The sequence below is a fragment of the Lactobacillus sp. ESL0703 genome (genome assembly GCF_029433435.1).
GTDB lineage: Bacteria > Bacillota > Bacilli > Lactobacillales > Lactobacillaceae > Lactobacillus.
In genome coordinates this window covers 1-222418 of sequence record NZ_JAQTIB010000003.1, presented here as the reverse complement: position 1 = coordinate 222418, position 222418 = coordinate 1, and the positions used below count along the sequence as shown (strand labels likewise).

At 39.2% G+C, this 222418-nt stretch carries 209 protein-coding genes, 3 tRNA genes, 3 pseudogenes, 4 riboswitches and 1 other annotated feature; of the genes and pseudogenes, 153 read left to right on the top strand and 62 right to left on the bottom strand.

Going from position 1 to position 222418, the window contains the following annotated elements; all coding sequences use genetic code 11:
• The first annotated feature begins 86 nt into the window (after window positions 1–86).
• Window positions 87–159 (top strand) — tRNA-Asn (locus PT278_RS06105).
• A gap of 48 nt (window positions 160–207) precedes the next feature.
• Here the strand turns inward: PT278_RS06105 and PT278_RS06100 are convergent.
• On the bottom strand, window positions 208–1134 hold the full coding sequence (locus tag PT278_RS06100; protein WP_277131012.1) for a LysR family transcriptional regulator: 927 nt from the start codon (window positions 1132–1134) through the stop codon (window positions 208–210).
• Between the two features lie 115 nt (window positions 1135–1249).
• Between PT278_RS06100 and PT278_RS06095 the strand changes: the two genes are divergently transcribed.
• A complete protein-coding gene (locus PT278_RS06095) occupies window positions 1250–3130 on the top strand; it encodes a flavocytochrome c (protein ID WP_277131011.1) in 1881 nt (626 codons plus the stop codon).
• A 54-nt stretch (window positions 3131–3184) separates the two neighbouring features.
• Here the strand turns inward: PT278_RS06095 and citG are convergent, their stop codons facing one another.
• On the bottom strand, window positions 3185–4006 hold the full coding sequence (citG, locus tag PT278_RS06090; RefSeq protein ID WP_277131010.1) for a triphosphoribosyl-dephospho-CoA synthase CitG: 822 nt from the start codon (window positions 4004–4006) through the stop codon (window positions 3185–3187).
• A gap of 221 nt (window positions 4007–4227) precedes the next feature.
• On the opposite strand from citG, the gene PT278_RS06085 reads away from it, so the two are divergent.
• Complete coding sequence (locus PT278_RS06085) at window positions 4228–5526, top strand: SLC13 family permease (protein WP_277131009.1); 1299 nt, start codon at window positions 4228–4230, stop codon at window positions 5524–5526.
• A 21-nt stretch (window positions 5527–5547) separates the two neighbouring features.
• Entirely contained in the window at window positions 5548–6693 is a 1146-nt protein-coding gene (locus tag PT278_RS06080; RefSeq protein ID WP_277131008.1) for a glycerate kinase, read from the top strand.
• A gap of 66 nt (window positions 6694–6759) precedes the next feature.
• Here the strand turns inward: PT278_RS06080 and PT278_RS06075 are convergent, their stop codons facing one another.
• The 6 genes from PT278_RS06075 to PT278_RS06050 all read right to left on the bottom strand — a co-directional run bounded on the left by PT278_RS06075 (window position 6760) and on the right by PT278_RS06050 (window position 11773).
• Entirely contained in the window at window positions 6760–6990 is a 231-nt protein-coding gene (locus PT278_RS06075) for a cytochrome b5 domain-containing protein (RefSeq protein ID WP_277131007.1), read from the bottom strand.
• Window positions 6991–7095: 105 nt separating this feature from the next.
• The gene (locus PT278_RS06070) at window positions 7096–7959 is read right to left on the bottom strand and encodes a lysophospholipid acyltransferase family protein (RefSeq protein ID WP_277131005.1); all 864 of its coding nucleotides are present in this window, start codon (window positions 7957–7959) and stop codon (window positions 7096–7098) included.
• Complete coding sequence (locus PT278_RS06065) at window positions 7956–8903, bottom strand: glycosyltransferase family 8 protein (RefSeq protein ID WP_277131003.1); 948 nt, start codon at window positions 8901–8903, stop codon at window positions 7956–7958. Before PT278_RS06065 ends, PT278_RS06070 begins: the two co-directional genes overlap by 4 nt.
• Window positions 8904–8923: 20 nt before the next feature.
• Window positions 8924–9763 (bottom strand): glycosyltransferase, encoded by an 840-nt coding sequence (locus PT278_RS06060; protein ID WP_277131002.1) that lies wholly within the window; start codon window positions 9761–9763, stop codon window positions 8924–8926.
• Window positions 9764–9775: 12 nt separating this feature from the next.
• Window positions 9776–10408, bottom strand: a complete 633-nt coding sequence (locus PT278_RS06055; protein WP_277131000.1) for a 1-acyl-sn-glycerol-3-phosphate acyltransferase — start codon at window positions 10406–10408, stop codon at window positions 9776–9778.
• Window positions 10409–10693: 285 nt separating this feature from the next.
• On the bottom strand, window positions 10694–11773 hold the full coding sequence (locus PT278_RS06050; protein ID WP_277130998.1) for a DUF4097 family beta strand repeat-containing protein: 1080 nt from the start codon (window positions 11771–11773) through the stop codon (window positions 10694–10696).
• A gap of 191 nt (window positions 11774–11964) precedes the next feature.
• On the opposite strand from PT278_RS06050, the gene PT278_RS06045 reads away from it, so the two are divergent.
• Window positions 11965–12627, top strand: a complete 663-nt coding sequence (locus PT278_RS06045) for a BspA family leucine-rich repeat surface protein (protein ID WP_277130997.1) — start codon at window positions 11965–11967, stop codon at window positions 12625–12627.
• Window positions 12628–12744: 117 nt separating this feature from the next.
• Here PT278_RS06045 and PT278_RS06040 read toward each other — a convergent pair whose 3' ends face one another.
• Both PT278_RS06040 and PT278_RS06035 read right to left on the bottom strand, forming a co-directional pair.
• Complete coding sequence (locus PT278_RS06040; protein ID WP_277130995.1) at window positions 12745–13887, bottom strand: matrixin family metalloprotease; 1143 nt, start codon at window positions 13885–13887, stop codon at window positions 12745–12747.
• Between the two features lie 214 nt (window positions 13888–14101).
• On the bottom strand, window positions 14102–14533 hold the full coding sequence (locus PT278_RS06035; RefSeq protein ID WP_277130993.1) for a hypothetical protein: 432 nt from the start codon (window positions 14531–14533) through the stop codon (window positions 14102–14104).
• A 306-nt stretch (window positions 14534–14839) separates the two neighbouring features.
• On the opposite strand from PT278_RS06035, the gene PT278_RS06030 reads away from it, so the two are divergent.
• On the top strand, window positions 14840–15238 hold the full coding sequence (locus PT278_RS06030) for a hypothetical protein (protein ID WP_277130991.1): 399 nt from the start codon (window positions 14840–14842) through the stop codon (window positions 15236–15238).
• A gap of 102 nt (window positions 15239–15340) precedes the next feature.
• Here the strand turns inward: PT278_RS06030 and PT278_RS06025 are convergent, their stop codons facing one another.
• From PT278_RS06025 to PT278_RS06010, 4 genes are all read right to left on the bottom strand, one after another.
• Window positions 15341–15913 carry a hypothetical protein gene (locus PT278_RS06025; RefSeq protein WP_277130989.1) on the bottom strand — a complete coding sequence of 191 codons (573 nt, stop codon included), beginning with the start codon at window positions 15911–15913 and terminating at the stop codon, window positions 15341–15343.
• A gap of 58 nt (window positions 15914–15971) precedes the next feature.
• The gene (locus PT278_RS06020) at window positions 15972–17411 is read right to left on the bottom strand and encodes an SLAP domain-containing protein (protein WP_277130987.1); all 1440 of its coding nucleotides are present in this window, start codon (window positions 17409–17411) and stop codon (window positions 15972–15974) included.
• 3 nt (window positions 17412–17414) lie between these two features.
• Window positions 17415–18386: an SLAP domain-containing protein gene (locus tag PT278_RS06015; RefSeq protein ID WP_277130986.1), complete on the bottom strand. Its 972-nt coding sequence runs from the start codon at window positions 18384–18386 to the stop codon at window positions 17415–17417.
• A 555-nt stretch (window positions 18387–18941) separates the two neighbouring features.
• Window positions 18942–19014, bottom strand: a tRNA-Lys gene (locus PT278_RS06010).
• A 304-nt stretch (window positions 19015–19318) separates the two neighbouring features.
• On the opposite strand from PT278_RS06010, the gene PT278_RS06005 reads away from it, so the two are divergent.
• A complete protein-coding gene (locus PT278_RS06005; RefSeq protein WP_277130984.1) occupies window positions 19319–20191 on the top strand; it encodes a hypothetical protein in 873 nt (290 codons plus the stop codon).
• Window positions 20192–20320: 129 nt separating this feature from the next.
• Complete coding sequence (locus PT278_RS06000) at window positions 20321–21109, top strand: DUF4097 family beta strand repeat-containing protein (RefSeq protein ID WP_277130982.1); 789 nt, start codon at window positions 20321–20323, stop codon at window positions 21107–21109.
• A gap of 50 nt (window positions 21110–21159) precedes the next feature.
• Here the strand turns inward: PT278_RS06000 and PT278_RS05995 are convergent.
• A tRNA-Lys gene (locus tag PT278_RS05995) sits at window positions 21160–21232 on the bottom strand.
• Window positions 21233–21370: 138 nt separating this feature from the next.
• Between PT278_RS05995 and yycF the strand changes: the two genes are divergently transcribed.
• The 8 genes from yycF (at window position 21371) to PT278_RS05955 (ending at window position 30074) form a co-directional block, all read left to right on the top strand.
• Window positions 21371–22087 carry a response regulator YycF gene (gene yycF, locus PT278_RS05990; protein WP_277130980.1) on the top strand — a complete coding sequence of 239 codons (717 nt, stop codon included), beginning with the start codon at window positions 21371–21373 and terminating at the stop codon, window positions 22085–22087.
• 66 nt (window positions 22088–22153) lie between these two features.
• Window positions 22154–24010 carry a cell wall metabolism sensor histidine kinase WalK gene (gene walK / locus PT278_RS05985; protein ID WP_277130979.1) on the top strand — a complete coding sequence of 619 codons (1857 nt, stop codon included), beginning with the start codon at window positions 22154–22156 and terminating at the stop codon, window positions 24008–24010.
• Entirely contained in the window at window positions 24000–25325 is a 1326-nt protein-coding gene (locus tag PT278_RS05980; RefSeq protein ID WP_277130977.1) for a hypothetical protein, read from the top strand. Before walK ends, PT278_RS05980 begins: the two co-directional genes overlap by 11 nt.
• A 1-nt stretch (window position 25326) precedes the next feature.
• A complete protein-coding gene (locus tag PT278_RS05975) occupies window positions 25327–26151 on the top strand; it encodes a two-component system regulatory protein YycI (protein WP_277130976.1) in 825 nt (274 codons plus the stop codon).
• 14 nt (window positions 26152–26165) lie between these two features.
• Window positions 26166–26963, top strand: a complete 798-nt coding sequence (locus PT278_RS05970; RefSeq protein ID WP_277130974.1) for an MBL fold metallo-hydrolase — start codon at window positions 26166–26168, stop codon at window positions 26961–26963.
• 67 nt (window positions 26964–27030) lie between these two features.
• A complete protein-coding gene (locus tag PT278_RS05965) occupies window positions 27031–28245 on the top strand; it encodes a trypsin-like peptidase domain-containing protein (RefSeq protein WP_277130972.1) in 1215 nt (404 codons plus the stop codon).
• 482 nt (window positions 28246–28727) lie between these two features.
• A complete protein-coding gene (gene rlmH / locus PT278_RS05960) occupies window positions 28728–29207 on the top strand; it encodes a 23S rRNA (pseudouridine(1915)-N(3))-methyltransferase RlmH (RefSeq protein ID WP_277130970.1) in 480 nt (159 codons plus the stop codon).
• A 15-nt stretch (window positions 29208–29222) separates the two neighbouring features.
• Complete coding sequence (locus PT278_RS05955; RefSeq protein ID WP_277130968.1) at window positions 29223–30074, top strand: ROK family protein; 852 nt, start codon at window positions 29223–29225, stop codon at window positions 30072–30074.
• A 37-nt stretch (window positions 30075–30111) separates the two neighbouring features.
• Here PT278_RS05955 and PT278_RS05950 read toward each other — a convergent pair whose 3' ends face one another.
• Window positions 30112–30765, bottom strand: coding sequence for an energy-coupling factor transporter transmembrane component T (locus tag PT278_RS05950; protein ID WP_277130966.1), 654 nt, complete (start codon window positions 30763–30765; stop codon window positions 30112–30114).
• A gap of 9 nt (window positions 30766–30774) precedes the next feature.
• Complete coding sequence (locus PT278_RS05945; protein ID WP_277131026.1) at window positions 30775–32133, bottom strand: ABC transporter ATP-binding protein; 1359 nt, start codon at window positions 32131–32133, stop codon at window positions 30775–30777.
• Window positions 32134–32174: 41 nt separating this feature from the next.
• Window positions 32175–32264: riboswitch (TPP riboswitch) on the bottom strand.
• 123 nt (window positions 32265–32387) lie between these two features.
• Here PT278_RS05945 and PT278_RS05940 point away from each other — a divergent pair.
• Entirely contained in the window at window positions 32388–33323 is a 936-nt protein-coding gene (locus PT278_RS05940) for a helix-turn-helix transcriptional regulator (protein WP_277130964.1), read from the top strand.
• A 45-nt stretch (window positions 33324–33368) separates the two neighbouring features.
• On the opposite strand, the gene htpX is transcribed toward PT278_RS05940, so the two are convergent.
• From htpX to PT278_RS05925, 3 genes are all read right to left on the bottom strand, one after another.
• Entirely contained in the window at window positions 33369–34265 is an 897-nt protein-coding gene (gene htpX, locus PT278_RS05935) for a zinc metalloprotease HtpX (protein ID WP_277130962.1), read from the bottom strand.
• Between the two features lie 18 nt (window positions 34266–34283).
• Window positions 34284–34844 carry a LemA family protein gene (locus PT278_RS05930; protein WP_277130959.1) on the bottom strand — a complete coding sequence of 187 codons (561 nt, stop codon included), beginning with the start codon at window positions 34842–34844 and terminating at the stop codon, window positions 34284–34286.
• Window positions 34845–34950: 106 nt separating this feature from the next.
• A complete protein-coding gene (locus PT278_RS05925) occupies window positions 34951–36051 on the bottom strand; it encodes an SLC13 family permease (RefSeq protein WP_277130957.1) in 1101 nt (366 codons plus the stop codon).
• Window positions 36052–36235: 184 nt separating this feature from the next.
• Between PT278_RS05925 and PT278_RS05920 the strand changes: the two genes are divergently transcribed.
• The 5 genes from PT278_RS05920 to PT278_RS05900 all read left to right on the top strand — a co-directional run bounded on the left by PT278_RS05920 (window position 36236) and on the right by PT278_RS05900 (window position 39634).
• The gene (locus PT278_RS05920) at window positions 36236–36640 is read left to right on the top strand and encodes an iron-sulfur cluster biosynthesis family protein (RefSeq protein WP_277130956.1); all 405 of its coding nucleotides are present in this window, start codon (window positions 36236–36238) and stop codon (window positions 36638–36640) included.
• 82 nt (window positions 36641–36722) lie between these two features.
• Window positions 36723–36863: a hypothetical protein gene (locus PT278_RS05915; protein WP_277130954.1), complete on the top strand. Its 141-nt coding sequence runs from the start codon at window positions 36723–36725 to the stop codon at window positions 36861–36863.
• Window positions 36864–36979: 116 nt separating this feature from the next.
• A complete protein-coding gene (locus PT278_RS05910; RefSeq protein ID WP_277130951.1) occupies window positions 36980–37897 on the top strand; it encodes an HNH endonuclease signature motif containing protein in 918 nt (305 codons plus the stop codon).
• A gap of 141 nt (window positions 37898–38038) precedes the next feature.
• Complete coding sequence (locus PT278_RS05905) at window positions 38039–38737, top strand: TIGR00266 family protein (protein ID WP_277130949.1); 699 nt, start codon at window positions 38039–38041, stop codon at window positions 38735–38737.
• A gap of 162 nt (window positions 38738–38899) precedes the next feature.
• Entirely contained in the window at window positions 38900–39634 is a 735-nt protein-coding gene (locus PT278_RS05900) for a helix-turn-helix domain-containing protein (protein WP_277130947.1), read from the top strand.
• Window positions 39635–39686: 52 nt separating this feature from the next.
• On the opposite strand, the gene PT278_RS05895 is transcribed toward PT278_RS05900, so the two are convergent.
• The 7 genes from PT278_RS05895 to PT278_RS05865 form a co-directional block, all read right to left on the bottom strand.
• Window positions 39687–40436 carry an amino acid ABC transporter ATP-binding protein gene (locus PT278_RS05895; RefSeq protein ID WP_277130946.1) on the bottom strand — a complete coding sequence of 250 codons (750 nt, stop codon included), beginning with the start codon at window positions 40434–40436 and terminating at the stop codon, window positions 39687–39689.
• Entirely contained in the window at window positions 40433–42052 is a 1620-nt protein-coding gene (locus PT278_RS05890; RefSeq protein WP_277130944.1) for an ABC transporter substrate-binding protein/permease, read from the bottom strand. Before PT278_RS05890 ends, PT278_RS05895 begins: the two co-directional genes overlap by 4 nt.
• Before the next feature lie 102 nt (window positions 42053–42154).
• A riboswitch (Lysine riboswitch) is annotated at window positions 42155–42331 on the bottom strand.
• A 154-nt stretch (window positions 42332–42485) separates the two neighbouring features.
• Window positions 42486–43643: an ArgE/DapE family deacylase gene (locus tag PT278_RS05885; RefSeq protein WP_277130943.1), complete on the bottom strand. Its 1158-nt coding sequence runs from the start codon at window positions 43641–43643 to the stop codon at window positions 42486–42488.
• 25 nt (window positions 43644–43668) lie between these two features.
• On the bottom strand, window positions 43669–45279 hold the full coding sequence (locus PT278_RS05880; RefSeq protein WP_277130941.1) for an ABC transporter substrate-binding protein/permease: 1611 nt from the start codon (window positions 45277–45279) through the stop codon (window positions 43669–43671).
• 360 nt (window positions 45280–45639) lie between these two features.
• Window positions 45640–46860, bottom strand: coding sequence for a hypothetical protein (locus PT278_RS05875; RefSeq protein ID WP_277130939.1), 1221 nt, complete (start codon window positions 46858–46860; stop codon window positions 45640–45642).
• Window positions 46861–46953: 93 nt separating this feature from the next.
• Window positions 46954–48477 (bottom strand): RNA-binding domain-containing protein, encoded by a 1524-nt coding sequence (locus tag PT278_RS05870; protein ID WP_277130937.1) that lies wholly within the window; start codon window positions 48475–48477, stop codon window positions 46954–46956.
• Window positions 48478–48648: 171 nt separating this feature from the next.
• Entirely contained in the window at window positions 48649–49281 is a 633-nt protein-coding gene (locus PT278_RS05865) for a DNA-3-methyladenine glycosylase (RefSeq protein WP_277130935.1), read from the bottom strand.
• A gap of 46 nt (window positions 49282–49327) precedes the next feature.
• Here PT278_RS05865 and PT278_RS05860 point away from each other — a divergent pair, with 46 nt between their 5' ends.
• Entirely contained in the window at window positions 49328–49687 is a 360-nt protein-coding gene (locus PT278_RS05860; RefSeq protein WP_277130934.1) for a DUF488 family protein, read from the top strand.
• Here the strand turns inward: PT278_RS05860 and PT278_RS05855 are convergent.
• The 6 genes and pseudogenes from PT278_RS05855 to asnA all read right to left on the bottom strand — a co-directional run bounded on the left by PT278_RS05855 (window position 49682) and on the right by asnA (window position 54755).
• Window positions 49682–50476: a TerC family protein gene (locus tag PT278_RS05855; protein WP_277130932.1), complete on the bottom strand. Its 795-nt coding sequence runs from the start codon at window positions 50474–50476 to the stop codon at window positions 49682–49684. The genes PT278_RS05860 and PT278_RS05855 overlap by 6 nt on opposite strands.
• The gene (locus PT278_RS05850) at window positions 50477–50920 is read right to left on the bottom strand and encodes a methylated-DNA--[protein]-cysteine S-methyltransferase (protein ID WP_277130930.1); all 444 of its coding nucleotides are present in this window, start codon (window positions 50918–50920) and stop codon (window positions 50477–50479) included. It abuts the gene before it with no gap.
• Window positions 50921–50967: 47 nt separating this feature from the next.
• A complete protein-coding gene (locus tag PT278_RS05845) occupies window positions 50968–51672 on the bottom strand; it encodes an NAD-dependent protein deacylase (protein ID WP_277130928.1) in 705 nt (234 codons plus the stop codon).
• A gap of 116 nt (window positions 51673–51788) precedes the next feature.
• A complete protein-coding gene (locus tag PT278_RS05840) occupies window positions 51789–52079 on the bottom strand; it encodes a hypothetical protein (protein WP_277130926.1) in 291 nt (96 codons plus the stop codon).
• A gap of 193 nt (window positions 52080–52272) precedes the next feature.
• Window positions 52273–53667 (bottom strand): annotated as a pseudogene (locus PT278_RS05835) (IS3 family transposase).
• A gap of 74 nt (window positions 53668–53741) precedes the next feature.
• Window positions 53742–54755, bottom strand: coding sequence for an aspartate--ammonia ligase (asnA, locus tag PT278_RS05830; protein WP_277130924.1), 1014 nt, complete (start codon window positions 54753–54755; stop codon window positions 53742–53744).
• A gap of 57 nt (window positions 54756–54812) precedes the next feature.
• Window positions 54813–55054: a binding site (T-box leader), on the bottom strand.
• A 122-nt stretch (window positions 55055–55176) separates the two neighbouring features.
• Between asnA and PT278_RS05825 the strand changes: the two genes are divergently transcribed.
• Entirely contained in the window at window positions 55177–55662 is a 486-nt protein-coding gene (locus tag PT278_RS05825) for a hypothetical protein (RefSeq protein WP_277130922.1), read from the top strand.
• A gap of 46 nt (window positions 55663–55708) precedes the next feature.
• On the opposite strand, the gene cls is transcribed toward PT278_RS05825, so the two are convergent.
• Complete coding sequence (cls, locus tag PT278_RS05820) at window positions 55709–57166, bottom strand: cardiolipin synthase (RefSeq protein WP_277130921.1); 1458 nt, start codon at window positions 57164–57166, stop codon at window positions 55709–55711.
• Between the two features lie 26 nt (window positions 57167–57192).
• Window positions 57193–58125, bottom strand: coding sequence for an alpha/beta hydrolase (locus PT278_RS05815; RefSeq protein WP_277130920.1), 933 nt, complete (start codon window positions 58123–58125; stop codon window positions 57193–57195).
• A 72-nt stretch (window positions 58126–58197) separates the two neighbouring features.
• Between PT278_RS05815 and PT278_RS05810 the strand changes: the two genes are divergently transcribed.
• Window positions 58198–59049, top strand: a complete 852-nt coding sequence (locus PT278_RS05810; protein WP_277130919.1) for a viroplasmin family protein — start codon at window positions 58198–58200, stop codon at window positions 59047–59049.
• Here the strand turns inward: PT278_RS05810 and PT278_RS05805 are convergent, their stop codons facing one another.
• A complete protein-coding gene (locus PT278_RS05805) occupies window positions 59050–60015 on the bottom strand; it encodes a DUF1002 domain-containing protein (RefSeq protein WP_277130918.1) in 966 nt (321 codons plus the stop codon).
• Window positions 60016–60152: 137 nt separating this feature from the next.
• Here PT278_RS05805 and PT278_RS05800 point away from each other — a divergent pair, with 137 nt between their 5' ends.
• The 6 genes from PT278_RS05800 (at window position 60153) to PT278_RS05775 (ending at window position 65050) form a co-directional block, all read left to right on the top strand.
• On the top strand, window positions 60153–60995 hold the full coding sequence (locus PT278_RS05800) for a glycosyltransferase family A protein (protein ID WP_277130917.1): 843 nt from the start codon (window positions 60153–60155) through the stop codon (window positions 60993–60995).
• A complete protein-coding gene (locus tag PT278_RS05795; protein WP_277130916.1) occupies window positions 60992–61648 on the top strand; it encodes an alpha/beta hydrolase in 657 nt (218 codons plus the stop codon). The genes PT278_RS05800 and PT278_RS05795 overlap by 4 nt, the downstream gene beginning before the upstream one ends.
• A gap of 113 nt (window positions 61649–61761) precedes the next feature.
• On the top strand, window positions 61762–62742 hold the full coding sequence (locus PT278_RS05790) for a ribose-phosphate pyrophosphokinase (protein WP_277130915.1): 981 nt from the start codon (window positions 61762–61764) through the stop codon (window positions 62740–62742).
• A gap of 171 nt (window positions 62743–62913) precedes the next feature.
• Entirely contained in the window at window positions 62914–63597 is a 684-nt protein-coding gene (locus tag PT278_RS05785) for a TetR/AcrR family transcriptional regulator (RefSeq protein ID WP_277130914.1), read from the top strand.
• Between the two features lie 11 nt (window positions 63598–63608).
• The gene (locus tag PT278_RS05780) at window positions 63609–64439 is read left to right on the top strand and encodes a hypothetical protein (protein WP_277130913.1); all 831 of its coding nucleotides are present in this window, start codon (window positions 63609–63611) and stop codon (window positions 64437–64439) included.
• A gap of 116 nt (window positions 64440–64555) precedes the next feature.
• Window positions 64556–65050: a GNAT family N-acetyltransferase gene (locus PT278_RS05775; protein ID WP_277130912.1), complete on the top strand. Its 495-nt coding sequence runs from the start codon at window positions 64556–64558 to the stop codon at window positions 65048–65050.
• 632 nt (window positions 65051–65682) lie between these two features.
• On the opposite strand, the gene PT278_RS05770 is transcribed toward PT278_RS05775, so the two are convergent.
• Window positions 65683–66666, bottom strand: coding sequence for a CAP domain-containing protein (locus tag PT278_RS05770; RefSeq protein ID WP_277130911.1), 984 nt, complete (start codon window positions 66664–66666; stop codon window positions 65683–65685).
• Between the two features lie 551 nt (window positions 66667–67217).
• Window positions 67218–67268 carry a hypothetical protein gene (locus PT278_RS07950; protein WP_348636162.1) on the bottom strand — a complete coding sequence of 17 codons (51 nt, stop codon included), beginning with the start codon at window positions 67266–67268 and terminating at the stop codon, window positions 67218–67220.
• 375 nt (window positions 67269–67643) lie between these two features.
• On the opposite strand from PT278_RS07950, the gene PT278_RS05760 reads away from it, so the two are divergent.
• The 6 genes from PT278_RS05760 to PT278_RS05735 all read left to right on the top strand — a co-directional run bounded on the left by PT278_RS05760 (window position 67644) and on the right by PT278_RS05735 (window position 72734).
• Entirely contained in the window at window positions 67644–68729 is a 1086-nt protein-coding gene (locus PT278_RS05760; protein WP_277130909.1) for a D-alanine--D-alanine ligase family protein, read from the top strand.
• Between the two features lie 26 nt (window positions 68730–68755).
• A complete protein-coding gene (locus tag PT278_RS05755; RefSeq protein ID WP_277131025.1) occupies window positions 68756–69517 on the top strand; it encodes a transcriptional regulator in 762 nt (253 codons plus the stop codon).
• A gap of 109 nt (window positions 69518–69626) precedes the next feature.
• Window positions 69627–70745 carry a YibE/F family protein gene (locus PT278_RS05750; RefSeq protein WP_277130908.1) on the top strand — a complete coding sequence of 373 codons (1119 nt, stop codon included), beginning with the start codon at window positions 69627–69629 and terminating at the stop codon, window positions 70743–70745.
• A complete protein-coding gene (locus tag PT278_RS05745; RefSeq protein WP_277131023.1) occupies window positions 70742–71515 on the top strand; it encodes a YibE/F family protein in 774 nt (257 codons plus the stop codon). The genes PT278_RS05750 and PT278_RS05745 overlap by 4 nt, the downstream gene beginning before the upstream one ends.
• On the top strand, window positions 71499–72314 hold the full coding sequence (locus tag PT278_RS05740) for an alpha/beta hydrolase (RefSeq protein ID WP_277130907.1): 816 nt from the start codon (window positions 71499–71501) through the stop codon (window positions 72312–72314). Before PT278_RS05745 ends, PT278_RS05740 begins: the two co-directional genes overlap by 17 nt.
• A 156-nt stretch (window positions 72315–72470) precedes the next feature.
• Entirely contained in the window at window positions 72471–72734 is a 264-nt protein-coding gene (locus PT278_RS05735) for a hypothetical protein (protein ID WP_277130906.1), read from the top strand.
• Window positions 72735–72897: 163 nt separating this feature from the next.
• Here the strand turns inward: PT278_RS05735 and PT278_RS05730 are convergent, their stop codons facing one another.
• Window positions 72898–73251 carry an aggregation promoting factor surface protein gene (locus PT278_RS05730; protein ID WP_277130905.1) on the bottom strand — a complete coding sequence of 118 codons (354 nt, stop codon included), beginning with the start codon at window positions 73249–73251 and terminating at the stop codon, window positions 72898–72900.
• A gap of 169 nt (window positions 73252–73420) precedes the next feature.
• Here PT278_RS05730 and PT278_RS05725 point away from each other — a divergent pair, with 169 nt between their 5' ends.
• Both PT278_RS05725 and PT278_RS05720 read left to right on the top strand, forming a co-directional pair.
• Window positions 73421–75943, top strand: coding sequence for a M1 family metallopeptidase (locus PT278_RS05725; protein ID WP_277130904.1), 2523 nt, complete (start codon window positions 73421–73423; stop codon window positions 75941–75943).
• A 143-nt stretch (window positions 75944–76086) separates the two neighbouring features.
• A complete protein-coding gene (locus PT278_RS05720) occupies window positions 76087–77580 on the top strand; it encodes a peptide MFS transporter (protein WP_277130903.1) in 1494 nt (497 codons plus the stop codon).
• 56 nt (window positions 77581–77636) lie between these two features.
• Here PT278_RS05720 and PT278_RS05715 read toward each other — a convergent pair whose 3' ends face one another.
• Entirely contained in the window at window positions 77637–78848 is a 1212-nt protein-coding gene (locus PT278_RS05715) for a L,D-transpeptidase family protein (protein ID WP_277130902.1), read from the bottom strand.
• A gap of 228 nt (window positions 78849–79076) precedes the next feature.
• Between PT278_RS05715 and PT278_RS05710 the strand changes: the two genes are divergently transcribed.
• The 7 genes from PT278_RS05710 (at window position 79077) to PT278_RS05680 (ending at window position 87507) form a co-directional block, all read left to right on the top strand.
• Window positions 79077–79871, top strand: coding sequence for a DUF4931 domain-containing protein (locus PT278_RS05710; protein WP_277130901.1), 795 nt, complete (start codon window positions 79077–79079; stop codon window positions 79869–79871).
• 108 nt (window positions 79872–79979) lie between these two features.
• Entirely contained in the window at window positions 79980–80591 is a 612-nt protein-coding gene (locus tag PT278_RS05705; RefSeq protein ID WP_277130900.1) for an ECF transporter S component, read from the top strand.
• A 113-nt stretch (window positions 80592–80704) separates the two neighbouring features.
• Window positions 80705–81493, top strand: a complete 789-nt coding sequence (locus tag PT278_RS05700) for a zinc ribbon domain-containing protein (RefSeq protein WP_277130899.1) — start codon at window positions 80705–80707, stop codon at window positions 81491–81493.
• 17 nt (window positions 81494–81510) lie between these two features.
• A complete protein-coding gene (locus PT278_RS05695; protein ID WP_277130898.1) occupies window positions 81511–82971 on the top strand; it encodes a zinc-ribbon domain-containing protein in 1461 nt (486 codons plus the stop codon).
• 140 nt (window positions 82972–83111) lie between these two features.
• Window positions 83112–83861, top strand: a complete 750-nt coding sequence (locus PT278_RS05690) for an ABC transporter ATP-binding protein (protein WP_277130897.1) — start codon at window positions 83112–83114, stop codon at window positions 83859–83861.
• A 10-nt stretch (window positions 83862–83871) separates the two neighbouring features.
• Entirely contained in the window at window positions 83872–85680 is a 1809-nt protein-coding gene (locus tag PT278_RS05685; protein ID WP_277130896.1) for an ABC transporter permease, read from the top strand.
• An 18-nt stretch (window positions 85681–85698) separates the two neighbouring features.
• On the top strand, window positions 85699–87507 hold the full coding sequence (locus PT278_RS05680; RefSeq protein WP_277130895.1) for an FtsX-like permease family protein: 1809 nt from the start codon (window positions 85699–85701) through the stop codon (window positions 87505–87507).
• Window positions 87508–87569: 62 nt separating this feature from the next.
• On the opposite strand, the gene PT278_RS05675 is transcribed toward PT278_RS05680, so the two are convergent.
• The gene (locus PT278_RS05675) at window positions 87570–88037 is read right to left on the bottom strand and encodes a winged helix DNA-binding protein (protein ID WP_277130894.1); all 468 of its coding nucleotides are present in this window, start codon (window positions 88035–88037) and stop codon (window positions 87570–87572) included.
• A 170-nt stretch (window positions 88038–88207) separates the two neighbouring features.
• Between PT278_RS05675 and PT278_RS05670 the strand changes: the two genes are divergently transcribed.
• Complete coding sequence (locus tag PT278_RS05670; protein ID WP_277130893.1) at window positions 88208–88897, top strand: ABC transporter ATP-binding protein; 690 nt, start codon at window positions 88208–88210, stop codon at window positions 88895–88897.
• Entirely contained in the window at window positions 88894–91146 is a 2253-nt protein-coding gene (locus tag PT278_RS05665) for an ABC transporter permease (RefSeq protein ID WP_277130891.1), read from the top strand. The genes PT278_RS05670 and PT278_RS05665 overlap by 4 nt, the downstream gene beginning before the upstream one ends.
• A gap of 24 nt (window positions 91147–91170) precedes the next feature.
• Here the strand turns inward: PT278_RS05665 and PT278_RS05660 are convergent, their stop codons facing one another.
• Window positions 91171–91947, bottom strand: a complete 777-nt coding sequence (locus tag PT278_RS05660; protein WP_277130889.1) for a biotin--[acetyl-CoA-carboxylase] ligase — start codon at window positions 91945–91947, stop codon at window positions 91171–91173.
• 254 nt (window positions 91948–92201) lie between these two features.
• Between PT278_RS05660 and PT278_RS05655 the strand changes: the two genes are divergently transcribed.
• The 15 genes and pseudogenes from PT278_RS05655 to PT278_RS05590 all read left to right on the top strand — a co-directional run bounded on the left by PT278_RS05655 (window position 92202) and on the right by PT278_RS05590 (window position 104695).
• Complete coding sequence (locus PT278_RS05655) at window positions 92202–92666, top strand: MarR family transcriptional regulator (RefSeq protein ID WP_277130887.1); 465 nt, start codon at window positions 92202–92204, stop codon at window positions 92664–92666.
• A 3-nt stretch (window positions 92667–92669) separates the two neighbouring features.
• Window positions 92670–93635: a beta-ketoacyl-ACP synthase III gene (locus tag PT278_RS05650; protein ID WP_277130885.1), complete on the top strand. Its 966-nt coding sequence runs from the start codon at window positions 92670–92672 to the stop codon at window positions 93633–93635.
• A gap of 23 nt (window positions 93636–93658) precedes the next feature.
• A complete protein-coding gene (locus PT278_RS05645) occupies window positions 93659–93907 on the top strand; it encodes an acyl carrier protein (RefSeq protein ID WP_277130883.1) in 249 nt (82 codons plus the stop codon).
• Window positions 93908–93910: 3 nt separating this feature from the next.
• Entirely contained in the window at window positions 93911–94864 is a 954-nt protein-coding gene (gene fabK / locus PT278_RS05640; RefSeq protein ID WP_277130882.1) for an enoyl-[acyl-carrier-protein] reductase FabK, read from the top strand.
• A gap of 2 nt (window positions 94865–94866) precedes the next feature.
• A complete protein-coding gene (locus PT278_RS05635) occupies window positions 94867–95793 on the top strand; it encodes an ACP S-malonyltransferase (protein ID WP_277130881.1) in 927 nt (308 codons plus the stop codon).
• On the top strand, window positions 95793–96527 hold the full coding sequence (gene fabG, locus PT278_RS05630; RefSeq protein ID WP_277130879.1) for a 3-oxoacyl-[acyl-carrier-protein] reductase: 735 nt from the start codon (window positions 95793–95795) through the stop codon (window positions 96525–96527). Before PT278_RS05635 ends, fabG begins: the two co-directional genes overlap by 1 nt.
• A gap of 12 nt (window positions 96528–96539) precedes the next feature.
• Window positions 96540–97772, top strand: a complete 1233-nt coding sequence (fabF, locus tag PT278_RS05625; protein ID WP_277130877.1) for a beta-ketoacyl-ACP synthase II — start codon at window positions 96540–96542, stop codon at window positions 97770–97772.
• A complete protein-coding gene (locus PT278_RS05620; protein ID WP_277130875.1) occupies window positions 97773–98195 on the top strand; it encodes a biotin/lipoyl-containing protein in 423 nt (140 codons plus the stop codon).
• A 12-nt stretch (window positions 98196–98207) separates the two neighbouring features.
• Window positions 98208–98654 (top strand): 3-hydroxyacyl-ACP dehydratase FabZ, encoded by a 447-nt coding sequence (gene fabZ / locus PT278_RS05615; RefSeq protein WP_277130873.1) that lies wholly within the window; start codon window positions 98208–98210, stop codon window positions 98652–98654.
• A gap of 10 nt (window positions 98655–98664) precedes the next feature.
• Window positions 98665–100041, top strand: coding sequence for an acetyl-CoA carboxylase biotin carboxylase subunit (locus PT278_RS05610; RefSeq protein ID WP_277130872.1), 1377 nt, complete (start codon window positions 98665–98667; stop codon window positions 100039–100041).
• On the top strand, window positions 100041–100892 hold the full coding sequence (locus tag PT278_RS05605; protein WP_277130870.1) for an acetyl-CoA carboxylase carboxyltransferase subunit beta: 852 nt from the start codon (window positions 100041–100043) through the stop codon (window positions 100890–100892). The genes PT278_RS05610 and PT278_RS05605 overlap by 1 nt, the downstream gene beginning before the upstream one ends.
• Window positions 100882–101652, top strand: a complete 771-nt coding sequence (accA, locus tag PT278_RS05600) for a carboxyltransferase subunit alpha (RefSeq protein WP_277130869.1) — start codon at window positions 100882–100884, stop codon at window positions 101650–101652. The genes PT278_RS05605 and accA overlap by 11 nt, the downstream gene beginning before the upstream one ends.
• 167 nt (window positions 101653–101819) lie before the next feature.
• Window positions 101820–102563 (top strand): annotated as a pseudogene (locus PT278_RS07945) (transporter substrate-binding domain-containing protein); the annotation flags it as partial.
• Between the two features lie 39 nt (window positions 102564–102602).
• Window positions 102603–103961, top strand: a pseudogene (locus PT278_RS07940) (amino acid ABC transporter substrate-binding protein/permease); the annotation flags it as partial.
• Window positions 103958–104695 (top strand): amino acid ABC transporter ATP-binding protein, encoded by a 738-nt coding sequence (locus PT278_RS05590; protein WP_277130867.1) that lies wholly within the window; start codon window positions 103958–103960, stop codon window positions 104693–104695. The pseudogene PT278_RS07940 and the gene PT278_RS05590, both read left to right, overlap by 4 nt.
• A 262-nt stretch (window positions 104696–104957) precedes the next feature.
• Here PT278_RS05590 and PT278_RS05585 read toward each other — a convergent pair whose 3' ends face one another.
• Window positions 104958–106151, bottom strand: coding sequence for a nucleoside transporter C-terminal domain-containing protein (locus tag PT278_RS05585; protein WP_277130865.1), 1194 nt, complete (start codon window positions 106149–106151; stop codon window positions 104958–104960).
• Window positions 106152–106410: 259 nt separating this feature from the next.
• Here PT278_RS05585 and deoC point away from each other — a divergent pair, with 259 nt between their 5' ends.
• The 5 genes from deoC to PT278_RS05560 all read left to right on the top strand — a co-directional run bounded on the left by deoC (window position 106411) and on the right by PT278_RS05560 (window position 111898).
• Window positions 106411–107064 carry a deoxyribose-phosphate aldolase gene (gene deoC, locus PT278_RS05580; RefSeq protein WP_277130863.1) on the top strand — a complete coding sequence of 218 codons (654 nt, stop codon included), beginning with the start codon at window positions 106411–106413 and terminating at the stop codon, window positions 107062–107064.
• Between the two features lie 18 nt (window positions 107065–107082).
• Window positions 107083–108270 (top strand): phosphopentomutase, encoded by a 1188-nt coding sequence (locus PT278_RS05575; protein WP_277130862.1) that lies wholly within the window; start codon window positions 107083–107085, stop codon window positions 108268–108270.
• Between the two features lie 176 nt (window positions 108271–108446).
• Window positions 108447–109394 carry a sugar-binding transcriptional regulator gene (locus tag PT278_RS05570; protein ID WP_277130861.1) on the top strand — a complete coding sequence of 316 codons (948 nt, stop codon included), beginning with the start codon at window positions 108447–108449 and terminating at the stop codon, window positions 109392–109394.
• 17 nt (window positions 109395–109411) lie between these two features.
• Entirely contained in the window at window positions 109412–110710 is a 1299-nt protein-coding gene (locus PT278_RS05565) for a pyrimidine-nucleoside phosphorylase (protein WP_277130860.1), read from the top strand.
• Between the two features lie 117 nt (window positions 110711–110827).
• Window positions 110828–111898, top strand: a complete 1071-nt coding sequence (locus tag PT278_RS05560) for an ATP-binding protein (protein ID WP_277130859.1) — start codon at window positions 110828–110830, stop codon at window positions 111896–111898.
• A gap of 54 nt (window positions 111899–111952) precedes the next feature.
• Here PT278_RS05560 and thiW read toward each other — a convergent pair whose 3' ends face one another.
• The 3 genes from thiW to PT278_RS05545 all read right to left on the bottom strand — a co-directional run bounded on the left by thiW (window position 111953) and on the right by PT278_RS05545 (window position 113959).
• Window positions 111953–112462, bottom strand: a complete 510-nt coding sequence (gene thiW, locus PT278_RS05555) for an energy coupling factor transporter S component ThiW (RefSeq protein WP_277130857.1) — start codon at window positions 112460–112462, stop codon at window positions 111953–111955.
• Window positions 112463–112526: 64 nt separating this feature from the next.
• Window positions 112527–112618: riboswitch (TPP riboswitch) on the bottom strand.
• 64 nt (window positions 112619–112682) lie between these two features.
• The gene (locus PT278_RS05550) at window positions 112683–113327 is read right to left on the bottom strand and encodes a histidine phosphatase family protein (protein ID WP_277130855.1); all 645 of its coding nucleotides are present in this window, start codon (window positions 113325–113327) and stop codon (window positions 112683–112685) included.
• 20 nt (window positions 113328–113347) lie between these two features.
• Window positions 113348–113959, bottom strand: a complete 612-nt coding sequence (locus tag PT278_RS05545; RefSeq protein WP_277130853.1) for a matrixin family metalloprotease — start codon at window positions 113957–113959, stop codon at window positions 113348–113350.
• A 152-nt stretch (window positions 113960–114111) separates the two neighbouring features.
• On the opposite strand from PT278_RS05545, the gene helD reads away from it, so the two are divergent.
• Together helD and PT278_RS05535 are read left to right on the top strand one after the other, a co-directional pair.
• On the top strand, window positions 114112–116406 hold the full coding sequence (gene helD / locus PT278_RS05540) for an RNA polymerase recycling motor HelD (RefSeq protein WP_277130851.1): 2295 nt from the start codon (window positions 114112–114114) through the stop codon (window positions 116404–116406).
• Between the two features lie 12 nt (window positions 116407–116418).
• On the top strand, window positions 116419–116865 hold the full coding sequence (locus PT278_RS05535) for a GNAT family N-acetyltransferase (protein WP_277130849.1): 447 nt from the start codon (window positions 116419–116421) through the stop codon (window positions 116863–116865).
• A gap of 41 nt (window positions 116866–116906) precedes the next feature.
• Here the strand turns inward: PT278_RS05535 and PT278_RS05530 are convergent, their stop codons facing one another.
• Window positions 116907–117467: a GDSL-type esterase/lipase family protein gene (locus PT278_RS05530; RefSeq protein WP_277130847.1), complete on the bottom strand. Its 561-nt coding sequence runs from the start codon at window positions 117465–117467 to the stop codon at window positions 116907–116909.
• A 95-nt stretch (window positions 117468–117562) separates the two neighbouring features.
• Here PT278_RS05530 and coaA point away from each other — a divergent pair, with 95 nt between their 5' ends.
• The 5 genes from coaA (at window position 117563) to PT278_RS05505 (ending at window position 122141) form a co-directional block, all read left to right on the top strand.
• Window positions 117563–118477 (top strand): type I pantothenate kinase, encoded by a 915-nt coding sequence (coaA, locus tag PT278_RS05525; RefSeq protein ID WP_277130845.1) that lies wholly within the window; start codon window positions 117563–117565, stop codon window positions 118475–118477.
• Window positions 118478–118597: 120 nt separating this feature from the next.
• Window positions 118598–119170, top strand: coding sequence for an elongation factor P (gene efp / locus PT278_RS05520; protein ID WP_277130843.1), 573 nt, complete (start codon window positions 118598–118600; stop codon window positions 119168–119170).
• A 240-nt stretch (window positions 119171–119410) separates the two neighbouring features.
• Entirely contained in the window at window positions 119411–119908 is a 498-nt protein-coding gene (locus tag PT278_RS05515) for a PTS glucose transporter subunit IIA (protein ID WP_277130842.1), read from the top strand.
• 34 nt (window positions 119909–119942) lie between these two features.
• Window positions 119943–121361 (top strand): PTS transporter subunit EIIC, encoded by a 1419-nt coding sequence (locus PT278_RS05510; RefSeq protein ID WP_277130841.1) that lies wholly within the window; start codon window positions 119943–119945, stop codon window positions 121359–121361.
• A gap of 15 nt (window positions 121362–121376) precedes the next feature.
• Entirely contained in the window at window positions 121377–122141 is a 765-nt protein-coding gene (locus PT278_RS05505; protein WP_277130839.1) for a ChbG/HpnK family deacetylase, read from the top strand.
• 49 nt (window positions 122142–122190) lie between these two features.
• Here PT278_RS05505 and PT278_RS05500 read toward each other — a convergent pair whose 3' ends face one another.
• The 4 genes from PT278_RS05500 to PT278_RS05485 all read right to left on the bottom strand — a co-directional run bounded on the left by PT278_RS05500 (window position 122191) and on the right by PT278_RS05485 (window position 124679).
• A complete protein-coding gene (locus tag PT278_RS05500; protein ID WP_277130837.1) occupies window positions 122191–122514 on the bottom strand; it encodes a hypothetical protein in 324 nt (107 codons plus the stop codon).
• Between the two features lie 152 nt (window positions 122515–122666).
• A complete protein-coding gene (locus PT278_RS05495) occupies window positions 122667–123674 on the bottom strand; it encodes a choloylglycine hydrolase family protein (protein WP_277130835.1) in 1008 nt (335 codons plus the stop codon).
• A gap of 103 nt (window positions 123675–123777) precedes the next feature.
• Window positions 123778–124239, bottom strand: a complete 462-nt coding sequence (locus PT278_RS05490) for a DUF3021 domain-containing protein (protein ID WP_277130833.1) — start codon at window positions 124237–124239, stop codon at window positions 123778–123780.
• Window positions 124236–124679 (bottom strand): LytTR family DNA-binding domain-containing protein, encoded by a 444-nt coding sequence (locus PT278_RS05485; protein WP_277130831.1) that lies wholly within the window; start codon window positions 124677–124679, stop codon window positions 124236–124238. The genes PT278_RS05490 and PT278_RS05485 overlap by 4 nt, the downstream gene beginning before the upstream one ends.
• 427 nt (window positions 124680–125106) lie before the next feature.
• Here PT278_RS05485 and trpX point away from each other — a divergent pair, with 427 nt between their 5' ends.
• The 6 genes from trpX (at window position 125107) to PT278_RS05455 (ending at window position 130289) form a co-directional block, all read left to right on the top strand.
• Window positions 125107–126108, top strand: a complete 1002-nt coding sequence (trpX, locus tag PT278_RS05480; RefSeq protein WP_277130829.1) for a tryptophan ABC transporter substrate-binding protein — start codon at window positions 125107–125109, stop codon at window positions 126106–126108.
• Window positions 126105–127007 carry an ABC transporter permease gene (locus tag PT278_RS05475; RefSeq protein WP_277130827.1) on the top strand — a complete coding sequence of 301 codons (903 nt, stop codon included), beginning with the start codon at window positions 126105–126107 and terminating at the stop codon, window positions 127005–127007. The genes trpX and PT278_RS05475 overlap by 4 nt, the downstream gene beginning before the upstream one ends.
• Entirely contained in the window at window positions 126997–127776 is a 780-nt protein-coding gene (locus PT278_RS05470; RefSeq protein ID WP_277130826.1) for an ATP-binding cassette domain-containing protein, read from the top strand. Before PT278_RS05475 ends, PT278_RS05470 begins: the two co-directional genes overlap by 11 nt.
• 59 nt (window positions 127777–127835) lie before the next feature.
• Window positions 127836–128177, top strand: coding sequence for a hypothetical protein (locus tag PT278_RS05465; protein WP_277130824.1), 342 nt, complete (start codon window positions 127836–127838; stop codon window positions 128175–128177).
• 139 nt (window positions 128178–128316) lie between these two features.
• Window positions 128317–129294: an amidohydrolase family protein gene (locus tag PT278_RS05460; RefSeq protein ID WP_277130822.1), complete on the top strand. Its 978-nt coding sequence runs from the start codon at window positions 128317–128319 to the stop codon at window positions 129292–129294.
• 20 nt (window positions 129295–129314) lie between these two features.
• Complete coding sequence (locus PT278_RS05455) at window positions 129315–130289, top strand: NAD(P)-dependent oxidoreductase (RefSeq protein ID WP_277130820.1); 975 nt, start codon at window positions 129315–129317, stop codon at window positions 130287–130289.
• A gap of 80 nt (window positions 130290–130369) precedes the next feature.
• Here the strand turns inward: PT278_RS05455 and PT278_RS05450 are convergent, their stop codons facing one another.
• Complete coding sequence (locus tag PT278_RS05450; protein WP_277130819.1) at window positions 130370–130810, bottom strand: MerR family transcriptional regulator; 441 nt, start codon at window positions 130808–130810, stop codon at window positions 130370–130372.
• Between the two features lie 236 nt (window positions 130811–131046).
• Here PT278_RS05450 and PT278_RS05445 point away from each other — a divergent pair, with 236 nt between their 5' ends.
• Together PT278_RS05445 and PT278_RS05440 are read left to right on the top strand one after the other, a co-directional pair.
• Window positions 131047–132480 carry an MDR family MFS transporter gene (locus PT278_RS05445; protein ID WP_277131021.1) on the top strand — a complete coding sequence of 478 codons (1434 nt, stop codon included), beginning with the start codon at window positions 131047–131049 and terminating at the stop codon, window positions 132478–132480.
• On the top strand, window positions 132477–133220 hold the full coding sequence (locus tag PT278_RS05440; RefSeq protein WP_277130817.1) for a DUF4811 domain-containing protein: 744 nt from the start codon (window positions 132477–132479) through the stop codon (window positions 133218–133220). The genes PT278_RS05445 and PT278_RS05440 overlap by 4 nt, the downstream gene beginning before the upstream one ends.
• Before the next feature lie 65 nt (window positions 133221–133285).
• Here the strand turns inward: PT278_RS05440 and PT278_RS05435 are convergent, their stop codons facing one another.
• Window positions 133286–134047, bottom strand: a complete 762-nt coding sequence (locus tag PT278_RS05435; RefSeq protein ID WP_277130815.1) for a DeoR/GlpR family DNA-binding transcription regulator — start codon at window positions 134045–134047, stop codon at window positions 133286–133288.
• Window positions 134048–134251: 204 nt separating this feature from the next.
• On the opposite strand from PT278_RS05435, the gene ulaG reads away from it, so the two are divergent.
• The 9 genes from ulaG to PT278_RS05390 all read left to right on the top strand — a co-directional run bounded on the left by ulaG (window position 134252) and on the right by PT278_RS05390 (window position 143370).
• A complete protein-coding gene (gene ulaG, locus PT278_RS05430; RefSeq protein ID WP_277130813.1) occupies window positions 134252–135325 on the top strand; it encodes an L-ascorbate 6-phosphate lactonase in 1074 nt (357 codons plus the stop codon).
• Between the two features lie 37 nt (window positions 135326–135362).
• Window positions 135363–135839: a PTS sugar transporter subunit IIA gene (locus PT278_RS05425; protein ID WP_277130811.1), complete on the top strand. Its 477-nt coding sequence runs from the start codon at window positions 135363–135365 to the stop codon at window positions 135837–135839.
• A gap of 4 nt (window positions 135840–135843) precedes the next feature.
• A complete protein-coding gene (locus PT278_RS05420) occupies window positions 135844–137340 on the top strand; it encodes a PTS ascorbate transporter subunit IIC (protein ID WP_277130810.1) in 1497 nt (498 codons plus the stop codon).
• A gap of 30 nt (window positions 137341–137370) precedes the next feature.
• On the top strand, window positions 137371–137676 hold the full coding sequence (locus PT278_RS05415; protein WP_277130808.1) for a PTS sugar transporter subunit IIB: 306 nt from the start codon (window positions 137371–137373) through the stop codon (window positions 137674–137676).
• An 11-nt stretch (window positions 137677–137687) separates the two neighbouring features.
• Entirely contained in the window at window positions 137688–138326 is a 639-nt protein-coding gene (locus PT278_RS05410) for a 3-dehydro-L-gulonate-6-phosphate decarboxylase (RefSeq protein WP_277130807.1), read from the top strand.
• A 75-nt stretch (window positions 138327–138401) separates the two neighbouring features.
• Entirely contained in the window at window positions 138402–139283 is an 882-nt protein-coding gene (locus PT278_RS05405; protein ID WP_277130805.1) for an L-ribulose-5-phosphate 3-epimerase, read from the top strand.
• 12 nt (window positions 139284–139295) lie between these two features.
• Entirely contained in the window at window positions 139296–139991 is a 696-nt protein-coding gene (locus PT278_RS05400) for an L-ribulose-5-phosphate 4-epimerase (protein WP_277130804.1), read from the top strand.
• Between the two features lie 81 nt (window positions 139992–140072).
• Entirely contained in the window at window positions 140073–141983 is a 1911-nt protein-coding gene (locus PT278_RS05395; RefSeq protein ID WP_277130802.1) for a beta-glucoside-specific PTS transporter subunit IIABC, read from the top strand.
• Window positions 141970–143370 (top strand): glycoside hydrolase family 1 protein, encoded by a 1401-nt coding sequence (locus PT278_RS05390; RefSeq protein WP_277130800.1) that lies wholly within the window; start codon window positions 141970–141972, stop codon window positions 143368–143370. The genes PT278_RS05395 and PT278_RS05390 overlap by 14 nt, the downstream gene beginning before the upstream one ends.
• A gap of 48 nt (window positions 143371–143418) precedes the next feature.
• Here PT278_RS05390 and PT278_RS05385 read toward each other — a convergent pair whose 3' ends face one another.
• Complete coding sequence (locus tag PT278_RS05385; protein WP_277130799.1) at window positions 143419–144075, bottom strand: hypothetical protein; 657 nt, start codon at window positions 144073–144075, stop codon at window positions 143419–143421.
• 61 nt (window positions 144076–144136) lie between these two features.
• On the opposite strand from PT278_RS05385, the gene yaaA reads away from it, so the two are divergent.
• The 11 genes from yaaA to PT278_RS05330 all read left to right on the top strand — a co-directional run bounded on the left by yaaA (window position 144137) and on the right by PT278_RS05330 (window position 152403).
• On the top strand, window positions 144137–144904 hold the full coding sequence (yaaA, locus tag PT278_RS05380) for a peroxide stress protein YaaA (protein WP_277130797.1): 768 nt from the start codon (window positions 144137–144139) through the stop codon (window positions 144902–144904).
• Window positions 144905–144966: 62 nt separating this feature from the next.
• Window positions 144967–145569, top strand: a complete 603-nt coding sequence (locus tag PT278_RS05375; RefSeq protein WP_277130795.1) for a histidine phosphatase family protein — start codon at window positions 144967–144969, stop codon at window positions 145567–145569.
• A 124-nt stretch (window positions 145570–145693) separates the two neighbouring features.
• Window positions 145694–146215 (top strand): TetR/AcrR family transcriptional regulator, encoded by a 522-nt coding sequence (locus tag PT278_RS05370; RefSeq protein WP_277130793.1) that lies wholly within the window; start codon window positions 145694–145696, stop codon window positions 146213–146215.
• On the top strand, window positions 146215–147276 hold the full coding sequence (locus PT278_RS05365) for an ABC transporter permease (RefSeq protein WP_277130791.1): 1062 nt from the start codon (window positions 146215–146217) through the stop codon (window positions 147274–147276). Before PT278_RS05370 ends, PT278_RS05365 begins: the two co-directional genes overlap by 1 nt.
• A 1-nt stretch (window position 147277) precedes the next feature.
• Window positions 147278–147952: an ABC transporter ATP-binding protein gene (locus PT278_RS05360; RefSeq protein WP_277130789.1), complete on the top strand. Its 675-nt coding sequence runs from the start codon at window positions 147278–147280 to the stop codon at window positions 147950–147952.
• A gap of 456 nt (window positions 147953–148408) precedes the next feature.
• Window positions 148409–148630 carry a hypothetical protein gene (locus PT278_RS05355; protein WP_277130787.1) on the top strand — a complete coding sequence of 74 codons (222 nt, stop codon included), beginning with the start codon at window positions 148409–148411 and terminating at the stop codon, window positions 148628–148630.
• Window positions 148631–148721: 91 nt separating this feature from the next.
• On the top strand, window positions 148722–149348 hold the full coding sequence (locus PT278_RS05350) for a TetR/AcrR family transcriptional regulator (RefSeq protein ID WP_277130784.1): 627 nt from the start codon (window positions 148722–148724) through the stop codon (window positions 149346–149348).
• Window positions 149349–149483: 135 nt separating this feature from the next.
• On the top strand, window positions 149484–150023 hold the full coding sequence (locus tag PT278_RS05345; RefSeq protein ID WP_277130781.1) for an NAD(P)H-dependent oxidoreductase: 540 nt from the start codon (window positions 149484–149486) through the stop codon (window positions 150021–150023).
• An 11-nt stretch (window positions 150024–150034) separates the two neighbouring features.
• Window positions 150035–150583, top strand: a complete 549-nt coding sequence (locus PT278_RS05340) for an NADPH-dependent FMN reductase (protein ID WP_277130779.1) — start codon at window positions 150035–150037, stop codon at window positions 150581–150583.
• A gap of 84 nt (window positions 150584–150667) precedes the next feature.
• A complete protein-coding gene (locus PT278_RS05335) occupies window positions 150668–151459 on the top strand; it encodes a tyrosine-protein phosphatase (protein WP_277130777.1) in 792 nt (263 codons plus the stop codon).
• A gap of 8 nt (window positions 151460–151467) precedes the next feature.
• Entirely contained in the window at window positions 151468–152403 is a 936-nt protein-coding gene (locus tag PT278_RS05330; protein WP_277130775.1) for an FAD:protein FMN transferase, read from the top strand.
• Window positions 152404–152508: 105 nt separating this feature from the next.
• Here the strand turns inward: PT278_RS05330 and PT278_RS05325 are convergent, their stop codons facing one another.
• Window positions 152509–153045, bottom strand: a complete 537-nt coding sequence (locus PT278_RS05325; RefSeq protein WP_277130773.1) for a CvpA family protein — start codon at window positions 153043–153045, stop codon at window positions 152509–152511.
• A gap of 158 nt (window positions 153046–153203) precedes the next feature.
• On the opposite strand from PT278_RS05325, the gene rsmG reads away from it, so the two are divergent.
• The 18 genes from rsmG (at window position 153204) to ribH (ending at window position 170844) form a co-directional block, all read left to right on the top strand.
• The gene (gene rsmG, locus PT278_RS05320) at window positions 153204–153926 is read left to right on the top strand and encodes a 16S rRNA (guanine(527)-N(7))-methyltransferase RsmG (protein ID WP_277130771.1); all 723 of its coding nucleotides are present in this window, start codon (window positions 153204–153206) and stop codon (window positions 153924–153926) included.
• 16 nt (window positions 153927–153942) lie between these two features.
• The gene (gene noc, locus PT278_RS05315) at window positions 153943–154791 is read left to right on the top strand and encodes a nucleoid occlusion protein (RefSeq protein WP_277130770.1); all 849 of its coding nucleotides are present in this window, start codon (window positions 153943–153945) and stop codon (window positions 154789–154791) included.
• Between the two features lie 14 nt (window positions 154792–154805).
• Complete coding sequence (locus PT278_RS05310; protein ID WP_277130769.1) at window positions 154806–155585, top strand: AAA family ATPase; 780 nt, start codon at window positions 154806–154808, stop codon at window positions 155583–155585.
• Window positions 155563–156450 carry a ParB/RepB/Spo0J family partition protein gene (locus PT278_RS05305; protein WP_277130768.1) on the top strand — a complete coding sequence of 296 codons (888 nt, stop codon included), beginning with the start codon at window positions 155563–155565 and terminating at the stop codon, window positions 156448–156450. Before PT278_RS05310 ends, PT278_RS05305 begins: the two co-directional genes overlap by 23 nt.
• Window positions 156443–156712: a DUF951 domain-containing protein gene (locus PT278_RS05300; RefSeq protein WP_277130767.1), complete on the top strand. Its 270-nt coding sequence runs from the start codon at window positions 156443–156445 to the stop codon at window positions 156710–156712. Before PT278_RS05305 ends, PT278_RS05300 begins: the two co-directional genes overlap by 8 nt.
• 32 nt (window positions 156713–156744) lie before the next feature.
• Window positions 156745–157845, top strand: a complete 1101-nt coding sequence (gene ychF / locus PT278_RS05295; protein ID WP_277130766.1) for a redox-regulated ATPase YchF — start codon at window positions 156745–156747, stop codon at window positions 157843–157845.
• Between the two features lie 9 nt (window positions 157846–157854).
• Window positions 157855–158646 (top strand): DUF1129 family protein, encoded by a 792-nt coding sequence (locus PT278_RS05290; RefSeq protein WP_277130765.1) that lies wholly within the window; start codon window positions 157855–157857, stop codon window positions 158644–158646.
• 144 nt (window positions 158647–158790) lie between these two features.
• On the top strand, window positions 158791–160515 hold the full coding sequence (locus PT278_RS05285; RefSeq protein WP_277130764.1) for an ABC transporter ATP-binding protein: 1725 nt from the start codon (window positions 158791–158793) through the stop codon (window positions 160513–160515).
• Window positions 160516–160524: 9 nt separating this feature from the next.
• Window positions 160525–162387, top strand: coding sequence for an ABC transporter ATP-binding protein (locus tag PT278_RS05280; protein WP_277130763.1), 1863 nt, complete (start codon window positions 160525–160527; stop codon window positions 162385–162387).
• A gap of 159 nt (window positions 162388–162546) precedes the next feature.
• Window positions 162547–163233: a response regulator transcription factor gene (locus PT278_RS05275; protein WP_277130762.1), complete on the top strand. Its 687-nt coding sequence runs from the start codon at window positions 162547–162549 to the stop codon at window positions 163231–163233.
• 4 nt (window positions 163234–163237) lie between these two features.
• Window positions 163238–164392 carry a HAMP domain-containing sensor histidine kinase gene (locus PT278_RS05270; protein WP_277130761.1) on the top strand — a complete coding sequence of 385 codons (1155 nt, stop codon included), beginning with the start codon at window positions 163238–163240 and terminating at the stop codon, window positions 164390–164392.
• 45 nt (window positions 164393–164437) lie between these two features.
• Window positions 164438–166009, top strand: a complete 1572-nt coding sequence (locus PT278_RS05265; RefSeq protein ID WP_277130760.1) for a UDP-N-acetylmuramoyl-L-alanyl-D-glutamate--2,6-diaminopimelate ligase — start codon at window positions 164438–164440, stop codon at window positions 166007–166009.
• 12 nt (window positions 166010–166021) lie between these two features.
• Window positions 166022–166768 carry an amino acid racemase gene (locus tag PT278_RS05260; protein WP_277130759.1) on the top strand — a complete coding sequence of 249 codons (747 nt, stop codon included), beginning with the start codon at window positions 166022–166024 and terminating at the stop codon, window positions 166766–166768.
• Between the two features lie 143 nt (window positions 166769–166911).
• Window positions 166912–167112, top strand: coding sequence for a hypothetical protein (locus PT278_RS05255; protein ID WP_277131019.1), 201 nt, complete (start codon window positions 166912–166914; stop codon window positions 167110–167112).
• 111 nt (window positions 167113–167223) lie between these two features.
• Window positions 167224–167360, top strand: a riboswitch (FMN riboswitch).
• 119 nt (window positions 167361–167479) lie between these two features.
• Entirely contained in the window at window positions 167480–168526 is a 1047-nt protein-coding gene (ribD, locus tag PT278_RS05250) for a bifunctional diaminohydroxyphosphoribosylaminopyrimidine deaminase/5-amino-6-(5-phosphoribosylamino)uracil reductase RibD (RefSeq protein ID WP_277130758.1), read from the top strand.
• Window positions 168527–169132, top strand: a complete 606-nt coding sequence (gene ribE, locus PT278_RS05245) for a riboflavin synthase (RefSeq protein ID WP_277130757.1) — start codon at window positions 168527–168529, stop codon at window positions 169130–169132. It abuts the gene before it with no gap.
• Window positions 169133–169142: 10 nt separating this feature from the next.
• Window positions 169143–170369, top strand: a complete 1227-nt coding sequence (gene ribA, locus PT278_RS05240) for a GTP cyclohydrolase II (protein ID WP_277130756.1) — start codon at window positions 169143–169145, stop codon at window positions 170367–170369.
• Window position 170370: 1 nt separating this feature from the next.
• Entirely contained in the window at window positions 170371–170844 is a 474-nt protein-coding gene (gene ribH / locus PT278_RS05235; RefSeq protein WP_277130755.1) for a 6,7-dimethyl-8-ribityllumazine synthase, read from the top strand.
• 183 nt (window positions 170845–171027) lie between these two features.
• On the opposite strand, the gene PT278_RS05230 is transcribed toward ribH, so the two are convergent.
• Window positions 171028–174066, bottom strand: coding sequence for a glycoside hydrolase family 2 TIM barrel-domain containing protein (locus tag PT278_RS05230; protein ID WP_277130754.1), 3039 nt, complete (start codon window positions 174064–174066; stop codon window positions 171028–171030).
• A gap of 61 nt (window positions 174067–174127) precedes the next feature.
• Entirely contained in the window at window positions 174128–175672 is a 1545-nt protein-coding gene (locus PT278_RS05225; protein WP_277130753.1) for an MFS transporter, read from the bottom strand.
• A gap of 342 nt (window positions 175673–176014) precedes the next feature.
• Here PT278_RS05225 and PT278_RS05220 point away from each other — a divergent pair, with 342 nt between their 5' ends.
• From PT278_RS05220 to PT278_RS05200, 5 genes are all read left to right on the top strand, one after another.
• Window positions 176015–178504, top strand: a complete 2490-nt coding sequence (locus PT278_RS05220; RefSeq protein WP_277130752.1) for a hypothetical protein — start codon at window positions 176015–176017, stop codon at window positions 178502–178504.
• Between the two features lie 12 nt (window positions 178505–178516).
• Entirely contained in the window at window positions 178517–179419 is a 903-nt protein-coding gene (locus PT278_RS05215; protein WP_277130751.1) for an ROK family protein, read from the top strand.
• Window positions 179420–179503: 84 nt separating this feature from the next.
• A complete protein-coding gene (locus tag PT278_RS05210; RefSeq protein WP_277130750.1) occupies window positions 179504–181177 on the top strand; it encodes a polysaccharide lyase family protein in 1674 nt (557 codons plus the stop codon).
• Between the two features lie 5 nt (window positions 181178–181182).
• The gene (locus PT278_RS05205) at window positions 181183–182715 is read left to right on the top strand and encodes an MFS transporter (RefSeq protein ID WP_277130749.1); all 1533 of its coding nucleotides are present in this window, start codon (window positions 181183–181185) and stop codon (window positions 182713–182715) included.
• Window positions 182716–182724: 9 nt separating this feature from the next.
• On the top strand, window positions 182725–184224 hold the full coding sequence (locus PT278_RS05200; RefSeq protein WP_277130748.1) for an alpha-N-arabinofuranosidase: 1500 nt from the start codon (window positions 182725–182727) through the stop codon (window positions 184222–184224).
• A gap of 75 nt (window positions 184225–184299) precedes the next feature.
• Here the strand turns inward: PT278_RS05200 and PT278_RS05195 are convergent, their stop codons facing one another.
• Window positions 184300–185382 carry a GntR family transcriptional regulator gene (locus PT278_RS05195; protein WP_277130747.1) on the bottom strand — a complete coding sequence of 361 codons (1083 nt, stop codon included), beginning with the start codon at window positions 185380–185382 and terminating at the stop codon, window positions 184300–184302.
• Window positions 185383–185697: 315 nt separating this feature from the next.
• On the opposite strand from PT278_RS05195, the gene PT278_RS05190 reads away from it, so the two are divergent.
• From PT278_RS05190 to araA, 7 genes are read left to right on the top strand one after another with little or no spacing between them, the layout of a single operon-like run.
• Entirely contained in the window at window positions 185698–187302 is a 1605-nt protein-coding gene (locus PT278_RS05190; RefSeq protein ID WP_277130746.1) for an FGGY-family carbohydrate kinase, read from the top strand.
• Between the two features lies 1 nt (window position 187303).
• Window positions 187304–188032, top strand: a complete 729-nt coding sequence (locus PT278_RS05185; protein WP_277130745.1) for an L-ribulose-5-phosphate 4-epimerase — start codon at window positions 187304–187306, stop codon at window positions 188030–188032.
• 30 nt (window positions 188033–188062) lie between these two features.
• Window positions 188063–189031: a family 43 glycosylhydrolase gene (locus PT278_RS05180; RefSeq protein ID WP_277130744.1), complete on the top strand. Its 969-nt coding sequence runs from the start codon at window positions 188063–188065 to the stop codon at window positions 189029–189031.
• A gap of 14 nt (window positions 189032–189045) precedes the next feature.
• On the top strand, window positions 189046–190305 hold the full coding sequence (locus PT278_RS05175; protein WP_277130743.1) for an oligosaccharide MFS transporter: 1260 nt from the start codon (window positions 189046–189048) through the stop codon (window positions 190303–190305).
• 18 nt (window positions 190306–190323) lie between these two features.
• Window positions 190324–191829 carry an alpha-N-arabinofuranosidase gene (locus tag PT278_RS05170; protein WP_277130742.1) on the top strand — a complete coding sequence of 502 codons (1506 nt, stop codon included), beginning with the start codon at window positions 190324–190326 and terminating at the stop codon, window positions 191827–191829.
• Window positions 191826–192980, top strand: coding sequence for a sialidase family protein (locus tag PT278_RS05165; protein WP_277130741.1), 1155 nt, complete (start codon window positions 191826–191828; stop codon window positions 192978–192980). The genes PT278_RS05170 and PT278_RS05165 overlap by 4 nt, the downstream gene beginning before the upstream one ends.
• An 11-nt stretch (window positions 192981–192991) precedes the next feature.
• A complete protein-coding gene (araA, locus tag PT278_RS05160) occupies window positions 192992–194413 on the top strand; it encodes an L-arabinose isomerase (RefSeq protein ID WP_277130740.1) in 1422 nt (473 codons plus the stop codon).
• 76 nt (window positions 194414–194489) lie between these two features.
• On the opposite strand, the gene PT278_RS05155 is transcribed toward araA, so the two are convergent.
• Window positions 194490–195431 (bottom strand): aldo/keto reductase, encoded by a 942-nt coding sequence (locus tag PT278_RS05155; protein ID WP_277130739.1) that lies wholly within the window; start codon window positions 195429–195431, stop codon window positions 194490–194492.
• A 396-nt stretch (window positions 195432–195827) separates the two neighbouring features.
• Here PT278_RS05155 and PT278_RS05150 point away from each other — a divergent pair, with 396 nt between their 5' ends.
• The 17 genes from PT278_RS05150 to PT278_RS05070 all read left to right on the top strand — a co-directional run bounded on the left by PT278_RS05150 (window position 195828) and on the right by PT278_RS05070 (window position 216342).
• Window positions 195828–196937 carry an MFS transporter gene (locus PT278_RS05150; protein WP_277131017.1) on the top strand — a complete coding sequence of 370 codons (1110 nt, stop codon included), beginning with the start codon at window positions 195828–195830 and terminating at the stop codon, window positions 196935–196937.
• Window positions 196937–197785: a carboxylating nicotinate-nucleotide diphosphorylase gene (gene nadC, locus PT278_RS05145; RefSeq protein ID WP_277131015.1), complete on the top strand. Its 849-nt coding sequence runs from the start codon at window positions 196937–196939 to the stop codon at window positions 197783–197785. Before PT278_RS05150 ends, nadC begins: the two co-directional genes overlap by 1 nt.
• 76 nt (window positions 197786–197861) lie before the next feature.
• A complete protein-coding gene (locus tag PT278_RS05140; RefSeq protein ID WP_277130738.1) occupies window positions 197862–198359 on the top strand; it encodes a cupin domain-containing protein in 498 nt (165 codons plus the stop codon).
• Between the two features lie 339 nt (window positions 198360–198698).
• The gene (locus PT278_RS05135) at window positions 198699–199610 is read left to right on the top strand and encodes an L-lactate dehydrogenase (protein WP_277131014.1); all 912 of its coding nucleotides are present in this window, start codon (window positions 198699–198701) and stop codon (window positions 199608–199610) included.
• 223 nt (window positions 199611–199833) lie between these two features.
• A complete protein-coding gene (locus tag PT278_RS05130) occupies window positions 199834–200667 on the top strand; it encodes a CPBP family intramembrane glutamic endopeptidase (RefSeq protein WP_277130737.1) in 834 nt (277 codons plus the stop codon).
• 340 nt (window positions 200668–201007) lie between these two features.
• A complete protein-coding gene (locus PT278_RS05125) occupies window positions 201008–202093 on the top strand; it encodes an ABC transporter ATP-binding protein (RefSeq protein ID WP_277130736.1) in 1086 nt (361 codons plus the stop codon).
• Window positions 202093–202959 carry a sugar ABC transporter permease gene (locus PT278_RS05120; RefSeq protein ID WP_277130735.1) on the top strand — a complete coding sequence of 289 codons (867 nt, stop codon included), beginning with the start codon at window positions 202093–202095 and terminating at the stop codon, window positions 202957–202959. The genes PT278_RS05125 and PT278_RS05120 overlap by 1 nt, the downstream gene beginning before the upstream one ends.
• Window positions 202960–203784, top strand: a complete 825-nt coding sequence (locus PT278_RS05115; RefSeq protein ID WP_277130734.1) for a carbohydrate ABC transporter permease — start codon at window positions 202960–202962, stop codon at window positions 203782–203784.
• A complete protein-coding gene (locus PT278_RS05110) occupies window positions 203768–205063 on the top strand; it encodes an MBL fold metallo-hydrolase (protein ID WP_277130733.1) in 1296 nt (431 codons plus the stop codon). The genes PT278_RS05115 and PT278_RS05110 overlap by 17 nt, the downstream gene beginning before the upstream one ends.
• Before the next feature lie 47 nt (window positions 205064–205110).
• A complete protein-coding gene (locus tag PT278_RS05105) occupies window positions 205111–206415 on the top strand; it encodes an extracellular solute-binding protein (protein ID WP_277130732.1) in 1305 nt (434 codons plus the stop codon).
• Between the two features lie 144 nt (window positions 206416–206559).
• The gene (locus PT278_RS05100) at window positions 206560–208056 is read left to right on the top strand and encodes a hypothetical protein (protein ID WP_277130731.1); all 1497 of its coding nucleotides are present in this window, start codon (window positions 206560–206562) and stop codon (window positions 208054–208056) included.
• Between the two features lie 256 nt (window positions 208057–208312).
• Complete coding sequence (locus PT278_RS05095; protein WP_277130729.1) at window positions 208313–209614, top strand: extracellular solute-binding protein; 1302 nt, start codon at window positions 208313–208315, stop codon at window positions 209612–209614.
• 140 nt (window positions 209615–209754) lie between these two features.
• Window positions 209755–210672: a magnesium transporter CorA family protein gene (locus tag PT278_RS05090; RefSeq protein ID WP_277130727.1), complete on the top strand. Its 918-nt coding sequence runs from the start codon at window positions 209755–209757 to the stop codon at window positions 210670–210672.
• A 14-nt stretch (window positions 210673–210686) separates the two neighbouring features.
• The gene (locus PT278_RS05085) at window positions 210687–211607 is read left to right on the top strand and encodes a serine hydrolase (protein WP_277130725.1); all 921 of its coding nucleotides are present in this window, start codon (window positions 210687–210689) and stop codon (window positions 211605–211607) included.
• 125 nt (window positions 211608–211732) lie between these two features.
• Window positions 211733–212296, top strand: a complete 564-nt coding sequence (locus PT278_RS05080; protein ID WP_277130723.1) for a TetR/AcrR family transcriptional regulator — start codon at window positions 211733–211735, stop codon at window positions 212294–212296.
• 15 nt (window positions 212297–212311) lie between these two features.
• Window positions 212312–215179: an MMPL family transporter gene (locus PT278_RS05075; RefSeq protein ID WP_277130721.1), complete on the top strand. Its 2868-nt coding sequence runs from the start codon at window positions 212312–212314 to the stop codon at window positions 215177–215179.
• Between the two features lie 143 nt (window positions 215180–215322).
• Window positions 215323–216342: a zinc ribbon domain-containing protein gene (locus PT278_RS05070; protein WP_277130720.1), complete on the top strand. Its 1020-nt coding sequence runs from the start codon at window positions 215323–215325 to the stop codon at window positions 216340–216342.
• A gap of 58 nt (window positions 216343–216400) precedes the next feature.
• Here the strand turns inward: PT278_RS05070 and PT278_RS05065 are convergent, their stop codons facing one another.
• The 3 genes from PT278_RS05065 to PT278_RS05055 form a co-directional block, all read right to left on the bottom strand.
• Window positions 216401–217777 carry an NAD-dependent succinate-semialdehyde dehydrogenase gene (locus PT278_RS05065; protein WP_277130718.1) on the bottom strand — a complete coding sequence of 459 codons (1377 nt, stop codon included), beginning with the start codon at window positions 217775–217777 and terminating at the stop codon, window positions 216401–216403.
• A 173-nt stretch (window positions 217778–217950) separates the two neighbouring features.
• On the bottom strand, window positions 217951–218730 hold the full coding sequence (locus PT278_RS05060; RefSeq protein ID WP_277130716.1) for an alpha/beta hydrolase: 780 nt from the start codon (window positions 218728–218730) through the stop codon (window positions 217951–217953).
• Between the two features lie 83 nt (window positions 218731–218813).
• Window positions 218814–219242, bottom strand: a complete 429-nt coding sequence (locus tag PT278_RS05055) for a cytidine deaminase (protein WP_277130715.1) — start codon at window positions 219240–219242, stop codon at window positions 218814–218816.
• Between the two features lie 120 nt (window positions 219243–219362).
• Here PT278_RS05055 and PT278_RS05050 point away from each other — a divergent pair, with 120 nt between their 5' ends.
• From PT278_RS05050 to serS, 3 genes are all read left to right on the top strand, one after another.
• On the top strand, window positions 219363–219971 hold the full coding sequence (locus PT278_RS05050; RefSeq protein ID WP_277130714.1) for a TVP38/TMEM64 family protein: 609 nt from the start codon (window positions 219363–219365) through the stop codon (window positions 219969–219971).
• A complete protein-coding gene (locus PT278_RS05045) occupies window positions 219971–220513 on the top strand; it encodes a GNAT family N-acetyltransferase (RefSeq protein ID WP_277130713.1) in 543 nt (180 codons plus the stop codon). The genes PT278_RS05050 and PT278_RS05045 overlap by 1 nt, the downstream gene beginning before the upstream one ends.
• Before the next feature lie 226 nt (window positions 220514–220739).
• Window positions 220740–222047, top strand: coding sequence for a serine--tRNA ligase (serS, locus tag PT278_RS05040; protein ID WP_277130712.1), 1308 nt, complete (start codon window positions 220740–220742; stop codon window positions 222045–222047).
• The last annotated feature ends 371 nt before the right edge of the window (window positions 222048–222418 follow it).

Below are 222418 nucleotides of genomic sequence, written 5' to 3'. Positions count from 1 at the left end.
ACACAGTAGTTAAGCTTCTTCACGCCGAGAGTAGTTGGTGGGAGACTGCCTGCGAGGGTAGGACGCTGCCGTGCTTTTTTTAATATTCCGGCTTAGCTCAGTTGGTAGAGCGCTTGACTGTTAATCAAGATGTCGTCAGTTCGAGTCTGACAGCCGGAGCAAGGTAAAAGGAAGAGGACCTCTGGTCCTCTTTTTTGTGTATTCTCTTTATCTAATAATTGGTTGAATCTGTAATTCTTGAAACTTGGTAATTAAGTTACTTAAACTGTGACTTAGTTTTTTTCCATGTTTGACTGCGATGAAATATTTTATTTCAATCAATTGTGGATCTAACGGCAAAAGGTTGATAGGTGTCTGTGCCATTCTTTTAATGATGCTGGCAGCAGAAATTGTTAGACCTACGCCCTTAATAGCTAAATTAGTAGCCGTAATGATACTGTTACTCTCTAAAATAATGTTGGGCTTAATATGGAACTTTTGGAAAGCACCATCTACTTGGTGTCTGATTGCTGAATTAGCAGAGCTGACGACAAAGGGTTCTTTCAATAGCTCTTTAATGTCATATTCTTCTGGGTCCAAAATGAATTTACCCTTTTTAAAGTAAGGTGAAGCAGGGGGAATAATCACAAAGTATTTTTCACTGCCGTTAACATAGAAATCCAGCCCATGATTGAGTGATTCAGGTGTTTGGCCGATGTAGCAGTCAATCTGTTCGTGTAATAATTGAGCCTCGTTTTTTCGCGGGAATGATTCAAATAATTGAACCTTAATATTAGTATTATCAGTTAAGAAATTGGGCAACAACTCTGGCAGTAAAAAGGTTCCGAGACTTTCTAAAATACCAATTCGAATAATTTCTTTATCCGGGTGGACATAGGGCGTTAACTTTTGAGTTAAGTTTTGCTTGTTACTGATGGCTGTTTCTAAGTATTTGTAATAAATTAGGCCAGCTTCAGTTAAGGTAAAGGGAAGATTATTGCGATTGATGATTGTGGCGCCCAATTGTTTCTCAATTCGCTTAATTAGTTGGGTTAAATAGGGCTGGGAAATATACAATTCATGTGCAGCCCGGGTAAAATTACTTTCCTTGAGTAAAGCGTCAAGATAGTGTAATAAAATTTCTGGATTCTTCATAAATTTTCTCCAATAACAAAATTGTTATGACTTACTTGTCATAAAAGTATTTTACGATTTAACTGAAGATTAGTAAACTTTAGTTATTGAATGTTGCAGAAAGGAAGTACAAATAATGAAACCAGGTACATATAATGTAAAAGCAAAGGGTCACGGCGCTAGCTTTATGCCAATGAAGGTGACACTTTCTGAAGATAAAATAACTGATATTACAATTGATTCCAGTGGTGAAACTAAGGGAGTTGCCGATAAAGTTTTTGAGCGGCTACCAAAGCAAATCATTGCCAACCAAACTTTAAATGTTGATGCTGTAAGTGGTGCAACGATCTCAAGTAACGGTGTGGTTACGGGAGTTGCTGAAGCGATAACTCAAGCCGGCGGTGATGCTCAAGAATGGGAGAACCGTGCTAAGCCAAGCGTTAATGATGGTGAAGACAAAGAATACACAACTGATGTTGTCGTAATTGGTGCTGGTGGTGCCGGCCTTGCTGCAGCTGCAAGAACAATTCAAAATGGCAAAAAAGTTATCGTTTTGGAAAAATATCCACAAATCGGCGGTAACACAACTCGTGCCGGTGGTCCATTAAACGCGGCAGAACCTGACTGGCAAAAGCAATTTAAGGCACTTCCAGGTGAAAAAGAAAGCTTGATTAAGTTAGCAGAAACACCAATTGACGAGATTGATCCCGAATATCAGGAAGACTTTAAGAAATTACAAAAGCAGATTAATGCTTATGTTGAATCTGATGGCGATTACTTGTTTGATTCAGTGTTATTACATGAAATTCAAACTTATTTAGGTGGTAAGCGGAAAGATTTAAATGGTAATGAAATCCACGGTAACTATGCCTTAGTAACTGAATTAGTTAACAATGTTTTGGATTCCGTTAAGTGGCTGACAGATTTAGGGGTCAAATTTGATCGCAGCGACGTTACTATGCCAGTTGGTGCTTTATGGCGCAGAGGTCATAAGCCAGTTGAGCCAATGGGCTACGCCTTTATCCACGTTCTAGGTGATTGGGCTAAGGAACATGGAGCAACGATTTTAACTGAGACCAGAGCCAAGCATTTAATTATTAATGATGGCCAAATTACGGGTGTAGTTGCGGAAGCTGGCAATGGCAGTAAAGTAACCATTCACGCGCAAAAAGTAATTTTAACTTCCGGTGGTTTTGGTGCGAATACGCCAATGGTTCAAAAGTACAACACTTATTGGAAGCATATTGATGACGATATTGCCACAACCAATTCGCCAGCAATTACTGGTGACGGGATTGCACTTGGTCAAGAAGCTGGTGCTAAGTTGGTCGGTATGGGCTTTATTCAATTAATGCCTGTTTCTGATCCAAAAACTGGTGAATTGTTTACTGGTTTGCAGACACCGCCAGAGAACTTTATTATGGTTAATCAAAAGGGTGAACGTTTTGTTAATGAATTCGCTGAACGTGACACCTTGGCTCAAGCAGCCATTGCCAATGGCGGTCTGTTCTACCTGATTGCTGATGACAAGATTAAGGCTACAGCCTATAACACAACGCAAGAATCAATTGATGCGCAGGTTGAAGCCGGTACTTTGCTCAAGGCTGATACACTTGAAGAATTAGCCGAAAAAGCGGGAATGGATCCAGATGTTTTAGTTGCAACAATTAAGAAATATAATTCTTACGTTGAAGCAGGTAAAGATCCTGAATTTGGTAAGAGCGCATTCCACTTGAAGTGTGAAGTTGCACCGTTTTATGCAACACCACGTAAACCAGCCATTCACCATACAATGGGTGGCGTTAAGATTAATCCTAAGGCACAAGTGCTTAATGAACAGGATCAAGTAATTGATGGCTTGTACGCTGCTGGTGAAGTAGCCGGCGGCTTGCATGCTGGTAACCGTTTAGGTGGTAACTCTTTGGCTGATATCTTTACTTTCGGTCGGATTGCTGCCGATACTGCTTGCAGTGAATTAAAAGACACCGATACTTCAACCGGTGCATCTGCACATTAATTAATAAATAAAAAAATAATAGCTAACCTTGATGGTTGGCTATTATTTTTTTGCTTATAAATAGTTGCGTTCTAACCCAACAAAAATAGTAACAATTAGTAAATCCGCACAACCGCCTAAGCTGTAGTTATGTTCTAGACAGTCTTGTGCTAGCTCAGTTAACTTTTGCTGGCCAGCTGGTGTAGCGTAGCCGCCCAAGGCTAAATACTCAGCAGCTTCTTGGTGCAGCCAATCAATTACCTGGGCTTTGCCAGCGCGTTTAATTAGGTTGCTGTCAACAGTGACAGTTGCAATTTTCATTAACGTATCCAATAAGCGAGTTTGGACGGTTCCTGTACTATTTTTTAGAAAAGGAAGTGCAATCTTCTCGACAATTGGATAACCCTGTTCTGCTTCGGCGCGAGCGCCGCCGTAGCCGTATTTGGCGTACTCTTTTTCGCCGGCAGTTTGCGGCAAGGAGTTGCGTACTAAATCGTGTTTGATTAAGCCGCGACACATTTTTTGAATAGTGGTAAACAGTTCTGTCTGTCTAGTTTGGCAGTAACTTTCGGCGCAAGTAAAAATCCCTAAAGCAAAGATTGCCCCCTTATGAGTGTTAACACCTTGAGTTGCCGTAAACATTGCTTTCTCAGCGGCCAGTCCTTTTTGCCGAAGCATGTAAAACATTTGCGTTAAGTCTGTTTCCTTAAAATTTCTACCAAGTTCGACCGCGTCAGTTAAGTATCGTGTCAGACTCAGACTGCTGTCAATGAAAGTATAGATGTTCATGTCAGGGTGGGGGCCGGGACTAGCGGGATCAACTAATCCAGGTTTGGGTTCTGTTGTAACTTCATATAAAAGCGCGCGCAGTGCGTTTTGTGTAATTGAATTTATCATAGATTAATATCTTGCTTATTAAATTGTGTTCTAAAATTCGTACATCTGTAGTAACATAGGCTGTTACGGTAATTATAATTTTTTATCAATTATCCGGTAATTTGAGAATAACATAATTTAAAAAGTGGCTCAAGTTGCCAAAAATTATTAAAAACATCAAAAACTTAACAAAATAAAGTTATTTGTTAAGAAATATTCGTGTCGTTTTAAAGGAGAAAGAAATGGTTTTAACATGGTGGTCGGCGCTGCTGGGATTGATCTTAGCGATTATTTTAATACTAAAAAAATTAAATCCCGTTTATTCGCTGATTTTGGGAGCAATCTTTGCTTGTCTGATAGGCGGGGCCAACTTAACACAAACGATTAATATTCTAGTTGCTGGTGGTCAAAGTGTGATCGGAACAATCCTGCGGGTTTTGGCTGCGGGGATGTTAGCTGGTGTAATGATGGAATCTGGCGCAGCCAATATAATTGCTAAGACAATTGTGAATAAGCTTGGTGATAAGTTGGCGATTTTTGCATTAGCACTTGCAACAATGGTTATTACGGCTGTCGGGGTTTTTATTCCGGTGGCTGTTTTAATAGTTGCGCCAATTGCTTTGGAAGTAGGCAAGAGGATGCATATCTCTAAATTGGCGCTGCTAGTTGCATTATCTGGCGGTGGTAAGGCCGGAAACATTATTTCGCCCAATCCTAATACGATTGCGGCCGCAAAGGGCTTTAAAGTTGAGTTAAGTCAATTAATGATTGCTGACTTTATTCCGGCAGTTGTTGCCCTCTTAGTTACGGTAATTGTTGCTAGTTTAATTAAAGGCAAGGGTGAATCCGTTAGTGATAAAGATTTAGAAGGTTTGGCTGCTGATAGTAATAATGCAGTTCTGCCTTCTTTAGCTTCAGCGTTAGTTACCCCAATCTTGGCTATTTTGTTATTATTAATTAACCCAATAGGTTCAATCTGTAAGTTAACCTTTTTGACCAAAATAAACTTGGATGCAATGTATGTGCTGCCAATTGCCAGTATTATTGGTGCGCTTGCGATGAAGAAGGGCAAGAAGTTACGTGCTTATGCGCAAGCTGGAATTGGCCGAATGACCGATGTTGTGTTAATTTTAATTGGCGCAGGGGCAATTGGGGCCACGATAACTAATTCAACCTTACCGCAATTAATTATTACGTTAATTAAGTCTTCAGGTATTTCAGGCGTCTTTTTAGCTCCAATTTCGGGTATCTTAATGGCAGCTGCGTCTGCATCGACGTCTACTGGGGTTATTTTGGCAACCGGATCATTTACCAAGGCGATTTTGGGCTTTGGGATTTCACCACTAGCTGGTGCCGCAATGGTTCATACAGGTGCGATTGTGATCGATCACTTGCCACAGGGTAATTATTTCCACGTCACCGCTAATGCAATGAACATGAATATTAAGGAACGTTCTAAGGCAATTGGCTATGAAACAATTGTGGGGTTAAGTGCGACAATTGTTGCGACGATGATGTACGGCTTTATGCATTTAATGTAGTATTCAGAAAGGAATCTGATTGTGAAAATTGTAATTGCACCAGACTCATTTAAAGGGAGCTTAACGGCTAAGGAAGCTGCTCATGCAATTAAGCGGGGGATGCAGCCGATTTTGCCGGAAGCTGAATATACACTAGTACCGATGGCTGACGGCGGCGAGGGGACAGTAAGTGCCCTGACAGCAGCAACTTACGGTAAGTTCATTCAAGAACAAGTGACGGGGCCACTAGGACAAGAAGTCACAGCGACTTACGGCATTCTAGGAACTTCCAATACTGCTGTAATTGAAATGGCAGCTGCTAGTGGATTGCAGTACGTGACAGAAGAGACCCATAATCCCACGCTTGCCACGACTTTTGGTACAGGACAGCTGATTATTAGTGCCCTTAATCAAGGTGTCAGCCAAATTATTTTGGGCATTGGCGGTTCGGCAACTAATGATGGCGGTGCCGGAATGGCCCAAGCACTTGGTTACCAACTGCTTGACAGTCAAGGTTGTGAGCTTGATTTTGGTGGTGGTCAGCTTGATAAGCTGGTTAAAATTGATACCAGTAAGGTTGATTCACGGCTCAAGCAGGTAAAAATTTTAATTGCTTCGGATGTGACTAACCCATTAGTAGGACCAAATGGTGCCAGCCATATTTTTGGCCCGCAAAAAGGAGCAACTCCGGAAATGGTGTTGGAGTTAGATCGTAACCTTGCCCACTATGCGGATGTAATTCAGCAAGACCTAGGTGTAGCAGTTAAGGATCTAGCCGGTGCTGGTGCTGCGGGCGGCTTAGGTGCCGGGCTAATTGCCTTTACCAATTCGACAATGGCTAAGGGGAGTGACATTGTGATTCGCTTTAGCGGTTTGAAAGAAAAGCTCCAGCAAGCCGATATCGTAATTACCGGTGAAGGTGGGATTGACTATCAGACACAGTTTGGTAAGACCCCCTATGGTGTTGCCCTTGCTGCTAAAGAAGTTGTACCTGATGCCTTGGTGTTAGCGCTTGCCGGTAATATTGGCGAGGATGTTAGTGCCTTGTACAAAAATGGCATAATTGACGCGATTTTCGCAACACCGATTGGTGCTGAGGCGTTACCACAGGCGATTGCCAATGCCGAACATGATGTGGCGATTACCGCTGAAAACATTGCACGTTTAATTAAGGTCTTGCGTAAATAAAAGAATAAACAAAAAAAGCAGGTGTCTTTTTAGAGACATCTGCTTTTTTATTGGGGTGGTAATTGATTAGTCTTCGTATGTACCAACTTGGTTCAACTTAGCCAAAACGCTCTTACCATGAGGTGATTGTGCAATCCCTTCGTCTAAAGCTTGACCAGCCGAAAAGCCGTGGTGTTCACCGTTAGTCCAGTGTGAATTGCCGGTTACATCGTAAACCTTACCGTCAATAGCAACGTAAGCTGGGTTGCCGTTTTTACCATCGTATTTTGCTAAAGTATCTTTTGTGAACTTCTCCATTGAAGAACACTCCTTCCATATCAATAATTATACCTTACTTTTAGTAACTACTGTTATAATAATCCACCAAAATAAATAAGTCTATTTATATGCTTGCATATTCTTTCACTTGTTGCGCCAACCAGCAATATCCCACGGGGTAAAAGTGTAATCCAACTTGCGCTGATAAGCGTTTTCGTAAGCGGCAACTTTTTGTTGATAATCCTGTTTTAGCATGCGTTTGGAGTCAATGTTGGCACTAACGCTGGTATCAGGATAAATTGGGGGCAGCACGTGGACAATGTACTTAGTTTGCTCAAAATGAGGGTGGTCTTTTTCCAACTTTGGGAGAGTTTGAATCTCAATAAAGGTTGAAATAATCGGCACATTTTGTTTGGCAGCGAAGTAGTAGGCACCACGCTGCAAAGTCCGCGGTTTGCGGTAATTCCACCACATTTCCTGTTCAGGATAAATTAACACCCAATCATCTTGGGCCAATGCATGATGTAAATGCTTGGGGAAGTCATCGCTGATATAGCTGGTACTTTGAACCAGCGGAATAGTCCCGACATAATTCATCAAGTAGCTTAGAATGCCCGGCAGCTTTAAGTTGGTATCCTCAATTGCAATCGTTAAGTGGTGGTGGGTTTTATTCGCCAGACGCTTAATTGGCAGTGAGTCAATTTGGTTGAAGTGGTTGGTCGTAATAATCGCTCCGCCGCGTGGTAAGTCACTTAAGTTATCAAGTCCCGTAAATGTGGTTGAAGCTGTTAAAACGCGTGCCAAGGTATTGAAAAAGGTGTGACCAACCTTATTATTCAGTTTGCCCTTTAAACTTTGTTGTTCCTGCCAAAATGCATTAACCAAATCTTTTCGTTCTTGCAATGACAGAACGGGGTCGCCAACCTCAACTTTAGCATTTAAATCACCAGTTTCAGTTGCCCGCTTGATATTTGCAATTACACGTTCGCGATCGTCTCCGATAATCATAAAGTAACCGGTCCTTGTTTCTTAACTTGTGCCCAATTTAGTGGGTCCTTGATGGTTTTATCTTCCTTAGAGAGCATAAAGTTCAGTTTATTGCGGTCTTGTTCACGCTGCTCATCAGTGTAATTATCAAGGCCCGCTTTAAGTTCATCATAGAACTTAGTCTCTTTGGCATTATCCCAGAAATATTGCGCATATTGAACATCAGCGAAATGCCACGGCTTAAAGAATAAGTTGTAGTGAATAAGTCCTGGCTGAGCTAGTGGCTCGGTGTTTTCATTAGGCATTGCGTCCCACTTAGGATCAAGGTAAAATATCCGACCGTCGCAAATCTCATTAAGATAATCCTGATCGGTAGCAATACAGTCAAAATGATACTTGGTTAACAGGTCAGTAAAGTGCGCCACAAAGTGTTCGTCGCGAAATGCTTGGCAGTTAAGGACTAACACGCCTGAATTGATGTACTTCTTCGGGTCGAGCGCCAAGACTTCTTTGATGTAGGTAATCATTTTAGGAACATATTGGATTGATGAATCCATGCAGGCGCCGAATAAGTTATTACCCAGCTCAGTTGCGTATAAGTTGGCAATATCTTCATTGATAATTGTGTCTGCATCAATATAGATTGCTTTGTCATATTCTGGGAATAAATCCGGGATGTACAAGCGATAAAAGATTGACATGGTGAAGAAGTCGGCCTTGAGGTAATTTTCAGGGCGATTTTCAATTGCTTCAACAACTTGTTCATCAATTGTATAAAACTTAATGTGAACGTTGTCGCTGCCAAAGGCTGCTAGGTCCTTTTTGTGTTCCTCAGTTAAATCTTGATTTAAAAAATAAACGGTGTAATCGTTAGCTGGATTAGCATGTTTAACTAAAGAGTTAAGCGATACAGCTACGTATTTTGTATAATCATCGCTGATTGAATAAAAAACTGGAATTGTCATAAATTTCTCTCCAATAAAAATTAATTTTGATCTAGATTACCCTTTAATTCTAGGTAACGGTTCAAAATGTCATCGTATTCATGCAGTTTCAGTACCTGATGGACCCGCTCAACATCCCAAGGCTTAACTGTTTGCGTATGAAACAGTGGGAAAAAGCGAAAACTGGTGGTGAAATGCTGGATGACTGTGTCAGATTTTAATTTGTACTGCTCATTATAACGCCGCGGCGCAATTTTTTTGTGTTGGGCGAAATGATTAAGGGCAGATTGGTCAGGCATAAAAACATTTTTCGTTTGTAATAAGTGACGTACACGGGCAAAGAGCCGGGTTTGCTTAATTTTGGTCATGTTTAGCAGTAAGACACCGGAATTAACATAGTCAAATACCGTGTGTTCGTGCAAATTATGGAAGAAAAACCGCCCCCAATAATCTAACACCCCAATAAATTCAGTATCGGTCAGGTCTTGGTCATAAAAGTGCTCTAAACTGCGTCGCACAATGACGTCAGCGTCGAGGTATAAAATCTTATCCGGCAATTGCGGAATTTCATCGGCAAATAGCCGCAGCATTGCGTAGGGCGTGAAATGCGTACCCATATTAGCCAGTGGCGGCTCTTTAGCGAATAATCCCGTACAGTCAATTAATTTTAGGGTGTTCTGGGGATTTTGCTGAAGCAAGAGTGAGCTGAGATAATCTGCGGCATGCTTGGAAAAGGGCTGAAACTTCTTTTTATAATTTTGCGTGTACATAGTTAAAATATAAATATGTAACTCTTTAGCGCCAGCATTTTTTAATAATGATAATGTGGCAATTAAAATTCCATCTTCGGCATGATGGTCACCGCAAAAAAGTATATTCATTGAGGCAACTCCTTAATTTGTTTTTTGATAGGTACAATAGTCATAATTACTCAATTTTGCCCGCTCTTGCATTGCCGCCACAATTTGGTCGTGCAATTTTTGCTGGGCGTGCTTGTTATCTAGATTGGGGTCTGGATAAAAGGGTCCGTCAAGATAAACGATAATTTGCGGGCGCTTGCCTTGTTTGCCTGATTTTGGCTGCTGGTAAGTCGTCGTCATCGCGTAGCTAGCAGTATTGAGCTTGATGGGAAAATGCATGCTGGTCGCTGAAAAGGGCCGAATTTGTGTGTAGTAGGGCCAAACATGCGCTTCCGGATAAATAACGATTGTTTTTTGCTTAGCAATTAGTGTAGTAATTGCACTAATTAATTTACTTGCCTCTTTGAGGTTATGCCCAACAGGCAAGCCGAAATAGGGCAAGACAAGTTTACCCAAGATGGGGATGCCCCAGTTGGCCTGAGAAGCAATTGCATAGTAGTTGCTTGCTGGGATAACTGCTAACGGCATAACGACATCGCCGAAAGCTTGGGTATGATTAGCGTAAATAAATTGTCCCTGATTTTGGCTGGCAGTCAGTTTTTCTTTGCCAACTAGCTGAACCTTAAGTATTAATTTTAAGTAAATAAAACTAATAAGATTTGCCAAGGGGCGGATAGCTCGTGACCATAATTTGCCGCTGGTTGTTGTTGGTAAGATATCATAGTCATCAGGCAGCTGATAATCTTGTCCGCTGCTGGCAACAACGTCATCGGTTAAATTATGATAATAATATTTGCGTTTAACAGTAAAACCCTTCTTTCAAGAATGTTATTATGTAATTTTATCATGAATTTTATAATATGAAAAAGATTGTAAGGAAGTTGGCATAAGGTTATTAATTATTTTAAGCAAACAAAAGACAGTATCTGCACTAGGTACTGTCTTTTGTTTTTAGTAAATAATAATATCTCCGTCGGTTGATGCCATTCGTAAAGTATCATTTGAGCCAATCGTATTTGACAGTTTGTTGCCGACGCTGGATTTATGGTACATAATCGTGCCGTGTTTTGACGATAGATGATAATTCATGTCGTGTGCCAATTGCTTTAAGAACAGGTCGCCAGCAGTTGAACTAACGATATTGTTGTTCGTTAATTGACTGCGTTCAATTTTAACGTCGCCATTTTTGGAATTAAGCTTTAGGGTTAAGTTGCACTGGGTAAAGTTGGCATTGCCGTTTAAGGTTTGCATGATAAATTGCTTGCAGGCACTACGCTTGCAGGTAATATCGCCGTTACATGACCGCAAGGACGTGGTCGCGATGTTAACCTGGATCATCTGGACGTTGCCGTTTTGGGAATTGAGGGTTAAATCCTGAGTAAGGATGACATCATTGAATAAAGTATTGCCGTTGTCCTGCTGCAGGGTGATTGACTGCAGCTTGATATTTTGCAAGATAATGTTGCCATTGGTGCTATGACCGCTAATAGTCGTAAGCGGGCAGTTGCTTGGAACAATAATTTCAATGTGACTAGTTGCCGTACGCCAATTAATCACAATTAAGCCTTTGCCTTTTTGCGGAGGCTGCTCGCTGATGAGTAGCGTTTGCTCGTCAGTTTTAACTTCAATCGGTCTGCTGGTATAATCCGTGATAAAAACTTTAAATTCCTTACCGGAATGAATATACACATCTGCATTGCGTAAGGTGAGCTTGATCTTGGTGAATTTATCAGGAATAATTGTTCGTTTACGTGAAGGATTTTTTTCTACATGAAATCCGCGCACGTAATTGTCACTGGCAGATTTTGAGAGTGTCGAATGAGCAACTGTGATTTTTTGGTAGTCAGTGCAGACGTCGCGGGCTAATTCTGCGGGGGTACCAAGCTCTTTTTCGATTTCTTCTTTTGCTTGAAAATCGCCGCTGATTAAAAAGTCACGGTAAAAAGCCAGGGTAGCTTGTTGCTGCTCAGGGGATAAATCTGCTAATTCACGTGTTAAATTTTTAATATAATCATCAATTATTTGCGTCATGACTATTCTTCCACATATCAAATCAATATTAAATTAAAATTATTTCTGCATCTATTATAGCCTTTTAGTTTATTAAATGATGATTTAAACAGCTATAAATTTTATGATATTTTTATTTAAATATTGTGATGTTGGTGCTTTTTAAGCTTATAATTAAATTCATCAGGTTAAATAACATTGAGGTACGAAAAATGAAAGTAACAACTTTTAAGAAAAATAGGTTAATCTTACTAATTACGGCAATAACCTTGTTTGGCTTTGGCAGTATGGCTGTAAATACTACCAGTGTTAATGCTGACAGTGCGAATTCTAATACCACTGACTTTTCTGGCTTGTGGAGCGGACAAGATGGGCAATGTGATTGGTCTTACGATATTGTAACTAGGACTTTAACAATTAGTTCAAGCAGTCGCGGGTCACAGTTAAGTACTAAAGTTTTGAGTGGGCAGATAAGTGGTCTTATTCCTTGGAGCGGTTGGATTGAACACATAAATTTTGCTACACCAGTTAGCTTGGCAATTAATTCTGGGGGTAAATTTAGTTATCTATATAATTTAAAAACCATTGATAATTTTAACCTTGTTGATACTAGTAGAGTTGTCAATATGGCCGAACTGTTCAGTGATGATGAAAACCTGTATAAGTTGGATTTAAGTAACCTTAATACCAGCAAGGCAGCCAACATGACTAATATGTTTAATAGTGATAAAAAGCTAACGCAAGTTGATCTGAGTAAGCTTGATACTAGTCACGTGCCAGCTGCCAAGAAAAAGGGTATGTTTGATAATTCGGGCTTAGTTCCGAATACAGATAGTGTCCAGCACAGTAAAAGTGCTCATGCCGGTAAAAAATAAAAAGGAAAATAATAAGCTGCCCTCATAACTAGGACAGCTTATTAAATTTCAACTTAGGACTAGCTTTTGATATTTTATCGGGGCCAGTCTTTTTATTTTGCTTATTTCGTAATTGTTTTAACCGATACTTTGATATTTATTGCCAACATCTAATTTTGGTAGTTTTATCATTTTACTAGTTTTTTTACCACGTTCGTGTTGAGTTAATCTCAAATCGTCATAATTATTGTTTTCATTAGTATCTAAAGTGATATTATCTTCAGGAATATCACTTATTGTCGAGAATATGGGCTTATTGTGTTCCCAAATTTTAATGATATTTCCAGGTTTGGTTAGAATATTTAATTCAACAGAATTTTTATTTCTTTTAGTATTGAGTATGGTTGGTTTATTAGTAGCATATTTTGATGCTGAGATTGTTTTAATTAAATGCTTACCACTGTAAATTGTAAAGTCTTTATATCCTTTGAATGGTAAAATTATTTTGAATTTAGCACCATTTTTCTTCACTTTATAATTTTTAACAGTCTGCTTATTGTATTTGATATTTAAATTGGAAATATCATAAGTATGCCCACTAATAGCTAATTTATGAGTTTTTCCAGAATAATTCATATGAAAATGAGTGATTCTTGGATTTAATTTAATAGGTAAATCAATAGATACAATATTATTATTACTAATTGAATCTCCTAGATTTGCTATAGATTTAGAATATGCTTTTTTCATTCCTCGGATATCAGGCTTTTCAATAGAATAAATCCTATTAGCTGGATTCATTACAGATTTACTATTTTTTAAATTATGTTTTAAACCTAATGCATGACCTAATTCATGTTCGGCCACATTAATTTTTTGTTGAGTTGTGTAGTTATATTTTTTTAGTGAAGTTTTGTTGAGTTCGACTTTGTTGCTGACAATTAAGTGATTACTTGTATTATATTGCATATGGTCTACACCAGCCAGACCTATTAAGGTTTTATCTTGTTTTTGAGTGAGTGCCAATAAGTGTGTTTTTGATGAGCTAGCTTTTGTCCATTTAAAACCAGCTTTTGTCCAAGCGTTTGTTGCTTTTTTCCATATAGACTTGTAGTACTTAGATTGCTTGTTTATTACATAGGTTGAATGTTGTTCGGGAAATCTCCAACCATAAGGTGTTATTGCTTTCGTTTTAGCTGATACATTACTTGGGACAGCGCCTAAAAATACAAGTAAAGTTAATGATAAAATAGTGTAAAATTTCATTCTTTTGTTTTTCATGTTAACCTCCTAATATAAAACAATATATTATTATACGTTTATTTAAATATATTGCAAATTAATTATTTTATTTTTGATAAAAAATATGTATTATGTTAATGACTTAATAAAAGAGTTTAGATTATTCAGTAATAAGAACAAAGAAAAAAGTCCACTAATGTAGGACTTTAAAATTATTATTTATATACAAATAAATATTATAAGGAAATATTTATTATTTTTTTGCATAATGTATTAGTAACAAAATAACTGGTAGAATTTGGCAGATAGACCAATATGCTAAATTGACATAAGCAATAATTATAATTGTAGGATACTTTAATACTGTATAGTACAAAATTACCAGACCTATACCAACTACAAGAGATAATATTTCTATAAATTTTAAAGTCTTTTGTTTTGCTATGGCTATGCTTTCATTGCCTTCAATATCTTCGTTAGTTTCTTTTTTTACCTGTCTTGTAGACGGTGCATGATTATGAGTATTGTTTAAAGATGATGCCATAAAAAAGAAAATAATTGCTATAATTATATCTACTATTGAACTAAAAGTATTTGTTTTCCATTGATATATAGCAAGAAATAATAAAGCAATAGTTATTATTAAATCTAATAAGTTTATGGCATGTTTTCTTGTTTTTTTCATAGATTCTCCTCTTTATGAAATATAATTTTACATCAAGGCTAAAAAATAGGAAATCCATTCCACATATTTAGTGACAAGCGCTTGTAGCAAGGGACTGGAAGATTAGTTACTATGCTTACTAAATTATGTCTATAGGGATGTGCTTTTATTGAAAAATAAAAAAGCAGTTAGTTGAGCAACTCCAACTTGCTGACATAATTTACTTTAAAGTTATAGTTTGTATTTAATACTGCATTAAATTGGTATTGAGTTGAGAATGGTCTTGAATATATAATATAATACATGTTATATAAAAAGGAATAGTAAATGGAAAAGAAAAGTAAGTATAGGTTAAAAATGTTTTGTCTTTTGTTTATCGCAATAGCGTTGGTTGTTGCAATACTATTAGTGGAAAGACACGATATCTGGGCAATGATTAGAGATTTAATATCTCTTGCTGTAATAGTATTTATTTTTTATGTCTCATTTTCAGTAGAAAAAGATTCGGATGATAGTATGAAAAATAAACGTAATTATAGTGCTGTTATACTTATAGCACTGTTTGCTGTAGCTTTAATTTCTATAGCATTATATTCGTTTTATAAAAAGTCAATTATATTTCTGGGTATATTTACAATATCAGGCATCCTTATTGGTTTGTCAGTTTTTGTGGATTTTGTAGATATCCTAGTTAGTCTCTTCAAGTTTTTTAAAAAGCGAAAGTAAACTTTGGCAACGTTACGAAATTAGTATCAATTTTTGAAGATATTTATTAAGAGGAGTAAAAAAGCGATCCATTAGGAATCGCTTTTTTCTTTTGACGTATTTCTATTTTTGCTTTAAATATTGTTCATACAAAAAATTTTCTTTGTTTAAAATGTCTAATGTTAAAATATCATCTATTAATATGGGTGATTTGTCTAGCTCATCGGTTATTCCAAAATCTTTATAATATTCTTGCTCAGTTAATAGTAATTCTTTTTTGTTGATATTGATAAGCTTCCCAGTATGAACATAATCGTCAGTAGTAGTGGTAAGTGTAATAATCGATTTTTGTTCACAACAATAATTTAATATGCTATTTATATTACTTTTGGGAATATTTTTATAAATTTTTTCAAGATGTAAGTAATCAAAATTATTCTGACTATTCTGATAGTTAATAAAAAAATCAAAAGTTGACGTATAGTTATTATCCTGTATGATTTTTGCAATATTATCTTTTTTGTATAAAACATAGCTATCTAAACAGCCATATTCATCGATTGATTTGAAAATATAGTATTGGTTTAAATTATCAATTAAATATCCTAATAAAAAGTCATTGTCTTCTATATTTTGGTAGACCCTTACTAAATTATTTTTATTAAGATATTTATTACAAATTTCATTATCGTTCATAGTTTATAAAAATTCCTTGTTATTTACGGTGCTTCTTACCATATTTACTTAGTAATCTTTAACTCCAATCTTCGAAGTAAAGTGAATTAAGTTGTTCTTTTGTTGTTTTAACAAGCCAAGTAACCTCTTTAACTTCACTTCGGCTAACAGAAGATGATCTTAGAGTAACTGCGGCAATCGCTAAAGCATTTTCGTAATTATTTTTAAGTCCTGCATCAATTGCTATGGCGCTCAAAGTATTTTGACCATCTATAAATACCTGCTCTAATTCCTTTTTGTCGCTGGAACTTGCTTCTACTTGATCGGATTTGGCACTTTCCGGTGTGTTTAACGGCTGAAGAGTAATGTAGTTGTTATCAAATTTGATTGCATCGGCTTTAACAAAACTGTTGTTAAAAGTTAGACGGTCAGGATCAGACGCGGAAATTATGTCATGATTTTTTCGGAATAAGTGATAGTACAACTCAGCTTTTTGGGTTTTATTATCCCAAATATAAAATAAGCCATCGGCACTGATTGTTTCATCTTTTAGCGGGGTTAATGTAGATAATTCCTTACCCGTAGATGAATAAAGCTGGATTGGCTTATCAGAAATAGAAGTAAAAGTGCGATAGGCCATGTCGTCATAATCAGCAATTGGCAAATCATTCCTAATCTTGAGCAAGCTTTCATCAAGATATTCATTAGGATAATCATGTAAATGGTAGATGTAACCGTCAAAGTCTTCTGACCAAGGGTTAACGCACCGATCGATTGTTACTTTTTGACCCTTTTTAAGCTTACGACTAGCGTTGCGATTAGAGATGTATTGCGTATGGGTATTCTTAGTAACTATTGCGGTTGTAATGCCGTTATAACGAGCAATTTGACCATTGATTTTACCAACATTCTTAGCATTTAGATAGCGGTTGTTTCCCAGTGCATAATAATCTTGGCCCTTAATTTTATGAGTTGGCAGGTAACTTTGTTTTTTAGAATTTTGATAGTAAAAGTACTTGGGAATTGTAGTAGTGGTTTTTATTTTACCGGTGTACTTAACCAATGTATTTTTAGCTAAAGTTTTTCCTACCTTTTTCCCGTTTTTGTTGTAAATATTAGAGGCGTGGTTGAGCAGCAACTTGCCTTTTTGCAGCTGCTTACCATTAACTGCCATAACATACTTTGCCTTAATGTAAGCATTGTGGGCAATTTGGTAGTATTTTGTTCCGTGAATAAAAGCGGTTTGCCCCGTGTATGCAATATCAGTAGTGTCATAGTCACAATCTAAGTAAGCGTAGCCCTGATTGTCAGTATTAATAATACGTATTCCTGGTATATTGTTATAGTAACGATAACGCTTGCCGTTTGCCTTGTAAATAAACGGATCATCGATAACTGTAATGGTATTTTTCTTGGTTTTGCTAACGGCCTGTACCATTTGTGGTTCAAGCAGCGATGAGATAGGGCTGCTGAGTAGTACAGCGGCTAGAATAATAGTTATTTTTTTACTTAGTTTCATTTTTTACCACTTTACTTTAATTAATTTGCCCTTACCAACAATGTAGTAAGATGTATTCTTGACTTTAATTGGATCGCCATAGATATTGTATGGTGTATGTGCTGGAATTTTGCCGCGCGGGGTACCCTTAGAGTTATAAAGAGTTATTGCTTTATCATTCCAAGTAATTCCGCGGCCGCTAACATTACTTGCTGGTATATAGTATCCGTCATCAATTAAGTAAAAGGACCGTCCGCTAGCGTAATGTGCGTTTTTATTTTCGATAGTATCTTCGTTAATTTTATGAACTTTAACTCGTGAACCAGCTTTTAAAATTATCCCGTTTGCGCGGTGACCTTTGTCGTTATATAAGTAAGTACTGTGCATGACACGCTTAGTATTCTTAGGGGATGTAATTTGGCTTTTCTTGCTAACTTTGAAATTTTTAACGGGCAAGTAATGTTGCTCATCTAAAAGATAAAAATTATGTCCGTTAACTTTTTTGGTGCCATTGATGTTAACAGTTGAATTTGCCTTTAAAATTAAGCTGTTAAGACGTTGACCATTAGCGTTAAATACGTACGTATCGTGCTTGAGTTTAATCTGCTTTTGTCCGGCGATTAACACTTTGACGCTAACGGCTTTAGTCGTGCCGTCGGGCAGGATAACGTTGACAGTACCGTTCACAAGGCCATTAATAATAGTGGTAGGTTTACTATGCCAAACAAAGCTTGTACCATCGGGCATGTCTTGCCAATTAGCTAGGCTTAACTTAGCAGTTTCGGAATCTTGGGTGATAACAGTACCTGTAGGAATGGTTTCTTCTTGTCCTTTAGGCAAGGCCTCAGGATTAAATGCACTATAATCAATTATTGGCGAGTCTTGACTTACTTGGCTGTCGGCGTGAACAACTTGCTGAGGATAGCTTAAACCGCAAATCATCAGGCTTACACCAAAGACAAGTTTGAGGATCTGGTTGACCTTTTTTTCTTTCATGTTTTTTCCTTATACAAAATTACTAATAATAAATTCATTTTCATCATAATTCTTTAGCAGGGCAGTGTAAAGCTCTTTAAGTAATGTGTGATTTTTAATATGTACAATAAAAAGAAGTCCATCTAGGTTTCATGACTTCTTTTACATGAATTTTTGGTATTAAGTGGTAATTTGATGATTATTTGTAGATGCACAAAAATAAAGGGGTGTCATTATGATAGAAAAAATTTAGATAATGATATATTGATTTATAAAGCTGTTAACTCTAATTCGTGGTTTAATGGTGATTATGATGATGCTGATTTTTAAGAAGAAATGAAAAAAGTAGGTAATCCTGATACTATGCAGGTTGGTAAGGAGAATATTCCGAGGTAGTTCCAAAACAAGGCAATATTGATAGTGGCATATCTGGCAGTGTGATTACATTTCAGATGCTTACTAATGGTAAATTGGAATTGCTATTAAACACAAAACAAGTTCCTCAAATTAGTATCTGAGGAACTTGTTTTTGGTATAAAAAAAGCACCGCCTACTTGCAGTGCCATTTCTATCAGATGGGTGGCCAGGGGTTCGAACCCTGGACCCACGGATTAAGAGTCCGTTGCTCTGCCAGCTGAGCTAGCCACCCAAATATATTTCTGTTGACAATTAAATATATTAGCAATTATTTTTGATTTTGACAAGAGTTTTAACTAAAAAAATTTAAAAAATGCAAAAAACAGTGGTTATTAATTTGACCACTGTTTTTTTGTTTAAATCCAACTGACAGATTAGAAGCTTATTACTAGTTATTAATATGACTATTTAATTGGAAGATGATAAAACTTTTTAAAAAACTTGTTTAGGCAAAGAATTATATCATCTAACATAGAATATAATAATTCGATATGAATGTTTGTCAGGTTAATATCCAACATGAGAAAGGTATAGAAATGAATATTGGTACACTACTTAAAAAATATCGTATTCGTCAAAATAAAAGTATGAAAGAATGGGTTGGCAATGTAATGACACCATCACAATATAGTAAGGTTGAAAGGGGGATGTCACAAATTACTACTGAACGTTTACTTGAACTTCTAGATCGAAATGGAATTGTAGCAAGTGAATTTTTTAGTAATAATGAAACTGGCGAAAATAATTATAGTTTGGAGCAGCAACTACGTTATCGTTTAGTTAACGCATACTATCATAATTCAGAAGCAGAAATAAATCAGGTCAAATATATGATCGAAAAATCCAAATTACCGGATGATACTAAGCAAAACTTATCTATGGTAGTAAAAGTATACCTAGCAGCAGTTAATAATGACTTTGATAGTTTGAATAGCACAGAAAAAGCTCAGATTAAGAAGGAGATATTTGAAGTTGAGAATTTAGATAAACATAATATTAGGCTGTATTGTAATACTATGGGGTTTTATGATTTGGACGATAATATTTTTATGGTAAATCGAATATTTGATAAATTTGGAACTAATACAGATGTTGAAATTCAAGGAATTATATTAAGTATATTTTTTAATTTGTTGACTATTTGTATTGAAGAAAATAAATATGATGATGCGCTTCCGTTTGTCCGCATGGCTGAAAAATTACCGATACATTATCAAAACTTGTGTCAACACCTAATACTTGATTTTGACATTTGTATAATTAAGTACCGTTATGACTCAAAATCTGAATATTTAGATGAGTGTGAATGTCTAATAAAGGCAATTGCTTATTCTGGATTAGTCGAGTATAGTGATGAACTTGAAAAATTTTATTTGAAGTATGTTAGAAAGTCTAATACAAATAATTAATTATGGGGACAATTAAAAATTTATGTCATGTAATGACATAAATTTGAATTATATAACTATTTTGTTTTTATAAGTTGGTAATAAATTACAATAAAAAGATGATTTAAAAACGGGAGGGCTGTTCAAAATATGAAACTAGGTAAGTCGAAGAAATACATCATTGTACTTATTATACTGGCTGTAATTGTTATTGCTGGTGTTAGCATTCATAATTCGAGTGCGCATGGACACACTAGAACGACTAATACAGAGCAAGTAAGCACAAAGCATATCAAGCATAAGCAGCGTACGCGCGTTATTTCGCCAGCTGAATTTAATAAAATAAGTATCAAAGTTTCGGCAACAGATATTGCTGTTCGTAGCGGCAATAAGTATCAAGTTAAAATAATGGATACTAAAGGTGCCAATGTATCGTCACAAGTTAAGCAAGGTACATTAATAATACGTGACCACGGTCCCGGACGTCCTTTTGGTGATGCTGGCTGGGCTAATCAAGGATTGAAATTAAAAGTTTTAATTACTATTCCAACTAATCAGGTGCTATCAGCAGTTATCGCTAATTGTTTAGATGGAGATTTCAGCTTGAAGGATGTCCAGTTACAGACGTTAAAGTTCAAATCTGATTCTGGTGATTTCAAATTAGCGGATACGCAACTAGAAAAATTAAATATTAAAACCGATTCTGGCGATAGTAAATTATCAAATGTTGTAATTAAGCAAGATTGCAAGTTTAAAACTGATGATGGTGATTTCAACTTACATCATGCTTCTAAAAAAGATAATTATCAATTGATAACAGATGAAGGTGAAGTTAAATTTTTTGGGAATAATTGTGGCAGTAAATTTAGTAAGAAGAATTCGAGTAATAATGTCCTAATCAAGGTTGAAACTGATGACGGTGATATTCTGATTAATTAAAGGTAATAAAAAACAGCGGTCAAATTAATGATCGCTGTTTCTACATTTAATGGGTGGCCAGGGGTTCGAACCCTGGACCCACGGATTAAGAGTCCGTTGCTCTGCCAGCTGAGCTAGCCACCCAAGTTGTGATTACACATAACCAACAGAAACTATTATGCTATTATTTTTTGTGAATTGCAAGTTTTTTTATTAAATTTCGGTGACTTTTTTGGCTAATAGGGTAAAAACCAGTATAATAAAAGCAAAGGAGGACTTTCGATGCCAAAGAAGATTCTGGTTGTCGATGACGAAAAACCGATTTCCGATATAATTAAGTTTAACTTAACTAAGGAAGGATTCGATGTCGACACTGCTTATGATGGCGAAGAAGCCGTCAAGAAAGTTGATGAATACAATCCAGATTTAATGATTTTGGATCTGATGCTGCCGAAGAAGGATGGCTTGGAAGTTGCGCGTGAGGTTAGACAGACGCACGACATGCCAATTATCATGGTTACAGCCAAGGATACCGAAATTGACAAGGTTTTGGGCCTGGAAATGGGTGCCGATGATTACGTCACTAAGCCTTTTTCTAATCGGGAGCTGGTCGCTCGGGTTAAGGCTAATTTGCGGCGCCGTGATATTGTTAAAAAGGTTGAGAGTGCTAATCAAGACACGGCAACTAAAAATATCACGATTGGCAACTTAGTAATTATGCCAGATGCTTACATTGTTGAAAAAGATGGTAAAAAAATCGAATTAACCCACCGTGAATTTGAGCTGCTTTATTATTTAGCTCAACACATGGGTCAAGTAATGACAAGAGAGCATCTATTACAGACCGTCTGGGGTTATGATTATTTCGGCGACGTCCGGACCGTTGACGTAACGGTTCACCGGTTGCGCGAGAAGATCGAGGATAACCCAGTACAAGCGCAAATCCTATTGACGCGCCGCGGTGTCGGCTATTACGTCAAACAACAAAATGAAGAATAAACCAAAACAAGCCTGTCGGACTATTTTTTAGTGCGCGGCTTTTTTACTATCTAATTAATAAAAATAATGAAGAAACTCAAAAGCAAATTTAAACATCTATTTATTTCGATTAATACCACGCTCGCAATTGTCTTTATGGCGATGATTATTGCTATGATTGAAGTGATTGGGGCGTACTTTACCAGACAATTGGAACAAAGCAGCATTGAAAGTTTCCAGTCGTCAATTCAAGTCCCACCGATTGTCACCAACCAATTGTCGCTGCAATTGTTGCGCGATAATAAGCGCTCAAGTACCAGTTTGAACCGGATTGTTAATGATTATAGCAACGGTACTAACACGATTAGTGAGATTATCGTGGTTGATAATAAGGATATTATTCGCGCAGTATCGAATTTGAACGATAAAAGTCGAATTGGTCAGCGGGTTAATAACCTGTTGGTTAAGCAGGTCACGTCAACGGGCCGCCAGGAAACCAAAGTAATTAATGATAATGACAATTATATGGTGCAGGTTACGCCGCTGAATGCGGGTAATGGGTCGGCCAATACTGTCGGCGCCATTTATGTGCGGGCCTCAATGCAGGGTGTCTTTAACAATTTGCGTAATATTTCCTTTATGTTTTTGGTAACGTCATTAATCGCGGCCTTAATGGGGGCAGTACTATCCTTAGTCGTGTCACACGCGATTACCAAGCCGATTGAAGAAATGCAGGGGCAGGCCTTAAATATTGCCGATGGCGATTATTCCAGTCAGGTAAAAATATATTCTAATGATGAATTAGGACAATTAGGTCAAGCCTTTAATACCTTGTCGGTGCGCATTGAGCGTTCTCAGGAGGAGTCCGAGAGTGAGCAGCGGCGGCTGGACAGTGTCTTGTCGCACATGAGTGATGGGGTTCTGGCGACTGATCGTCACGGCAACGTCAGCGTTGTTAACCAGATGGCGCTCAACTTTTTGAATACAACCAAAGAAGCAATTATTAACAAGCCAATCGCGACAGTGTTAGGTCTAGAAGAGACCTCGCAGGATTTGATTTCTAATCAAAAGGGAATTGTCATCACGCTTAATCAGGGAACACGTGATGAAGTAATTTTACATGCTAGCTTCTCTTTGATTAAGCGGGTAACGGGCTTTGTGTCCGGTAGTGTTTGTGTTTTACATGATATTACCGAGCAGCAGAAGAATGAAAACTCACAAAAGCAGTTCGTATCTAACGTATCGCATGAATTGCGCACGCCATTGACGAGTCTGCATGCTTATATTGAAACTTTAAATGAGGGTGCCTGGAAGGATCCCGACGTAGCACCGCAATTTTTGCAGGTAACACAGGAAGAAACGGAACGTATGATCCGCATGATTAATGAGCTGCTTAGCTTGTCGCGGATGGATCGCGGCGTGTCGAAGGTTGACTTTGAGTGGGTTAACTTTAATGATTTTGTGGCCCATATTTTGGACAGGTTTGACATGATTGTTAAAACTGATACCAAAGAAGGCAAGAAGAAGTACACGATTAAGCGTGAACTGGGCACCCAAGCATTGTGGGTCGAGATTGATACCGATAAGATGGCGCAGGTAATCGACAATATTATGAATAATGCGATTAAATATTCGCCAGATGGTGGTACAATCACGGTTAAGTTGAAGCGGGAACAGAACCGCTTGCTCTTGAGTATTACTGACCAAGGACTGGGGATTCCGCGCGAGGACCTCAATAAAATCTTCGACCGCTTTTATCGAGTTGACAAGGCACGCTCGCGTGCTCAAGGCGGCACCGGTCTGGGCTTAGCAATTGCCAAAGAAATTGTGGTGGCCCATCATGGTCAAATTTGGGCCAGCAGCAGCGAAGGTAAGGGTTCTACCTTCCACATTGCCTTACCGTACGAGCCGATGAGTGAGGAGGATGATTGGGATGAAATTTAAGTTTAAGTTTGGCGATTTCTTCTTAATGTTGGGCACATTGCTCGTTTTTGGCTTGTCGATTGTATTGTGGATTTTTGTTATGACAAACGATCAATATTTTAGCCATATTAATCAGACCAGCAGCGTAACCCAGCAGGCGCGCAACCGGCTCAATAATTCGGTATATGATCTGTATATTCCGACTAGCTCTTACGGCTTTAAAAACGGGCAGTTGTACCGGCTTTATGATGCGAAGAAGAACTTGCCGCTTGAGTTCACTAAGGAATTGAAGGGGATCAAGTTTAAAAATCTCAGTATTGCGAGCACTAGCCGTTCGGAATATGAACACCTGCTTAACAATCCTGATTATATCCAACTGACTTTTCCTGATGAGGTTAGTATTAAGCTGTTTACTAAGCAGGGCTCATCTGCAAGTGGGCAAAAGTTTCGGCGTGTGTTTATTTCTGCTAATAATGATCGCCTCTATCTAGGCAATGACCAGACAATGACCGTCTATCAGATTGATCTGGCACGGGCTAATTTTGCCAAGCTGCGTAATTATGCCAGTCACGCGCGCAGTAAGACACCGGTTAAGTTTGTGCGGCTGAAGAACAATTATGAGGTCTTTTATACGAAGGCTGAGAGTTGGCGGGTATACAGTTATTTGACTAACAGCCAGACAGATTCGTACTTTGTTTCGCGCCTGCTCGGGACAACTAACGTGACGGCTCGTTCAAGTAAAAAGGGCTGGGTGACTTATTCACTTAATTATTACACCAAACTGCGCATTCCCAAGAGCGGCACTAAGAAGCATGACTTTTTGTACACCAAATATGAGAAAAGTAAAAATCTAGCGATGCATGAGCAGCTGCTAGATAGTGTCGACTATGTCCATAAGGTGGGGTTAAGTGAGCAGGATTTGCGCTTCTTTGATACGAATGGCATGGCAATTAGTTATACCAATTATATTGAAGGCCTGCCCGTCTTTACTGCACAGCATACGCCGCAGATTAAGACGACTTTTACTCCAGAATCAATGCAGGTAGCCTTTAATAATATTGATTTGCAAATTCCAATCCCATTTGACGGACAGACGCGCAATTTGCCCGCGACTGATACGGTGTTGCAGGAATTAGTCAACAAGGGTCTAAAAAAAGACCAAATTCAACGGATAATCGTTGGCTTTAGGATGGTTAAGGATAACAGCCACGACCATCTAGCTAACTTAATTCCAACTTATTATGTTAAGGCTTATAATCGCTGGCAGAGTTTGGATGAATGGCAAAAGCAAGACCTATCAGTTTTAAATAAGACCAATAAGGAAGGAGCGCAATAAGATGGACCGCAAACGAATTGAATGGTTATTTTTTATTGTTTTCCTATTAATTGACCTTTATTTAGGGATTGAAATCTGGCGCTCACCTGTTAATCTAAGCAATACCGACAATACCCAGTCGACCAGTATTCGTTCTGAGATGCGGGCAGATGGCATTGATTTACCGGCGCATATTTCACATAAGCAGCAGTCAGGTTACTACCTTGCTGCCAAGAAGCGCAATTATCTATCTGGCAAACTTGCTGGCTTGACTGCAGTTAACACCCATTTTTCTAAAAGTGACAATGTTTTAACTGGAACGCCCAAGGTATTAGTTTCTCTAAGCGGCAGTCATAATCAGATTTTAAAGCAGCTTGATAGTTTTAAGAATGATTCGGAAAATGTTCCTTATGGGGCTCAGTTTAAGTATGAGCCCCGCATGTCTGGTTCTAATACCTACTGCTATGTTCAAAATACGGATTATGGGCAAGTTTATGACAATGATGCGCAGTTAACAATTAACGTTCGAAATAATACCATCGTTAATTACACGATTTCTTATATGGGACCGATTAACGCGGTCCGTGAACCACAGCTGATTATCAGCGCGTGGCACGCAATTAAGGCGATGTATACCGACCGTGAGATTGTTAATAATTCGCGCGTTATTCAGATTAAGCTGGGTTATTCCAAGTTGACGGAAGTTCGCGGCAGCACAATTTTATTACCGACATGGCTGATTTGGGTTGAGAATAAGACAACCAAAAACATCACGGTTAAGCGAGTTAACGCTTTTACCGCCCAAATTTTGCAGGCGGGTAATTCTTATAGTGTACAAAAGAATTAGAAAGGAACAGTTAGGTGCGGGTTTCGATTTTAGCTAGTGGTTCAACGGGCAATACCAGTCTGATTGAAACAGGACAACATAAAATTTTGATGGATGCTGGCTTGTCAGGTGTCAAAATTAAAGGACTGCTTAGTCAAGTTGGTGTTGATATTGCGGACATTGACATGGCCTTTTTAAGTCATGACCACTCAGACCATAGTAAAGGCTTGGGCGTATTGATGCGGCGCTATCCCCAGATTGCCGCCTTTAGTAATAGCGGCACGTGGCAATATTTATGCGAAACAAATAAAATCGGTAAGCTGCCGGTTGAGCAGATGAATACGATTGAGCCAGGGCAAACGCGAACGTTTGGTGACTTAGACGTTACCGCGTTTGCGACCAGTCATGATGCGGCTGAACCGCAGTATTATGTCTTTACCAGTGGGGGCAAACGGATGGCCTTTTTGACAGATACTGGGTATGTGTCACAGAAAGTTGAAAGCGTGATTGCTGATGCGGATGCTTACCTAATGGAATTTAACTACGATAATATGATGTTGCGTAATGGCCCGTATTCTTGGGGATTAAAGCAGCGGATATTGTCAGATGAGGGTCACCTGTCTAATGAGGAAGCTGGGCAAGCGCTGCTAGATGTGGTAACCCCGCGAACGAAGCATATTTTTTTAGCTCACCGCAGTCAGCATAATAATACGGCGAAGCTGGCATATGACACAGCCAAGCAAATTTTGGTTGCTGGGGATGCTAATCTACCTAGTGATGTCCAAATTCAGTTGACTGATCCGACGCAGCCGACGAACTTAGTACAAATTTAATATTTTTGCCGATAATTTTTCAAAAATTATTAGTATATTAGGCGATATATGTAAAGGAGATAATGATATGGATAATCAAAATTCTAATCATGGTAAGAATAAGTTTCTTGTTAAGACCGCTGTTGTTGGTGTCGTAGCGGGACTTATTGGGGGCGGGGCTTCCTATTTTGCTATTGACCAGATTAATAATGCTAATTTGAACAATAATCAAGCGCAAACAACAATTAGTTCTAATAGTGCCAAAACTTCTAAAAACAGTGCCAAAAATAGTGGTGCAATGACCCCAGCATATAACGATGTCAAGGGTGCTGTTGTGTCCGTAATTAATATGAAGCGGCAGACAAATAATAGTAGTAATTCGTTGTTTGATATTTTTGGCGATGATGATGACAGTGGCAGTAAGAAGGGCAAATTGCAGACTTATAGTGAAGGCTCTGGTGTCATCTACATGAAGTCCGGCAACAAGGGCTATATTGTAACTAATAACCACGTAGTTTCCGGCAGCGACAAGGTACAAGTTATGTTGTCAAATGGTAAGACAGTTAATGCACGGATTGTGGGAACGGATGCGACGACCGACCTGGCCGTGTTAGCAATTGACTCTGGTTATGTTACGCAAACGGCCGAATTTGGCGATTCTAAGACTTTACAGCCCGGACAGTCAGTAATTGCCGTTGGTTCCCCACTTGGCAGTGAATACGCGTCAACCGTCACTCAGGGGATTATCTCGGCTCCTGCTAGAAGCATTACAACTTCATCGGCTAACCAGCAAACGGTTATTCAGACAGACGCAGCGATTAATCCGGGTAACTCAGGTGGTGCCTTGGTTAACTCCGCTGGTCAAGTTATCGGGATTAACTCAATGAAGCTGGCGCAATCAAGCGATGGGACTTCAGTTGAGGGCATGGGTTTTGCCATTCCGTCGAATGAAGTTGTGACAATTGTTAACCAACTGGTGAAGAAGGGTAAGATTACCAGACCGCAGCTTGGGGTTAAGGTTATTGCCTTGCAAGGTATTCCAGCCAGCTATAAGAAGCATTTGAATATTAAATCTAACTTGAACAGTGGTATTTACATTGCTTCAGTAACTAAGAATGGTTCAGCTGCCATTGCTGGTATCAAGACTGGGGACGTTATCGTGAAAGTTGACGGCAAAAAAGTAACAGATGTTGCTTCGTTACACAGTATTTTGTACGATCATAAAGTCGGAGATACCGTCAGTTTGACCGTTGATCGCAACGGCAAAACACTCGATTTGCGGGCTAAGTTACAAGCTGATTAAGAAAAATAAGTTAAACAGGAAAAAGGCTATACTAAGCGGTTTAAGTCGTCAATATAGCTTTTTTGTTAATATTAATTATGGGAAACATTTTTTTATTCGGTAATGAGGACTGTCAAGTAAAATTTTAGACGGTAATTCTTGTTGATAACTGTGGAAAACTTTGTGGATTGTGCATAAAATATGTGAGAATGCTTTTAAATGGCTGTGGATAATCTGTTAATTGTGTTTAAATATTAGTGAAAATATATTTGCACAAACAATTGTTCAAGTTGATATAACAGTGTTTTAGCGCGATAAGTTTGTGAACTTGGGCTGTTAAAAGTATGTGTGTGGGTAAAATTCATTAAAAGACAGAAAAAAATTTGGTGACCACAATTTAGCCGAAAATAAAAGAATCAGACCACAAAATGTAGATTTCGCTTTTACACAGATGTGGAAAAACTGAGTGGAAAGATTGGGAGTTAGGGGATAAACTAGTAATTATGAATATTAAAATTATTTGTGTGGGAAAACTAAAAGAAAAATATTTTAAGGATGCAATTGCTGAATACCAAAAGCGGTTAAGTCGCTTTGCCAAGGTTCAGCTAGTTCAGGTGGCTGATGAAAAGGCACCTGAAAAGTTCAGCCAAGCTGAACAAGAACAAGTTAAGGAAATTGAGGGGCAACGGATTTTAAGTAAAATCAAGGATAAGGAATATGTCTATGTGACGGCAATTAAGGGCAAGGAGCGAACCAGTGAAGAATTTGCCGGTGAATTAGCGAATCTTGCAACCTATGGGCATTCCGATATTACCTTTGTAATTGGCGGCAGCTTGGGAACTAGTCCAGCCGTTAATCGCCGGGCGGATGACCTGCTTAGCTTTGGTAAGTTGACTATGCCGCATCAATTAATGCGGGTCGTTCTAATTGAGCAAATTTATCGTGGTTTTATGATTAATAGCGGTAGTCCGTATCACAAGTAGATTGGAGATTTGAAAATGAAGTTAGCGGTTTTTGATATTGGCGGGACCACCGTTAAGACAGGAATTTATGAAGATGAGCATATTATTGAGCAGGAGAGTTTTAAAACGCCTAAAACTTTCACAGCTTTGAAAGAAAAAATGCATGAACTAATTGATGATCGGCATTTTACAGGACTGGCAATTAGTGCGCCAGGTGATGTCAATATTAAGACTGGCGTAATTGAGGGCAGAAGTATGGTGCCGTATTTGCACCAGCGGCCAATTTTTGCGGAATTGCAAGAAGAATTTGGCTTGCCCGTGGCAATTGAAAATGATGCTAATTGTGCGGGAATTTGCGAAACTAAGATGGGTAATGGCCGTAAGTTCAATAATGTTGGGTTCATCGTTATCGGAACTGGAATTGGCGGCGCGATTTTTATTAATCATGAATTGTACCGAGGTGCGCACTTAGTCGGCGGTGAATTTGGCTTTATGAGAGGTGGCACTAACCGGATATTAAGTATGGATGCGACCGTAGTCAAGGCTGCCCGTGATTACTCTGAACAGACCAAAACAGAGGTTGAGGGGAAAGAATTATTTACTTTAGCCGAGCAGGGCGATAAATTAGCTCAAAATTTGCTTAATCGTTTTTATGATCTTTTGGCAAGCAGCATGTATGATTTGCAAGTATCTTTTGATTTTGATGCCTTTATTTTGGGCGGTGGTGTATCTGCACGCGCAGAAATCAGCAGTGAAGTTGCCAAGAGGCTCAAGCAGAAGCTGGCAGATTTTGGGCTGCCCCGAATTATGCCGGAAGTAATGACTTGCCAGTATCATAATTCGGCTAACCTTTACGGTGCAGCTCTGAATTTCTTAGCTCAAAATTAAGTTAATAAAAAATGCAGTCGTGATTCGGCTGCATTTTTTATTTTAATGTGAATAAGGCTAGATTAAGTAGAACAAGAATAATGGCGCTCCAGAGCCAGTCTGATGCCTTAATCGGGACGGCAACAATTGTCGACCGCTGTTTGTCTTCTTGGTAACCGTGAGATTCCATACCTTGTGCCAGATTTTCGGCAGAATTAAGTGCTACTAAAATTGCTTTGAAATATAATACCGGCGACCAAAAGCTGAGATAAACTCCCCGCATCATGCCAGCTGTCCGAATTTGCTTAACAGCTTGCTTCATGCGGGGAACAATATTGAGCGCAGCTAAAACACCGTAAGCGAATTTGCTTGGTAAGTGGAAATTCTGCTCAAAAGATCGTGCTAATTCTTCCGCGCTGGTGTCGATCGTGACGCAGCTAATGGTTAAGATATAAACATAGATCCGGCTGGACAAGCCAAGGGCGTTAAATAAGTCGGGTGTTGGCGTAAACCATTCAAGTGTCGCAAAAATCGTAAATGCGGCAATAAACGGCACTATTAGCAGGAGCAGTAAACTTTTTAACTTAATTTTTTTAACTGATAAATAAATAATTGCCAAGATAATAATCGCAAAATTGGTTGTTAGGCTAATTTTTAGCGATATTTCAAGCGAAATAATTAAGGCCAAAATAAATTTAAAACTAGGATTCATAAAGTTACCTCACTTAGTCACGTAATGCAGCTGCTTGTCGGCAAAGACCAGATGGTAGTCACACCAATCGGCTAACTCATCAAGTTCATGGCTGATAATTAGTAAAGTCTGACCGCGTTCTTTTTGGCTTTGTCTGAGCAAATGCATGACTTTTTGACTGGATAGGTGGTCTAAGCCGCTTAATGGCTCATCAATGAGTAATACGTCTTGATCCGCAATCAGCATCAGCAGAATTTGGAGCTTTTTTTGTTGGCCGCCAGAAAGAGAATACACTACTTGGTCCAGGTGCTGGTCGAGGTCAAGGTCAGTTAAAACTTCCTTGATTTTTTGGTCAGTAAAAAAGTCATTGGTTCGCTGTTTTTTGCTCAAGTTAATTTCGTCTTGAACGGTAATACTCAAGAATTGGTCGGTCGCATTCTGAAAAATCTGGGCAACATGCAGTAAGTATTTGCGTGTCTTCTGTTGGCGGATTTCACGGTTGCGATAGGTCAAACTGCCGCTATAGGATAGCATCTTAGTCAGAGCGTTAAATAGTGAAGTTTTGCCGACACCGTTAGCACCGGTAATCAGTGTGGTTTTGCCTGCAATAATATTGAGCTGATTTTGGTCTAACAAAAGGCGATTTTGCGTTAGCTGTGTCTTAGTTAGGGTAAAACAAGCGGCCTCATTTTGCGGCAGAGCAAATGAATAATCATTTTTTTGTACGCTTGTTTGGAGCAGCTGCTTTTTAGCTGCGGGATTTAGCTGCTTGACGTTGTGGTCTTTAAACTCAAAAAGACAATCGCAGACGGTTTGATAGCCGTCTAAAACGTGGTCACTTAAGATAATGGTCTTACCCTGATCGCGCAAGTGCGCCAATTTGGTAATCAAAAATTTCCGCGCTTGTGGATCACAGCTGGCAAAGGGTTCGTCTAGCAAGAATAAGTCGATATCCATTGCTATGAGAACGGCAAGTGCTACTCGTTGCTGTTCGCCGCCAGACATTGTATTGATTTTTTGATCCAATAGATTTTCAATTTGGGCAAATTCGACGCCGGCGGTTAAGTACTTTTGGTAATCTTCACGTTTAACTTGTAAGTTTTCAAGGGCAAAAATAATTTCTTCACGTGGTGTTGCCATGGTGAACTGTTCGCCAGCATTTTGAAACATGATGGCTGCTTTTAACCCAGCAAGGTTAAGTTTACCGCTGAGTTTACCCGCGTATTTAGGATAGAGTCCGGCAAGTATTTTAAGTAAAGTCGACTTGCCGCAACCAGTAGGCCCAATTAAGAGTGAAAATTTTCCCGTGGGAATTTCAAGATTAAGATTGTCAATAATTTTAATATTTTGTTCGTATGAAAAAGTTAAATTTTTGCTTGTAATCATTATTTTTACCAATTAAAAAAATCGCTAGGGCAGGCTGCACTAACGACGTAAAAATTCATTTTCCCTTCGCTGGCATTGTCCATAGCAGGTTCAACGGGTATTCTCTCAGCCTTGCGGCACCCCAAAGTTATCAAACTGATTGTACACGAAAGAGTTTTCTCTGTCTAGTCCTTGTAACTTTATGAAAATAAAATGGTAGTGGATATGATTTTTGCTATATAATAAAAGTATTAAAATAACAATAAGAAGGTGAAGCTATGGCAGCAGTTAAATTAGCGCAGTATTTGGCTAGTATTTTAAATTCAACCAATAGCGATACAAACGAATTGCGGTTGAAAGCAGAAGGCAATTTTGACTTGTTTAGGGTCTATCTTGAAAATCATAATACCGGTGTTCATCGCTATCAAACAACAAATGCAATGATTTTTTATGAAGCTGGCGGCAAGTCAAACATTAAAATTCATGGTCAGGACTTTACACTAAAGGTAGGTAATATCGTCTTTTTGCCGGCCAAGAGTGACTATGAAGTGCAAAAGCAAACTAAGACTGACGTGTTGGTAAAGCTAGATTTAAATTCTAAGTATGATTTACAATATTTCCTGGGAAATATTGTTCATGATGAGCCTCGTGAAGAACGGGCAGTTAAGCAAATCATTAGCAGCTTACATACCAATCGGCTGTTATATTTAAAGTCAACGCCAATTTCTAAGTCGGCCCAATTAATGAATAAGATAATTGATGAGTATTTAAATCAAAACCTGTTTGCCCAAAGTGTAGCTGCAGCAGAATTGAACTTGTTGTTGGTTACAGCTGTCCGTAATCAAAGCTTTGAATCAACCGCGGCAGAGAAGCAAGGCTTTGCAAATGTAACACTTGAGAGCTATATTGATGCCAATTTTGCCGATATTACTTTGGATTCGGCTGCCAAACATTTTGGCTTTAACCCAAATTATTTTTCTAGCTTAGTTAAACAAAAAACGGGAAAAAGCTTTGTGGAGCATGTTGATGAACGGCGAATGCAGGAAGCACGTAATTTGCTTGCTCGCCCCGACATTTCGGTTAAGGAAATTATTGCCAGGGTAGGTTACAATGGTAAGTCCTTTTTCTATAAAAAGTTTAATGAATATTATCATCAAACGCCGGTCCAAATGCGTGCAGAGCTGTTTCGTCAAGCTAATATTAATTTGAAATAAAATGAAAAAGACATCTGTTTAATTAACAGATGTCTTTTTTGGATATTACATTTTTTCTAACCGTTTGATCCGGTCTTCTGTCGGCGGATGGCTATCGAATAGATGAGTAAAACCGTGCTTTTTACGCAATGGATCTTCAATATACATGCCAGCACTACTCGTATCAGCCTTTTTCATTGGCTTACTGCCGTCGATTTTCTCTAAAGCAGAAATCAGACCTTGTGGGTTGCGAGTAAGATCAACTGATGAAGCATCAGCTAAGTACTCACGATTACGCGACAAGGCCATCTGGGCAAGGCTGGCACATAATGGTCCAAGAATAAGCACAAAGACAATTGCAACAATTTTAAAAATAATGACAATATTGTTATCGTCGTCTTTGTCGCTGCCACGGTCATCGTCAAACCACCAAATATAGCGGCTGGCAATTCCGGATAAATATGAAATCACTCCAACCAGAACCGCGGCAACCGTTGATAAGCGAATATCATAGTTGCGAATATGCGAAATTTCGTGTCCTAAGACGCCTTCTAGTTCCTCACGGTTCATCATGTCAAGTAGGCCTTGAGTTACAGCAACAGCACTATGGTCAGGATCACGACCGGTCGCAAAAGCATTAGGACTGGAATCATCAATGATGAATACGCGTGGCATGGGTACCCGGCCAACCATGGCCATATCTTGGACAATGTGCCATAATTCAGGGTTATCCTGTTCGTTAACTTCTTGGGCATGATTTAAGTTCATGACTAGATTTGCGGGATCACGCATGACAAAAAATAGGTAAAGAATGCTGATGATAAGTGCAATAATTACACCGCTCCATGGACTGTCACTAAAAATGTAACCTAATCCAGCACCAACAAGGGCTAAAATCACGGCAAACAGAACCATGATGATGCCAGTTTTGCGCTTATTACGAGCAATTTGTTGAAATAACATAGTAGAGAGACCTAATATTTAAAATTTAACCTTAGGTGCTTCTTTTTCGGCTTCACTGGCTTGTAAGTAGTCAACCTTCTTAAAGCCGTGGATCCGTGCAATCATATTTGATGGGAAAGTAAGCAGCTTTTGGTCGTAAAGGGCTGCTGATGAATTGTAGAGCTGACGTGAGTAAGCAATCTTATTCTCAGTATTGGTCAATTCTTCTTGTAATTTCAAGAAATTTTGGTTGGCCTTCAGGTCAGGATAGTTTTCTTGCAAAGCAAAAATTGACTTTAAAGCATCAGATATTTGGTTAGAAACCTTTAAAGTTTGGGCGCGGTCATCTTTAGGAACGTTAGTTAATTGATTGCGCAGCTGCACAACATTTTCTAAAGTTTCTTGTTCATGCTTAGCGTAACCCTTAGTGGTTTCAACTAAGTTAGGAATTAGGTCGTTGCGCCGCTTTAATTGGACGTCGATTTGGCTCCATGATTCATCTGTATAAACTTTGGCTTTTTGAAGACCATTGTAGATAGCAATATAGATAGCGATTAATAAGACAATGATAATTAGAATTATCCAAGTTAATGATGGCATAGGTTAAACCTCCTTATATATACTGCTTCATTATAACTGATTATATATTTTTTGGACAGAAAAAAAGGATATGGCATTACGCCATGATTCAGATAAGTCAAGCATACTAAATAAGCAATAGTAGCCAACCAATAATCATCAGGATGAATAAGCCAATAAACTGCATAACGCTCCATTTTTTGAAGAATTCGTTCCTAGGGACAGTTCCGTTTTGCATGAAGGTTTTAAGAACCAGCATATTGGCCATTGAGCCGATAGGTGAGCCGAAACCACCGATATTCGTTCCTAAGAAGAGTGCTTTGGCATATGGCGTGAACTTACCAACAAGGATTGTGGCCGGCACGTTACTGATAATTTGGCTGGATAAGATTGACGTAAAGTAAGTTGAGCTTTCTGAATTAATCATTGTATGAATAATCGTGACAATGATTGGAATCTGCTGAATATCGCTAATAAAGATAAAGAAGCAGGTAAATGTAAGCAGCAAGGCAAAATCGACTTTAAGCAGAATGCGCGGATTAATCAAAAGCGCAAGAACAATCGCCGCCAGCATCGGCCAAGCAACATTGACAACTTTGAAGACACCCAAAAAGAAGAAGGCGAATACAACGGTCGTTATTATGGTTGGTCGAATACTAATATTAATTTGCTTTGTCTCTTGAACAGGAATTTGCTTACGTGGGATAAAGTGAAAAATAATGAATGTAATCACCAATGCACTAAGCAAATATGGCAGTGACCATGAGAAGAAGGTCAGAGCATTGACTGAATATTTGCTAACCAGAAAAATATTGTGTGGATTACCCCAAGGTGTGAATGCCGCACCGATATTTGCCCCCATTCCGATTAAAGTAACGGGCAAAATTTGCGGTAAGTCATATCTTTTAGCAATGTTAAGATAAAGCGGAATTAATGTAAGCGCTGTTATATCATTACCCAGAAACATCCCAGCGATAATTGCCAAAAGTGTGAACAGAATATTCAGTTTACGTGTATTGTCAGCGATACTAGTTAATTTGTATGCAAGCACATCAAGTACGTGCAGGTACGCGTAGATTTGAATGATAATTAGCATCGCAGCGACTGAAAATATAGTATGTAAGTTGATATCTCCAAGTCGCGGTCTAGCAAAAAAAAGACTTATAATTGTGACTATAGCAGTAATCTGCAAGATTCTATCACTAAAAATTTTCTTTAAGACGGTCATAAAATGTCCCCTTTCGCAAGTTACAATCATCTATAATCATTACTTCTATTTTGAGCTTTTTTTCCGCTGTGTGCAACGATAAATTTTTGACTATGAAAATGTAAATTTACTAAGCAGGAATTTTGCTTTCTTTTATGCACACAAGCTATACTTTAGTAAGTAGAAGAAATAAGGGGGATTTATGATGAGTAATTCTGAAACAATTGAAATGAATATAAAGCCTGAAGCTGCAGCCAGAATTAAGAGCCACGTTAAGCAAGGCCAAGTTGTACTGTTGGCGCTAAATGACGGTTCTAACCAATATTCTAAGATTGGTGGTACTTGTACCATTGGGGCTAACTTTCAATTTGTGATTTTGGATCAAAAAGACCCCGAATTTTCAATTACAATTAATAATAATGCCGGATTGAGTTTATTTACTAGTCCTGCAGAAATGCAGTATTTAGATAATAACTTAGTTATCTCTGAAAAAAATGCCACAATGAGTTTGGCAGATGACAGCGGTGTGATTGATGGCGCGGTTTCAATTAACGAATATCAGCCGTCAGCAGTAACTAAAAAGGACCTAGAGGAAGGTAAAACCTGTTAAATTAGTGTCATACCTTGATTCATGAGCCTTAACGTGGTAAACTAAGTAAGATTTTCGAAAATCTGAAAGGAAGTATAGTACTATGCGTAAAGGTGAAAATTACAACACTGGTTGTGAACCAAACCAAAGACCTAAGAACAAGAGAAACGGTAAGAAGCGTGTTGCTCACGTTGCTGCTGTTGTTGCTTTCTTGAACAAGGCCAAAGAAGACGAAAACAAGTAGTCTGATAATAATAAAATAAAAAGGTAGATTGCAGTTTGCAATCTACCTTTTTTTCTTACGATAAATTGAGTAAAATTGAGATAATGATAACTTTTAACCTAAAGGAGAAGGGCAACGTGAAATTTCAATGCAGCAGCTGCGGCTTACGGATGAACTCCGTGCATTTTAAGCAGCAGGGGTTGATGAACCCTAAATTAACGAGTATCTGTGATATTTGCTTGCAAAGAGGACAAGACGCTAAAGATTTTGCTAATTCAGCGGTGCAGATTTTTGCGCAAGGGCTGCTCTATACCTTTGTGGGTCAATCAGCAGCTGCTTGTGAACATGACTTTCTGGTAAGCAAAAAGGAATACCGCAAGCGTTATGAAGCCTTTATTCAGGATTATGACGGCAATAGTTTAGCCCAGCAGCAATTATCCCGCAATGATTTTAACGCGGCAGTTATCGCCAGTGAAACTGGTGAAAATAACTTTGTGCCTCAGCTTGATTTAACTTTTGCAGATAATTTGACGCAATTGGGGTTAAAAGTTGATTTTCAATTAAATGAAGTTGATTACATTGACCGTGAACGTATTCGAGCCAAGTACCATTATCGCTGCCAGTATTGCGGTCGGCGCGGCCGCAGCGTTGACCATAAGGATCCAGTGTCACTCTCGCATAATAATGACTTGGATAATTTGATCTTGTCGTGTCAGGAATGTAATCGAATCAAGTCTAATATGCCGTTTAACTTGTTTACCCAGCTAAACGACCAGATTTCCCAGATTAATCAGAAGTTGGTTAAGTATGAGAATGCATTAGCAACTTTGAAGGGTGAATTTGAAGAGCGGAGACGTAAATTGGCGGCAACCATGCATCTTAAGGGTGTTGTTAATGATCCGGAGCTGAATGAGATGCGCAAGCAAAATAAAAAGCTGCAGGATGCCATTGATAGTTTGGAGAGCGATTATCGTGACTTGTGTAATTTACGTGAGCAGCACTTTATTACTGGCTGGAAATTAGTTGAGGAACAGAAAAAAACTGATATTATTTAGTAAATTTATGCTGATTAGCTGGCGTAATTCTTTAGCTAATCAATTTGCCTAATTTTTATTCTATCAATTTTGTTATAATTAATGATGAATATTTTTATATAAATTAATGCAAAAAATATTGGCTGAAGGAGTAAAAATAATATGGAAATCAAAATTTTTAATAAGGGGCTTTCGCCACTGGTTGAATTGTCCTTAGCTAATGGTGAAACTGCTAAAATTCAACGTGGCAGTATGGCTTATATGCAAAATGTAAAATTACACGCAAAAATGAATTCTAACGATCACAAAGGCTTAGGTGGTTTAGTGCGCTCGGTTGCTCGCAGCAAGGTCACAGGTGAAAGCATGATTATTAATGAAGTTAAAGCAACTGGCGATAACGCATTAGTAGGAATAGCTCCTAACACGATCGGGGCAATAGAAGAATTGACTTTGGCTGAAGGGCACCAATATCGACTAAACACGGGCGCTTTTTTGGCAGCGGATGAAAATACAGGCTATGAAGCTATCAGACAAAAGGGCCTATCGAAAGCTGTGTTTGGCAAAACCGGTGGCTTTTTCATTTTACATACCAAGGGAACGGGCAAATTATTGATTAATGGTACCGGTAATATCGTCAAAATGGAACTTACGGACGAAAATAACTTCCAAATTGATAATGACAATGTCTTGGCGTGGGAAGATTCGCTCGATTATAAAATTGAATCAGCTAGTGGGTCATTTGGTTTTATGTCTGGAGAAGGCTTAGTTGATAGCTTTTATGGTCATGGCGTTGTTTATTTACAAACTAGCAATCTTAAAGAATTGGCTCGTTCGGTAAGACAATTTTTGCCAGCCGAATAAATTATTGTGGTCAAAAAGAACCAACTTGTCGTAAGCTGGTTCTTTTTGATTAAAAAACATTTATCTATTAAGCCGCTTCTGGCGCGGATGTAACATGATAATTGCGTTACTTTTGCGGCATATATTGTTAAGTTATTGTTTAGAAAGGAAGGTAAAGTGCAAATGGAATTAGCTCGAGTTTTACGTGAAAGAAGGCAAGAATTGAATTTGACCCAGCAGCAGTTGGCAGATAAGTTGCATGTCACAAGGCAAACACTATCGCGCTGGGAAAATTCATTGAGCTATCCTAATTTGGACACTTTGGTAGAACTGAGTGACCTGTTGGCAGTTCCGCTTGACACTTTATTGAAAGGAGACAATAACGCAATGGTTAAGAAAATTAGTTCAGATGTAAATGATAAGCGGAGATACCGCCGCTATTTAATAATCATTGGCAGTATTTTTGCCGTGATTTTAATATGGCTCTGTGTTTTAGGCTATGGTCGAGCAAATCAAGTGGAATGGATTGATCGCTTTAATCCATTTTTGGAGACTAAGTATGGTTATGCTGTTTTGCCGGATAAGGTTGAATTGAAAAAAGAACGCGGAATTGAGCAGTATGGTAAAACTAAGAAAAAAGTTTGGCTCAAGATTCCACAAAAAGTGGATGCATATGTTACTGACGATCCTTTCGATCATGGTTCGTGGCTAAAATTCTCTACTGGCGAATACGACTTAAAGCACCGTTGGGCGTATGTGATGCATAAGGGCTCTTATGTGTATGCAATTCGCTTAGTTAAGAAGAGTGAAATACCCATGCAAATGCGTGGAACGATGCTAGATTATTATATGCCGTTTAAAGACGGAGCACCTGCATCTAGATTGAATAAAAATTTCCCGTGGTGGCCATTTAATTAATGAAAAAGAAAGATCAAAAAAAGCCTGTCTATTAATAGACAGGCTTTTTAAATTAACTGTTTTGGAAGTTACGTAAGAACTTCGCTGTTTTTTCGTTTTGTGGGTGGTTAAGCAATTGGTCGGGACTTCCTTGCTCGGCAATGACGCCGTCGCTGATAAAGAAAACTTGATCGGAAACGTCACGGGCAAAGGCCATTTCGTGCGTAACAATAATCATTGTTAAACCGGTAGTAGCTAGGTCCTTCATAACGCTGAGAACTTCGCCGACCATTTCTGGATCAAGGGCACTAGTTGGCTCATCGAATAATAAAATTTCTGGATCCATTGAAATTGCACGGGCAATTGCGACCCGTTGTTGTTGCCCACCGGACAATTGCTTGGGGCGTGCATTAATGTATTCTGCCATGCCGACCTTTTTCAAGTTGTCGACGGCGACTTTGCGCGCTTCTTCTTTAGAACGCTTCAGGACCAGTTCTTGACCAACCATGCAGTTGGCTAAGACGTCTTTATTCTCAAACAAGTCGAATTGTTGGAAGACCATGCCGACCTTGGCGCGGTAGATATTGCGGTTATAGCCCGGAGCTAAGACGTTCTCACCATGAAAGTCGATTTCCCCAGCTGTTGGTTCCTCCAGCATGTTGATGCAGCGCAAGGTGGTTGACTTACCACCACCAGAGGGACCAATAATTGTAGCAATTTCGCCTTTTTTAATATCAAAGGAAATATCTTTCAATACTTGGTGAGTGCCAAAAGATTTTTGAATATGCTTTAAACTTAAAATCGTATCGTTTGCTTGCGTCATGATTTGTTAACCTCCGTCTTTTCGGTTGAGCCGACCTGAACTTGGTTGGCCATTAAATTATAGTTTTTATTACCTTCAAGGTGCTTTTCAATTAAATTAAAAATTCTGGTAATCGTGAAGGTCAGAATTAGGTAGATTACAGAAATTGTTAGGTAAGTTGGGAAGAACTTGAACGTTTGACTGGCAATCGTAGTCCCAACAAAGAACAGTTCGGAAACAGAAATAATACTTAAAACTGATGTGTCCTTGATGTTAACGATAAATTCGTTGGTAATGGACGGCAGACAGTTTCTAATAGCTTGCGGCAGAATAATGTGCCACATTCTTTGGTTATGGCTCATTCCTAGAGCACTAGAAGCTTCAAATTGACCTTTTGGCGTTGACATAATCCCGCCGCGGATAATTTCGGCTAAGTAAGCACCAGTATTAATCGAAACAATTACCAATGCGGCGATTGTCCGGTCAATGTTTAAGTGCCATAACTGGGCGATACCATAATAGATAACGGCAGCCTGAACCATCATTGGCGTGCCCCGGAAAATTTCAATATAAACTGATAGTAACCAATCAATAAACTTCAATGTCCATCTCTTGCCGCGGGTTGTTGGTGTTGGAATGGTCCGGATGACGCCAACGAATAGTCCAATGAAGAACCCGGCAATAGTACCAACTGAGGCAAGCAGTAAGGTCATGCCAATCCCGCTCATAATCATGCCGCCATATTGTTGCCAGATGGAGACAAACCAGTTTTGTTGTTTGCCCTTTTTACCCTTAGAATTATCGGTCTTTGGTTGCTGCTTAATAGCTGCGGTCATTAACTTTGTTCTTTTGGAATTAGGAATTGTGGCGAGAATTTGGTTAACTTGCTTGAGCAGCTGTTTGTTAGGCTTGGCAATTCCGATAGAAGTTACTGATTCTTCCTTGGTTGCGTGGAAGCCCGCCATTTTGTTGACAGGAATTGCCTTGATGTCGGGGTCAACCATTTTGAATGATGTGGCTTCGGTATCTTCGGCAACGTAACCATCAATCGTGCCTGAAATTAGGCTTTGGCGCATGGCAGCGAAGTCACGCATTGCCGGTTGCTTCTTGGCACCCTTTAATTGGCTGATTAATTGGTAGTGGAACGTTCCTTGTTGCCCTGTTAATTTGGCACCCTTAAAGTCACTTAGACTTTTGGCATTGGCGTATTTACTATTAGCTTTAGTAATAACGACAAAGGTGCTGCGTCTATAAGGCTGTGAAAAGTTAATGGCCTTTTCACGTTCGGCAGTAGGGCTCATACCAGCGATAATCAAATCGGCTTTGCCACTGGTTAAGGCTGGCAGTAATCCGTCCCATTCGGTCTTAAAGACGACTACTTTGCGGTGCAATTTTTGACCAATGATTTTGGCGATTTTGACATCGTAACCATTGGCAAAAGTGTGAGAACCATCAATTGGAACGGCACCGTTAGCATTATTAGTTTGGGTCCAGTTGTATGGCTGGTAGTTAGCCTCCATTGCGACTTTGAGGACACCGGTATCTTTAGCATAAGCTCGCGGAGACAATCCTAACGTGATTGCTAGCCCGAGCAAGATTGCAATGAAAGTAGATAACCATTTACTTTTTGACTTCATTTTAAAACCTCCAAATTGTTTTAAATAAAGCCAACACAATAAAAGCGTAAACCAAAAACCTCGCTGCGTTCGCAACGAGGTTACAATTAATCATATTTAGACAAATCATATAGCGCTCCCCGGGGACGAACCGGGACAGTCTGCAAGATATGCTCCTGCAGCCCAACAAAAAAGTGACGCAAATCAATTTTTTGTTTCGGCGGCAATTCTTCCGAGTAGTCATCATTGCGTTTGCGCGCTAGGACTAGGTTCGTAATTGTCGCGACCTCTATTGCATTGGAAATTATTTAACTTAGAGAGAATGATAGGCTAAAAATTACATCTTGTCAACTCAAGGCCTGATGATGATTAATAATGAAATATAAGATGAAGCGAGATAGTAGTTAATTTAAACTGCTGCTTGATGTGAAAAATGAATGATAGGCTCGTGGGCTTATTTGGTTAAGTATTTTTTGGCAAATTGTTCATAAAATTCAGTTGCTGCGAGGTAATCGGGAATATCAACGTATTCGTCGACTTGGTGGCAGCTGTCATTTCCGGGTCCAATGCTAAACATGGTTGGTGCCGACGGACTATTGACGAATTTAGATGCATCAGTGGTTCCTGACTCGGTGAATAAATTAACTGGGCGTTTTAGAATATTTTCAAGTAACTTTTGGGCTGCTTGGACGTATTCATCGTTTTCGTCACCAGAGACAGCTTCGCCCAAATAATCGTACTGCAATTCAAAATGATGCTGCGGCATTTGGTTGACTTCATTAATTACATCAGTCAATATCGCCTGAATATCTTTGACTGTATAAAATGGATTAATCCGAATATTGCCGCGGGCAACAACCTTGTCGGGCATACTGTTGACCTGATCGCCACCAGAAATCATCGTAATGTTGTGCAGCACAGGGCCTAATTTTTCATGAACTTTTGGTAAATGACGCAACTTTTGATTGGCTAATTGAATGAAGTCGGTCATATTGTCAATGGCATTGAGAACATTCAATTGGGCAGAGTGAGCGACCTTGCCGTAAGAGGTAACGGTGTAGTCAATGTCGCCGTTATTGGAATAAGAAATATCGAGGTTGGAGTCTTCGCCAATGACGATAACGTCCAAATCATCGATAAAACCTTCCTTAGTCAGTTCTTCAGCGCCCCATTGCCCAGTTTCTTCACCAACTGACATTAACAACCGCAATTCACCTGTTAACGGCACATTATCTTCAAGTAAAGACAGCAAGGTCCCAATCATTCCGGCTAATCCGCTCTTCATATCTGTCGTACCGCGGCCGTACATTTTGGTGTCATTATCGTATAATTTGCCGGAAAATGGATCGTCGCGCCAAGCTTCGCGGTTCCCTAGATTAACGACATCCATGTGTCCGGAAAAGCCGAGCTTGAAATTACCGTTGGTAGGTCCAATTGAAATGACACAACTTTCGCGGTCGCCTTGGTAGGGTACACGAGTGATGCGGACGCGATCGCCAAACGGGGCAAACAGCTTAACGACATAATCAACAACCTTTTTTTCGTGGTCGTCAATGGTTTCAATTTGGATTAAATCCTGCAATAACTTAATTTGTCTTTGTTTATCTAACATATTTTTCCCTTACTTTTACAGATAATTATTTGTCTCTAGTAGCAACCTGAACTTGGTTAGCCATTAAGTTGTAGTCTTTACTACCGTCAAGATGTTTTTCAATTAAATTGAAGATTCTGGTAATTGTGAACGTCAAAATCAGGTAAATTGCGGAAATTGTCAGGTAGGTTGGAAAGAACTTGAAAGTTTGACTGGCAATAGTTGAACCAACGAAGAACAGTTCGGAAACAGAAATGATACTCAATACTGACGTATCCTTGATGTTAACGATGAATTCGTTAGTGATTGACGGCAGACAGTTTCTGATAGCTTGCGGCAGAATAATGTGCCACATTCTCTGATTGTGGGTCATTCCCAAGGCACTGGCGGCTTCGAATTGGCCTTGTGGTGTGGAGATAATCCCGCCGCGGATAATTTCGGCTAAGTAAGCACCAGTATTAATGGAAACAATGATTAGAGCGGCCGCGGTACGGTCAATATTAATGTGCCAGAACTGAGCAATACCATAGTAGATAACGGCAGCCTGAACCATCATTGGCGTGCCCCGGAAAATTTCAATATAAACGGATAACAGCCAGTCGACAAACTTTAATGCCCATTTCTTGCCGCTAGTTGTTGGCGTTGGAATGGTGCGAATGATGCCGACAAACAGACCAATGAAGAACCCAGCAATAGTACCGACAGCTGCAAGCAGCAAAGTCATGCCAATCCCGCTCATAATCATGCCGCCATATTGCTTGAGCATGGAAATGAGCCAGCTTTGCTTTTTTCCGTTTTTGCCTTTCTTGGAATCAGTTTTTGGCTGCTCCTTGATGGCTTCGGTCATTAGCTTAGTTCTCTTGGATTTCGAAATTGTAGCTAGGACTTTATTAACTTGCTTGAGCAATTTCGGGTTAGTCTTGGCAACACCAATTGAGGAAACCATCTGTGCCTTAGTGACGTGGAAACCTTTCATCGGATTCAGCGGTACGGCTCTAATGTCGGGGTCAACCATCTTGAAGGAAATCGCTTCGGTTGAATCGGCAATATAACCATCAATGGTACCGGAAATTAAACTTTGCCGCATCGCTGAGAAGTCCTTCATATTAGGCTCTTTTTTAGCGCCAGGCAACTGGTTGATTAACTGATAGTGGAACGTTCCTTGTTGAGCAGTAAGGCGCGCACCCTTAAAGTCAGTTAGCTTTTTAGCATTAAGATACTTGCTGCCAGCCTTAGTGACAACGACAAAAACACCGCTCCAATAAGGATTAGTAAAGTTAATGGCCTTTTCCCGTTCTGGTGTAGGACTCATGCCGGCAATGATTAAGTCGGCCTTGCCGCTGGTTAAAGCAGGCAATAGCCCGTCCCATTCGGTTTTCATGACAACAATTTTTTTGTGCAGCTTTTTACCAATAATTTTGGCTATTTTGACATCATAGCCATTGGCATAGGTGTGAGAACCATCAATGGGTACAGCACCATTGGACTTATCGGTCTGAGTCCAGTTGTTAGGCGAATAATTGGCTTCCATTGCGACTTTGAGGACGCCATCATCTTTTTTGGCAGCACTAGCTTGATTATTATTCAAGCTAAGGCCACTAATTAAAGTGAAAACGACTGCGAATAACGCAACTAGCCATCTGGTTTTTGACTTCATTTTAAAACCTCCAAATTGTTTTAAATAAAGCCAATACAATAAAAGCGTAAATAAAAACCTCACTGCTAAATAGCAATGAGGTTACAAGTGATCATATTTAAACAAATCATATAGCGCTCCCCGGGGACGAACCGGGACAGTCTGCAAGATATGTTCTTGCAGCCCAACCGTGAATTTGCGCTGGACAAATTCACAGTTTCGGCGGTAATTCTTGAGCTAATCGTCATCGCATCAAGCGTGCTCGGATTAGGTTTGTAATTATCGCGACCTCTATTGCATTGGAAATTATTAACTTGGTGAAAATATTAAATTAAATTTTACTGATTGTCAACTATATTATTAAAAATAATTTATTAATATTTAATTTTTAACGACGGGCGTTTTTTCGTATTCCGTCATGTCTTTACCCAAAATTATAAAGACAATCACGGTAATAATCGCAATAAAAGCCGGCAGTAAAAGTGGCTTTTTAAGTAAATCAAAGATGCCGGCAACAATGGTTCCAAAGAAGACATCAAGAAGGGACGTACCAAAAGTAATGAAGCTTGCTTGACCAGACTGAATTGTAACTGCAGTTCGTCTGATGCGCAGCCGCGAAATCCACGTGCTGACGGGGATGCAGGAAAGCATGACGGCGATAATGCAAATGCTCAAACTGTAAACGCTGGGTCTGACGGCAAAGATGATTAGGCATAGAGCAGGTAAGGTGATTAGCATCATACTTTTCTTAAAATTCAAGTTGGTACGTAACACCAGATTGCCCAAGATAGTCCCAACTGCATAATCGACAACCAAATAGACGATCTTGGTATATTCGGGATCAACGCTGCTCCAGAGATAAACCATTAGACTATTAAAGTAGCCCATCAAAAGACTAACAAAGATTGCCAGAATGATTGAGCTGCGCAAACCAGTATTAGCCTTAATCAGCCGGTAAATCTTTTTGATTTGGGCTAAAGTTGAATTGGTTGCTAGGTCATGACCAACAAGGTTTGGGTCATAGTTTTCATCTAATAAACTAGTGGGGATAAAGAACAGCAGGTAGGAAATGCTGCCAACTAGCAATAAAAATTTGTAGATAATTGAACCATCATTAAATTCACTAGCTAGAACATAAGCACAGCCAATTGCCAGATAACTTAAAATTAAGCCAATATTGCCAAAAGTGGTATTCTTACCGATTACCATGTCAACTTGCTCGTCAGGAATGAATCGCTTGGTGGCCCCGTTATATGCGGATTGAGCAAAGAGAGAAATAAAAGTCATAATAACATCGCAGCCAATATAGGCATAAATAAAGTATCTTCCTTTAAATAGGAATGGGATTAGTAGGATTAAGCCAAGTAGGGGATAAGTAACTTGTAAGGCTTTCTTCTTACTGATGTGATCCATAGTAGAACCGACAAAAAGCGTCAAGATGATAACGCCAAAGGATTCTAAGCTGGAAAAGATACTATTGACGGTAACTGACCGTGAAAAAGACGCGATTAAAATTGAGCCGCCGATGCCGACAGCTAGGTCACCAAGATTAGAAATCAATGCCATAATTGGTAAGAGAGAAGAATTACGTACTTTTTTCATATTTAGCTCCTGTAAAAATATTATTCAATAATTATGAACTTAATATGAATAATTTTCAATAACGCTAAATATTTTTTAATATAATTTACTGAATCAATTTGAAATATTTGAATTTCTAATTAGTTGTCTAAAAATACCTGGTAAGGATTGCATTTGAGCTACCAATTGTTCTGCGGTTGATGGTAACGTGTATTTAGTAGATCGTGACTTTCCGTGTACTTCAATTATTTTTTTGCTTAAAAGTGAAGAAAGTGTACTATCAGTAATGTATCTAGAGAAGCCTGTTTGACGTTCTATTTCTTTATGTGAAAGTGAATTAGAGGGACTACTAACAATTGCTTTTAAAACTTTTTGTTCACGATTAGAGATTTCTTTTCCAGAAAAAGAACTTGCATAATCTACTTTCCAGATTTTTAGTTGAGTACCTTTTTCAATACTTGTTTCTATTTCGGGGTGTCTAAAATTATTTTCTACAGAGGAATTAAAAATTTTTTCGCCGCCAACTCCTTCGCGTTCACCGTAATGTGCTTGTGTAAATAGCTTTGAAATAATAGCATTTCTACTTTTGGAATTATGAGTAGTGAAAAAGTCTTCCTTAGGAATTTTCATTTTTCCAGGATTTTCGAATTTATAAAATTTTGGATATTCAGTCAAAATAATGCGACTACCTTCAAAATAATCTGCATGCATCAACATGTTTACAGTTGCTTCACGTAAAGCTGTAAACATGGAACCAAATGTGTCCTTTCTTTGACCGTTTTTGTCTAAACCAAATGGGTTAGGAATGGTTGCTTTAAAATGCTCAATTACTTTAATAAAGAATGTAAATATGTTTAAGTCAGATTCTACAGAAGATATTCTAGACGTCCATCTTTCTTGTTCAGGATGACTTTTATCGTAATATTCCAAAGAAAAGTAAGGGAACTTCTGAATAATTGCATTATTTTTACCAAAAAATAACAAACCTGCATAGGATATACCTTCTTTACCGTCATTATCGCGATCTTTAATTAAAACGCCTATCCTGCGTAAAAAATCTTCTAATTTGTAATTGTTATACTTTTTATATGTCTCTATTCTGGTAAGAACTTTTTTATATAGTTCAATAGAATCAAGATCTAAATCATCAATGCTATAATTTTTAACAACTTTGGTATCTAAACTACTTTCAGATAATCTTGATAAACGTTTGAGATAATCCTCAGTACATTTACGATCGGTACTACCTTGTCTTATGAAAGCTTGAGCAAAATTATCATTTAGATATATTGGTTTATATGTATCGTCAGCTTGCTTGATAGTTATTTCTATAATTTTTTGATTTGCTATCGGAATAATCTTAATATCACTATTTTCAATAGTAGAGTGATTTATTTTATTTTTGTTAGTGTTGCTTGACCAAAAATCATCCAGAACTTTTTGTGTATCTTTGACACCAGTTATTTTAAATTTATGATCTGATAGTTCTTCAACACCTAGGACTAAGATTCCACCGTCAGTATTTTCAAAAGCTGAGATGGTCTCCCAAGCATCTTTGGGAAATGCATTCTTGCTTTTTTTATATTCTAAATGTTCATCTTCTTGAGGTAGCGAATTATTATAGTCTATTATTTTCATAAACAAAATCCTTTTTTTAAAAACCAGCAGAAAACCAGCAGAAAATTAATTACGTAAAACGCTGGATTATAGGGATTCTGCCACAACTTTATAAATTATGGCAGTTTAAACCAGCAGAAAACCAGCAGAAAATTAATTACTTTGTTATACATAATAATTTTATCATTAAACCTAGCCCCAACCATGATTTTTATCATAATCGCGCTTTTTCATTCGCGAGACATAAGGATTGCCACTGACGTAATAACGCAAAGGCTTCTGTGCCCATTCTTGGTTGGATTGATTAATCCCAATTCGCGGACCAGCAATAATTTTAACTGCATGCCTTTTATGAGCATTATCAAGGTCAATGCTAAACGGCGAATCAGTCAAAAAGTGCAGGTTCCAATGTTTATCATGGATGCCAAAGGCCTGCATCATTTTGGCAGGGCCATTGGTTAATAAAACGCCGTCTTTGCCATTGCGATTGATAATCATCTGGTCAATGCCCCATGCGGGTTCAATTGCCCTAATTAAAATTCCTTGTGGCTCGTCCAATTCTTGAGTGGCAACGTCAAAGAAAAAATATTGCCTTTGGCTATAAATATAAATGGTGCCGCCAGCGCGATACAGCCCTTCATTAGCTGGACTGCGGCGGTTATTATAGGAATGAGCAGCGCGGTCGTGAATACCTAAATAGGCCTCGGCTTCAACGATATAGCCGCCCATTAAGTGGTTGCCGTCATTGTAAGTTAACGGGCGGCCGATTAGGTCAGCCGTGATTTTGGCGGTAGAATTGTTAGTAAAATAAGTTGAATAATCCATGTTTCTTTCCTAGTAGTACACGATAAAAATTAAAGAGGTAATTACGATGACAGAAATTAAGTTGGTCCGGATTTATGACCACCAGCAACCTAAAGGCTACCGGATTTTAGTTGATCGACTGTGGCCGCGCGGAATGAGTAAAGTTAAGGCTGATTTAGATGAATGGGCCAAGGAAGTGGGCCCGAGTACTGATTTGCGCAAATGGTTTAATCATGATGATGCGAAGTTTGTGTCTTTTAAAGAGCAATATCTTACTGAATTAGGGGCAAATCCTGCAGTGCCGCAATTTTTAGCATTAGTGAAGACGCAATTGTCTAAAACAGACGTCTTGTTTTTATACGGTGCTAAAAATAAAGAGCACAACCAAACGGTTGTACTCAAAGAATATGTATTGCAATCCCTATAGCTTTTTGTGGCCGTGGCGTTTAACCCGCCAGAAGTGAAAGGCAATTGTCAGTAGGAGAATGCCAAAGACAATCATTGCAAACACCGTGTTAGGCAGTTCGTAATTAAATGGCGGCAGCGACAGCAACAATTTAAGTGCGATAATCCCAATTAAAATGTAGGCCATTGGCTGCAGCTCAGGGATAATGTCCATTAGTTTGATAATGACTTCGGCTACGCCCCGCATGCACAAGATACCGATCATACCGCCGATTAAGACAATTACCGGATTGCTGGACACTGCCAAGGCAGCTAGAACGGAGTCAATTGAAAAGACGATGTCCATGGCTTCAATTGAAATAACTGTGCGCCAGAAAAGGGATAAAACGTGCTTGCCTTTTTTTGTCTGGTGCTTACTAAGCTTAGCTTCCTCCGCCTTTTCTTTTGCGGCTGCCTTTTGCGGGTGACGTTGATCGTAGAAAAACTTAACTGCCAAATAGAAGAGGTAGAAACTGCCGGCTAACTTAATCTCCCAAAAATTAATCAGGTAAGTTCCGATACCGATAACAATAAAGCGAAAAATATATGCGCCCCAAAGACCGTAGAATAATGACTTTTCCTGTTGCTTTTTGTCAGGTAAGGCCTTAGTCTGCGCAGCTAAGACCACGGCGTTGTCAACGGACAACAGACATTCCATTAAAATTAGGGTAAGGATAATCATCCAATCCTTACCGCTAGTTAAGACGTGCAGCCAGTTGCTGGCACTGAAAAACGGCGCGTACATTTTAATAATTGAATTGATAATCGACATCTAAAAACTCTTTTCTAAATTAATCAGGTGCTTTTTATAGTTTTTGCCTAAACGATATTGCCCATAAGTACCATCAGCGTAAATTACCCGATGACAGGGAATAAAAAATAATACTGGATTAAGAGCTACGGCATGAGCAACGGCCCGGACAGCACTAGGCTGGTTAATTGCCTGAGCCAAGTCCTGATAACTAACGGTTTGGCCATAAGGAATTTGCCTTACTTGATTAAGCACTTTTTGCTGCCAAGGGGTGACTATTTGGCTGATACTTAACGGTAAATCAAATTCCTTTCGACTTCCAGTTAAAAACTCGGCTAATTCGCAAAGGTAGGGAGCTAGTTTTGCTGGGTCAGAGAGTAACTTTTCCGGTGGATAAAAATGACTGATTGATAAGGTTGGCAAGTCTTTTTGCCCAACATAGGTTAGACCGTTTTTGTTTGCCATTAGCTCAAACGTCACATGGTCAACGGTCAAATCGGCGTAGTAAAGCATTAGAGTTGTTCAAAAACGTCCAGCGCGTCCGCGATAATTGAAGAAATGCCGGCTGCTGGAATTTCGGTTTTATTAATTGCCCAAACTTTGGCGTTATTTTGCCGGTAAGACAATAATTGGGCGAACGGATAAACGACAAAGCTAGTTCCAGAAATAATTACTAGGTCAGAATTTTGCATGGCGTTAACGGACTTGGATAAATTATCGCCGTTGATGGCTTCACCATAGAGCACGATGCCGGGACGAATGATGCCGCCGCAGTTTTCGTGGCGGAAGCTTTTGGCATATTCTGCGTAAGCAACAGGTTGGTGGCACTTGGTGCAGTAGATATCGTAAAGGCTGCCGTGAAATTCGGTCACGTGCTGGTTGCCGGCTTTTGTATCAAGATGGTCAACGTTTTGGGTAATCAAATCGCCTTTTTCATTGCAAAGCTCAGCGATTTTTTGGTGGATGGCATTAGGTTTGGCATCAGGGAAGTACATGTTATCCATGACAAACTTGTAGAAAAAGTCAGGCCGGCTGTTGAGCGTTTCTGCACTTAAAATAGTCTCGGGACTTTCAGAGACACCGTCGTAAATACCGTTTTTGGAGCGATAGTCGGGGATGCCAGAATGAGTAGAAACGCCAGCACCAGTTAGAAACGTGATGTGCTGGGCTTGGTCAATATCGTGCTTTAATTCAGTTATTTGTTTTGGGTCAATCATTAGTTTTGCACCTTTCTTAAAATCAATTCACTATCTGTAGTTTACTACAATGTGGTTCCAATGAACGAGTTTAGTAAGGTAGACTAGAGGTTTTGAGTTTTTAAACCAGACAAATATTATTTGACAAACTGTACTCTACCTGAGGCCCACATGGCATAGAAAAATAGGATAGCTGAAGTTATCATTCCCAAAGCGAATGCAAGCAAAATAGCAATAGGACCAATAATTCGATGCTTTTGAAAGAAAGTAGCCAGCGGGTCTACTAAAAGCATCAAATAAGTTCCAATCAAAGATACGCTAAAATCAAATAATTTGAACCATGGAATAATTAAAATCCCAATTAATACAATTATCGTGATTAACCACGCGAATTTATATCCTCGAGGATTTAAAATTGCTTCCCGCATAGTGCCTTTATATTTATCTTTTATAATTGACAACTCCAGTCATGTATATACTGCATACATTTTTATATTCTAATAGTATATAAAAGAGGCGATATATATTCAAGTTTGTTTTCATTAGTAGAATTAAGCAAATAAAAATACACGACCCCGATAAAATGATCTGAACCCTAAAATTAGGACAGATTATTAAACTTTAACTTAGGACTAGCTTCCGATATTCTTTCGGAGCTAGTCCTTTTAATTTTATTTTGATTCTTTCGTTATTGTAGTAGTCGATATATTCTCTGATTGCCTGTTCTAATGCAGTTAGATTCTTAAAGTTCTTCTCAAAACCATAAAACATTTCCCGTTTTAAGATACCAAAGAAGCCTTCCATTAACCCATCATCTAGTGAATTACCTTTGCGTGACATTGACTGTTCAATGCCATGATTCTTAAGCCATGCCTGAAAGCTAGCGTGCTGATACTGTCAACCCTGATCGGTATGAAAGACTAAGCCGTTTAATGCTGGATGTTTTTGCCAAGCTAACTTTAACATGTCCATTGTCTGCTTTAAATTAGGACGACGAGAAATAGTATAAGAGATTACTTCTTGAGTACAACCATCAATAATTGGTGACAAATAAGTCTTTTGGCCATTAAGTTTGAATTCAGTCACATCAGAATACCATTTACGATCAGGCAAAACAGAAAAGAAATTACGCCGGATCAAATCAGGCTTAATTGGTCCCTGAGTGCCACGATAACTATTGTATTTCCGCCAGCCTTTGATTCTAATACCATATAATTTCATTTTAGTCATTAATCTTTGGATCTTTTTATGATTAACCTTAATACCTAAATTTTGAATTGTTTGAGCAACACGGCGGTAGCCATAACGCTGATGATTGCTTTCATAGATTTTACGAATTAAGGTCATTAACGGCTGATTTTTGGCATCTTTATCTTTCTTATTAATGGTGTAGTAATAATTACTGCGCGACATATGCGGCAGATCAGGATTAGCGTTAATGGTTTCAAGAATAAAAGTTACACTAACTTTAAGTTCACGTCTTAGGTGGGTAACTGCCAAGGCTATTTCTGCGGCTTTTGGTTCTTGTTCCTTTGGTTGACTAAGACGTGCAATTTTTTTACAAATTCGTTCTCGATAGTAAGTTTTAAGTTCTGTTCCTGTAAGTCTTTGACCTGCTGTTTTAGACGCTGATTTTCCTGCTTGATTAGCTTGTCTTTGGCGTTCATGTTTAGGGCGTCCTTTCGCTTTAATAACGACATTATACCCGTTTTCTTTATAAGAACGCACCCAATTAAGCAGTATTCCTGGGCTCTTAAGTTCTAAATCTAGCGCAACAGTCCTAAAAGATTCGTGACCAATCAGAATGCGTTTAATTGCCTGTTCTTTAAATTCAATTGAATAAGTAGTATAAGACTTATTAAGAATACTAAAACCGTAACGGTCAATTAAAGTAACAAGGTATTTAATGTTTTCAACTCTAATGTTATATCTCAGACTTAATTCTTTAGGACGGATGCCATAGTTCTTCCATAAATTATAAATATCAATTTTGTCTTGTTTAGATAATTTAACCATAATAAAACTCCGAAATTAGATTGTTCTAATTTCGGGGTTCATATCAAAATATCAGAATCGTGTATTAGCAGTTTTTATAATAAAGGAATATCATGCTCGGCACATGTAGTAACCATTTCTTTAGGCCAGATACTTGCTTGGACTTCGCCAATGTGTGCCTTACCCAGCAGCAACATGCATAGTCGTGATTGACCAATGCCGCCGCCGATTGAGTAAGGAAGCTCACCCTTTAGCAGCATTTGGTGGAATGGCAACTTTTCACGGTCAAGGCAGTCAGCTTTTGTTAGTTGTTCGTGCAGACTTTCGGGACTAACGCGAATGCCCATTGAAGAAACTTCCAGCTTTTGTTTGAGAGGTTCATACCAGAAGATTAAGTCGCCGTTTAGTTGCCAGTCATCGTAATCTGGTGCGCGACCATCGTGAGGTTTGCCGCTGCGGTTTAACTTGTCGCCAATCTTCATTAAGAATACGGCTTTTTCTTCCTTGGCAATCTTGTTTTCACGTTCTTCTGGGCTGATGTCTGGCCAGCGGTCTTCCAATTCTTGCGTTGTTACGAAGTGGACTTCGTCAGGCAAGTGATAAGTAGAAGCGGGATAACGTTCAGCACATTCAGCTTCGATTTGCTTAATTGCGGCGTAAATCTTTTGCACGGTTTGCTTCAAGGTTTCAATCGTTCGATCTTCCTTGCTGATGACCTTTTCCCAATCCCATTGGTCAACATAGATGGAGTGGAAGTTATCCATTTCTTCATCGCGGCGAATTGCGTTCATGTTGGTGTAAAGTCCTTCATGCATGCCGAAGTCATACTTCTTCAGCGCCATCCGCTTCCACTTGGCAAGTGAGTGGACAATTTCAATTGTATCGTCCTTAGGCATGTCTTTGGCATCAAAGGCAACGGGTCGTTCAACACCGTTTAAGTTATCGTTTAAACCCGTATCTTTTTCGACAAACATTGGCGCAGACATCCGCTGCAGGTTAAGCTTTTGCGCTAGAATGGTTTGGAATCGTTCCCGAATGAAGACAATAGCTGCTTCAGTGTCGCGAATTGTTAAAGTTGGCTGATATTTTTCTGGCAAAATTAAAGTCATGGTTGTTTACCTCCAAAATTAGGTCAAAGAAAAAAGCCCTTTGTCCAATTGTCAATTCAATAGGACGAAAGGCTTTTTCCGCGGTACCACCTAAATTGCTCAAACTATGAGCCAACTCATGAAGCACTAACATGCTTCACCAGCGTGGTAACGTACTGGGGACGACGCAACCTACTCTAGTAAAATTTCAGTGCGTTGCTAAAAGGGTTTTTCGATAATTCAGGGTCTAGTGCATTCTCACTAACTGCACCTCACTGAATAGAGATAAATTATTTACTCGTCTTTATCATTGCATTTATTTTAATGATATTTAACACTAGTTTTAATAAAATTGCAAGGAAAAATTAATTATATTCGATATGACTATCGAAATTGGGTCACTCTGTTATAATAATAAAGAATAATAGCGAGGAGAATTTTTATGGGAAATTCGACATTTTTATATTTTCTTTTTGATGCTGTAGTGCTTGCCTACACTTGTTACAGCTGGTTCTGGCAAGCAAGTATTGACTTAAAGGGGCGTTATCGAACTTCATCAATTGTCTGGACAGTAATAATCATTTGGGCCGGCTTTGCGTGGGAACTTTTAGAAAAAGGTGATCCGGGCCTGAGTATGTTCCTAGCTATCTTCTTGTTAATGGGAATTATTGATGGCTTTTCCGGTTTAACACCCAAAAGGGCAGTGGTTTCAGGATACATTAGGCGGACAGTTGCTTATCAAGATATTGCTCTAGTAACTTTAATTAAGGTACCCAACCCTAAGAAAAAAATGGTGATTTGCATTCTGACTACTAACAAGCACCAGCAATATTATCTGCGATTTTCTGAAGGGGTTGCGCAAATTATTGCCGTCTTGAAAAATCGCATTGGTCATAATGTTCGAATTGAAGTGCAAGATATTTTATAAATAAAAAAAGCTTTTACAGATAAGTGTAAAAGCTTTTTTCATTCAATTATAAAATCGGTGATAACATTCTGGAAAAACTCTGCAAAGTGCGCAGCCAGCGGCCTTGTTTGGCAATCATGTCTGGTGTAAGCAAAGTTGACTGCTTCATATCTTCTTCAAAGGCATGGGCGACTTCACTGGTGAAGTTCTTGTCATAAAAAATCGCAATATCTTCAAAATTAAGGTCATAAGAACGATAATCTTGGTTCATGGAACCGACAGTTGCAAAGTCGTCATCAACGACAATTGTTTTGGCATGGATAAAGCCATTATTGTAAATATAAATCTTGACGCCATAACGTGACAATTCATTGGCGTACCACTGTGTTGCCCGGTAAATGAATGGATGGTCCGGCTTGCAAGGAATCATAATGCGCAGGTCCACTCCCGACATAGCAATTGTCTGTAGGGTCGCAAACATCGCATCATCAGGAATGAGGTAAGGTGTTTGCAGCCAAAGTCGCGTTTTGGCCTGGGACATTAACTTCATAATTCCGTTGCGCATGTTGGCGTTGTAATGGTCGGGACCATCGGAAATGATTTGCGTTGCGACATCGCCGGGGTGGATTTCATTTTCATCTAAATCAGGGAAAAGCAGGTGGTTAAAGGTAATCAGCTGACTGTCCTTTTGAATTGAAGCATTCCAATCCATGACGAACCGTTCTTGAAGCAGCAGTGAAGCTGAACCAACGATGCGTACCTGACTGTCGCGCCAGTAGCCGAATTTCTTTTTGCGGCTTAAATACTGGTCGCCAATATTGAAACCACCAGTCCATGAAATCCTACCATCGACAACCACAATCTTGCGGTGCAGGTGGTAATTAATCCGGTACCGGGTAATCATGTTGCGTGATGTAACAAAGGGTAGAACCTGTCCGCCGACTTGGCATAATTGGTTAAACCATGACTTGGTTGCCCCCATTGACCCCCAAGCATCGTAAAGGACACGGACAGTCACGCCCTCGCAGGCCTTTCTAATCAATAAATTAAGGATTTCGTTGCCAATATCATCATTATAAAAAGTATAAAATTCCACATTGATGGTTTCACGGGCATTTTTAATATCCCGAATCATATCAGCAAACATTGGCTGCCCGTCAGTATAGAGCTTGACCTGATTGTTCTTGCTTAATGGCGATTCACCTTGGCGATCAAAGAAGTGAACGACCATCTTGGCCTTGTTAGAAGTATCTGATGAGCTAATCTTCTTGGGTGCCTTAGTGATTGACTTTTGGACGTTGCGCAGGCCGATGTGGTGCTGCTTATTAATGGCAAAGATGTTTTCTTGTGAAATTCCACGACCAAAAAAGCCGTACATAATCATTCCGATTACTGGAAAGACAAGTAGGATAATTAGCCAGGCCCACGTTGTTGAAACAGACCGGCGTCTATGAAAGACAATATAAAAGGCGAGAATAGTGTTGGTAATAACGATGATACGCGCAATGTCGCGAAGCAGACTCACGGAAATCCTCCAGAATAATAAAAAAGTTACTGTGTCAGGCCGATAAATTTATCGACAATCTTGATAACGAACGGATTATCATGCATCCAGCTGTGCTCGGCGTATTTTTGCCCACGAATTTCAACTTCGTGGTATGAATGAGCGCCAGGTGCCAGAATGTAGCGAATACTTTTGGCAGAAATAACGGAAATGAACTTGTCGCTGTTGGTGTTGTCTAGGACGTTACCATAGATGTTCAAGACCGAAATGTCGGGATTGAACCGTTTGCGCCTAAGTAAAAGGTAAATGTAATGCGGATTAATTACCTTGGGGCGGCCATTGGCGTTAAGTCCGTTAACGTTAGGAATATCCCCCATGTAGGTAACACCGTCAAATGGTCCGGCAATCAGGGCACACTTAGTTAACCGCGGAAAATTCTTCTTGCGGGAAGTACGCATTTCGGTACGGACAACGCAAGGACAGGCCAATGAATGAGCGACAGCCATGTAATTTTTAAAGTGAAATTTTTGTGCCAGAAAGGGCAGCAGCATGCGCAGATAATAATCAATCGCGTAGATGCCGATTAATCGTTGGCGGAAGACGACTTGAACGATTGGATGTAAGTCATTAGTCCAAGTGCCTTCGAGTTTAAAATTACCTAGTAAATCAATGGTTACTTTAAGATATTTAGGATTATCCTTATCTTTTAAAGCCTGCTTAACCATTACGTTGGTTGTGTAATCGCCGCCGCGAAAGCCGTGAAAGTAGAGCACTGGTATTTGTTCAAAATCGTCAGTTTTTTCTTCAATTACAGCCTTGTTGTCAATGTGCTTTTTGTGCAAGTGCAAGAGCGGCCTAGTGGGAGCAATGCTGGCCAAAATTGCCAAAAGGAGCATATTAAACCGACTGGGTTCTTCAGATAGATTATGTTTGCGATTTTTTTCTGCTTCTTCCTTATATTTTTTGGTATTGAAGAACATTGCGCCCACCTTTAAAATAATAATTAATTACATTCTAACATTGCTAACAACTTTTTAGTAAATGAGGTACATATGAAATTTTACGCCGTAAAAAAAGGCCGTGTTCCTGGGATTTATCGTACGTGGGATGCAGCCAAAAAGCAAGTCGATGGGTTTTCTAATGCAGTTTATAAATCCTTTAAGGAAGAGGCTGATGCAATAGAATACATGGACTGGCCGCAAAATAAATCATCACAGCAAATTGGAAAAGTTGCAGGACCTAAGCCAGCCCACAAAAATATTGCTTCAAGTAAGCCACTTCCTGAGAGCGAAGATACATTAGAAAATGCGCTTGCTAAAATTCAAGATTTTAATAAGCAGGTTAAGTCCCAGCCGTCAACTAAGCCGGCAATTAAAAAAGCACCCAAGAAAACTCGGGTGCAAGATACGCGGACTTATTTTGCGACAACTTATACAGATGGCGGGACACGTAATACCGGCAATTATAAGGGTGGCCACGTTAAGTCGACGGACAAGGCAGCGTGGGCTTACCTAATCGAATGGCAGGAAAAAGACCAGTCCAAGTCAACTTATGGCACAAACGGTGAATTTGGCGCCACTAACAATAAGATGGAATTGACCGCCTTAATTGAAGCTCTCAAAAAGTTGCTTGAACTAAAGTTTAATACCAAACCGCTTTTGTTTGTGCTAGATTCACAATATGTCTTAAATCCAATTACCAAGGGCTGGCTTAAAAATTGGAAAAGGCAGGGCTGGCACAAGAGTTCTAAGGGCGAAATTGCCAACTTAGCTGGTTGGCAGGAATTAGATGGCTTGCTTAACCAGTTCACCGATACCCATTTTGAATGGACTAAGGGTCATGCCAATAATCGCGGTAATGAGTTTGTCGACCATACTTTGAATAAGTTTATGGATCAGATGTAGTTACTTGATAGTGACAATCGTACCGCCAAACAAATGACCAAAGAAGCTGGTAATATTATCCCAGAGCTGCTGGAACCAATTGCGGTTTTCTTGAGTATTGAGCTTATTGAAAATATCCTTGGCATTCTTTTCAATCCCTTTAGAAAGGGTGGCAGCCTGTTCTTTGAAGTTGTGGTTCTTTAAAGCTCCAGAATCACGGACCTCAATCAGCACATTAATGATTTGTTGCTTTTGATTGTTATTAATAGTGTTGCCAAGGTGGTTGATGTTGATTTGATTATTAACAATATCGTGAATTTGACTGTCGGAAATGTTGTTGCCGATCTTGCCCATTTCTTGCTTGGCACCAGCAATGGCGTTGTTTAATTGGGCATCGGTGTAACCATCTTTACCCTTATTTTCCTTAGTGATTTTGCTTAAAGTGCCCATCTCATCTTGGGCCGCATTCACTTGGCTTTGGTTTAAATGGTTGCCGGTCTTGGCATAAGCGGCATAGACTCCAGCTAAAGCTCCAGAGCCATCAATCGGCACGGCACTGGTGACATAAATGTTGGCGTCGGCAATTCCGGCAGTTAAGGCGGCGTTCTTGTATTGGTTAGCGGTAATTGTTGTAATGTTGTTATTACCCTTGTAATCTAAGATTTGCACATTGATGCCGCTGCCGCTCGCTGTCTTTTGGATCATTGCACTTGACCAAACTCCTGAACTGGTAGTGAAATTATCGCCTGAAGGATTAAGGTACTTGACAAGGTCGGAGCCATCAATTGTGATTGTTTGGTAGCTGGCCCCGTTAAGTGGCTCGGTCAAGGTCTTCAGGGTACCGTCACGCTGAGTATCAGTTAATGACGTACCTAAGCAGACAATTGGCAAGTCATCAGCCTTGACCGTTTGTCTGGGCACAAAAACTGCACAAATTGCAGCTAGAGAAACGATTAATGTTGTTATTATCGAAATTGTTTTTTTCATAAGAATCTTAACTCCTTTTGATGTCTTAATTATAATAGGTACTCATAGTAAAAGGTCAAGTTACGATTTCGTGTCGTTTATTTTACGTTTTTTTAATATCTTAGATGGTATAATAAACATAATATTGAGGAGGACATATGCTCGAGCAACCTGAATTAACTATCATTATGCCAGTGTACAATGTTGCTAAGTATCTAGCGCGGGCGCTAGATCACTTGGCGGTGCAAAATGACATGAACTTTAAGCTGCTGGTTGTCAATGATGGCTCAACAGATAATACACGTGAAATAGCTGAGAGCTATCAAGATCGCTTTCGCTATTTTAAAATTATTAATAAACCAAACGGCGGTTTGTCCGATGCCCGTAATGTCGGCCTAGCAAACGTTGATACCCCGTATGTGACTTTTCATGATGGTGATGATTGGGTTGATCCCGATTATACGGCGTTTTTTGTGCGAGCTTTTCATGCTCATCCGGATGCGGCCATGGTTTCGTGCGGCTTTTGGCTGGATTATGAAAATAAATCGGGTTCAATTCCAGCAACGAAAAAGGTCGTTCACGGGATGAAGCCGAAGTTTAGGACGTATCAATTGGTCAGCAATCCCTTAGGTTCATTATTCAACAACCGGATTTTGGCAACGTCAGTTAAGGGCTACACATGGAATAAGGGTTATAAAATCGCGGTCATTCGCCAGCATCATTTGCAGTTTGTGGAAGATCTCGCCTTTATGGAGGACCAGATATTCAATGTCCAATATTTGTCACTGACTGAGGGGTTCTATTGCGATAGTCGACCGCTGTATCATTATTGGCAGCGTAAGGACAGTATGGTGCACAATTTTAACCTAAAAATGATCCCGGATGACTTCAAGGCTAATTATTTTGTAGCTAAAATTGTGGCAAACAGTTTGTGGCATGAGCATCATCACAAGCAGCAAAAGCAGCACTTAGTTGAGGCAAGTGAGAGGGATAGGCAATGAGAGAAAAGGTTAACGGCAACGAACTCTACTATAATAAATTAGGTCAGGGTGCGCCGCTTTTATTATTGCATGGTCACCACTTAGATGGCGGGATGTTCGACCAAGTGGTAGCACCACTATCGCTTTATTACACGGTTTATGTGCTGGATATGCGTGGTCATGGCCTAAGTCAAGGCGAGGTTGCCGAGCATTACCAAACAGAAGTTGAGGATTTGGCGGCTTTTATTAAGCAGGTCGATATTCGTGGCTGCTATTGCTTTGGCTTTGATGCCGGTGGACTTGTTGCCATGATGCTTGCCAGTCAAGACCAGCAGATTTTTAAAAAGTTAATGGTTGCCGGCGTCTTCGTTAATGGTAACGGCATTCGGTCTTACCATTACTTAACTGAGGGCGTCTTGCGCTACTTGCATTTTGACCGTGACAGTCAGGTGGAATTAACCGAGAGCTTTATGTCCGTTGACAGCTTAAAGGCAATAACAATTCCAACTTATTGCGTTGTCGGCGAGAAGGATTGGGTCAAGGTTGACCATGTCCGCTGGTATAGCCAGATAATTCCGCAAGGGCAGCTATTAGTCATGCCGCGGCAGAAGCATGACGGCTATGCGGTAAATAGTTTTAAATTATTGAATTTGATGGAAGACTTTTTCAAATAAAGCTGGGTGTAATACTCAGCTTTTTTGTTAGAATTTATCCCTTTCCTAGTCAGGAAGAGTGTTTTTTGGTTATAATAGACGAAAAGATAGTATTTTTTGATAAAGAGGTAGCTATGAACAAGGAAGAAATCTTGGAATTAATGCATCCAATGAAGTTGATTGGCTTGGGCGGAAATCCGGCTTTAAATGAGAAAATCGCGACAATTTTGAAAAAGCCGTTGATTGAGACTGCGGTTCAACATTTTAGCGATGGAGAAATTCAAGTAAATATCGGCGAAAGTGTTAGAGGCTGTGACGTTTTTGTTATCCAATCAATTCAAGATCCAGTTAACGAAAACTTTATGGAATTGGAAATCACATTAGATGCTTTACATCGCGCATCAGCTCACCAGGTTAACGTAGTAGTGCCATACTTGGCATACTCACGTTCTGATACCAAGACGCGTTCGCGTGAACCAATTACTGCTAAATTAGTTGCTAACTTGTTGCAGTTGACAGGCATGGATCACTTAATTGCACTTGATTTGCATGCTTCACAAATTCAAGGTTTTTATAATGTACCAGTTGACCACTTGCACGCACTGCCGCTTTTGGGTCAATACTTTTTGGATAATGGGATTGCTTCTAAAGATGATGACGATTTGGTAATTGTTTCACCTGACCATTCTGGTGCTAAATTGGCCCGGAACTTTGGCCAAATTTTTAATGCCCCAATTGCAATTGTTGACCAGCGTCATGCTCGCTATGATGAAGATGTGCATGACATGATTGGTGATGTTAAGGATAAAAAGTGTATTGTTGTTGATGACTTAATCGATACCGGTTCACGGATTGCTTCTTCAACTAAGTCAGTCATGGCTGCAGGTGCTAAGAAGGTTTACGTTGCTGCAACTCATGCATTATTGTCACAAGATGCGACAGAAGTTTTGAATGAGCTGCCAATTGAGCAGATTGTTGTCACTGATACAATCAAGCATAAGCGCTATCCAGACAGAATGGTTCGGATTTCAGTTGATTTGCTTTTAGCACGAGGAATTAACTGTGTTTATAATGACCGCTCAATGCACTCAATTAATGAAAGCGATTTTAAATAAAAAGCAACTAATAATGTAAATTATTTTCTATACTGTAATACTTCTCTGACAAAGAACAAATATAAATCTAATTATGAGACTTTTAATTAATATTAGTACATATTTGTTTATTTATTCCACATCATTGTTATAATAAAACAAGATGTATAGGAAAACGGAGAGAGAAAAATTATGGCAAGAAGAAAAAATTTAGAGAGACGAAGAATAATACTAAGTAATACATTTCATTTAATTAGAGAAAATGGAATGGATAATGTTTCTTTTCAAATGATTGCAGAGAAGTCGGGGATTTCCAAGTCCTTGCTGCAGTCGTATTATTCACATAAGTCTAAATTGATTGATGACGTTGTTCGCAATCTGCTCAACACCTTGGATCAACAAGTTGAGAAGTTTAACCAAACTGATGATAGTGATATTTGTGCTAGAACAAAGGCATTTATCTACACGATTGCGAAATTAGGAGTTTATGATCGCGGGCTAGATCGCATCATTTCCGAAGTCTTCATGAGTAATGAAACGCTTGATAACTGGAGTCGAATGTTAAACGGCTGGATTGAAAACAACCGCTTGTTTGCTGAGGATAATTATGATCTTGATGATGTGCAGACAGGTATTGCTTTTGTAGTTACCGGTGTTGGCCGACTTTATCATGATCGTGATTTACGCGGTTTATCAGCAGAACAAATGGCAGACTATGCGACTAGCTCATTAATGTTTAGCTTTTTGCATTGTTCACCTAAGCAAATCGAAACTGCACTTGATGATGGGCATAGAATTATCGCTTCAATCGATATTAAAAAGATCCATCACGCAATTGATACCATGTTTGCTGAAGGTAAAGAAATTGTGTGTTAGAAGGGAATAATATGGTAAATGGCGCGCGAACTGGTTTGCGCAGAGTAAATCAAGAGCAGAACACCCAATATAAAAAGGTGCTGTCCTTTATGATTTTCCTAATTGTGACGCTGATTATGATTACTGGGACTTTTTTAAATCCTTTGTTTATGAAAGGGCAAATTAGAACCAGCAACAATGAAGCAGTTGTGGTTAGGCAAGTTAATCGTCATTTTGACACGTTGGCGGAAGCAATTGGCGCTAATCAGAGTGGCAACTCGAATTTATTAACCAGCAAGCAAACCCAGCCAATTGCAGATCACATTATTGATTACACATTTGGCCTTCATTGGTTCAAGTTTGATAATCTGAGGCTAGCCAAGCAGATTTTGCATGATATTGATTTAAATATCGATCAAGGCTCGTCTAGTAATGCGCAATTGGTCCAGGAAAAATTAAAAAAGCAAAAAGATAATGCACCGCATGAAGTGGTTGCAGCCTTTAGTCTGAATACGATTAGAGTTGGTGCTAATATTGCACTGATCTTGCTCATTATGAATATTGTAATTATCGTAGTGACGATTATTAGTCTGAAGTCATTAATTGAAGAAATGATGACAATGATGACTACTAAGATGCTCATTCATGATGTTACTGCTGCAGGAATGTGGGCTGGTTTCTGGCTGATTTTGATTGCTGGCTTGCTGGCCTTAATTCCAGTTGTATTCAATGTTAGTGGCTTAGCCGTTTTGGGTTATGTACTTGAGATTGGCAGCAGTATCTTTTTGGATTTTGTAATTGCTGGCGTCATTGTCTATATTCTGAGTACTATTCCGTGGGAAATTACCTCACCGAATAATTAATAAGAAGGTCCTGTTTTTAAGTAAACAGGATCTTTTTTGGTAAGGAAAAACTTAGTTTAAAAGTATAAAATAAAAATTTGAATAGTTAGTTAGCATGGAATTAATTAGGAGGGATTATGGCAGTTGAGTTTATTCCGGCAAAGCAGGAGGATTTACCAGCAATAGTTGCAATTTATAATCAAAATATCACTAGTAAAAGTGTGACCGCGGATTTGCAGCCAGTTAGTGTCGATCAGCGTCAAGAATGGTTCAATGACCATAATAAGAAGCGACCATTATGGATAATTGAGGTTAATAACCAACTTGCTGGGTGGCTGAGTTTAGAGTCCTTTTATGGAAGAGCAGCTTATCACGCAACGGTTGAAATTAGTATCTATCTTGACCGCAAATTTCAACACCAAGGCTTGGGCACTAAGGCGCTAGCATATGCGGCGGCGCAGACTAAGCAGCTAGAGATTAACACTATTCTGGCTTATATTTTTGGCACTAACAAGGCAAGTCAGGCCTTATTTAAGGCAGCTGGTTATCAAGTTTACGGTCACTTGCCTAAGGTTGCCGATATGGATGGTCGACTGATTGACCTAGACATTTTAGGTAAAAAATTTGGGTAATATTTCAGTGACTTAATAAAAATAATTTAACGATAACAAGCAGCTATTATTTTTGCTATAATCATTGTTGAACAATGTAATAAAAGTTTTAAAGGGCGGTGGCTGTTTAATTCCGAGGAGATGGTTGTCTATGGAAACATGGAACAAATTATTGAAAGGGTTAGCAGTTAATGAGCACGTTCGATGCAATTTCTTTGATGTTGCAATTAAGTTTAGTTTTGCTGGCGCTATTGATGTATATCAACAGCAACCATCACGACAAATGATTGTAACAAAAAAGACCGTCCCAATCATAACTTTGGCGAGTTATGGGATAGTCTTCTGACAAACTTATAATTTTAGCCACCGCTCTTAAAGGCGGAGTTGCTTGTTCAAAGAAGTTCTATTAGCGTAGAACTTCTTTTTAATTACAGCCATATTGTAACAGCTGCAATAACAATATGCAATTATCACGACAAATGATTGCAACAAAAAAGACTGTCCCAATCATAACTTTGGCCAGTTATGGGATAGTCTTCTGACAAACCTATAATTAAGCCACCGCTCTTAAAGGCAGAGCTGCTTATTTAAAGAAGTTCTATTAGCGTAGGACTTCTTTTTTAATTATAGCAATATTTAACAGTTTGGGCGAATTATTCCTGCTTAAATAATTTGAATTTATACTGGCAAATACCGTCAACTTTAACCTCGTATTCGTGACCTGCAATTAGAGGTGTTGTACCTGGCAGATAAGTAATAATTGTTTCAAAATTGCCATAGCCAATATTCTGATAGTTAGTTACGTTGGTTGCCGGATAAGTTTGTGCAGTATCGTCATCCGTGATTGTAATTTGCGGCGTAGTTGTGATTGTTTGATTGGAAAAGTAGAGTGACCAGGCAATTTGCCGATCACTGACTAATTCTATTGGGAAGAGCCCACTGCTAGGATAAGTTACCGATTCTTGACTAGCTGGCCGAAAAGCATCGCAGGCGTTGAGCACTTTTTGAACAGAATAACGATAGCCATTACTGCCATAAGCTGCTCCGGTACCGACGCAAGATAAGCGGGTTGATAATAGCCATGCCCGGTGGCCAGTATCAAGCCCCGATAAGTTGTAGCGGTCGGTCAATAGGTCAGTTATGACATCACCGGCTGACTGATTACCTGTATTAAAGTTTAGATTGGCTGTTTTAGAAGTGGCTTGTGCAATTTTCCAAGTAGCCCGTGTAATCTCTTTTGGACGTTTTTCGTAAGGCAAACCGTGTTGGTTAATCAGCGGGTTAGCATTTAATGCTGCGAGGACTGCCGCGGTCTTTTGTGATTTTAAATCAGCGGTTGAATTTACAATTACTGGACTTAGGTCAAAAAGACTACGGTAATAATTAATGTAGTCCAGCTGGGTATTCGAATAGCTGGGTGCAAGTATGCCTTCCTTGAAGTGCCGGCTTAATTTTGGCTTAGCTTCATAAAGATTGTTGAGATTGAATGGTGTTTTGTTTAGCGCGGCATATTGTTCCTGGAATTGCTCGACTTTATTGGCTTCAGCTGGTGTAAACTCAGCAGCCATAACAGTCGTGTTGCCGATCGCAAATACCAGCAATAGACTAGCAAGCGTAATTAGCAATTTGCGTGACATTCTAAGCCCCCTTCTTGTAAGTATGAAATTATTATAGTCGATATTTCGTAATTTTTGATTAATTAGGATTAAAAATATAATAAAAGATGTAACAGTAAAAATGTTGGATATTTTTGATTACTGTTATTGCATATGTGTATAAATTATTGCATAATAATAATTAAAAAATATGTTAAATTATAATCCTGGTAAAGTCCATGAACTTAAAAACAATCAATATTTTAATCTCTATCATTTATGTTGTGCTGTCTATTTTGGTAATAATCTGTAAACCAATTAATGATAATTACACTCCTGTTTTTCTTGCAGTTTTTTCTATGATACTTTATTTTGCAAGGAAGATAAGTAAAAAGTATTTTGGTTAGTCCAAAGTTCATTAATATTTTAATTTCAATTATTAATATGCTACAATAGCCGTATAAAGAAAAAGAACCAAGTTCCAGCTTGGTTCTTAAAAGATGTTCCCGCTTAAAAGGCGGTGGCCAAATTACGTTAAACTAAGAAAGTCGTCGCGTAACCTGCTAAAGTATTGGACGGCTTTTTTAGTACAATTATTTTTGGTTGTGCTTGTCGATATAATCGAGCAACGCAAGAATAAACATACCGAACGTAAACATCAGCGTTAATGCATCGTAAACACTCACTAGCTGCTAGTCCTTTCAATAATTTATTCCATGTTTCCATAGACAATCATCTCCTTGGGATTAAACAGCCACCGCCCTTTAGCTTTATTCATCTTTTGCAGTAATTATACAAAGATAATTGTTTGTTAGCAATCTGGGATTTAAAAAATTCTTGGGTTGTGTTTGTCCTGAATAAGTTAATTCTAAATAGAAAAATCAAAAGCAAATTAGGAAAAAACTAGTTTGCTTTTTTAATCCTTAAAAATATTTCTAAAATTACTCTAATTTAAGTTTTTTCTATTAGCTAATGCCGTATAATTAACAAGTGATAACGATAATTAAGAGGTAAAAATAATGACTAAGAAAACACAAGTTGGGTTAATTTTTGGCGGTAATTCATCGGAGTATGAAGTTTCAATCATGTCAGGCCATAACATTTACAAGGCGATTGATAAGGAAAGATTTGAAGTGCATCCAATTTGGATTACCAATGATGGCTATATTGCTAGTGAGGAAGACTCGTTTAAGGTTCTTGATGATCCTAAATATACGGTAGCTAATCCGCACAAGGTAGCCAATCTGTCTAACTTAAGTGAGTTAGCTAATTTACCGGAAATTGATGTTTTCTTCCCAATTGTCCACGGTAATTTAGGTGAAGACGGTAGTTTACAAGGCTTGTTCCGGATTTTGGATAAGCCATTTGTCGGCGATGATGTGCTAGCTGCTGCAGTTACAATGGATAAGGAATTTACCAAGATTTTGGCTCAACGTGCTGGCGTGCCAGTAGCTGATTGGATTGCCATTAAGCGCTTTGAGTATGATGATGAGACTAACCCGAAGCGTGATTATGCCAAGGTTAGTGCTAAACTTGGCGGCGACTTATTCGTTAAGCCATCTAATCAAGGTTCATCTGTTGGGGTGCACCATGTTACTAATGAGGCTGAGTTTAAGGATGCCTTAGCTGATGCCTTCAAGTATGACGACAAGGTGTTAATTGAAGAAACAATTCATGGTACTGAAGTTGAAACTGCCGTTTTGGGTAATGATCACCCAATCGTGTCAGGTGTTGGTCAAATTATCAATGCCGCTGGTACTTTTTACAGTTATGACAACAAGTACGATGATGATTCCACTTCAAAATTACAAATTCCGGCTGACTTGCCTGAAGATATCGTTGCCAAAGTACGCGACAATGCTATCAAGGTTTATGAGGCAACTGAATGCAGCGGGATGGCTCGGGTTGACTCGACTTTGCGTGCTAGCGACAACAAGATAATTTTAACTGAAATCAATGCCTTGCCTGGCTTTACCAATATTAGTATGTATCCTAAGTTGTTTGAAGAAGCTGGTATTCCTTACACTGAATTGATTACACGTTTGATTGATAAGGGGATTGAACGTTACAACCATAAGAAGACTTTACTTCACAAAATTGGTTAATCACTTAGTGCTAGGGAGAACACATGATGACAAGTGATAAGCATAATTTTGAAGAATTACTGGCGCCAGGTGCTACGGCGCGCCAGTTGCATATTAGTGTGGCAACTTTGCGCAAGTATTCGCTGATTGTTGAGCGGATTACGGGCAAGTCCGATTATTATGCCAGAAATAAGCAGCGAGCTCGGCTTTACAGCAAGCAGGACGTGCAGGACCTGGATGATTTTCATAAATTAGCGCAAAATAACGGTCTGACTTTGCAGGAAGCAGCCAGACAAATCTATGCCGTTAGTGATAAGGATGATGAAGCAGGCACTGCATCTGCCAAGAATCAGGAAGTAATGACCACGCCGCAGGCGGTTAAACTGCTAAATGCCCTGCAACAGACAATTAGTCAGCAGAACACGGCGATTAAGGATTTACAGGCGCAACTTAGCCGGATTGAAGAGCAGAATAAAGAGCTGCTAGCTAAGCAAGACCAATTACAACAGCCTAAAGGCGAGCAGGATTTTAGTGCTTTGCCAGATATTTCTGGAATTGTGTCAGATGATGAGGAAGAATCAGCACCGCTTCAAGCAATGCAGGAAGAAAAGCCCCTAACTAAAGAAGAGAAACGGGCACAAGTTGAACTTGATGAAGCAAAATCAAGTCAGCAGCTTCATGATGAGATTCTGTCTAAGGCAAAAGAAAACGCGCAAAAGCGTGCCGAAAGCAACGCCCATCGGACATTGCAGGATATGCAGCTGGAACCAGAAAAGAAGCACTGGTGGCAACGATTTATTAATTTATAAATAGAAAAACGACTTTTAGTTAAAAGTCGTTTTTTCATGTTAAAATTAGCTAAAATCTGCGCCGTAAGGGTTAGTTTTGCGTTACAGTAGACGAATAGATGGGATGATTATGTTGAAAAAAGTTAAGCGGCGCTACTGGGTGGCGTTAATTATAGCAATTATCGGGCTAATATTGACGGTCTGCACTTATTTTGCAACTACAATTTATAGTAAAGATGATGTGGCAGTTATCACGGACCATACGATTAAGGACACCTTAGTGCAGAAAAATCGTGATGTCTACAATAATCATGATGAAACCAGAAAGCAGATTTTGCACCTCAAGATTTTGTCAGGAAAATATCGCGGCCGTACCTTTACAGCTCCGAATATCTATTATCCCTCGCAAATGGTCACGCAAAAATACCGCGCGGGGCAGCGTGTTTTTGTAAGTATCAGGAGCGGCGATCCGGCAATCAAGAACCCTAAGCGTGATTGGGTCTTGGTCTTGGCGTTAACCGTGACAATTGTCTTAATGGTCTTGGTTGCAGGCAAAGAGTCATTGGGCTTAGTTGTTTCAATGGCGCTAAGCTGGCTGTTGTTTTATCTTGTAATTATCTGCGACGTGAAGTTGAATGGTTCCTACATTATTCTGTTATTTGGTTTAGCAGATGTTGTGTTCTCGTTCTTCAGCTTGTTAATTGTCCAGGGACTTAACCGCAAAATGCTGGCAACTTGGCTGGCAACCTTACTTGGAGTATTCGTTTCCTTTGCGCTCTGTTATTTGATTATGCACGTTACGGGTGAGTCCGAAATCAAGTATGAAACTGGTGACTATGCCACCCAAGACCCGCGCGGGCTCTTTTTAGCCCAAACTCTACTCGGAATTTTGGGTGCAGTTATGGATGAAGCCACGGATATTATTTCTAGTTTATATGAATTGGTTCAAACCAAGAAGGACCTGACCGCTAAACAAATGATAGCAAGCGGGCGCACGATGGGTCAGGAAATCATGGGGCCGCTGATTAATGTGTTGGTCTTGATTTTTATGTCCGAGGCACTGCCCATGACAATTATCTATTTGCGTGATAATAATAGTTTAAGTTCGGCTTTTGGCTTTACTTTGTCGCTGGGAGTGACGCAAAGTGTCATTTCGGCAATCGGAATTGTCTTAACGGTAGTGTTTGCGACCGGCTGCAGTCTGTTGTTTTTAGAAGATAAAAAATGGAAGGCGAGGGCGGACAAATGAGTACCTTAATGGCGTTAATTATTGTTTTGGCGGTTTTGATGACGCTAATTGGCGGTGAAACTGGCATTCGCAGCTTCTTTAGTGTGTTAATCAACACGCTGCTTTTGATTTTGGTGGCAGTTTTTATTTCGTGGGGAATCAGTATTCCAGTCTTGATTTTGTTATTTATTCCGTTAAAATTAGTAACAATTATCTTTTTAGGAACTCATGATTATCAAGTTGCTAAAAACTCATTTTATTCAGCGCTGATTGTTTGTTTAATTGATAGCTGCCTGATTTTGGGTTTTCAATGGCTGGCGCAAGCTGCAGGTCTAGGGCCAGAAGCGGGAGAAGTCTTAGTTGGTCTGTCACAAATGCCGGGTTTGAGTTACCCACTGATTGCCGTGGCCGTGGCAATCTTTTCAACATTAGGTGCAGTGGCGGAAGCCGCGGTGGCAATGAGTTCCGGTCTATTAGAAATTAAAAAGCACAACCCTGACATTAGTCAGCATGAGCTGCTTGTTAGCGGCGGCAAAATTGGCAAGGATGTGTTAGGAACCGCGATGAACACAATTTTGTTTGGGATGTTCGGTAGTTTTCTCTCATTATTCTTGTGGTATTTCCGCTTGCATTACACGCTGGGTGAAGTTTTAAATGAAAAGTTATTTGTCAATGAAGCGTTAATCATTATGTATTCGCTCATTGGTGTGTTATTAACTGTTCCGCTGTCGACGGCTTTTTTGGCAAGAGGAATGGCAAAACGTGAGGTGAAAAATGAAGATAGAAGATAAGACGTTAACTAATTTTAATGGTCGTGAATTTAAAATTCATACTTATACTTTGGGCGATATTGGCGATTTAGTGATAGCCAAGAGGCCGCTGGCCGTAGTAATTCCCGGCGGCAGTTTTGACCATTTGTCTAAACGTGAGGGCGAGCCAGTTGCCTTGGCATTTAATAATCGCGGCTTTAACAGTGTTGTAATGGATTATAACTTGATCCAAGATGAAGGGGACATCTATCCTGATGCAGGGCTCGATGTTTTGACTACGATTAAGTATTATCGTGACCATGCCGCTGAATACCAGATTGATCCAGAAAGAATTGTCACAATTGGCTTTTCTGCTGGTGGTCATGTTGCCAGCATTGCCAATGATTTTGCGACGTCAAGTAAGTACCAAGCACAGTACAATTTTGCTTGTCAGGATGTTATCCCGAACAAGACAATCTTGGGTTATCCATTAATTGATGTTAATAAGATTGGCTTTGATGTGCCGGATGGTGAAGAAGGCATGATCCCAGAAGATAGGTATTTGCAGGACAGTGCATTAAGTGTTACACGTGAAACGCCAGCAACCTTTATTTTTCATGCGTGGGATGACCAGGTTGTATTAGTTGAGAACACTTTGGAATATGTGGCAGCATTGCGGGCAAAAGATGTACCGTGTGAAGTTCATATCTTCAATAAAGGTGGTCACGGCTTTTCACTGGCACGCGCGGATATGGTAACTAAGGGCCGCGAATGGCAAGAAAATCCGCACGCGGGACATTGGTTCGACCTTGCTCAAGAATGGCTGACAAGTGAATGGTAATTAAAATTAGGCAATCTGCTAAATAGCAGGTTGCCTTTTTATTTAACTAATATTTTCTAGAATTATTAAGCAAAGGACTTGCAATTTTTGCTAGAGGGTATATAATGCAAATATTTATATCGAAAGAAAGGACATGATTTTTTGAAGTTATTAAAGATGAAACTATTGACAGCAATTAATGGCTTACTGACAGTGAGCAGTTTAATCATGTTGTTCTTTGGGTTATGCAATCAAATTAATGAGTCAGGCAGCTTTTTAGCAGGTGAGCAGACAATCGCAAATAATGCTAATTTGATCATCTTTATGGCGGTAATTGCCATGATGATTTTCGGATTTGCGTTTTTTGCCAGCTGGATCAAGAAGAGAAAAGTTGAGGCACATTTATTACGACACGCGAGACACAGCGCGCACAGAGCGTAAACTGATTAATTAAAAAAGCTGCATTTTGCAAGTTGCGAAGTGCGGCTTTTTGCTTGTTAAAAGTAGTTAAATATCAATATCTGATGATAAAAAACAGGTATTAAAAAAGCAGCCTAATAATTATTAGACTGCTTTTTATTGAGGGAATTAATAAAAATTAAATTTAATACCAGTTGTGAGCTAGCCAAAATCTTTTGGCGTTAACCCATGAACCATAGCGACCGTAAACATAATTATCAGCGGTTCTATCTTGGTTCTTCTTCGAATAATCACCGTGCAGGTAGCCGATATTTAATTGGTATTTACCGTAACAAGAACCATTTCTTGCGGAGTAGTTGCCGCCGGACTCTTGCATGGCAATCCAATTTTTAGCTGCTTTTTCAGTTTTGGATAACTTGCGTGCAGCTTGAACAGTTTGAGTATTATTGTTAGTGGTTGTCTGCATCACTGCGGTAACACCTATGGCAAGCGAGAGTGCCGCGATTAATTTAAGGATAAAAGGTTTAATTTGTTTCATTTATTTATTCATTCCCTGTAATTCGTTAATTTTTACTATTGATTATAGTACACTAGCAATATTTCATTGTTGTTACAGAAATAACACATGGACCTTACAATCAAGTTTTAATGTTATTTCTGTACATTTTTGGTAGAATTTATAATAATGACTAATTCAGGAGGCAATTATGGCAGTAAAACATTTTTACGAAACTTTTCACCCAGAACATTATGATTTGTTCATAGATGTTAACCGTGAAAAAAAGACGATTACTGGTACCTCAACCATCACTGGTGAGGCACTTGAAGACACAATTTTAGTCAACCAAAAGTACATGAAAATTGCGGCAGTTAAAGAAGATGGCAGGGACGTGCCGTTTACTGTTGATGATGATAGAGAAGCAATTAAGATTGACTTGTGCAAGACTGGAACAGTTACCGTTGCGATTACTTATAGTGCACCGTTAACTGATACTATGATGGGGATTTATCCGTCATATTACATGCTTGATGGTGTCAAAAAGCAGATTATTGGTACCCAGTTTGAAACGACTTCCGCAAGACAAGCTTTTCCGTGTGTTGATGAACCGGAAGCTAAAGCAACGTTCAGCTTAGCAATTAAGTATGATGAGCATGAAGGCGAGACAACGATTGCCAATATGCCAGAAGTCAAAGTTGAAAATGGCGTGCACTACTTTGAAAAGTCAGTTAGAATGTCCAGCTACTTGGTTGCCTTTGCCTTTGGTGAATTGCAGTCCAAATTAACGGAAACTAAAGATGGCGTTAAGGTCGGCGTTTTCGCAACCAAGGCGCACAAGGCTAAGGAATTAGACTTTGCCTTGGATATTGCTAAACGAGCAATTGAATTTTATGAAGAATTTTACCAGACTAAGTACCCATTGCCGCACTCATGGCAATTGGCATTGCCAGACTTCTCTGCTGGTGCAATGGAAAACTGGGGCTTAGTTACTTACCGTGAAGCCGCAATTTTACTTGATCCTGACAACGCGACAGTTGAACAAAAGGGTTACGTTGCTAGTGTCATTACGCACGAGTTAGCTCACCAATGGTTCGGTGACCTTGTAACCATGAAGTGGTGGGATGACTTATGGTTGAACGAAAGTTTTGCCAACATGATGATGTATCTGTCAGTTGATGCAATGGAGCCTAGCTGGGATGTTTGGAATAATATGTACCAAACTGGTGAAGTTCCGTCAGCTTTAAACCGTGATGCAACCGATGGTGTGCAGTCAGTTCACGTTGAGGTAGAACATCCAGCAGATATTGATTCACTCTTTGATAGTGCAATTGTCTATGCCAAGGGTTCAAGAATGCTGGTAATGGTGCGTCAATTGTTAGGTGATGATGCTTTACGTAAGGGACTTAAATATTACTTTGACCATCATCAATTTGGCAATGCCACAGGGGACGACTTGTGGAACGCCTTATCAACGGTAACTGATTTAGATATCGGTAAGATTATGCACACTTGGCTCGACCAACCTGGCTATCCGGTTGTCAGTGCGCGGGTTGAGAACGGTCATTTATTATTAAGTCAAAAGCAATTCTTTGTTGGTGAAGGTAAGGACGCTGGCCGCACTTGGGCAATTCCGTTGAATGCTAACTTTGCGGCACCACAAATTATGACAGAGCAAGAATTAGACTTAGGTGACTACCAGACTTTGCGCGCTGAAGCTGGTCATGCTTTGCGCATCAATGTTGGTAATAATTCTCACTTTATCGTTAATTATGATGAAACCTTAATGGCTGACATTATGAATGAATTGGATACCCTCAAGCCAGTTGATGAATTGCAATTATTGCAGGACTTAGGGTTATTAGCAGAAGGCAACCAAATTTCTTACGCTGAAATTGTGCCATTATTGCCAAAATTTGCGGCTTCAAGATCAAATATTGTGATTAATTCCTTATTTAGTTCTGCTCGGCAATTACGTAAGTTTGTTAAGCCAAATTCAGTTGAAGAAAAGAACTTGAAGGCCTTCTTTAACCAATTGTCAGCTAAGCAAGTTGAACGTTTGGGCTGGGAAGTTAAGGCAGATGATAATAGTGCTGATTTGCAAATGCGGCCAATTGAATTATCTGCTGCCTTGTACGCTGATAATCAAGCTGTAATTGACGAAGGACACAAGATTTTCGCTGCGCATCAAGATGATTTGGCCGCAATCGAAGCATCTGTAAGACCTTACGTTTTAATTAACGAGGTTAAGAACTACAATGAGGCTGGCTTGGTTGACCGTTTGATTAAGGAATACCAAACAGCAGTTGATCCTTATTACAAGGAAGACTTGCTTGCCGCAATTACCAGTACCAAGAACGATGCTGAGATCAAGCAAATTGTAGCTGACTTTGAAGATGCCGATGTTATCAAGCCGCAGGATTTGCGGACCTGGTACTACAATATCTTGGCTAATCCTCAAGGTGAACAAGCTGCTTGGGACTGGCTGCGTGATGAGTGGTCATGGCTGGAGAAGACGGTCGGTGGTGACATGGCATTTACCAGCTACATCACTGTTACTTCCAGAGTGTTCCACACACCAGAACGGTTAGCTGAATTTAAGGCTTTCTTTGAGCCTAAGGTTGACCAACCTGGCTTGGGTCGTGAAATTATCATGGACACCAAGGCAATTGCAACCAAGGCAGAGTTAGTTGAGAAAGAACAAGCTGCTGTTAATCAAGCAATTAAAGATTAAATTCAATTAAAGTTAAAAGAGCATTACTGTTCTCTAGGTAATGCTCTTTTATTTTTTTAATTGTGAGTATAAGATTTAATTTTTATTAACATTAGCTGTATAATTGTAAGGTACTGTCTAATTAAAGGAGCTTAATTTTAATAATGAAGGAAAAAAATAACGATACGGCGTTCTTTGGCCAACCTAAAGGGTTATCAACGCTTTTTTTCACTGAAATGTGGGAAAGATTTAGTTATTATGGGATGCGAGCAATTTTATTGTTCTACATGTATTACGCGGTAAGCAAGGGCGGTTTGGGCATGAACCAAACTACGGCTGCCTCGGTAATGTCAATTTATGGCTCGCTGGTCTATCTATCAAATATTGTCGGTGGCTGGTTGTCCGACCGGGTCTGGGGCCCGCGCAAAACCGTCTTTATCGGTGGCGTTTTAATTATGTTCGGTCACATTGTCTTATCTTTGCCGATGGGACTAGTTGCACTTTATGCTTCGATTGCCTTGATTGTTGCAGGTACGGGATTGTTGAAGCCTAATGTCTCTGACATGGTTGGTGGTCTTTATTCCGAAACTGACCGGCGTCGTGATGCTGGCTTTAGCATGTTTGTCTTTGGAATTAACCTAGGTTCTGCAATTTCACCAATTTTAGTACCTTGGGCTGCTAACGGCTTTGGCATTCACATGTTTGGCAATGAAATGAACTTCCATGCTGGCTTTTCACTAGCTGCAATTGGAATGTTCTTTGGCTTAATGCAATATTATTTTGGCGGGAAAAAATATCTCTCAAATGAGAGCTTGCTGCCAACTGATCCAATCGATCACGATAGCTTAATTAAGATTTTGAAAAAATCGGTAGTTGCCGTGATTGCCGTTATCGTATTGTTAGCCATTATGGCAGCTTGCGGTCAATTAAATATTGCCAATGTCATCTTATTGATTACAATTGTCGCAATTTTACTGCCGATTTACTTATTTGTCGTTATGCTGCGGAGTAAAAAGGTAACCAAGATTGAACATTCACGTGTTCTCGCATATATTCCACTCTTTATCGCTGCCGCCGTATTCTGGGGAATTGAAGAATCTGGTTCAGTTGTCCTAGCTCTATTTGCGCAAGAACGAACGGTTCTTCATATTGGTAGTTGGCATTTTGCGGCTGCTAACTTCCAGACGCTTAATCCGTTATTTATCATGATTTTGACGCCATTCTTTGTTTGGCTGTGGAGTAAGTGGAAGAAGCAGCCAAGTGCTGCCGGTAAGTTCTCATGGGGCTTAATTTTCGCCGGCTTATCCTATGTAGTGATGGCAGTTCCAGGTCTACTTTACGGTACTGCTGGCCGCGTTAGTCCATTTTGGCTTGTCGGTTCATGGTTTATTGTTGAAATTGGGGAAATGCTGATTTCACCAATTGGCTTATCAGTTACAACCAAATTGGCACCAGCTGCTTATAGCTCACAGATGATGAGTATGTGGTTCTTAGCAGATGCAGCAGGACAAGCAGTTAACTCACAAATTGTTAAATACTTCTCTACTGGTACTGAAATTCAATATTTCTTGATTATTGGTGGCGTAAGTATTCTTTTGGGCTTGTTGATGTTCTTCTTAGTTAAGAAAATTGATAGCTTAATGGCTGGAGTTCACTAATTAATAACAAAAAATATCCGTTAGTCCTAATAACTAACGGATATTTTTTTGCTTATTTAATTATAAACGATGACGGCTTCGTGCTTAACAATATTGTGCCAAACCTGTTTGATTTCACTTGGCTTAATATTAACGCAGCCGTGTGAACCACCACGTAAGTATGCCTTCTTGCTCCAATCGGTGCGCCAGCTGGCATCGTGCAGGCCGCAGCCGCTCAATGTGAATGGCATCCAATATTGAACTTTAGAAGCATATTTAGAACCATCGTCATTGCGGCCGCGCAGTGTTGCCGGTGACTGTTTGTCTTGGATATACCAGACGCCTTGCGGTGTTCGGTTGCCCTTGCCGCCGTCCTTAGTTCCTGTAACAACGTCAGTCAGGTGAACTGCCAGCTTACCTTTTCGAACAATCCAGACCTCCTGCTTTTTAAGAGAAACGACAACGTAATTATCGCCAATACCGTGGTTGTTCTTGCCATAGCCTAGGCCATAAGTGCTGTAACCAAGTCCATAAATATAATCTTGACCGTCAATTGTCTTGGTCTGGTTCAGATAGGCTTGTTCAACCGCTGTTTGGGCCTTTTTGACATAAACGCCCCAGCCGTAACTTTGGTTTTTGACCGTGATTTTGTTGCTGTTTAGTTTAGTGTTACTTGGTACGACAAAGGTGTAGCTCTTATGCAGAGTTGAGACATCCTTATCAATTTGGTTGAGCTTAGCGGTTAAGTTCTCAACATTATTGAAGGAATATTTGCCATTTTTAAAAGTCAGCTGGTTAATCATTTTCTTTGCGGGCAAGTTATAATTTTTGCCGGCGACTTGATAATTAATCTTTGCTTTACTAATAGTTTTGAGCTTTTTGGCGGCCGCCTTTAACTGCTTAAAGTCATAAGTATGACTTTGCTTGTCTGGCATTCTTGTATGCTGCTCTTTGAAGTAAGTCGCTACTGTGTCCGCGTCAATTGTACTGGTGTTAGGGTCGCGCTCAATGGTGACTTTGCCGTTTTCAAGTAAAGCCATATTATTGGCGCGAGCATTAATCTTACTAGTTGCCTTATTGACCGTTAGATTGCCAACTTTTACACCATAAATGGTGACGTTGGGATTGAAGTGGTCAACGGCAAACTCGCGTGCCCGTTTTTCGGAGGCAACATGGTTATTGTATAAGACCACACCAAAAATAACGGCCAAAATCAAAATAACGCCAGCAATAACTAAGTAGAGGTTATTGCGGTGATTGTACCTTTTTAAGTCTTTTCGTGATTGCATAAATTTACCTACTAAAAATCAAACAAAATAAAACACCTGTAAGATGATCGCTGCTACAGTTTATCATCTATTACAAGCATAGTAAAACTTATCAACAAAGCGGGTTATCTGTGATAATAACTGGATATGTATTTAATTAATTATAGAATATTTTTTGTTACTTGGGAAAGATTAACTTATAATACGTAACATTAAGGTGGCAAAATTATTGTTAGGGGGAGTAAGAAAATGGAAAATGAACCGTTAGTTTTTGAGTTAGGAATTGCCAAGGGTAAGCCGCACTCATACCGTAAGACACCGCGTAAGCCGGTCTGTCCCTTTTGTGAAGTTGACCAATTAACCGATATTTATGAAAAACGCGGTGAGATGATCTGGCTGCATAACAAATTCCCGACTTTACGCGATACTGTCCAGACAGTGTTGATTGAATCTAACAATCATGCTGGTGATATTGCTAATTACACTCCCATTTATAATCGGAAACTCATGCGTTTTGCTCTGGCATGTTTTAAAAAGATGAATGATAGCGGCAAGTACAGGTCTGTTCTGTGGTACAAAAATTATGGGCCGTATTCTGGTGGCTCGCTTGAACATCCGCACATGCAGCTGGTTGGTTTGAAGCAGCTTGATGGCTATAAGTATCTTCAGAAAAATAATTTTGCCGGGATTTCCGTGTTTGATAATCAGGACGTTGAGGTCAATATTGCCACACATCCAGTTCAAGGCTATGATGAGCTAAACATTAATTTGCTAAAGGAGTCGGGGTTAGACTTATGGTCTGACTGGATTCAGAGCGGCGTTAAATACATGCTCAATATCATGTTTAACGGTCGCTGCACATCGTATAATCTATTCTTTTATCCGCGTGAAGATGGCGGTATTTGTGCTAAATTGATTGCTCGTTTTGAGGCGCCGGCATATTTTGTTGGTTATAAATTATCGCAGGTTGATGATGAAACGACCTTGCAAGCTGAGGCAAAGCAATTTCGCCATTTTTTTGATAATGGTTCACAGCTTGAATAAGGTCGTTGCCAGACACGATTTAGCAAATTTTTGGTAAGATTAATGGTTAAGACAGCCAGCACAAATTTTATCAGCAATATATTGTAAGTATTTATCAAGGAGAAACACATGCACAGAAAAGAAACGCGTAACTTAGCAATTACCGCAGTATTTGTTGCAATTTTTTTATTACAGACTTTCGTTCCTAATATTGGCTACATTCGGATATTGCCAACATTGCCGGCAATTACGACTGTACCGCTGACAGTAGCCGTTTATTCCTTATTAATGGGACCTAAGGCAGGAACACTTTTTGGCCTTTTCTGGGGCTTATTGCGGCTCTTTCAGGCGTACACACAGCCGGGCGATATTGTCAGTTTAATGCTGTTTCAAAATGTCTTTATTTCTCTTGTGCCCAGCATTTTGGCAGGGCTATTCCCAGGGCTAATTGGCCGCATGTTTGAACATAAGTCGGGTAAGATGAAGGAATTGGGCTACATCTTGGCTGGGGCAGTCACATCCTTGACCAACACCGCGATGGTAATCTTACTGACAAGTGTTATCTTTATGGGAAATGGCAAATTGGCAGCAAGCATGGGGCATTTTGCGCCGGGAACGCCGCTAATTGTGATTTTGATTTTGGCATTAGGGATGAACGGCTTAATTGAAGCAATCTTCACGGCTGTTATCACGCCAATTATTGTTACACCAATGAAAACAGTAATGAAAAAATTACGGTAGAGTAAACGGCCGTTAATAAACTCAAGAGCAGGTTACCTGCTCTTTTTTTATGGCTGAAATTATATTAAAATAAATATGTTCGAAAATTCAATTAATTAGTGGGAGAAAATTAAATGAAAAAGTGTCAAAGTTGTGGTGCATTAATGAACGTTGACGTAAATTTTTGCACTAATTGTGGTGCGGATATTCGACAAGTTGCGCAACAGCAGGTTAACCGTGCGGATATTCAAGCAGAAATTAATCGTGGTCAGGGTACAGCTGATGAAACATCACGGCAAAATTCCGACGACCAATTACAAAAATACTGGCATTGGCTCGTTAAGTCGTGGCGGCATCCGTTTAGTGAGCAGGAAAGTGTTAACTGGTATGGCGCAATTACGTTACTGATTGAGGATGTAATCTTTGCCTTAGGGCTATATATTGGCATGAGCGGGATTTCCAGTCAGTATATCAATGGTCAACAATTGCCTGTCTTTACCGGGATTTCTTTTGGTACGGCACTTGAAGTCCTGTTTTTTGTCATGCTCTTAGAAGCAGCGATTGCTGGGGCCAATTATCTGGCATACCTGTTTATTTATGGTCAAAGACGCAGTTTTATTTCGTTTTTTAATTATGCCATTCAGGCATCTAACCTCAATGTCATCTTAATCGTAGCTGCCTTTATCTTTATGATGCTGGGCATCGGTGGCAAGATTTTTGCTGTATTGTTGTGCCTGATTTGCTTTGGCATTTTTGGCGATGCCTTCCAAGTAGTCCTATTGGGCGACACCAACCCAGTGCGTGACAAAATGTATGGCTTCCTAATTTCCTTATTTGCCAATTTTATTGTCGGATTAATTTGGCTGGCGGTTGTTTATAATACCGTTATTTTGCAGTTTATTTCGTACTTTACCAGGCTATAAGTTAAGGGAGGTTAATTATGGGAGAGAAAAAATTTTGTCCGCAATGCGGTAATAAAGTGGAGGCAAGCGTTAAATTTTGTCCACATTGTGGTGCTGATCTGACAGACGTGGCGACTGCTCAGCCGCAAACAAAAGCAAATTCGGCTAAAATGACTGGTCAGCACACGCCGCCTAAGTCGCGCCAGCAGGTTAATCAAGTTGCGGCACCGAAAAAGCAGCCGCTTAAGAAGAAAACCAAGGTTACTTTGTGGCTAGTGGCAATTATCGTGGTTCTATTTGGCGGTTTTTATGCTTGGGGTAGTAATCATTACAGCCGCAACAACCAGATTGACCAGATTATTGTTAGTTTGAAGAATCCGCAAATGGGTTTGGCACAATATGTGACAACTGATGACCATACTATCAAGGTAACTAACAATGCTTTGAAGCCGCTGCAGAAGTATTATCAGTCCCACCAAACAACGGCTAATAATTTGAGTATGAATTTAAAAGCCGGCGGCAGTACCAGTCAGATCAGCCTAGTACAGTCGGGCCGCTATCTGCTGCTTTTCCCGAAATATACGCTGCACATCAATACGTATACCCCGCAAGTGGAAACCAATCATCGTGACACCCGCGTGTTAGTCAACGGCAAGTCAGGTGGTCAAGTTAAGGGCAGTGCGGATAGCTATTACAAGAAATTATCGCCGCTTTTTCCTGGTAAGTATCATCTTGAAGTTGACTCTGTGGTGTCAGGGCGTGAGCTCAAGGCTGACTCAACGGTCAATGTTTGGTCGAACAAAACGATTAACATGAATATTAAGACGGCGACATTTTCAATTGCTAGTGTTCCCGGCGGGACGATTTATATCAATGACAAAAAAGTTGGTGTCCTAAGCGGCAATGGCAGTAAGGTTTTCAAAAATTATCCGATTACCGATAATATGGAAGTCTATGTCACGACGACTTTTGGCAGTCAAACGATTAAGTCGCAGTTGATTACTGACTTGCCAGAGGCAATTGATAACGGCGATAGCGATAGCAATACCAGTGATGATGTTGATTTTGATGATGACGATCATGTGGTCTTGAAGCCGCAATGGAAGGGACTAATTGATAAGAGTGACGCGGAAGATCTGTTAAAGAGTGACTTTAATGATCCCGAAAGTGAAGATTTTATTGGCGGCAGTGACAACAGCAGCTATCAAGAATTACGCAAGATGCTCAAGGGCTTTGACCGCAATGATTCCACGATTTCCTATGATATGGATTGTGACATCGTTTCGATTAATCCGGCTCCGAATGATTCCAGCAGCGTTATTTACAAAATCACCTATACCTTTGAAAAGGATAACGGCGACGAGCATACCCAAGTGATGCTCTATAAGGGTGCGATTTTGCAAGAAGACAGTGATAAGCAAAAGATTAAGTCAATCGGCAGCGGGGCAGTTATCAGTGATAAAACTGATAAGTCCGGCGAAGATGACGATGATGATTAACTAAATAATGACTAAAAGATAAATCTTTCTAAAGAAATTGAAGGATTTGTCTTTTTTTATGATTTTGTTTGACAATTTACCAGCTTACATATTATTGTATTAGTTAGATAGTACAGATAAGTTTTTGAAGAGGATAAATTATGACTGAAATTTTACGGGTAGATCAAGCTACTAAAACTTACGGTAAACGTGGTGAAAAGCAATACCAAGCACTAAAAGGGGTCAACTTTGGTGTTGATGCTGGTGAATTTGTGGCCATCATGGGTGCGTCTGGTTCCGGTAAGACAACGCTGCTTAATATTTTGTCAACTTTGGACAAGCCGACAACCGGCCATGTGTTTATCAATCATGAAGATATCAGCACCTTAAATGCTAATCAGATGGCGGACTTTCGAAGCAAGCAGATTGGTTTTATTTTTCAAGATTTTAACTTATTAGAGAATCTGACTAATCGGGAGAATATCGCGCTGCCATTAACCCTTCAAGGTGTGCCGGCACGTAAGATTGATCCGCTGGTTGACAGGATTACTGAGAGACTAGGTATTAAAGAGATTTTGGCTAAATATCCGGCAGAATTATCTGGTGGTCAAAAGCAGCGGGTTGCTTCAGCACGGGCTCTAGTTCATGAACCAGCAATTTTACTCGCTGATGAACCTACGGGTGCATTAGATTCAACCAGTGCGCGCGAATTGCTTGATACGATGGCAGACTTGAACCAAAAAGATGGAGTAACCACGTTGATGGTAACCCACGATCCATTTTCTGCTAGTTTTGCTAATCGGATTTTATTTATTAAAGATGGTAAGATCGGCGAGCAACTCTTAAAGAAAGATCAATCAAGACAAGACTTTTATCACCTGTTAATCGAGCATTTGGGCACCGAAGAATAGGAAGTAAGTTATGATTTGGAAATTATCGCTTACGGGAATTAAAAGCCGGCTGAAAGATTATCTTGTCCTGTTTTCAGGATTAGTTGTTGCCAGCATGATCTTTTATATGTTTCTAACTTTGGCAATTAATCCGGCCTTTTTAAAAAGTAATAGCGGGATATTGCAAGATAATTTGATTACTTTTATTTTTGGCTTCGGCATTGCCTTGTTAATGATTATTACCGTGGTGTATCTGGTCTATGCCAACTCGTTTTTACTTAGTATGCGTAAGCACGACTATGGTATGTTTTTAACTTTAGGAGCTAAAAGTTCACGTATCGGGTTGTTAATTTTTTGTGAAACACTCATCACGGGTTTGCTTGCGGCTGCGTTAGGGATAATCCTTGGTTTTGGCTTAACAGCGTTAGTTGGTCACCTGTTAATTAGCAGGTTAGGCTTGGTAATTGCTCATTTTCAAGTAATTTTGCCCAGTGCGATTTTGGGGACACTTGCCTTCATTATTGTCGTTTTCTTTTTGGGTGCATTACGTAATGTTTATAAGTTAACCCGTACTAAAGTAATTGATTTATTGCATGAAGATCAGGAACCGGCAAAGTTTAAGCGGCGGCCAGTTTTACATTCGATTGAGGCAGTCTTGGGCCTAGTCTTATTAGCTGCTGGGTACTGGATTATGCAACAGCACGGGCTGGATCCGTTTAATGTCATTCCAATTGCCTTAGTAACGATTGTTGCTGGATCATATTTTGTTTTTAATTCTTTATTTACGGCAATTATTGGCTACTTGATTAAGCAGCGCAAGTTTTCTTATCGCGGCATTCGCATGTTTACTTTGGGCCAGTTAAAGTTTCGCTTGCATGATTACACTAAAATTTTAACAGTGATTTCGTTATTGTTTGCTTTAGCTCTAGGCGCAATTACTGTCGGACTTAACTTTAATTCTGAAAAGGAAATGACGAAGTCGAGCATCTATTATGATGCAACAGTAATTAGCAAGTCTCCGGCCGTCCAAAAAGAATTGGCAAAGGTATCAATCAAGTCTAAGCAAACTTACCATTATAAAGAAACTAAGCATGGTCTGTATTTTAACCAAGCAGAATTTAAGAACCAGCCAATAAAAACCGTTGAGACTAAAGGGCAAGGGGACAGTCTCACTTGGTCTGAAAAGACACTGCCCACAAGTCAGCTTGATCGTGCAAGGACTGAAGCCAACAATGAATTTGGCAATCTGCTTCCTAATGGTATAGCGAAAAAGATTCGCTTGGTTTCTGCCGCTAGATTAGCCAAAGTTAAGGGTCAACAAAAGTTCATCTCGTTAATTAGGGTTAATAACTTTGACAAAGACTACTTAGCACTGCTTAAGATTGAGCAGCTGCAGAATAAAGAAACACCAGCATTTCACACTGTCTACACTGGCAGTAAGCCATATTCCTATCAGGGAATATTGGGAATAGTTAGCGGGTTTGAATTCATGGGCTTCTTCTTAGGACTGGCATTCTTAACGATGCTGGCATCAACCTTGATGTTTAAGGTTTTGAGTAGTGCAGCCAGTGATAAATTGCGGTACCAAATGCTGTTTAAGATTGGTACTAGGCGGCAAATTTTGAAGCGGTCGATTGTTGAAGAAATCGGCATGCTGTTTTTAATGCCTGGCATTCTAGGAATTATCGACGTCTTGTTTGGCTTGCAGTTATTTAGAACAATTTTGTTACGGCCGTACGCTGGAATTTGGCTGCCGTTTACTATTTTTATCGTTTTGTATTTCTTCTATTATGTTTTGACAGTACATCTTTACGAAAAAATCGTTCTGGCAAAAAATTAGGGAGAGGATAAAGAAATTATGATTTGGAAGTTATCTCTTACAGGGATTAAGAGCAGGCTAAAGGACTATCTGGTGCTGTTTTCTGGGTTAGTTGTTGCCAGCATGATCTTTTACATGTTCTTGACGATTGCAATTAATCCGTCTTTTATGACTCATGATGTAAATGCCCCAGCTAATTATCTCAGCTTTATTTTTGGCGTTGGGATTGTCTTACTTGTGATTATTACGCTGGTCTACTTGATGTATGCCAATTCCTTCTTGCTAAATATGCGCCAGCATGATTACGGGATGTTTATGATGCTGGGGGCAAGAAGTTCACGGATTGGGATGCTGATTTTTTGTGAAACCCTAATTACTGGGATCATAGCGGCAATTGTTGGGATCATTATTGGCTTCGGTTTAACCGGACTAGTTGCCAACCTCATTATTGGCAACTTGGGCCTGCACATTACCCATTTTCAAGTAATTCTACCGAGTGCAATTTTATGGACGTTAGTCTTTTTTGTAATAATTTTCATCATTGGGGCAATTCATAATGCCCGAAAGCTCATGCGCAGTAAGGTAATTGACCTACTTCACGAAGATCAAAAGCCGGTAAAATTGGGTCAACATCCTACTTGGACTGCAATTCAGGCTATTCTAGGTGTTGTGCTGCTGGCAATTGGCTACTATGTACTCAATCTGTCGTCAGCAATGATCTTTGTAATTGTTCCGGTTGCTTTGGTAACAATTGTTCTCGGGTCATACTTGGTTTTTAACGCATTATTAATAGCAGTTATCAATTTCTTGCTAAAGAAAAAGAGCTTTTCCTACCGCGGCATCCGGCTATTTACGTTGGGGCAATTGAAGTTTCGCTTGCATGATTACACCAAGATTTTAACGGTGATTTCATTGTTATTTGCCTTGGCATTAGGGGCAATCACGGTCGGCTTGAATTTTAACACGATCAAGGATCAGGCCAAGACTAGTAGTTATTACGACAGTACGATTGTCAGCGATTCACCGCAAGTTAACCAGCTGAAGGCTAAGTTGACGATCAAGGATGAGCAGACATTTTACTATAAAGAAACGGCTAAGTATTTATACTTTAATCAAGCAGAATTTGTTCATCATTCGGTTAAGACCATGCGCTTTGAACAGCAGAATGGTCAGGCAACTTATCACTTAGAAACATTGCCGACTAGTAAGCTCGACAAGCCAGGAACAAATGCTAATGAAGTTTTTGGCAGTATGGTTCCGAATGGAACGCCGAAGGTGATTCAATTAGTTAATTCGCAGGAATGGCAAAAAATCGCTGGTAAAAAAGAGTTCGTGCAATTTATTAGGGTAAAGGATTTTGATAAAGATTACCCGACACTTTTGAAATTGGGTCAGCTGCAAGCTAAAGAAAAGTCCAGTTATGGCGATATCTTCCAGACCAGCAAGGCATATAGTTACCAACTGATGCTGGGCATGGCGAGCGGTTTTGAATTTATGGGCTTTTTCTTAGGGATTGCCTTCTTAACAATGCTTGCGTCAACGTTGATGTTTAAAGTATTGAGTGGGGCAGCAAGCGACAAGATTCGTTATAAGATGCTCTTTAAGATTGGTGTTCGCAAACGCATTTTGCGCCGCTCAATCAGCCGCGAGATCGGAACTTTATTTTTAGTGCCAGGAGTTTTGGGTGTGATTGATGTTTTGTTTGGCTTGAAGCTGTTTAAAGCACTATTGCCTAATCCGTACGCTAATATCTGGGTGCCATTTTTAATTTTTATTGTTTTGTACTTCTTGTATTACGGCTTAACCGTTAAGCTTTACGAACGGATTGTATTGACAAAGGAATTATAAATAAAAGGCTGCAAATAATTGCAGCCTTTTTAATTTGGTCTAATTTTTGATTACTAAGATTGCTATTCATTGGGATAGCGAAGCTTTATTTTCTTTCCTGTTTCAGTTCCAGATAAATAATTCTTGAAAACGGTAATGAGTTGATCGATTGTGTCTTCATTATTGATTCGATTTGAAATTAGCGTATTTAGTTGATGATTGACTTCATTAATTTTAGGAATCAATTCTTCGCCTTTTTTGGTTAGTGTTAAAACATTTTTACGTTGGTCAATCTTGTTGGTGGTTTTGCTGACAAGATTTTTATTAACCAAGGATTGAATCAATCTACTGGGAGAGCCTTTTTCACAGATTAATAATTGACCGATTTCTTTTAGTGATAATGGGCCAACTTGGCTAAGTATCATTAGTACTTCTGCTTGATTAGCGGTGATACTGTAATCTGCCAACATATTGTTGAATATCCTCATTGATTCGCGTTCGCTTCCTTTAATTAAGAAGCGTAAAAGCTCGCTCTTTTTTTCTGATAACATTGCAATCACTATCCTCATAATACTTGGTATTACTTATTTTAACGTATCCTCTTAGGAAAATCACTAAATTTAATTGACATGTCATCTATATAAAATTATACTAAGCACATTATATATAATACATGACATGTCATTTAAAATAGAATTTTTTAAAAAAGGAAAGATTGATTATGCTTGAATTTAACAATGTTAGCAAAGAATACCATGTTGGTGATCGGGTTATAAAGGCACTTGACGACGTTAGTTTTAAAATTAACGAGCACCAATTTACAGTTGTGCTGGGACCATCAGGATCAGGTAAAAGTACACTATTAAATATTTTAGGCGGCATGGATCGACCAACCAAAGGAAAGATTAAATTTAAAGATCAATTTGTAAATGAATTAAATGATCGTGACTTAACTATTTATAGGCGTAAAGTTATTGGCTTTGTTTTTCAATTTTATAATTTGATTCCTAGTTTGACAGCTTTAGAAAATGTTGCGATTGCTGCACAGCTTACTGATAATGATGATGCAGCTGTTAGCTATTTACAGGATGTGGGGCTTAAAGAAAGAATTAATAATTTCCCTAATCAAATGTCAGGTGGTGAAATGCAACGAGTTTCAATTGCTCGTGCTTTAGCTAAAAAACCGCAACTTTTGTTGTGTGATGAACCTACTGGAGCTCTTGATTCTGTAACTAGTATGAAAATAGTTAAAATTTTACAAGACATAGCTAATAATACTGATACAGCTGTAGTGATGGTTACACATAATCCTCAATTTGAGCAATATGGCAACCAAATTATCAAACTCAAAGACGGTAAAGTTGAGCTAATGACACATAAAGATGCTGTATTGGTAGGTGAAGCGGAATGAAATATCTAAATAGAAAATTATTCCGTGATATTAAAGAAAATTGGACACAATTTTTTTCGGTATTTTTAATGGCTATGTTATCAATTGTGGTGTTTATTGGCCTTCAAGGTGCTTGGCATGGTCTGCAAAATAGTTTAGATGGATTTATTAAGCAATCTTCGTTACCGAATTATTGGATTCAAAGCAGTATAGTTACTGATTTAGATTTGCAAAAAGTAAAGTCCCTTACGAAAGTATCACGTGTAGAACGCGGTACTAGATTACAGGTAAAGCAGGCAGGTCACCAATTAATTGTTGATGTGTATCAGCATCCAATGTCTCATTCATATGTCGTCAAGGGAAGCAAATACAATAATTTAAGTAAAAAAGGAATATGGCTAAATAAAGAATATGCACAAAGTCATCATCTTTCAGTAAATGATAACTTAAAATTAACAATAGGTAATCAAAGCAAAATTTTCAAAATTAAAGGAATAGTTCAAAATCCTAGTCATATTTATTTTACGGGAACACAAGAATTTATTGCACCTAACTATTCTAATTATGGTTACGCATATATCTCTCCTGCAGCTTTAACCAATTATTTAAACTACCGTGGTCCATATAACGTTATGGAAATTAAGGGTAATCAAAATAAAATGCGCCGAGACATTGAAAGGATTTTTTCTGATCGGCTAATCGGCTTTTATTCACGAGCAACGTTACCTGACGTTTCTAATGCTTTAGATCGGGTAGGGCAGATACGTAACCTATCTTATTTATTTTCATTTATCTTTATTCTGTTAGCAATATTGGCAATGTATACTACCATTCAAAGATTAATCAAAAATCAATCGGATATAATAGCGACTTTTAAAGCTCTAGGATTATCTAATTTTAAAGTGCGATTACATTATGCTGGTTTTGGTTTATTGGTTGGTGGACTAGGAACAATAGCGGGTCTTCTGTTAGCACCTGCAATTTCATGGTTTGTGTTGGCGACGCAACAACAGATGTTTTCAATTCCGCATTGGCAAATTTCATTTACGGCTAGTTCAATTTTGGTAGTCGCAAGTGTCATTGTGGTTTGTGTTTTGGCAGCTTTTGAGGCAGCAAGAAATGCTACTAGCGGATTACCAGCTTTGTTTTTACGTGGCAAAGAAGAAAGTTCTGCTCATAAAATTTGGCTTGAACACTGGCATTTATTATGGTCGCATCTATCTTATGCAAGCAAATGGGCATTAAGAGATATTTTTATTAATCGCACGCGTACTTTAATGGGAATTATTGGTGTAGCAGGTGGGATGATGTTAATGATTGCTGGAATAGGAATGCCACAATCAATGAATCATCTAGTAGATAAGGCCTATACTCATGATTTTACATATAACAAACGCTTAGTAGTTAATAATTATGAACAATATGAAAAAGCTAATCCGCAAGCCAAACAATGGGTTCAATTAAGTCAGGCTCATTTTACTCCTGATGATGGCTATAATCGTCTTTTAGTGGTTGTAGGACAAGGTGATAATGTTAATACAACTACTACAACTGGAAAGACAATTAAAGATGGCGGAATTTATGTAACAAATGGTTTTGCCAAAAAAGCCAATCTTAAGGTTGGCGATAAATTAAAAGTAAAAACATTTGCTTATCATGGACTGCATAAATTTAAGATTAAAGGAATTATCACAAGTGAAACCAATCAGGGAGCGTATATTACGAAAAACACTTGGGTAAAAGCTGGTGGCATTTTTAATCCTTCAACTTTATTGATTAAAAAGCACGCTCGATATAATCGCTCCGATATTAATACCATTATTCCAATTAAAGATCAGCAGAAGAATGCGACAGATTTTGTTAATAATTTAAATAGTATTTTTATCCTAATTATTGCTTTCGGGATTTTACTAATAATAATTGTGTTATACAATTTGGGCTCGCTTAGTTTTGTTGAACGTACGCGTGATTATGCAACATTGCGTGTTTTAGGAACGACGCAAAAAGAAATTCGCAAATTAACTATTTTTGAGAATGTGATTACTACTTTTGTTGGTTGGATTATTGGTATACCAGCAGGAATTTGGTTTTTAGGTAAATATGTTGATACTTTTTCAACAATCACTTTGGAATATGTACGTTACTTTGATTGGAAAACAATTGTCATTTCTACAGCTGTTGTGTGGCTTGCATCTTTGTCAACGACTTTATTTATTAGTCATCGAATTAAGAAAATTGACATGGTAAGTGCACTGAAGAGCGTTGAGTAATAAGTAGATATAAAATGTAGCATTTTAAAATTTAGGTCTAATTTTGGTGACTTCACCACTAGTAATTGTGCGTAATTGACCGCGGCAGTCAAGAAGCAGGTTTGCCTTTCGGTCAAGTCTGACGGCAGTCCCTGTAATTGTCTTTTGTCCCAATTTAACAGTGACCTTTTGCCCAAGCATTGGCAGATGCTTTTGGTAATCCGCTAAGAATTCTCCTTGGGCAAAATTTGGCAGAAAAGACAAGATATTTTTAATTAGTTCTGCTACAAAAATGCAAAATTGTTCGGTACTTGGTGGCTCAGCCAGCAAATTAGTGCTGGATGCCAGTTCTTGTTCTAAGTTAGGCTGATACAAGTTGCAGCCAATGCCGATGACGACTATTTGGGGAGCAATCTGTTCGGTTAAAATCCCAGCGATTTTTTTCTCATGCAAAAGCAAATCATTAACCCACTTAATGTCGGGAGTGATCTTAAATTGCTGGCGAATTGTTTGGTGCAGGCACCATGCGATTCCAGTAGTTAACAAGCCTTGGTTATTTGCCGTTAATTGCGGCACCTTGGTAATAAGTGACAAATAAACGCCGCCGGTATTAGAAATAAAGTGGCGTTTTTGTTTGCCGTAACCAGCTGTCTGTTTGTCGCTGCCAATCAAAATGGGGTTAACAAGAGGCTTGTCTTGGTAGACTTTTTTTGCAATGGTGCTGGTGGAACCAACTTGCTTGTACCAATTAATTGTTACTGATAAGTCTGCTAATAAATGTTTGATTTTTGATTCTTTTGTTAAGTTAATTTGCTCGTTCATAGTATAGCCATACATATTTTTAATTTTAAAAAAGCTTTGATAATCAAAATAAGTTGTTAATTACTAAGGATAATTTTACCAAAGCTATGTTATTTTGGGATATAATTTGACAAATTTGTTAGTTTGCAATATCATACTGCCATAAAATACTTTGATGTTTAAAGTAATTTGGAGGGGATGTTAATTAGCTCAAACAAGCAAAATTAAGCTAACAAAACATGTAATTTATTATTTGAATAAAAGGGGCAGTGGAAGTGGAAGCTAATTTAAAAGAAATAAATAATTTACTGACGACAGTTTATACCGACATCATGCAGGTGGAGGAACGAGAACTGCATAAAAGTGAATTTAAGGATATTTCGATTAAAGAGGTTCACGCAATTGACGCGATGACGATGTATGACCACAAGACGAGCTCGCAGCTGGCAAAAGAGCTGATGATTACTGCGGGATCGGTTACCACGATGGTCAACAACTTAGTGCGTAAGGGCTACGTTGTCAGAATTCACGGCAATGATGACCGCCGCGTTGTACGGCTCGGGTTAACCCACCGCGGGCGGCTGGTTTATCGGGCACATGATTCATTTCATCGCTACATGGTGAAGAAGTTTCTCCATGGTTTTGATGACAGTCAGATTGCGATTATTGAACGCGCGCTGTTGAACTTGCGCGCCTTCCTCGAATTTCCACCCCAAATAGACGGCAAAAAGGAGAAGTAATAAATGGGTCTAAAAATAACACAGACCGCGCATTATGTTCCTCCTAAAGTGGTAACTAATGATGATCTTACGGCCATGATGGACACTTCGGATGAATGGATTTCCTCAAGAACGGGAATTAAGCAGCGTCATCTTGCAAGACAAGAACAGACATCAGATTTAGCTATTAACGTAGCTAAACAATTGCTCAAACAAGCTGATTGTCCAGCTGACCAAGTAGATTTTATTATTGTGGCGACAATGTCGCCGGATTATCTGACACCGTCGACGGCCGCAATTGTTCAGGGTGCCATTGGTGCCAGCCATGCTTTGGCATTTGACTTAAACGCTGCTTGTTCAGGCTTTGTTTATGCCTTAGCCGTGGCTGATAAATTGCTAGCAACTTATCGACGCGGGATTGTCATTGGTGCCGAGGTCTTATCCAAATTAGTTGATTGGCAGGAGCGGTCAACCGCTGTCCTGTTTGGCGATGGTGCCGGCGGGGTCTTAGTTGAACAAAGTCCGGAGCAGTTATTGATTGCCGAAGACCTTACCACTTATGGCCAAGACGGCAATACCTTAACTGCTGGTTATCAGCCGGTTAATTCTGCTTTTAGCAAGGATGAAGCTGCCTCTCACAAACATTATTTTGAGATGGATGGGCGAGCTGTTTACCGGTTTGCGACCCATGAGGTGCCTAATTCAATTGAACGTGCCTTGGCTAAGACCGACTGGCAGCTGACTGATGTTGACTGGTTTGTTTTACACCAAGCCAACGGTCGCATCTTGACCTCGATTGCACATCATTTAGGTGTAAGTGAGCAGAAGTTTTTGAGTAATGTTGCCAAGTATGGCAACACCTCAGCTGCCAGCATTCCGTTATTGCTTGATGAAGCAGTTACGGCTGGCAAGATTCAGCCGGGACAGAAATTAATCTTAAGCGGCTTTGGCGGCGGTCTAACTGCAGGTACCATTGCAATTATTTTTTAACGAATTAAAAGGAGTTTATTAACATGACAGATGAAGAAATTTTTAACAAAGTAAAAGAAATTATCGTTGACGAAACTGGTGAAGATGAAGAAGCTGTTACCTTAGAGGCTAATATCAAGGATGATTTAGATGCCGACAGTTTGGACATTTTTGAAGTAATCAATGAACTTGAAGATGAATTCGACATCAAGATTGAGAGCGAAGAAGGTATCGAGACCGTCCAAGACCTAGTTGACTTTGTTAAAAAGCAATTAGCTGCGAAAGAAGGTTAATTCATGGAATTGACGCCATTTATGAAAAGCCTGGGCCTCAAATATCCGATCTTTCAGGGTGGAATGGCTTGGGTTGCCGATGGAAAATTAGCTGCTGCTGTTTCTAATGCCGGCGGCTTAGGAATTATTGGTGCTGGTAATGCCCCAGGCAGCGTAGTTGAAGAAGAAATTAAAGTCGCTAAAAGCCTGACTGATCGGCCGTTTGGTGTCAATGTGATGTTACTATCACCTTACGCCGAAGACGTAGTGAAAGTGATTTTGGCTCATCAAGATAGCATTGCCGTAGTTACAACTGGTGCTGGTAATCCTGGTAAGTATGTTGCCGACTTTAAGAAGGCTGGAATTAAAGTGATTCCAGTTGTTGGTTCTGTTGCCTTAGCACGCATGATGGAACGTGTTGGTGCTGATGCCGTCGTTGCCGAAGGAATGGAATCCGGCGGTCATATTGGTAAGTTAACTACCATGGCCTTAGTACCGCAGGTTGTCGATGCCGTGAACATTCCAGTCATTGCAGCCGGTGGGATTGGTGATGGCCGCGGTATGGCTGCTGCCTTCATGCTTGGTGCTCAAGGTGTGCAGATGGGTACGCGGTTCTTAGTCGCTACTGAATCCAAAGTTCACCCTAATTACAAGAAGGCCGTTTTAAAGGCAAAAGATGCCAGCACGATGGTCACCGGCGATTTTGCAGGTCACCCGTCACGTGTCTTAAAGAACAAGATGTCTAAGAAGTACATTAAGCTCGAAAAAGCTGAGGCACTCAAAGATAATCCGGACTTTGCGCAATTAGAAGAATTGGGCAGCGGTAGTTTACGCCGAGCTGTAATTGATGGCGATACTGATACAGGTTCATTTATGGCCGGTGAAATCGCTGGAATGGTTGAAAAAGAAGAATCAGCAGCCGACATCCTGAATGATGTTTACACGCAAGCTGATAAGTTATTGAGTGGCAAGAACTAACAATGATTGGCTTATTATTTAGCGGTCAAGGTGCCCAAAAAACGGGCTTGACACAGGACCTTTACGAAACAGTTCCAACATATCGCAAGGTCATTGACCAAGCTGCGACGATTTTGGACTTTGACTTACCGAGTTTATTGTTTGATGAAAGCCAAGCTTCTAAACTTGCATCAACGCGTTATTGTCAGCCGGCAATTTTAGCCATCAGTTATGGACTATACCAACTGATTGAAGCTAATTTGCCGGAAGCAAAATTCGGTATTGGTTTAAGTTTAGGTGAATACAGTGCTTTAGCAGCCAGTGGCCATGTCGATTTTGCGACTGCTCTGCGGCTGATTAAACGTCGCGGCGAATTAATGCAGCAGGCTAGTGATAATGCACCAAGCAAGATGGCAGCTGTGATGAAGGCTGATCTGGCTGATGTTCAAGCTGCCTGCAAAGAGGCAACGAGTTTGGGAGCTGTTGGTGTTGCCAACGTTAATACTCCCCAGCAGATCGTTATTGGTGGTGCAACTGCCGCTGTTGACCAAGTTACTAGTGAACTAACAGCTGCTGGCAAACGGGTTGTTCCGTTAAAGGTTAGCGGTGCTTTTCATACGCCGGTAATGGCACCAATTCAAGCTGATTTAAACGCTGAATTGCGCGCGGTAGACTGGCAAGCAGGAACTTTTCCTGTTTACAGCACCACCACGCAGAAAGAATTTTCACCAGAAAATCTGACTGCTAATTTAACCCAGCAGCTCGTCTCAACTACTTACTTTGCTAAGACATTGTCTGAACACAAAGATGATCTAACTGCGGTTATTGAAGTTGGTCCGGGTAGAACTTTGATTTCGTTTGCGCGCAAACTTGACCGCAAATTGCCAACTTATCGCTTGGACAGCAGTATAGAACTGCAAAAGACCATTGCGGCATTGGAGGCACATTAATGGATTTAAAAGATAAAGTAGTCCTAGTTACTGGTAGTTCACGTGGCATTGGCTTAGCGATTGCTAAGGCTTTTGCTCAACGTGGTGCCAAAATTGTTTTAAACGCCCGTAAGCCAATTGCACCAGAGGTACTAGCTGAATTTGAGCAGTTTGCGACACCCGTAATTGATATTAGCGCGGATGTTACAAATCCCGAGTCAGTTAAGGACATGATTGCGCAGATTATTGCGCAATTTGGCCAACTGGATGTTGTGGTTAATAATGCCGGCATTAACAAAGATGGCCTGCTTAACCGCATGTCTGAAGATGATTTTAATGCGGTTTTGCAGACTAACTTAGTAGGGACATTCAATGTAATTAGGCAGGCCTTGCGGCCAATGTATAAGCGGCGTTCGGGCTGCTTTATTAATTTGGCTAGTGTTGTTGGCTTAACCGGTAATATTGGTCAGGCTAACTACGCTGCCAGCAAGGCCGGCATAATTGGCTTGACCAAGTCTGTTGCTAAAGAAGCTGCTCTGCGCAATTTGCGCTGCAATGCGATTGCGCCGGGGATGATTGATACGCAAATGACGGAAGCTTTAAGTGAAAAGCGGCAGGAGGAGATTGCCCAGCAAATTCCACTCAAGCGGTTTGGTCAAATTGAAGAAGTTGCCGAGACAGCAGTCTTTTTAGCACAAAATGATTACATTACGGGTCAAGTTATCACCGTTGATGGCGGCCTGACAATGCAGTAAGGAGAAGGGTTAATGACAAGAGTTGTAATTACGGGGATGGGCGCATTGACGCCCATTGGTAATGATGTAGCCAGCTTTGAGGCCAGCATTAAAGCGCAAAAAGTCGGCTTTAGACCAATTACATATTTTGATGCTTCTGAAACTGGTGTTACGTTGGCTGGTCAACTGGATAACTTTGATCCGCTGGTCCATTTGAAGAAAAAAGACACCAAAAGGATGGATCTTTTTACCCAATATGCGGTTTATGCGACCGACGAAGCAATGGAGCAGTCTGGTATTAATGCCGAAAATACGGACAGCAACCGCTTTGGTGTTATTTGGGGGTCTGGCATTGGCGGCTTGACCACAATTGAGCAGCAGACCATCAAGATGCATGACAAAGGAATTGACCGCTTATCACCAATGTTTATTCCGGTTTCGATTGCTAATATGGCTGCCGGCAACTTGTCAATTCGCTATGGTGCTCAAGCAATTAGTACCACGATTGTAACGGCCTGTGCTTCCGGAACTAACGCAATTGGCGAGGCTTACCGGCAGATTAAGGAAGGCCGCTGCGACGCGATGATTACCGGTGGTTCAGAAGCCGCAATCAACGCTGATGGTATTGGCGGTTTTGCAGCTCTGTCAACCTTGTCCAAAGAAACAGATCCAGCCAAGGCAAGTTTACCGTTTGATGCAAACCGTTCTGGCTTTGTCATGGGTGAAGGTGCTGGCTCGCTGGTTCTTGAGTCCCTTGAACATGCACAAGAACGTGGTGCAACTATTTTGGGCGAAATTGTTGGTTATGGTACATCTTCTGATGCTTACCACATTACCTCGCCGGACCCAGCGGGAACGCAAGCAGCACGGGCAATGCAATTGGCAATTGCGGAAGCTGGCATTACGCCTGATGAAGTTGGTTATGTTAATGCTCACGGTACAGCTACTCAAGGTAATGATTCGGCTGAGTCCAAGGCAATTAATCAAGTCTTTGGTTCCGCTAGCTCGGTGTTAGTTTCAAGTACCAAGAGTATGACTGGGCACCTTTTGGGGGCTGCCGGTGCAATTGAAGCAATTGCTAGTGTAGAGGCAATGAATTCGGGTCAGTTGCCAGTTAACGTTGGGCTGACTGAACAAGCACCGGAATGTCCAGTGAATTTGGTTACAACAGAGAATCGCAACTGCCAGGTTGATTACACAATCAGTAATTCGTTTGGCTTTGGCGGCCACAATGCGGTTTTAGCATTAAAAAGGTGGGCTAATTAGATGACTTTTGAGGAAATTCAAAAATTAATAAAACAGGTTAATCAAAGTAACATCACCAAGTTAAACTTGGACTTTGACGGTGGGCACATTGATATTGATAAAAAGCAGGAAGTAGTTGCTTCGGCTCCTAGTGCTAGTCTAGCGCCAGTTGAAAAACAAGCAGCTCCCGCTGCCCCCGCAAATCTGCCCCAAGTCAAATCGCCGCTTGTTGGAATTGTTTATTTGCAAGCTAATCCAGATGAGGCACCATATAAACAGGTGGGTGATCATGTGGAAAAGGGCGATGTAGTCTGCGTGATCGAAGCAATGAAGATGATGACTGAAGTCAAGAGTGACGTTAGCGGCACAATTAGTGAAATTTTGGTTGATAACGAAGACGTTGTTGAATACGATCAACCGTTATTTACGGTAATGCCAGAATAGAGAGTGATGAACATGGCAGAACAGGTAACCCCGCAAACACTTGATATTACACAAATTGAAGAGATTATTCCGCACCGCTATCCGATGCTTTTAGTTGATCGGGTACTGGATTATCAAGCTGGCAAGTATGCAATTGCACGCAAGAACTTAACAATGAATGAAGCCTTTTTCCAAGGACATTTTCCAGGTAATCCGGTAATGCCAGGGGTTTTAATTATTGAAGCACTGGCACAGACTGGTGCGATTGCCTTATTGACCCTTCCAGAATTTAAGGGCAAAACCGCTTATTTTGGCGGGATTAAGAAGGCCCGTTTTCGCAAGATGGTTACTCCCGGTGATAGTTTGCGCTTGGAAGTACAATTGGATAAATTGCGCGGCAATGCTGGGATTGGCAAGGCCAAGGCGACAGTTGACGGTGAAGTTGCCTGCACGTGTGAATTAACGTTTGCGATTCAGTAGGGTGTGAAAAATGTTTGAAAAAGTATTAATTGCTAATCGTGGTGAGATTGCAATTCGGGTTATTCGCGCTTTGCGGGAGATGGGAATTAAGTCAGTGGCCGTTTATTCGACAGCAGATAAGGATGCCCAGCACGTTAAAGAAGCAGATGAGGCTGTTTGTATCGGTGCCCCGCAACCCGCTGATTCATATTTGAAGATGGAGAACATTGTCAGTGCTGCAATTTTAACTGGAGCGACTGCCATTCATCCGGGTTATGGCTTTTTGTCAGAAAGTCCTGAATTTGCCCAATTATGCGAAAAATGCCATTTGACTTTTATTGGTCCGAAATCGGAAACGATTGCGTTAATGGGCAATAAGGCCAACGCTCGTGAAGCGATGCGCCAGCACCAAGTGCCCGTTATTCCCGGCAGTCAGGGCTTTGTTAAGGATAGTGATGCGGCTTTGGCAGTTGCCAAAGAAGTTGGCTTTCCGGTAATGCTCAAGGCAGTAGCTGGGGGTGGCGGTAAAGGAATTAGGCAAGTGAATAAACCTGAGGATTTGCCTAATGCTTTTGCTCAAGCCCAAGAGGAAGCGCGTCTATCCTTTGGCGACGGCAGAATGTATGTTGAAAAGATTATTTCGCCAGCTAAGCACATTGAAGTCCAAATTATTGGCGATCAAAATGGTCATGTCGTAGCACTGCCTGAACGTGACTGTTCAATGCAGCGTAATCACCAAAAAGTGATTGAAGAAACGCCATGTTCACAGATTAATGACAATGAACGTGCTTATTTGCAGGAAATTGCGATCAAGGCTGTTAAGGCAATCAAATATGAGAATGTTGGGACAATCGAATTCTTAATGGATCCAGACCACCATTTTTATTTTATGGAAATGAACACCCGGATTCAGGTTGAACACTCAATTACTGAGGAAGTAGCCCACGTTGATCTAGTCAAAGAGCAGATTAAAATTGCGGCGGGCATGGATCTAATAATAACGCAAGATCAGGTTAAGGTTCATGGTGCTGCCATTGAAGCACGGATTAATGCGGAAAATCCAGCAAAGAACTTTCAACCACAAGCCGGCACGATTAAGCAGATGTCTTTGCCGGGTGGTTTAGGTATTCGGATTGAAAGTGGCGTTAACAGCGGCGATACTGTATCACCATTTTATGATTCAATGATTATTAAAATCATTGCTCATGCCACGGACCGCCCATTAGCAATTCGCCGGTTAATTGATGCCCTAAATGAATTTCAGGTTACTGGTTTGACAACTAACCGGTCGTTTTTAGTTAAGTTGCTTCAAGATAAGGTCTTTAATGATGGCAATTATTTGATTACCTATTTAGACCAAACTTTTTTGTCGCAATACATTGAAGAAGCGCAAAAGGAGGACAAATAATGGCTGCTAAGTTTGCCCGTCACCCTAAGCAAGCGTTGAAGGATTACGAGGAAAAAGTCCCGAAGGGTATTTTTCGTTATTGTCAAAAATGTGGTGCTAAATTTTACTTCGCGCGTGCAGGTAAATATCATGTTTGTCCTAATTGTGGCTACGGCTTTCGTGTGACCGCGCGCCAGCGCTTAAAGATGCTGACGAAGCAGTTTACGGAATGGGATGCGGACTTAACAACGACGGATCCCTTAAAGTTTCCTGGTTATCAAGAAAAACTGACCAAGGCGCGTGAACAGACCAAATTGCAGGATGCCGTGCTAACTGGTCAAGCCGAAATTAAGGGGCAGCAAGCTGCCTTAGGGATTATGGATCCGGCCTTTATTATGGGCAGTCTTGGCACGGCTAACGGTGAGCGGATAACGCGTTTGTTTGAAAAGGCAACGGAATTGAGTTTACCTGTAATTATGTTTACCGCTTCTGGTGGTGCCCGAATGCAGGAAGGTATTCAATCGCTAATGCAAATGGCCAAAATTTCGCAGGCGGTTAATGACCATCACGCAGCTGGTCTTCCTTATATTGTTGTAATTATGGATCCGACAACTGGCGGGGTAACAGCCAGCTTTGCTTCGCAAGCTGATATTATTTTGGCTGAACCCAAGGCGATGGTGGCCTTTGCTGGCCGCCGCGTCATTGAGCAGACAATTCATAAGAAATTGCCAAAAGGGTTTCAAAGTGCTGAAAATGCTTATCAAAATGGCTTTGTTGACGCGATTGTGCCAAGATCGCAGCAGGTAGATAAGTTGGGGCAGTTATTGACGATTTTTGCTGGACAAAAGTGGAGAGGCGCTAATGGAGAGTAAAAAAATAGCAGCCATTATGGCTGGTGCGCGTGAAGACAGCAAGACTGATATGCGAGCACTAATTAATCAATTGTTCCCTGACTTTTTTGAAATGCATGGTGACCGTGCTGCCGGCGATGATGCGGCAATTGTTGGTGGTTTTGCCAGTTGCGGCGGACGCAGCGTCTGTGTGATTGCGACCAATAAGGGTAAGGACATGACGGAGCGTCTGGCGACTAACTTCGGTAGTCCTGAACCGCAAGGTTATCGCAAGGCATTGCGGATTATGAAGACGGCTGAAAGTCTCAACTGTCCGATTATTACGCTGATTAATACGCCGGGAGCCTATCCCGGTGCTGATGCCGAGGCTAGTGGTCAAGGGCAGATTTTGGCCGAAAATATTAGTGCAATGTTACAATTAAAGGTGCCGTTATTAGCAATTATCATTGGTGAAGCTGGTTCTGGTGGTGCCCTGGCTCTAGCATGCAGCGATCAAGTTTGGATGCTGGAACATAGTATGTATACCGTGGTTTCGCCAGAAGGCTTTGCCTCGATTATGTGGAAGGATGGCCAACGTGCACAAGATGCCGCGCAATTAATGCATATTGAACCGGAATGGCTCAAGAAGCAGGGCGTAGTTGAACGTGTTTTGCCGGAAAATATTCTGGCTGACAATGCTTCTGCCTTGAAGCAACTGATTAATGAGCAGTTAATTGACTTTGACCAAGTTGAGTTAGAGCAATTATTAGCCCAGCGTCATGCACGTTTTCGCAAATTTTAAGAGAATTAACGAACTTCGCTTAGTAGTTGAAGCTCGTTTTTTAATTTTATTATTAGATTGGCTGTTGATTACCATTCAAGCTAATAAGTATGGTAAGATGAATAGCAAGTTATACATTTGTTTTTGATTAAATATATAATTTAGTTTTAATTTTAGGAGCGAAGTTTATGCACAAAAAATTGCAGAAAAGCTTTTTTGGGATGATAATCCTGGGAATGATGTTGATGTGCTTTAGCATTTTTGCGACAAAAGCAGATGCTAAAACCTATGAAATTGGGACGGATGTGACCTATCCGCCATTCGAATTTGCCAATGATAACAATAAATATGTTGGTATTGATATTGACATTATTAATGCTGTGGCCAAAGAAGAGGGCTTCAAAGTTGAAACTAAGCAAGTTGGTTTCAATGGGGCAGTACAATCCGTGCAGTCTGGTCAACTGGATGGGATTATTGCTGGAATGACGATTACCAAGGAGCGGCAAGCCAAGTTTGACTTTGGTACGCCGTACTTTAAGACTGGGATTGTCATGGCCGTTGGTAAGAATAGTAATATCAAGAGTTTTGCTGATTTGAAGGGCAAGCGGGTTGCCATTAAGACTGGTACCGCAGCTGCACAATATGCAACCAGCTTGAAGAAAAAGTATGGCTTTAAGACGGCTACCTTTGATGATTCCGACAATATGTATCAGGATGTTTTAACTGGTAATTCAGTTGCATGTTTTGAAGACCAACCAGTCATGCAATATGCCATTAATCAAGGTATGAAGCTGAAGATTGTTACTAAGGCAGCTAATACTGGCTGGTATGGCTTTGCGGTTAAAAAGGGTACCCATCAAGAATTAATCAAGAAGTTTAATGCTGGTTTTGCCAAAATTAAGGCTAATGGTACTTATAACAAGATTGTAGGTAAGTATCTTGGCAGTAAATTAAACCCAGACTTGAAGGGCAAGACTTTCACAATTGGTACTGATGTAACTTTCCCACCATTTGAATTTGCTAACGCCAATAATCAGTACATCGGCATTGATATTGACATTTTGAAGAATATTGCTCAAGAGCAGGGCTTCAAGGTTAATATCAAGCCGATGGGCTTTAATGGTTCATTGCAAGCTCTGGAATCCGGTCAGATCGACGGGATGATTGCGGGAATGTCAATTACACCAGAACGTGAGAAGAAGATTGACTTCTCTGATCCGTACTTTATGTCAGGGGTTATTATGGCCACCTCGACTAAGGGCAAGATTACCAAGCTGTCGCAATTGCGCGGTAAGAAGGTTGCGATTAAGACGGGGACAGCTGGTGCCCAATATGCTAATAGCATTAAGAAGAAGTATGGCTTTAAGACAACAACATTTGATGATTCCAACAACATGTATCAAGATGTGTTGACGGGTAACTCAGCTGCTTGTTTTGAAGACCAACCAGTTATGCAATACGCTATTAAAAAGGGTACAAAATTACGCATTGTGACTAAGCCTGCACTTAAGGCACCATATGCCTTTGCGGTTAAGAAGGGGCAAAATAAGGCATTGCTGGCCGCATTTAATGCTGGCTTGAAGGACTTGAAGGCAAGTGGTACTTACGATGATATTACTGCTAAGTATTTAGGCACCGCTGACAAGAAGGTTGCTAATAATGGTCAAGGTAGTGAAGACCGCAGCTTTGTTGGCTTACTGAAGCAGAACAAGGATGCATTGTTGTCCGGATTTGCGGAGACAATGTGGCTAACGGTTGTTGCCATTATCTTCGCAACGATTTTTGGTGTTTTGGTTGGTCTATTGGGTGTATTGCCGAATAAGTTCTGCAATGGGCTTTCCAGCACCTTGATTTACATCTTCCGGGGAATGCCGCTCTTAGTTTTGGCATTGTTCATTTACACGGGAATTCCAAGTTTAACCGGACAAAAGATTCCAGCCTTTGTTGCCGGGGTCTTAACGTTAACCTTAAACGAAGGAGCCTATATTGCCGCCTTTGTTAAAGGGGGAATTAATGCCGTTGATTCCGGTCAGATGGAAGCAGCGCGCTCATTAGGATTACCGTTTGGTAAGGCGATGCGCAAAGTTATCTTGCCGCAAGGAATCAAGATCATGGTACCGTCATTTATCAACCAATTTATTATTACCTTGAAGGATACCTCAATCTTGTCAATTATCGGTATCCTAGAATTGACGCAAACAGGTAAAATTATTATCGCGCGGAACCTTGAAGGCTTTAAGGTTTGGACAATTATTGCGGTAATTTACTTAATTGTTATTACATTGCTGACTTGGTTATCAAATTGGGTACAAAAGAGGACAAATGTATGAGTGCGAAAATAGAAGTAAAGAATTTAGTTAAAAATTATGGCAGTAACCAAGTTTTAAAGAATATTGACTTAACTGTTGGTGATAACGAAGTTGTTGTTATTATCGGGCCGTCTGGTTCTGGTAAAAGTACCTTATTAAGAACACTTAATAAGCTTGAAGAGCCAACTTCAGGAACCGTTGTTGTTGATGGCATTAATATTGCCGATCCTAAGACTGACATGAACAAAGTGCGCGAAAATATTGGCATGGTGTTCCAGCACTTTAACTTGTTCAATAACCTGTCAGTTGGTGACAATATTATGCTGGCTCCTGTGGAGTTAAAGAAATTGGACAAGGCTGCTGCCGATAAGCAAGCGAAGAAATTGCTTGAGACAGTTGGTCTAGCTGATAAATTTGACGCAACCGTTCAGTCATTGTCCGGTGGTCAGCAGCAGCGGGTAGCGATTGCGCGAGCACTAGCAATGAACCCTGACGTGATGCTTTTTGACGAACCGACCTCGGCACTTGATCCAGAAATGGTCGGTGATGTTTTGGCTGTTATGAAGAAGCTAGCTAAAGAAGGAATGACAATGGTTGTTGTCACTCACGAAATGGGCTTTGCCAAGGAAGTTGCCGATCGTGTGGTCTTTGTCGCTGATGGTAAGATCTTGGAGCAGGGGACACCTGAAGATATGTTTGACCATCCACAAAATCCGCGTCTGCAGGACTTCTTGGATAAGGTCTTGAATGTCTAATAATTGAATAAACTAAAAAGCGAACCTTAAACGAGGTTCGCTTTTTTAGTTTGTCGGTTGCGATAATAACAAAAAAGCAGTCAATTACGACTGCTCCAGGTACCTTGCGATTGATTAAGTCGCTTGTACACTTACATGGATGATTAGCCATGTACTACTATTCTTAAAGTCATTATAGCATGTTTTCTAAGATCTGATAGACTACTTGAGTATTAATCAAAAGGAATTCACCTTTAAGGATGAATTCCTTTTTGTATCTAAGTTAGAAGTAAAGTCCAACAATCGTACCAGTTAGGATTGAAGCCAAAGTCGCACCTAAGAGTAGTTTCATTGAGAATTTAGAAACTAAGGTCCCGGATTTTTGGCTGATAGATCTGATTGAACCGGTAATAATCCCAATAACACTAAAGTTGGCAAATGATACTAGATAAGAAGAAATGATTGCATTTGCCTTTGGTGACAGAGTAGCTGCAATTTTATTTAATTCACCTAATGCCACAAATTCGTTAGTTAAAATCTTGGTTGCCATCAATCCGCCGACTTTGGTAATGTCTGCTGCAGGTACACCCATCAGGTAGGCAATCGGGGCAAAGATATAACCCAAGAAGTTGGTAAAACTAATATGGAAAATCAGGGCAAAAGTATTATTTAAAAAGGTAATTAGGGCAACAAAGCCGATTAACATAGCAGCAACGGTAACAGCTAGTTTGAAGCCGTCTTGAATGTAATTGCCGACAACTTGGAAAAATGGTTCTTTTTCAACACCAGTTTCAATGTTGTTAACTGAAATGGTTTCTTCAGCTGAGACATCATATGGATTAACGATACAAGAAACAATTAAGGCAGATAAGATATTGAGAAAGACGGCAGTTACTACGAACTTGCCGGGTACAAGCTGCATGTATGAAGCGAGCACAGCCGCGGAAACGGCACTCATGGCTGAGGCACAAATAGTGTAGAGCCGTTTTTCATCAAGCTTAGGAATAATATCTTTAATCGTTAAGAAAACTTCGGGTTGACCTAAGATTGCAGTTGATACGGCAAAGTAACTTTCAAGTTCGCCCATACCAGCTAATTTGTTAAGAATAAATCCGGTCCACTTAATAATGAACGGTAAAATCTTGAGGTAGTTAAGAATACCAACTAGTGCAGAAATGAACACGATTGGCATCAAAACGTTAAGAAAGAAAACCGAAGCGCCTTTTTGAATAACCAGACCGCCGAAGACAAAGTTGACCCCACCAGCAGCTTGAACCATTAACCAACTGAAGAAATTGGAAATGGCTGCCATCGTGCTGACTCCGCCGGAAGTTTTGAGACATAAAAATGAAATTATTAATTGCAAGATGAACATTACAGCCATTTTGCGGTATTTAATGTGCTTACGATCATTGCTGACAAGCCAACCGATAACGAATACGAAGGCTAGACCAGTTAGTAAAAATAAAAATTGCATATTTTAACCTACTCTTACTTGTAACTATAAATATCTATTCAAAATTAATTATTGTATTAACGTATTGCTTTACTAATAAGCGCTTACATTAATTGCTATTAAGTGTACCATTATTTTTATCAATTGTAAATATTTTTATTGAAATTATGTTCAAAAAGTAAACATTTTCATTAGCAGAGCCTATTATACAAATGTTCAGGTAAAAGCATTTACATTTGTAAAAAATGAGTTATACTTTAGGCGAAAGGAGTTGTTAAATATGGATAAAACAACATTAGCAAAATATTTAGATCATACACTTTTGAAACCAAATGCAACTAAGGAGGATATCATCCAAATTTGTAACGAGGCAAAGCAATACAATACAGCTTCTGTCTGTGTTAATTCTTACTGGGCAAAGCTTGTCACTGAAGAATTAGCAGGTTCAGATGTTAATACCTGTTGCGTTGTTGGCTTTCCTTTGGGAGCAATGAGCAGCGAGGCAAAGGCATTTGAAGCTACAAAAGCAATTGCAGACGGTGCTGAAGAAATTGATATGGTAATTAACATTGGCGAATTGATTGCTGGTAATGATGAAGCCGTACTTGCTGATATTAAGGCAGTAGTTGCAGCTGTTCACCAAGAGAACAAGTTACTCAAGGTCATCATTGAAACTTCATTTCTTAACCACGATCAAAAAGTACGCGCTTGTGAACTTAGTGAAGAAGCAGGTGCTGACTTTGTTAAGACTTCAACTGGTTTCAGTTCTGCAGGTGCAAAGGTAGAAGACGTTAAATTAATGCGTGAAGTTGTTGGTGACCGTTTAGGTGTTAAGGCATCCGGCGGTATTCATTCATACGATGAAGCAATGGCAATGATTGATGCAGGTGCTAGTCGTTTGGGTGTTAGTGCAACGTTGCAAATTTTGTCTTAATTATAACGAGGCTTAAAAATGAAATATAAGCGTATTTTTGGGTTAGTAATGGACTCCATCGGTACTGGTGAAGCACCAGATGCCGCTGATTTTGATGATGTTGGTGCTGACACCTTGGGCCATATTGGCGAGTACTTTAAGGGCGAATTAAAGTTGCCTAATTTTGCCAAGTTAGGTTTGTCTAACTTGCGGGACACGCCAATTGCTGGTGTTCCTGTTCAAGATAAGCCGGTAGGTTACTTCGGTAAGATGAAAGAAGTATCTGTTGGTAAGGATAGTCTTGACGGTCATTGGGAAATGATGGAAATGCCGGTAATGCAGGAATTGAGCTTTTTCCCGAATGGCTTTCCTGATGAATTATTAGACAAGATTGCGGCATTTTCAGGTCGTAAAATTGTCGGTAATCGTCCAGAATCCGGGACAAAGATTATTGACGAATTGGGCGAGCACCAAATGGCAACAGGTGACTTGATTATCTACACTTCTGGTGATTCAGTCTTGCAAATTGCAGCTCATGAAGACGTGATTCCGGTTGAGGAACTTTACCGTATTTCTCGTTATGCCAGAAGTTTGGTCAATGGTCCTAAGTATCGTGTTGGTCGAATAATTGCGCGGCCATATGTTGGCAGTGGTAAGGGTCACTTTACTAGAACTGCTAACCGGCATGATTTTACCCTAGAACCAACTGGAAAATCAGTTTTGGATTATTTGCAAGATGCCGGATACCACACAATTGCCGTTGGTAAGACAATGGATATCTTTTCAGGTCACGGGATTGATGAAAATTACCATAATGAAAGCAATATGGACGGGATGGATCATGTGGACCATGTAATGAAAGAAGACTTTACTGGTTTTTGTTTCATTAATTTGGTTGATTTTGATGCCATGTATGGTCATCGCCGCAATACAGCTGGTGATGGTGAAGCCTTAATGGCACTTGATAAGCGGTTAGGAACTGTAATGGCCAACATGCATGATGATGACTTGTTAATCATTACAGCTGACCATGGTAATGACCCAACTTACAAGGGAACCGACCACACCAGAGAGTATGTGCCACTGCTTGCTTATTCGCCAAGTATGAAGAACCCTGGAAGCTTAGGTACGCGTGAGACCTTCTCTGATTTTGGTGCGACGGTTTTGGCCAATTTTGGTGTTAAGGGCAATGATGTTGGTACAAGTTTTTTAAATGATTTGCAATAAAAATATTAGAGTAATTCTTTTGTAGCCAGTTTTAGTGATTAAGTAATGAAATCAATGTTTATCAGTTGTTTACTAGCACCATGCTTTAATATATAAGTTGGTTTTAGACAGGATTATGGTAAAATTATTAGACTGAAGTCTGTTAGCAATAATTACGATAATAATGGAGAAATTAAATGGCTGATAAATATGATAAAAAGAAATTGGCACAGAGTGCGGCCATTGCTAGACTTTATTATGAAGATGACTTGGATCAAACTGAAATAGCAAAACAGGTTGGACTATCACGGCCGACGGTTTCACGGTTATTAAAATTAGCCCGTGAAACAGGAGTGGTTAAGATTCAAATTTCTAATCCATTAATTAACGGTGACCATTTAAGTGATCGTTTATCGAAGAAATTTAATTGTAAAATTTCAGTTGTTCCCAGTAACTTTAATGGTGAATTAACGGCTCTTAATGGTGTTGGTGCTTATGCGGCACAATATCTAATGCGCTTGATTAAGCCGCATGATATTGTTGGCCTCGGCTGGGGTAAGACCATGCATGTGGTGACAACCAACTTGGAAAAGCGCGCTGTTTCTGACGTGCAGGTTGTTCAGCTCAAGGGCGGCGTCAATATCAATAATGAAGAGACGTACGCTGATGAGAGTGTGACCGAATTTGCCAATGCTCTTGGTGCGGCTGCACACTTTTTACCGTTGCCGCCATTTTTTGATAATAAAGTTACTAAAGAAATTGTTGAAAAAGATCGTTTTATTAACAAGACATTACAGCTTGGCCGGGCCGCAAACATTGCGGTCTATAGTGTTGGCACGGTGCGCAAAGATGCGCTGCTGTTTCAATTAGGCTACTTCAATAAAACGCAGAAAAAACAGCTGCAGGAAAAGGCAGTGGGTGATATTGTCTCACGCTTTATTGATCGTGATGGTAATATTGTTAGTCGCGGGCTTGATGAACGTACTGTCGGCATTGAACTGAGTGATTTAAAATCTAAGGAACATTCGATTTTAGTTGCTAGTGGCATTTTAAAAGCGCCGGTTGTCTACGCCGTTATTAAAGCAGGATACGCAAACGAACTTATTTTAGATCAGGCAATTGCACAAGAATTACTCACCTATTAATAATGAGGTGAGAAGCCATGAGAATGGTAGATATAATTGATAAAAAGAGAAATAAGCAAGAATTAACCGACGCTGAAATTCAATTCTTTGTTGATGGTGTTGTCAGCGGTGAAATTCCGGACTATCAGACAAGCGCGTTGTTGATGGCGATTTTCTTTAATAATATGACTGACCATGAGCGTTCAACGTTAACCCTAGATATGATGAATTCCGGCGATCATTTGGACTTGTCTGAGATTCCGGGGATTAAAGTTGATAAGCACTCAACTGGTGGTGTTGGCGACAAGGTTAGTTTGCCGCTGGCCGCAATGGTTGCAGCTGTTGGGATTCCGGTACCAATGATTTCTGGACGTGGTTTAGGTCATACTGGTGGTACGCTTGATAAGCTGGAAGCAATTCCTGGTTTCAAGGTAGAAATTAGCGAGCAAGACTTTATCGATCAAGTCAAACGCGAAAAGTTGGCAATCATTGGTGCTACAGGGAATATCGCACCTGCAGACAAGAAGATTTATGCTTTGCGGGATGTAACCGATACTGTTGATTCAATTCCGCTAATTGCCAGTTCAATTATGAGTAAAAAAATCGCATCAGGAACTGACGCGTTGGTAATTGATGTTAAAACTGGTTCTGGCGCATTTATGAAGACTCTGCCGGAGTCCGAAGAATTAGCTCATGCCTTAGTGGAAATTGGTAAGGGTGTTGGCATGAAGTGCATGGCACTGATTTCTGATATGAATCAACCGCTAGGCAATAAGGTCGGTAACACTTTAGAAATTGAAGAAACGCTTGATTTGCTCAAGGGTAATGGCCCGCAAGATTTACTTGACCTAGTCCTAACCCTTGGCAGTCACATGGTTGTCTTGGGACAAAAGGCAGAGACAGTTGAAGAAGCTCGTAAGATGCTTGAAGAAACAATTGCAGATGGTTCAGCTTTAGCTCGGTTTAAGGCAATGGTAATTGCTCAAGGCGGCGATAGCAAGGTGATCGATGATTACAGTGTTATGCCACACGCACAATTTGAAATTGAATTGCCTGCTAAACAAGATGGTTACTTAGCACAATTGTCAGCTGATGAAGTTGGAATTGCCAGCATGAAACTTGGCGGCGGTCGTGAAAAGGCCGACGACCAGCTTGACTATGGTGTTGGGATCGAATTGCATAAGAAGGTTGGCGACAAGGTCAAGAAGGGCGAATCCTTATTGACAATTCATGCCGATAGTTCAGATGTTGCTGAAGTTCAAGAGATGCTTTACAATTGCATCAAAATTGCGGATGAGGCTAAGCCTTACCAAATGATTTATGAAGTAATTGAATAATTAAAAATAGCGTAATTAGATTGCACGCCAGTCTGATTGACGCTATTTTTATTGGCAAAAAGTCTAAAAAAGTCTAAAATAAAAATCAAAGTCTAAAAAAGTCTAAAAGGAGAATTTATGATTAATCCGTTTAATCCGACTTTTGGTGATGTACCGCCAATTTTTTTGGATAAAAACAAACAGGTAAATGATTTAGTAAAATTAATTAAGGAAAGCCAATTTTCACGATCGTTTTTTGTTACCGGTGTCCGTGGTTCTGGCAAAACAGCATATTTAACACAATTAGCTAAACAATTTAAACAAGACGATAATTGTTATTATGTTGATTTACTTAATCGTAATGGGATTTTAACGAGCTTGGCACATAAGCTAGATCATCAGGTTCACTCTAAAGCAAATAGGCTATTTAACAGTATTAATTCTTTGAGTTTGGGTGGTGTATCAGTTAGTCGCGAAATTGAGGTTCCTGAAGTTGATGAGATTTTGGAAGACTTAATGTCCGAAATTAAGCAACAAGGAAAATTTGTGGTTGTCACGATTGATGAGGTAACTAATTCTAAGGCAATTCAAGATTTTGCCCAGGTTTATAATTCACTTAAGCGAGCTGAATATCCAATTTACGTTGTAATGACCGGATTGCCTGACTTTATTTTGGATATTCAAAATGAAGATAAACTGACTTTTTTGCTGCGTTCAGAAAAAATAGTGATGATGTCGTTGAACGCTGCGGATATGGTGAATACTTATCAAAAAGTTTTTGCGTGCTCCTTAACTGTTGCAAACAAAATGGCACAGATGACTAAGGGTTACTCGTATGGCTTTCAATTATTGGGTTGGCTGTATTTTGAAGAGTTAAATGGCCGTGAACCAACTATAGAAGTATTAAATGAAGTTAAAGTACAATATCAACTAAAGCTTTTTGAGAATGCTTATCAAAAGATTTTAATGGGCTTGTCGGAAAATGACCGTCAATATTTGATAAATGTTAATGACCATTGTAAGTTCAGTGATGTTGTTGCCAAAATGAAAAAGACTAAGGGTTATGTCTCACAATATCGGCGTCGAGCATTAGAGCGGCAGTTAATTACTCCAAGTGGTCATGGTTATGTTGATTATACGTTGCCATTTTTTGGTGAATATTTAAAGCAAACTCAAAATCCAGATTCGGTATATTATTTGGGCTATTAATTATAATTATTCTTAGTAAAAAACGACAGCCCCTATAAAGAGCTGTCGTTTTTTCTAGAAAAATAGTTGCTGGATTTTTTGGAATTGCTTTGCCTTGTTTAGGCTTAATAGAACAATAGTGGCAACTACTGATCCAATAATAGCAGCCCCGATAAAACGCGGGGTGTAGACGAACCAATATAGGTTATTAGAGCTGCCTGTGAACCAGACCATGACTGGGTAAGAAAGCAGCGAGCCGATAATTCCGGTGCCGATAATTTCGCCAAGACAAGCTGCCCAAATTTTGCCGGTTAATTTATAGAAAATCCCGGCTAATACTGCACCAAAGATGGCACCAGTTAAAGCCAGCGGCGGAATTCCCATGATTAACATTCTGATAATTCCGCACAAGGTTGCCATAATTGTCACGTAAACAGGCCCCAGCATGGTGGCGCCAATAATGTTGATAACACTAGACATTGGTGCCATTCCTTCCACGCGAAAGATGGGGGATAATACCACGTCTAGTGCAATCATAATTGCCAAAATAGTAAGTTTTTCTGTCTGTTTTCTCTTATTAGTCATTTCTAACTCCCTACTCCTAACAAGCGTCTACAAAAAAATCCCATTCGCACATAGCGAATGGGATTTTGCTTAATTAGCCTATCCCTTGCGCTAGTATTATCTAGATCAGGTTCATGGGTTTAATCTCAGCTTAAATAAGCACCCCATAGACTCTTGTATATTAATGTTAATTTGATTATAGACTTTCAACGATGAAAAAGAAAGCACAAATTCTATTTTCTTATAGTTTCATTTGATTATATGATGTAACTTTTCTTTGCTTATCAGTCATTGTCATCATGGTAATTGACGCATTACGTGGACCGCAGCTGACGTCGAAATCGCCAAAGCGGTCGGCAATACTGCGAATAGTAAAGCCGTGAGTTACCAATAAAATGTTTTCGGCACCATCAAGCTGACTGATTAGGTCAAAGCCCTGGTCAAGGCGGTGCCAATATTCCTTGGCATTTTCCGCATCATGAAACGGATCAGCTTCCTTAATCCAGTCGGTTGCCGTATCAATTGATTCGTTCTTGAACAGATCATAGTGGGTCTTATAGCCGTGCGGTCCGCCAATCATTTGCCAGGCCATGTCGGTATCCATTCCTTCGAAGTAGCCGTAAAAATGTTCGCGGAACAGCGGAGTTGCAAGATGTTGGATTTCGTCGCGGTTAACATTGTGCTTAATGATAATGTCGCAGGTATCACTTGCTCGCTTCAAGTCGCTAGAGATGGCAATGTCAAAGGGAACATTTTTAAGTGTTTCGCCCGCTTTATCAGCACCAGCAATGCCGTCTTCAGTTAATGGGGTATCACACCAGCCCTGCATCTTGTTGTAACGGTTAATATAAGTTTGTCCGTGACGGACAATGTAAATTCGCTTCATTTTTAAACTCCTTATTTTAATTATTTTTCATGATAAATTTGTTTAACTTTTGCGACATCTTGTGGCTCAATTGGGTAAATAGAGCCCGCGGGATACATGACGGACTTGCCTTTATTGTGATTGAGCCCGATGGCGTGTCCCAATTCGTGTTCAACAGTATTGACAATTCGCTGATAAGTATAATAATATATAAAATTCTGCAGATAATAAACATTTAATTGGATTTTTGCCTTACTAAGCAATTTAGTCTTGGGATTATAGGTAATGCTTGCTTGCCCAGCGGCATCTGTGTCGGGGTCAAACATCGGCTCAATTGTAATCTGTGCATTTTTCTTCTTATTAGTCTCAGTAAAAGTAAAACTGCCAGTATCATTCCAAGCACTAATGGCATCTTGAGCGGCTTGAGTTAATTGCTGGTTATCCGCCAAATCAAGATAAACTTTGGCGGAATTTTTTGACCAGTGGCAATTTTTGCCTGCATTTTTAGCAGTTTTTTCGCGATGTGTCTTAGCTAAGACGACATGGCTGGGTGTATTAGCAGGACTGATAGCCGGGATATACACGCTGCCTAGAGAAATCCCAGCGACTAATGCACAAGATAATTTACGTAAAAAGTGTAAAATCTTTTTCATAATAAAAACCATCTCCAATATAAAAAATTATAGAAGCAAATTGCTTAATTTTCACTAGTTTTTAATAATCTTAGTAAAAGAGTTTTAAGAATTATATATTAAGTTCGTTTCATGTTAAAATAGTATGCAAGTTTTGAAGAACAGGTGACTTTATGACAAAAGCGATGGATGAAAAACAGTTTGAACAGAAGCATCTCGACGCTATCTTAAAAATGATTAAGGAGCGGCGGGGAGAATTAACTGCGGCAATTAAGTCAGCTGAAGGTGAAGCGCGGAACCTCAATTCGCACTTCTTTGATGATGTCCGCTTAGATTATGATGGTTATTCCACCTCAATGGAAACGGCGCTCTCGATCCACCAGCAGCAGCAACTGCTTGATGAACGTGAGAATGCTTGGCAGCATTCTGCTAAGCAGTTAGGAACGGTTCAACGACTGGAAAAGAAACCGTATTTTGCCCGGGTGGATTTTAAAGAAGGCAATGAAAAACCGGAAACAATTTATATTGGTTTGGGTTCATTTGCGGACAAGGACAACCACTTCTTAATTTATGATTGGCGGGCACCAATTTCTTCAATTTATTATGACGGCAAGCTAGGGCAGGTTTCATATCTGTCGCCGGATGGTGAAATTACCGTTGATATGACGAAGAAGCGGCAATTCATGATTGAAGATGGTCAAATTGTAAACATGTTTGACACCAATGAATCAATCGGTGACCAAATGCTCTTAGAGGTGCTGGGTGAAAAGTCCAGCACCCAGATGAAATCAATTGTAACGACAATTCAGCGTGAGCAAAATAAAATCATTAGAAACACTAGCGCTGATTTGCTGTTTGTCCAAGGAGCCGCGGGGTCAGGGAAGACATCAGCGATTCTGCAGCGGATTGCCTACCTGCTTTACCGGTATCGGGGCAACTTGACCAGCAGCGACGTGATTATGTTTAGTCCTAACCAATTGTTTAATGACTATATTAAAAATGTGCTGCCGGAAATGGGCGAGCAAAATATGGTTCAAATGACTTATTGGCAGTTCGTGGCGCGGCGGTTGCCAGGGATGGACGTAGAAAACCTGTTTGACCAGTTTGAGGATCAGACTGCTGATACAGCAATTGGTAAATTTAAGGATTCTACTGCTTTCTTTAAGCTGGTAACGCGTTATGCCAAGCATTTGAACAAGCAGGGAGTTGTCTTTAAGGATATCTTTTTCCGGAATAAGAAGCGGCCATTCTTTGCTAAAGAAAAGATTAACGAGCTTTACTATTCATATAATTCTAATTATAATTTAAATAATCGGATTGACGCAACGCGTGAAGAACTGATTAAGATGCTTAACCGCAAGATTAACGCGGAAACTAAGAAGCCTTGGGTGTCAGAAGCCATTGAAAGTTTGAGTAAGGAACAATTAAATGCCCTTTATGACCGTCCAGACCAAGAATTTGAATCAGAAGAAAAAGAAGAAAAGTTCTTGGGCCGCAAGATTGTAGTTAAGGCCTTGGACAAGGTTTACCAGCAGATTCGCCGTAATAATTTTATTAATATGCGGGCGCAATATTTGAGCTTTTTGCGGGCAGTGCCGAAAATGACTGACCTGAATAAGTGGCAGATTAGTGCTAGTGATTGGGCTAAGCACGTTGAGGATGTGAAGGCCAGCTTTAAAAAGCATTATATCCACATGAATGACGTTTCGGCTTATTTATATCTGTATGATTTAATTACCGGTCGGCACGTTAATTATGAGATGCGTTATGCCTTTATTGATGAAATTCAGGATTACACGGCGTTTCAATTGTGTTATTTGAAGTATAACTTCCCGCGGGCCAAGTTTACGATGCTCGGCGACTTGAACCAAGCGATTTTTACTAAAGATGAGAGCCGCAGCCTGTTAAAGCAGATTAGTGGGTTGTTTGACCCAGAGAAGACGACCGTGGTGCAATTAACCAAGTCCTACCGGTCAACTAAGCAATTGACCGACTTTACCAAGCAAGTTTTACGACAAGGCGAAAAGATTGAGTCCTTTAATCGTCAAGGTCCTAAGCCTGTCTTCTGGAAACGTGAGAATGATGATGCGGCAATTGCCGTTTTAGAGCAGGTTCTAACAGATAATACTGCTGGCAAAATGACCACGGCAATTATTACTAAAGATCTGGCAAGTGCCAAGTTTGTCAGCCAAAAATTGCAAGATGACGGCGTTAAGGCAACATTAATTGCGACTGCCAACCAGCGACTAGTTGAGGGTACATTAGTTGTTCCGTCGTACTTAGCTAAGGGATTGGAATTTGATGCGGTTGTTATGTGGGATGCTTCTAAGGCTAGCTACAATCAGGCAGACGAAATTCAACTGGTCTACACAATTACTTCACGCGCAATGTACAAGCTCGATTTGATTTATACGGGAGAAAAGAGCCCGTTACTCGCGGTTGACCCGCAGACGTATGAGGAAAAATAGGAGGCAGTGCTGATGGCGCAGGAAAAATTTACTTTTAAAAAGATTGACGAGATGTCCGGTCGCGAAATGTTTTGTATCGCCCGCTTGCGGATCAATACTTTTGTAACCGAACAAGAAATCACGGTACCAGAATTGGACGATGAAGATTTGACTGCTATCCAGGTTTACTTGTTAAATGAGGATCAGACCATGGCATTAGCTGTTTGTCGGATTTTTCAAGAAGATGGTAAGTGGATGTTGGGTCGGGTCGCCGTTGCCAAGGCAGCTCGCGGTCAAAAGCTAGGTAGTAAAATGATGGCGCAAGTCCACGCTTACTTAAAAGAGCACGGTGCCGACCGCTTGTATTGTCACGCGCAGTGGCAGGCTAAGCCATTTTATGATTATTTGGGCTACAAGATCCAGGGCGAGCCGTTTGATGAGGCTGGCATTAAGCATACAATGATGTATTACGAACTATAATAATTAAAAAACTCACGTTAGTTACGTGAGTTTTTGTTTGCCTATTTTTCTTTAATTGCGCTAGCTACTAGATTAATTAAAACCTCGTTACCTAAGTCAGAAAAGTGTTGCCCATCTGTTTGATAGTAGGACTCAATCTGCGGCAGTTTACTAAAGTCAGCAATTAAATCAATAAAGGGAATGTTGTGTTCGAGAGCCGCCTGTTGTGCAACCTTGTTATAGCGGTCCAAAGTCTCCTGCGTGTAATATTGCATAATTGTCTTATTTCTTGGGTTAGGATAAGCTGGCCCAACAAGAATTATGCGGCTAGCACCAATTGTCGTAATCATTTTTTGTAAATTTTGGGCGTAAAGATTGCTTGGCAACCCCCAAGTAGCAGCCGAATCGTTAGTGCCAAATTCCAAGACAACAAGGTCGGCATCGTCATCAATTAGCGGCAGTCGCATCAAGCCGTCAGCGGTCGTGGCGCCGCTTTGGGAAAAATTGGTTACGTGGAAGTTGCTACCAAGAGCTTTTTGTAAACCAGCAGTGATTAAGTTAGTGTCGCGTCCATTACGGTACCCGTTAAATAACGAGTCGCCAAATAAAGTTATATTTTTCATTTAGTTCTCTTTTCGTTTTTTATTAAAGCCAAAACATTTTGGTGTTAATATTTATTTACTTTATAATATAAGAAAACGAATTGAAGGACAATTAAATGAAAAATTATTTGCAGTTTAATCGGGACCAGTGGGCATCATTTTCCGCGGGCGACCAGGTTAAAATTAGTCAGGATGAATTGACAAAGATTAAGTCCCTAGGCGATGTGGTCAATTTGACAGATGTCCGCGAAATTTACGGCAGCTTGATTAAGTATTTGTATTTAGTTTACCAGGAAAAAAGTGCCCTGCAGAACCAGCAGCGTGAATTTTTACACGAAAATGTGGCAGCAGCTCCCTTTATTATTGGCATTTCAGGGTCGGTAGCTGTAGGTAAGTCAACAACCGCGCGGTTATTGCAGGTATTATTAAGTCGGACTTATCCAGACCTAAAAGTGCACTTAATGACAACCGACGGCTTTATTTATTCCAATCAGGAATTGAAGCGGCGGAATTTGTTTGAGCGCAAGGGTTTCCCCGAAAGCTACAACATGAATTTGTTGACCAACTTTTTGCAGGATGTGATGTCTGGCAAGGAGGATATTGTCTATCCGCTGTATTCGCAGGAGTTGAGCGATATTGTGCCGGGGCAATATGGTCATGTTAAGCAGCCAGATATTTTAATTATCGAGGGGATTAACACGCTGCAATTGCCGACCAATGGTCAGATTGTTACCAGCGACTTTTTTGATTTTTCGATTTATATTGATGCTGCGGAAGAATTAATTGAAGAATGGTTCATGCAGCGCTTTGTTCGGGTATTAGAGCTGAACAAAAACAACCCAAATAATTTTTATTACGAAATGGCTAATGGTCCAAGAGAAGATGCCCTGCAGTTAGCTCAAGAGACGTGGCAGATGGTTAACTTAGTTAATTTGCGTGAGTATATTGCGCCGACTAAGCAGCGGGCAAGTTTGATTTTGCATAAAACTGAGGGACATTTAATCGATCAAATCTACCTGAGACACTTTTAATTTGCTATACTAAGGTCATGAAGATTTATTTATTATTGATTAAAAAATTCACGTTACCTCCAGCGTGAATGACTTTGAATTTAGGCATTAAAAATTTTAAAAATTTAAAGGAGTATAAACATGGTACAAGCAATTAACTTAAAAAAGGGTATGGTTTTTAGCCAAGACGGCAAATTAATTCGGGTATTAAAGGCCAACCACCACAAACCCGGCAAGGGCAATACGGTAATGCAAATGGATCTGCGTAACGTTGAAAGCGGCGCAGTTGTTCATAAGACAATGCGGCCAACAGAAAAAGTTGATTTGGTCGACATTACCAAGAAAAAAGCCCAATATCTATATAATGAAGGTGACACTTATACCTTTATGGACAATGAAACTTACGAGCAATACGAAGTTTCCGGTGACCAATTGGGCGACGACAAGCTTTACTTAATTCCAAATATTGAAATTCAATTGGAATTTGCCAATGGCAGTAAATTACTAGGGGTTGAACTGCCGTCAACAGTTGTGATGAAGGTTGCTCAGACCGAACCCGGAATTAAGGGTGCAACTGTTACTGGCTCAGGTAAGCCAGCGACAATGGAAACTGGCTTGGTTGTTCAAGTGCCAGACTTTATTACTGAAGGTGAAGACTTAGTAATCAACACAGATGGTGGTGTTTACAAGTCAAGAGCTGAAGGCAATAAGTAACATAATGTGAGTTTTAAGCTGCAGCTTAATTGGCTGCGGCTTTTTCTGTGCGTAAATTTTTGTAATTGACATTGGTTGCGGTAAAATATCTAGGTGTTGTTATTAAAAACGCTTGCAGTTGCGCATAGCTGCAGGGGTTTAATAATGGGTTATTGCTCTTTGAGGCATACCATTAGCTAAGTATTTTTAGCATACTTTCTAATAGCTTGTTTCAGGGAGTTTTTTTATGGGAGGAAAATTGTGTTTGGATTTTTAAAGAAGAAAAAGCCAGAGTTTGAAGTGACTGCACCAATAGCAGGAGTAGTTACTGACCTGAGTACGGTCGATGACCCGGTTTTTTCACAAAAGTTAATGGGTGATGGCTTTGCAATTAAGTTGGCAGCTGATGCGGATACGGTTAGTGCCCCAGTTGCTGGTGAAATTGTGTCATTACCAGAATCAAAGCATGCAATTGGATTAGTAACGCCAGCTGGCGATGAAATTTTAATCCATATTGGGATTGATACAGTTAATCTTAACGGTGCAGGATTTACGGCTCTGATTGAACAAGGCGATAGCGTTGAACAAGGACAAGAATTAATTAAGCTTGATCGGCAAAAGTTAGCCGCAAACAATGCTGACTTGACCACGATGGTGATTTTTACCAAATTAGCACCAGCCAATCAAAATTGGACAAAGACGAAGGACTTTGGCACGCAAATTGCCAGTCAAGACATACTTGTTAAGCAAAACCAGTAATTATTTAGCTTACTTAACATCAAAGGAGAATTAAATGAGTAAGGATTACCGAGAAATGGCGAAGCAGCTTGACCAAGCTGTTGGCGGCAGCAGCAATGTTGCCAGCGTTACACATTGTATGACGCGGTTGCGGTTCAATTTGAAGGATATGAATGTTCCTAAGGACGACGAAGTTAAGAAGATTGGCGGCGTACTTGGCGTTGCCCGTTCAGGCGGCCAATACCAAATCGTGATTGGTCAGACGGTTAATGAAGTTTATGATGCCGTTGTTGCAGAAGGCAACTTGACTTCTGCTGCACCAGTTAATGAGAATTTAGACCAAGCAGCTGCTAATAAACCAGAGAAGCGGACTTGGAAATCTGTTGGTAATGCAATCTTAAATAAAATTGCCGGCAGTTTAACCCCGCTAATTCCAATGTTAATTGCGGCTTCAATGTTTAAAATGCTGGTTGCTGTCTTAGGACCAACAATGTTGAACGTGATTTCAGTTCACAGCGATTTATACCAATTATTTACTTTTGTTGGGGATGCAGGGTTTTACTTCTTCCCGATAGCAATTGGTTATACTGCTGCTAAGCAGTTCAATACATCACCGATTTTGGGGATTTTCTTGGGCGCAATTATGCTGGATCCAGGTTTAGTTAAGATTGTGGCTGCTGGAAAACCATTTACGGTTTATGGTCTGCCAATGCATTTGACTAATTATGCCAGCACAGTGGTGCCAATCCTGTTATCTGTCTGGATTATGTCATATATTGAACGCTTCTTTAACAAGCACATTACTGCTTCACTGAGAACGATTTTTGCCCCAACCTTAACAATTGCCATTATGTTGCCGCTGGCACTCTGCATCTTAGGGCCTTTGGGCGGATTCTTAGGTGAATATGTTTCTAAGGGAATTATTTCCTTTGGTCAATTAGGCGGTATTGCAGCTATTATTGGTGTCGGTCTAATTGGTGCCTTCTGGGAATTGCTCGTCATGACGGGGATGCACTTAGTCTTAATTAGTGCGATGATTACGATTGTTGCTCAGACAGGACACGATAACTTTATTTTACTCGGTTCAATTGCAGCCAGTATGGCAGTTGCCGGCATGAGTTTGGGTGCCAGCTTACGTTTAAAGGATAAGAAAGAAAAATCCTTGGCATTCAGCTACTTCATTGCTAACTTAATCGGTGGTGTTACCGAACCAGCATTATATGGTTTAGCAATTAAGTATCGTCGCCCATTTATCGGCATGATGCTTGGTGGTTTTGCTGGTGGTATTTATGCGGCAATAACTCACGTATCAGCTTATGTAGTTGTACCAGTTGCTAACTTTATGTGCCTAAGCGGTTATGTTGGCGGCTCAACGACTAACTTGATTAACGGGATAATTAGTGGTGTCATTGCATTATTAGTTGCCGCAATTGCAACTTACATTATTGGAGTTGAACCAAAGACTAAGAATTAAGAAGGGAGCACATTGATGCACAACTTGATTATTCGCGCTGATGACTTGGGTTATTCCAAGGGTGTCAACTATGGTATTTATGAAGCAGTAAAAAACGGCATCATCAACAATGTTGGGGTCATGGTTAACATGGCTGATACTGTTCACGGCTTGGATTTGTTAAAAGGTTTTGATTTTGATTTAGGGATGCACACGGTAATTTGTGCAGGCCGGCCAATTACTGATCCTAAACTAATTCCGAGTTTGGTGACTGCCGATGGTTCTTTTAAACCGTCAAAGGTATATCGCCAGGCTGACCATGACTTAGTTAATTTGGACGAAGTAGTCATGGAAATTGAAGCTCAGTACCAACGCTTTTTGGAACTGACGAATAAGAAACCTGATTACTTTGAAGCACATGCGGTCTACAGTAACAACTTGCTTAAAGGATTGGCGATTGTAGCTGAGAAGCATGACTTGCCGCTGTTGCCATTTGATTTGGAGCTAGATCCAGTCAAATTTAAGAAGCAAACGACAATTACGACTTTCATGGATAGCATGAAGCCGAATTATGATCCTTACCGTACTTTTGCACATGCTGTTGATTTTGCGGTGGAAAGTTCTGCTGATGACGTGCCAATGATGGTTTGCCATCCCGGATTTTTAGACCAAAGTATTATGCAGCAATCAAGTTTGACAATTCCGCGTACCCAAGAAGTAGCCTTCTTGTGTGATCCGCAATTGCCAGACCAGCTTGCCGAAAAGCAAATTCACTTGGTTCGTTACACAGAATTGAGTTAATAAAAAAGCTATAACTTGTTATGAGTTATAGCTTTTTTGGTTATTTAATTTAATGACATACTTTACATGGGGTATAGCCCAATCTTTTTGCACGACTAAGCGAAATTTTCTTAATATGACCCTTAGACCTTCTTAAAGTTGGACAAGAACGTGAGGTGTGGTACTTTTTCCCAGATTTTGTAGCGATATAAACGGTGTAGGTTTGGCGATTAGATCTTGCAGTAGCTCTGTGATTAGCTGCTTTGACAATTGTTGTGCGATTAGATTGCGCGATATGAGTGGAGTTAGCAGAACTAATTGCACCACTGCCTAATGCGCAGATAGTTAGAATAGTGGTAAGTGCTGTTAGCAATTTTTGATAAAACTTTTTCATGATACTGTCCTTTTAACAATAATTTTAAGTAAATATTTTTTATTTAAATACAGTTTAGCACTTTTGTAGTGAAAACTAGAATCACTAATTGACAGTTGAAAAAGTCGACATCAAAAAAGCCTAGCCGAATTAATGACTAAGCTTTGATTTTGTTAATTCATGTAGTCAATGTCTTCTTTAGGGTTGACCTTGAATTCTTTGTAATCTGTTTCTTGTAATAATTCCGGAGTTAAGCGCACGCAGCGAATCCGTTGGTTATTGTAAGTTGAGTAGTAGTAGCTTCTGGATTCGGCACAGATATAGGCACTATAACAAGTGTAATCAAAGGTGTCGTTGGGTGTAACAACAATTCCGCGAGGAATGCTGACAGGTTCAAGCATGTGGTGAGCAAGGCTGACAGCAGCAGTTTCATCAGCTGGCTGCTCGACGTTGTTCTTCATGAAGGCAGTTCTAACAAAGCGAGAAACAGGAGTGTAATCACCTGGCAAGCCGAAGGTACCAGAACCCTGACTGAATGGCTTTAATGTTTTACCTAAGAAGTTAACATCGTCATGTTGCTTAGGTGTTACTGATAAGTAGTTCCGCAAGTTAGTTTCGTGCCAGCGGTAATCAGGACTATTGGTCATGACACCAATTGAATCTTTGATGATATGAACGCCATCTTCTTCGGGTTCAACGATTAGGCTGGCACCAGTTGTGTCTGAGAAGATAAAGTGCAGCGGTGAGACAGCTTTAAGCGTTGGGTTGGCATCATTAACAATGGTGATTTGCTTTTGGAAAAGCTCGGCCACTTCATCTAAGTTGGCAGCTTGTGACAAAATTACAGAAATCACTTTGTCAGGTGAGACTGCCCAAGTACCAGCTTGTGCCTTTTCATGGTAGCTGGCATAACCAGGGAAGTACAGGGTCGCACCCATAAGTCCCTTGTCGTTAACACCGTCAAAAGTTACTGGGGCATTGTCGTATTCCTGGATTTCTCCTAAGCCAATAAAGGCTCTCTTGCTAGTGATTTCTTGCTCAACACTGTAAGCAACTTTGAAAGTTTTCTTGATAGGTGTGTAAACGACTTGTTCAGCCATTTCCATCATAAAGTCCATTGTTCGTGACAAAAAGTGCTTTTTGTCCTTAGTTTCTAGTGTAAAACTACTGCAACCAATCATTGGTTTTCCTCCGTAAATTAAAATATTATGTTTCTAAGATTATAAGAAACGATTATAGGAGTTTTAGTAAGATGATTCAAGAAGATGAAACTAATAATTGCTGTTAATTGTTTTCTTTGATTGCGCGGTTAATTTTACTGATTTGCTTTTTTGCTTTAAGCATTGAAGTATACCAAATAATGGCGTAAACAATGACAAAGACGAGGGTATAAAGACTGAGCCACAAGAAGTTTAGCGGGAACCAACCGGCTAAAATTGCCAGAGGTGTAAACAAGCAGAAGGTCACAATGAAGTGAATAACCGTTTGCTTGGTAATGCTCCACTTCTCTTGCATGAAGATAAGAGCAGAAGCCCCACCTAGAAAGCCCATCATGGCCCAGAGAATTGTTGAGATTAAAGTTGCTAAAGTAACAGAAGAAAATCTGTGTAAGAACGGTGGATTTGATGGCATAAAGTAGTTTGTTTGGTCAATAAGATTGCAGCACAGGGCAATAACAAAGCCAATAGCAATGCCTGAGAGAATACCTGAACAACCATAACGGATAATTTTTTTAAATAATTTCATTGTAAAAATTCCTTTCTTAACTTTTGCATATATCTTCTTGAGGTAAAAGTTGTTTCGCCAGTGGTTAAATTAACCTGATAGCAGCCAGTCTTGGTTAAGGATAGACTGTCAATACTTGCAAGACTAACAATTTCAGAGCTGGAAATCTGAATAAACGTATTTGGCGGCAAACTGTTATTTAATTCATATATTCTTGGCTTTATGCGGTAAGTCTGACCGTCTGCTTCACAGACAACATATTTATTTTGAGTGTAAAAGCGGGTAATTTCATAAAGGGGAATCATTTTGATTTGGTTATTTCTACTTCCTTGAATTTGCCAGTCGTTAACTAGATGCCTGATGGAACAGGCCATCTTTTCTAGCTTAGTGGTTTTCTTATCCGTATTGATGGCAATCCAAGTTGGCTGAAACTGGGGATTTATGTTAAATTTTACGAGCATTGCATTACTTCCTTTCTGTTGATATTTTAAATATATTCGCTTTTTGCTTAAATTGCTATCTCTTGAGGATAAACGGGTCTTTTAGCAGGATAAGTGGTTAATGGGCTTTTAAAAATTCTTGACATTAACGTAAAATGAGATAAACTTAGGATAATTTATTGGAGAAAGGAAATAATTATGATTCAATCGTTCACATTAAACCTGAATAAGAGTTGGCAAAGCCAGCAGGATTGATCGTAATCGTCTTGAACGGATACGATCTGGCAAACAGTTTGTATCCGTGCTGACTACTTTTAACTTGACGAAGTTTGTTTGCATGGTAAAACGTGCAGCAGGCTTTGTGTCCTTAGGGCAGACCAGAGCAAGTGCTGGTTTGCCTTTTTTTGTTGTCAAAAAGCCCTGATTTAACAAAAACTAAGGAGAAAAAATGAAACGAATGCTCGCATTTATCAGTGCCATTCTACTGTTTTTGGGAGTTGACTTGGCGATAGCTCCTAGAACTGCTAGTCAAACAGCATCTAAATCAGAGGTCGTCCATGTCGGCATCCTGCAGATGATGACCCACCCAGCACTTGACCAAATTCATCACGGGGTAGTCGCAGGACTAAAAGAAGAGGGATTAACTACCGGCAAAAATTTAAAAATTGATTTTCTAAATGCTCAAGGAGACCAAAGCAATTTAAAAACAATGTCCCAGCAGCTGGCTAATAAAGATTCACTCTTAGTGGGAATTTCGACACCGGCGGCGCAGGCTCTAGCCAATAGTGCTCCGAAAACAACGCCAATTATTTTGGCAGGAATTTCGACACCAGCAGCCAGTGGTTTAGTCAAAAGTGAGGCGCATCCCGGCGGCAATATCACAGGGACTTCTGGTCTTAATCCAGTTTCTAAACAATTTGCTTTGCTGCACGCAATTATGCCACGGGCTAAGAAAATCGGTATCATCTATACTTCATCGGATCATGGCGGGCAGACCAATGCTCAAGCATTTGCACAAGTTGTTAAAAGAGCAGGTTTGATCCCAAAAATGTATACCATTGCCAACACCAATGATCTTCAGCAAGTAGCTAGTCAGATGGTAAGCCAAGTTGACGCGATTTATGCCCCGCAAGATAATGGCGTGGCTTCGGCAATGAAGACACTGGTAAATGTTGCTAACAATGCCAATATTCCGATCTTTCCGTGTGCAGAGACGATGATGCCTGATGGCGGTCTCGCATCTTACGTTATTAGTCAGAAAGAGATGGGCAGAATTGCGGGTGTGATGGCTGCCAAAGTCTTGCGCGGCAAGAATCCGGCAACTTATCCGGTTGCCACAGTCAAAAGCGGCTACTACATGATAAATGAAAAGGAAATGCGTAAATTACATATTAAAATTCCAGCAGCGATTGTTCGTGCTGCTAGACAAAATGGGAAGGTGATCGAATGAATTTAATAACTTCAAGCATTGGGCAAGGATTGTTATGGGCTCTACTAGGGATTGCCTTGTTTTTAACATTCCGCATACTGAATTTTGCAGATATGACGGTTGAAGGAACATTCCCGTTAGGCGCGGCTATTACGGTAACGGCAATTACTAAGGGAGTATCGCCGCTCGTTGCCACACTTCTAGGATTTTTAGGCGGTGCGGCTGGCGGTTTAATTACTGGACTGCTCTATACCAAAGGCAATATTCCAATTCTGCTGGCAGGGATCTTGGTAATGACGGGCTGTCTGTCAGTTAACTTGCGGATTATGGGTGGTTCTAACGTCTCACTACTAGGGCAAAAGACCTTTTTCTCAGCTAAAATCTTCCAAACTCTTCCGCGGTACTTCGACAGTGTATTAATTGGCGGCGGGACAATTATTCTAATTACTATTTTGATTGCCCTATTTTTAGAAACTGATTTAGGGCAAGCCTTCATTGTAACGGGTGATAACCAGATGATGGCGCGGTCACTAGGGATTAATACCGATAATATGACAATTTTAGGATTGACCTTGTCTAACGGCTTGGTTGGTCTGGCTGGTGCGTTAATTGCGCAAAATAATGGTTATGCAGATACCAATATGGGCATTGGAATTATCGTAATTGCCTTAGCTTCAATTATTATTGGTGAGGTCGTCTTTGGCTATTTAACGCTTAATCAGCGGTTAATTGCCGTTATCCTAGGTAGTATTATTTATCGGTTTGTCTTGTTGATTGTTTTGCAATTAGGCTTTTCAACTAATGACCTTAACCTGATTTCGGCTATTATTTTGGCAGTTTGTCTAATGCTGCCGAAATTGCGGCACGCGTTAAAGTTGGATGGGATTTTACGTAAAGGAGTGAGCCAAAATGGAAAGTAAACAGGCAGTTTTGACTTTAGATAAAGTGACAACCGTTGTTAACCAGCACACGCCGGCAGAAGCAAAAATTTTACGTGATTTGACATTGACGATTAATCAAGGCGATTTTATTACCATTGTGGGTGCTAATGGTGCCGGTAAATCAACGCTTTTTAACACGATTAGTGGGTTAATTACTCCCACATCAGGAAGAATACTGCATCAGGGACAGGAAATTACCCACCAATCAGTTGAAAAAAGGACCAGCTTTATCAGTCGCGTTTTTCAAGATCCTAAGATGGGAACGGCACCGCGAATGACGGTTGCGGAAAATATTCTGCTCGCTAAAAAGCGGGGCGAGCGGCGCGGATTACACTTGCGCAGGTTGGCGGCTCATCGGGAAGAACTGCGTGAAATCGCAGCTCAGATGGGTAATTCGCTGGCTGATAAGTTGGACACGCCAACTGAACACCTGTCAGGTGGTCAAAGGCAGACGTTAAGCTTCTTAATGGCGACGATTAAGCGCCCAGATATTCTTTTATTAGATGAACATACGGCTGCGCTAGACCCCAAAACTAGTCGGCAGTTAATGGCTCAAACCAGTCAGATTGTGACCGATCAAAAGTTAACCTGCTTAATGATTACCCACAGCATGGAAGATGCGCTTAAATATGGCAATCGACTGCTGGTTTTACGCTCGGGTCAAGTGGTAGCTGACCTTGACAATGAGCAAAAGGCAAAGCTGAATTTGGACGAACTAATGACCGCTTTTAGTGATAATGACGATTAATTATGAAAAAACTGTGATTTTTCCGCAATATATTTGTATAATAATGTAGAGGTGAAATCATGGAATTAGGTTCAATATCAGAATGGGTGACAGCATTTGCTGAGATTGCAGCTGTTTGTGTAGCATTATTTTTACCGTATTATGAAAAACGTCAGGAACGCAACAAGCGGTCACGTAATCTACGGTTGATTTTTAAGGGCTTTATTAAGGATGCGCTAGAAGAAAATAGTACGAAAAAGCTAGAGTCATATTACAAGATCAGTTATTTAGTTAACGATAATGAAAATGATGAGCAGGTATTTTCTTTAGTGCAACAAGCGATTAAGATCATTAATGACGATCAGATTACGCCTGAGCAAAAGAATAAAGATATTCAAGAAATTATCAATTGTTTTGATTAAATAAAACCACGTCTAGTATTTAGGCGTGGTTTTTAGTTTATAATGCTGTTCAAGTACGCCAGATGGCAGGGCTGAAAGTTAATTTAAAAAATATTAGTTTATTAGTAGTAAACTAGGAATTAACAACGGAGGTTTAATAATGAAGAAGATTGATGGACACTTTCATCTAGTGCGCTCACTTGCCGGCTTTAATGGCAAAGGCAGTCTGACACCTTTAGGTAATGGCCGCGCGATTTGGGATAATAATCAAGCAGTGCTGAAGCTATTTCCTGATGGCTGGGGGGACGATACCTTTACTGCTGAATCAGCGTTAAAGGTTTTGGAGGCTAATGGAATTGATAAGGCAGTCTTGTTGCAGGGCAGTTTGTACGGCTTTCAGAATTATTATTCTTATCAAGCAGTCAAAAAGTATCCTGACCGCTTCATTGGGGCCTTTTCTGTCGACCTTTTTAGCGAATTTTACATGCAAATTGTTCAGCGGTATGTTGAAGAATTGGGCTTTAGGGCAATGAAGTTTGAGATTAGTCAGGGCGGCGGCATGACTGGGTATCACTTAACAACGCCGTTTCGCTTGGATACGGATTCGCGTGCTGGTCAGATTTTTCATTATCTTAGTGATTATCCCGGCTTTGTGGTGACCGTGGACTATGGTGATTATACCCAAGCTAGTTATCAGCCGGAGGCAATTGCCAACTTGGCTAGAATGTACCCAGAGCTTGACTTTGTGGTTTGCCACTTGTCATTTCCAAGTGCGGACCACTTAAACCGCCTGCAGGCTGCACTTAATCAGTGGCAGCCTTACCCTAATATTTACACTGATATTGCCGCAATTCAGGATATTGAAGGCGAAACCGCGGAGCCATTTTTACGTTGTCAAAAAGATGTGACGCTTGCTAAAAAAATCTTAGGCGCCAAGCGGATTATTTGGGGCAGTGATGCACCTTGGTCAGCGACCTTTAATTCCTACCATAGTTTAGCAACTTGGTTAGAAAAGACGACCATTTTTACGCCAGAAGAACTAGCGGACGTAATGTATAACAACGCTGAGCAGATTTATTTTAAGAAGACCGCGATTGCGGCTGTTAAGATGGCCAATGATCCGGCCTTAAACGACTAGTTGTTAGAAGGGAAAAATTAATGACAAAAGCAAAAGTATTAGTAACTGGCAAAGCTCCAGAACAAGGAATAAAAAACTTACGGGAAGTATTTGATGTCACGTACCCACAGGATAAACAGTTTTCGCGGGCGGAAGTATTACAAATGCTGCCCGAATATGATGGTGTACTCTTGGTGGGGCTCAAAGGCGATCGTGAATTAATTGATGCCGGCTCTAATTTGAAAATTATCGCGACCAGTGGTGTGGGCTTTGACCATGTTGATATTGCTTATGCCCAGGCAAAAGGGATCGTGGTTGCGAATACGCCGCAGGCAGTCCGGCTGCCGACGGCTGAAATGACAATTGCGTTATTGCTTGCAGCAGTGCGCCGTTTACATGTGTATGACCAAGATTTGCGTGCGGGTAATTGGCCTGATCTTGGCGAGATGCAGAATATGGGAATGAGCCTAGCTGGCAAAACATTGGGCATCTATGGCATGGGGAGAATTGGCAGTACAGTTGGTCAATTTGCCCAACTATTGGGGATGAAGGTCATTTATAATAAGCGGCACCGTTTAAGCTCTGCTGAGGAGAAGAAGCTTAATGTTAACTATGCCGATTTTTCGACTTTAATTAAAGCTGCGGATGTTATTACCTTGCACGCGCCGCTAACGCCGCAAACTAAAGGAGTTTTTAATAGTAGTGTTTTTAACGAAATGAAGCCAACTGCTTACATTATTAATACGGCGCGGGGGAAGCTAATTAATCAAGCTGATTTAATCACTGCCTTAAAGAACAAGACGATTGCGGGCGCGGGACTGGATGTGTTTGCGGAAGAACCCGAGGTGCCGGAAGCCTTGCGTGCATTGGATAATGTTGTGTTGACGCCGCATGCTGGGACTGCCACATTAGAAGCCCGTACGGCAATTGCTGAGGAAGCATCGGCAAACATTATTTCCTTATTGCGTGACGGTCAAGCCAAGAACATGGTTAATCAAGTTGCACAATATTTATAGATGTAATTAAATATTTTGAACACAAAAAAGCCGCCCTAATTAGCGGCTTGATTAATCTGGCGATTACTAAGATTGTCAGATTATTTTTTTTCTTTTAAAACGAATTTGATATCTTCTTGGCTTTCGATACCATAAATGTGCTGCTTAGGATTAGTAGATAGTGGTCCTAAGTCAAAAATTGTCCGGTCATTTTCTTGCTTAATGCCATGAATACTGCCTAAGAACAGGTGCAGGAGTGAGTGGACATTTTTTTGATATTCGGTCATCTTTTTCGCGGCGGCAGGTAAGGTGTAGCCTTCATTTAAAAAGAATTTAATCATTCTAATCTTGGCAATTTGGTTGAAGGGAAGTTTAATTGCGCCATTCTCTGCCTTGGTAGTTTTAAGGTAGCCCATTTTGATCCAGTAGCGTACCTGAGTATCAGAGACATCGCTTGCTCTGGCGGCATCACGAATACTAAGGTAAATTTTATCAGGTTTAACGATTTGGTTCAGCCATTCGGCATAAGTCTCTTGTTTCATATGTTGCTCCTAATTTACTTAGTATTATTATAGAACTTTTTAACATAATTTATTAGCTAGTTAGTAAGTATTTTAACATAAAAAATATCAGTGTTAATTTTTTTGTCTCAATATCAAATATTTGACATTGAGTACAAACTATTTTATATTAGACAACATCTTGTTTAAATATACGAAAGAGGGAAACTGTTTTGGCAAAAATTGCTGATAATAAAACAAGTTCATTTGGTAGAGCAATGTTGATTATTGTGCTTTTAGTCGGAACCTTCTGTACGGTTTTGAATCAAACACTACTTTCAACAGCATTACCTAAATTGATGTCGACGTTTAATATTTCAACTGCTACAGCGCAATGGCTGACAACTGGGTTCTTGATGGTTAACGGGATCATGATTCCTTTATCAGCTTACTTAGCAACTACAATTAACACTAAGTGGTTGTACACAGGTGCCATGGTAATTTTCCTTGGCGGTACAATTTTAGCTTATAGTGCACAGAACTTTGGTACACTTTTGACAGCACGGTTAATTCAAGCTGTTGGTGTTGGTATTTCAATGCCGCTCTTGCAGACGATCATGTTGTCAATCTTCCCAGCTAATTCACGTGGGGCTGCTTTAGGTCTTGTGGGAATTGTTGTCGGGGTGGCACCAGCTATTGGACCAACCTTATCTGGTTGGATTATTGATAATTACAACTGGCGTGTTCTGTTTGGCATGTTAATTCCATTAATGATTGTTGTTATCGTATTGGCACTCTTCTTTATGAAGCCAGTACTTAAAACAACCAAGCAAAAGCTTGATTGGTTGTCATTAACATTATCAACAGTAGGTTTTGGTAGTTTACTTTACGGCTTTTCTGCTGCAGGTAATGATGGCTGGGACGCAAAGAATGTTGATATTGCCCTAGTCGTTGGTGTTATTGTGACCGCGTTATTTGTTTGGCGGCAATTAGTAATTCCTAAACCATTCTTACAATTACGGGTATTTAAGACTAAGGAATTTACTTTAGCATCAGTAATGGCTTCAATTTCAACCATTGCGATGTTAGGGGTTGAATCAGTCTTACCATTATACTTGCAAATTGTTCACGGCATGAGCGCACTTAACTCAGGATTGACCTTGCTTGGCGGTGCTGTAGTTATGACGTTAATGAGTCCAATTACTGGTCGCTTATTCGATGAAATTGGTGGTAAACGCTTAGTTACCTTGGGGATGTCCTTACTTATTATAGGTACACTGCCATTTCTATGGTTGACTTTGGATACACCAGATATCTATATTGTCTTCTTATATGCAATTAGAATGTTTGGTATTTCAATGATTACCATGCCGGTAACTACTTCAGGGATGAATGCCTTGCCTGACGACTTAATCGCTGACGGAACGGCTTCAAACAACACGGTTCGTCAGATTGCTTCATCAATTGGTTCAGCAATTATGATTACCCTGTTAACTAATGTTACTAATGCCAAGGCACCAGCTAAGTCATTATTGAAGGCAGCACCTTTTAGCTATAAGCAAAAGTACCTGACTGCAACTTTGGATGGTTACCATGCAGCATTCATGTTCTCATTAGTCTTTGCAGTTATCGGTTTATGCCTTTCATTCTTCTTAAAGGATAAACGGACTCCTAGTCATGATATTAATTTAGAAGGCGGCGATAATAAATGATTTTAGCAACATTAGTTATTGGAGCACTTGCGGCTTTTATCAGTTATATCTTCATTAAAACGCCTAAGTGGCGAATTACAGCGACAATTATTTCAGCAGTAATTTTAATTAGTTCACTTGTCTTCTTAACTTTGAACAGCCATGAGCATTATGGTATGCATCAGGTGACGACAACCAAGACTGTACAAGTTTATCCAGCAAGTGCCAAAAATGGCCTGAACATGGTGCTTTATAAGCCAGTTGGGACTAATGGCAAAGAAACGGTTGTCGTTTACAAAAAGACCTTAGATCAAAAGAAGCCTAGTCATACACAAGCTAATGAATTAACGGCGGCTAATAACCGCGTTAAGCGTGTAGCAGGTAACACAGCAACATTAAAGGTTAAAGAAACTCGCTGGCGCTTTGATTCAAGTGCAGCTAAATTATGGTTTGGTGTTTCTGGTTTAGAAAATAAACTAGTTAAACGTTCAAATACATTCTATTTACCAAAAACTTGGTTCTATCTATCAACTGACCAAGTTAAGGCAATGCAAAAGAAAATGGCTGCTATGAAGTCTAAAGCAGCTCAGCAAAAGCTGAAGCAGCAAGCACAGCAATATGTGATGGCGCAAGTTAAGCAAGCTATGATGAAGAATCCAGCTTTGGCAACTGATAAAGCTAAGCAAGCTAGCCTAGCTAAACAGTACGCTCAAGAATTTCAACAGCAAATGTTTAAAAAGGTTATTAAATCTTTAAAATAAATTGCGTAAATTAAAACAGCAAAAAGTATGATCTGTACTTTTTGCTGTTTTTGTTTGCTAAAATTTTATAACTGCACTTGAATGACTTGGATACCAGCTTTAATAAAGCCATCAATAATCTTCTTGGGTGTAAAAGAATCAGTGATTAGCAAGTCGATGTCGGTTGCCTGACAAATGGTAAAGTTAGAAAACTGGCTGAATTTGCTATAGTCGGCAACCACAATTAGTTTGCGCGCGTGTTTGATAATTGCTTCGTTAACCTTGGCTTCTTCAATAAATGGTGTGGCAACCCCGCGGCTTAGGCTAATTCCGGCACAGCCAATGATGGCCCAATCGGCATAAATTTTTAAGAAGGGCTCAACTGCCAAGTCGCCGCTCATAATCATTTTGCGGCTGACATTGCCGCCGCTCAAGATGATTTGACTGTTGCTGGCATGCATGTCTAAGTTTCCAGCGTAACCATTATTAGTTAGAATATTAACGTCTTTTTTCAATAAATATGGTATCGCTTCAAATGCGGTTGTACTTGAATTAATAAAAACCCAATTGTGCTTTTCAATATGAGATGAGGCTTCCTTGCCAATTCGCTGCTTGATGTAACTGACAGAATCTGTGAAGGGAATTTCTTCTGGCTTAACTAGAGAAATAATACCTTTTTCCTGTTCGATTTGCCCTTGGTTGGCCAAATTACTGCAGTCTCGGCGAACGGTCATGATTGAGACGCCGAGCTTTTTACTGAGATCATCTAATGAAATGGTTTTTTCATGATTAAGCAAATCAATGATTTTCTTTCTTCTATTTTTAATTTCTTGATATGAATTCTTCATTTTATTTTCCTATATTAATATTATTCTCCTAAAATTTATTATCAAAAAATATCATAAAAAGATATTAAACACAACATTTTGCTTTTTGTAATGATGAAACACCATAAAAGTAACAAATTATCATAAAATGTGATTGAAAGCGATAACATTATACAATATAATCTGTGTTGAAAACAAACAAGATAAACTTTTAGGAGGAAAAAGATGACAAAACCGACAAATATAAATGAAGTTACACCTGCTGTTTTTGCAGAAAATAATTTCCCTGAATGGGGAACATACTTAAATGAGCAAATTGCCGACAAGAAAGTGCCAGAAAACTCATTTTCAATTTGGTGGCTTGGCTGTATGGGGATGTGGCTGAAGACCCATGAAGGAACGAATATTGCCATTGATATGTGGAATGGTACTGGTAAGCATTCACACGGCGACGGCAAGATGCGTAAAGGACACCAGATGATGCGGATGACTGGTGGCGAAGCTCTACAGCCTAACATGCGCAACAAGCCATACGTGATTGATCCCTTTGCAATTAGAGATTTGGATGCCTTGTGTGTTACCCATACACACCACGATCACTTGGATATTTATACTGCAGCTTGTGTAAACAAGTTCTGTCCTAATGCTAAATTTATCGGGCCTCAAGGAGTTGCTGATGAATGGAAGTCATGGGGTGTTCCTGAAGAAAAAATTATCGTTGTCAAGCCAGGTGACGAAGTTAAAGTTGGTGCTGTTACGATTAAGGCTTTAGAAGCTTTTGACAGAACTGAACTGGTAACTGAAGATGACCCTAATGTTACATTGGCTGGTACCAAGCCAAAAGAAATGGCTAAGTTAGCCGTAAATTATCTGCTTGAGACTTCAGGAGGCAACTTGTATCACTCAGGTGACTCACACTATTCTAATACTTATGTTAAACATGGTAACGAAAATAAGATTGACGTTACTCTATGTGCTTACGGTGAAAACCCTCGTGGTATCACTGATAAACTGGATGATTCTCAAGTATTGCGGATGGGTGAAGCCCTGAATACTAAGGTAATTATCCCAATGCACTATGACATTTGGTCAAATATTTACAGTGATCCAAAAGATATTTTAGTTCTATGGAACAGAAAGAAGTACCGTCTGCAATACAAGTTTAAGCCATATATTTGGCAAGTCGGCGGCGAATTTAACTATCCACAGGATAAGGATAAATTTGAATACATGTACGATCGCGGCTTCCATGATGCATTCAAGAATGATCCAGATCTGCCGTTCCCAGAATTGTTATAAGCCTACTTGTTAGTTGCTTATAAGATAGGAGGGAGTTATGCTACGTTATTTTTTAGAAAATCATTTGATTAATATCAGTGCTAAACAGCCCAAAGACTGGGAAGATGCGCTGAGAATTTCAGGTGAAATTATGAAATCAAATGGTCTTGTTACTGATAAATATATCGACCAAGTTATTGCTGACGTCAAAGAATATGGTCCGTATATCGTAATTGTACCTGGAGTGGCAATGCCTCATTCACAAGCAGACAGTTCAGGTGTTTTGGGCACGGGGATTGGTCTGACGATTTTCCCGAAAGCAATTTCTTTTGACCAAGATGATCCAGAAAAAGATGCGCAATTGTTCTTTATGTTAGCCGCCAAAGATAATAAGCAGCATATGGAAAATATTGCTAACTTGTCCAATATGCTGATGGAAGATGGATTAATTGATGATTTGCGGCAGGTAAAGACCTTGGCGGATTATCAAAAGGTCATTGATAAGTACGAACTAGCTGAAGAAGAGAGTAGGTAAGCAAATGCAAAATGTTTTGAATGTTTTACTAGCCATTTGGAGCTATTTTGCCACTAATGTTTTAGGACAACCTGCATTTATGATCGGTTTTATTGTTTTAATCGGTTATATTTTGGAACATAAAAAGTGGTACGAAGTCTTATCTGGCTTTTTAAAGGCGACAGTGGGCTACTTTATCTTGTCAGCTGGGTCTAGTGGACTAGTTAATACTTTTAGACCAATTTTAGTCGGCTTGAAGGATCGCTTTCATTTAAGTGCGATGATTATTGACCCTTATTTTGGTCAGAATGCCGTTAATTCGGGAATTATGCAGCGCTTTGGCCGTTCCTTTGCGGACACGATGCTGCTGCTATTATTTGCCTATATTATCAACATCTTGCTGGTTCGCTTTTCGAAGTACACCAAGTTAAGGGCGGTCTTTACAACTGGTAATGTTCAGGTTCAACAGGCTGCCACTGCTTTCTGGCTGATTCTATTTTGTTTTCCAAATTTAAACAGAATCTCAATTTTAGCAATTATGAGTTTAATCTTAGGTCTCTACTGGGCTGTAGGTTCTAACTTAACGGTTGGCATTACGCAAGAGTTAACTGATGGTGCCGGCTTTGCGGTTGCCCACCAACAAATGTTTGGTCTGTATTTCTTTGCTAAGATTTCGGAAATGCTTGAAAAGCATTCCATGAAAAAGGGTAAGGAAAATAAAAATAAGCGCCTTGAAGATATTGAATTACCAAGCTTTATGTCAATTTTTAATGACAACATGGTTTCAACTTCCTTGTTAATGCTGGTGTTTATCGGTGCAATTTTAATCGTCTTAGGACCAGATTACTTAACTAAGGCACACTTTATGCAAAAGGGTCAGAGTTTTGTCTTTTACATTTTGCAAACAGCACTGCAGTTCTCAGTTTATCTAGCTATCTTACAGTTGGGTGTTAGAACGTTCGTTAACGAATTAACGGAATCCTTTACGGGTATTTCTGATAGATGGCTGCCTGGTGCAGTTCCCGGGATTGATGTTGCCGCAATTTTAGGCTTTGGTTCGCAAAATGCACAAACAATTGGTTTTATGTTTGGTGCTTTAGGTCAATTTACGATGATCTTCTTATTGCTCATTTTCCATTCACCAACTTTGGTAATTGCCGGCTTTATCCCGTTGTTCTTCGATAATGCAGCGATTGGTTTGTACGCTAACGATCGCGGCGGTTACAAGTATGCCATGATTATGCCGTATATTTCTGGCTTGATTCAAGTTGCGGGGTCAGCACTGATTGCTACTTGGGTTGGCATGGCTCGTTATGGCGGTTACCTTGGCATGTTCGACTGGGCTACTGTTTGGCCATTCTTCACGGTAATCATGAAGTACTTAGGCTACTTCGGCGTTGCCATTATCATTATTGCTTTATTGGCAATTCCGCAATTACAGTATCGCGCAGATCCAGACGGTTACTTCTTAATTACTGAGGATTACTCAGCTTGGAAAAAGTTAAATCATAAAGAAGAATAATATTTGTTTTAAGTTAAAGGAACGAGAATTATGAAAATTTTAACTGCATGTGCTAACGGTTCAGGAACTAGTTTGATGTTGATGAGAACTGTTAAAAAGACAATGGAAAAAATGGGTTATCAGATTACACAGGCTGACCATACTTCAATTTCGGAAGCTAAGGGAATTGCCCGCAACTATGATGTTGTCTTTACATCTGTGCCATTTATTAAAATGTTTGATGAAGTTAAGAAGCGCGGCGGCGAAGTAATCGGAATTAAAAATGTGATTTCAGCTCAAGAAGTTGAAGACAAAATTAACGATTCTGATATTCCAACTAAATTTAAGAAGAATTAAAGGAGATAACAATGGCAATACCAAAATTACAAATTGCGTTAGATAGTGACAATACTGCTCAGGCAATTAGCGTTTTGCGCAAGGTTGAAGATTTAATTGATGTTGTTGAAGCGGGAACGATTTTAGTCTATCGCGATGGCTTGAGTGCTGTCAGAAATTTACGGGCGATGGCTCCTGATAAGATTGTTTTGGCAGACGTTAAGTGTGCTGACGCTGGAACTAAGTGTGGTAAGTCATGCAAGGATGCCGGTGCTGATTGGATGACCTGCATTAATGCGGCAACTGTTCCTACAATGAGTAATGCTCAAAAAGAAATTGAAGTTCAGGTTGAACTTTATGAAGGTTGGGACGATCCAAATAGGATGCAGGAATGGCTTGATAATGGCATTCACCAGGTTGTTTATCATCAAAGTCGTGACGCCAAGTTTGCTGGACAAAAATGGTCTGAACAAGATGTTGAGAACGTTAAGAACCTAATCAAGATGGGCTTTAAAGTCTCCGTTACTGGTGGTGTTCATCCGGAAATCCTTAAGCTATTTAAGGGCGTTCCTGTTTATACCTTTATTGCCGGCCGGGCAATTAGAGAAGCTGATGATCCACGTGCTGTTGCCCAACAGTTCAAGGACGAAATTAATAATATTTGGGGTTAGTTAATAATTAGGGAAACTGGTGAATTTTAATTCATGGTTTCCCTTTTATTTTAAATTTGATAAGGAGCAAACAGCATGACAGTAAATTCGTTAGGCATTTATGAAAAGGCTTTGCCGCAGGATTTGTCTTGGGAAGAGACTTTTAACTTAGTTCATCAATTGGGCTTTAACTTTTTAGAATTTTCAATTGATGAAAGTGACAAGCGGCTGGCACGGCTTGATTGGACGCGAGATGAGCGCCAACAATTCCGCGATTTAATGTGGTCAACTAATACCAGAATTAACAATTTGATGTTGTCGGGACACCGGCGCTTTCCGCTAGGTTCTGCTGATCCTGAGGTGCGGCAGAAGTCACTGGAGATGATGGCTAAGGCGGTCGACTTGTGTGTGGACTTGGGTATTCATAATATTCAGATGGCTGGTTACGATGTTTATTATGAAGAAAAGACGGACTTGTCGCGTGAATATTACGTTGAGAATTTAATTAAATGTGTTCACATGGCAGCTAAGAAAAATATTATGTTGTCAATTGAGACGATGGATGATCCGTTTATTAATAATTTATCCAAAATTAGTCATTACCATGAATTGGCAAAAAGTCCGTGGCTGCAGGCTTATCCAGATTTAGGTAATTTGAGTGCCTGGCCGGAAAATGATGTCCCAGCTGAAATTGAAAATTATATTGACACAATATGTGCAATTCACCTAAAAGACAGTAAAAAAGTTACGCCGAATTTCAAAGGACAATTTAAAAATGTGCCATTTGGGGAAGGCTGTGTCGATTTTGTGGGCCTGCTGCGAGAATTAGTGCGTCTTGATTACAATGGCAGCTTTACCATCGAAATGTGGTCAGGCGATAACGGCGACGAAAATGCACTTGAGGAAGTTAAGAATGCAAAAGCCTTCTTTGATAAGATTTTCGCCCAAGTTGGCATTACGCAGGAAGCAGTTGAATAAGGAGAGAATAAGATGCTTGAACAGTTAAAAGAAGAAGTCTACCAGGCAAATATGTCACTACCAAAATTAAATTTGGTAACTTTTACGTGGGGCAATGTATCTGGAATTGATCGTGAAGCTGGATTATACGTGATTAAACCGTCGGGCGTGCCCTATGAGGAACTTAAACCGGATGATCTGGTAGTGGTTAACTTGAAGGGTGAGATTGTCGAGGGCGACAAAAATCCGTCATCAGATACGCCAACCCATACATATTTATATAATCATTTTCCTAAAATTGGCGGCATTGTTCATACTCATTCACCTTGGGCAGTCTCATTTGCGGCTGCCAAAATGGACATTCCTGCACTGAATACCACACATGCAGATACGTTCTATACTAATATTCCCGCAGCTGATGCCTTAACTAAGGAAGAAATTGAGGAAGATTACGAAGGCAACACTGGCAAAACAATTGTTAAAACTTTTAAGGAGCGGCATTTGGATTATGAGGCAACGCCAGCTGCTCTAGTCAGTCAGCATGGGCCGTTTGCTTGGGGCGAAAATCCCGCAAAGGCAGTGTATAACGCGAAAGTTTTAGAGGTTGTTGCTGAAGAAGATTTTCATACTTTAGAATTAACGCATCAAAATTCAGAATTGCCCCAATATTTGCTTGATAAGCACTATTATCGTAAGCATGGACCGAATGCTTATTATGGACAAAAATAATAAAAAAAGCTAAAGTTAAATTATTTTAAAGTGTGTTGTTAAAATTTAATATAATTATTTTTTGGAAAGGTAATATATAAGATGGATTTCCAAGCTTTAGCTCAAAACATTTTGACTAATGTCGGGGGTAAAGAAAATATTGTTAGTCTGGAGCGCTGTTTTACGAGATTGCGTTTCGTTTTAAAGGATAACAGTAAGGCAAACAGTGACCAAATTAGTCACTTAGAGGGCGTTATTCAAGTGCTAAACGCCAATGGTCAGTTTCAGGTTGTACTTGGCAACAATGTTGCTAAAACCTATGAGGCAATTGAACCAATGATTGGTGAAGTGACTGCGACTTCTGAAACAAGCGAAGGTGACAATGAACCAAAAGAAAAGGTTGGTTTAGGAACCAAAATTATTAATACGATTGCCGCAATCTTCACGCCAACTGTCCCAGCAATTGCTGCTTCAGGGATGATTAAAGGGATTTTGGCAATTGCAGTTATTGTGGCAACCAATGTTTATCATACGGATATTACTAAGTTCGATACTTACATTATTTTGAGTGCGGCATCAGATGCACTGTTTTACTTTATGCCGATTATTTTAGCCAAATCTTCTGCTAAAGTTTTTAAAACCAATGAATATATTGCAATGGTAATTGCGGCGACGCTCTGTTACCCATCAATTGTTGGGTTGATGACGGGCAAGGCGACAGTTACTCTGTTCGGCTTGCAGATTACTAAGGCAAGTTATACCTCGTCAGTTATTCCAATTATTATTGCCGTCTTTATTTTGGCATATGTGGAACGCTTCATTGACCGCATCATGCCAGATGTCCTGAAGATTATCATGGTACCGACACTTTGTCTGTTAATCATGGTACCGGCAACCTTAATGCTGTTTGGACCAATTGGCATTTATCTTGGTAACTTTATCAACTGGCTTTACTACTACATTATGCACTTTAGCCCGATTTTATTGGGCGCCTTTATTGGGGGCATTTGGTGTGTATTGGTTGTCTTTGGTGCTCACCGAGCAATTATTCCGATTGGGATTAATGATGTTGCTAAAACCGGTCACCAAAATTTACTAGCCTTTGCAGGTGCGGCTAACTTTTCTCAAGCTGGTGCTGCATTAGGTGTTTTCTTAAAAACTAAAAATAAAAATCTGAAAACTGTTTCTGCTTCGGCAACAGTAACTGCACTATTTGGGATTACTGAGCCGGCAATCTATGGTACTAACTTACGGTTGAAACGCCCGATGGTCTATGCAGTTATCAGTGGTGCGTTAGGTGGTGCCTTAATGGGCTGGGGCGGCTCGTTTGGTAATGCCTTTGCCAATCAAGGAATTCTGACGATTCCGGTTTATGCCAGCAGCGGTGTGAAGGGCTTTGTTTGTTACCTGTTAGGATGTGCGATTGCCTTCTTTGGTGCCTGCATCTTGACGGTTGTCTTGGGCTTTGAAGATTTACCAGAAAAATTATCAAGTCAAAATAGTGAAGAATTAGCGACGATTCCAGTAACGGCAACTGAAGACGAAAAAATCACGGCGCCGCTAGCAGGAGAAGTAATTGCCTTATCCCAAGTTAAAGATGAAGTCTTTTCATCAGGTGCAATGGGCAAGGGCGTGGCGATTATCCCGACAGACGGCGAGGTTGTGGCTCCTGAAGATTGTGAAGTGCAAGTTTTATATCCAACCATGCATGCCATCGGCTTATTGCTGGATAATGGAATACAATTATTAATTCATATTGGCCGTGATACGGTTGAACTGAAGGGTAAATACTTTACCAGTCACACTGAAGTTGGTGCACACTTAAGAAAAGGTGACCCAATCGTTAGTTTTGATTGTGCTAAGATTAAGCAGGCCGGCTATGATCTAACAACGCCGGTAATTATTACTAATGCTAGTTCTGATGCGAAAATCACAATGACGGATGAAAATAAAGTGACGCAAGATAGTGTCCTAATGGAATTTAAGGGTAAGGTAACAAATGAAGAAGTTTAATGATAATTTTTGGTGGGGGGCTTCGTCGTCTGCCTTTCAAATTGAAGGTGCCTGGAATGAGGATGGCAAGGGCGAATCAATTGCGGATTATAATTCGTTCAAGCATTCAGACCAGCAAGCTGACACCAAGGTCGCCAGTGACTTTTATCATCATTACCAAGAAGATATTAAGTTAATGAAGCAGATGGGGATGAAGGCTTACCGCTTCTCGCTTGCGTGGACTAGAATTATTCCCGATGGCGATGGGGCTGTCAATCAGGCGGGAATTGACTTCTATAATCATGTGATTGATGAGTGTCTTAAAAATGATATTATTCCCTTTGTGACCCTGTACCATTTTGATTTGCCGCTGGCTTTAGTTAAAAAATATAATGGCTGGGCTAGTAGTGATTGTGTTAAAGCCTTTCGTCGTTACGCGCAGATTTGTTTTAAGGCTTTTGGCGATCGGGTCAAGAACTGGCAGGTAATTAATGAGCAAAACCTGATGGTGCGGGTTAATGAGCGGATGAACATGGACGACGTACCCCAAGATGAGGTTGAGAAGGTTCGCGCCCAAATGGATTATCACATGTTCTTAGCCTGTGCCTATGCCATGAATGATTGTCACCAACTGGTTGCTGGCGGCAAGATTGGTCCCGCAATTTCGTCGACAATGACTTATCCAGTAAGCGACCGACCGCTTGATGTCTGGGCCGCCAAAATGAACGATAATTTTAAGACTAACTATGCTTTGGAAATGTACTGCTTTGGTAAATATCCGGGTTATTACCGGCATTTTTTGCAGGAGCAGGGTATTTATCCGCAAACTGCCAGTGGTGATGATGCGGTCTTAGCAAGTGCTCATCCTGATTTTATTGCGGTTAATTATTATCGAACATTAGCGGCAGAATATTTACCAGCTGACCAAGAACATCCAGTTGGGCAGCGGGTAAGTGATATTGATTTTGACCTTTATGGTTATTTCAAAATCAAAAAGAACGAGCATCTGCAGGCAACCGAATATGGTGCGCAAATTGATCCACTTGGCTTGCGGCTGGTTCTGAATGAATATTATGAAAAATATCGCTTGCCAATGATTATTACTGAGAATGGTCTGGGCACGGCAGATGAACTCACTGAGGATGGCAAAGTTCACGACCAATACCGAATTGATTATCTAAAGGCCCATATTGAAGCGTGCTATGATGCAATTCAGGATGGTGTTGAGCTGTTTGGCTATTGTCCGTGGTCAGTAATGGATATCTTGAGTTCCCACCAAGGTTTCAAAAAGCGGTATGGGTTTATTTATGTTAACCGGACGGATTTTGACTTAAAGGACATGAGGAGAATACCTAAGGACAGTTATTACTGGTATCAAAAAGTAATTAAAAATAATGGCTTAGAATAATAAAAAAATACTACGTTTGAAATTAATAAACGTAGTATTTTTCGTTATTTAGAATTTAGTTTCGAGAATATCATCTTCAGGACGGTGTTCTTGAATCCGTAGAACCTGCCAAGGGAATTCTTCAACTGGTTCGGCTAAGTCAATTACCAGTGTGTCATCTTCATAAGTGAACTTAAGGTCAACGCGCTTTTCGATCCATTCAACGCGGTTAGGTTCGTGTGTTAACCCAGTAATGGTAATCTTCGTTGGCAATGGCTGCTTGATGAAAACATATTTTTGATAATGCATGTGGCGATTTTGCAATACAAAACTATCGCCGTCGGCACTGACTGCGCAAGGCTCGCTTTCATTGAAGGCATGACCAAACATGTGCATCCAGTCGTTAATTGGCGTTAAAAGTTTTTTACTTTCATCGGTTAATTCACCGTTTTCTGCAACGGTCAAATTAATTACTGTGGTTTTGCCGGCTTCACGCTGCTTCATCATTGCATCGATTACGTTATCGGATGTGTAACTTTGTCCAAGCTCTTCTTTAACTAGGGCAATCGTGTACTTAGTGCAGGCAGTTTGAAAGGCTTCTTGGGCACCATCAGCTGCGACAGCACGCGCACCGATATCCCGTGCGGTTTTGACCAAAAAGTCAGCGTTGGCCTTTTCGGCGTTAATTAGTTTAAAATTTAAGACAATTGCAAAATCAGGATTCATCGAATCTCTCCTTAGATATAATAATATTAAGTTTAACTCTAAAAGAAGGAAAATACGAAAAATGAAAATTATTATTTCACCAGCAATGAAAATGAAAGTTGACCGTGAAGCTTTTCCAGTCCGATCAACACCGCAGTTCTTACCGCAAGCTGAGCAATTAGCGCAATACTTAAAAAGCTGCAGTTTAGAACAGTTAAAGGCTATCTGGCAGTCAAGTGAACGGACAGCTAAGGACGGGCAAAAGCAAATTGCACTGCTTGATCTAAAGCAGAGTGATAATTTAACGCCAGCGGTTATTTCTTATTCCGGCATCCAATATCAATACATGGCAGCCGATTTGTTTACCGCGCCCGCACTTGATTATTTGCAGGACAAGGTGCGAATTTTATCGGGCTTGTACGGTGTTTTGCGACCATTTGACGGTGTGTGGCCTTATCGCTTAGAAATGAAGAATAAAGTAATTGGCTTTGAGCAGCCGAATTTATATAAATTTTGGGGTTCGACGATTGCGGATAATTTATTTAATGATGAAACAGTGTTAATAAATCTGGCATCCAAAGAATATTCTAAAAATATCAGTCCATACTTAGCAGCTAACCGGCAGATGATTAACATTGATTTTCAAGAGTTAAAGAATGGCCAATGGAAGACTGTTGGCGTGCATGCCAAAATGGCGCGCGGAGAAATGACGCGCTTTATTGCGGAAAATCAGCTGACTAAGCCTGAGCAATTACAGGACTTTAGTGATTTTGGCTTCAAATTTACCCCAGAAGAAAGTAATGCCGATACTTATGTTTTTCGGACGGAATTTGATTTTAAGAGACGATAATTAGGTATTAATTGTTCCAGACTAATAGTAAAATATACCTAGTTAATAAGTGAGGTTTAAGTATGGAAATTGTTTTTGTTCGTCATGGTCAAACCGATTTGAATAAAACGGGCTGTATTCAGGGCTCGCGTTTTGATAAGGAATTAAATGAGGCTGGTCGCGCTTATGCCGAAAAAGCCGCAGCTAATTTTGACCCCTCTGAGTTTGATGTCGTCTTTTCAAGTCCAATGAAGCGGGCGCTTGAAACCGCGCAGATTTTCACTAAAGGACAAAAGAAGATCAAGATTGATGAACGCTTGGTTGAATTTAACTTTGGCGAATGGGATGGGCAGTTATTAACAGAATTGGGTCAAAAATATCCTGATGCGGTCGATCCTTGGGGGAAGGCAAATGCGAATTACATCAAATATGCCCCACATGGCGAAAGCAATGAGGAATTAAATGAACGCTGCGGGCAATTTTTAGATGATCTCACGCAAAATTATGCTGGTAAAAAAGTTTTGGTGGTTTGTCACGGAACGCTAATTCGAATGATGTTTGCGCATTATTTTACCAATGGTGATTTTACTTACTTTGATACGATGAAAAACTGCGCTTTGGCGAAAATTTCTTATCGTGACCATACACCGCGAATCAACTATTATAATCAAGTATTAGCGCTTTAATAAATCAAGAAAGATCCTTCGGGATCTTTTTTATTTGCATAATATTTGACTATGCAAGTTCAATATTGATATTATCTTATAAAAGTGACACGGTGTCACTTTATTAGAAAAGGGTGGTAGCAGAATGGTCAAGGCAACTTTTATTAACTTGCCGCAGGTAAAAAAAGACCTCATTACGCAGGCACTGCTTAACGAATTTAGTCATTATCCGCTTCAAGAGGCACAAGTGGCACGAATTGTTAAGGAAGCACAGATTGCTCGTGGGGCCTTTTATAAATATTTTACGGATTTGCTTGATGCCTACAGCTATTTATATGGGCAGGCGCTTCGCGAAATTCATGCCGATATCAAGGTTACGTCAGAGTTTGAACCGCAGATTTTTTATTTAAATGTGGTCAACTTTGTCGAAAAGACACATGCCAGTAAGTATGCACTCTTAATTAAAATGCATGTTCTATATAACGAAAGCATGTTGGCAAAGCCGGCGCAAACTGCTAAGCAGGCAGATTTAAGTCCGCAGAACTGGAGCGCGATGGTCTTGAGCCACGCTGCTATTCGGGCTGTTCTCACAAATCCTAGTCAAAAAGACGACATTTTGCTTCGTTTTAAGGCGAGTTTAGAACTATTACAAAAGGGGTCAAATTAATGTTTTTAGCAATTAAAGAAATTAAACGAGAAAAATTGCGTTATGGCCTAATTGTTTTGATGATTTTCTTAATCAGTTACCTGATTTTTATCTTGTCATCATTATCAATTGGTCTAGCTAGTGAAAATACGCAGGCATTAGAGTCATGGGACGCACAAGCAGTCGTCTTGAATAAGAATGCCAATGTCAGTATGAACCAGTCAGTATTAACCAAGTCTGACTTGAAAAACGCCACAATTGGCAAAGATGAGGCGCTGGTTGGCCAAACAGCGGTAGTTGTTAAGAATAAGAAACGGCCCCAGATTTCCGCGCAGTTTATTGGTCTTAAACAGACGCAGTTTATCTATCACGCCCAAGAAATAATTGCTGGTCGCAAGGCTAAAACTAAGCAGGAAGTGGTTGCTGACCAAACTTTTAAGATTAAGGGCTATCAGCTTGGCGACAAATTGGAATTGAATGGTTCTAAGAAAAAATATACGATAGTTGGCTTTGCCAAGAATGCCAAGATTAATATTGCACCAATTGTTTATGGCTCACTTAGTTCGTGGAAGACGCTGCGTCAGGGAATGCCTGATATGCAGGCTTCGGCAATTATTTCACGTAATTCTGATTACAAGTACCACCATGCTGATAGTAAGACTTATCCGATTAAAACATTTATCAATAAGCTCCCAGGTTATACAGCACAGAATATGACCTTTGAGCTCATGATTGGCTTTCTTTTTGTGATTTCACTGATTATTATTGCAGTCTTCATGTATATCTTAACAATGCAGAAGATGCATAACTTCGCGGTCATGCGTGCGCAGGGAATTCCTAGCGGGACTTTGGTTATGGCAACAGTTAGTCAAGCAGTTATTTTGGTTGTTGTTGGGGTAGTAATTGGCCTAGTCGCAATGTTACTGACTGCTAAGGCATTGCCAGCTGCGGTACCAATGAGCTTTACTCCGGCAATTATGCTGAGTGGTGCTGGCGGAATGCTTTTGACAGGAATTATCGGCAGCTTAATTCCAATTAGATCAATTTTGAAGGTAGATCCAGCAAAGGCAATAGGTGAATAAGATGGCAGTCATTGAATTAAAAAACGTCCAAAAAATTTATGGCAAGGGTGCTGCGGAAGTTAAGGCACTTAAGAATATTAATTTTACGGCTAATAAGGGTGAAGTTGTCCTAATTATGGGCCCATCTGGTGCTGGTAAAAGTACTTTTTTAACCATTGCGGGTTCACTGCAAAAGCCAACGTCTGGTGAAGTTTTAATTAACGGGCAAAATATTGCCAATCTGACGACTAAGCAAAGTAACCATTTGCGGCTTAACCAGATCGGCTTTGTCCTGCAGGCTTATAATTTGGTTCCATTTTTAACGGTTAAGGAACAATTTGAATTAGTTGACCGAGTTAAAAAGCAGGGCAATATCGATCAGGCTACTTTGACAAAATTGTTAGAGCAGTTAGGTATTACAGCCTTAGTTAATAAGTATCCCGGCGAATTATCCGGCGGTCAGCAGCAACGAGCTGCAATTGCCCGCGCCTTATATGCTAATCCAGAAATTTTGCTAGCGGATGAACCAACGGCATCTTTGGATAGTAAGAATGTTGATGAGGTTGGGCAATTATTTAAGAACCTGGCTAAAAATTATGACAAGGCAGTTTTACTAGTAACGCATGATCCTCGTTTAGAGCAATATGCCGACCATATTTACGAGATGATGGATGGCGAAATGACACAAACAAAATAATTGTTATTTAATCTTTGATAAAAATGCACAATGCTTTAATTAATAAAGGAATTGTGTGTTTTTTTGTTTATTATCGAAAAATAAAGATATTTAATACGTCTTTTTTGAGAATGGCTAAATTTTAGCTTGTTACTTTTGGTGTTATTATTTATCAAAGCCGGTTATTTATCTATATTCTGTAAAAGTTGTTCTTGACAAAGAGCTTTAAAGTTTATTATGCTAGTTAATATATGACTTCTTTGTTATTTTTAGCATGATAAAAGAACAAGGCGATTTTAAGCAAGATTTTGAAGCTTTAGCTGTAAGCGCTGATGTTACTGATATAATAAGAATGGTAACTCATCATAAAATAACGAAAAATCATTAATTAAAGTGTACTTAATGTTATATAACTGTATAAAAATCACGCCATTATAATTATGTGACAGACAGTTAATTTAGAAGCTGAGGTAAAAAATGAACGAAGTACCAGAAGATAAATCAATTGAGTTAACAACAGATTATCAAAATCAAAGTATCAATATTCAGTTTTCGGATGAACTAACAGATGATCGCGAACGTGGTTATATTTTATCTGCAGCTTTCTTTTCTTTTTGTGCTTCTCAAGGTTTGAGCAAATCGGAAGTAAGTGAGATGGTTTCGTCTTATTACGATCAATTTTTAGAAAGTAATAACTAGGTATTTAACTTAATTAGCAATACTAAAAAAGTTAACGAACCAGTCTCAATCATTCGAATGTACAATTGTGAAAGTTTTAAGGGAAAAACGAATGGCGAGAAAAAAAGAAATAGGAAGAGACAAGATCTTAAATATTGCCTATAAAATGATAATTAGAGATGGTGTTGAAAGTTTGACAGCCCGCAATATCGCAAAAGAAGGCCATTTTTCAACGCAGCCGATATATCTTGAGTTTAGTAGTATGGACGAACTTAAGGAAGAAGTCTTAGACAGAATTGCGGAAAACCTGCAGGATAATGTTTTGCAGAAAGAATATACAGGAAAACCCTTGATTGACATGGATTTGTCCTATATTGATTATGCTCAAAAACATCAAAATCTGTTTCGCGCGACGTTTGTAGAAGGTAAATTAGGCAGCAAGCGAATTTCTAACATGTTAATTGATTTGGGCGTTAAAAAATTTAATGAACAATATCAAGATACTGATTATGATGAAGAAAAAATCGTGAATATTGTTGTTGCTAATTGGATTACGACAATAGGCATTGCTTCACTATTAGTTAATGAAATTGCTACTTTTTCGCAAACCCAAGTTATTAATGTTTTAACAGCCCAAATTAATGATGCAATTTTAAATGATTGGCTAAGTAAGAGTAAGAAAATTCCGCTGTTTGACGTAAAAGATTATAAGAAGCAAAGAAAAAGTATCAATGCTTGATTTGACTAAGCACAGCGCGAAGAATCTATTTATATTTGTTTGATTTAATAAATAAATAAGCAGGTTAATGTTCAAAAAAACTCATATAGGCTATAATACATTATAGAAATTAGTTTTTTTGAAAGGTGGGTTTTTATGAAAATCCTAGCATTATCTGGCTCAAATGCCAATAATTCGTTTAATGAAGCATTGCTTAAGTTTATCTCTAAGCATTTTGCTGATAGATATGATTTTAAACTGGCAACTGTAAAGGGCTTGCCAATGTTTAAAGAAGGTCAAGAAGAACCTGAATCAGTTACTGCTCTTGGTAAAGAAATTGAGGCAGCTGACTTGGTATTAATCGGTTCTCCTGAACAACAACACTCAGTTACTAGTGCTTTGAGTAGTGCACTTGAATGGTTATCAAGCACTTCTCATCCATTTAACAAGAAGCCAGTTGTTATTGTGTCAACTTCACCAATGCCACAAGGTGCTTCACGTTCACAAGGTCGTTTGAAGAGTTTATTGACTGCTCCTGGTTTTGACGCAGTTGTCTTCAATGGTGATGAATTTATGATGGGTAACGGACCAAAACAATTTGATGATAATGGTGACCTTGTTGATGAAGGCACTGTTAAATTCTTAGGTCAATTCTTTGACGAAGTTGACGAATGGTACGCACAAGTTACTAAGTAGGAGGACCAAGAATGAAATTATTAGCAATTGTTGGTACAAATGCAGACTTTTCATATAACCGCTTTTTGGCAAACTTCATTGCTAAGCGTTACAGTGATAAGGCTGAAATTGAAGTAAAAGAAATTGATAAATTAACACCATTCTGCAGAACGCAAATGGCTGATGATACAATCAAGGCTTGGATCGAAGACATCAAGTCAGCTGATGGTATTATCATTACCACTCCAGAATACGACCACACTATTCCAGCTCCATTGAAGAGTGCTTTGGAATGGCTTGGTTCACATGCTGGTCCTAATGTAATGAAGATGAAGCCAGTTGCTATTGCTGGTGCTTCATACGGCATGCAAGGTACTGGTCGTGCTCAAGAAGATATGCGTGAAATCTTACTTTCACCAGATATGAGTGCTAATGTTTTGCCAGGTAACGAAGTTTTAATCGGCGGTGCCGCAGATAAATTTGATAAAGAAACTGGCGAATTAACTGATGAAGCTACCATTAAATCATTAGATGGTATGATGGATAACTTTTTCAATTTTGTTGAGCAAGCAACCAAATAAAGTTTTGCTAGAATGCTTTGCATAGAGTAAAATAACCGGATAGGAGTACTATCCGGTTATTTTTTTGCTAGAAAGTGTATTTTCATGTCTGATCCTGTAGTTTTACCAGTCGCATCTGTCCGGAATCCCCGTGATTTAGGCGGTTACCGCGGTTTTGAAAATCGGAAGATAAAGAAGCATCGTTTGCTGAGAACGGGCAATATTAGTAAAGTTACGGCACAGGACCAACAGTTTTTGCTGGATTATGGCCTGAAAAAGATTATTGATTTACGCTCGCCGGCAGAATGTAAACTCAATCCTGATAAAGAAGTTGCAGGAGTTAAATATTATCAGCTGCCGCTGGGGATAGAAGACAATACTTCTGGCGGCGGCAGTCAAATAGAAGAAAACAAGGCAAAATATCGTCAGGATCAGTACGCCGGGTTGAAGATGATGTGTAGGCGTTATCGCAAACACATTTTAACTAAGGCTAGTCAAGATAGTTTTCACCAGATTTTGGAATTAATTGCTAATCAAGATCAAGGGGCAATTCTGTATCATTGCTCGGAAGGTAAGGACAGGACAGGCCTAGTAACGCTGTTAATTTTGCATATTTTAGGAGTTAATCCTGAAACGATTCGCCAAGATTATTTATATTCAAATTATATGTTAAATGATTATCGCGCTGTCCGTGATCGGCGCTTCAAGCAGAATGGTGAAAATGAGAAGTTCCGGGCTAACATGCGGGTTTTAGGCTCAGTCAGTGATGCATTTTTGGACACCAGCCTGATTACAATTAACGAAGAATATGGCAATTTAGACAATTATCTTGAACAAGCAGTGGGGATTACGCCGCAAATTCAAGATGATATTAGAAACAAGTATTTGGAAAAGTAGGAATAACAATGATTGATGATTTAGCATTAGAACAAGCAGTTGGTCGGCATCGTGCCTTGGGAACGACAATTACGCTGCAGATTTTTGGCACGCACGACCAAGACGTCATTAATAAATCCTTTGATTTAATCGATCATTATGAAGACTTATTAACGGTTAATCGCGATCACTCTGAAGTAATGAGTGTTAATCAAGCTGCGGGGAAATCTCCGGTTCAGGTGTCAAGCGCAACTTATGGCTTAATTAAATTAGCAGTTAAAGAAAGTCAGGCTAATTTTGGCTTTAATGCATTAATTGGACCGCTGGTTAAGTTGTGGGCAATTGGCTTTAAGGGTGCCCATGTGCCAACTGATGCGGAAATTAAAGAAAAAATGAAATTAATTGATCCGTTTAGTGTGGTTCTTGATGATGCCAACCAATCTGTCTTTTTAACTAAGGAAGGCATGGAACTTGATCTTGGCGGGATTGCCAAGGGCTGGATTGCGGATCGGATTCGTGATTTTTGGCATGCTTATGGTGTTAATGCTGGTATTATCAATCTTGGCGGCAATATTCTACTCGTTGGTGATTCACCTAAACGTGCTAGCGGTCAATGGTCAGTCGGTGTTCAAGATCCTAAGGAAAAGCGCGGCAACAATATTACATCAGTCATGGTGCCTAAATGTTCAGCGGTTACTAGTGGTACGTATGAACGCTATTTGGTTGTCGATGGGCACAAGTACCACCACCTAATTGACCCGCGGACGGGTTACCCAGCAGAAACTGATCTGGCTGGAGTAACCACCTTTACCAAAGATTCGGTTGAAGCCGAAATTGAGTGCAAGCGGCTGTTTTTTGCTGGCCATCCAATTGCTGGCTGGCATGATGATCCAGACCGTGTGGGTGCAATCTTTGTTTATAATGACGAACACGTTGAGTATGATAATTTTGATAATCATAAATAACTTGGTCAGACAGCGTTAATTTTGAAGTAAAATAGATTAAATAAAAGGACAAAGCGTAAAAACGTCTTGTCCTTTTATATTAATTTAAAATTCTGATACAAAAAATTATGCTGTTGTTCTACTAATACTGAAAATACTATTGAACACACCGTTTGATAATCCTGGGGTGCTGTAGATAATAAACCGTAAGAATGATGAATCGAGTGTCTGCTGGATGAACCACGGGTTTTGCAATGTATTAAGCATTGACAAAATAATATAAACAAAAAAGTAGCTGGCGACAAAGGATACGATGGCACCTAGTACACCATCTAAAATACTGCCGAAGTTAGTTGCGTGTGGATTTTTGCTTGGCACCCAGCCCTTAAAAATTTTAATTACCATTTTGCCGACAAATAATAGAATAAAGAAGGCAATAAACCGAAATAAAATCAAATTGGTGCCTGGCGTTAGAGTGGTTTGAATATTTTGCCCGGTAATTTGGCCATAGAGCCAGTTGCCCAGTGGGTTTTGAAATAAAATTGCAACGATAAAAACAATCGCGGCAAAAATTAAATTAATAACTAATTTGGTAAAGCCTGTTTGGTAGCCCTTGTAGGTTTTGAGAGCTAGATAGGCTAAAACAATTAAAGTAACAATCATAGTTATCTCCTTTGTCGAATATTATAGCTTATTTTTGCGCATTAGACTTTGACGATTGCCTAAAAATACTTCATAATTAAAGAGATGTAATGGCTTTACAATAAGCTGTTTTTGGCGTTAAATTTATAGAGTGTGAAACAAGGTTTCACGGGTGAAAAATGAATCCTGAACAATTTGTCCAAGAATTATCAAAACATAATTTTAAGTTAAGTGAAAAGCAAATCAAACAATTTAAACTTTATTTTACCAACTTAGTTGCTGCGAATGAGCATGTTAACCTGACGCGGATTACTGCGCAAGAAGATGTTTATTTAAAACATTTTTTTGATAGTATCACGCCGCTGTTTGTCTTTAGCTCAGTGTTTAAACCGAATGCAACTTTGTGCGATGTTGGTGCTGGTGCCGGTTTTCCGTCAATTCCGCTAAAGATTTTAATGCCGGAATTGCAGGTAACAATCGTTGATTCGCTAGGTAAAAGACTAACCTTTTTGCAAGATTTGGTTACCAAGTTGGACTTAGAGGGCGTAACCTTAGTCCATGGCCGAGCTGAAGATGTCGGGCAAAATAAGTTGTACCGTGAGCAGTTTGACCTGGTAACAGCTCGAGCAGTTGCGAACATGGCAGTTTTAAGCGAATATTGCTTGCCGCTGGTTAAAACAAACGGCTACTTTGTTGCTTTGAAGGGTCCAAAGGCCGAAAGCGAACTAAAAGATAGCCAAAAGGCAGTCAAAGTACTGGGTGGTAAGGTAATTGAAAGTCAAGAACTGACTTTGCCCGAAAGCGACGAAGAGCGGACACTGATTCTTGTTCAAAAGGTGCAGGCAACACTTAAGAAATATCCGCGGCAAGCGGGAACCCCGCACCGAAAACCAATCCATTAATAGAGGAGGACGCTATATGTCAATCTTTTCTTCTTTACGACATCATGATGAAATTCCTAAAGATAAGCAAATCAAAGATATTGAATTAACTAAAATTAAAGCCAATGCCTACCAACCGCGGCGTGAATTTTCGGATGAATCAATTCGTGAATTAGCATCAACTCTTGATAAGGATGGACTTTTACAGCCAATTATTGTTCGTGAGCAGGGTGATAATTATGAGATTATCGCAGGTGAACGGCGGTATCGTGCTGCTAAGCACTTGACTTGGGAAACGATCCCGGCAATTGTGAACAACATGGATGATAGTCAGGCTGCTTCTTTTGCCTTGATTGAAAATTTACAACGCGAGGATTTGAACCCAATCGATGAGGCTCAGGCTTACGATAACTTGATGAAGTTAAATAACTTGACCCAGACAACTTTGGCTAAAAATATTGGTAAGTCACAGTCATACGTGGCTAACAAATTGCGCTTATTAAAATTAACGCCTAAGGTGCAGAGCTATTTGGCTAATGGGCAAATCTCCCCGCGTCATGGGCGCTGTCTTGTGGGTCTTAGTGAAAAGGATCAGGGCCGCGTTTTAGATGAAATCTTAGCCAATAATTTAAACGTTAGTGATACCGAAAAGATTGTTAAAGACGTTGACGGCTACTTTATTAATAAGAAAAAGCAGGCGAAGGACCAAGAACGGGCCGAACAAACTAAACGAGCTGCCAGCCGCATTCCTAAGGACATGCAGGTGCAGATTAATACGATTAAGCAGGCTGTTAAATTAGCTAAGGAATCAGGCATTAAGGTCAAGGTCAAGGAAAATAATGACCCTAACGATTATATGATTACGATTGAGTTGAAGAGAAATTAGGAAGGCGGAGCAAAATGGTAAAAGTGATTTCGGTTGCTAACCAAAAGGGTGGCGTTGGTAAAACAACGACGACAATTAACTTGTCGGCTGCTCTGGCTGAGCGTGGCTATCATGTTTTAATTATCGATATTGACCCGCAGGGAAACTTAACTTCCGGACTAGGAATTGAAAAGTCAGAAATTAATGATGATATTTACAGCGTATTGATTAATGATGTGCCGTTAAAAGACACCATCTTCCATACTTCAAATAGAAATTTGGATATGGTGCCGGCAACCATTAATTTGTCTGGTGCCGAAACTGAATTAATCAGTATGATGGCCAGAGAAACACGCTTGAAGTCAGCAATTGATGTTGTCAGCAGCGATTATGATTTTATCTTTATTGACTGTCCGCCGTCCTTGGGCCAGTTATCAATTAACGCCTTCACGGCATCGGATTCAATTTTGATTCCGGTTCAAAGTGAGTATTATGCAATGGAAGGACTAAGCCAATTATTGAATACAATTCGCTTAGTCCAAAAGCACTTTAATAAGGACTTGGGTGTTGAAGGAGTTCTACTCACAATGCTGGATGCGCGGACCAATTTAGGTGCTGAAGTAGTCAAGGAAGTGCAGTCATACTTTGCTAAAAAGGTATATAAGACAATTATTCCGCGAATTACCAAGTTAGCCGAGGCGCCAAGTTATGGTCAATCGATTGCAGAATATGCGCCTAATTCACGTGGGGCAAAGGTTTATGATGATTTGGCAAAAGAGGTGCTGAAGAATAATGGCAAGAGACTCAAGAAATAACGAACCAAAGAAAAAGGGCGGCCTTGGCCGCGGGATTGAAGCCTTATTTGAGGATGAACCACAGGTTGAAGAAACTGAAGAAGAAATTCTCGACCTTGACCTAAGTGAAATTCGCCCGAATCCATACCAACCGCGCAAGAACTTTGATGACAAGGCCTTAAAGGAACTGTCTGATTCAATTAAAGAAAATGGTGTCTTTCAACCGATTATTGTGCGCAAGTCAGTTAATGGCTATGAGATTATTGCGGGTGAGCGTCGTTTTCGGGCATCAAAATTAGCCAAGAAAACGACTGTGCCAGCAATTGTCCGTGACTTTGACGAAGGACAAATGATGGAAGTTGCCGTTCTGGAAAATTTGCAGCGTGAGGACTTGTCCCCACTTGAGGAAGCTCAGGCGTACGAAATGCTGCAGAAAAACTTGGGCTTAACCCAAGAAGAAGTTTCTAAACGGATGGGTAAGTCACGACCGTATATTGCTAATTACTTGCGGTTGTTGACTTTGCCAACCAAGACGAAGCACTTACTGCAACACGGGCAATTATCAATGGGTCAGGCAAGAACACTGCTTGGACTAAAGAACAAAGATAAGATTGATGAAGTTGCCAAGCAGGTTGTTAAGGAAGGCATGCCAGTGCGCAAAGTTGAAGCATTGGTAGCACAATTGAATGCGAAAAAGCCGGTCAAGAAGACAACCCATAAATCCGCCTTTATTCGGGCCAGCGAACACCAATTGGCTGATAAATTAGGCTCAAGTGTCAATATTTCAGAGAGCAAGAAGGGCAAGGGACACTTGTCAATTGGCTTTAGCTCGGTTGATGAACTGAACCGGATTCTTGATATTTTGGGAGTTGATCTTGATGAATAAGGAGATCGCTTATAATTTAGCTGATACTGTCCAGATGAAAAAGCCCCATGCCTGCAAGGTGAATGATTGGGAAGTTTTGCGGCTCGGTGCAGATATCAGGCTCAAGTGCATGGGCTGCGGACATGTGGTGTTGATGCCTCGCGGCAAGTTTACGCATAATTTGAAAAAAGTTTTAACTAAAGCAAATGATCCGGTCAATAGTAAAAAAGAATTTTATGTTCCTAAAGATGAAATTATCAGACCAGGTTTTAAACAAGAATAAGTAATAATTTTAAATAGAAAAAGAGGAAAAAGATGTCATTAACTGCTGGGATTGTCGGCTTGCCGAATGTTGGAAAGTCCACGTTATTTAATGCAATTACTAAAGCTGGAGCTGAAATGGCGAACTACCCGTTTGCCACGATTGAACCTAATGTTGGGATGGTTGAAGTACCAGACAAGCGGCTTAGCCGGATTCAGGAACTTGTTCCAGCTAAAAAAATTGTCCACACTACTTTTGAATTTACCGATATTGCGGGTCTAGTTAAGGGTGCTTCTAAGGGTGAAGGTCTTGGAAACAAGTTCCTTGAGAACATCCGTCAAACTGATGCCATTATTCATGTTGTCCGTGCTTTTGAAGATGACAACATTACTTCTGTTACTGGTAAAGTTGATCCAGAAGAAGACATTAATACCATTAATTTGGAATTGGCAATTGCCGACCTTGATGCCGTTAACCGCCGAATTAATAAGGTAAAGAAGATTGCCCAGCAAAACGACAAGGAAGCCAAGGCTGAATATGCAGTTTTACAAAAAATTAAGCCAGTCTTAGAAGAAGGCAAGGCAGTTCGGTCAATTGATTTTACTGAAGATGAACAAAAGTTAGTTAAAGGCTTCTTCCTCTTGACTGATAAGCCCGTGATTTACGTGGCTAACATTGCGGAAGATTCAATGGCTGATCCCGAAAGTGATGAATTTTACCAAATCGTTAAAAAGCATGCCGAAAGTGAAAATGCGGAATGCCTAGGAATTTCAGCTGCAACTGAAGAAGAAATTGCTGGTCTTGATGATGACGAAAAGGCTGAATTTTTGGAAGCAGAAGGGGTAACTGAATCAGGACTTGACCGTTTGATTAGAGCAGCTTACCATCTCTTGGGATTGCGGACATTCTTTACGGCTGGTGGTCCAGAAACTCGTGCTTGGACCTTCCATGAAGGGATGAAGGCACCACAAGTTGCTGGTGTTATTCACTCAGACTTTGAACGTGGCTTTATCCGAGCTGAAGTTGTTTCTTATGCTGATTTGGACCAATTTGAAACTATGCAGAAGGTCAAAGAAGCTGGTAAATTACGCCTTGAAGGTAAAGATTATGAAGTTCAAGACGGCGACATTATTGAATTTAGATTTAACGTTTAGGGTAAGATAATGGCAGAAGAGAAAAAAGAAGAACAAGCAAAAATCGATACTAATAAGCAAGAAAAGTTGAAGGACAAGGTCGAAAGCAAGAACAAGGACGACCAAGTTAAGCAACTGGAGCCGGCAGAGTTGCGCAAACAATTGAGTAATAAGAATGCTGATTACATTTTCCGTTTGCAAAAAGAATTGGAAACTCAAGGTAAGCTTAGTGAAGCTGATGCTGCAGGCAAGATTGATGAATTATTGCCGCACTTAGTTGTCGCACAACATCATGGTCAACCTGCCAGCACTTACTACAATATGTCTCCTAAATTAAAAGCAGCAGATATGTTAAAGCCGAAAAAACGGACAGCGGCAGATATTCCATTTTGGCAATATGCCGTTGATAGTGCCTTATTGTACATTGCAATCTTCGTTGGGTTGTTTGGCGTAATTGCCCTGTTTCAAACTAACCAAAAGACCAGCGCGCAAAATTCACAGATGGGTATTTTAACGCTCCTGGTTGTTGGTGCAATGATGGGTGTCTTCATGACTAAGTATAATGAGTGGGTGATTCCAGCTCAGACCAAGAACAAGAAGATTCCGTGGACCAAGTTAATTCTGGGGATGGTTGCGATGTTGGCCATTCTCTTTGTTCTCATTTGGGTTCTATCAATGCCAGTTTTACGTGTAATTAACCCAGTCTTGTCTGGCGCCGGTAATATTATTGTGGCGGTAGTTGCTTACGGCTTACGTTGGCTCTTTAGACGTCATTACCAGATTATTGGTTCAGTCTTTACCCCAACCGCAAAAAGCAAATAGTGTGCTTTTTATTTACAAAAGTAGTATACTAAATAATCAAATGCTAAAAAGGATAAACAGATAATTTGCGTCTGTTTATCCTTTTTTGAAGCTTTTTGCAGGTATGAAAATATAATTATTTAACATAGAAGAAAGAGGTATTTAATGATTAACACACTGCGTAAATCAATTCGACAGTATAAGAAACAGTCTTTACTGTCGCCTTTATTTGTCACGGGTGAAGTTATCATTGAAATGTTAATCCCGTATCTAGTCGGTATCTTAATCGACAACGGAATTATGAAGGGGAACATGGCCTACATTACCAAATGGGGCGTAATTCTTCTAATTTTGACGATTGTTTCACTGGTTTTAGGAGCTAGTGCTAGTTACGTGTCAGCTCACGCCTCTGCCGGCTTCGCTTCTAATCTGCGTAAGGACATGTTTTACCATGTTCAAGATTATTCATTTGAAAACATTGATAAATTTTCAAGTGCCAGTTTAGTGACGCGGATGACGACGGATGTTAACAACATTCAGATGGCTTACCAAATGATTATCAGAATTGCGGTTAGAGCACCGATGATGTTGATTGTATCAATTATTATGTCAGTCATCATTAGTCCGAAATTGTCGTTAATCTTTGTCGTAATTGCACCGATTTTTATTCTGTTATTGGCAGTTGTAATTAAGAGTGCCTACCCATACTTCCCAAGAATTTTTAAGGGTTACGACCGGATGAACCAAGTAGTTCGGGAGAACATTCGTGGTATTCGAGAAGTAAAGACTTACGTTCAAGAAAAGCCGCAAACAGACGAATTTAAAAAGTCATCAGGCTTTATTTACAAATTGTTCTCAACAGCACAAAAGATTATGTCGTTAAACTCCTTAATCGTGATGGCTGTTTTGAATATTTCCAACCTAGCAATTTGCTGGTTTGGTGCTAAGGAAATTGTTGGCGGCGGTTTACAAACCGGTCAATTAATTTCTATGTTTTCATACTCCAATTCTGTTTTAAACAGTTTAAATATTTTGGCAATGATTTTTACACAATTGGTTATTTCTGGTGCTAGTGGCCGCAGAATTGCTGACGTTATTAATGAAAAGCCATCAATTGAAAATCCGCACAAGCCATTAACTCACTTTAATAATGGTGAAGTAGTTTTCGATCACGTTAACTTCAAATACAACAATGACGATCAAGAATTGGCTTTAAGCGATATTAATTTGCACATTAAGCCGGGTGAAACAATCGGTATGATTGGTAAGACGGGGTCGTCGAAGTCAACACTGGTATCAATGATTCCGCGGCTTTACGATACTGATTCTGGTGCCGTGCGCGTCTCAGGTCACAATGTTAAGTCGTATGATTTGAAGACTTTGCGTGATAATGTTGCCATGGTTTTGCAAAATAATGTTTTGTTCTCCGGTACAATTAAGGAAAACTTGAAGTGGGGTAACGAGAATGCAACTGATGAAGAAGTAATCGCAGCATCTAAGGTAGCTCATGCAGATGACTTCATTCAAGAAATGCCTGACAAGTACGACACAATGGTTGAACAAGGCGGAACCAATGTATCTGGTGGTCAAAAGCAAAGAATTACAATTGCCCGTGCATTGCTAAAGAAGCCGAAGATTTTAATCTTAGATGATTCTACTTCAGCCGTTGATACTCAGACTGAACGTGAAATTCGTCAAGCTTTAGCCAAGAATATGCCGGACACAACTAAAATTATCATTTCACAACGGATTGTTTCGATTAAGGATGCAGACCGAATTGTTGTGATGGATGAAGGTAAAATTCAAGATATTGGAACTCACGATGAATTGATGAAGAACAACGAGCTTTATAGTTCAATCGCTAAGTTCCAAGAAGAGCAAAAGAAGTAGGTGAGCAATTTGGATAACGCAATAGAAAATAAGAATGCCAGTAAAGGCGGTAAGCGTTCCACTACTCTATGGCGGTTACTTAAGTTAGTCGCAACTACCAGTCCATGGATGCTCATCACATCAATGATTGCGATTGTCTTGGCGGCTGGTGCGAACGTTTTAGGATCGCTGTTTATTGAACGGTTGATTAACGACTACATCACACCATTATTAAAACAGTCACAGCCTAACTTTATGCCGCTGCTTCATGCGATTGAAGTTATGTTTGGCGTTTATGCAATTGGCTTTATCTCTAACTACCTGTTTGCTGTTTTGATGGCTGTTTTGGCACAAAAGACTCAATACAGAGTTAGAAATGAAATGTTTGCTCACATGGAGCAATTACCAATTTCATACTTCGATCAAAATGACTACGGCGATATCATGAGTCGGTACACGAATGATATCGATACTTTGATGCAGATGATTTCACAATCAATTCCGCAGTTCATGAACTCAACCTTGAACTTGGTCTTTGTTTTGGCCGCAATGTTTAGTTTGAGTTGGCAATTAACCATCTTTACGTTGATTATCTTTGCCTTGTCAATAGGAATTGTTAAGTTCCTAACCACGCGTTCATCACACTATTTCCAACTTCAGCAAAAGGAATTGGGACAAGTTAACGGTTATAACGAAGAAATGCTAAACGGTCTGAAGGTTATCAAGGTCTTCAGTCATGAACCAGAAGTTGAAGCTGATTTTGACAAATACAATGAAAATTTGCGGGATGCCTCTGGTAAAGCTAACACTTATTCCACAATTTTGTTCCCAATTATGGGGAATGTCGGCAACTTATTGTATGTTATTATTGCAGTTCTAGGTGGAGCAGTTGCCATTAACAAGATTGCGCCATTATCACTTGGTGTGATTGGTGCCTTCTTGCAATTATCCAAGCAATTCGCAATGCCGATTGCCCAGATTTCACAGCAATTGAACTCAATCGTGATGGCCTTAGCTGGTGCTGAACGGATTTTCCAATTAGAAGACCAACCAGTTGAAGTTGATGACGGTGACGTTACAATTTCTAAAGATGAAGACGTTAAGGGTACTTGGTACTGGAATGTACCGCAAAAGGATGGCTCAGTTAAGAAAGTTAGAGTTAAGGGTCATATTGTCTTTGACAACGTTAACTTCAGTTATTCACCGGATAAGCAGATTTTGTATAACATTTCAATTGATGCAAAACCGGGAATGAAAGTAGCCTTAGTTGGTGAAACTGGTGCTGGTAAGACAACGATTTCTAACATGATTAATCGTTTCTACGAAATTGCATCCGGAACGATTACTTACGACGGAATTCCGATTACCAAGATTAAGAAGGACGACCTGCGTCAGTCATTGTCAATCGTTTTGCAGGATACGCACATGTTTACGGGTACCATCATGGATAACATCCGCTTTGGTAATCCAGAAGCTAGTGATGATGATGTTTACCAAGCAGCACGCTTATCACATGCCAATGAATTTATTCATCACCTGGATAATGGCTATAAGACAGTAATTGACGGTAACGGCGGCGACTTGTCTCAGGGACAGATGCAGCTGCTCAGTATTGCTCGGGCAATGATTGCGGACGAACCTGTGATGATTTTGGATGAAGCAACATCGAGTATCGATACGCAAACCGAAAAATTGGTTCAAGCTGGGATGGATAACCTCCTTGCCGGTCGGACAAGTTTCGTTATTGCCCACAGATTATCCACAATTGTTAACTCAGACTTAATTCTCGTGCTTGACCACGGTCATATTATCGAAGCCGGCAACCACGACAAGCTCATTAAGGAAAAGGGTTATTACTACGAGTTATACACTGGTAAGAAAGAAATTGAATAATTTTTTGAAAGAGTTGAGAATTTCTCAGCTCTTTTTTTAATAAAAAGATAAAATTCTGTCTGATTAGTAGGTTTTAGTCTTAAAAATGATTAAAATATTAGGCATAGGCTTTATTGCACGATTATTTATAGAAATTAAATAAAGGGGAGGATTCGCCCTATGAAAATTTTGGTTGTTGATGATGATAAAGAAATCGTTGAGTTGTTGAGCATTTATCTTAAAAATGAGGGTTACACGCCAGTTGCGGCATATAGCGGCAAGGAAGCAATCACGCGCCTGACGACCACACCAGATATTGCATTAATGATTTTGGACGTGATGATGCCGAACATGAGTGGAATTGATGTCATTAAAGAAGTGCGCAAGGATTCCGATATTCCAATTATTATTGTTTCAGCTAAGACTGGTGATATGGACAAGATTCAAGGGCTAATCACTGGGGCTGACGATTATGTGTCTAAGCCATTTAATCCACTGGAAGTGATGGCGCGGATACGCTCGCTCTTACGCCGCAGTCAAAAGCAGGTTAAGGATGAAAAGCCGGATGTTTTGGAAGTTGGACCGCTGGTGATTAACCGTGATTCACACGAAGTTAAGACAATTGATGGCAAGGACATTCAGTTGACTGCATTAGAGTTTGGGATTTTGTACCTGTTAGCCAGTCACCCTAACCGGGTGTTCTCAGCTGATGAAATTTTTGAGCGTGTTTGGCAGCAGGAATCAATTGTTTCAGCTAAAACTGTCATGGTCCACGTGTCACACTTACGTGATAAAATTCAAAAAGCTACGGGCGGCGAGGATGTTATCCAGACCGTTTGGGGAGTTGGCTACAAGGTTGAGGCTTAATTAAATGAAAAAAGAACGCGTCAAGTTAACAGCTGCAGAAAAGAGCGAACTGTTTGCTGAAGGCGTCATTACAGTTGTGTTGCTACTGTTACTTAACTTATCAATCATTATTTTGGTTAATCTGACCATTTTGCGTGATAAGAACCTGATTAATGGCATTTACTTTTTAAAGGAAACGATCACCATTTATGGCGGGCGACATTTGTGGTCATGGCAGCACACCTTTTTGCTGCTGATGGGTGCTGGAGATTTGCTAGTATTGTATTGGCGCCTAATTCGCCGCTACCACCAGATGCAACTGCGGCACGTAATTTCGGAATTACATTATATTGCCCAAGGGCACTTTGACCATTGCATTTCTTTTAAGGTTAAGACAGACTTGCAAAAGGTGATTGATTCAATCAATTCCTTGGTTGACAGTACAGTGACCGCAATTAATGAAGAAAAGGCAATCGAGCAGTCCAAAGATGAACTAATTAGCAATGTTTCGCATGATATTAGGACACCCTTGACGTCGATTATTGGTTATTTAGGCCTGTTAAAAACGGGAGTATCAGATCCAAAAGACCAGCAAAAATATTTGGATATTGCCTACACCAAGGCAGAACAGATGAAATCGCTGGCTCATGACTTACTTGAATACACAACGCTGAAGTCGACGACAACAAAACTGAATTTGTCGCCATTGCACATTTTTTCAATGTTGGAACAAGTGGCAGCGGGGTTTGAATTTGAAGCTCAGAACAAGAATATCGAGTTTCAAATTGAAGTTCGCCCCAAAGATCTGACAATTCAAGCTGATCCGGAAAAATTGGTGCGGGTTTATAACAATCTGATTGCTAATGCACTCAAGTATGGTACTGGTGCAAGCCAGATTAAGTTGATTGCTAATTTAGTAAATGATAATGAAGTCGAGCTCCGGGTAGAAAACAACGGGGCGAAGATTCCGCAGGCATCGCTGAAGAAAATTTTTGAGCGCTTCTACCGTGTGGAAACTTCACGCAATACTCAGACTGGTGGGACAGGTTTGGGCTTATCAATTACTAAGAGTATTGTTGATTTGCATCATGGTAAAATCCGCTGTGAATCCGACGATAATTGGACTAGCTTTATTATTCAATTACCACTGGACTTAAAGAATGGTAAAACAATCGGCTAGCTGTGATATAATTTTGACTGAGATAAAAAAACAGAGGGGCACAGAATGAGTATTTCTTTAAATACCTGTATTTTAATTTTGAAAGAACACCACTTGTTGAAATCAAGTGCTGTTCAAGATACGGTCGCGACTAAAATGGAGTATGTTTCCTATGATTCACGCGACATTAAGACCAACACATTGTTTTTCTGCAAGGGTGCTGGCTTTCGACCGACTTACCTATCAATGGCTAAGGACAATGGGGCTAATTGTTACGTTGCCGAGCAGCCTTATCCGGAAGGCAAGGGGATGCACGCGCTAATCGTGCGCGATGTTTCTAAGGCAATGGCATTATTATCGGCGGCCTTTTTCCGCTTTCCGCAGGATGACCTATTTGTTGTGGCCATCACGGGAACAAAGGGCAAAACAACGACGGCTTACTTTATTAAAGGGATGCTGGATCAGGTTAATGGCGGCAAGACCGCGCTGATTTCATCAGTTAATGATGTTGTCGGGACTAATCCTGAGGATACCTTCAAGTCAAGTTTGACAACGCCGGAGTCTCTGGACCTATTCCGTGATATGCGCCGGGCCGTTGATAATGGCATGACGCACTTGGTAATGGAAGTTTCCAGTCAAGCTTATAAAAAGAACCGGGTCTTTGGTTTAACTTATGATTTAGGCTTTTTCCTAAATATTTCGCCGGATCATATTGGACCAAACGAGCACCCGAACTTTGCGGATTACCTGCACTGCAAGTTGCAGCTAATGGTTAATGCTCGTAAGTGTATTATTAATGCGCAAAGTGACCATTTTGACGAAATTTACGCTGCGGCAACAACGACAACGGATCCTGATAGTATTTATCTATTCGCGGATGAAAAATTTACTAATCCAAATCTAAAAGCACCAATCGACTTCCGCTTTGCTTCAAAAGAAAGCGATATGGCGGAAACGCGCTTCCAAGTTTTGTGTGCTACTGATAAGGCTAAAGAGTTAAAAATTGCCGGAGATTATCAATTGAAGATGCTGGGTGACTTTAACGAGTCAAACGGCACAGCTGCAATTATTGGTGCTGGCCTAGCGGGCTTAGACCATGATACCGCCGCTAAAGGAATTAGCGACGTTACGGTTCCGGGTAGAATGCAAACAGAAGTGACCAAGGATCACGGAATTGTGGTTGTTGATTATGCCCATAATAAGGCATCAATGATGGCACTAATGGGCTTTATGCAGCGCGAGTTTAATAATCCAAAAATTATTGTCGTTGTCGGAGCTCCCGGTGATAAGGGCGTTTCACGCAGACCGGGCTTTAGTCAAAGTTTGAATGCATATGCTGACAAGGCCTTTTTGACATCAGATGATCCGGGCTTTGAAGATCCGAAAGAGATTGCGGAAGAGATTAATGCCGGAATCGATCACGATAAGGTTGATGTGACAATTGAACTTGACCGCAATAAGGCGATTCATGATGCGATCAGTATGGCTCATTCTGGCGATGTTGTGCTAATTTGCGGTAAGGGTGCTGATGGCTTCCAAAAGGTCCGCGGCATTGATACCCCATATCCATCAGATATTGTTGTTGCCCAACAGGTCATTGACAACTTGGAAGGTCAAAAAGAGCACTTTAATAAGTAAAAGAGCAGAAAAATGAAGCATTTTTTTAGTATTATTGGCGGCATGGGGACGATGGCTACTGAAAGTTTCGTTCGCTTGTTAAATCATCGGGTAAAAATTACTAAGGACCAGGATTATTTAAATTATATTTTGGTTAATGATGCGCAAATTCCGGACCGAACAGCGTATATTGAGGATCATACCAAGCCTAATTGCTTGGTTGATTTGCGTGCTGATGTTTTGGGACAAGCAAAATTAGGACCGGATTTTTTCGTTATGCCATGTAATACCGCGCATTATTTTTATGATGACCTTGCGAAGCTGACGGACATACCCTTTTTGCACATGATGCGCATTGCCGTGCATCAGTTTATCGAGCAATATCCGGATGAAGCCAAAATAGGGGTGATTGCCACCGAAGGTTCGATTTATGACCACTTGTACGCTGATGAGATTCAGGCAGTTGGGCGTGAAGTTGAGCTTGGTGGTTCAGAAATTCAGCCGCTGGTCACTGAACTGATATATTCTAATATCAAGGAAAAGGGTGTAGTCAATCGTGAGCTATACCATCATATTTTACAATTAATGCACGATAAATATGGCTGCAATGTGATTTTACTTGGCTGTACGGAATTGTCGCTAGCTCAGGAAAAAGCGCCGGATCACCCGTACAATGTGATTGATCCACAGTCGATTATTGCTGATGTGGCGATTGAATTGTCGCTGAAGATCCGTGCGGGTATGGATCCCAAAGAAGCTACTAAAAAATATTTATATTAAAGTTTAAAAGAAGAGTCTGAGATGTCAGATTCTTCTTTTTTAGGTAAGCGATTCTATAAAAAGGATTGACAATTTTACGATTACCGTTTAGTGTATTATTAAAGTAATACAATGTTTAAAAATAATTACTGGAGGGTCGCATGATGCTTTATCTTTTATATATATTAATTGGCTTGTTAATCATTTTAGTCGTTAACTTAGCAGTAACTGCTTGCTTGACGCTCAAAGATATTTATCAACATCGCGATCAACACTTAGTGTTTACTAAGGCATTTAAAAAGTATTTTAGTAAGAATAATAATCTGCCTGTAAGCTTAACTGATTGGAAAATATTATTAAGTTAGAATGCTAGAGCCAAGGGACTTAGTTAGTCTTTAATTAATAAAGTGTATTTTTCTATAACTTTTACTATTGACATTTGGTAAGCTATCGCTTATTCTTAAAGTAATTGAATACGGTTTCTTCGGGGCAGGGTGTAATTCCTGACCGACGGTGACAGCCTTATGGCTGAAGTCCGTGACCCGCGTACATCGCGGTGGAGCTAGTGTGAGTCTAGCACCGACAGTTAAAGTCTGGATGGGAGAAGAACAAATTAAGCTAATATTTGACTCGCGTCGTTTTTGACTGCAGAAATCATATTTGGTTAATAATAAATGGACCTCGTTGAAATAATCAAAGGGGTCTTTTTTTGATATTTAGGAAGTGAAAGTAGTGCAGGATACAGATTATATGCAAATGGCGGTCGATGAAGCATTAAAAGCGCAAGGAATGACGTGGACTAATCCGCTTGTTGGCGCGGTTCTGGTTAAAGATGGCCAAGTCTTAGCAACGGGCTATCACCACCAATATGGTAAAGAGCACGCAGAGATTAACACCTTGTCACATTTAGCTGATCCGAAATTGGCAAAGGGTGCGACCTTGTATGTAACGCTAGAGCCATGCAGTCATTACGGCAAGCAGCCGCCGTGCTGTCAAAAGGTCGTCAATGCAGGTATTAAGCGCGTGGTTGTTGGTCAAGTGGATCCGCATCAAGTTGTTGGCGGCAAGGGAATGCGATATTTAGAAGAGCGTGGCCTTGAAACTGAAGTAATCGGTGGCGTGGAGCAGCTTTATGACCGTTATAACTTTTTCTATCAAAAAAAGCGACCGTTTGTGACCCTCAAGTATGCAATGTCACTTGATGGCAAGATTAATGAAGCTGGGCAAAAGCGCACATTTTTGACAGGTGATAAGGCACAGATTGATGTGCAGAAGTTGCGCTGCAATCGGCAGGCAATTTTAATTGGCGCAAACACCTTACGCATTGATGATCCACAGTTAACAGTTAGGATTAAAAATTTGCCAATTCCGCCAATCAGGATTGTCGTCACGCGGGATGCCAATCAACTTGATTTTACTAAGCAATTATTTCAATTGCCGGGACAGATTTGGCTCTTGAGTGAGCAGCCGTTAACTAAAAAATTAGGCGAAAATATTGAATGTCTGACAGCTGAAAAGTGGACATCAGAAAAAATTGTGGACTTACTAGCACAACGTGAAATTCAGTCACTGCTAGTTGAGGGCGGCAGTCAAATTCAAGCAGAATTTATTGCCGCTGATTTAGCAGATGAAATTATTGCTTATATTGCGCCGCAAGTTTTGGGTGGTGCCGGCTTACCAGCAGCAGTGGGACCCGCTTTAACTAAAAAACTGCAGTATCAACTTCTTGATGTCCACCAATTAGGTCAAGATGTGCGCATTTGCGCAAGGAGAAAATAAATGTTTACAGGAATAATTCAGGGTACAGGCAAAATTACGCGCTTAGATATTACAGAAAAGCACGCGAAGTTAGGGATTACTTCAGCGAAAATGGCACAAAAAAATCTGCCACTCGGTGCAAGTATTGCGGTCAACGGTATTTGCTTGACGGTAACTGAATGGAAGAATGATGAGTTTACTGTTGATGTCATGCCAGAAACGATGAAGCGAACAAATCTAGGTAAGTTAACCAAGGGCAGCTTAGTAAATTTGGAACCATCTGTTAGTACAAATGGCACGCTTGATGGTCATATTGTTGCTGGGCATGTTGATACAACTGCGGAATTAATTAAGCGCACTGAAACAGAAAATTCCATCGAATTGCGTTTTCAAGTGCCGCACAAGTATGATCCATATATTGTCGAGAAGGGTTCAATTGCAATTGATGGTATTAGTTTGACAGTTACAATGGCAGAAAATGATGTCTTTGGTGTTAGTCTAATTCCGTTTACTATTGCGAATACTACTTTAGCTAATTGCCAAGTTGGCGATCACGTTAATATCGAAGTTGATATGATTGGTCGTTACGCAGTTAAGCAAATTCAAGCTTGGAAAAAAGAATTTTAGGAGGATAAAAATGAAGGACGAATTAAATGAAAAAATGGTCAAAATTCTTGACCATCTGAGAAATGGCGGCTTGGTTATTGTGGCAGATTCACCGCAGCGTGAATCTGAAGGTGATATGATCGGTTTAGCAGAAAAGGTAACGCCGCAAATGGTTAACACAATGATTACCAAGGCACGCGGATTGTTATGTGTCCCAATGAGTAAGGCATACGCTGACCGTTTGCAATTAAGTCCACTTGAAACAGGTTCAAATGATACTTTTGGGACCGCCTTTACGATGAGTGTTGATTCAACTGAGACAACAACCGGTATTTCTGCTTTTGACCGGGCTAAGACGATTAAAAAGCTGGCGGACCCTGATAGTCAATGGGACGACTTTTATCATCCCGGCCATGTTTTTCCATTAGTTGCTAAAGAAGGCGGCGTTTTGGAGCGGACGGGTCATACTGAAGCAGCACTGGACTTGGCGCGTTTAGCTGGCGTTGCCCCAGTTGGTTTTATCTGTGAATGCATTAAAAAAGACGGTACGATGGCGCGGCGTAAGGACTTGAAGGCACTCGCAGAAGGCTTAGGCATTCCTTACTTAACAATTGAAGAATTAATTGAATACCGTAAGCGGCAAGAGAATAAGGATTTGGCCATTGAATCCGTTACTAAAGTTGATTTTCCAACTAAATATGGTCATTTCCAACTTGAAGGTTTCAGAGATAGTAAGCATCCGGAAAAGCAGCCAACACTATTGATTAGTAAGGGCGAAGTTAAAGCTGGTGAACCACTTTTACTTCGGCTGCACAGTGAATGCTTAACTGGAGATGTGTTTGGTTCTAAACGCTGCGATTGTGGTGCGCAATTAGCAGAGGCTTTGACTAGAATTGAAGAAAATGGTTCAGGTGCAGTCTTGTACTTGCGTCAAGAAGGCCGCGGAATTGGTCTTGAAAACAAGCTACGTGCATATAAATTGCAGGACGAAGGGATGAACACGGTAGAAGCGAACCAGCAATTAGGCTTGCCAGTTGATGCAAGACGTTATAATATTGCTGGCGAAATTTTACGCCAAAAAGGCATCACAGAAGTTAAATTGATGACTAACAACCCAGATAAGGTTGAGCAGCTGGAAAACTTTGGTGTTAAAGTCGTTGAGCGCATTCCCATGGAAGTAGGCCTTACTGAAGAAAACAGACAATACTTGAGTACGAAAAAGCACGAAATGAATCATATTTTAAACGAGGTAGATTAAAATGAAAGAAATTACAGGAAAATTAGTGGCTGGACAAGATAAAAAGATCGGAATTGTCGTTGCCAAATTCAATGGTGTTGTAACTGATCGGCTGCTTAATGGTGCCATCGAGCAGTTAGAAATGTCGGGTGTAGCTAGTGACAATATCGTCGTTGTCCACGTCCCAGGCGCATATGAAATTGCGCGGACAGTTAACTGTTTAGCTAAAAGCGGTAAGGTTGATGGTATTATTGCTTTGGGAGCTGTTATTCGCGGCGAAACTGACCATTATACTTATGTCTGTGAAGGTACCGCATCACAATTAGCAGCGGCAACAGCAAATGGTCCAGTGCCGGTAATGTTTGGCGTTTTGATGACTGATACTGTTGCCCAAGCAACTGATCGTGCTGGTGGTAAATCTGGTAATAAGGGTGCGGAATGTGCAACAGATATCTTAGAAGTGTTGAGTTTAGAAGAGCAGATTAATAATTTATAGTACATTACTTACATAAATACATGTTTAAAAGCCATGACTGAGAAGAAGTCATGGCTTTTTTGAGTGATATTAAAATCAGTTTATATGATAACTAAAAAGTCAGGTGAAAATTTAATCAATAAGTGAAATACAATAAAAAGGCTCTTGTATCTAAAACAGGAGCCTTTTTATATATAATTAGGTTTATTTACTATCAATTCCCTTTAAATAAAATTGTAATGTCATTTTGTTTTCTGATGGTATTTGATATTGTGAATGTACAGGTGCCCCCCAAGAATCGTCACCACCAACGCCCATTTGTTTTTTAAGAATTCTAATTCGTGTACAGTATGGGTTTGGTAATTCAAATTGATGCTTAGCATTTTCAATTTCGTATTCACTATATGGTAATACACTTTGTTCAAACGGTGTGTCAATGCAAGAAAATTGCAGTCCTAATCCTGTATCGTCAGTTATTTTTAGCCAACGCGTTTCGCAATGATTCCCAGCTTCTTGTGGTACAAGATAAGGAGTGAAATTTTTGGATGCTGTTCCGCTATAAATACCTAACTTAGTTCCTTCTTTTCGGTCATTATAATTTTCATCTGGTCCTAGACCATAGAACGTATAGTTGTGATATTGTTTCGGCACTTTAATATCAATACCAAAAGCTGGAATTATTGGTAAATTAGTTTGACCAGGATATGTAGCAGTGACAAGTAACAATCCCGTACTATCAATTTGATAGGAAATACTAGTTTCAATTGTCGGATGTAATGCTAGCTGATAAGTAAATACGATCGATACAGCTGATTTAGTAGTAGAGATTTTAGTATTAACTAATTTTTGGAATTCTCCTGCGATGAGCCATTGGCCTAAATCATGCTGTGCATGATAGCCTTGATCATTATTTGTTGTAGCTCTCCAGAAAGATATTTGTGGAATATCAGAGATAAATTCGTGTCCTTCAAAATTATAAGATGTTAGGCCACCCTGTTCTTTAGAAAATTGCACACTAAAGTTGTTTCCTAGTACGCCAATATTAGTACTGCCTGTGATAATTTTGATATTAGAAGTTAGGGGCGTGGGAACTGGATAATAAGTTTGGATATTATCCTGTTTAAAGGAAATTTCAAAATTTTTGTTGGCCCAAAGACATTTTTCTTTAAGTTGTACAGAAACTTCGGCTGTATATTCGCTTTCTTGATCAAGTTTAATTTGCTTTGTCCAAGCTAGTTCTTGTTCACTTTCAGTTTGTGGTGCAACTATTATGTTGAAATTTTTGGTCCAAATAGTAGTTCCATTTTTAAGTATTTTAGCAACAAAATTTAAATTAGAAGTATCAACAAATAAATTACGATTTTGAATGCTAAATCCTTTTGAATCAATGGCTATTTGAATATTTGCATAATCTTGTTTAACTTCAGGAGCTTTGGGTGATGCAACTCTATTAGCAAATACAATTCCGTCACCACAGAATTTATAGTCGCTTGGTCGATCATCCCAGTCCCCACCATATGAGATCACCTTTTTCCCATTTTGCGAGCTTAATAGTCCTTGATCCAAATAATCCCAAATGAAACCTCCTTGGTATTCAGGACATTTGTCTTCTAAAGCAGTATATAATTTTAGACCACCGGTTGAATTACCCATAGAATGCATATATTCGCATTGGATAAAAGGCTTTTTAGGGTGCTGTTCAATATATTCAGCTACTTCTTGGGGCTTTAGGTACATTCTTGTATTTATATCTGAATATTCTTGATCAAATCCAGCTCTGAAAAATCCTTCATAATGAACAAGGCGTGAAGAATCGTGTTGGTGGAACCATTCCACACTTTTGACTAGATCTTTACCAGCATAAGATTCATTTCCACAAGACCAAATTAGAATTGCTGGATGATTTTTGTCCCTCTGAAACACTGAATTATCACGATCTAAGACTGCAGGAAGCCATTCAGAATAGTCACCTGGAATGTTCCATTTATCCCCGCTATCGTCAATTTGTAGCCATGAACCATGTGTTTCCAAATTAACTTCATCAATTAAATAGATTCCGTATTCATCGCATAGTTTGTACCACAATGGTTGGTTAGGATAATGAGAAGTTCGAACAGCATTAATATTGTGTTGTTTCATAAACTGGATGTCATATATCATATCTTCTTTAGTTACACTATGACCAAACCGATAGTCAAATTCATGACGATTAATACCTTTAAAAATAATTCGTTGATTATTGAGGTACATAATCCCATCTTTTGTTTCGAATCTTCTAAAACCAATTTCTGTAGTAATAATTTCTGAAGTTGTATTACTAGTTTTTAATTTAAGAATTAAGTGATAAAGATATGGATTTTCTGCACTCCAAAGTTTTGGAGAAGCAATTTTTAGAGTAATATCGTTGATTTTTGATTTTTTGTATATATCATGGCTAATGATATTTCCAACCTGATCTTTTAAAATAATCTGTAAACTAGTAGAAGAATCAAAATTAACCATTGTTGGTATGATTTTTAAGAGACCTTTTTGTAAGTCTGGAGATAATGATGGCAAAGCTGAAAAGTCAGTAATATGAGTTTTAGGAAAAGCTATTAATTCAACACTTCTAAATATTCCTGATAAGCGGATCATGTCTTGATCTTCAAGCCAACTTGCACTGGAATATTTAAAAACGGCAACTGCCAGTTTATTATTGACTGGTTTTAAGTATTTGGTAATATCAAATTCACTAGGAGTAAACGAGTCTTCACTGTAGCCAATAAAATGACCATTTACCCAAACATAAAAAGCAGTTTGTACACCAGCAAAAGAAATATGAACTTCTTTATCAATAAGAGCAGAATTTAAATCGAAATATTTAATATATGCGGCAACTGGATTAAAATGAGTAGGAATTTGTGGTGGAAAAAGTTGTTCATGTCCGTCCCAAGGATATTGCGTATTAACATATTTTGGTTTATTAAAACCTTGTAATTCTAATTGACCGGGAACCTTAACAAAAGCAAAAGTCGAATCATCAAAGTCATTTTGATAAAAATATTTTGGATGTGTATGTAAGTTATTGGCAACATTTACTTTCCAGCTACCATCTAAACTTTGAATTAACTGAGTTTTACCATCTTGCATTTCTTGCTCGTTTTGATAAAAATCAAAGGTTGCATGTGCTGGGCAACGATTAACCCCAAAAATGGTTGGATCTTGTAGCCAATCTAAACTTGGCTTAATATTTTCTGTATCCATTTTTATACCTTTCAAAAAATAAAAAAGGCAAGGCAATTAGAGTTAGCCTTGTCTTTTTTCATTAATTATTAGAATCTTCTACAGGCCATACTTTGGAGTAGTCAACGCCAATAACATCTTTAGTAACTTTTTTAACTTCGTTAGTAGCATCTGCTTTTTTACCGCCAGCACGAAGACGAGCGATCTCATCAACAATGACCTTGTGATTTTTCTTGTTCAATTTATAGAACAGTGAAATGATGAGAGCAATTAAAATTAAAGTACCACTACCGAAAAGGATAACATTTAAAATTGCATTTTGTGTATGCAGTGGTTGAGTAGCTGCATTCTTCATGAAGCCATTATTATCAAGATACATACCAATTACAATTCCAGATAAACCGGAGGTTACACCACGAACAAAACTTACAACTGACTGGAAAGTACCAGCTTTGTTTTCACCAGTAACTAGTTCTCCTAGATCAGGCATAAATGGATACATGTTCCAAGGTAAGAACCAATCGATTGCTCTAGCAATAATGAAGAATAACATAATAATTGTTAGCATTACGATTGCATTTGCAGGTCTTACTTTTCCTAATGTGTATAAAACAATAAAGGTTATTAAGTCAACTGTGAATGTAATGCTGTAAAGAAATCTTGGACCAAATTTAACTACAGCCCAACCACCAATAATTGTACCGATAAACCCAAGTCCGGCAAAAGACATAATGTAACCAGCAGTAGAAGCATTACTATGTAGGCAATATACCACATAATAAGTAAATACCATGTTCATTACATCAAAACCAGTAAATGATAATAAGTAAATAAAAATTTGTTGAGTATATGCTTTAACTCTAAAAACTTCAAGATAACCTAATAATTGTTTACCAAGTAGCTTCCAGAATGATTGTTTTTCTTCACCATTTGAATTTTTAGTTTCAGTAGCTTTTTTACTACCAGTACTTTCAATTTTGTCTACAGGCATTTCCCAAGTATTAAACGCGGTTAGCCAAAGTCCAAATAGATAGAAAACAGCAAAGAAAATACCATTAACGGTTAACGCCATTGAACTGTGTTGACCATAAATCTTAAACAATTGAGCTGGAATGAATGATGCAAAAAAGTTAGAAAATGCTGCAAATACAAGTCTAGTTGTTGAAAGCAGAGTCCGTTCTTTAAAATTAGTAGTCATTTCATTTGGTAATGTACTATAAGGAACTGTAATCATCTGCTGAATTAGCAAGAAAGCGAGATAAACGCAGAAGTAGTACCAATATGATAGACCACCGAACCACAGTAAAATGTATGACAAAATAAATGGTGAACCAAAAATTAAGAAGAAGTGGCGTCTACCAAACATTTTGCCTAATTTAGTGTGATAAAAGTTATCGGTAATTCCTCCAGCAACCAGTCCAAATAAGGCAGTTACCCAACTACCAATGGCAATAATTGAGGCTCCTTGAGTAGCTGACAAATTGCAGAATGATGTGTAGAAAAATAACATCCATGCTGATTGAACAGCTTGAGCACCACCACTACTAAAATCTGTTAAACCATAACAAATAGCTGTCCATAACGTGATTTTACGTTTTGTAAATATTCGTTTTGAAAGTTTGTTCATTTTTCTCCTCACTTTAAAAACTAATAGATTATTGTTAAGTGGACTAGATATCTAGCTCACTGTTGGAAGCGAATTCAAATAAAACCCTAGCATTGAAAACCTATTAAATCAAGCAAAATTTTATTGCAAAAATTTAATTATAAAATTGGTCTAGACTAAGTTAACTAGCTTAAATTACTTTAAAACATTAATTTTATTTAGATTAATTATATTTAGTAATCTGTCTAATCTGAATTTGGTACAGTTTAAAAAATATTGAAATAAATAAGTTCATATGATAGATTTATTGTAGGAAGCGGTTCCATCGGAGATCGATTATATTACCAATATATGGGAGAAAAAATGAATATAAAAAATTATGAAGTAGACGGTCATGAATCTCTTACTGATTTTTTGCTAACACCTATTAAATATGAACGACAGAGTACAGTTCCTCCGCGTAAATTTAGGGAAGGATTGCGACCAAGCCCATATGAATATGAAATGGAAGGTATTGATAATGAATATCCCGGTAGAGCTTATTTTTTACAGCATCAAGTAATTGATAAACAGGATTACGATGATACTGTTAAATATTCGCGGGTATATTCGGGATTTGAAGACGACTTTGTTACCTTATCAAGCGAATTACCAGTACCTACAATATTGAAATGCTGGGCAAAAACATATATTGATTGTACTCAAGAAGTTGAAATTCCTTTTAGAATTTCAACCCCCGGTGGTATAAAGATTTGGGTAAATAAAAAGTTACAAGTTACTTATAAAAACTATACTCGTAATACAACTAAATCTAAAGATACTGTACTTAAATTTGCTAAAGGCTCAAATGAAGTTGTAGTTTATTTTGATGATTTGGGTGAACGTGATGTCGACTTCATCTTTTCTATGATTAATTTGAGTGATCAAAAGTTAATTGGTCATTTGCCACTTACTTATGATGGTGAAAAATTAGTGGAAGCTCAAAATACTTTATCTTCAATCTATTTCTTAAAAGATTACTATGATGATGGTGATATTAAGTTTTTTGTTGATGCCAACATGGACAACAAATTAAGAATTCGATTTAATCCTCCAACAGATGATCCGTATTCTGATATGCAAAGTGGCAATATTACTGAATTTAAGCATAGCGATCATAAAATTGATATTCAGACAGGTAAACATGAATATATTTTAGGAAATACTTTTAAATTCCAATTTGCTTCTTTGACTAGAGTCGAGTTTGGATTATTAATGCCGGATAATTCGTGGGTAACTAGAATTATTACTTTAACAGTCTATAATACAAAGAATTATCAAGATGTTATTTCTGCTAAAACTTTAAATGAGCGTAAACATCAAGCACTAGAATATTATGCTAAACAAAACTTGGATGATATTAATGTCGCAATGGTTAAGATGTATTTGGGACAAGATCTGACTTATGAAGCTGGCCATAAATTACCATTTGAATTAGAGAGTGCTTTAAAGCTAGTTAATACCCATGGTGATTGTTCAGACTTTATTTTAGCTCCATTATTGATGTTCTTATTACAGTATCCTAATAAGGTTCCACAAGCAATTAAGGATGAATTAAAACATATTTGTCTTAATTTTAGATTTTGGATTGATGAGCCGGGTAATGATGTTATGTGGTACTTTAGTGAAAATCATGCATTGTTATTTCATATTGCTCGCTACTTTGCAGGATATCTGTTTCCTGATGAAATATTTAAAGTAAGTGGCAATACAGGTAGCCAACAATATGATCTAGGTAAAAAGCAAATTGAAGATTGGTTTGATGAATTTTTTGAATATGGCTTAGCTGAATGGAACTCACTTACATATATGCCAATTGATTTAATTGGATTCTTTAGTTTATACAATGCAGCACCTGATCAAAATATTAAGAACTTGGCCAAAAAGGCGCTAGATTTTTGTTTCCAAATAATAGCAATGAATTCATATGGCAAAAATTATGCTTCGACATACGGTAGAGTATATGAGCATAATTTGAAGAATATTGCTTTGAGTGAAATTGCTAGTCTTTCTAAAGTTGCATTTAACATCGGTTGTTTTAATGATGCATTAAGAGATGTTGTTCCGTTTGCTTTATCTGATTATGTGCCAAATGAAAAATTAGCACAGTTGTTCGAACCTAAATCTCCACTAAAGTTTGAATACATTCAGGGAATTAATAAGGCACATTCATATATTTACAAAACTCCAGAATACGCAATGGCTAGTGTAATTAATTATCAAGTTGGTAAGCATGGTGTTCAACAACACAATATTAATATTGCCCTAAAGGGAATGGTTAATAATATTTGGATTACTAACCCAGGTGAAAGAAAATTCAGTGGGGATCATAAGCCAAGTTATTGGGCTGGTAATAATAGAATGCCTCAAATTAATCAATATCATAATTATCAATTTATGACTTATAATTTGACCGATGATGATTTACAGTTTATTCATATGTATTATCCGTTTTGGGACTTTGATGAAGAAAAGATAGGTATTAATTGGGTGGCATTTAGAAAAGGAAATGCTGCAGGTTTTGTTCACTTTTCTAATCCTATTAAGCAAACTGAATTTGGTCCGGAAACTAAGCGTGAATTTATTAGTTCAGGACGTAATCATTTTATTTTCTTGACTTGTTTTGAAGTTAATGAAAAATTGCCATCAGAAAAAGAATTAATGGATAGATTTCAAATTGATGATTCTAATAAAACTGTTGAAGCTGATGGCTATCATTTTGAAGTTGGAAATCAAAAATTGGTAGTTAATGGTACAGAAGTGCCAACAAAAGAAGCAAAATATTTAAAGATTGGCGATTTTTTGGATGAATAATAGGCGAATTGCATGAGAGTTCTCTTAGGGATAGATATTGGTGGTACAACAACTAAGTTAGGATTTATTTCTGAGACTGGAACGATTTTAAAAAAATGGTCATTACCAACAATAAAAACTAATAATGAGTTTCAAATGTTAGATGCAATTACTGCTAGTTATAAAAATGAAACAGAACATGATTTTATACTCAGTGGTGTTGGTATTGGTGTACCCGGTTCAGTTAATCCTCAAACTATGGCAGTTTATGATTGTAATAATTTAGGCTGGCATGACAATATTGATATCGCATCTTATGTATCATCAAATTTAAATACACTTGTTAGAGTAGAAAATGATGCTAATGTGGCTGCCTTAGGTGAAATTTGGCGTGGTTCATGTTCATCAAATAATATTCTTTATGTGACACTGGGTACAGGTGTAGGTGCTGGAATTGTTTTAAATGGTAAGTTGGTTTCAGGGTCTCTAGGAGCTGCTGGCGAATTGGGCCATGTGATTGTTGATCCAAATGGTTTTATGTGTAGTTGTGGTAATCGAGGTTGTTTAGAAACTGTTGCATCAGCTACAGGAATAGTCAGATTGTATAAGCATTATTCAAAAAACAGTATTAGTAAAACGACAGCTGAAGAAGTCTTTAATCGGGCTAAAAGCGGTGAACAAATTTCTTTAGAAGCAGTAGATACCGCTTGTGATTTTTTAGGATTAGGGATTGCAAATACAGTGAACTTACTTAATCTTGAAGAAGTGATTATTGGTGGTGGAGTTTCAGCTGCAGGTGAATTTCTAAGAAACAAGATACAAAATTCCATGAATAAGTACTTATATTTAAATAACAAGGAACATGTTCAACTAAAATTAGCAAGTTTAGGAAATGACGCCGGTATTTTAGGTGCTGCCTATTTAGTAAAAAAATAATTATTTTGGTAAGGAGTTAGATTAATTTGTTAAATTAATTGTCTAACTCTTTTATTTAAAATAATTACTAGGAGGTGATCAATTATGGAATCAAACTGTAAAGTTGAGATTTCTATGCAAACACATGAAGTTAAGTTAATGAATGGTAACATCACTCTTTTGTTTGATAAAAATGGTTTTGCATATTCATTAAAATTTCATGGTCAAGAGTGTTTGGACAATTTGACAGGTGAACCTACCGATCCGGATCGAAATCATAGTTTTTATTGTGATTATCATACCAATGGTAAGACAGTTAATCTAAAACCAAAAAAGATAAAAATAATTGAAAATACAGCAAACATTATTCATATATCTTTTATAGATAATACTCAGGCATTAGGGCTAGCATATCATTTTATTCTCAAAAAAAGTGAAGACAAGATATATAGTTATGTAAAGGCTTGGAATAATATTGCCCAACCTTTTGCAATTAATGAATTACGAACGGTTTATCGACTGGATCCTAATTTATTTAAGATAGGTTTTAATGGCGAAAGAAGTGGTTTCCAGCCATCATCTAAAGAAATGATGGCTGGAAAAAAGTTACAGGATGAAACCTTTTTAATGAAAAATGGGTCACTATATGATAATAGTTTGGTTTATTCTAAGTATGATTATGCTGGTTATTTTAAAGATACTAATGTTTGGGGACAATTTGGTGATAATATCGGCTTATGGATACTGACACCTGATAAAAGCTTTTATAGTTGCGGTCCACTTAATCAAGATTTAATGCTTCATTATGATGGCTTAGTTTTAAATTATTTAGTTAGTGAGCATTTTGGTAAAGGATTATTTACTGTTCCTAGCAATTGGTCTAAGGTTTATGGACCTTGGGTTATTTATTTAAATAATGGTTCTGTTAAAGATGCGCAAAATCAAGCTATTCAAGAGAAAAAAGACTTTCCATACCCTTGGCTTAATGAAAAAGATATGATTACAGATTTGGCCAATATTAATGGAAAAATAGATAGTAATATTTCTTCAACGTATAGAATGATTCTTACAACTTCTGATCCATCCAAAGAACCAATAAATCAGCAAAAGTTAGGATTTACTTATGATACTTGCACGCAAATAGATGGTAGCTATTATTTTACTGATATTAAATATGGACATTATTGGCTTTGTGCATACGCAATTGATGGTGCAGATTTTGACACCCATGTTCTTGATGAAATCGAGGTAAATTGTTCACAAATCACCGAAAAGAAATTTGATCTAAATAGTCACGAAAAAATATTATGGCAAATTGGACAAAGTAGTCATACTACGGCTGGTTTTAAATTTAGCGATCAATTACGTAATTATTGTTGGCAAAATTTGGTTCCAGATAATCTTGATTATGTTATTGGGGAAAGTACAGACTGGTATTATTTGCAAAATGATCGCGGACGATGGCGAATCCATTTTGACTTGGAACATAATGAACAAAATGAAAATATAATATTAAGTTTTGCTTTTGCTGGTGTAACAACAAAAAATATGAAAAATGGGTTTAATCCGTTAGTTGAAGTTACGATTAATAAAAAATATAAATTTAGTCATGAATTTAACAATGACCGTTCAGCTTATCGATCCGCGTTAAAAAGTGGAAACTATCATTTATGGCAAATATCATTGAAAGATGAAATTCTACAGTCTCATAATATAATAACGATAAAGACTACTGGCTATATAATGTATGATTCGATTAAGCTTTCTGAAAGAGAGTAAAATTAATGAATTTAGACAAAGAATATGAAAATAAGAAAATTCCGTTTATCAAAAAGTTAGGCTTTTCAAGCTATCAACTAGCAAGTGTAACGGAAACAATGGTAAATACGTGGCAGATGTACTACTATACAACCTTCTTAGGTATTAGTATTGTGCTTGTTACTCTAATGTTTACGATCTCTAAGATTATCGGTGCAGTTCTAACACCTATTTATGGTTATATTTCTGATCGGCTTTATCAAACTAAATTTGGTCGTAAATTTGGTCGACGTAAGTCCATGTTGATTTTAGGCATACCTCTTAAATGTATACTTTATATTTTAATGTGGATACCTAATATGCCAACATATATGTATTTTATTTTCTTTATTTTGTACTATATTGCTCAACCACTGCTTACAATGCCACAGTTGACTTTTATGTCAGAAATGACACAAGATTCAGAACAAAGGGCTCAGCTTGTTGGTTTTAATCAAGCAGCTGCAGCAGTTGCTGGAATTTTTGCTTCTTTATTCATCACTTGGATTTTTAAACTGTTAGGACAGAATAATTCGATGAGTTATTTTGTGACGGCTGCAATTTATGATGTTATAGCCTTAATTATGTTAATTTGTTTTTATAAATCTGTCTATGAAAGGCCATATGACCAATCAACAGTAATGGAAACTGAAAAGCAACAGACAGAAGAAAAAGGTTGGCAGAAGATTTCTTTAGTATTTTGGAATTTCCTATCTTGTTTACGACTTAAGTCATATCTTCTTTATTTAGGTTTATATCTGTCAGAACAAATGTTTAGATCTTTATGGGGCAATATTAATACTTACTTCATCATCTTTGTATTGTTATTGACACCTAACGCTGTTGCGGTTTCTACTAGTGCTGGCTTCATCTTCGGAATTTTATTCTTAATTTTCTTTATGTGGCTTACTGCAAAAACTAATGGTCCATTTACTTATCGAGTAGGTGACTTTGCAACAATTGCGGTTTGTTTAGCAATTATGGCACTTGCAATTTTTAGACCTGCTCACATGACTTTGTTATTTATAATTTTGACAGTACTTCTTAATTTTGCCAAAACGGGAGTAGTTAATTCAACGCAATTCATTTTTACCTTTATTCCAGATATTGATGAAATGGTCACAGGAAAAAGGCGTGAAGGTCAATATTCCGGCGTTAATAATACTTTAGATGTGATTTTTAGTACATTAGAAACTTTAATTCTTGGTTTCTTGCTACAAGCAACAGGATTTGTTGAAAAGTCACATGTTCAAAGTCAAGGAACGGTTAATGCACTTTTGATTTTATATACAGTAGTGCCAATAATATTAGCGATTATCGGTATTATAATTTCGTATTTCTTTAAATTGACAACTACAAACCATCAAATTGTTATTGATGAAATTGCTCGTTTACGCAGTGGTGGCTCAATGGCAGATGTTACCCCTAAAACTAAGAGGGTTGTTGAACAATTAACCGGCTTTAAATATGAAAATTGTTGGGGCAATAATAATGTTATGACATACCATAAAAAATCATAGGAGAAAGCAATGAAAGCTGATTTCAAAGTAAATATAAATGATGTAATTGGTAAAATTGATCCACGTATGTGGGGGTCATTAGTTGAACAATTGGGTCGAGGTGTTTACACAGGAATTTATCAACCAAATCATCCAACAGCTGATGAAAATGGATGTCGCCAAGATGTAATTGCCGCGATTAAGGAACTAAATGTGCCAGTAATTAGATATCCTGGTGGTAACTTTGTTTCTGGTTATAATTGGGAAGATGGTGTTGGTCCCCAAGATAAACGTCCGGTTAGATTAGATTTAGCTTGGAAGACAATAGAAAACAATCAGTTTGGTCTGCATGAATTTATGAATTGGGCACAAAAAATCAATGCTAATGCTGATATGGCAATAAATTTGGGAACTAGGGGAATTGATGCTGCTAGAAATTTAGTAGAATACTGTAATTTTCCTAAAGGAACCTATTGGAGTGATTTGAGAATTAAGAATGGACAAACGGAACCATTTAATATCAAGTTGTGGAGCTTAGGCAATGAAATGGATGGCGATTGGCAAATTGGTCATAAGACTGCTGAAGAATATGGACGCTTAGCTCATGAAACTGCAAAGGCAATGAAAATTGTTGATCCTTCAATTGAATTAATTGCTTGTGGTAGCTCTAGCCATACGATGGCAACTTTTGGTAAGTGGGAAGAAACGGTTTTAGATCATGTTTATGATGATGTTAATTATCTTTCTTTGCACCAATATTATGATAATAATGAACATAATATTAAGAAGTTTTTGGGCTTTTCTGTTGACCTTGACAATTTTATTAATGATGTTGTTGCAATTTGTGATGCGGTAAAGGCTCGTAAACATAAAAATAAGACAATGTATTTAGCCATGGATGAATGGAATGTTTGGTACCATTCTAAAGATGCTGATGCTAAAGCAGATCCTTGGCAAATTGCGCCACATTTATTGGAAGATCATTATAATTTTGCAGATGCATTGGTTGTTGGTGCAATGGCAATGGTACTGATAAATCATGCTGATCGAGTTAAAATTGGTTGTTTGGCACAGCTTGTTAATGTTATTGCACCAATTATGACCAATACTGAAGGAGAGCCTTCAGTTTGGCTGCAATCTATTTTTTATCCATTTATGCAAGTTTCTAATTATGCTCAAGGTGAGGCGTTAAAAGTTGAAGCTAACTGTAAGAGCTATACGGTAGAAAATATAACAGTGCCGTACATTAGCTCAAGTGCGGTCTATAATTCTGATAAAAACGAGCTTGTTTTATTTATTGAGAACAAGTCTGATCAGGAGTCCCAATTTAATTATGAATTGACTAGTTGTACGGATGTTAGCTTAGTTGATGCAACTCAATTTTGTGGTTATGATTTGAAACAAACCAATGAAGATCAAACGATGCAATTAGAAAGGTTATCTAAAATTAATGTGGCTGCAAATAGTATAGCGGGTAAGTTAGGACCATATTCATGGAATATGATTAGATTATCTGCTAATGTAAAATAATTATTTTAGTTAAATAAATTAAAAAACAGATTAAGTGTTTTTCGATAACAACTCTTAATCTGTTTTTTTGATGCACTATTTTTCTTTGGGTTTAGCAACTGAAGCTCTTATTTTTAACTTAGGATAGTGAACAATGGATTTAAGTTTCTTTCCGCGAATTAATTTCAAAATCCCTTGTCCTGCCTCTTTGCCAACAGAAGTTCGTTCGTAATTCATCGTCGTTAAACTTGGTGTTAGGTATGCAGCTGAGTCAAAATCATCAAATCCAACCAGTGAAATATCTTCTGGAACCTTTAACTGCATTTTTTTAAGCATATCTAAGACTAATAAGGCCAAACGGTCGTTGTAACAAGCAATTGCTGTGGGCTTCTGACTGTCTTTTAAGTAAAAGGCTATTTTTTTGCTAATTGCTTGAAAGGGATCATGAGAATTATACATGATGATACTGCTGTTAGAGAGATTGGAGTTGGTTTCTTGATAAGCTTCTACAAAGCCATCCATCCGATGTACGCCTTGAAGATCATCAACTTGAAATATTCCTAATATTCGCTGATGTCCTAGCTTAAGCAGATACTTGATAAGCTCTGTTTCTGCTTTTTTGTCATCATTTGTGATTGATGGAAAATTCAATTTAGAATATTCCGCATTGATGAATAACAGTGGAATCTTACTTTTAGCAATTCGTTCATAGATGTCGAGATTCGGGCTAGTCTTGGCACTTTCACTTGGTTCGATAATTAATCCTGCAACTTGTGAGTCGAGCATTTTTATTAGGCTTTCACGCTCTTTTGAAGGTTGATTATGGGTATTAGCCAATAGTAAGGAATATTCTTTTTCACTGATTTCATTATCAATTTGTGAAATTATCTTAGGAAAAATATAGTCTGCGATATGGGTACAGATTAATCCAATTGTTTTACTTTCGGGATTAACCTGCCATTTTTTATTCCAGTCTTGAATAAACATCCCACTGCCTTGAACTTTATAGATTAGATGCTCATTTTGTAGTTCAGTTAACGCTTTACGAACAGCATAGCGAGATTTGTTAAACTGCTGCATTAATTCAGTTTCAGTTGGTAATTTCTGATTAATTTTAAAGTGGCCAAAGGTTATTTCTTTTTTAAGAGTCTCTTTAATTGTAAGATAATCACTTTTCATTTTAGAAACCTCCATATTTATCCGAATAAATTATATATCGCGAAAAATATTATACTTAAAATAATAGTTTAGCACTTTGTTGATAAATATCAATTAATAAATTTTAAAATTACGCGAAAAAATTTTGGGTAAAAAAATAAAAATATTTTTAATTAGTAAATAAATGTGATATACCAATATATTTTTATTAATAATTATTCGAATGAATTTTAGGATAGCTTGAATTATACGTATAAATATTATATTATGTAATCGCTTTCTAGAGAGCGTAGCTACATCTCAATTTAATGAGATTAGAAATGGAGATGTGATTTGGTGAATATCACGGATACAGCTGAATTAATTCGGTCAGGAAAAACTGCTTTAGGAATTGAATTTGGTTCAACACAAATTAAAGCAGTGCTAATAGATGGTCAATTTAATCCTATTGCGACAGGTACTTTTCAATGGGAAAACAGTTTAAAAGATGGTATTTGGACGTATACAGATGAAGAAATTTGGTCAGGATTAAGAGCAAGTTATAAACAGCTTGCAGCTAATGTTAGTAGTAAGTATCACGTTAAGATTGAAAAAATTAATGCAATCGGAATTAGTGCCATGATGCATGGTTATCTAGCATTTGATCAAAAAGATCAATTGTTAGTGCCGTTTAGAACTTGGCGTAATACGATTACTGGTGATGCAGCCAATGAATTAACACGCTTATTTGATTTCAATATCCCACTTCGTTGGAGTATAGCACATTTATACCACGCTATTTTACATGATGAAAAGCATGTAAAGGATATTGCATATATGACAACTTTAGCTGGATATGTTCACTGGAAGTTATCTGGCGAAAAAAGCGTTGGTATTGGTGATGCTTCAGGGATGTTCCCGATTGATCAGACAGGGGACTTTAATTCCAAGATGCTCGAACAATTTGATAACTTGCCACAAGTTAAGAAATACCCGTGGAAAATTAGAGATATTTTACCGAAAGTTTTGACTGCAGGACAAGTAGCTGGCCATTTAACTGAAGAAGGTGCTAAGTTGCTTGATCCAACTGGAACGCTGCAAAGTGGCAGTGTAATGGCACCACCTGAAGGTGACGCTGGTACCGGTATGATCAGTACTAATAGTGTCCGACTTAGAACCGGTAATATTTCTGTTGGCACTTCTGAATTTTCAATGGTAGTTCTGGATAAGCCTCTCAAAAAAGTTCACCGCGATATCGATATTGTGGCAACGCCAGATGGCTTACCAGTAGCTATGGTTCACGTTAATAATTGTTCTTCTGATATTAATGCTTGGGCAGAAATTTTTAAGGAGTTCGCTGGGCGTTTAGGTAGAAACTTATCTGCAGATGAACTGTATAGTACGTTGTTCTTAAATACTACTAAGTCAGACCCAGATGCTGGTGGCATGGTTAATTATAGTTACTTCTCTGGTGAGCCAGTAACCAATACCGATGAAGGTCGGCCAATGCTTGTTAGAACTCCTAACAGTAAATTTACATTAGCAAACTTTATGTTGGCACAACTTTATTCGGCTTATGCTCCGCTTAAGATTGGGATGGATGTTTTGACAGATGAAGAGAATGTCAAGACTGATGTCATGATTGCACAAGGTGGCTTATTTAAAACACCAGTAGTTGGACAGCAAGTATTATCTAATATCTTAAACTTGCCGATTTCCGTCATGCTTAATGCCAGTGTTGGTGGCCCATGGGGCATGGCAGTGCTTGCGCAATACGCTGCACAAGATAAGTCAGTCGCATTGGCAGACTATCTCGATAATCAAGTTTTTGTTAATTCAGAAATGATGAGCTTAAGTCCAGAGCCTGAAGGTGTCAAAGGTGCACAAAAGTATATTGATCGCTATAAATTAGCACTGGAACTTGAAAATCAAGCGGAAATACTAAAGGACGAGGAAGAATAGAATGTTAGAACAACTGAAAAAAGAAGTTTATGAAGCTAACATGCAACTGCCTAAGCTGGATTTGGTTACCTTTACTTGGGGCAATGTGTCTGGGATTGATCGTGACAGCGGCTTGTTTGTTATCAAACCTTCAGGTGTGGAATATGAACAACTGAAACCCGATGATATGGTGGTAGTTAATCTTAAAGGCGAGGTAGTTGAAGGTACGCTAAACCCATCAAGTGATACGCCGACGCATACCGTTTTGTACAATGCCTTTCCTAAGATTGGCGGTATTGTCCATACCCATTCACCTTGGGCTGTAGCCTTTGCGGCAGCCAAAGTGGATATTCCTGCAATGAATACAACTCATGCTGATACCTTTTATAATGCAATTCCGGCAGCTGATGCTTTAACTAAGGCTGAAATTGAGGAAGATTATGAAGGCAATACTGGCAAGTCTATTGTGCGGACATTCAAAGAACGAGGCTTAGATTATGAGGCAACTCCAGGAGCATTGGTCAGCCAACATGGTCCATTCTGCTGGGGTGAGACGCCCAAAAAGGCGGTATATAACGCTAAGGTACTAGAAGTGGTGGCTGAGGAAGATTATCACACTTTGCAACTAACAAGGGCTAATAGTGAATTACCACAATACTTACTGGATAAGCACTATTATCGCAAGCATGGTAAGAATGCCTATTATGGTCAAAATAATGCACAGTCACAGACACATGCAAAGAGAAAATAGAAAAATTTTTAAAAAAGGGAGTTAATTAAAATGACAGATACGTATACTAACCCTTTGATTATTCAAAGAGCAGACCCGTTTATTTATAAACATACAGATGGTTATTATTATTTTACGGCTTCAGTACCAGCTTACAACCGGATTGAATTAAGAAGAGCTAGAACTTTGGAAGGCCTAGCTCATGCAGCACCAAGAACAATTTGGCGTAAACATGATGAAGGTGAGATGAGCCAATTAATTTGGGCTCCAGAATTGCATTATATCCAAGGCAAGTGGTTTATTTACTTTGCCGCTGCAGAAACAACCGCTTTTGATGAAAATGGTATGTTCCAGCATAGAATGTTTTGTATTGAATGTGATGAAGACAATCCAATTACAACTGAAGATAAATGGATTGAACGTGGTCGGGTGATGACACCGATGGATAGTTTTTCACTAGATGCTACAAGTTTTGAGTATCAAGATAAACTTTATTATGTTTGGGCACAAAAAGATCCAGATATTAAAGGTAACTCTAATTTATATATAGCAGAAATGGAAAATCCTTGGACACTCAAGACAGATCCAGTAATGCTTTCAAAGCCTGAATATGATTGGGAAACTAGAGGCTTTTGGGTAAATGAAGGTCCAGCAGTAATTCACCATGGTGGCAAGTTCTTCTTAACGTATTCTGCAAGTGCTACAGATGAAAATTATTGCATGGGAATGTTAACTGCTTCTGACGAATCGAATTTATTAGATCCTAAGAGTTGGAGTAAAAATGCTGAACCTGTATTTAGAAGTGATTTAGAGCAAAAACAATATGGTCCAGGCCATAATTCATTTACTAAGGCAGAAGATGGGGAAACAGATGTTTTAGTCTATCATTGTAGAGATTATACCGATATTAAGGGCGATCCATTATATGATCCAAACCGCCATACAAAGGTTCAAACTTTTAGTTGGAATAATGATGGTACGCCAAACTTTGGTAAACCAGTACCATATAACTATAAATAAAGAGGGTAGTAAGAATGAATACAGAAACTAAAAATAAACACTTTTGGGGTTTCCCATTTACAGATTTTACCTATTTCTTCATTTGGGCAACTGTTAATGGTTATTTGACCCTTTGGATGGAACAAGTAGGCCACCTGAATGGTACAGAATCAGGATTAGTTTTCTCAATGATGGCCGGAATTTCGTTGATTTTCCAACCATTCTTTGGAATTATTTCGGATAAGTTACTATTTAAAAAGAACTTGATTGTAATTATTGGTATCGCTGGTATCTTTATTGGACCGTATTTCCAATGGCTATTTATTCCACTAATGAAAGTTAATTCTTTCTTAGTTGCAATTGTTACTGGTACATTTCTTAGTTTTGTATTAAACGGTGGCGTCAGTGTAGTTGAAGAATATGTTCAACGTGCTAGTTTAGCTAATGGCTTTGAATATTCACACGCTCGTTTGGGTGGATCAGTTGCCGGAATTGTAGCTTCACTTGTAGCTGGTCGGTTATTCTTGTGGCAACCAAATGCTATTTTCTGGAGTTGTTCGATTGCAGCTGCTATCTTTGTCTGCTTGCTGCTATTTAGTGACAAAATCAATTTAGCTAATGCATCAGCAGCTGGTGATACGTCTAATTCGTTAGATATGTCAATCATTGGTTCTGTTTTTAAGAGTAAGAATTTCTGGGTATTATCAATTTTCTACATGGGAGCTTCAGCTATTTTTGATGTTTTTGACCAACAATTTATTATTTTCTTCAAGACATTCTTTGCTACAGCTGCCCAAGGTACACTGGTTTATAGTTACATGTCTTCTGGACAAACTTTAATTGAATTTTTCTTAATGTTTCCAATGCCTTGGATTATTAACAAAATTGGTGCCAAAAATGGATTAATTGCTTATGGATTTTTAACTTGTATTCGAATTTTAGGTTCATCTTTATCACCAACTTGGGGTTGGATTGTCTTCTTCAGATTACTTGCTGGATTAGAAATGCCATTACTTTTAACTTCAATTACTAAATATATTTCAGGAGCATTTGATATTCGTTTGTATGCAACAGTTTATGCAATGGCGTCAAATTTTGCTAAACAAATATCGGTATTCATATTCTCGTCGCTTGCGGGTAAATTATACGATAGCATGGGTTATCAACATACATACGTTATGATGGGTATCTTTGTCTTTGTTATTACTTTATTTGCAGCACTTACTTTAAAGAGAGAAGATCCAGTACAAGCTGGAGAAGTTGAAGAAGAGCCTGTTGCAAAGTCGACTAATTGAGCCGAATAGAGGTTAATTATGTTAAAGGCTAGTTTTAAGATAAACAGTGATAATCGAATTGGTAAAATTGATCCTAGAATGTGGGGATCTTTAACTGAGCAACTTGGTCGTGGTGTTTATACTGGCATTTATCAACCGGATCATCCGCTAGCTGATGAAAATGGCTTTCGTAAAGATGTTGTTTCTGCGATTAAAAAGTTAAACGTCCCTCTAATTAGGTATCCTGGTGGTAATTTTGTTTCAGGATACAATTGGGAAGATGGCATTGGACCAAAAGAAGAGCGTCCAGTTAAATTAGATCTGGCTTGGAAAAGTATAGAGACTAATCAATTTGGACTTCATGAGTTTATGAAGTGGTGTCAAACTATCGGTGCTCAAGCTGATATGGCGATTAATCTTGGTACACGAGGAATCGATTCTGCCAGAAATTTAGTTGAATACTGTAATTTCCCTAAAGGTACATATTTAAGTGATTTAAGAATTAAAAACGGTCAAACTGAGCCCTTTAATATTAAGTTATGGAGTTTAGGCAATGAAATGGATGGCGAATGGCAAATAGGCCATAAAACAGTAACAGAATATGGTCGCTTAGCCCATGAAACTGCTAAGGCAATGAAAATTGTTGACCCAACTATTGAGTTAATAGCTTGTGGTAGTTCTTTACATACTATGGATACTTTTGGTGTATGGGAAGAGACAATTTTAGACCATATATATGATGATGTTGACTATCTGTCCCTTCACCAATATTACGATAATGATGACCATGATATTAAAAAGTTTTTATCATCATCAGTTGATCTTGATAGTTTAATTAATGATGTAATTGCAATTTGTGATGCAGTTAAGGCACGTAAACACCAAAATAAGACGATGTATCTAGCTATGGATGAATGGAATGTTTGGTATCATTCTAAAAAAGCTGACGATAAACAAAAGCCTTGGCAAATTGCACCACCTTTATTGGAGGATCATTATAATTTTGCTGATGCATTAGTAGTAGGATCATTAGCAATGGTATTAATGAATCATGCCGATCGGGTTAAAATTGGCTGTTTAGCACAATTAGTAAATGTTATTGCGCCGATAATGACTAATATTTCTGGAACACCAACAATTTGGTTACAATCAATTTTTTATCCGTTTCTGCAAATATCAAATTACGGTCAAGGCGAAACTTTACGGGTTCAAAGTCATTCAGAAAGTTACAGCTTGGAAAATAGAGTAGTTCCTTATGTTGAATCATCAGCTGCGTACAATTCTGCTAAAAATGAAATAGTTTTATTTATTGAAAACAAAGCAGATAAAGAAGTTGAAATTTCTTATGAAATAGATGATTTTCCAGCTATAAATATTATTGAAGCAACTCAATTTTGTGGTTATGATTTAGAACAAACTAATGAAAATCAATTAATGAGAATTGAAGAATTAAAACAAGTAAATCTTGATAGTAATCGTGTTGTTGGTAAATTAGAAGCATATTCGTGGAATATGATAAGACTATCTGTAAAAGATAAGGGATGAATATTATGAGAATGCTTAGTAAGAAAAGATTTTTATTAATATTAGGATTTGCTTCGCTCGGCTTAACTTTTGGATATACAAAGAATACAGCTAAAGCAGATACGAATGGCTCAATAGTTACGATTGCAACTAAAACACAGTTTCCAGATACAAAAAGTCCGAGCTTTTTGTATGGAAGAGGTTTGGTTACAACTCATACAAGCACAAAATATAACGGAAGACTTTATGCAACGTCAGAACATTATGTTAATGATACCCCCACTTTTTTAATATTTGAAAGCTTAAATAATGGTAAGACGTGGTCAAAGATCAGTGAAATTAAAGATACACATAATTTTGCATCTAATGGCCGGGCATGGGGCAATCGTTATCAACCATTTCTGTATGAATTGCCAGAACAAATTGGGCAGATGCCTAAGGGAACTATAATTTGTGCGGGTAACTCTATTCCTGGTGATTTAAGTAAAACCTCGATTGTTTTGTATTATAGTACAGATCACGCACGTAGTTGGAAGTATTTAAGTACCATTGCTACTGGTGGTTATGCTGATGTAAATACAACTAGTAATGGTCCTGTATGGGAACCGTTTGTTAATGTAGTTGATCATAAATTAGTTTGCTACTTTTCAGATGAACGGGATAAACCTGCTCATAGTCAAAAATTATCTCATCGTGTTTCAATTGATGGAATTAACTGGTCAAACGAAGTGGATGATGTTGCTTTTAAATCAGAACAAGCTCGACCAGGAATGGTTACTGTAGCTAAAATGGCTAATGGTAAATATATTATGACTTATGAAGTTGTTAATTCCGGTGAATGGCGTACAAATTATAAAATTTCAAATGATGGTTTAACTTGGAATGCAAGCGATGAAGGAACACGTTTAGCTTATGGTGGAGCCCCATATGTAGTAGTGATGCACAATGGTGATGTTGTAGCAAATACTGATGGTAGCGGTGATTTATATGTTAATAAGCAAAATGGTAATGGGGCATGGCAAGATGTAAAAATTTCTATGCCACTTGCTTACTCCCGTTCATTAACTGTATTGCCTAATGATGATTTATTAATTGTAAGTGGTGGACCGCTTAAGTCACCAACTGATCCTAACAGTAATTCATTAACCTCGATGATCTATAGTTTTAAGTAAGGAGAATATAAATGTTATCTATTCCAAAATATGAATTTTGGTTTGCTGCTGGGAGTCAACACCTTTATGGTGAAGAAGCTTTAAGTCAAGTTGCAGAGAATTCCAAAAAAATTGTTGCTAGTCTAAATGAAAATGGCAATTTACCATATAAAATTGTGTTTAAAGAAGTACTAACAACTGCTGATGAAATCACTAAGTTTATGAAAGAAGCCAACTACAATGATAATGTTGCTGGGGTAATAACTTGGATGCATACTTTTTCACCAGCTAAGAATTGGATTCGCGGATCACAATTATTGCAAAAGCCATTGTTGCATTTTGCTACACAATACTTAAATTACATCCCTTACGAAACGATGGACTTTGACTACATGAACTTGAATCAAAGTGCTCACGGTGACCGGGAATATGGCTATATCAATGCTCGTTTAAATATGCGTAATAAGGTTATTTATGGTCACTGGCAAGATCCAGAAGTTGTAAAGCAAATTGCTGATTGGGAAGATGTTGCAGTTGCTTATGACGAATCATTTAAGACTAAGATCTGTCGTTTTGGTGATACGATGCGTAATGTTGCCGTTACAGAAGGTGATAAGGTTCAAGCACAAATTCAATTAGGTTGGACAGTTGATTACTATCCTGTTGGTGACTTAATTGACGAAATGGACAAAGTTAAAGAATCTGAAATTGATGACGAATATGCTGACCTGAAATCGCGCTACATTATGGTTCAAGGCGATATGGATGCAAAAGCTTATGAAGATACTGTTCGCTATCAATTAAGACAATATATTGCTTTAAAACGTTTCCTTGAACGTGGTGGCTATACTGCCTTTACGTCAAACTTTGAAGATTTGCACGGAATGAAGCAATTGGAAGGTTTGTCAGCTCAATTGATGATGCGTGATGGCTATGGCTTTGCCGGCGAAGGTGACTGGAAGACTGCTGGATTGTTGCGGATCTTTAAGATTATGACACATAACAAGAGAACTGCATTTATGGAAGACTATACTCTTGATTTGCGTAAGGGTCATGAAGCTATTTTAGGCTCACACATGCTTGAAGTTGACCCATCAATTGCTTCTGAAAAGCCACGGGTTGAAGTTCACTCATTAGACATTGGTGGCAAGGATGATCCTGCGCGGCTGGTATTCTCCGGTGGTGAGGGCGACGCTGTTGATGTAACTTTGGCTGACTTCCGTGATAACTTCGAGATTGTTACTTATCCAGTAATTGGTCATAAAGCTGAGGAAACACCACACTTACCTGTTGCTAAGCAAATGTGGACACCAAAACCTGGCCTTAAAGAAGGTGCCACTAAGTGGATTCATGCTGGTGGTGGTCATCATACTGTAATGTCATTTGCAGCTACTGAGGAACAAGTTCGCGACTTGGCTACAATGTATGGCGTTAACTTATGTGATATTGAATAATTTTTTTGAGCAAGGATATTTATTTAAAAACACTAGTACTTTTATGAAGTGCTAGTGTTTTTTGTGTAATTAAATTTTACGGCAAATCATTGCCTGCTGCTAAATAAATGTCATACCACTCTTGAGCAGATAAACTAATGTCTGCTCCCTTAGCGCTATCAATGATATGTTCAGGGTTCATTGTGCCGATAACTACTTGAATTTTAGCGGGATAGCGCAAAATCCATGCCGCCGCAATGGCATTTTTGGAAACACCTTTTTGGTCGGCTAACTTTTGTAAAGCGGCATTTACTTCAGGAAAATTCGGATTACCAATAAAGTTACCCTCGATTTGCCCATATTGAAATGGGGACCATGCCTGAACGGTCATGTTATGCAGGCGTGAATAATCAAGGACGCCGCGGTCATGGTCAATACTACGTGCATCAGTCATGTTGGTATGAATGCCAAAGTCGATGGGCCCCGTATGCATGACGCTAAGTTGCAGCTGGTTAATCAGTAACTTTTGACTGATACCTTGTTGCAATAATGCAACTTGCATCGGGTTGAAATTAGAAACACCGAAGTGGCGTACTTTTCCTGCGGTTTGTAATTCGTCAAAGGCAGCACCAATTTCGGCTGGGTCCATTAGGGCATCAGGTCGATGCAAAAGTAGACTATCAAGATAATCAAGCCCCATTCTGGTTAAAATGCCATCAACAGCCTCAATGATATATTTTTTGGAAAAATCATAGCGGGTAGTTTTGTAATTTAACCCAGGATTTTCGTAAATACCAGTTTTAGATTGGATATAGAAGTCTTCGCGGTTAAGTGATGATTGCTTAAATGCTTTGCCGAAAACTTCCTCGGACTTGCCGTGACCGTAAACGTCGGCTGAGTCAATATAATTAATACCGACATCATGAGCGGTTTCTAAAGCCGTCGCAGCTTCATTAGTCGTTAGTGCATTCATGCGCATAATGCCTAGCGCAATTTCTGAGCCAGTAAAATTTGTCTGACCAATTTTAATTTGTTTCATAAGAGTACCTCCTTACGATTAGTATAAGTCTTTTTGAGCCTAAAGCTAATCGAATATTATGTTTGTAGGTGATGTAAATAAAAGGAAACAAATTATTTGTTTTGTGCTTTATTTTTTATAAAATAAGAACTTTATCTTAAAAATAAGCACAAAAATACATATAACACGAATTATTTGCTGAAATAATGTTGAAATATTACATTATAAAGTCTACAATTAACGAGAATTATCAATTGGTGATTTATGAATGGTAAATAATTAACGAAATATTTTAAATGACGTCGAGACTTTATGGCGTTAAGTTTACCGATAATTGTTAATTTGTGGGGTAAAAGAGTGTATAAGAAAAAGGGATTTATTTTTGCAATTGTTGGCACAGCCTGGCTGTTTGATGCGATGGATGTTGGTTTATTGTCGTTTATTATGCCAATTGTGCATAAGGAATGGGCATTGACCAATTCACAAACCGGTTTAATTAGTTCAATTAGTACGATTGGCATGATCTGTGGTGGCTTTTTCTTTGGTTATTTGGCTGATCGAATTGGTCGCAAAGACACATTAATGTTGTCGCTACTAACGTTTTCAATTGGGAATTTTGTATTGGCATTTGCACAAGGCTTCGATTCATTTTTAATAATTAGGTTCTTCGTTGGGATGGGACTTGGTGGTGAGCTGCCAGTTGCAGCAACCTATGTTTCGGACTTATATAGTGGTGCTAAACGATCACGAATGTTAATTTTAGCTGATAGCTTTTGGGCTTTGGGCTGGTTAGTTGCATCATTTTTGTCATTTGCATTGAATGGTATTTTATCTTGGCGTGGTTTGTTAATAGTAACGGCAATTAGTGCATTTTTTGCAATTGTTGTGCGTAAGCACGTACCCGAAATTAAGCAGCCGGCTAAAAAAGAACATCACTTTACCATTAGTAAATTTTTAAACTTTAAAACGATTATGCTGTGGCTAGCTTGGTTCATGGTTATGTTTAGTTACTACGGTATGTTTATGTGGCTGCCGGGAATTATGACAAGTAAAGGTAATAGTGTAGTAGATAGTTTTGGCTATTCAGTTATTATTATCGTTGCACAATTGCCTGGATACTTCACTGCTGCTTGGCTCACTAAAAAAATTAACCTACGTTATATTTTTGCAATATATATGGTAGGAACAGCAATTGGCGCCGTTTTATTTGGTCAAGCACAGACACCGGTTGCAACGGTAATTTGTGGTTGTATCTTGTCCTTCTTTAATTTGGGTGCTTATGGGACGATTATTGCTATCACACCAAGTATCTATGAACCAGCAATTAGAGGAACAATGACCGGATTGGCTGAAGGAATTGGCCGAATTGGTGCAGTAATTGGGCCACTGCTTGTTGGAGTATTAATTGACCAAAAGCTTGGAATTAATGCAATTTTTGTTATTTTCATGATTTCGCTGCTCGTTGGAGCTGCGGCAATGCTCTTAATACCTGTCAAAAAGCAAGCAGAAGTTAATGAGGATCAATGATGAACAATTTATTATTACGTGAAAAACTAATTGGCTTTTTAGAAGAAGATCTTGAAAAAGGTGATTATAGTACCCAGTTTTTAACTGGGAAAAAGATCAGCGGTCATTTTGTTGCTAAACAAGATGGTGTTATCTGTGGTCAGCAGGTACCACAAGTTGCTTATGATCTATTGGGTCAGGCAAACTATCATCCACTAGTAACTGATGGTACTTTAGTTAACCAAGGAACGTTAATTGGGGAAGTGACTGGTGATGCAGCAGTTATTTTGAGTGCTGAGCGTGTGGTATTAAACCTTATTCAGCGAATGAGCGGCATTGCAACGACAGTTAAAAAGGCCATTCAACTTTTAAACGACGATTCGATTAGAATTACTGATACCCGTAAGACTGCGCCGGGATTGCGCATGTTTGATAAGTATGCTGTCAGAATTGGTGGTGGAGTTAATCATCGTTTTGGACTGACTGGTGGTGCCATGCTTAAGGATAATCATGTTGCTTTGATGGGCGGCGTTAAAGAAGCAATTTTAGAATTAAAATCTGTTCAGGGACCATTAACCCCGATTGAAGTTGAGGTTGAATCAATATCAGAGTTAAAGGAAGCAATTGCAGCTAAGCCGACCACAATAATGTTTGATAACCAAACGCCGGCTACAATTAAGGAATGGGTTAAATTGGTACCTTCTGGAATAATTACCGAAATTTCTGGCGGTGTTAATCTGACCAATTTGGCTAGTTATCGCGGATGTGGTTCCGATTATATTTCAATGGGATGCTTGACCAATGATGTGTCCCCTATTGATATCAGTTTTTTAGTCCAAGGTGTCTACAAGTCAGGTGCAATTAAGTAATCTGTTCAACTTTTTCGGGTAATGGTAAAATGATTTTGATTACTAACCTTTGTTTATGAGAAAGAGAACAGAATCTATGAATACTAAGGAAGATTATATTGAAAAGCTGGACTTAGAGCCACACGCTGAAGGTGGCTGGTTTAAGGACATTTCTCATAGTCCAGACAAGTACTTTGCGCCAGAGAGTAACGGCGAACGATATCGTTACACTTCAATTGTCTTTTTGCTTGATGCCAGCAGTCCATCGCATTTACACAAGTTGAATCACGATGAAATTTGGTTTTATCATGATGGTCAGCCAATTACCATTCATTGTATTAGTGAAACTGGCGAATACTGGACCGTTAAATTAGGTAAGGACATTAAGAATGGCGAAGTTTTGCAATACAGCGTACCGCAGAATACAATTTTTGGTGCTGAGGTAGAGGGTGGCGAAGGCTTTTGCCTTGTAAGCTGTGTAGTAGCACCAGGATTTGATTATCATGACTTTATTTTATATAGTCGGCAAGAATTATTAGCGATGTATCCTAAGTTAACTGATGTTATTACGCGAATGACAGTTGATGAAAAATAACGTAAAAAGAGTACTTCTCAAACAGAAGTACTCTTTTTATTTTGTGGAAAAATTACAACATAAAAACTTATGAACAGCAAATTCACAGTACCTGTGTAAAAAAATCTTTAGTGAAGAAATAATCGCTAAATTAGCGTCATACTGGCAATAAAAAATAAAGTTATCAACAGAAAATGTGGAAAAAAGTTAGAAATCAGTGTATTACTATTTACGTTTTGTGTATATTTCAAAAATACTGCTGATTATTTTAATATTTTTTTCAAAATAAATTTATTTTTAACTGGGATGAGCTTATAATGGAGTTTATATTAACAATCTTATCAACAGAAGGGGGAAATTATTATGAATAAAATTGGCATTATTGGCGATGGCCACGTTGGCTGTACAGTTGCTCACCAGCTGATTGTTTCTGGATTGGTAGACGATCTGGTATTAATTGACGAAAACGAAGGTAAAGTTAAGGCAGACGCCCTTGACTTTGAGGATGCAATGGCGAACCTGCATCATCACGCTAATATTACGGTTAACGATTATGCGGCTCTTGGCGATGCGGATATTATCATTAGTGCAATGGGCAATATTAAGTTGTCCGCAAAGGATCGTTTTGGCGAGTTGCGCTATAATAAGCCGCGTATGGCTGCAGTTACTGATGGCATTAAGAAGAGCGGTTTTAATGGGATTATTATTTGTATTTCTAACCCTGTTGACGTCATCACCGGCTTGTATCAGGAATTAACAGGGCTGCCAAAAAAACATGTCTTTGGTACAGGAACCCTGCTTGATACGGCGCGAATGAAGCGTGCTGTTGGTAAAAAGACGGGAGTTGATCCACGTTCAGTTATTGGCTTTACACTTGGTGAACATGGTGATTCACAATTTACTGCTTGGTCAACGGTTAAGGTTTTGGAAAAGCCATTCATTGAGACTGCTAAGAAGAACTCTTGGAGTTTGGCTGACATGAATGAAGAAATTAAGCAAGGCGGCTACACCGTTTATGCCGGTAAGCAATACACCAACTTCGGTATTGCGGCTGCGGCTGTTCGCTTAGTTGAAGCTGTCTTGAGTGACTCGCGTACGGAAATGCCAGTATCCAATTATCAGGAAGAATACGGGACATACATGTCATATCCTGCAGTAATTGGCAGGGATGGTATCGTGCAAAAGGTTGAATTGGATTTAACTGATGCCGAGAAGAAGCAATTAAAAGAAACTGCCGAAACCATTAAGGAAAAGGCAAAGAAAGAAATTTAGTTGGATATTAATTAAGGCTAGCAATCTTTATAGGTTGCTAGCTTTTTGCTGAGCAACTTTTGGTGATTGGCGAATTTCTTGAAAAGTTTTACCAAAAGTTTTCATGATTTTCTTTTTAATTATGGATAGACAGACAATCATGAGATATGCCAACATATATTGTCTGAATTTTTTAAGATGCTACCATAAGATTATAAAAGTTTATGTATTTTGGAGAAGAAGATTGAAAAGAACCAAAGTAAATGATGATAGTATATGGACGCCCATTTTATTTTTTATTGTGATGGAATTGGCATATGTGGTTATTGCATATGGCTTAATGTTTCTTCCTGGTTTTGGATTAAATGTACTATATCATTTTAAAATTTTAAGTAGAGGCATAGCACTAGTAGTAGCTGATAATTTGGAAGTGCCATTTACTATTATTAGGTATATTCTTTCTGTTTTGCTATTACTATTTTTGAATAAAAAGTGGTTACAAGAATCGCTATACTTTAAAAATTGGTATTGGTCTTTTAGTACAATATTTGTTGGGTTAATGGCATTTATTGTTTATAGCTATGGTATTACAACTACTAAATTTAGTTTTAATAATAATGATATTCTGAATCTATGTTTCAACTTTGGACCAGCAATTTTTGAAGAGATTTTGTTTCGAGGAATTCTTTTATCAGCGTTGATAAGACGATTATCTCAAAGAAAATTTGGCGTTTTTTGGTCATTAATGATTTCTTCAATCATTTTTGGTTGTAGTCACATTATTGGTAATAATCAGCCAACTTTGCTTGATTTATTTATACAAGTAGTTGGAGCAACTGGTTTTGGATTTTTAGTTGGAGCATTGTATTTACGTAGTAAAAACTTGCTTTTACCAATGTTACTTCATTTTATTAATGACTTTGGTGCGTGCTTTTTTTATTTGGGATGGGAAGATTTATTACCATTTTCAGATGTGCAGTGTGCAATATTGGAGTTAGTGGTTTGGTTTGTTATTGCTGTTTTATTAATTCATAATTTTAATAGTCAGACTTGGCTTGAAGAGGAAAATCATAATTAAATTATTCAAGCTGATTTTTAGTCAAGAAAAGGAATAAAATTTTTAATTAATATTCGGTTAATCAGCCGGTTTCGAAATAATCGTGATCCAAAAAGGTGGTAGTAAGAATTACCGCCTTTTTGTTTTACTCTGGATAATAACTAAATAGAAACAATAAATAATATTTTGGGCAAATAATTAACTATTTACGAGGTAAAAGCGAATATTAGCTTTGAAAGTCAACTTACTTTTAGTAAATTACGAATTTTTGCTAGAAAAAGATAGTTGTGCTGTAGCACAATTTATCTTAAAATTAGGGAGGAAAATAAACAGGTAATACAAGATATAGTGGTGCGAACTTATGGATGATAACAAATTCGTTGAAGTAAAAAATCTCAGAAAGGTCTACGACAATGGGCATGAAGCCATTAAAGACGTTAGCTTTTCTGTTAAGAGAGGAGATTTAGTTTGTCTTTTAGGGCCATCAGGCTGTGGTAAAACAACTATTTTGAATATATTGGCAGGGCTGCTTAGTCCATCTGCTGGTGATATTTTATTTGGTGGGAAGTCGGTAGTAGAGACTGCACCAAAGGATCGGCATATTGGCTATGTTTTTCAGAACTATGCCTTATATCCGCACATGACGGTTTTGCAGAACGTGATGTTTCCATTAGTGGTTGGTAAACATAAGAAGTCCAAGAAGGAAGCCGAGCAGATTGCGCGTAAGTATATGGAATTGACGCAGATCACTGACTTAGCTGAGCAAAAGCCAGGTAACTTGTCAGGTGGGCAGCAGCAGCGGGTGGCAATTGCGCGGGCATTAGTGCAGGAGCCGCAGATTTTGTTAATGGATGAGCCCTTATCCAACCTTGATGCCCGTTTGCGGCTGAAGATTCGTGAAGAAATTCGTTCATTAGTTAAGTCAGTGGGAATTACGACCTTATTTGTTACCCACGACCAAGAAGAAGCTCTGTCAATTGGCGATAAGATTATTCTCTTCAATGATGGTCTTATCCAGCAGGATGATTTGGGACAGAATTTTTATTTGGAACCAAATAATTATTTTGTGGCTAATTTTGTTGGTAATCCCGTGATTGATAATTTTAAGGTTACAAAAACTGCTGATGAATTGCGGGCGAGCGATTTTACAATTAAGTTGGCAGACCTAGATCAATCGCGATTTAAGCGTGAAATGCCAGATGGTGAGTATACGTTATCGGTGCGTCCGGAAAATATTGTCCCTCAAGAAGATGGAATTATAACAACGCAGGTTGATGATGTTGAGTTGATTGGTCGTGAGCGGATTTTAAAATTTACTCATGATGATGTTCAAGCGCGGTCATTGGTGAATTTGGAATCGCCATTAAGACGCGGCGATCAGATTAAACTGGGGCTGAGGCTCGACCGAATTTTTCTCTTTACCCCTGAAGGAGAGCGCGTGTACTAATGAAGACAAATCAAAAAAAGGCGTGGCTGTTCTTAGCGCCGACAATTATTTTTGTAACCTTGTTTAGTATCTATCCAATTTTGCGTGCCTTTGGCATGAGCCTGCAAAAAGGTTCATTGATTGACCTATCTTGGGCTGGATTTAGCAATTATCAGTATCTTTTTCATGATCCTGAATTTTGGTTGGCTATTAAGAATACTATTTTGTACGCTGTCATTTCTGTACCAGTGGGCTTGGCAATTTCAATCATGCTGGCGTGGATTATTTTTAGCAAGGTTAAGCACAAGGCGTTCTTTGAAACAACCTTCTTTATGCCGTATGTAACCTCAACGATTGCGATTGGGATTGTGTTTCGCTACATCTTCAACGGCGATTACGGGATGCTGAACTTTATTCTGCGCAGTCTGCATTTGCCCGCACCCAATTGGATTGATGATCCAGCAATGTCATTGACGACGATTATTATCTTTGGCATTTGGACATCACTAGCCTTTAACATTGTTATTTTGATGGGGGCATTACGCAATATTGACCCAAATTTCTACACAATTGCAGAGATGTACGGGGCCAGCGGCAAGGATAAGTTCTGGCGGATTACGATGCCAGAGTTAGTACCGACAATTGCCTTCTTGTTAACAATGAATGTGATTGGTGCCTTTAAAATTTATACATCGGTCTACGCCTTATTCAATGGGCAAGCCGGGGTTGGTAATTCCGCGACGACTGCAGTGTTCTATATTTATAACAAGTTCCAGATTGTTGGTACACCCGGTGTAGCGATGGCGGCGACAGTTATCTTGTTTTTAATTATTTTGCTAGCGACTTTTTTGCAGCGCAAAATGATGAAGAAGATTGGAGAAAATTAAATGAAAAAACTACGTTTAGGTGTTTTATTCAGCTATCTTATTTTGTTCATCTTCGCAGTCATCACGGTTTTTCCGTTTGTTTATATGCTTTTAGGCGGATTAATGAGTTTTCAAGAGACGACCTCAATTCCGCCGACACTCATTCCGCACCATTTTGAATGGAGCAATTATGCTAAGGTTTTCGCACAAGCTCCCTTTGCGCGGTACTTTTTCAATACAGTATTGACTGCCAGCATTACAACAATTGTCAGTTTGTTCAACTCACTATTAGGTGCCTTTGCGATGGTCAATCTGCATTTTAAGGGCAAGGGAGTTATACAGATGGTGCTGCTGTCATTATTAATGGTGCCAGGAGAAGCGATTATTTTTACCAATTACAACACGATTGCTCATCTGGGACTGCTTAATACCTACATTGGGTTAGTGCTGCCGTTTTTGACGTCAATTTTTTATATGTATTACCTGCAGAGTTATTTTGGCTCAATTTCGGACACAATTTATAAAGCGGCGATGATTGATGGCGCCAGTGATTGGGAGTACATTTGGAAGATTTTGGTGCCCATGTCCAAGGGCGGGTTGTTTACTGTCGGCTTGCTTAGTTTTATTTCTGGCTGGAACTCATTCTTGTGGCCGTTATTAGTAACTAATGAAGACACGATGCGGCTGCTTAATAATGGGTTAGCTACGTTTGCTTCGGATGCTGGGAGTGAAACCCAGCTGCAATTAGCGGCAGCAACGTTGACAGTTTTGCCAATTTTGATTTTGTACTTTATTTTTAGAAAACAGATTATCCAAGGAGTTGTGCGCAATGACCTTAAAGGATAGAACAACAATTACTTTTTATAATGGACTGACGACAATTGGCGGGCCGATGATTGAGGTTGCTCATCATAAGTCGCACGTGCTGTTTGACCTAGGTGAAGTTTATCGACCTGAGTTAAACTTGCCGGATGAAAGTTTTGCAACGTTAATCCAAAACCAATTAATTGGGGATGTCCCCAACTTTTATGATCCACAATTGACAGGCAAGGCAATCGATCACGAACGTTTTGAATATGCGGCTACTTACATGTCGCACCTTCATCTTGACCACAGTAAGGCAATGAACTTTTTGGCACCAGAGATACCACTTTATGCGGGACCAATTACTGCTAAAATGTTGCCTGCGCTCAATGAACGAGGAGATTTTCTATTGCCGGCTGCAGGACATGCGGCTAATTATACTAGGCCGATTATTGCGGCTGAATTTCGTCAGCCAATCAAGGTCGGTGAGATTACCCTTGAAGTTTGGCCAAGCGATCACGATGCCTACGGGGCAACTGGCTTAATTGTGACAACGCCAGATAAGAAAATTGCCTATACTGGTGATATTCGGCTGCATGGTTATCATCCCGACTGGGTACACCAATTTTTAGCAGCTGCTAAGGGTAGTGACGTGTTAATTATTGAAGGCACTGGTGTCTCATGGCCAGAAGAACATCATGACCAAAGTAGTGAAGAGTTTACTGGTCCGAAAAATGAGCAGGAATTGACGGAGCAGATAGTAAAGCTGCAAGAAGCTAATCCTAATCGGCAGTTGACCTTTAATACTTATCCGACTAATGTCGAACGCTTGTTAAGAATTATCAGCGACTCACCGCGAAAAGTAGTTTTGCATGCGGCGCGGGCACATTTGCTCAAAGAAAGTTTAAATAAGGATTATCCGTATTATTACTTGCCGCAAGATGAAAAGTTTACGGACTTAAAGCCTGAACTAGCAGTTTCTTATCAGGAATTGCTGGCAGACAAGGGCAAGTATCTGTGGCAGGCAGTAGCTGATTTTGACAAGCTGCAGGAGGGCGGCATCTATCTTCATTCTAATGCTGAACCGTTAGGCGAATTTGATCCGGCATATCGCCCATTCGTCCAGCAGTTTGCCGTAAAGCAGATTGAGTTCAAGGCATTGCGCTGCTCGGGTCACGCTGATGTTAAAGAACTCAGAGAAATTATTGGCGAGGTTCAGCCAGCAATACTAATCCCGGTACACACATTGCACCCGGAGCTGGAGGAGAACCCATTTGGTGAACGGATTTTACCTAAGCGTAAGCAAACAATTACGCTTTAGTGAATCAAAAATTGTTGTTTAGTTTTTGTTTTTAGGAGGTTTACCTAATGAAGTTTAGTAAAAAGCTTGCTGCAGCTTTGGCCACGGGATTAATTTTGCTGGGGACGGCTGCGTGTTCTAATGGCGGGTCTTCATCGTCAGGTACGAGTGCTGATAAAATCCCAACTAAAATTACCAAGAAGACGACTGTTGTCTTTTGGAATGGGATGACCGGCGTGCAACAGGAAACGCTGAAGAAGTTGACCCAGAAGTTTGAGCAAAAGAACCCAAATATTACGGTTAAATTGGAAAATCAAGGGGCATACAATGATTTGCAGGCAAAAATCAATTCGACGCTGCAGTCGCCGAATAATTTGCCAACGATTACTCAGGCTTACCCTGATTGGCTCTATACCGCATCCAAGAATAAGTTGCTGGTTGACCTAAAGCCTTACATTAATAATCAGGATGTTGGCTGGGGCAGTGCTGCAGCCTCCAAGATTAAGCCGGCATTACTTACGGGTGCGCAAATTGGCGGTGTGCAATATGGGATTCCGTTTAATAAGTCAATTGAAACTCTGACTTACAATGCCGATATGTTTAAGAAGTACGGCATTGAAAAGGCACCAGCGACAATGGCTGAACTCAAGCAGGACGCGCAAACTATTTATACTAAGAGTCACCACCAGGTTGTTGGTGCTGGCTTTGATTCTCTATCTAACTACTATGCTTTAGGGATGAAGAATGAGGGCGTTGATTTTTCAAGCAAGATTGACTTCAATGGTGCTACGTCTAAGAAGGTTATCAATTATTATGCCGATGGTATCAAGGCTGGTTATTTTGAAATTGCCGGCTCAGAACATTACTTGTCAGGTCCTTTTGCCAATCGTAAAGTAGCGATGTATATCGGAACTTCTGCTGGAGAAGGCTTTGTTAAAAAGGGTGTCGGCAATCGGTTTACTTATGATGTGGCACCGCGTCCTGGTAAATACACAATGCAGCAGGGAACAGATATTTACATGTTCAAACATGCGACTGCTGAACAAAAAGCAGCTGCCTTTATGTACATTAAGTTCTTAGTTTCCAAGAGTAGTCAGCTAGAATGGGCTAATGCGACTGGTTATATCCCAGTTAACCAAGAAGTTGTTGACTCTAAGGAATACAAGGCTAACAAGAAGATTAAGCTGCCAGCTAAACTGGAAGATGCGATGAAGAACTTGTACAGTGTGCCAGTTGTTAAGAATGCTGGTGCGGCTTATAGTGAGCTCAATCCGATTATGCAAAATATTCTGTCTGCAGCGCAAAAGAAGCAGGCGGTTGATAATGCAATCAAGTCTGGTAAGTCAAAATTTGATGCTGCATGGCAACAATAAAAACTGAATAACAAAATTACGATAATTAAAAATGTCTGTCCTATGTGGGGCAGGCATTTTTTGATATATTAAAGCGAGGAACTATTGATGTTTATATGTTTAGCGATTACAATAATTTAAGTAATTTATTGTGAGGTATTAATAATGAAAATCAGCAAAAAAATTATTATGTTGCTTGGCACGATAATGCTAGCTGGACCTGCTATGCTGGCAAGTCAGCCAGCCCAAGTTCAAGCGGCAGCTAACCAAACTAATTTAAAAATCAATCATTCTCGTATTTATAATAAATATGGTCAAAAATTATGGTCTTATCGCGGTAAAAGCTCTTTGATTACTGCTAAGTCAATTAATGTGGCCAGTCAAGCAGTACCAACAACAGATCCACGGTCTAAGAATTATTCTTTTCATGATGAGAATTGGGATTGGTATTACCTACCATATAAAATGATTAACGGAAAAACATATTATAGTATTGGCCATGGCGGCTATATTAAAGCAGCTAATGTGACAAAGATCAATGGTCAGTCACTTTTGGCAAATCAAGCTTCAATTAAGCTGACTGAGAAGATGTTTGATGATAAAAAAGCAAATACAATTTGGGTATACGATGCTGATTTAGGAAAAAAAGTTGCTAAACATTTTACACCGGGTCAAAAGGTTGTCGTGGATGCTGTAACAGATGGTAGAGATATAGACTATCAAGTTGACGAGGGCTATTCAATTATGTATCGCATCAAGGGTAGTAACCAATTCTTAGATGAAGATATTGATGATGGTGATGTTCTAACGGCAATTTATAGTAAAAAGGATTTACAATTGCTGCCATGCAGTACGCATATGGCTGTTCTGACAACTAAAGACACCAATTATTATACATACAAAGGCAAAGTAGCTACTCAGAGTGTGGTTCCTAATTCAAATCTGATTATTGCTTCTGGTAATACGCCAAATTCAATTGTTCAAGGAATTACTGTCAAGAAGGGCAGAATTGAATATGCAACTAAGGCATTTTATTTACGTGAACCTGGGCAAACTGAGCCTGAATTATTTTATCAAGTTAGGTCTACAGTAGTGGATAATAGCTATGCGCTTCTTAAAGCAGCTGATACTAAGTATATCTATGGTATTAAATTGGCCCCGCTCAATACTAAAGAAGATGCCCTGGCTGATAAGCCACTAGCTTCAAATACTAAACGTGCAGAATTAAAGCAGTTACTGGATCAAGCTCCAGAAATTAGAGCCAGTGAAAAATACCGTTATTCTAATACAGGCAGTAGTTCATACGAGTATTATTTTAAAAAAGCTCAAATTGCCTATGATTCATTAATTAGTACTGATACGGATGTGCAAAAAGCTATTGCTGATCTTCAAAAAGCGACTACTGAACTTGATCGCGGTAAGCGGATAAAAGTTAAGGATATTAATCATTTAACTGCTAAAGAAGCAAACGCAATTCTGCCACTTGCTAACAGTGATCTTCAAACTAAGTATCCTAAGGAAACAAATCATTATTATAATGCTCTGTTTAATAAAGATAATACTGAGTTAGATGTATATTTATCAGATTATACGGTTAAACCAGCCGTCACTACTAAGGTAGGCAAGCTGAACATTGCAGATTATGTGGAAGTAGAAAAATAAAATATTTTAAGACTGATTGTTTCAACTCACAATCAGTCTTTTTTATTCACAAAATTAGAACAAACTGGTAACTTTTAAATTTTATTCGATAAAAATACGAACTTTAACTATAATTAAATATAATATTTTTACAAAAGCCGAATTTTTGGTGAAAATTTAGTTGTAATTTTACAGAGCTTGCTATACAATTAACAAGAATTATTAATTGGTATTTTATTGCAGATTAAAAGCAATTATTTTTGGAGGAAAATCTAAAATGAAATTCGGGAAAAAGCTTGCAACACTTGCAGTGGCAGGCTTGGCTTTAATGGGAACTGCTGCTTGCTCAAAGGGCAATTCATCAACTTCAACTAACACTAAAATTCCTAAAGTAACTAAGAAAACCACGGTTGTTTTTTGGCACGGAATGCAAGGTGCACAGGAAAACACTTTGAAGAGCTTAACTAAGGAATTTGAAAAGAAGAATCCTAACATTACGGTTAAGTTGGAAGAGCAGGGTGCTTATAACGACTTACAGTCTAAGATTAATTCGACCTTGCAATCACCAAAGGATCTGCCGACAATTACTCAGGCTTATCCTGACTGGCTTGAGAGTGCCGCTAAGAATAAGATGCTAGTTAACCTGACACCATACGTTAATAACAAGGACGTTGGTTGGGGCAGTCAAGCAGCAAGTGGCATTAAGTCCGATTTGCTTGATGGTGCTAAGATTAATGGCACCCAATACGGGATTCCGTTTAACAAGTCAATCGAAATTTTGATTTATAATCCAGCAATGCTGAAGCAATATGGCATTAAGAAAGTGCCAACCACGATGGCAGAACTCAAGCAGACTGCCCAAACAATCTACCAAAAGAGTAATCATAAGGTAGTTGGTGCTGGTTTTGATGCTTTGGACAACTACTACGTATTAGGGATGAAGAATGCTGGGCAAAACTTCTCCAGCAAGATTGATTTTGCTGGAAATGATTCTAAGAAGGTCATCAATTACTTTGCCGATGGTGAAAAAGCTGGTTACTTTAGAATGCCGGGTTCAGACAAGTACCTCTACATTCCGTTTACTAACAAGAAGTTAGCAATGATGGTTACTTCTTCATCAACTGAAACTTGGGTTAAGCAGGCAGCTAAGAAAGGCTTTACCTATGACGTTGCTGCACGTCCAAGCAAATACACAATGCAGCAAGGAACCGACATTTACATGTTTAACCACGCAACGGCTATGCAAAAGTCAGCAGCCTTCATGTATATGAAGTTCTTGGCTTCCGAATCAAGTCAAGCTAAGTGGGCTAAAGAAACTGGCTATATTCCAGTTAATGAGAATGTGGCTAAGACTAAGAGTTATAAGGCTAACAAGGCTTTGAAGTTGCCGGCTAAGTTAGAGAATGTTTTGCAGACTAACACGATGTACAGTGTGCCAGTAATTAAAGATTCCGGTGCAACTTACAGTCAATTGCCAGCAATTATGCAATCAATCTTGTCAGCAGCGCAAAAGAAGCAGAATGTTGATAATGCGATTAACACAGGCAAGACAAAATTTGACGCTGCATGGAAGCAATAATTAGGTAAATTATTTTATAAAAAAACAGGCCGTTGGGTCTGTTTTTTATTTATTGTTTTTTGCTTGAATGGTAAGATAAATAAAGCATAGGATTGATCGTTTTTGTGGTCAATTAGATTAAAGAGCTAGGGGTGAACGCGGTGATTAGAGAACAATCTTTTCCTGTAGATACCGAATATAAGTGGTATGACATCAGTAATTTGAGTGAGGAAGACAGCAACAGGCTGCAGGATGATTTTAATTTCACTCCTGATATGATTTCTTATATTTCTGACCGCCACGAACGTCCGCACTATGACTATGATACGCATACGCAAATTCACTTGCTGGTTTATGATGTGCCTATTTGGCCGACTAAGTCGATTAAGCACTTTACGTCGCACCCAATTACTTTTTTAGTCTCTGGTGAAAATATTTTTACATTCCATACGGAATCAACCAGTTATGTCTTTGATGAATTTAACGATCAGCCGATGCGGCGCAAGTTAGCACAAGCTCAAGATGTAACAGAACTATTAATGAAGTTTTTGCTGTTTTCATCGCAGTACTTCCAGCGGGCAATCACGCAATTAGATGTTGAACGCAATAGTTTGGATCAAAAGTTGTCCGATGACATTGATAATCATGACTTAGTGGAATTATCAAATATTGAAAAAAGTCTGGTTTACCTATCTAGCTCAATTCAAACTGATTTAATGATGCTTCACAGTTTAAAATTATCAAAGTTAGACTTTACCAAATATGCGCGTGAACGGTTGGATGATGTCTTAATTGAATCTAATCAGGCTGCAGAAATGGTGAAGATTTCGCAGCAGGTAACGGCAACTTTGTCAGCGACTTCCAATAATATGATGAATAATAACCTGAACGATACGATGAAATTCCTGACGGTATGGTCACTAGTTCTAACGATTCCGACAATTTTGACCGGTTTTTACGGCATGAATGTCAGCTTGCCGGTGGGGCACAAACCGTCTGACTGGATTGCGATTACCGTTTTTGCCATTGTTTTGATGGTGTGGTTAATTATTTTAATGAAACGACATCATTTCTTCTAAATTGAGGCTAATTTATGAAAAATAAAATTGTGGTTGGTTCATTAATTGCGGCACTTTTGTCATTTATGCTTTATTCAGCCAACTTAAAGCGGGTTGAAAATACCAGCGTGCATATTGTCAGTCCGCAAAATAAAGTAGTTAAAAAAGGTGCCGCCGCGAAAAAAGGTCATGAGCCGAGTGTTGCCGAGGTTGAGTACACCGCAGATGTTAAGGTTGAAGCCGGCAGCAACAAGGATTGGGCTGAGCAAATTGAACAGGTGATGGGCAAAGACAAGAGTTATCAAGTCTGTGTGCAGGACTTAAATTCGCACAAGTTTGCCCGAGTTAATAATACGGTTAAGGCACATGGCGTGACTGCCAGCAGCCGGCTATATTTATTAGCCGCGATTTACTACCAGGAGCAGCATGGCAAGTTAACTTCACGCACGGCAATTAAAATCAAAAAGGCTGATCGCGTTAAGGGTGAGCAAATGTTAAAACCCGGCTATGCTTATGGCATTGCTTACTTGAAGCAGGCGATGATGCATGGCAATAAGACTGCTGCTAATGCCTTGTTGCGCAAAGTTGGTCCAAGTAAAGTTAATGAAATTATTGACCAAATGGGCGCGACTAAGACTAAGGTTGGCAGTAAGTTTACTGCTGATCCAGTAAGCATGACGACGGCAACTGACTTAGCTAATGTAATGAGTAATTTATACCAGAATAAAACTCTTAGTCGGCAATATGCGAATTTAGCTTTAGGCGCGCTCAATCTAACACGGTCTAAGTCGCAGCTGGTTCACGGACTTCATGGTCAAATATACACGGTTTCTGATAGTAAGTCGGCAGTGGCAATTGTCCAAAATGGCGCTCATGCATATTGCATGAGTGTTTGGTGCAGTGATGATGCGGCTTTTGCCAGTTTGGGACAGACCATTAATCGCTTTTTTAAATAATAATGAAGATAAGCCTTATGTTAGTAAGGCTTTTTTGTTTAAATAAAAATAATTTACAGCTTGTAGATTGTAATCTTCACTTTGTAGTGTTATATTATTCCTCGTGCTAGTAGAGGAGGCGTGGAATGGTTCAAAAAAGGAGCCTTGACTTAAGTAAAGTGATTGCAAAGGCAACCGAAATGATTGCGCAGAAAGGTCTTTCGAAAATGACCCTGCCCAATTTGGCTAAGGAGCTAGGTGTGCGGTCGCAATCGCTTTACCATTATGTTTCGGGACGCAAGCAGTTGTTGTCGCTTGTCGGTGCCAGTCGAATTAAATTACTGGGTAAACGGTTAGTAGAAAATTTAATTGGCTTGTCAGGTGTTGATGCGCTGCTTAAATTTGCGGATATTGTGCGTGATTTTATTTTGCATGATCCCGCACTGCTTAGTATTTTGTATCATTTAAACGAATACCAGCAGGATGATGCGATTAGTCAAGAAATTATGAATATTATTGCCTTGGCTGAAAAATTAAACTTGCGTCATGATAGTAAGGTATCGCTTCACGCTTTAATTGGTGCAGTTCTTGGTTATGTCTTCTTGGATGTTTCATCATCATTTACCGATGAGACTGATGAAGAGGCCGATCAAGGTTACCATAAATTACTGCTGCAGCTGGTTCAGCCAAAGCAGGCTTTAAACAATTAGAAAGGAAAAAGTAGAGTGCAAAAACTACTAAAAAACCATGTCTTTTCATTAATTGCATGGGTTTTAATTTTAATTATTTCTGTGATTGCTTTACCCGATATTACCGGGTTAACACGTGAGCACTCAAATGTTTCTCTCCCGCAAAATGTCCAAAGTGAGGTAGCTCAATCAATTCAAAACGATTGGGGACCTAAGCAAAAGAACACTTATCAAATTGCGGTTGTGTTTAATAAGGATAAGGGCAAGATAACAGATGATGATAAGGTGGCCATCAATCAAACGATTGACGACCTTAAGAGTCATCAGGATAAGTATGGCATTAAGCAAGTCTTAGGGCCTGAAGATAATATTGCCACCAAGAAGAAGCTAGAATCAAAAGACGGCACAACTTGGATTATGCAGGTTAACGTTGCTAAAAAGCACGCGCCAATTAATGATGTGGAAACGCAATTAACTAACGCGGTCAAAACAGCGGGCGTGAAGACTTACGTCACAGGCGCGGATGTTTTGCAAAATGCCTTTACTAATTCAATTCAAGAGGGTATTAAGAAGACGGAGTTAATTACGGTTATCTTTATCTTCATTGTCCTGGTAATTGTCTTTAAGTCACCGATTGTGCCGTTGATTTCATTATTAACAGTTGGGGTATCGTTCATTACGGCCTTTTCAATTGTGACTAACTTGGTTGCGCACTACAATTTCCCATTTTCAAACTTTACGCAGGTCTTCATGATTATCGTGCTGTTTGGAATCGGAACCGACTATAATATCCTGCTGTATGATAAGTTTAAGGAAGACCTCGGCATGGGGATGGATCGCTACAAGGCGATGAAGAATGCCTTGAAGGTTGCTGGCAAGACAATCTTGTATTCCGGGTCTTCGATTTTAATTGGTTTTACTGCTTTAAGCTTAGCGAAGTTTTCAATTTACCAATCAGCTGTTGGTGTTGCCGTTGGTGTTGCTGTCTTGCTGGTTGTCCTATTAACGCTGAACCCATTCTTTATGGCTGTTTTGGGTGAAAAAATGTTCTGGCCAGTTAAGAAATTTACTGGCGAACATGAGGACAAATTATGGCACGGGATTTCTAAGGGAACCTTGGCCCATCCAATTGTTTACTTAATAATCTTGGCAGTTGTAGTAACGCCATTTGCGCTGTTTTACTCAGGTCATTTGAATTATGATGATACTGATGAAATTGCGGATAGTGTCCCAGCTAAGGCAGGACTGCAGGTTGTGGAGAAGCACTTCTCTAAGGGAATGGCTGAGCCGACCACCCTCTACATTAAGAGCAATCATCGCCTTGACAATGAGGCAGACCTGAAATTGATTGACCAATTAACAAAACAATTGCAGGCTTCAAAGGACGTATCCTTTGTGACCTCAGTTACTCAGCCTTATGGTGAAAGTATCCAGCAGCTGTACGTTAACAACCAATTGGACACGGTTAATAACGGTGTCGATCAAGCACGCAGCGGCTTAAACAAGTTAAGTAAAGCCAGCAAGAAAGTAACGTTAGGTGCTAATCAATTAGCTAACGGAACCGATCAATTGCAAAATGGTGCCAGCACCCTGCAGGGCGGTTCTAGCAAGCTGCAGAGCGGCAGTCAGCAATTAGCATCAGGTTTAAACCAGTTGAATTCGCAACTAGCATCTAGTTCACAGTCTATGGCTAGTCAGCAGCAGAGTATCAAGGCTAACCTTGAACAGAGCTACCAAGAGAACTTGACTAGCAATGTGGCTAAAATTCCGGGTCTATCACCAAGACAACGGTTAGCAGTTATGCAGGCAGCGGGTGCGGCTCTTGCCAAATCATGGTCTACTGCTTCGGCAAGTATGCCAGATACTAGTAGTCAAATGGGACAATTACAATCAGGTGTTGGCAGTTTGGCGTCTGCTTCTAACCAATTAAGTTCAGGAGCTGCTAGTCTTAATAGTGGCATTGGCCAATTAAATTCAAGTACAGGTCAATTGAGTTCAGGAGCCGGTAAATTAGCAACCAGCACGCCAAAGATTACTTCAGGTGTTGATACTGTTAATAGCGGTTTAGGTCAAGGAGCATCATACTTAACCGGCCTAGCAAGTTCTTCTGCAGCTGATACTTTCTATATTCCAACTGAATTTATCAAGTCGGATATGTTCCAAGATTCAGTTAAGGTCTACTTAAGTCCGAATAAGAAGTCCGCAATGTTAATGATGGTCTTTAATTCTAATCCAAGTAGTACCAAGGCAACTGGTGAAGTTGAAGAACTCAGCCAAATGGCTAAAAAATCACTTCAAGGGACCCGCTTAGAAAAGGCGACAGTTGCCATGGGTGGCGAAAGCTCCAAGATTGCTGATATTAAGCAGGTTGCTAACGGCGACTTTATTAGAACTGCAGCTATCATGCTTGTTGGTATCGGCATTGCTTTGATCTTTGTTACCAGATCATTATTGCAGCCGCTGTATATTCTGGGAACACTGCTGCTTGCTTACTTCTGCTCATTATCAATTAGTGAGTGGCTCGTCAAGGCATTGCTTGGCAATAGTATGTTGACGTGGAATACACCATTCTTTAGCTTCATTATGCTGATTGCTTTAGGTGTTGACTACAGTATCTTCTTAATGACGCGTTATCGAGAAATCGAGGGCGCTAAGCCAAGTGAGCGTATTTTGAAGGCCTGCGGTATTATCGGGCCTGTTGTTATTTCGGCAGCGATTATTCTTGGTGGTACGTTTGCAGCGTTAATTCCGTCTGGTATTCCAACCTTGATTGAGGTGGCACTGGCCGTAATTATCGGTTTAATTATTCTGGTCTTTATTATGCCAATTACTTTATCAGCAGCAGTTAAGCTGACTTATGAGGGTTTGCATTGGGGCCGCAAGAATAAGCGCATCAAAAAATAATTAATCAAAATAAGATTGAATAACTCAACTTTGAGCTGTTCAATCTTTTTTTATTGGCTAAAACTAATAATTTTGGTTGTAAACTAATAATTTTGTTTTATTATTAACTTAAAAGTAACTATTAAAAATAAGGAGTGTAGTTTATGACTACTTGTCCAAACTGCGGCAAAGCGATCACCGATGACGATCAGCTGTGCCCGAATTGTCACTTTAATTTGCAAAAATATCGGCAGACGTTCTTTACAGATAGGCGTGAGGAGGTAAAGTATGAAGACGAAAAGATGGGTAAGAAAATCGCCAGCCGCGAGGCTTACCGCCAGGAGTTTTATCCTGATAAGCAAAATTCAACGATTAAAAAGATGTTGGAATGGATTCGAGTTAACAGTATGATTGTGTTTTTAGTGGGGATTGTGCTGTTAATTATCATGAGCTTTTCGCGGGGCTTAGGCTGGATTAGCTTTTTCTTGCTGCTGTTCTGGCTGTACTTTGTTTGTTCACGGCAAAATGAGATTGAACGCTATACCGTTGACCGCCGGTTAACAGAAAAGGTTAACCAGCTTGGTTCGAATATGTTTAATAAGGTTGAGGACCATAGTCAAAAGGTGCGCTCTTATACCAAAACAAAGTCTGACGGTCCAGATGAGGTTGAAGAAGAAACGGTCACTGTCAAAAAGCATTTTAACTATATTCAGCTATCAGTGGTAATGACGTCTTTGATTAGTTTAATAGTTTTGTTTACGGGGTCTGGGGCTTCGGTTTCTGATATTACTTACACGGGCAAGATGTCGATTACCCGTGTTGCCTTGAGCTTAGCGGGGCAATTATTTGCTTCAAGTTCAACGCTTATGCAGGGCGTGCTTTTATGTGTAATTTGGCTATTGTTAATAATCTTTCCGATAATGATTATGTATCAGGCCCTGCAAAATACGAAAAAGGGTAAGTGGCTGACCTTCATCCTTTCTTTATTAGAAACGGCGTTCTTAATTTACTTGGTCTTTAGATTATCAAGCAGCACGCGGGCAAATACGGGAATCTTGCACAGTCTGACCAGTCAATTGGTGCTGTATGCCGTGTCAATTGGGGCTTCAACGTACTTTTTGATTTTGGCAAGTTTAATGACAACTGGGCTTGCAGGTTTCGACTTATTTAGAAAGCATTCTTAAAAAAAGAGCAACAAAAAAATGCTGGGCATGAAGCTCAGCATTTTTTTGTTAGTTAAAATTATTTATGAGGAACATCGATTACGAGGTGTTCGTTAACAAAGGCCATCATGCCTAGGTCACTTAACTCACGGCCGTAACCGGAATTCTTAACGCCGCCGAATGGTAATTCGCCTGAAGTAATCCAGGTGCCGTTAATTACGGTCATCCCACTCTCAATTTGTGCAGCCAATTCTTGAGCGTGGGCAATATCAGAACTGATGATTGATGAGCCAAGACCGTAACTTGAATCGTTGGCTAAGGCGATAGCTTCGTCTTCATCTTCAACTTGGTAAACCATTGCAACTGGACCGAACATTTCTTCGTCAAATGCTGGGTTCTTCTTGTCAATGTCGGTTAGGATTACTGGTCTAAAGAAAGCACCGTCGGATTCGATTTCTGGATATTGGTAGAAGACTTTAGCACCAGCGTCAACTGCTGCTTCAACTTGCTTAACTAATTTATCTCTTGAACCAGCTGAATTCATTGGCGGCAAGGTAGTTGCGTCATTCATTGGATCGCCAGGCTTCAAGTTAGAAAAGACGTTCTTTAATTCGTGTAAAACTTCTTCGTAGCGGGATTTGACAACAATAATTCGCTTGGATGAGGTACATACTTGTCCGCCGTTATAAGTTCTAGCTCTGCACAAAGTTTCTTTCAAAACAGCTGGATCAGCATCATCCAAAATGATGAATGGATCGTTACCACCAAGTTCCATGGTTGACTTCTTCAAGTTTTTACCGGCATTAGCGGCAACTGAAGCACCACCACGCTCAGAACCAGTTAGAGCAACACCAGAAATTCGTGGGTCAGCAATAATACTGTCTAATTGGTCATAAGTTGGGTAAAGGTTGATGAAACTGCCTTCAGGAGCGCCGCCTTCTTTAACAATCTTGGCAGCTAAAGCAGCAGAACCAGGAACATTGTGAGCGTGCTTCAATAACATTGGGTTACCAACGATAAAGTTAGGAGCAAAGACCCGGATAATTTGGTAAAGTGGGAAGTTCCATGGTTCGCAGGCCATGATAACACCAGTAGCCTGCTTTAAGTAGTAAGCATGACCAAGTTTGGATTCAACTGGTTGCGGCTTCAGCATTTCTGGGCCTTTTTCAGCGTAGTATTCACAGATAGAAATACAAAGTTCAACTTCTTCTTTTGATTCGTGGAGCATTTTACCCATTTCAAGGGTCATCATTTCAGCCATTTCGTCTTCATGCTTACGCAAGCTGTCTGCAACTTTGTGCAAAACTGTGGCGCGGCTTTCAGGACTTTCGTGTTGCCACTTCTTGTATAACGAATGGGCAAGATTAATTGCTTCGTCAATTTGGGTAGCTGTTGGGTTGTCATATTCGGCAAACTTTTCATTAGTGTATGGGTTGACTGATTGATATTTAGCCATATTATTACCTCTTTTTAAAATCATTCTTAAAACATAATAGATGTTTCAAGATACATTATAAAGCGTTATCAATTTTATTTAAATTGAACGAACTGGCCTTTACAAATAATTAATGTGCTTACAAAAAAACCGCGAAAAATTAAGATTTTCGTGGTCTCTTGGTAGTTTGTTAGTTACATCATTTGCATCAAATAGGCAAGTGAAGCATCAATGTATTCATTGGCATAGGCCATTGCGTGCTTTTGACCTGGCAGAACGGTGAGCTCTGAACCGCGGTCTTGGTCAGCTAAGTCTTGTATGAAATCTAAGACGTACTTCAATGGGGATAATTCATCGGCCGAATTAATTAACCATAGGTGGCCCAAGTTGCTGTAGTCGTAAGATTTGGCATCCAATTTTTCAAAAGTGGCCGCATCATTTGAACCAGCATAAGCTAAACCGAAGTATTTGTAGAAGGCATCGTTAATTTCCTTAGGGTCGGTTAAGCCAAGTTCGCCGCGGGCATCGATTGAAGCCGTGGTATTTTCGTGTTCTTTCATCCAAGCGGAGTAATTGACTGGTGCTGACCAAGTGACTGTTGGGAAGCCGTACTTTCCAGCAATGTATAAGGCCATCACGCCGCCAGAACTAGCGCCGATTTGGGTGATACCCTTGGTGTTTGTTCCGGTATAGTCAGAATTAAGCAGCCATTCGACGAACTTGACGGTATCATCATGTGCTGCTGGGAAGGTATTGGTTGGTGCCAAGCGATAGTTGGGCACAAAGACAGTGAAGCCCTTCTGCGTCATCTTGAGGCATAGGTCCTTAACGTCACCCTTGTCCCCGCGAATCCAGCCGCCGCCGTGCCAAAAGATTAGGACTTTAGTGGTTTTTGAGGCTTCGTCTGGTAAGTAAATATCAGCTGCCAAGTTGTGTTCTTCATCATAAATAATGTCATTCTTAATTTTAGCCATATATTAAACCTCCAATATAACTATTTTTAGTGTCTCTTCTATATTAAGATAAATTTGTGCTTTTGGGTAAAAGAATTTGGTGATTAATCTTGTGATATTGAAGTTTCTGTTCCCCACCAGTTAGGAATTAGTTCTGCCAGAGTAATTGTTTGCCGCGCTGAATAATCTACCATAAATTCGGTATCCTTGTTTCGCGGATCTAATTGCATTAGAAATTCGCGGCAGGCGCCGCAGGGCATACCGGAACTGCCGCCATAAGGCGGGCGGTCGCGAAAGGCGATAATGCGCTTAATATGAGTTTGACCAGTAGCCACATACATGTTTAAAGCGGCGACACGTTCGGCGCATAGGTTTAAGACGCCCGAGCAGCTTTCGATACACACACCGACAAATATTTGACCGTCTTCTGCTTCTAGGGCACAAACAACACTGCGAGCATAAACAAAGGGTGAAACGTCGCCAGGACTGTATTCCTTGGCTGCGGTTTTATATAATTGGTTCCAGATATCCATTTTGACCTCCTTTTAGTGTTGATAATTTTAAATTATTTTAATTATTATCCGGAATTAACCTAAAAAGCAATCATCAGTCGTGAAATTTTGGTAAAATTGACCTTAACATGGAGGAATATTATGCACTTGTCACCAAAAGCTAGTCGCCGGTTAATTAATATTTTGACCGTTGTTAGCGGGATTATTATTATCTTACTGTGTATCTATTGGTATCGTCTAGGGATTTTTACTAGTCAGGCGAAGATGCGCGCATATTTGGCCAATAAAAAAGTTATTGGTCCGATTATATTTGTGTTAATTCAGACAACGCAGGTTGTGTTTCCAATTATTCCCGGTGGTGTCTCACTGCTTGGTGGGGTGGTGTTCTTTGGCCCCGTTGCCGGGTTTATCTATAATTATATCGGCGTTTGCATTGGTTCAATCATTGATTTCTTTTTGGCGCGATATTATGGGCGGCCGTTCATTTTGCATATTGTTTCTGAAAAGACACTGAATAAATATATGAAGTGGACGAAAAATCAGCGTAAGTTTAACTGGTTTTTTGCGATTTGTATTGTGGCGCCGATGGCACCAGACGATGTGTTATGTATGCTGGCGGGCTTAACCGATATGAAATTCTGGACCTACTTTTGGATAATCATTTTGGGCAAACCGTGGACAATTGCGGCGTACAGTTTCGCCTTAATGTTTGGGATGGACTGGTTGCTCAAACTTGTAGGCAGTAAATAATGGTCAGTCGTGTTTATTTGCGTCCATTTAATTTGGCAGATGCTCCGACGATTTTAAAGTGGGGGCAGGACGATTACTACTATAAATATGCGGGCTTTAGTCGCTACCAAAACTTGGCGCAGGCTGAAACTGCAGCAGGACAGTATGCGGCGCGTGATAATAGTTATGCGATTTGTCTAAAAGAAACGCAGCAGCTGATTGGGCTGGTTGAACTATATGAGCGCGGGACAAATGAGCAAGATTTATTGCAGACTAAAGAAGTTGGTTTCCTATTAGATAAATCATTTTCTGGTCACGGTTATATGACCGAGGCCCTGCAGCTTGTCTTTGCCTATGCTTTTAATCAGCTTGACCAAACCGAAATTTGGGCCGGGACTTTTGTTCATAACCTAAAATCGCAAAAATTGCTGCAGAAGCTGGGCTTTAAGTACGTTTATTCTGTCGATTTAAGTAAAATAAGCCAACTTTTTTCCTATCAAGAAAAATACTATTTGCTTGTGAGGAAAGAATGGCTTAAAATAAATTCAAACACGGAATCTTAAGACTATTTCAGAGAATTCGCGGTTGGTGCGAGCGAATAAATGTCGTTTCCAGATTCTTTAATGTGGGTAATTAATAGTTACACGGGTCGCGGCACCGTTATCGCCAAATAATGAAGTGCAGTTATTTTTGATAATAACTGAAACTGGGTGGTACCGCGAAGCCATGTATGAGCCAATTCGTCCCAAGATGTAGGGATGAGTTGGCTCTTTTTTATGGAGGTAAACAATGCTAGATATTAAGGTGATTCGTGAGAATCTCGATTGGGCAAAGGATAAGCTTGCTACGCGTGGAATTAAGCCGGAGCAATTAGATGAATTGATTAAGATTGACCAGGAACGTCGTGAAAGCTTAAATGAAAGTGAGCAATTGAAGGCTAAGCGTAACGATGTTTCTAAAAAAATCGCTGAAGCTAAGCGTAATAAGGAAGATGCCGCAGATGCAATTGCAGAAATGCGTGAAGTCGGCAGTGAAATTAAAGATTTAGATGATAAGGTTAATGAGTTAACTGATAAGCAAAATTATATTTTGTTGCGCTTGCCTAACTTTCCTGATGATTCTGACCCAGTTGGTCCTGACGAAAGTTACAACCAAGAGGTCCGTAAGTGGAGTGAACCAACAAAATTAGACTTTGAACCTAAAGCTCACTGGGATTTAGGAACAGACTTAGATATTTTAGACTGGGATCGTGGTGCTAAAGTTTCTGGTGCGCGTTTTGTCTACTATAAAGGTGCTGGTGCACTTTTGGAGCGGGCCGTGTTCAACTTTTTCTTAGATGAAAACACCAAGGCTGGTTATACAGAAATTATTCCACCATATTTGGTAAACGATGAATCAATGCAAGGAACCGGTCAATTCCCGAAATTCCGCGAGGACGTTTATACAATTGTGGATAATGATGATCCAGATAAGGAACTTGACTTAACTTTAATCCCAACTGCTGAAGTGCCACTAGTTAACTATTTCCGTGATGAAATTATCCACGAAGACAGATTGCCAATTAATGTGACCGCACTTTCTCCAGCTTTTAGAAGTGAGGCTGGTTCTGCTGGTCGTGATACACGCGGCTTGATTAGAATGCACGAATTTAGAAAAGTTGAAATGGTCAAGGTATGTAAGCCTGAGGAATCATGGCATGAATTGGATAAGTTGACGGCAAACGCTGAACACTTGCTTCAAAAGTTAAACTTGCCATACCACGTTGTGGCATTGTCAACTGGGGATGCTAGCTTTACTAGTGCCAAAACTTATGATTTGGAAGTTTGGATGCCAGCACAAGATAAGTACCGTGAAATTTCTTCTTGTTCTAACTGTACTGACTTCCAGGCACGGCGTGCACAAATCCGTTATCGTGGTGAAGATGGTAAATTGCATTTAGCACATACATTGAATGGTTCAGGCTTAGCTGTTGGTCGAACAGTTGCTGCTATTTTGGAAAATTACCAAAATGAAGATGGTACAGTGACAGTTCCTGAAGCACTAGTGCCATATATGAACGGAATGACAAAAATTACTAAAGAACAAAGCTTAATTTAAGCGTTAAGAGGTCCATTTGGACCTCTTTTTTAGTTATTTTGAAAAAAAGTGAAATTAATTTTATGCCGTTTTTTGACTGAAAATAGCTAAATTCCGAATATTTTTATTGTTATATGGTATTAAAATTAGATAAATACAGCCAAATGATATTAGCTTAAACTAATTAGACAGTAGTTTTAAGTAAATAGCGAACAAAATACTAAGCTTGACGAAAGCAGCTAAAGAGGGTAAAGTATTACTTGCGCTTGAGAGAGCTGGTTAGCTTAATCAAGTGCAAAAATAAAAACTAAGCGGAAGGGCTTGACAAGAGTTCGAAGGTTTAGTAAGATAATAAACGCTGCTGAGGGAGTTGAAAATTTCTTCAGGAGGGG

Bases quoted from the DNA above. Each gene is read 5' to 3' on its own strand.
- PT278_RS05355 (WP_277130787.1), top strand. From the start codon at position 148,409: ATGAACGAAGTACCAGAAGATAAATCAATTGAGTTAACAACAGATTAT.
- PT278_RS06015 (WP_277130986.1), bottom strand. From the start codon at position 18,386: ATGAAAGAAAAAAAGGTCAACCAGATCCTCAAACTTGTCTTTGGTGTA.
- PT278_RS05750 (WP_277130908.1), top strand. From the start codon at position 69,627: ATGTTGAAAAAAGTTAAGCGGCGCTACTGGGTGGCGTTAATTATAGCA.
- PT278_RS05920 (WP_277130956.1), top strand. From the start codon at position 36,236: ATGAGTAATTCTGAAACAATTGAAATGAATATAAAGCCTGAAGCTGCA.
- PT278_RS05155 (WP_277130739.1), bottom strand. From the start codon at position 195,431: ATGAAACAAATTAAAATTGGTCAGACAAATTTTACTGGCTCAGAAATT.
- PT278_RS05460 (WP_277130822.1), top strand. From the start codon at position 128,317: ATGAAGAAGATTGATGGACACTTTCATCTAGTGCGCTCACTTGCCGGC.
- PT278_RS05225 (WP_277130753.1), bottom strand. From the start codon at position 175,672: ATGAACAAACTTTCAAAACGAATATTTACAAAACGTAAAATCACGTTA.
- PT278_RS05680 (WP_277130895.1), top strand. From the start codon at position 85,699: ATGATTTGGAAGTTATCTCTTACAGGGATTAAGAGCAGGCTAAAGGAC.
- PT278_RS05115 (WP_277130734.1), top strand. From the start codon at position 202,960: ATGAAAAAACTACGTTTAGGTGTTTTATTCAGCTATCTTATTTTGTTC.
- PT278_RS05865 (WP_277130935.1), bottom strand. From the start codon at position 49,281: ATGGATTATTCAACTTATTTTACTAACAATTCTACCGCCAAAATCACG.
- PT278_RS05885 (WP_277130943.1), bottom strand. From the start codon at position 43,643: ATGTTAGATAAACAAAGACAAATTAAGTTATTGCAGGATTTAATCCAA.
- PT278_RS05535 (WP_277130849.1), top strand. From the start codon at position 116,419: ATGGCGCAGGAAAAATTTACTTTTAAAAAGATTGACGAGATGTCCGGT.
- PT278_RS05400 (WP_277130804.1), top strand. From the start codon at position 139,296: ATGCTTGAACAGTTAAAAGAAGAAGTCTACCAGGCAAATATGTCACTA.
- PT278_RS05385 (WP_277130799.1), bottom strand. From the start codon at position 144,075: ATGAATCCTGATTTTGCAATTGTCTTAAATTTTAAACTAATTAACGCC.
- fabZ (WP_277130873.1), top strand. From the start codon at position 98,208: ATGGCAGAACAGGTAACCCCGCAAACACTTGATATTACACAAATTGAA.
- PT278_RS05070 (WP_277130720.1), top strand. From the start codon at position 215,323: ATGACTACTTGTCCAAACTGCGGCAAAGCGATCACCGATGACGATCAG.
- PT278_RS05845 (WP_277130928.1), bottom strand. From the start codon at position 51,672: ATGATTGACCCAAAACAAATAACTGAATTAAAGCACGATATTGACCAA.
- PT278_RS06025 (WP_277130989.1), bottom strand. From the start codon at position 15,913: ATGAACGATAATGAAATTTGTAATAAATATCTTAATAAAAATAATTTA.
- PT278_RS05915 (WP_277130954.1), top strand. From the start codon at position 36,723: ATGCGTAAAGGTGAAAATTACAACACTGGTTGTGAACCAAACCAAAGA.
- PT278_RS06005 (WP_277130984.1), top strand. From the start codon at position 19,319: ATGAATATTGGTACACTACTTAAAAAATATCGTATTCGTCAAAATAAA.
- PT278_RS05700 (WP_277130899.1), top strand. From the start codon at position 80,705: ATGAAAAAGTGTCAAAGTTGTGGTGCATTAATGAACGTTGACGTAAAT.
- PT278_RS05980 (WP_277130977.1), top strand. From the start codon at position 24,000: ATGAAATTTAAGTTTAAGTTTGGCGATTTCTTCTTAATGTTGGGCACA.
- PT278_RS05670 (WP_277130893.1), top strand. From the start codon at position 88,208: ATGCTTGAATTTAACAATGTTAGCAAAGAATACCATGTTGGTGATCGG.
- walK (WP_277130979.1), top strand. From the start codon at position 22,154: ATGAAGAAACTCAAAAGCAAATTTAAACATCTATTTATTTCGATTAAT.
- PT278_RS05335 (WP_277130777.1), top strand. From the start codon at position 150,668: ATGTCTGATCCTGTAGTTTTACCAGTCGCATCTGTCCGGAATCCCCGT.
- PT278_RS06030 (WP_277130991.1), top strand. From the start codon at position 14,840: ATGGAAAAGAAAAGTAAGTATAGGTTAAAAATGTTTTGTCTTTTGTTT.
- PT278_RS05705 (WP_277130900.1), top strand. From the start codon at position 79,980: ATGCACAGAAAAGAAACGCGTAACTTAGCAATTACCGCAGTATTTGTT.
- PT278_RS05725 (WP_277130904.1), top strand. From the start codon at position 73,421: ATGGCAGTAAAACATTTTTACGAAACTTTTCACCCAGAACATTATGAT.
- PT278_RS05505 (WP_277130839.1), top strand. From the start codon at position 121,377: ATGCACAACTTGATTATTCGCGCTGATGACTTGGGTTATTCCAAGGGT.
- PT278_RS05815 (WP_277130920.1), bottom strand. From the start codon at position 58,125: ATGTTCTTCAATACCAAAAAATATAAGGAAGAAGCAGAAAAAAATCGC.
- PT278_RS05230 (WP_277130754.1), bottom strand. From the start codon at position 174,066: ATGGATACAGAAAATATTAAGCCAAGTTTAGATTGGCTACAAGATCCA.
- ulaG (WP_277130813.1), top strand. From the start codon at position 134,252: ATGACAAAACCGACAAATATAAATGAAGTTACACCTGCTGTTTTTGCA.
- PT278_RS05425 (WP_277130811.1), top strand. From the start codon at position 135,363: ATGCTACGTTATTTTTTAGAAAATCATTTGATTAATATCAGTGCTAAA.
- PT278_RS05410 (WP_277130807.1), top strand. From the start codon at position 137,688: ATGGCAATACCAAAATTACAAATTGCGTTAGATAGTGACAATACTGCT.
- PT278_RS05055 (WP_277130715.1), bottom strand. From the start codon at position 219,242: ATGGATATCTGGAACCAATTATATAAAACCGCAGCCAAGGAATACAGT.
- PT278_RS05975 (WP_277130976.1), top strand. From the start codon at position 25,327: ATGGACCGCAAACGAATTGAATGGTTATTTTTTATTGTTTTCCTATTA.
- PT278_RS05445 (WP_277131021.1), top strand. From the start codon at position 131,047: ATGTTGATTATTGTGCTTTTAGTCGGAACCTTCTGTACGGTTTTGAAT.
- PT278_RS05880 (WP_277130941.1), bottom strand. From the start codon at position 45,279: ATGAAGTCAAAAACCAGATGGCTAGTTGCGTTATTCGCAGTCGTTTTC.
- PT278_RS06065 (WP_277131003.1), bottom strand. From the start codon at position 8,903: ATGACAATTCCAGTTTTTTATTCAATCAGCGATGATTATACAAAATAC.
- PT278_RS05965 (WP_277130972.1), top strand. From the start codon at position 27,031: ATGGATAATCAAAATTCTAATCATGGTAAGAATAAGTTTCTTGTTAAG.
- PT278_RS05565 (WP_277130860.1), top strand. From the start codon at position 109,412: ATGAGAATGGTAGATATAATTGATAAAAAGAGAAATAAGCAAGAATTA.
- PT278_RS05065 (WP_277130718.1), bottom strand. From the start codon at position 217,777: ATGGCTAAATATCAATCAGTCAACCCATACACTAATGAAAAGTTTGCC.
- PT278_RS05180 (WP_277130744.1), top strand. From the start codon at position 188,063: ATGACAGATACGTATACTAACCCTTTGATTATTCAAAGAGCAGACCCG.
- PT278_RS05545 (WP_277130853.1), bottom strand. From the start codon at position 113,959: ATGAAAAAGATTTTACACTTTTTACGTAAATTATCTTGTGCATTAGTC.
- PT278_RS05660 (WP_277130889.1), bottom strand. From the start codon at position 91,947: ATGAACGAGCAAATTAACTTAACAAAAGAATCAAAAATCAAACATTTA.
- PT278_RS05720 (WP_277130903.1), top strand. From the start codon at position 76,087: ATGAAGGAAAAAAATAACGATACGGCGTTCTTTGGCCAACCTAAAGGG.
- PT278_RS05105 (WP_277130732.1), top strand. From the start codon at position 205,111: ATGAAGTTTAGTAAAAAGCTTGCTGCAGCTTTGGCCACGGGATTAATT.
- rlmH (WP_277130970.1), top strand. From the start codon at position 28,728: ATGAATATTAAAATTATTTGTGTGGGAAAACTAAAAGAAAAATATTTT.
- PT278_RS05795 (WP_277130916.1), top strand. From the start codon at position 60,992: ATGAGAGAAAAGGTTAACGGCAACGAACTCTACTATAATAAATTAGGT.
- PT278_RS05730 (WP_277130905.1), bottom strand. From the start codon at position 73,251: ATGAAACAAATTAAACCTTTTATCCTTAAATTAATCGCGGCACTCTCG.
- PT278_RS05605 (WP_277130870.1), top strand. From the start codon at position 100,041: ATGGCTGCTAAGTTTGCCCGTCACCCTAAGCAAGCGTTGAAGGATTAC.
- PT278_RS05185 (WP_277130745.1), top strand. From the start codon at position 187,304: ATGTTAGAACAACTGAAAAAAGAAGTTTATGAAGCTAACATGCAACTG.
- PT278_RS05770 (WP_277130911.1), bottom strand. From the start codon at position 66,666: ATGTCACGCAAATTGCTAATTACGCTTGCTAGTCTATTGCTGGTATTT.
- PT278_RS05415 (WP_277130808.1), top strand. From the start codon at position 137,371: ATGAAAATTTTAACTGCATGTGCTAACGGTTCAGGAACTAGTTTGATG.
- fabF (WP_277130877.1), top strand. From the start codon at position 96,540: ATGACAAGAGTTGTAATTACGGGGATGGGCGCATTGACGCCCATTGGT.
- PT278_RS05590 (WP_277130867.1), top strand. From the start codon at position 103,958: ATGAGTGCGAAAATAGAAGTAAAGAATTTAGTTAAAAATTATGGCAGT.
- thiW (WP_277130857.1), bottom strand. From the start codon at position 112,462: ATGACTAATAAGAGAAAACAGACAGAAAAACTTACTATTTTGGCAATT.
- PT278_RS05850 (WP_277130930.1), bottom strand. From the start codon at position 50,920: ATGGCAAACAAAAACGGTCTAACCTATGTTGGGCAAAAAGACTTGCCA.
- PT278_RS05740 (WP_277130907.1), top strand. From the start codon at position 71,499: ATGAAGATAGAAGATAAGACGTTAACTAATTTTAATGGTCGTGAATTT.
- PT278_RS05450 (WP_277130819.1), bottom strand. From the start codon at position 130,810: ATGAAACAAGAGACTTATGCCGAATGGCTGAACCAAATCGTTAAACCT.
- PT278_RS05285 (WP_277130764.1), top strand. From the start codon at position 158,791: ATGATTAACACACTGCGTAAATCAATTCGACAGTATAAGAAACAGTCT.
- PT278_RS06040 (WP_277130995.1), bottom strand. From the start codon at position 13,887: ATGAAAAACAAAAGAATGAAATTTTACACTATTTTATCATTAACTTTA.
- efp (WP_277130843.1), top strand. From the start codon at position 118,598: ATGGTACAAGCAATTAACTTAAAAAAGGGTATGGTTTTTAGCCAAGAC.
- PT278_RS05950 (WP_277130966.1), bottom strand. From the start codon at position 30,765: ATGAATCCTAGTTTTAAATTTATTTTGGCCTTAATTATTTCGCTTGAA.
- PT278_RS05635 (WP_277130881.1), top strand. From the start codon at position 94,867: ATGATTGGCTTATTATTTAGCGGTCAAGGTGCCCAAAAAACGGGCTTG.
- PT278_RS05305 (WP_277130768.1), top strand. From the start codon at position 155,563: ATGGCAAGAGACTCAAGAAATAACGAACCAAAGAAAAAGGGCGGCCTT.
- PT278_RS05905 (WP_277130949.1), top strand. From the start codon at position 38,039: ATGGAAATCAAAATTTTTAATAAGGGGCTTTCGCCACTGGTTGAATTG.
- PT278_RS05685 (WP_277130896.1), top strand. From the start codon at position 83,872: ATGATTTGGAAATTATCGCTTACGGGAATTAAAAGCCGGCTGAAAGAT.
- PT278_RS05330 (WP_277130775.1), top strand. From the start codon at position 151,468: ATGATTGATGATTTAGCATTAGAACAAGCAGTTGGTCGGCATCGTGCC.
- PT278_RS05200 (WP_277130748.1), top strand. From the start codon at position 182,725: ATGAAAGCTGATTTCAAAGTAAATATAAATGATGTAATTGGTAAAATT.
- PT278_RS05860 (WP_277130934.1), top strand. From the start codon at position 49,328: ATGACAGAAATTAAGTTGGTCCGGATTTATGACCACCAGCAACCTAAA.
- PT278_RS05695 (WP_277130898.1), top strand. From the start codon at position 81,511: ATGGGAGAGAAAAAATTTTGTCCGCAATGCGGTAATAAAGTGGAGGCA.
- PT278_RS05375 (WP_277130795.1), top strand. From the start codon at position 144,967: ATGGAAATTGTTTTTGTTCGTCATGGTCAAACCGATTTGAATAAAACG.
- PT278_RS05455 (WP_277130820.1), top strand. From the start codon at position 129,315: ATGACAAAAGCAAAAGTATTAGTAACTGGCAAAGCTCCAGAACAAGGA.
- ribA (WP_277130756.1), top strand. From the start codon at position 169,143: ATGAAGGACGAATTAAATGAAAAAATGGTCAAAATTCTTGACCATCTG.
- PT278_RS05870 (WP_277130937.1), bottom strand. From the start codon at position 48,477: ATGAAAATAATAGACTATAATAATTCGCTACCTCAAGAAGATGAACAT.
- PT278_RS05405 (WP_277130805.1), top strand. From the start codon at position 138,402: ATGACAGTAAATTCGTTAGGCATTTATGAAAAGGCTTTGCCGCAGGAT.
- PT278_RS05125 (WP_277130736.1), top strand. From the start codon at position 201,008: ATGGATGATAACAAATTCGTTGAAGTAAAAAATCTCAGAAAGGTCTAC.
- PT278_RS05365 (WP_277130791.1), top strand. From the start codon at position 146,215: ATGTTTTTAGCAATTAAAGAAATTAAACGAGAAAAATTGCGTTATGGC.
- PT278_RS05895 (WP_277130946.1), bottom strand. From the start codon at position 40,436: ATGACGCAAGCAAACGATACGATTTTAAGTTTAAAGCATATTCAAAAA.
- asnA (WP_277130924.1), bottom strand. From the start codon at position 54,755: ATGACTTTAATTTTGCCAGAAAAATATCAGCCAACTTTAACAATTCGC.
- PT278_RS05265 (WP_277130760.1), top strand. From the start codon at position 164,438: ATGAGTATTTCTTTAAATACCTGTATTTTAATTTTGAAAGAACACCAC.
- araA (WP_277130740.1), top strand. From the start codon at position 192,992: ATGTTATCTATTCCAAAATATGAATTTTGGTTTGCTGCTGGGAGTCAA.
- serS (WP_277130712.1), top strand. From the start codon at position 220,740: ATGCTAGATATTAAGGTGATTCGTGAGAATCTCGATTGGGCAAAGGAT.
- PT278_RS05095 (WP_277130729.1), top strand. From the start codon at position 208,313: ATGAAATTCGGGAAAAAGCTTGCAACACTTGCAGTGGCAGGCTTGGCT.
- PT278_RS05745 (WP_277131023.1), top strand. From the start codon at position 70,742: ATGAGTACCTTAATGGCGTTAATTATTGTTTTGGCGGTTTTGATGACG.
- PT278_RS05665 (WP_277130891.1), top strand. From the start codon at position 88,894: ATGAAATATCTAAATAGAAAATTATTCCGTGATATTAAAGAAAATTGG.
- coaA (WP_277130845.1), top strand. From the start codon at position 117,563: ATGAAAAATTATTTGCAGTTTAATCGGGACCAGTGGGCATCATTTTCC.
- deoC (WP_277130863.1), top strand. From the start codon at position 106,411: ATGGATAAAACAACATTAGCAAAATATTTAGATCATACACTTTTGAAA.
- PT278_RS05785 (WP_277130914.1), top strand. From the start codon at position 62,914: ATGGCAAGAAGAAAAAATTTAGAGAGACGAAGAATAATACTAAGTAAT.
- noc (WP_277130770.1), top strand. From the start codon at position 153,943: ATGTCAATCTTTTCTTCTTTACGACATCATGATGAAATTCCTAAAGAT.
- PT278_RS05045 (WP_277130713.1), top strand. From the start codon at position 219,971: ATGGTCAGTCGTGTTTATTTGCGTCCATTTAATTTGGCAGATGCTCCG.
- PT278_RS05780 (WP_277130913.1), top strand. From the start codon at position 63,609: ATGGTAAATGGCGCGCGAACTGGTTTGCGCAGAGTAAATCAAGAGCAG.
- PT278_RS05620 (WP_277130875.1), top strand. From the start codon at position 97,773: ATGACTTTTGAGGAAATTCAAAAATTAATAAAACAGGTTAATCAAAGT.
- PT278_RS05875 (WP_277130939.1), bottom strand. From the start codon at position 46,860: ATGAAAAAAGTACGTAATTCTTCTCTCTTACCAATTATGGCATTGATT.
- PT278_RS06085 (WP_277131009.1), top strand. From the start codon at position 4,228: ATGGTTTTAACATGGTGGTCGGCGCTGCTGGGATTGATCTTAGCGATT.
- PT278_RS05275 (WP_277130762.1), top strand. From the start codon at position 162,547: ATGAAAATTTTGGTTGTTGATGATGATAAAGAAATCGTTGAGTTGTTG.
- citG (WP_277131010.1), bottom strand. From the start codon at position 4,006: ATGATAAATTCAATTACACAAAACGCACTGCGCGCGCTTTTATATGAA.
- PT278_RS05060 (WP_277130716.1), bottom strand. From the start codon at position 218,730: ATGGCTAAAATTAAGAATGACATTATTTATGATGAAGAACACAACTTG.
- fabK (WP_277130882.1), top strand. From the start codon at position 93,911: ATGGAATTGACGCCATTTATGAAAAGCCTGGGCCTCAAATATCCGATC.
- PT278_RS05760 (WP_277130909.1), top strand. From the start codon at position 67,644: ATGACTAAGAAAACACAAGTTGGGTTAATTTTTGGCGGTAATTCATCG.
- PT278_RS05855 (WP_277130932.1), bottom strand. From the start codon at position 50,476: ATGTCGATTATCAATTCAATTATTAAAATGTACGCGCCGTTTTTCAGT.
- PT278_RS06045 (WP_277130997.1), top strand. From the start codon at position 11,965: ATGAAAGTAACAACTTTTAAGAAAAATAGGTTAATCTTACTAATTACG.
- PT278_RS05290 (WP_277130765.1), top strand. From the start codon at position 157,855: ATGGCAGAAGAGAAAAAAGAAGAACAAGCAAAAATCGATACTAATAAG.
- PT278_RS05345 (WP_277130781.1), top strand. From the start codon at position 149,484: ATGAAAATCCTAGCATTATCTGGCTCAAATGCCAATAATTCGTTTAAT.
- PT278_RS05150 (WP_277131017.1), top strand. From the start codon at position 195,828: ATGGATGTTGGTTTATTGTCGTTTATTATGCCAATTGTGCATAAGGAA.
- PT278_RS05570 (WP_277130861.1), top strand. From the start codon at position 108,447: ATGGCTGATAAATATGATAAAAAGAAATTGGCACAGAGTGCGGCCATT.
- PT278_RS05645 (WP_277130883.1), top strand. From the start codon at position 93,659: ATGACAGATGAAGAAATTTTTAACAAAGTAAAAGAAATTATCGTTGAC.
- PT278_RS05790 (WP_277130915.1), top strand. From the start codon at position 61,762: ATGAACAAGGAAGAAATCTTGGAATTAATGCATCCAATGAAGTTGATT.
- PT278_RS05340 (WP_277130779.1), top strand. From the start codon at position 150,035: ATGAAATTATTAGCAATTGTTGGTACAAATGCAGACTTTTCATATAAC.
- PT278_RS05560 (WP_277130859.1), top strand. From the start codon at position 110,828: ATGATTAATCCGTTTAATCCGACTTTTGGTGATGTACCGCCAATTTTT.
- PT278_RS05735 (WP_277130906.1), top strand. From the start codon at position 72,471: ATGAAACTATTGACAGCAATTAATGGCTTACTGACAGTGAGCAGTTTA.
- PT278_RS06035 (WP_277130993.1), bottom strand. From the start codon at position 14,533: ATGAAAAAAACAAGAAAACATGCCATAAACTTATTAGATTTAATAATA.
- PT278_RS05220 (WP_277130752.1), top strand. From the start codon at position 176,015: ATGAATATAAAAAATTATGAAGTAGACGGTCATGAATCTCTTACTGAT.
- PT278_RS05210 (WP_277130750.1), top strand. From the start codon at position 179,504: ATGGAATCAAACTGTAAAGTTGAGATTTCTATGCAAACACATGAAGTT.
- ribE (WP_277130757.1), top strand. From the start codon at position 168,527: ATGTTTACAGGAATAATTCAGGGTACAGGCAAAATTACGCGCTTAGAT.
- PT278_RS05205 (WP_277130749.1), top strand. From the start codon at position 181,183: ATGAATTTAGACAAAGAATATGAAAATAAGAAAATTCCGTTTATCAAA.
- yaaA (WP_277130797.1), top strand. From the start codon at position 144,137: ATGAAAATTATTATTTCACCAGCAATGAAAATGAAAGTTGACCGTGAA.
- PT278_RS05710 (WP_277130901.1), top strand. From the start codon at position 79,077: ATGGAAAATGAACCGTTAGTTTTTGAGTTAGGAATTGCCAAGGGTAAG.
- PT278_RS05370 (WP_277130793.1), top strand. From the start codon at position 145,694: ATGGTCAAGGCAACTTTTATTAACTTGCCGCAGGTAAAAAAAGACCTC.
- PT278_RS05800 (WP_277130917.1), top strand. From the start codon at position 60,153: ATGCTCGAGCAACCTGAATTAACTATCATTATGCCAGTGTACAATGTT.
- PT278_RS06000 (WP_277130982.1), top strand. From the start codon at position 20,321: ATGAAACTAGGTAAGTCGAAGAAATACATCATTGTACTTATTATACTG.
- PT278_RS06075 (WP_277131007.1), bottom strand. From the start codon at position 6,990: ATGGAGAAGTTCACAAAAGATACTTTAGCAAAATACGATGGTAAAAAC.
- PT278_RS05215 (WP_277130751.1), top strand. From the start codon at position 178,517: ATGAGAGTTCTCTTAGGGATAGATATTGGTGGTACAACAACTAAGTTA.
- yycF (WP_277130980.1), top strand. From the start codon at position 21,371: ATGCCAAAGAAGATTCTGGTTGTCGATGACGAAAAACCGATTTCCGAT.
- PT278_RS05440 (WP_277130817.1), top strand. From the start codon at position 132,477: ATGATTTTAGCAACATTAGTTATTGGAGCACTTGCGGCTTTTATCAGT.
- PT278_RS05490 (WP_277130833.1), bottom strand. From the start codon at position 124,239: ATGAAATTATTTAAAAAAATTATCCGTTATGGTTGTTCAGGTATTCTC.
- PT278_RS05610 (WP_277130872.1), top strand. From the start codon at position 98,665: ATGTTTGAAAAAGTATTAATTGCTAATCGTGGTGAGATTGCAATTCGG.
- PT278_RS05650 (WP_277130885.1), top strand. From the start codon at position 92,670: ATGGGTCTAAAAATAACACAGACCGCGCATTATGTTCCTCCTAAAGTG.
- PT278_RS05120 (WP_277130735.1), top strand. From the start codon at position 202,093: ATGAAGACAAATCAAAAAAAGGCGTGGCTGTTCTTAGCGCCGACAATT.
- PT278_RS05690 (WP_277130897.1), top strand. From the start codon at position 83,112: ATGACTGAAATTTTACGGGTAGATCAAGCTACTAAAACTTACGGTAAA.
- PT278_RS05925 (WP_277130957.1), bottom strand. From the start codon at position 36,051: ATGACCGTCTTAAAGAAAATTTTTAGTGATAGAATCTTGCAGATTACT.
- PT278_RS05675 (WP_277130894.1), bottom strand. From the start codon at position 88,037: ATGTTATCAGAAAAAAAGAGCGAGCTTTTACGCTTCTTAATTAAAGGA.
- PT278_RS05100 (WP_277130731.1), top strand. From the start codon at position 206,560: ATGAAAATCAGCAAAAAAATTATTATGTTGCTTGGCACGATAATGCTA.
- PT278_RS06070 (WP_277131005.1), bottom strand. From the start codon at position 7,959: ATGATTATCGGAGACGATCGCGAACGTGTAATTGCAAATATCAAGCGG.
- PT278_RS05890 (WP_277130944.1), bottom strand. From the start codon at position 42,052: ATGAAGTCAAAAAGTAAATGGTTATCTACTTTCATTGCAATCTTGCTC.
- PT278_RS05940 (WP_277130964.1), top strand. From the start codon at position 32,388: ATGGCAGCAGTTAAATTAGCGCAGTATTTGGCTAGTATTTTAAATTCA.
- PT278_RS05420 (WP_277130810.1), top strand. From the start codon at position 135,844: ATGCAAAATGTTTTGAATGTTTTACTAGCCATTTGGAGCTATTTTGCC.
- nadC (WP_277131015.1), top strand. From the start codon at position 196,937: ATGAACAATTTATTATTACGTGAAAAACTAATTGGCTTTTTAGAAGAA.
- PT278_RS05395 (WP_277130802.1), top strand. From the start codon at position 140,073: ATGGATTTCCAAGCTTTAGCTCAAAACATTTTGACTAATGTCGGGGGT.
- PT278_RS05475 (WP_277130827.1), top strand. From the start codon at position 126,105: ATGAATTTAATAACTTCAAGCATTGGGCAAGGATTGTTATGGGCTCTA.
- PT278_RS05270 (WP_277130761.1), top strand. From the start codon at position 163,238: ATGAAAAAAGAACGCGTCAAGTTAACAGCTGCAGAAAAGAGCGAACTG.
- PT278_RS05530 (WP_277130847.1), bottom strand. From the start codon at position 117,467: ATGAAAAATATAACTTTATTTGGCGACTCGTTATTTAACGGGTACCGT.
- PT278_RS05085 (WP_277130725.1), top strand. From the start codon at position 210,687: ATGAAAAATAAAATTGTGGTTGGTTCATTAATTGCGGCACTTTTGTCA.
- ribH (WP_277130755.1), top strand. From the start codon at position 170,371: ATGAAAGAAATTACAGGAAAATTAGTGGCTGGACAAGATAAAAAGATC.
- PT278_RS05755 (WP_277131025.1), top strand. From the start codon at position 68,756: ATGACAAGTGATAAGCATAATTTTGAAGAATTACTGGCGCCAGGTGCT.
- PT278_RS05955 (WP_277130968.1), top strand. From the start codon at position 29,223: ATGAAGTTAGCGGTTTTTGATATTGGCGGGACCACCGTTAAGACAGGA.
- PT278_RS05350 (WP_277130784.1), top strand. From the start codon at position 148,722: ATGGCGAGAAAAAAAGAAATAGGAAGAGACAAGATCTTAAATATTGCC.
- trpX (WP_277130829.1), top strand. From the start codon at position 125,107: ATGAAACGAATGCTCGCATTTATCAGTGCCATTCTACTGTTTTTGGGA.
- PT278_RS05470 (WP_277130826.1), top strand. From the start codon at position 126,997: ATGGAAAGTAAACAGGCAGTTTTGACTTTAGATAAAGTGACAACCGTT.
- PT278_RS05080 (WP_277130723.1), top strand. From the start codon at position 211,733: ATGGTTCAAAAAAGGAGCCTTGACTTAAGTAAAGTGATTGCAAAGGCA.
- PT278_RS05300 (WP_277130767.1), top strand. From the start codon at position 156,443: ATGAATAAGGAGATCGCTTATAATTTAGCTGATACTGTCCAGATGAAA.
- PT278_RS05840 (WP_277130926.1), bottom strand. From the start codon at position 52,079: ATGCGGGAAGCAATTTTAAATCCTCGAGGATATAAATTCGCGTGGTTA.
- PT278_RS05715 (WP_277130902.1), bottom strand. From the start codon at position 78,848: ATGCAATCACGAAAAGACTTAAAAAGGTACAATCACCGCAATAACCTC.
- PT278_RS05805 (WP_277130918.1), bottom strand. From the start codon at position 60,015: ATGAAAAAAACAATTTCGATAATAACAACATTAATCGTTTCTCTAGCT.
- PT278_RS05195 (WP_277130747.1), bottom strand. From the start codon at position 185,382: ATGAAAAGTGATTATCTTACAATTAAAGAGACTCTTAAAAAAGAAATA.
- PT278_RS06060 (WP_277131002.1), bottom strand. From the start codon at position 9,763: ATGAATATACTTTTTTGCGGTGACCATCATGCCGAAGATGGAATTTTA.
- PT278_RS05465 (WP_277130824.1), top strand. From the start codon at position 127,836: ATGGAATTAGGTTCAATATCAGAATGGGTGACAGCATTTGCTGAGATT.
- PT278_RS05110 (WP_277130733.1), top strand. From the start codon at position 203,768: ATGACCTTAAAGGATAGAACAACAATTACTTTTTATAATGGACTGACG.
- PT278_RS05930 (WP_277130959.1), bottom strand. From the start codon at position 34,844: ATGCCATCATTAACTTGGATAATTCTAATTATCATTGTCTTATTAATC.
- helD (WP_277130851.1), top strand. From the start codon at position 114,112: ATGACAAAAGCGATGGATGAAAAACAGTTTGAACAGAAGCATCTCGAC.
- htpX (WP_277130962.1), bottom strand. From the start codon at position 34,265: ATGTTATTTCAACAAATTGCTCGTAATAAGCGCAAAACTGGCATCATC.
- PT278_RS05255 (WP_277131019.1), top strand. From the start codon at position 166,912: ATGCTTTATCTTTTATATATATTAATTGGCTTGTTAATCATTTTAGTC.
- PT278_RS05435 (WP_277130815.1), bottom strand. From the start codon at position 134,047: ATGAAGAATTCATATCAAGAAATTAAAAATAGAAGAAAGAAAATCATT.
- PT278_RS05360 (WP_277130789.1), top strand. From the start codon at position 147,278: ATGGCAGTCATTGAATTAAAAAACGTCCAAAAAATTTATGGCAAGGGT.
- PT278_RS05575 (WP_277130862.1), top strand. From the start codon at position 107,083: ATGAAATATAAGCGTATTTTTGGGTTAGTAATGGACTCCATCGGTACT.
- PT278_RS06050 (WP_277130998.1), bottom strand. From the start codon at position 11,773: ATGACGCAAATAATTGATGATTATATTAAAAATTTAACACGTGAATTA.
- PT278_RS05585 (WP_277130865.1), bottom strand. From the start codon at position 106,151: ATGCAATTTTTATTTTTACTAACTGGTCTAGCCTTCGTATTCGTTATC.
- PT278_RS05390 (WP_277130800.1), top strand. From the start codon at position 141,970: ATGAAGAAGTTTAATGATAATTTTTGGTGGGGGGCTTCGTCGTCTGCC.
- PT278_RS05495 (WP_277130835.1), bottom strand. From the start codon at position 123,674: ATGATTGGTTGCAGTAGTTTTACACTAGAAACTAAGGACAAAAAGCAC.
- PT278_RS06095 (WP_277131011.1), top strand. From the start codon at position 1,250: ATGAAACCAGGTACATATAATGTAAAAGCAAAGGGTCACGGCGCTAGC.
- PT278_RS05310 (WP_277130769.1), top strand. From the start codon at position 154,806: ATGGTAAAAGTGATTTCGGTTGCTAACCAAAAGGGTGGCGTTGGTAAA.
- PT278_RS05260 (WP_277130759.1), top strand. From the start codon at position 166,022: ATGAAGCATTTTTTTAGTATTATTGGCGGCATGGGGACGATGGCTACT.
- PT278_RS05510 (WP_277130841.1), top strand. From the start codon at position 119,943: ATGAGTAAGGATTACCGAGAAATGGCGAAGCAGCTTGACCAAGCTGTT.
- PT278_RS05325 (WP_277130773.1), bottom strand. From the start codon at position 153,045: ATGATTGTTACTTTAATTGTTTTAGCCTATCTAGCTCTCAAAACCTAC.
- PT278_RS05165 (WP_277130741.1), top strand. From the start codon at position 191,826: ATGAATATTATGAGAATGCTTAGTAAGAAAAGATTTTTATTAATATTA.
- PT278_RS05550 (WP_277130855.1), bottom strand. From the start codon at position 113,327: ATGAAGCGAATTTACATTGTCCGTCACGGACAAACTTATATTAACCGT.
- PT278_RS05050 (WP_277130714.1), top strand. From the start codon at position 219,363: ATGCACTTGTCACCAAAAGCTAGTCGCCGGTTAATTAATATTTTGACC.
- PT278_RS05140 (WP_277130738.1), top strand. From the start codon at position 197,862: ATGAATACTAAGGAAGATTATATTGAAAAGCTGGACTTAGAGCCACAC.
- PT278_RS05485 (WP_277130831.1), bottom strand. From the start codon at position 124,679: ATGCTCGTAAAATTTAACATAAATCCCCAGTTTCAGCCAACTTGGATT.
- PT278_RS05170 (WP_277130742.1), top strand. From the start codon at position 190,324: ATGTTAAAGGCTAGTTTTAAGATAAACAGTGATAATCGAATTGGTAAA.
- PT278_RS05825 (WP_277130922.1), top strand. From the start codon at position 55,177: ATGGGAAATTCGACATTTTTATATTTTCTTTTTGATGCTGTAGTGCTT.
- fabG (WP_277130879.1), top strand. From the start codon at position 95,793: ATGGATTTAAAAGATAAAGTAGTCCTAGTTACTGGTAGTTCACGTGGC.
- ychF (WP_277130766.1), top strand. From the start codon at position 156,745: ATGTCATTAACTGCTGGGATTGTCGGCTTGCCGAATGTTGGAAAGTCC.
- PT278_RS05500 (WP_277130837.1), bottom strand. From the start codon at position 122,514: ATGAAAAAGTTTTATCAAAAATTGCTAACAGCACTTACCACTATTCTA.
- accA (WP_277130869.1), top strand. From the start codon at position 100,882: ATGGAGAGTAAAAAAATAGCAGCCATTATGGCTGGTGCGCGTGAAGAC.
- PT278_RS05900 (WP_277130947.1), top strand. From the start codon at position 38,900: ATGGAATTAGCTCGAGTTTTACGTGAAAGAAGGCAAGAATTGAATTTG.
- PT278_RS05775 (WP_277130912.1), top strand. From the start codon at position 64,556: ATGGCAGTTGAGTTTATTCCGGCAAAGCAGGAGGATTTACCAGCAATA.
- rsmG (WP_277130771.1), top strand. From the start codon at position 153,204: ATGAATCCTGAACAATTTGTCCAAGAATTATCAAAACATAATTTTAAG.
- PT278_RS05175 (WP_277130743.1), top strand. From the start codon at position 189,046: ATGAATACAGAAACTAAAAATAAACACTTTTGGGGTTTCCCATTTACA.
- PT278_RS05810 (WP_277130919.1), top strand. From the start codon at position 58,198: ATGAAATTTTACGCCGTAAAAAAAGGCCGTGTTCCTGGGATTTATCGT.
- PT278_RS06100 (WP_277131012.1), bottom strand. From the start codon at position 1,134: ATGAAGAATCCAGAAATTTTATTACACTATCTTGACGCTTTACTCAAG.
- PT278_RS06020 (WP_277130987.1), bottom strand. From the start codon at position 17,411: ATGAAACTAAGTAAAAAAATAACTATTATTCTAGCCGCTGTACTACTC.